Below are 225,435 nucleotides of genomic sequence, written 5' to 3' on the forward strand. Positions count from 1 at the left end.
ATGCCGATATCGGTGCCATGGTTTGCCCGCACGCAGAGGGTCTGGGTTTCACCCTGGCACTGGACCACGGCGAGCACCTTAACTCACGACACATTGGCGTTCAGCTGTTGCTCTCGGCTCTGTTGCGCTTGCAGGACGACGTGACCTGGCAGCAACGCCAGCAGCTGCCGGCCGCGCTGTTCGGCCAGTTGCTGATTGGCGCCTATGACCTGCCCTTCGCCGAACGCCCCGCACTGACGGTGGGCCTTGAGCGACTCCCCGATGCCCAGTTGGAGCAGCTGTACTCTCTGATTCGCCACGCCCGACAGTTGATCGAGCTGACACTATCGTCCACTCGTTAACGTGAGGAGTTACCTCATGAGCACGACCTTCAATCTATTGAACCATGCGATGTTGAATCAGGTGCTTCATGAGCTGCGCCATGGCCGCCTGCAGCGCTGCAAAGCCTTGGGCCTGGCCGACGAAGACATCGAGGTCCTGCAGTCGTTGCCGCCGACCACCCTGTCCCACTTGGCGCATTCCTCGATCGCCTGGGTCGAGGTCAAGGTCGATATCACCGTGTTGCGCCGGCTGATCGTCCAGGCGGAGCGCGACGAGCAAAACGAACGCTTGATCAACCGCGCCCTCAAGCTCGGCGCCAGCTCCAAGATCATGTACCGCTGCTTCGGTCTGGACCATTCGGAAACGGCGCTGCGCCGTCGCGTGCTGAAAATCGAGACTCACCGCGGACGGCCCGTTCAGCTCAGCGAAGCGCAGGAACACGCGGTGTGGAATCGCTGGAGCCAGTTGCGCACCGAAGATCCAGACAACGACCCACTAGACACCATGATGATGCTGGCCGAGGAACAACACATCAGCCTGACCCTGGTCTGGCAACAGGTTGAACTGTACGGAGGCACGCCATGCTGAGCTTCTACGAGGTCGACTGGCAGGATGTGGTGCGCCAGTGCTACGACGCCCTTCGCCGCCGCAATGAGTGGCAAGCGGCACAGGCCCGACAATCAGCCGCTGCTGCGGAGCCAGCACTTCGCACGATCTATTACGGCGACAACAATCCTTTGCCGCAGGCATTACTCCTCGATCGTCGACTGACGCCGCTGGAGCGCAACACGTGGCAGGTGCTGCGTTGGCTGATTACCGAGCGCCAAGTCAAAGCGCCACGGTATGAGGACCTGCAACCGTATCTGGCGACCAGTCCATGCGGCAACCAGGCATCGCGTGAGACCATCGCCCGCGCCCTCAACGTCCTGCGAACCACCCGCTGGCTGAGCCTGGTCAACCGCTCGCGTGATGCCAAGGGCTGTCTAAGGGGATGCGTGTATGTCCTGCACGGCGATCCGTTGACCGCAGCCGAGCAGCTGGAACTGGATAGCGGTTATGCCACCCTCCTGCAGCAGAACCTCAGCCACGCCACCAAGGGCGTACGTGACGTAGCACTGCATGTGATCGAAGACATCCAGTCCGACCCGCAGGTCGCTCAGGTCGACAAAGACAGACTCGGCTCACTGCCACCAGCACAGCAGGGTGCACTGGCGTTGACGAACCAAGGGGCGGATGCGGAAAATTCCGAACCAGGCCAGCGCCACCCCGTTCGGAATTCTCACGCCTCGGCCACCGATTCCGAACCCTGCCGCAATGACCCGATTTCGGCTGTGGTTCGGGATGCCGACGCCGGCCGTACAGTACAGAAAGACCAAAGCAAAAAAAGTACGGTACTGGCGCAGGTGGAGTTTGGCCGGGCACGCTGGCCGGAGGATTTACCGCTAAACGCGAACGAGCGGCGCATGGCCACCCAGGCAATGCGTCAGCTCGAACCCGAACAGCAACAAGCGGTGATCAATGAAGCCGCGGTGCGTTGCGCCCGCGGCGAGATCCGAAGACCAGTTGCCTACCTGATGGGTTTGATCAAGCGTGCCTGCCAAGGCGAATTCACCCTGTGGGCGGCTCGTGCCGAGACCTCTGATCCCAAGAACCCGCCTTCGCGCATAGCGAGCCCCACACCCACAGAGCCACCCGCCGAGCGAAGCAAGCGCAGTGGTCAGCGCACGGCCTCGCCCCTCGCACTTTCCTGCCTGGAGGAACTCAAACAACGCTGCCGCGGCATCGGCACAGCGACCTAGGGAGTGGACCTCAGTGGAGTTGATGCCAATGCCATCAAATCCAGGGACGTCCACCGACTGGAAATGCGAGCGAACCACCTTCGCGTTGATTCGCGTCGGGCGCCACGGATCAGGCCATCGTCGGCGTCATTCCGACGGCGAGGTACTGGCGATGGCCGATCACTACCAGCTCAACTTGGGCTCCCTGCGCAGCAGCATCACCCTCACCCTGCACACCCATCATGCGGCGCGGCTGTGGCAAGGCCGCATGGGCCGCGAAGGCGTGCATCCGATCATGGGCATGGCCGGCTACATCGGCGTCACTAACCTGCTCAAGCATGCCAGCAGCCAGGATGATCCGTTTGCCGACTGGTTCATGCTGCAACTGGAGGACAAGCTGCTGCAGGCCAAGGCCGAAATGCGCGCGCTGACCAAACAGGTCAGTCGAGTGGAGCGCGCCCTGCCCACCCAGATCGATATCGGCGAAAACCTCAACATCCATCCCGTCACCCTGCCGCTGTTCATCGGCAGTCAGCTCGGGTTTCTCGCGGTCTACCTGTTGACCGACTACGACACCCTAGTGCGCCGCGTATTGCTCGCCCACCACACCGCATTGATCGGTCGTCCTGACATGGAAACCTGGATCGATCGCGGCGCCCACGAGCTGCGCAGCCTGTTCGGTCTGGCCCAGCGCTATCGCCTGGCGGGCGTGAGCCGGGATGACATGGCCGCCAACAATGCTCGCGCCCGTGAAGCGATCGACAAGTTCGGCACGCCCCCGCGCAAAGTGCTCGAGGGCAGCCACCGCTCGCAATTCGCCCCACCGATCACGCGGGGCGCCAGCGCCTCGACTCCCGATGAGCTGGGTCAAGCAGATCAATCGATTCAACCAGAGGCCCAGCCCCTTCCGGCACCGGATGAACTCTCAGAAGGAGGTGAGCCATGACCCTGGCGGATGCGATTGCCCGACGCTTGTCAGCAGATGCCTATCGCGAGCTCGCACAAGGTGCCTCCCTAAAAGGCCTTTTAAAGCCTTTTAAGGGTAAGGGGGAGCTGCAGCAGTTCGCCGAGACGATCCTGCGCCTGCGCACACAGGTCGCCGAGTTGATGGCGGTGATGCTGGCAATCATGGCGCAGCCACCCTTCTCGTTGCTGGACCTGCGCTTGGTGGTGCAGCACAGCGCGACGGGCACCGATTTTCTGCGTTGGCGCAGTCCGGACTTTCAACGCATGGGCGTGCAGGTGTGGCAAGAGACCGTGGTTCAGCCGCACCTGCACCCTGAGCTGCGGCAGGCGCTGTACCAGTTGGAGACCAACCGCGTGGTGCTGAACCTGCAGATGAGCAGCCTGCAGTCGCTATATCGCCAGGCCATTAGCGGTGCCAGCAAGCTCCAGGCCGCAGAGCTCACCCTTTCCCGTTCCCCCATCGAGGAGTCATCCGCATGAGTACTTTGTTTGTTGGTGAAGGCAACATCGGCAGCGTTCCGGAATACCAGGAGTTCAATACAAACCCGGATGAACCGCGGCGCCTGCTGCGGCTCAACGTCTACTTCGACAACCCGGTACCGCGCGAGAGCGGCTACGAGGACCGCGGGGGGTATTGGGCGCCCGTCGAGCTCTGGCACCGCGACGCCGAACACTGGAGCACGCTGTTCCAGAAAGGCATGCGCGTCCTGGTCGAGGGCCGCACGGTCAAGGAGGAATGGGAGGATAGCGAAGACAACGCTCGCGTAACGTTCAAAGTCGAGGCGCGGCGCATTGGTATCCTGCCACACCGCCTGGCATCGGTAACCATGCGTGAGAAAGCCCAGGAAAAACCCAGCGCCAATGGTAAAGGCGGCGGCAAGAAGGCCCCGCGCAAGACCGGGTAACCCGTGGAACTCAGTGGAACAACCGGGCGCTGCGCGATTTCGCAGGGACTGCGCAGCTCACCCGGCGGGCAGCACTGAGCCTTGCAGCACGTTCAACTTCGCCGGACTTTCCCACGCCGCTCACTCTTCAGCAACTGCTTCACTTCCGCCAGGCACTGGTCCAGGGCAAGGAATGCCCGCCAGTGCGCCGGGTTCTCCTGCACCCAGGCGATCAACTCGGCTCGCACTTGCGGATTGTCGGGTTCCAGATGGGTGGCCATGAACAGCTCGTAGGCCTTGATCGCTAACTTGTCTGCCTCACTCTGGTGTGATCCGTGCAAGTTGATGCCTCCATGTGGACGGGTCGGTCATACACATATTTTTTGTGATACGCCTCATAGGGTTGTCAGTCAACCTTTTGAGTCGTTCATATCTGTGGGTGGGTAGTCAACCATATGGGTCGAATTGGAGAGCGCCCCGTTGCCCGTCAAAGAGCCTAGCCCACATCACATTGGCCGCCAGTTGCAGAAGTACCGTCGCGACCGGGGTCTGACCCAGGAACAGGTCGGCGAGCACCTGCGCATTACCGGGGAGGCCGTGTCGCGGCTTGAGCGTGGCCTGGTTGAGCTCTCCGTGACGAAGCTGCTGCAGTTGGCCGACTTGTACGGCTGCCCGGCCGACGAACTGCTGCTGGCCATCAGCCCTCGCCCACAGGACCAGGGTCAACAAATCACCTCGATCCTCAAGGAGCTGGGAGACGCCGACAAGCAGTTCGCCTTGGAGTTTCTGCAGAAACTGGCAAGCCACCTCGCGCAACGCAAGTAACGCTTGCCCCAGCCGCTGAGCTGGCGAACCGATCTCGCCCGTTTCGACTTTACCCTGGCCTTACCCTCCTATCCCTCCACCCTGTCGGTAGCCACCGAGAGGGTCCGCGTATGCGCCTGTTCATTTGCGAGAAACCATCCCAAGCCCGCGACATTGCCCGGGTGCTGCAAGCCAGCCAGCGGGGTGATGGCTGCCTGCAGGGCCAACATGTCACCGTCACCTGGTGTGTTGGCCACCTGCTGGAAACCGCGCCGCCTGAAGCCTACGGCGACTACAAGCGCTGGTCGCTGGACGATCTGCCGATCATTCCCGCCTGCTGGCAGCTGGTGCCCAAGCCAAAGGTCGCCAGCCAGTTGAAGGTGATCAACCAACTGCTGCGCACCTGCGCCGAGGTGGTCATCGCCACCGATGCGGATCGCGAGGGTGAGATGATCGCCCGGGAGATTCTCGAGCGCTGTCAGTACCAGGGGCCGATCCTGCGCCTGTGGCTGTCCGCCCTGGATGAGGCTTCGATTCGCCGAGCGCTGGCCAGCTTGCGTCCAGGTGAACAGACCTTGCCGCTGTATCACTGTGCGCTGGCCCGCTCCCGCGCCGACTGGTTGGTGGGCATCAACCTGAGCCGACTGTTCACCCTGCTCGGCCGCCGCGCCGGCTTTGATGGGTTACTGCCGGTGGGCCGCGTACAGACCCCCACCTTGCGCCTGGTCGTCGAGCGCGACCGGACAATCGCGAGCTTTGTGCCGCAACCCTTCTGGAGAGTTGACGCTCAGCTGGAGGCTGACGGCATCAGCTTCAAAGCTCAGTGGCAATCGCCGGCAGCGGCCTGCGATGACGCTGGCCGCTGCCTCGATGAAGCGGCCGCGAAGCAAGCCGCGCTGCGCTTAAGCCAACAGAAGACGGCGCGCGTTCAGACCATCGAGGTCGAGCAGGTGCGTGAGGGCCCGCCGCTGCCGTTTGATCTGGGTACGCTGCAGGAGGTCTGCTCGGCCAAACTCGGGCTCGGTGCCCAGGAAACGCTGGGGATCGCCCAGGCCCTGTACGAAACCCACAAAGCCACGACTTACCCACGAACCGATTGCGGCTACCTCCCCGAGACCATGCTCGACGACGTGCCGCGCATCCTCCATGCCCTGGTCGCCGCCAGCCCTTCGCTGGGGCAGGCGATTAAAGAGATCGACCCTTGCCGGCGCTCTCGTGCTTGGAACAACGGCAAGATCACCGCGCACCACGGCATCATTCCTACCGCGATCACGCTCGACCTGACGCAGCTTTCCGAATCTGAACGGTCGGTCTATGCACTGATACGCGCCCGTTACCTCGCGCAGTTTCTCCCTGAGCATGAGTACCTGAAGACCCAGGTGCTGCTGCAGTGCCAAGCCGACCCACTGCTTGCGCGCGGCAAGCAGATCTTGGCCCGCGGCTGGAAAGCGGTGATCAACGAAACCCACGGCAATGAGCCCGGCGAACAGACGCAGCGCTTGCCCACACTCCGCGAATCCGTTTCGGTGGCGCTGACCGACGCCGCTGCCATTGCCCAGCGCACGCAGCCACCGAAAGCCTACACCGAAGGTACGCTGGTCAAGGCGATGAAGACTATCGCCAACCAGGTGAACGACCCACGGCTCAAGCAGAAGCTCAAGGACAGCTGCGGTCTCGGCACCGAAGCCACCCGCGCGGCGATCATCCAAGGCCTGATCGACCATGGCTACCTGACCAAGAAGAAACGCAGCCTGGCCGCCTCAGCCGCGGCCCACACCCTGATCGAAGCGGTGCCGCCGGAAGTGGCCGACCCGGTGCTGACGGCGCTGTGGGAACAGGCACTGGACCGCATCGAGTCGGGACATTTGAGCGTCGAGAGCTTTCTGGCCAAGCAGGCCGAGTGGCTCACCCGATTGGTGCGCAGTAACGCCTCGCTCACCCTGCGCACACCGCCCAGCAAGGGGCCTTTCTGTCCGGTGTGCCGCAGCACCATGCGCCAGCGCAAAGGCCGTAGCGGCAGCTTCTGGTCCTGCATCCGCTACCCGGATTGCAAAGGCACCAAACCGGTGGCGAAATCGAAACGGGCGAAGAACGCATGACTTGACGGCACCCCGCGGCGCTGGTGTAGTGATCAGGCCCCTCGCCGCTTGGCGACCCTAGACCGATAAGCTCCGGGCAGTTCGGTCAGACTCGTTGAGTTCGGAGCCACCCTCACCGCTCCTTAGGATGCCTTCTCAGCGTTCCAAGTCCTCTCGGCGGATGACCCGTGCAGCTTGCACCAGGCTGTACGGGTCATCCGCTTCGGCGACGATGCTCAGCCCCGGTGCCCGCCGGCGAAATACTGGGCACCTTTTGTGCGCGGATGCGTGCCAGTTGATTCCGACCCAGGCCACGACAAGGGTCGGTTGATCCAGGTGGATCGGCAGCGGAGATTTAGCGACGAACTCCGGTGCCACATCGCCGGGTCAAAGGTGGTCCAACTGCTCCTAGCCTGATGACCGTCGGGCTATTTTTTCGCCGCTGAGAATCCACTAAGGACCACCCGCTTCCGCTTCACCAGACCACCTACATTCCTCAGTTGACGCGCCTTTGGCAGCGTTTTATAGAAGAGTTGCACTCCGCTGTCGTTGACAGCACCCAGGCAGCCAGGACCTTCAAGGCTGCGCCCGCTTCGGGTGGTTCTTCCCAAGTGCGACTCGCGCTCGGCAGCTCGCACGGTCACCGACCCGTCGGTGATGAGCGCCCTCTACACCGATCACGTTTTTGCACCTCCCTTGCGGAACTCACCAGCCGCCAGGGCCGGTGGATGTCCGCGTTTCTGCTGAACAGGAGCTCCACCATGACTACTGCAAGCAATAACGCCCCCACCACCTACTTCAACCTGCATACCCAAGGCATCGGTTACCTGAACCGTGTTCGCGAAGTCCCGGTCCGCCGTGGACAAGCGTTCATGGCCTGTGACATCGCGGCCTTGCACGGTGCCTCGGACGACGTCGAGTACACCCGCTTCGATTGCAAGGTCGCCAGCGGTGAAGCCGAGCGGCTGATCCGTGAGCACCTGGAAGACGTCCGCGCGGAACGCAAGGTACTCATCGCGTTTCGCATCGGCGATCTTTGGGTCGATCCGTTCCTGTACGAGAAAGGCGAACGCAAGGGGCAACCCGGCGCCAGCCTCAAAGGTCGTCTGATCTTCATCGAGTGGATCAAGGTCGATGGCCAGTTCAGCTACCGTGCGCCCGCCCGCACCGAAGCTGCCGCCGCTGCTGAGGGATCTGAGCACGCGGAGGCGGAGGGAGTTAAGGCAGACACTGACGGTGACTCCGATCAAGGTCAGCCAACTCCGACCGCCGCGCGCAAAACCACCGCAGCTCGGCAGTCTGCCTGAGGCAGTTTGACCATCAGCAACAGGCGCTCCCAAGAGCGCCTGTTGCTCACTCACGTCGGAGGTCGCCATGGAAAGCTTCTGGCTCTGTGAGGACTGCCTGCAGGCGGTTGCTTACGACGACTTCAGCGCGCTGTCGCTCTACTACGCCGAGGCTGAAGTTGAACAACGCATCACCCAAATGCGCATCGAACTGCAGGCCTTGCTGCCCCTGAGCGCCGATTTCGATCCGCACACCGGCGTAGGCATTCAGGCCTTTTCCACCCACCCGTGCGAGGGCTGCCACAGCCAGCTGCACGGTGCGCGTCATCGTTTTACACGTCTGTGACTCACCTCTCCCATCTGCCTGGGGCACTCCCCTAGGGAGCGCTCCGTCTCCCACGAGGAATTGCCCATGAACACTGCATCCAATCGGGTCGAACGTCTCGACCCTGCACTGACCCAGCGTGCCCGCGAAAATGCGCTGGTCACCAAAGCATTGGAGTTGCTGGATCAACGCTACTTTGAGCGCGGCGAGCAACTGATCACGCCATGCGATGCCGCGTCCTACCTGAAATTGCAGCTCGCGCCCTATCTCCATGAGGTCTTTGCCCTGCTCTGCCTGGACTCGCGCCATCGCGTGCTGAGCTTCGACATCCTCTTCACTGGCAGCATCGACGGCGCCTCCGTGTACCCGCGCCAGGTCGTCGTCAAGGCTCTTGAGCACAACGCCGCCGCGGTGATCTTGTGCCACAACCACCCCTCCGGCTGCTCGGAACCGAGCGGCGCCGATCGGGTGCTCACCAATCGCCTGATCGAGGCGTTGGCCTTGGTTGAGGTACGTGTGCTGGACCACATCATCGTGGGTGAAGGCACGCCGCTATCACTGGCCGATTACGGCTGGATCTGACCATCCCCACCACTTGGAGGGTCACTGCCTGCACGGGGTGACCTTCGCATTTTGGAGCACCATCATGTCCACACCTCTTCGCAATCCCTTCCTCCGCGGCTTCCAGGACCTGAGCTATGAACGCGTGGTGCAGATCAGCTACGCCGACGATTGCCCGCCCTGCTACCGATCCCTTCACCCTGCGCTACATGACCTGCCGGATGACGGCATCAATTTCCAGCCGTGCTTATTCGATGATGACTTCGCGGTGATTACTCACGGCGAAAGCGTGCCCGAGTTTGTCCGCATGCGGTGCCCTGCCGACGGCACCGTCAGCCAGGTGCTGTACCAGGTCACAGGGCTGCACCATGGCCGCCGGCGGCACGTCAGCGATCTCCCCAGCGAGGAAGCTGCACAGCACTTGATCGAGCAGCTGTCCTTTGCAACCGGGCATTACAGTCGCAGTTGGGAGATCAACAGCGCACACCTGCCTGCAGAAGAGCTCGAGTTTCTGCAGGTGTGCGCCTGGTGTCGTTCACCGTCCGGCTTCTTCGAGTGTTTCGTGCTGAGTAGCAACAACGCGGTGGGCTGCAAGCTGTACTCGACGCCCTGGCTCAAAAACATTGCCTCGGGCGGCACCTACTGCAGCACCGAGGAAGTGACTGCACGTCTGCGTGCAGATCACGTGCCATCGGTGCTGCTGCGCCTGCTGTTGCTGGCCGGTGAGGCCGATACCCGCCTTCTTATCTTCGACCCCGATGCGACACCGTTTTCCGAGTTACCCATGTTCACCGACGACTGACCTCAAGGCGCCTCCGGGCGCCTTTTTCATGGTTGCGCCAGCATAATCCGGTCGGCGAACTTCGATTTTTCAGTGGGGCGAGTGCTGACTGTTCGCCAAGGTGACGGCATCTTTTGTCGAGACCTGGCCATGCATACCCCCACGTTATTATCGCTCGGATTGATGCTCACGTTGCTGGGCTGCAGCACGCCGCCAGCGGCGCCAGCCCCTGCACCCGCCGCACCCGCCCCGGCCTCAGTGGCCAAGCCAAAGTCTCCGGTACCCGCCTGGGTCCGACAGGACCGCTACACCCTGGCCAGCACCCGGCCAACGCTGGAGCAGCGCCAACCGCTGTATCAGCTGATCAACGTCCAGATCGCCCCCGCGTTGCACGCGACGGTCGGAGAAGCGCTGCGCCACGTGCTGCAGCACTCGGGCTACTCACTCTGCCCCGAAAGTCCTGCCGTGGCGCGGTTGCTTCACCGCCCCTTGCCTGCCGTGCATCACGACCTCGGGCCGATCTCGCTGCTGGATGCCTTGACCATCATCGGCGGCCCCGCCTGGCGACTCGCTATTGATCCGGTCGAGCGGAGCGTGTGCTACGCCCTGCGCCTGCCCGCACCCGAGCCACCCTTCTCGACACTGGAGACCGCACCATGAAGGTTCACCATTTTCAGGCCTTGGTGATCGGCGCCCTGTGCCTGGGTGCTGCCGTCCTCGCGGCTGCAAGCTACAACCAGCATCAGCAACTGGCTGACCTGCAGACCGCTGCACGCAATGCGCCGGCGGACCCTGGCCCGTCACTACGCCGCGATATGGGGGAATTGCGCACCAAACTCGCCACGCTGGCACCACAAGTCGCGACCTTGGAAGACTCCCAGCACCAGCACGCTACTGCGCAGGCAACGCTTGGCCAGCAACTCGACGAGTTGACGGCTTCCGTCAGGGTCCTGCAAGCGCTACCGCCAGGACCGAGCAGCGCCGATCTGACCACCCTGGCGCAACGCATGGGCGCGGCAGAAGCGGCACTCGAAAAACTGTCGACCGCCCCGAAGGTGCCGATCGCCGCTTCGCCCCCAACGTCCCCCCTCAGCGATCAATCAAAAGCCAAGGCGCCGCAGCCGCCCTTCACTCTGCAGGGTATCGAGACCCGCGGCAGCGTCATGTTCGTTGCCGCTCTGCCTGCCGGCGCCCACGCACTGTCCACCGTGCACCTGCTCCAGCCCGGTGACAGCTTGAACGGCTGGCAACTGCTGGCGATTCGCGAGGGCCAGGCCGTGTTCCATGTCCCGGGCCATGGCGATCGCATCCTGCCCATCCCGTGAGGAGGTGAGCGTGTATAGGTTCTCCGCGGTTGCGCTCATCCTATTGCCGGCTTACGTGTTCGCCGACCAGGGCTCGAGTGTCGCCAAGCATGTCGACGCTCAGGTGCAGTTTAGCGAGCAGTCGCCGCTGGCACGGCAGGCGTCTGCCGCAGACCAGGCCAAGGCCTGGGGTCTGACAGATGACGAATGGGCCACCTTTGAGCGCCTGCAGACCGGCCCCCGCCATTACTGGTCGCCGCAACTTGACCCGCTCACCACCCTGGGTGTGGAGGCCAACTCGGATCAGGACCGGCAGCGTTATGCCGAGCTGCAGGTTCGCCTGGAAGCCAGGCGTGCCGAGCGCGAACTGGCCTACCAGAAAGCCTACACCGCGGCCTGGGCGCGGCTGTTTCCGGGTCTGCAGCCGGTGCAGGGGATGAACGACGAGGCCGGCCCTTCGAGCAGCAGCCGCACAGCGCTTTTCGTGGAAGAGCACTGCGCCGCCTGTGTGACCAGCCTCCAGCAATGGCTACAGGCCGGTGCGCGGCTGGATGTGTACCTGGTCGGCAGCCAAAGCAACGACGCGCGACTGCGCCAATGGGCGCAGAGCGCAGGCGTCACTGCCGCCCAGGTCAGCGGCGGCCAGGTCACCTTGAACCATGACCGTGGCCGCTGGTTTGCATTGGGTGCCAGCCGGCCCCTGCCAGCCCGCTATCAGCAGGTGGACGGAAAATGGCAGCGCATCGACTGATTCTCGCCCTGGCGATGGTCGGCGCCACCGCCGCTCACGCAGGTGCTTTGCCGCCGCCGGCGTATCAATTGGCTGCCGCGCGCGCCGGTATTCCCGCCTCGGTGCTGTTCGCCATCGCCCTGCAGGAAAGTGGTACGCCGCTGCGCGGGCAGCTCATGCCCTGGCCCTGGACCTTGAATGTCGCGGGATCACCGCTGCGGTTTGCCCGGCGCGACGAAGCGTGTGTTGCGCTGAGGGAAGCGCTCAGCCATCACGATCCCAAGCGCATTGATGTCGGGCTGGGACAAACCAACCTGGGTTATCACCCTGACCGCTACTCCAGCGCCTGCGATGCCCTCGATCCCCGCACCAACCTCGCCGTCACTGCCGAGCTGTTGCGCGCACACTATGCCGACACCGGTGACTGGGTTGTCGCCGCCGGCCGCTATCACCGGCCTGCCGGTGGTCCTCCTGCAGCGCGCTATCGCCGTCAGTTCAACCGTCACTGGCAGCGCGTCCAGCCCGTCGCGACGGCACCCGGACGGACACAGCCATGAGCAGTTTGCGCTTAGTGGCCCTGGCCCTCTGCACCTGGATGGTGCTGACCGCGAGCGCTGAGTCCGGCAGTCTACCCGCTCCCACCACGCTGAATTGGGTGCTGCCAGTGCGCAGCGCTCGACTCTCTCCTGGCGCCGTGCAGCCCAGGACGTTGAGCCTGCCCAGTATGACGCCGTTGTTCCTGGTTGGGCAGGACACCACTTCCCTGGCGTGGCTGTCGCGGCACGCTCAGGCGCTGCAAGACATAGGTGCCAACGGATTAGCGGTCGAGGTAGACGATGTGCAGGCGCTGCGTCGCATCCAGACGGCAGCGCCTGGGCTGAATATCTGGCCAGTCAGTGGTGACGACATCGCCGAGCGGTTGGAGCTGGAGCACTACCCGGTGCTGATCACGCCCACCGGCCTGGAACAGTGAGGGCACTTCATGGGCGAGCACGCGATGGAATCCCTGCTGCGCCCAGCGGTGGAACTGTACACCGTGGGCATCTGCGCCGGCGCCGGTGCGCTGTGCCTGCACTCGCCCTGGGCCGTGGCTCTGTCGCCCGAGGTGGGGACAGGCATGGCCCTGGCGTACACCGCGTTTGGCCTGAAGCGACTCAATGAGGCGCGGATCGTTCTGCGCTACCGGCGCAACATCCGCCGCCTGCCGCGCTATTCGCTGACCAGCCGGCAGATTCCAGTGAGCAGCAAGCGCCTGTTCATGGGCCGCGGCTTCCGCTGGACTCGCCTGCACACGCAGCGCCTGCTCGAAGCTCAGGATCCGGCGCTGGCCCACTATGTCAACCAGTCCGCTGCCCACCAGTGGGCTCGACGGATGGAACAGCTGCTTGAGAAGGCTCCGCAGGTGCTGTCTCTGCTGCCTCGCCTGACCTCCTGGGACAGCCCGTTCAATCCGGTGCGTCCTTTACCGCCGGTGGGTGGCTCGCCATTGCTGCACGGCGTCGAGCCGAAGGAACAGGAAGCCAGCCTGCCGCTCGGCGAACGGGTCGGCCATACCCTGGTGCTGGGAACCACACGGGTCGGCAAGACGCGCCTGGCCGAGGTGTATATCACTCAGGACATCCACCGCCCAAGCCGGGAAGTGGTCATCGTTTTCGACCCCAAGGGCGATGCCGACCTGCTCAAGCGCATGTACGTCGAGGCGCGCCGCGCCGGGCGTGAGCACGAGTTCTATGTGTTCCATCTGGGCTGGCCGGAGATCTCCGCACGCTACAACGCCATCGGCCGCTTCGGGCGCATTTCGGAAGTCGCCACGCGGATCGCCGGCCAGTTGAGCGGTGAAGGTAACTCGGCGGCGTTTCGCGAGTTCGCCTGGCGCTTTGTCAACATCATCGCTCGGGCGCTGATCGAGCTCGGCCGGCGCCCAGACTACCTGCAGATCCAGCGCCATGTGGTAAACATCGACGCGCTGTTCATTGAGTATGCCCAGCACTTCTTCGCCAGGCATGATCCACAGGCCTGGGAAGCGATCGTGCAGATCGAAGGCCGCTTGAACGAGAAGAACATTCCGCGGCATATGGTTGGCCGGGAAAAGCGCGTCGTTGCCATCGAGCAGTACCTGACCGCCAAGCGCATCGTCGACCCCGTCATGGACGGCCTGCGCTCAGCCGTGCGCTACGACCGCACCTACTTCGACAAGATCGTGGCCTCGCTGCTGCCACTGCTGGAAAAGCTCACCAGCGGTAAGACCGCGCAACTGCTGGCCCCGAACTATTCCGACCTGGACGACCCGCGGCCGATCTTCGACTGGCTGCAGGTCATCCGCAAACGCGGCATCGTCTACGTCGGCCTGGACGCGTTGTCGGATGCAGAAGTGGCCGCCGCCGTCGGTAATTCGATGTTCGCCGACCTGGTCTCCGTCGCCGGCCACATCTACAAGCATGGCATCGACCACGGCCTGCCAGGCTCCTCCAGCGCAGCGGACAAGGTACCGATCAACCTGCACGCCGACGAGTTCAACGAGTTGATGGGCGACGAGTTCATCCCACTAATCAACAAGGGCGGCGGTGCCGGTATCCAGGTCACCGCCTACACCCAGACCTTGAGCGATATCGAGGCGCGCATCGGCAGCCGGGCCAAGGCCGGCCAGGTCATCGGCAACTTCAACACTCTGCAGATGCTGCGCGTGCGGGAAAGCGCGACGGCTGAACTGCTGACCAACCAGTTGCCCAAGGTCAACGTGCAGACGCGCACCTTGGTCTCCGGGGCGACGGATACCGCCGATCCTGATGCCCGTACTGACTTCACCTCGTCCTCGCAGGATCGGGTCACGACCACTGCCGTACCGCTGATCGAACCTGCGCACATTATCGCCTTGCCCAAGGGGCAGATGTTCTCGTTTCAGGAAGGGGGGCAACTGTGGAAGGTGCGCATGCCACTACCGAAGCCAGCCAGCGACGATGCGATGCCTGCGGATCTGCAGACCCTGGCTGCGCGCATGCGCGAATCGTACAACGCCAATGCGGGAAGTTGGTGGAGTAGCGCGGGAGGTGCACCCACGGCCGACTTCGATCCCGAGATGCCTCCTCCAGGGCGCAGGCACGCGCTGTAAGCGACGTACTACGGAGACCTCATGCCGAACACTCCCGCCAGCCAGCCTCCTGCGCAACGACGTCCGGGGCTGATTCTCGGCACGCTTGAGCTTTGTCTGAGGCTGCTCGGATTGCTGTTCGCTTCGCTGATCTTCTCCATCGTCCTGGAGTTCGCGGGCATGTTGTGGTTCTGGCCCGAGCAGGGCTGGCATCACAGCCATGCCATGTGGCTCAGTGAGTTGGGATGGCTCAGCGATCACTTCAAAAACTCGCTGTTCGTGGATGAACCCGCGCAAGCCACTGATAAAGTCCTTCAGCACCTGAACGAATGGATCGTGGTTCGCTCTGGCTGGGCGCTCTCAGATACTCAGCTGAAGCTCTTAAGTCACGAAATGTCGGTGCAGGGCCAGTTTGCTCAAGCGTACGTTGTGGTGCAGGACTACCTATTGGCTGCCCTGTTCACCGTTTTCACCTTCGTCGTGCGCCTGGCCGTCCTCACCCTGGCCATGCCCCTATTCCTGGTGGCCGTTATCACCGGCGCGGTCGATGGGTTGATGCGTCGCGACCTTCGCAAGTTCAGCGCAGACCGCGAAAGCAGCTTTGTCTATCACCGAGCGCGGCGGACTTTGCTACCGCTGATGATCAGCCCTTGGGTGATCTACCTCTCACTGCCGTGGTCCATCAATCCCATCTGGGTGCTGCTGCCGTGCGCCACGCTGCTCGGTTGCATGGTCGGCATTACTGCTACCACGTTCAAAAAATACCTTTGACAGTTGATTGTGCGAGCTCGACTCACTACGACCGTACCGGTCGCCTGGTCCTGCAGCGTTGCTCTCTGCCTACACGCACCGCATAGTAGCCAATTGCTAGCGCAAGCTTGGGCTTATGAGTATCCTGCCATTACCACATCGTCCCAGAAACTTACTGGGCCAGGAAGCGCAAAGGAATGGAGTCAAAACCAGATGTTCCAATCTAGGTTCGGCCTATTTGACGGGAAGTCTTGGGAGTCGCTTTTACAGCGAATTTTCAAGGATCGGCATGGAGGAGAAGGCTACTTCGAGATGCCTACGTCTCCAGGTGATTTTGGTATTGAAGGCTATGTAGCAAGCGGCATAGCATTTCAATGCTACTGCCCAGACAAACACTACAACCCCGATAGGCTATATATCAAGCAGCGTAACAAAATCACCAAAGATATAAGCAAGTTAAAATTAAACGAAGCAGAATTAGCTTCACGCCTTGGTGGCACCCTGATTAAAAACTGGTGTTTTGTAACCCCAGAAATCTCAGACAACAAGTTATTAAAACACGCAAAGAGTAAAGAAATAGAAGCCAGAAGCTGGAATCTATCGATCTTAAGCCCTGATTTCAGAATCGACCTACACACTGCTGAGCACTATGAAAAAGACATTCATAGTTTCCAAGCAATGCAGGGTAAGGCACTCCACATCCCAGGAATAACTCTCGACCTGCCGTTCCCAGACACTGAGAGCATTGATTACGAAGAAAACATCTTGCGAAAGACGATTGCCAGGGTCGCAGCAGGCTTTCGCAAGGTCGAGTTTGACATGGAGAACTCTGCTCACAAGTCTAAAGTCGAGCGTTTGTATTCATCCACCCTGGACGGCTTCCTTAGATATAACAAATTTCATGACGAACTGAACAAGGCATCCCCGCTAATATATCAAAAAGTAAAAAGATTACTTTCTGCCTTTCATCAACATGTAGCAGAATGGTCAGACACCCTTAACGCCACACCGGACGTATTGACTGAAAAAATTCGCAGTGAGCTTACAGAGCTCCTAATACGAGAAACAAGTCCATCCGTAGATTACGCACTAGCATCAAAGATTGTAGCCAATGAAATATCATACTGGCTGGGCGCTTGTCAGCTTGACTATAGCGAGTAACTAAAATGGCCACACTAAAATTTACGTCGCGCCCCGCCCCGGTTCTAGCAGAACATAGGCCACTGTACAAAATTGCCCAGTGCTTACTTATCATCGACACTTGCGGCCGCGCACAAAAATGCAGCCTATTAAAGCTACATCTAATCAACTGGGCCTTAAAAAAAGACTCTCGAATTGAGGACCTGAAGGCTGCAACGCAAAACAAGCAACTTTCGATACCGGTCTGGGGATTTGACCCAGCACTGGCTGTAGCCCTTCAAATAGCCTCAGAAGAAGACATTCTCAAATCAGATGAAACTGGGATTGTAATCCTACCAGCAGGGCAAGAATTTTTATCAGAAATTGCTAGCGACCCAAAATTTCTATCAACTGAAAAGGCTCAACTAGACAAAATCGGTAAAAAACTTACAGAGAAAATGGTCGCAAAAACAGCCAGGGATTGGGAATAAAGCATGTACATCAAGTCTTTCTGCATAAACATCATCTGCTCAGGCGGGCATTTTGGTTTTTCTACAGACTTCCAAAAGGGACTGAATATCATTCGGGGCTCAAACTCCTCTGGGAAGAGCACGATTGTAAATTGCCTACTATACTCACTCGGAATGGAGGAGCTTGTAGGCGGCAAAGGGGAAGCCGCACTTTCCTATGCTGTCCGAGACTATGTAATTCATGACGAAAAGAAGCATGCAATATCAGAGTCTTATGTCACCATTGAGATTGAAAATCGCCAAGGAAGAGTTAGCACTATCAGACGATGGATCAAAAGCGCAAATCATAATACAAAATTGGCCGAGGTGTCAGAGGTAGCCTCCCCTGAGAGCTATACGAAGCAAGTAAGCTATAAATTCATCCACGACAACTACAGCGCCGTTTATAAAGAAGGATTTTTTACTTATCTTGAGAGCTTCCTTGGTCTTCAGCTGCCCAAAGTTCATGACTCTAACGGAAAGCAAGTAAAGCTATACCTCCAGGCGATCTTCGCGGCATTAGCTATAGAGCAAAAGCGCGGCTGGACAGACTACATCGCCAACATCCCCTATTACAGCGTGAGTAATGCTCGCGTACGAGTTGTAGAGTTTCTGCTCGGCCTAGGGGTGTTTGAGCAAGAATCGAAGCGTATGGAGCTTGATCTGGAATCAGTCAAGCTTCATAACGACTGGACCTCAAAGCAGAAAGAGATCTCATCGCAAGCCTCTCTTCTTAGATTAAGCCTAACTGGACTATCAACACGCATAACATCTGACTTCGATCAGAACAAGGTTGAAGCATTACGAATAGCGGACGGAGAGCAATCTAACCTGTACACAACTATCGCCTCACTGAAGAAAAAATATAAGGACCTAGATCTAGCAATAAATCCAGAGAACGGCTCAACTGGATCTCTAATTTCCGAAGAACTACAAAAGCAAACATCCACAGTAACCAAACTAGCAGCCGACTACGAAACGTCTCTCAGCAACCTAACAATCTACAATTCAACTCTTAGCGCTCACATCCAAATCAAGCAACAAACCCAAGAAGAACTAACTCGAAACAAAACCACGAAAAAGCTACGAGAATATGGCGCAAGTAAACACATACATACTGCAGAAGACTCTTGCCCAACATGCCATCAGCACATCGAAGACTCATTGGTGAGCATAAACCTCACCGGAACGGCGATGGATATTGATACTAATATCTACTACCTAGAAAGCCAAGCAAAGATGCTTGCCAAACAAGAAGCAGGCATTGAGTTAAAAATTCGCGACGCAGAAATAATATGCCAAAACCTTGCGGCACAGTTAGAAAAAGAGCGATCCATACTTAACTCCTTGCGAAGAGATGCAACCAGAGGAAGCGCCGTCTCCCAAGCCGCCGTTAAAAAGCAAGTCTTGGTCGAGTGGGAGATCGAAAAACTAGAAGAATTCTCCGACCAACTCGAAGATGCCATTACAGTACTACATAAGCTCTCACTCGAGTTCAAGACCAACCAAAACAACAGAAAAAATCTGCCCAAAGACCGGTATACGGATGAAGATAAGAAACGCATCCGACGATTTTCGCAGCACTTTCGCGGCAATGCCGGTGAATTCGATTATCTTAGCGCGGAAATTGAGGACATCGTATTCAACGAAGACACCCTTCTACCTCAGCTATCTCGGTTAGAACTTCGAGAAATTGTGGACTCTCCCAGCGATGCAAAAACCAAAGCACAGGCAGCGCGCAATGGAAACATGGCTCAAAACTCCAGCGCAAGTGATTTCGTGAGACTTATATGGAGCTACATCATGGCTCTCTATCAGACGGCTTCAAGTAGGGACATCCCGGGAAATCATCCCGGCTTTATCATGATGGATGAACCCGGACAACACTCGATGGCTACTAAAAGCCAGCAAGCGCTTTTTCGGATGCTAGCAAATCAGACAAATTTCCAAGCCATCGTTGCAGCATCCTTCGATGACCTAGATGCGGTTTTTAAAGAATCTACCGAGGGTGTCAAGTTCAAATACATCCATCTCGAAGGCAAGTGCATCGTACCGCTATCAACAATTTAAAAAACAATAGAACTGCTGCAGTCCTTCACAACACTTTTCGGGCCGCAGCGGTTACCCATCAACTTAGTTCGCAACTAACCCTGTACAATTCAACGACCGGTAATTACAACCACGACGGTGCTGTCTTCGCATAACCCTACGCCTTCTAACATAGCCAAATCAAAGCCTCCCCGCCGAACCTCAAAATCCTTTAAATTGATGGTCCGCCAATCCTTTTGACTCATGCCAAATGCTGGCCAACTTATTACAGTGAGCCCCAGATAGCCTTCTGGATCTTGCCATGAACCTCACTCCCTACTCACTGCTCATCTCTTTTTTTGTGTCATTAGGTGTCGCGGCCCAAGATGTTCGCGAGCGATCGGATTTGGGCCTTGTACAGCGGCAGATTACTGCTATGGGGCAATTGGCCAATCGCGCAAGCAACGGCTCAGTCGATACAGCTGGATCCCGTTATAGCTTTGATTACACAAGGTTTGCTGCGGACCTTGAGCTTGTTAGTCAAGGCATCCACCGATACCTGTCACCCTCCCGCGCGCAACCGGCCGATCTGGTCGAGCTAGCCGGTGATTATAGTGCTGCCACGCCCCGCTTGAGCCCGTCCAATGAGCATGACTGACGCCCAACTCAGCGCATTCTCCGCCGTTGCCGGGTTCACCCCGCAGCTCAGTTCGGTGCTGTGGCGCTCCTCGGTGTTGGTGCTCGCGTTGCTCTGGTGCAGTTGGGCCCTGTGGACCGGCTACCGCGGCTGGGCGGCCGGCAACCTCAATTTTGGCGCGCTCGGCGGAAGCACGCTGCGCCTAGCCCTCGCCCTGATCGTGCTGATGTTTTTCATGCTGTCGTAACCCGGAGACCTTGCCATGAAACTCTCCCACCATTGCCACCGCACGCTCATCCTGCTGAGGGATTCCTGTTCAAAAGCCCTGTTCGGCGGTCTGGTTTTGCTGAGCTCGACATCTGCCTGGGCTGACCTGCCCACTATGGAGGCACCCTCTCGCGGCGAGGGCTCGGGCTTGATCGACACCATCAAGAACTACGCCTACGACGGCGGCATCCTGCTCGGCCTGTTGATCGCCACCCTCGCCTTTCTCGGCGTGGCCTGGCATTCGCTCACGGTCTACGCCGACGTGCAGAACCAGCGCAAGACCTGGAAGGACCTCGGCGCCGTAGTCGGCGTCGGCGCGCTGCTGGTGGTGGTGATCCTGTGGTTCCTCACCAAAGCCGCGACGATTCTGTGAGGCCATCATGTCCGACATCCCTGCCATGCTGCCTGACGGCACACTGGCCTTCCTGCCGGAACGCCTCAACCGCGACCCGGCCGTACTGCGCGGCCTCACCAATGATGAGATGTGGGTCGCATTGATCGTCGGTGCCGCGCTGGGCGTGATTCTCGGTGCGCCGCTGGCGGTGGCCACCGCCTCCATCGCGACTCTACCCACCTGCATGTTCTTGTGCATGACGTTGGTGTTGCTTGGTGGCGGCAAGCTGCTGCGCCGGGCCAAGCGCGCCCGCCCGGAAACTTGGTTGTACCGGCGCCTGCAGTGGCACTTGGCGGTGCACTGGGGCATCGGTTCGCACCAACTGATCCTGCATTCGGGGCCGTGGACCGTGCGCCGGACTCGCCGGCATAGGAGGGCCAACCCATGAGCCGCTTCCGCAACAAGGTGGATGCGCAGCAGGCGCATATTTTCAGCCTGCGCCTCGCCGTGGCAATCCTAGCACTGCTGTGCTGCGGGCTCTGGTACGGCTGGCAGGCCACGCCCTCCGAGCTCACCATTCATGTACCGCCTGATCTGCGCTCCGGCAGCACGCGCAAGTGGTGGGATGTGCCGCCCGAGAACATCTACGCCTTCGCCCTGTACATCTTCGGCCAACTCAACCGCTGGCCCACCGACGGTGAGGTCGACTACCACCGCGCCATCTTTGCTCTGCAGCCCTACCTGACGCCAGCGTGCAAGACCTTCTTCGACGGCGACTTCGAATTTCGCAAGGCCGCCGGCGAACTGCGGGGCCGGGTGCGTGGAGTGTATGAGGTGCTGGGCCGCGGCTACAGCGACGACCCCGATCTTCGTGTGAAGCAGCTGGATAAGCACAGCTGGCTGGTCAAGCTCGACCTCAACGCCGACGAGTACTACGCCGCCGAGCCGGTAAAACGCGTGGTCGTGCGCTATCCGCTGCGGGTGGTGCGCTTCGACGTCGACCCAGAACGTAATAAGTGGGGCCTGGCGCTGGACTGCTACGAAGGCACACCGCAGAAGCTGACGCTGCCGGGAGGTGCGTGATGATGCGTGTCTTGATCCCGATTCTAGTGATGGCCAGCGGCTGGTGTTCAGCGGTCGGCGCCGTCGAGGTCAAATACTGGGACCGCCTACCCTTGGCCGTTCCGCTCACAGTGGGCCAAGAGCGGGTCTTGATGCTGGACGAAGACGTTCGCGTTGGACTGCCCAGTGCGATCGCCAGCAAGCTGCGCGTGCAATCCGTCTCTGGTACGGTGTATCTGCGCGCCGCCGAAGCGCTTCCCCCTACCCGGCTGCAGCTGCAGTCGGTAAAGACGGGCGACATCATCCTGATCGATATCGAGGCGCTTGAGGGCAGCGAGGCGCTGGAACCGGTCAAGATCGTGGCCCAGACCCAAGCTCCGGACACGAAGACCGAGAAGGATGCAGCACCCGTGGCGACGCCGGTACCGGTGGTGCTTACCCGGTATGCCGCGCAGAACCTCTATGCGCCTCTGCGTACCGTGGCGCCATTGCCTGGCGTAAGGCGTGTGCCGCTGACCGACTCCATCGCATTCAGCACCTTGCTGCCCACCGAGCGGGTTTCGATCAAGGCGCTTGCTGCGTGGCGGTTGGGTGATTACTGGGTAACGGCGGTAAAGATTGTGAACCGCGGCCCCGGCAAGGTCGCGCTGGACCCGCGTCACCTGCAGGCGACGCTGTACGCTGCGACATTCCAGCACGCAGATCTTGGCCTCGCTGGCACACCTGAAGACACCACCGTGGCCTACCTCGTCACCCGCGGAAGCGACCTGAAGCACGCGCTGCTGTTGCCCCCGCCCACACAGGAGGCTGCCGATCATGAAAGCTAACAGCCTGCTGAAGTGGTTGGTACCCGGGGTCCTGCTGGGCGTCGTGCTGATCATCGGCAGATCCTGGATGGCCTCGCCGGAAAGCCAGACCGCGCACGATCCGGACAAGACCACACTCAGTGCGGAACAAGCCAAGGCCCTGGGCATCGCGGGCGATACCCCGCGCGACACCGTGGCCACGCTGATCGGCCAGGTCAAAGCGATGCGCAGCGAGATGCAGACGCTGAAGAAAGGCAATGATGCGCTACAAACCGAGAACAACCGGTTGCGCTCTCGCGAAGGCAATATCGACACGCGCATTCAGAGCACCTTGAGCAGCGTCACCCAGCAAGTCACCGAACAGCGCCAGCAGGCCAACGATGCACGGCAGAAGGCCGAACAGCAGCACCGCGAAACACAGGGCCTGCTGTCCAGGCTCAAGGACCAGCTCACCAGCAAGCCGGCCGCGAAGTCGGATGTGCCCGCAGGCTTTGGTCTTGAGCCAGGCGACGAGCAACAGTTTTCTGGTGCGCATTCAGCGCCTGACGCAGTACAGTGGATTGAACCGTCGACTGCGCGCGCCGGCCAGGACGACGCCGGCAAAGCAGACGGTCCGCTGTCATCGCTGACGTCGACGTTCAAGGACCTGCACGGCCTGGACAACAACGCCATCGACCGTGGCCAGGACCGTTTGCGTGCCGTCGCCAAAGGCGAGCGTGATTTGGAGAACACTCAGGACCGCGCCGAGGGCGCCAAGCCTGTTTACACCCTCCCTGAAAACTCGACACTAATGGGCTCGATCGCCATGACCGCTCTGATTGGCCGGGTGCCGGTGGACGGCACCGTGAACGACCCTTATCCGTTCAAGGTGCTGGTGGGCCCGGACAACCTCACCGCCAACGGCATCGACCTGCCGGATGTGGTCGGCGCGGTCATGAGCGGCACCGCTGCCGGCGACTGGACGTTGTCCTGCGTGCGCGGCCAGGTCGAGTCGATCACCTTTGTCTTCAGCGACGGGACCGTCCGCACGGTGCCACAGCCGCAGAAGGTCGTCAGCCGCAATCGCAGCAGCGCCCAGACCTCGGACACCGAGAAGACCCGCGGCGGGTTGGGCTACATCTCCGATCCCTACGGCATTCCCTGCATCTCCGGGGAGCGCCGCTCCAACGCCCAGCAATACCTGGGCAGCCAGAGCCTGATCACCGCGGCCGGTGCCGGCTTCGCTGCGGCCCTGGGCAGCGAGCAGACCAACACCTCGTTCATCAACTCGGCCGGCGGCAGCTTGGGCTTGACCCAGAACAGCGGCAACAGTGCGCTGAACTCAGTCATCAGCGGTGGCATTGGCGATATCCGTGAGTGGATCAACAAGCTCTATGGCGAAGCTTTTGCCGCCATCTACGTGCCGCCCGGGGCCAAGGTAGCGCTGCACCTGGATCACGAGATCAGCATCGACTACGAGCCGAAAGGCCGGAGAGTGAACCATGAAAGCCCATCCGTTTCGGTACTGGATCTGGATTAGTCTGCTGCTCGCCCTGCACCTGAGCGGCTGCTCCACCAGCAAGGAGGAAATGCTGCCCCACGGCGATCAAACCATGCTGGACATCTGGAACGGCGGTGGCTCCGTCGGTTCCCAGCAGCAATTGCAGGAAGCGCGTGGCGAATTGCGCCGTCCGGTGCTCGACCCTGAACGCCTGATAGGCAACCAAAGCGCTTACACGCGAACGGTTGCCAACGAAATCCGCGCCCAGTTCCCGCGCCTGCCCAACCCGGACCTGATCATGTACGTGTACCCGCACCTGGCCGGTACCCAGCAGACCCCGGTACCAGGCTACTCGACGGTGTTCCCGCTGTACGAGAAGGTCCAGTACGCACTGCCCGGCGAACGCCTGGACGATCTGTGATGGCCGATGACGCAAGTCGCGACCCGCCACGCTGGAAGCCCTGGCGCGGTGCACAGCGCCGGCGCGCGACGCGTGCCGACGAGGCCGCCCAGTATGCCCACAATCCCAGCTTTGCTGATCACCTACCCTGGGTCGAATACCTCGAGGACGAGCAGTGCTTTCTGCTCGACGACAACCGCTCGGTGGGCGCGGTGTTCGAGCTGCAGCCGATCGGTACCGAGGGCCGTGAGCCCGAGTGGTTGATGGCGGCCCGCGACGCCCTGGAAGATGCGCTGCAGGACAGCTTCGACGAACTGGACCAGGCGCCCTGGGTGGTGCAGTTCTTCTGCCAGGACGACAGTGACTTTGCCCCGTACCTCGAACGCCTGGAGCGCTATATCGCGCCGAGAGCTCGCGGCACACCGTTTACCCAAGCCTTCCTCGCTTCGATGCAGCGTCACCTCGACGTCATCGCTAAACCAGGCGGGCTGTTCGACGACCATGTCGTGTCCCACCTGCCCTGGCGCGGCAGCAACCGGCGGATTCGCCTGGTAGTCTACCGCTGGCTCGGGGACCAGGGTGACGAAGACGGGCAGAGCCCGACTCAGCTGCTGACCCGCAGCTGCGACCGCCTGGTGGCCTCACTGCAGGCCTGCGGGGTCAACCCTCGCCGGTTGACCGGCCGCGACTTCTACACCTGGTTACTGCCCTGGTTCAACCCGTCTCCAACCCTCACCGACGAGTCCCCCTCGGCGTTCTATCGACGCGTGCCCTATCCGGAGACGGACGACGACGAGGAGCTGCCGCTGCCATTCGACCACGATTTTGCCGAACGGCTGTTCTTCCAGGAGCCGCGCTCCGATAGCGAACAGGGCCTCTGGTACTTCGATCAACAGCCCCATGCGGTGATGGTGGTCGACAAGCTGCGCAGGCCGCCGCATATCGGCCAGCTGACCGGCGAAACGCGCAAGGGCGAGGCGTTGAACGCCTTGTTCGATCAATTACCTGAGCAGGCGGTGATGAGTCTGACCCTGGTGATCACGCCCCAGGATGTGCTCGAAGAGCAGCTCAACCGCCTGGCACGTAAAGCCATCGGCGAGAATCTCGCCTCCACCCAGACCCGCCAAGACGTGGAAGAAGCGCGCGCGTTGATCGGGCGCCAGCACAAGCTGTACCGCGGCACATTGGCAGTGTACTTGCGCGGTGCGGATGAACAACAGCTGCGCCAGCGCTCGGTTCAGGCCGCCAACGTCCTGCTCGGTGCCGGCCTGCAGCCGGTGCGCGAGGGCGATGAAGTGGCGGCGTGCAACAGCTACCTGCGCTGGCTGCCGATGGTCTACAACCCGGCCCGCGACACGCGCAACTGGTACACCCGGCTGTTGTTTGCCCAGCATGTCGCCAACCTGCTGCCGCTTTGGGGCCGCAGCATCGGTACCGGCAACCCGGGCATCACGTTCTTCAACCGTGGGGGTGCACCGCTGTCGTTTGACCCATTGTCACGTTTCGACCGCTCGATGAATGGCCACCTGCTGCTTTTCGGACCGACCGGCGCTGGCAAGTCGGCCACCCTGGTCTCAATCCTGATGCAGGTCATGGCCGTGTACCGGCCGCGGCTGTTCATCGTTGAAGCAGGCAACTCCTTTGGCCTCCAGGGCGACTATTTCGCCACGCTCGGATTATCCGTCAACAAGCTCCAGCTCAAACCTGGCAGTGGCCTGAGTCTGGCGCCGTTCGCCGATGCTCGTCGGCTGATCGAGCACCCGGACCAGGTGGCCAGCTTGTCGACCGAAGACCTGGATGAACCCGCACCGGACAGTGATGAGCAGCGCGATGTGCTGGGCGAATTGGAGATCACCGCACGACTGATGATCACCGGTGGTGAAGCCAAGGAAGAGGCACGCCTGAGCCGCGCGGATCGCAGCCTGATCCGCGAGTGCATCCTCGATGCCGCCCAGCACCGCGCAGCCGCCGAACAACAGGTGCTGACGCGGCATGTCCGCGATGCCCTGCGCCAGGTCGCCAGTGACGCCCATTTGCCTGACAAACGCCGCGAACGCGCCCAGGAGATGGCCGAGTCCATCGACCTATTCTGCCAGGGATTTGAGGGCGCGCTGTTTGACCGGCCCGGCACGCCCTGGCCAGAGAGCGATGTGACAATCGTCGACCTCGCCACCTACGCCCGTGAGGGTTACGAGGCGCAGATGTCGATCAGCTATATCAGCCTGATGAACACGGTAAACAACATCGCCGAGCGCGATCAGTATCTGGGGCGACCGATCATCATGGTCACCGACGAAGGCCACATCATCACCAAGAATCCGCTACTCGCCCCCTTTGTGGTCAAGGGCACGAAGATGTGGCGCAAGCTGGGCGCCTGGTTCTGGCTGGCCACGCAGAACCTGGCCGACTTCCCCGACGCGGCGCAGACCATGCTCAACATGATCGAGTGGTGGATCTGCCTGAACATGCCGCCGGCGGAAATCGAGGAAATCGCCCGCTTCAAAAAACTCACGCCGGCGCAAAAAGCGCTGCTGCTCTCCGCGAGCAAGGCCTCGGGCAAGTACACCGAGGGGGTAGTCCTGTCGAAGAACCTGGAAACGCTGTTCCGCGCGGTGCCGCCGAGCCTGTACCTCGCACTGGCCATGACCGAGCCCGAGGAAAAAGCCCAACGCTGGCGATTGATGGAGGAGCACCAGCAGTCCGAGCTGGAGGCCGCCCTGCAGATCGCGGCGGAGATCGATCGCCTGCGCGGCATGTTGTGAGCGATACCGGCAGGACTGTTCGCAATCCCTTAGTTCAGCAAAAAATTGACAAGAGCACATTTGTACTCTTTCGGTATTTTGCCTGACTAGCTCTGCCAGATCAGCCGCCAGACGAAATCGATAAACCCGGGCTCAGTTTGTCTCCCCTCCTCCAGTGCCGGATCCGGGATGCTGAAACTTGGCGCATGGATGCACACCGCTGCCACCTGCTGAGCGTTGCCCATGAACGTGACCGCCTCCACCCACTGCAGATCACCGATGCCCAGGAAGGTTGGCCGAAGTTGTGCCTTCACTGCGGCGGTTCTGCTCCTCGCCACCGAGCAGTGCCTGGCACTGACCACCCCGACCATCATCGCCTCCGTCACTTCGCTGCAGTGCCTAGAGTACCGGGTCGTCGGGATCTGCTACTGGCTGCTGTGCACGCCGTTCGGCTGCACGGTGCGCACCTCGCCGAAGATCCGGCATTTCATTCCCGAGCTGGTGGTGTCGAGTTACGCCGACACCGGCGCCAACCCCTGGAGCGAGATGTCGGCACTGTCGATGCCGACGTCAGCATCCCAAGGCGGTGGCAACCTCATCACGCCTTCGCTGCAGCGCGATAACCTGCCTCGGTTCAAGAATGTCGACGGCATCGGGCACCCCGGGGGGCTGCCCTGACAGCCTTGGCACACACGTTCGGCTATGCCTGCCCAAGCGGTGCCGTGCCGTTTGCGCCCTACTACCTCAGCACGCTCGACCCGCTGGCGTGGCGCCAGGCCATTCCCGAGTCTGTCTACCCGCAAGCGCTGGTGCCGGGAATGCGCGAGATCGGCAACCAGGCACTCGGCGACATGTGGGGTAGCGTCTACCCACGCCACGGTTTTCTGGTGCAGCCCGACGATTTCAAAGCGGCTGCCGTGATGACTCAACGCGCCAGTGACTTCATCACCCGCGCAGGCCAGCCGCATGTCTACCTGCCGCTGCAGCCGATGCCCGCGCCCGGCTACTGGCCGCCGCAGCCGGTGATTGAGAACAACGTCAACAACCACCGCTGGCAATTGCTCACGCCGGTGATCCAAAGCACCTGCGCCATCTTCCCCAGCCCAACGATCCAGAGCGCCGACGGCGCCTATGCCTGGTCGCTGTGGCGTCCGTACCGCTGCTGCCAGCGCATGGGCCAGACCTTCCTATTCAGCATCGATTTTGACGGAGGCCAATGATGAAGACCCTCTCGCTCGGTTTGCTGTGCTTCCTCGTCTATGCCGTGGGCCACGCCGCCGAGAACGGCTACCACCTTGGTGACCAGGCTCCGGTGCTGGACGACCGGGTGATGTACACCATCGGCGGCGGTTCGGCGGCAGGAGCACCCTCCTCGCTCTACCGACCCAATGGCCTTGGCGTGGGCATGTCTTGGCGCGCCAACATGATGTGCGGAAACATGAACCTCTCGAACACTCTGCAAAACCAGCTCAATGGCGCCACCCAGGGTTTCCAGCAGATCATGGGCAACGTTATCCAGAACGCCACGCAGGCGGTGATGTCGCTGCCGGCGATGATCATCCAGCGGGCCAATCCCGGGCTGTATGAGCTGCTCAGCAATGGTGTTCTGCAGGGACGGATCGACTTCGACCGCTCCAAGCTCACCTGCCAGGCCATGGCGGCGAAGATGGCCGACAAGGTCGACCAGGCCGGCTGGGGCGCGCTGGCGCAGAACCAGGAGATGCAGCACAACCTCGAGCAGTCCGGCGGTGACGCCGTGACGGCAGTGAAAGACACCGAATCCAATAACGGCAACAACGGCGTCAGTTGGGTCGGTGGGCAAAAAGCCGGTGGCAACGGCCAGCAACCCATCCGGGTGACGTCGGACGTCGTCAAAGCCGGCTACAACCTGCTGCACAACCGGGCGGTCGAGGATCCCTCAGCGCTTGGTTCGGGTTGCCAGAATGGCGCCATCTGCCAAGCCTGGTCGAGTCCCGAGGAGGCCTCCGAGTGGGCGACGCGTGTGCTCGGGGAAACCGAGGTGCAGACCTGCGACGACTGCGAGACGCTGCGCGTGACTGCCGGTACCGGCCTGTCACCGCTGATCCAGGAAGCCTACACGGAAAACCTGGAAGGTTTGCAACGCATGGTCTCAGGCGCCGAGCAACCCACCCCGGATAATCTCGGCAAAGTCTCCAGCCCGTTGCTGCAGGTCTCTCGCGGTGTCATTGAGGGGCTACGCGACGACCCCGACCAAAACTTGCTCGCCCGGCGCCTGGCCAGCGAAACCGCGCTGTCGAGCGTGATCTACAAGGCGATGCTGCTGCAGCGCACGCTGTTCGCCGGACGTCACGAGCCTAACGTGGCCTCGACCCAGCCCGCCACCACTGCCCTCAACGGCAACGTAGAAACCCTCGAGCGCGAGATCCGCTTGCTGCAAACCGAGCTGCAGGTGCGCCAGTCGCTGGCCACGAATACCGCCAGCCTGGTCCTCGACCGCCACGCCGGCGGTGCCGACGCCTCGCGTAGCATCGATCAGCGTGATCCGGAGCCGGACCGTTTGCGCCGAGCCGAACAGGAGAGGAGCACGCCATGATCTTGTTTTCGGTGAGGTCCACGCTCGCGCGTGTGCTGATGATCCTCGGCGTCATGTTGGCCATGTTTCTGATTGCTTGGATGGCGCTGCACCTGTCCGCCACCCAGCTTGACTGGGTCCAAACAGCACGCTCAAGCACGCCTCATTTCGCGTGCTGGCGCGTGCTCTTGTACACCCTGATGTTCGCCGGGTGGGCCGCAGCGTCGCGCAGGCGGCCCAAGCCTGAAGATCAGCAACGGCTGAAGCGTCTGGGCTTGATCGGCTTGAGCTCGATCATCCTGGTCGAACTGTCTCGCGTGTGAGGTGCACCCATGAACATGAGCACCAACAGCTACCTCGAGTATTACCTCTCGCTGCTGGCCTGGATCATCAATAACGGCATCTGGAACACCTTGGCGGACACCGGGCTGTTCGCCGCTCCGTTCGGCGCGATCATCCTGCAGGAATGGCTGTCGGCCCGCCAACAGGGTACCGACGAGGGCAACAAGGGGCTGTTGTCGATCCCCCGCGTCGAGAACCGGCTGTGGATGAGCTACGTGGTCATTCTGTTTGGCTGCATGCCGTTCTTTCCGCTCAACCTGTCCTCCGTGAGCTTTGACGATGCGGCGAGCCAGCGCTGCGGGATTTCCATGGCCAAACCTGCGGATACGGCTTGGGGCGCAACCTTCAACACCATCGGCGAAAAATCCGCGAACGTGCCCGTGTGGTGGTTCCTGGTGCATGCCATGAGCAAAGGCATCACCGCCGCGGCGACGGCGTCGATCCCGTGTGCACCCGACATCCGTGCAATGCGCATGGAGATCGACAGCTCGCGGATCAACGACCAGGTGTTGCTGCAGGAAGTTGCCGATTTCACCCGAGACTGCTACGGATTTTCGCGCTCGCGGCTGTTTACCAATCGGCCCGATTTGGACGAATCCCAGAGCTACGACGCGTCCTGGATAGGCTCGACCTACCTACTCAACACACCCGGCTACTACGATACCGATCGCTCACGAATGCCCAGGCTCGATTGGCCATACGACGAGACGAGAGACACCTCACTGCCCCAGCTCGACAACGGCGCTGGTTATCCCACCTGCAAGCAGTGGTGGAGCGATGGCACCATCGGATTACGTGATCGCTTGGTGGCCGAGGTCGATCCGTCACTGATGGCGCAGCTGCGAGGCTGGCTGACCGGGCGCACCACGACCGAGATCGAAGACGCTACCTTGCGCGAGCTGGTGAGCCCGCGGCAACAGTCATTGAGCATGGCACCCGGGCAAGTGTTCCAGGACTACGGCAGCAGTGCCAGGGGGGCTCACTAACGCAAGGGCTCAACAACCTGGCCACCAACACCGGCCTGGCCCTGGGTTCTTTCAGCAACTTCCCGGCGATGAATGCCTTGCGTGCAGCCCTACCTATGGTTCAAGCCTTCCTGATCATGGGCACGATCATCAGTTTGCCGCTGGTGCTGCTGATCAGCACTTACCAGCTCAAGGCGCTCATGACGATTACGTTCGCGCTGTTCACCTTGCACATGCTGACGTTCTGGTGGGAGCTTGCGCGCTGGATCGATTCGAGCATGCTGGAAACGCTGTACAACCAAGTATCCGCCACCGACCAGCTGCTTTTGTCATTACCGACGGCAGGATTCATGGACGGGACGGTTACCGCGCAGGTGATCGAGTACGTTATGGGCGCAATGTTCGTGGTGCTGCCGATGTTTTTCCTCGGCACGATGAGCTGGGCTGGTTACAACGTTGGCAGCAACGTTCAAAGCTTGCTTACTCAGGGCGCGGAAAGCGCCAAACTTCAAGCTGGGAAAGGATCATCTCAAGTTGTCGGGGGTATTCAAAAGCTCAAATAAAAATCAGCGTAGTGATCCGTGGTCGTCATACATTTCAGGATACTTGAAACGATGGCGAGGGTGACTCACTTCGAAAATATCAGGCTCATTATCAGGTGCAGTTATTGGCAATGCTGCGATTGTCCAAAGCGCAATCATCCCAAGCGCTAAGAAAAGCGCAACTGACGCAACCGCAAGCAAAATGAGCAACTTGAAAATCTGCAAGCCAAATTGCCGATACTTGCAGGGCACTGAAGCTAATGCACTGGAGTGCAGCACCGTCGTTTCGAGTCGCTTGACCATCCGGCCAGCACTAACCGCAGCGTGTATGCAATGCTTGCCGATGCTGGTCCGACTGGAGGTTGAAGAAGCTGTAGTCGACATTTGATTGGCTCCTTTCCCGTCATCTCGCTAGCGGCCATTTGGTGACAGCCAACTTGGATCCAAGCTTTAGCTTACTCTTCTGCCGCTGATTTCCATGACCGTTTATCACCTGAGGGTAGCGAATTATCACCGGTGGCGCTCAGTGGACTGGTTCGCTCGACCCGTGCGAAAAACACCATTGACGCCATGTCGGTTCGCTTGTTAAACCAATTGTGCAATCGCTGGTTTTCCAGCATCCCAGGTAGCCGTAACCTTTGAGGCTACGTCACGTTTGTGATGGTTATCCCCAAATGCGATTCGCGTTCGGCAGCTCGCATGGTCACCGTTCCCCGGTGATGAACGCCTTCCTATCCCCATAGCTCATTGAGCCCGCGTCTTCGACGCCCCCAAACCCAATCCATTCCAGTGCTGGGAATTCTCCCGCATGGGTGGCATTCCTCCGCACCTTCTGGAGGATCTCATCATGCTGCGTTTCACAGGCACTGAACTTCACGCCGTGTTAGCAGAGGCCGGTATCAACGGTTGCAGAGTGATATTGGTCAAAGACCACGGCGTCTACCTCATGTCAGAGGTTGGCGAAAGCAAACCAGATGGCGGTGGGCGCAAACGCGTGGCCTACGCCACCGGTTGCAACCCTGGCGTCGACGACTTCGACACCTGGTGGAATCGCGCCCGCGATGAATTTGGCGGCGATGATTTTGCCGAGTACTTTGACATCAATGATCCCGTTCTCGCCAGCCTTCGCGGCACTGCAGGATCGCTGGTGGTCGAGGCCACCTCCACCCACCTGTACCTGGCCGCCGAGGTTGATCCAGCGGAAAAAGCTTGAACGTAAAAGCTAGCACTTCGCGCTTCCCGAGAGGCACCTAGCGGACCTTTCGGGAGGCATTACACAATACGTTCAGACTGAGTGGAGATCGCCACTGGTCAGGAATTCAAGGCCGATAGTCTTCCTTGGAACGCCCTGGATAGAGCCGTTCAAAAGAGGTCAGGATGGGAGATTGACCTCACGCTCAGGCGCGTTTTAATGGACGGACGCCCCCTGCTCGGCGGGTTGATCGGATCGGGCAAATCCACATCAAACCTCAGAAAGGTGGCGCGGAATCTGCTAACCGGAGGCCACCATGTCCAGGATGAACCACCTCTCCACTGCCATTGTGCTGAGCCCAGGTGTCTGGCGGCAGTTCATTGAACCTGCCACAGGCGAGGAGCCGGTTGGACAGTCCGCTCTGCGCTTGGCAGAACTACTCAATAGCGCGCTGACCTCTGCACCGCTTGCCCTGCACCGTCCCATAGCACTGCAACTCGACCTGCTGAGCAACGGCACTTCAGAAATTGCCCATCTGCCGCAGCTTCAGCTGGCTCGTGTCACACCACGCAGCGGCCCGGCTTTTTTGCCCGTCCGACTGCCTGATGAGCGCGCGGTAGACATCGCCGCCCTCTGACCCACTCAGCACCGTCGCAGTCTCCTCTACCCCCACCGGGAACCCTTCCCGGCCGGGCAGCGTTCCCCCTTCACGACCGGAGAACGCCATGTCCGATATCTACTTGGACGTCACCAACAAGATCCTCAGTGCCCTCAGCCAGGGCGTGATCCCTTGGATCAAACCTTGGACCACCGCAGGTTCGAGCGCTGACTCCCCATTCCCCATCAACGCCATTACCCGGCGGCCTTACGCCGGCATCAACGTTCCACTCTTGTGGGCCGAGGCCCGCCTGCGAGGGTTCACCCAGGATCGCTGGCTGACCTTCAATCAGGCACGCAAGGCTGGCGGCCATGTGCGCAAGGGCGAGCAATCCACCCTCGCGGTACTGTACAAACCGATGAGCAAGGAGGCGCATGACGAGGACGGCCAAGTCGTTCGCGATGAGCAGGGCAACATCAAATTGGTGCAGTTCGCGATCCTGCGCACACACTGCCTGTTCAACATCGAGCAGACCGAAGGCTTGCCTGACGAGGAGCCAGTCTCCACCGAGCACACTGACCCCGCGACCTTCATCGAGCATGAACCGGCCGAGCAACTGCTGGTCGCCAGCGGTGCGCGCATCGAGCATCGCTACAGCGATGATGCGTTCTATCAGCCGATTCGTGATCTGATCCAACTACCTACGAAGGCGCAGTTCGAAGACGTTGGCAGCTACTATGCAACGGCTCTGCATGAGCTGACGCACTGGTCGGGCCACCGTACTCGTCTGAACCGTGAAGGTATCACCGGCGGGCATGCATTCGGCTCTACAGCATATGCCTTCGAGGAGCTGGTCGCAGAAATGGGCGCCGCGTTTCTCTGCGCACTCACCGGTACCACAGGTGAGTTGCGTCACGAGGAATACCTAGCGTCCTGGCTGAAGATACTCAAGGAAGACAAACGAGCCATTTTCCGCGCCAGTGGTCAGGCCCGGGAAGCCTCTGAGTACCTGTTGGCCTTGCAGTCTGGTCAAGCCACGGATACGCCAGCTCGTCTCACCGCGTGATTTCACTCACCCAGCAAAAAGGCCCCTATCCGGGGCCTTTATTTTGTCAGCAGCGCGACTTATACCGCTGTCAGTAAGTCAGTGATTACTGCACCCAGCTCTCAACGGTGTCCGAGCCGTGCTCCTGCTTCCACTGTTTGAGGATCTTGTGGTTGCCGCCCTTGGTTTCCACAACCTCACCGCTCTGTGGATGCTTGTAGCGTTTCACCTCGCGAGGCTTGCGCTGGCTGCTGCTGGACGCACTCGCGGTCGGTACGCTCAAGCCCTTGGCCGGGTCCAGAATGCTGATCACCTGGCGCAGGCCCATGCCGTACTCTTCCAGCAACGCTTTGAGTTTCTGTTCAAACTCGATTTCCTGCTTCAAACCGGAGTCGTTTTTCATGGCATCCAGCTGTTGCAGCTGTGCGGCCAGTTGCGCTTCCAGTGCTTTGAACTCGGCAAGTTTGGACATGAATGGTGTTCCTAGTTGTGGGACAAGTGCTGGGATAATAACTGAGACTGCGGATTTAGCCGAGGGTTTACTTAAAGCGCACGCGCTCTTACGAGACGCCGGTTAAAACGACCTCGCCTGGTTACTCAATCAGACAAGTGCTGACACAGGTGCGCCACAAGTTGCCGCGGGTTTGCGCTGTTCCCAATCTTGAACACGATATCACGCTGGCTGCGGGGCAGCTTTTTCGCACAACGTTTGGCCGCTGACCGGATGGCCGCATCAGTACCATGAATCCGATCGGCCAGTAACACGACCAATACCGCATCACTCAACTTCATCCGCGCCCCTGCTCTAGCAATCATGCCGGGCAGTCTACCCCCTGAACAAAGGGTCCGCTATTCCGATAGGCTGCCGATCCCGATGTGCCTGGCTTCGGATTATCACACGTGCAAAAAAGGCCAAGGCGGTAAAGGGTAACGGCGGTCAATGGAAAGGGGCGCAAGGGTAAGAGCTCTATCCGAAAAGGCAAAAGGACCTCCCGAACGAACAGCAGGTCATGCGATGAAACGCTGGTGGCTAACATTTCAAAAAGGTAAGGTGGCAGAGCCCGCCCCCACGCCCATCGCCGAGGGCTTCATGCTCCCCCAGTCGGCCGAATCTCTACTCGCCGCTCATCATCGGAGAAAGCTGCTCGAACGCATCTGGCAGTACACGGCCCTCTCCGAAGCGCAGTTTGATCGGCTCTACCTGGAGCCCATCTGCCGCTACGCCAGCTACGTACAGCAACTCCCGGCGAGCGAAAGCCATCATCACGCCTATCCCGGGGGCATGCTCGATCACGGATTGGAGCTCGTGGCCTGCAGCCTGAAGCTACGCCAATCCTATCTGCTTCCCAGCGGTGCTGCGCCGGAAGATCAGGCTGCACAAGCGGATGCCTGGAGCGCCGCGATTGCCTATGGTGCCCTGCTCCATGACATCGGCAAAATCGCCGTCGACCTGCAGGTGGAGTACCAGAACGGTGAGTGCTGGCATCCCTGGTACGGCCCGCTGAACCAGCCCTACCGTTTCCGCTACCACCCAGGCCGCGATTACAAGCTGCACGGCGCCGCGGCGGGGTTGCTCTATGCGCAGATCCTGTCGCCCACCCTGCTCGACTGGCTCAGCGATTACCCCGAATTGTGGAGCCAATTGCTGTTTCTGCTCGCCGACCACTACGAGCACGCTGGGACCCTCGGGGAATTGGTGCTGCAAGCTGACCGGGTCTCCACTGCGCAAAACATCGGTGCTAATCCCGCGAAGGCCTTGCAGGCGCCCAAGCACTCCCTGCAGCACCACTTGCTCACGGGACTGCGCCATCTGATCAAGAACGAGTTCAAGCTCAACCAGCCCGGCGCAGCCGGCTGGCTAACTGAAGACCACCTATGGCTGGTCAGCAAAACCACGACCGACAAACTGCGCGCACATCTACTGGCCCAGGCTGTGGACGGTATCCCCACCTCCAACATCGCTTTGTTCGATGAGCTGCAGTCACATGGATTGGTGGAAGCGACACCGGAAGGTAAAGCAGTGTGGAACGCTACTGTCACGGACGGTGATTGGCAGCATCGCCTCACCTTCCTCTGCCTGCAGCCGAGCCTGGTCTGGGCCGATGAACTCCGACCCGAAGTTTTCAGTGGCACTATTGAGTTTACCGTGGCACCGCCCCTGCCGACCGATGAAACGAGGGAGTCAGCCATAGCTCGGCCAAAGATCGCAGCGGCAGAACAACAGCACACCGTTGTGCCGCTAACTGAGGACTTCGACTATCTCGACGATCTGATGGAGATGCTGCAGGAGCCGGCCGAGCTCCAAGCTCGACCAACTGCGGAAAGCCTGCGGTCTTCCACTTCGCCGGGGCAAGACGACGCGGGATTAGCCTTTATCGAGTGGCTGCGCGAAGGAGTTCATAGTCATCGCTTAGTGGTCAACGACAGCAAGGCCAAAGTCCATACCGTGGACGGCACATTTTTCCTGGTCACGCCGGGCATTTTCCAACGCTACGTAGCTGAGCATCCAGACTCGGCCGAAGCGCCCCCTAAGAGCGATTCCTGGCGTCTTCTACAACATCAATTTGAGAAACTGGATGTCCATCTGAAAAAGCCTAATGGCCAGAACATTTGGACCTGCAAAGTTAAAGGTCCTCGCAAAACGAGCTCACTCAATGGCTACCTTCTGCGCGGTAAGGCAGCGATATCCCAAGAGCCACCGGCGGACAATCCATTTCTTACATTAGTCAGGTAAATCTCCAACGCAATTCCCTTAAGTAGCCCAGGGCTTGAACAATCAAACCATGGGCGCCTTAATCTAATCATTCCTGTGATGACGAATGGCCTTCTCGATTCGCGAGCGGCCAGCATGTGCGAGCTTCATAACACCCGCCTCCTTGGCGACGGCGTGGATCAAGGCCTCAGCCGCATGCCCCTTTGCTTCCATCTCACCCACAAGCGCAGACAACTCCTGCAGGCAGATTTCCGCCAGGCTGCGCACGGAGTCATCGTCACCAGGACGGCGGAATGTAGCTTCAGCAGCTGAATCGAGGTTGGTTGGCCAGAAGAAGGTTCCCAGTTGCTCTTCCTCATGAGACCTGAAGTGAGCACGCGCGACCTGATCAACCCGATCACGAATACGCGCTCCCGTACGGACCCATCCGTGCGCCCGGGCAATACGTCGGGACAGTACGCTGTCGAGTACTGGGCCTTCTTCGTTTACCACATGAGCGATCATACTCTGCAGAATCGGCGTGTAGGCCGCGTCGAAGAACTGATCAGGGCTCACGCCATCCACGGCCTGAGTAGGATCTGTCTCACGATAGACTGGGTAGTCTGCCGATACGTAGGCTACATATTCAGCAGCGGCCTCAACGGTGGCCACCTTCGCGTACTTGAGCTCCTGGAAGGCGCCAGCCGGGTCATTGGCCACAGGGATCCCCTCCTCGCCCGTGATCACTTGGCTCACTTGCTCCACCACCTCAATCACCTCGGCAACGGCAGCGTCGGTTTTGAGTCGCTCTGCTTCCTCGGCAGCATCGATTGCAGCTTGCTTGGCACGCGATGACTCGAGCAAAGCCATGAGTTTCTGATGAACCTTCTGTGCAGTGCCCGCGGCGTCAATCCACCAGTCCGTCGACCAAATTCTCACGATCTCCCAACCTAGCCCACGCAGAACGAATTCTCGGAGCTTATCTCGATCACGAGCGGTCGCGCTGCGATGGTAGGTGGCACCGTCGCACTCAACGCCGGCAAGGAATCGACCTGACGAATCAGGGTGCACGATGCCGAGGTCAATGCGGAATGACGACACGCCGATCTGGGTAACGACCTGCCAGCCTTTCTTGGAAAGCTCAGCCGCAACTGCTTTCTCAAATGGGCTATCGAATCCACCAACGCTTCCTCGATCAGCTTCAACCAGGGCCTGCGGCCCTCGCTCAGCAAACTCCAGGAAGTGCTTCAGATCGCGTACACCTTCATTCTTGGTACGAGAGAGATCCATGTGTTCGGGACGAGTAGTCGAGAACACGACAAGCTCCTGCCGTGCTCGAGTGATAGCTACGTTGAGTCGACGCTCTCCACCCTTCTCGTTCATTGGGCCAAAGCTCATCGAGGTGTGCCCCGCTGCGTCCTTACCGAAGGTGATCGAGAAGTAAATGATGTCTCGCTCATCGCCTTGTACGCTCTCGAGGTTCTTCACGAACACAGGCTCAAGCAGCGACTCAGAGAAGTAGCTATCCAGCGACGGATCCTTACGGCAGGCTTCGTCGAGCAGATCCTCAATTAACTTTTGCTGCTCGCCGTTGAAGGTCACAACACCTACGGTGTGGCCAGACTCGCGGAAGGCTGGAGATTTCAACCGCGCGACAAGGTGGGCTACCAGCGCCTGTGCCTCGATGCGGTTTGTGCGCGAACCGCCTCGGTCATAGATACCGGCAACGGGATGCAGCTTGACTGCTTTGTCGGTTGTAAATGGCGACGGGAATGTAACCAACTCCGACTTGTAGTAGCGCTGGTTCGAGAATGCGATGAGGCTCTCGTGACGGCTACGGTAGTGCCAGTTAAGGTTGCGAGTCGGGAGGTTTGCACTGATGCATTCGTCCAGAATGCTTTCCAGATCTGCCTCAGTGTCTTCGTCTTCCGATGAAGACTCAGCACGCCCGAAGAACGATGTCGGCGGCAGCTGTTTCGGGTCACCCACCATCACGACTTGGCGACCGCGAGCCATCGCCCCAATCGCATCCCACACAGGAATCTGGGATGCCTCATCGAAGATGACCAGGTCGAACGGTGTTGTATCAGATGGCAGATACTGGGCGATCGACAGCGGGCTCATAAGCAGACACGGTGTGAGCTTGGTTAGTGCACCTGGCGCTTGGCTCATCAACTCGCGCAGTGGCATGTGCCTAGTCTTCTTATTCATCTCATGGCGCAACAACCCCCACTCCGATGAACGCGTTACGCTCTCCTGGCTAGGAAGCTCAGAACACAGACGCGCGCGCAGCCAGTCACGAGTTAAGGCGATGAACTTATCATCCAACGCTCGGAAATCGCGAATGCGTTGTTCGTGCTCAGCGCTGACAAAGGTGCGGATAACGGCCTCGTTGTCGACGGTCGCGTTAAGCCACCAGCGAGCGTAGTTCACTTCAAGCACACGACGCACCTTGCCCGCGGTGATGGCGCCGCTCTCCATAGCTTCCACGATCGGAGCTAAGCCAACTGCATATGCCTCATCGCGGACTTTGCGCCAAGCGCACCAGGCTCTCAGGCGAGGCTCAGAAGCCACCATCAGCTCACAGTTCTGTTTGAGCTCTTCGAGCGAAAGCTCTGAGTTCACCGCTACGGTTTTCTCGGTGAATTGGCCCACGGCCGTCAAGTGAGCCGCCCGCGCCTCCACATTCTTCAGCTTGTCACGAAGGGAAATCCCCGCCTGAGTGATGGAGCCTTCAGGCTCGAGCAAAGCATTCCCGTCACCAAGCAACGCATTGAGTGGTCCTTTGAACCCTGCAATTTGCTCCGGGCTCTCGGCTAGCTTGGCCAAAGCTACCGCAATCTGGCCCTGGAACAACACAGCCTGACGTGCGTCGTCCACCTTTGTCTTCAAATCATTCCAAAGTGGAACAACCTCTCGCAGGTCAGAAAGGTCTGCCAAATTTCGCTCCAGGATGCCGCGCTTCTTGAGCAGAGCAAAGTCATTCTTCAAGACGTTCCCGCAACGTCCCTCCTCCACAAGAGGATGATCATCGGTTAGACGCCCACGCTCTTCAATCTCGCGTCGCTCAGACTGAAACTGCAACCCTGCCGTGAGTATTTCGGTCTCAGTAGCGAGGCCCTTCCAAAGCTCCGCAGTCTGACTGGCAAGCTCTGTGAACTCCGCCAACTCACAGTCGAGGCGAACAATAGCGCGCATGCGGGATAGTTGAGCCTTCAGCGCTTCGCCAAGCTGCCCTTGCTCGATGGCATCGAACCCCTCGTCGTGCCACTCGGAATTGCTCAACTGATTAGACAAAGCGATCTGGAAGGCAATGGCACGCGATAGGTGGCCAGGGTTGGTCTTTGCACCACTCCAAACATCGGCGCACTGGGCTCCCGGTTGGAGTTCGTCAATCGACATTCTGACGGTACGGATTTCGATCCAAGTCGAAAGATCCTTCGCCACGTCCGCTTCTCCAGGAGCGGCCTGCACAGCAGCAAGTGAGGCCCTAACACGTCGTTTGCCTAACCAGGATTTAGGCCAGATGGCATCGTCAGCTTTTAGCCAGTCTTGGTGCAGGGTTTCGACATCGAGCCCTTCTACCGACTCGCTGTAGCTTACGGAGAGCTGATCAGAGAGCTCTTTGATTGTTGAGAATTTTGAAAGCGCCTCTTGAAGCGTTTCCACTACGGCAGGAGCCCAAGCAGCACCCAGGGAGTCCATAGTCGACCTGCGCTGACTCAGCAAATCCATCGCACGCCTGGCATCACCCGCGACTCTGGCAGGCCAGATAGCAGACAGCTTGGAAGTAAGATCCCGGTGTTCCTCAATCCAGTTACAACCATCCGTTAAACGCTGTGCAATTGATCGTGCGTTCGGCAACAAAGCGAAGCGCCAGTCATGGCCAGCTGCGGCGGGCAGCACCGAAGAAAGAGTCGACAGACCTTCAAGAGGCGAAGGTGTGTGGGGGACTGTCGGCAGCCCTGCCAATTCGATGAAGCGATCAAGCGCTTTTTGTGCCTCCAGAACCGAAGGCAGCACATCACGAGCTGCTTGAACAAACTCTTGCCTCCAATGCGGAGACCACTCTGTTTGACCGATCCCGGAAAGAGCGTGGCCGCCGAGATTTTCGTAACCCACCTCTTGAGCGTTAACCTCAAGACGGTCGCCGAGCTCACGAATGTCCAGCATTGCTTTCTGGTCATGAGTTTCAGGCGACAGCCAATTCAAGTTTGCTATTGGCTCGTCAGTACCGGAGGTAACGGTACCGATCGCATCGTATACGGTATAACCGTTCCGGTATCGGTTATGGAGACGCTCTACATAGATGTTCAAACTGTCACGGATAGAGGCCAGCCGCTGAGCCTCGACCTCCCACGCATCCGCATCCACCTCCCCTTTAGCTTCCCAGGCTGACTGCAGCTGAGCCAATACATCAGCCTTGCGGGCTTTACTGGAATGCAGCTCGAGGCAGAACTCTCCGAGGCCGATTTCACGAAGACGCCTATAGACGACGTCCAAAGCGGCAATCTTCTCGGAGACAAACAGCACACGCCGACCCTGAGCGATCGACTGAGCAATCATGTTTGAAATCGTCTGGCTTTTACCGGTACCAGGTGGCCCGATCAGCACAAAGTCCTTCCCTTTGGATGCAGCCATGACCGCGGCAAGCTGGGACGAATCAGAGGGCAGTGGGCAGAACACATCTGCAGGGCCGTAATCACGATCCAGGAATTTTGCATCCGGGAATGGTGTACCCGATGCAAACGAGTCCCGAGGTGTATCAAGAAGGTGCTGAACGACAGAATTCTGCCGTAGGTGATGGGCGTTCTCTGACAAGTCCTTCCACATAAGGTACTTGGCAAAAGAGAACATGGCCAAGGTCACATCTTCGGACAGCTCCCATCCAGGAATGTCCTTGATAGCGTGACCTACTCGCCTCCAGATGCCGACGATGTCCAACCCCGAGTCATCACGAGGTAGCTCTGTCTCGAGCGACCCCAGGCCCAGTTCGAAGTCCTGTCGAAGCATCTCGATCAGCGTAGGGTTGAAGCAAGGCTCATCGTCATGGAGCATGATCGAAAAACCAGAACGCGCACTCTTACGCTCAAGGCTGACTGGTATCAGCACCAGGGGCGCAGTGTACTTTTGACCGGCCTTATCTTCTCGCGTCCACTTCAGGAAACCGACAGCCAAGAACAGCGTGTTGGCCCCACCCTCTTGCAGTGCTGTACGAGCGCCGCGATAGAGCTCGGTCAAGCGCACGTCCATCTCACGGCTGGTGAGAGCTACAAACACCTCTCGACGCTTCAGGGCGTCCTCTGCATGACGCCGGCGAACATCCTCACGCTCACGCTGTTCATACAGCTCTTTCTCACGTGGATCAGCTCCATCCATGAGGTCAGGCCGCGTCAGAAGCTTCAGCGACTGTCCGCTGGCAAGAATGTCTTCGAGAGCGCCAGGATCCGGGGCCTCAAGCTTGAGCGCCTTCTTCCCGTACTTGAAGTTGAGCAAATTGTTACGCAACGAGAGATCAAGCAGTTTTCGCTGCCAACGTTCTAGCCTGTCTTTGGGGCTGAGCTTGGCAATGTCTTCGACTTCAACGTTGACGATCTCATCGGGGATATCATCGCCATCTTCAATGAGAAGGCCTGGCCCATCGTCCAAATCAGTCGTAACGACTCGGGCAATCTGCGCTTCGGAGCTGGCCAACGGTTTGATGCGCTGCAGGCGGGCACGCCGTACATCAAGCAGCATTTCAAATTCGGACTCAGCCTCCTCATCGATCTGCTTGGCTCCACGTTCAACTGCATAGGCGAAGGGAGGGATCGATGGTTGAGTGAGCAACGTAGTCTCAAACAGAGCAAGCTCTTTGAGCTTCACCCTCTTCCTCACAGTCGAAACGTCGTCGATTAAAGTGGTGGTGAACTCTTCTGGTTTCAGCCAAACCCCCGCAAAAGCATGACCGCGAGTAAAAACGATCACCGGGTTAAGGCCGATCTGCTCCAATACTGCACATAGGAAGAGGGTCAGATCCATGCAAGTGGCCAGGCCAGAATCTGCGATCTGGCTCGGGCTACGCACTTTCTGACCGGATTGCTCAAAACTGGCCGGCGGCAAGGAGTAATCCAGTTTCATGCGTGCAACTGCGCCCCATGCGGCTGACGCCAGTTGCCAAGCCCGCTTGGGCCCACCGCTGTAACCATCCAAAGCGGGCGACTTTTCACTCAAGCGCATCAATTCAGCGGCTTGCTTAAGCAGCCGCTCCACAGCCGGATCGTTCGGTTGAACAAACGCAGCTGTCATATCTGGGATATGCCTTAACCCACCCCACTGATTGCGGGGCAGTAGCTCAACGACCTGCTCGAGCTGAGCAATCACTTTGCGACCGTTTTCCGCCTCGTTGCAATCCGCCTCCAATGTGAAGGAGAACGTAGACATTTCGGCTTCTGTGAGCCTACTCAGCAGAGGCCCATCCAGAATGAGGTCTAGGCCAGGAATGGATCGAAACGACTCGGGCGCTACCTCTTCGATACGCCAGGTTTTCGGTTTGAACACTTCCGGTGAAGAGGTCAGCGTCAGCGTAGCGTTGAGGTAACGCTCACTCGTTTCGTTCGAGAGGCGTAGCTCATGGATAACCGGAATCGCATTCTGGAAGTCTGCAAGGTTGAGCTTTGATACCAAGGTAGCGAGGATCTTGAGCTCTTTCGGCTTTGGTTCTTCTTGTGGGGTGACGTGTTGAACGAGCTCGTCCATGCGCAACCTTCCTTGTCTCAGATGCTCAGGGGGTGCAGGCGAATGCCCGATCAAGAGGGCCCCCACTTGAGCTGGTGGCGGGATGATAGCGCTTCTAGCAGGAGTAGTAATGAGCCTTTGGTCTCCCGTGCATTTTACGAGATGCCGATCCAGGCAATGGGTGAACGAGGTAAGACCTCCTGAGGGTACCGACGCAGCTAGCTGTGACATTAGCTGCACCGGGCTTGCATTCAAGCGCGTTGCAGATTGAAACTCCTGGCATCCAGTGCAACGACGGCTGAGAAACCCTGGGTCTTCTTGAAGGCCATGTTGTGAACAAAGTTCTTCATTGCTTCAGACGGATCAATGGCATCAAGGTTGAGCGAATCCAGCGTGTTTCGGGAGAAAGCTACGCTCAAGATCGGTAGCTCTTCCAAATGGCCTGTGGAGCTGTTGAGCACGTTATCGAGTGCCGTCACCATCACCAAATCATCAGGCAGGATCGCCAGCAGCTCTCGACCTACACGCACCGCGCAGCTACATACGTAGTCTTGATGCAGCTCATTGAAACGGCTGATCGGCATGGCCTTAGTGGACAGCTTTCCGCTTTTCAGGAGTGACTTAATCTCGCTCGGGATAACGTGCGTGCCATGAATAGCCAGCCGGGCCTCCACTAAGCCGGACTCATGGACAATCAACTCAATACCCGAGCCCAGATGAGCGATTTCGGTGAATGGCTCGAACGCTTCGATTGCATCCAGTTTGGCTTGTTTGTCACCGTTAATAATGCGGTGCGCCAGCTCCCGTTCATCAGCCCAGTTGGCATGAGCCTGGAGCCAATCGGAATGTGCCGTTTGAAAACGCCGCAGATCTTCAGCTTTCCCCTCTTCCACTTTGCGGCTCAGGGCTCTGCGCTGTCGGGCTTCGAGTCTGAATAGGCGGGCCAAAAAATTAGGCGCATAGGTTGCTAGTGCATCAGTTGCTGCTTCAGCGGTAACGTCCAGAGATGGCTCCCTAGGCTCAACACTGTTCAGCAGGGACTTCCAGTTAATGACATCACCGCAATCTTTGTGCACCGAAAGCAAGACCTCGACGTGGTTCTCGTAAACCTCCACCTCATAGGCTGCCTGCTCAAGGGCCTCCATGCGCGCGTACTCTTTGTGTTGGCGCTCCAATTCGCGCTGCCGGCGATGTGAATTGCGCTCCGCACGACGTGCTGAAGCCTGCATTGACCTGAGCGTGCCTTTCCATCCCATAAGATCTTTCCTTGAAATAGCCTGATGATGGCACATTAACATATGGCGGGTGCAAAACGGCGAAAGCGTCCCTAGGAAGCTATTTCTGAACGCGAGTCTTTCCAAGTTACATTTTAGTCGCCAAACCAGCAGCCAAATACTGGCCAAAAGCCACCTTACGCCTAAGCTCACAGATTTAGCCGTGGGATAGGAAGCATGTCGACGCTTGAGCAAGAACCGGTAGTGATGGACGATTTTGAGTCTTGGCTAAATGGTCGTCCGAAGTGGCTGCAGACTGCTGCGCGTATGATGATCGACACGAAGCGCCAGCTGAATGAAGGGGAAATTAAGGAGCTGTCAAGACTCTGCCAGCTGGAAGCTAAGGGCCAGCCTGACCCAGGTTTTCTAAGCGTAGTGCCTGGCACACTTTCCCAGGCCGCAACCCGACCGCCAGTGAGGATTGATGAAATCCTGGAGGTGCATGGTCTCAACGCCATCAAAGCCGGGGCCAATCTCCCGTTTGGTAGCTCGAACCTGACTGTCATCTACGGCCAGAATGGCACTGGTAAAAGCGGCTTTGCCCGGCTGCTAAAGCAGATTTGCGGCTCACGATCCAAGGATGAAATACGGGGCAACGTTTTCGATCCTAACCCTACGGATTGCCGTGCTCAATTCAAGGTATCAATTGACGGGAAATCCGTTGACGTCCATTGGGACATTCCAAGCGGCCCCCACAAAGCGTTGCGTCAAGCGCAGGTGTTCGACAGCAAGGCCGCACAACAATACATGGGGCGAACTGAAGCTTGCTATGAACCGAGTCGCATGAAATTTGTGTCGGCGCTCATCGCCACTGCCGATGCAGTCAACGCAGAGCTGACCAGAGAAAGAGAAAAACTCAAAGGGGCCCTCCCAACCCTGCCAAGTGCCCTTTCGGTCACGACCGAAGCGAAATGGTTGCAGGCCCTCAAAAGCACGACCACGTCGTCAAGCATTGATAAAGAATGCTCATATACCGAGGAGCTTGACCGTGAAAGGATCGAGAAGGAAGTACTCCTTGCCGAGAAAGATATTTCTGGTCGAATCCAGGCGATTGGCAAAGAGAAAACAGCCCTGAAGAGCATCGAAACATCGATGTCGACGCTGCAATTAGGTTCAAATGATGCTGCCGCGCTTGAGCTAGTCGGCCTGAATGAAAAAGCCGTGAAGACACGTAAAGCAAGTGAAGAGGCTGCGGCCGCTATATTCGGGAAAGCAGAGCTGGAGGGTGTCGGCTCGGCAACGTGGCAGCAGATGTGGGAGCACGCTCGCGCTTATTCCGCTGCCGCGGCGTATCCTGAGTCCGCATTCCCGAACGTGTCAGATGACTCACGATGCGTTCTTTGCCATCAAACTCTAGACGATGCAGCGAAGGCACGACTGGCCGGATTTGAAAAGTTTGTCACCGACGGCCTAGAGACTGCGGCAAAGACAGCCGAAACAGCTTTAAACGAACGCAGGCGTCGTGTCCCCGCCCTTCCCTCCCAGGCTGATTGGCTCGTGCAAATATCCACCTTGGGCTTCGAAAAGGCGGAAGCTGAATCTTGGTTCAGCTTACTGAGGGCGCGGATCGAGCAAATTGCCAAGGGTGTACCCCTCGATGGTCAGCACCTTTTTGACTGGTCGAAGATCAACGATGCTGTGAAAACGAAGTCCGCGACCCTGGCTACGGAAGAGGCAAGCCTCGCTACACTTCAGAAAGATGAGCACCGCCAGGCCATGCATCAGCGCGTCCTCATGCTTCGGGCGAAGCAATGGCTTCATCAGAACAAATCCTCGATTGCCGCCGAGAAAACCCGCCTCACAGCAGTTGCCTCTCTAGACAAAGCATCACGCTCGGCTGCGACCAACTCGCTCACGACGAAGAAAAATGAGCTTGCCAAAACCGAACTGGATGCTGGCTATCAGGCTCGTTTTGTTGAAGAACTTAAGCTTTTGGGCGGCCATCGCATCCCCGTTTCACCGCAAAGCAAATCCGGGGGCAAGGGAAAAATCACCTTCGGTTTGAATCTGGTGGGAGCTCACGGTGCGCATGGTCCAGAGTACATTCTAAGTGAGGGCGAGACTCGAATAGCTGCACTCGCAGCGTTCTTGCCGGATACCACAGGTTCTAATCAGCTGGCCCCCTTTATCTTTGACGATCCGATCTCATCACTAGACCAGGATTTCGAAGAGAAAGTCGTGGAGCGTCTCGTGCAGTTGTCGCATACGAGGCAGGTCATCATTTTCATCCATAGACTTTCGCTGGTATCGCTAGTGGATTCTGTCACTGACAAATTGTCAAAAATCCCCGACATTCCTACTATCAAGCCAACACTGATCTCGCTTCGCAGGATGGAAAAAACCGCCGGTATCGTAGCGACCCAAAGTGCCCGCGACGCCAAACCAGCTAATGCTGTGAAATACCTGATCGACCACACGGTTAAGCACCTGACGAAGCATCAAGAAAACGCCGAAGTCGATAGCTACGAAATTCTAGCGAAAAGCGCTTGCAGTGACTTCAGGATTATTGTGGAGAAAACCGTCGAGTTCATTTTGCTTGCGGATGTGGTAGGCCGCTTCCGTCGTGCAATCAATACTCAGGGGAAGCTACATAAAATCGCCAAAGTAAGCATTGAGGACTGCGTATTCATCGATGATTTGATGACACGTTATTCAGTCTTCGAGCATGCCCAGTCGGACGAACTGCCTAGCAGCGCCGTTGACCTCAAAATTTTTGAGGCTGACCTCACAGCGCTTCAAGCTTGGATTGCGGAATTTTCCAAGCGCTCCTAACAGACAGTAAGGTAATTACCAGTGCTAGGTGATCTAGCGTAGCACTGGTCGACCCATAACCTTCGCCCAGTGAAGCGCTACAGCCTTGATGCTTGCGGGTACACATTTGCTTTAAAAAACGCGCCCGCACGCCCAGAGGTTCGAGACCGTTGGGCAGAAAATTCCAGTGACGCTCACTGAAAGCCAGCGCCCAAAGTATGGGCTACGGTATAGGCTGAAAACGATCAGATACAAAAAAGCCCTGAAAATCAGGGCTTTAATGAGAATTAGTGGCGGAAGCGTAGGGATTCGAACCCTCCAGCCGCCCCTACCGCTCAACTAATAGCCATTTCACATGAGCGGATGCAAATGCCCAAGACCCTGCCGTTTCTGAATTCTGGACTAACGGCAGTTGAAATTCGGTGGGGCAAAAAGTGGGGCAAAATTGTTAATCAGAGAAAAACGGACGGGCATAAAAAAATCCAGTCACCGCTAAGTGACTGGATTCTTTGGAGTTATTTGGTCGGGACGGAGTGATTCGAACACTCGACCCCTTGCACCCCATGCAAGTGCGCTACCGGGCTGCGCTACGCCCCGACTGGGCTTTGAAGCATGTTCTCGTTACCGCTGAGAACGATGAAGAAGATACCCTAACCTTTTGATTAATGGAAGCTTTTTTTCAAAAATTTCCACTCATCCTAAACAACGGTCACTTCTTCAGCACCACCAACACATCTTCCAACTCGACAATCATCTGACGAATCAGCTGTTTGTACTGGCTCGACTCATCCTTGGCCTCATCACTGGAAAGCCGCAACCGCGCCCCGCCAATTGTGAAGCCCTGGTCGTAAAGCAGGGCGCGAATCTGGCGGATCATCAGCACGTCTTGGCGCTGGTAATACCGCCGGTTGCCCCGCCGCTTCACGGGATTGAGCTGATCGAACTCCTGCTCCCAATACCGCAACACGTGCGGTTTTACAGCGCAAAGTTCGCTGACCTCACCAATGGTGAAGTACCGTTTGCCCGGTATGGGGGGCAGTTCGTCGTTATGGCTTGGTTCCAGCATAGGCCTCAACCCGGGCCTTCAACTTCTGCCCTGGACGAAAGGTGACGACGCGCCGTGCGGTGATCGGGATTTCTTCCCCAGTCTTGGGGTTGCGGCCCGGCCGCTGGCGTTTATCGCGAAGGTCGAAATTGCCGAAACCGGACAACTTGACCTGCTCGTTCTCTTCAAGTGCGTGCCGAATTTCTTCGAAAAACAGCTCGACCAGCTCCTTGGCCTCACGCTTGTTAAGCCCCAGCTCCTCGTACAGCCTCTCGGCCATCTCAGCTTTCGTCAGAGCACCCATGCCGTTATTTCCTTAACGTGGTGTTCAACCTTTGTTCGAGCGAGGTGAGGATAGTGTGCAAGGTAGTGTTCACCTCATCGTCGTTAAGAGTGCGCGATGGATGCTGCCAGGTCAAGCCGACTGCCAGGCTTTTTCTATCAGGATCAATGCCTTTACCCTGGTAGACATCAAACAGCCTGAGGTCTGTGAGCCATTCGCCTGCATTGTCACGAATTACGTCAAGCACGTCTTGAGACGCTACATCACGACCTGCGATCAACGCCAGGTCACGACGGGTTTCCGGGAACTTGGACAACTCGCTGAATTTCGGCAACCGGCCTTCGACCACATCGGCCAGCACCAGCTCGAAAACGAAAACCGGGCGGTCCAGGTCCAAGGCTTTTGCAAGCTCCGGATGAAGCGCGCCCAGATAGCCAACGGTCTTACCTTCACGCTGAATCTCAGCGGTCTGACCAGGGTGCAAGGCTGGATGCTTGCCAGCGACGAAGGTGAAGTCGCCCAGCGCACCGGAATAACCCAACAGGGCTTCCACATCGGCCTTCACGTCGAAGAAGTCGATGGTGTCGCGGCCGTTGGCCCAGCCTTCAGGCAAGCGGCTGCCTGTAACGACGCCGGCAATCATCGGTTCCTGTGCCAAGTCGCCCAGTTGGCCGACGAAACGTAGGCCACTTTCGAACAAGCGCACGCGGTCCTGCTGGCGATTGAGGTTGTGCTGCAATGCCTTGACCAGGCCCGGCCACAGGGACGCACGCATGGCCGCCATGTCGCTGGAGATGGGGTTGGCCAGCAACAGTGGCTCTACGCCTGGGCTGAACAGCTCGAACAGCTTCGGATCGATGAAGCTATAGGTAATGGCTTCCTGGTAACCACGAGCAACCAGCAGGCGACGCAGGTTTGGCAGCTCGCCACGGGTTTCCGGGCGTGCTTGCGGCGCCAGGCGCGCTTGCGGGTAGCGCACGGGCAGGTTGTTGTAACCGTACAGACGCGCGAGCTCTTCGATCAGGTCGACTTCGAGGCTGATATCGAAGCGGTGGCTCGGAACGTTGACCGTCCACTGCCCTGCTCCATCTGCCTGGGTAGCCAGACCAAGGTTGTTGAGCAACTGCTCGACCTGGGACGGGTCCATTTCCATGCCAAGCATCTGGGCGATGCGATCGGCACGCAGGGTAACCGGGGCAATGCGGGGCAAGTGTTGCTCGCTGACGGCCTCAACGATGGGGCCGGCTTCACCGCCTACCACTTCCAGCAGCAATGCGGTCGCGCGCTCCATGGCCTCGCGGGCCAACTGGGAATCGACGCCGCGCTCATAACGGTGCGAGGCGTCGGTGTGCAGGCCGTAGGAGCGGGCCTTGCCGGCAACGGAAATCGGCTCGAAGAAAGCGCTTTCCAGGAACAGATCACGGGTTTTAGCGGTGTCGACGCCGCTGTGCTCGCCGCCCATGACGCCGGCGATGGCCAGGGCGCGGGTGTGGTCGGCAATGACCAGAGTGTCGGCACGCAGTGCAACTTCCTGACCGTCGAGCAGCACCAGCTTTTCGCCCTCTTCGGCCATGCGTACGCGAATGCCGCCGTTGATCTCTGCCAAGTCAAAGGCATGCATGGGCTGGCCGAGTTCGAGCATCACGTAGTTAGTGATGTCAACGGCAGCGTCGATGCTGCGCACGTCGCTGCGGCGCAGACGCTCGACCATCCATAGCGGCGTCGGCTTGCTCAGGTCGACATTGCGGATGACCCGCCCCAGGTAGCGTGGGCAAGCTGCCGGCGCATGGACCTCGACTGGGCGCACTTCGTCGTGCGCGGCAGCCACGGCTGGCACCAGCGGGCGGGTGACCGGCACGTCGTACAGCGCACTGACGTCGCGGGCCAGGCCGGCGATCGACAGGCAATCACCCCGGTTGGGCGTAAGCCCGATTTCGATGCTGGCATCATCCAGGCTCAGGTACTGGCGAATGTCTTCGCCTACCGGTGCATCGCTGGCCAGTTCGAGCAGGCCATCGTTTTCTTCACTGATCTGCAGTTCGGCCGCCGAGCAGAGCATGCCGAATGACTCCACACCGCGCAGCTTGGCCTTCTTGATCTTGAAGTCACCAGGCAGTTCGGCGCCGATCATGGCGAAGGGGATCTTGATCCCTGGCCGGGCGTTAGGCGCGCCGCAAACGACCTGGAACGTTTCCTGACCATTGCTGACCTGGCACACACGCAGCTTGTCGGCGTCTGGGTGTTGTTCAGTGGCAAGAATTTCACCCACCACAATACCGCTGAACTGGCCGGCAGCGGGGGTCACGCTGTCGACTTCCAGGCCGGCCATGGACAGGCGGGCCACCAGTTCGTCACGGGAGACTTGCGGGTTTACCCAACCGCGCAGCCACTGTTCACTGAATTTCATGCTGTTCTTCTCCTGAAGGTTGCGTCGATTGGCTTAGCGGAATTGGGCTAAGAACCGCAGGTCGTTGTCGAAGAACAAACGCAGATCGTTGACGCCATAGCGCAGCATGGCCAGGCGCTCGGCACCCATGCCGAAGGCAAAGCCCTGGAACTGCTCGGGATCGATGCCCGACATGCGCAACACATTCGGGTGCACCATGCCGCAGCCCATTACTTCCAGCCAGCCGGTCTGTTTGCACACGCGGCAGCCATTGCCCGAGCACATGACGCACTGGATATCCACTTCGGCGGACGGCTCGGTGAAGGGGAAGAACGATGGACGGAAACGCACCGCCAGTTCTTTTTCGAAGAACACCCGCAGGAATTCTTCGATGGTGCCCTTGAGGTCGGCGAAATTGATGCCACGGTCGATCAGCAGGCCTTCGACCTGGTGGAACATCGGCGAGTGGGTGATATCCGAATCGCAGCGGTAGACGCGGCCAGGGCAAACAATGCGAATAGGCGGCTGGGTGGACTCCATGGTCCGCACCTGCACCGGCGAGGTGTGGGTACGCAGCAACATGTTGGCATTGAAGTAGAAGGTATCGTGCATCGCCCGGGCCGGATGGTGGCCGGGGATGTTGAGCGCTTCGAAGTTGTGATAGTCGTCTTCGACTTCAGGGCCTTCGGCAATGCCGTAGCCAATGTGCGTGAAGAACTGTTCGATGCGTTCGAGTGTACGGGTGATGGGGTGCAGGCCACCGGTGGCCTGGCCACGGCCTGGCAGGGTCACATCAATGCATTCGGCAGCCAGACGAGCGCTGAGCTCGGCTTCTTCGAAAGCCGCCTTGCGTGCGTTCAGCACAACGGTGACGCGCTCTTTGGCGTCATTGATCAGCGCGCCCACTTTGGGCCGCTCCTCGGCTGGCAGGTTGCCCAGGGTCTTCATCACCTGGGTCAGCTCGCCCTTCTTGCCGAGATAGTTGACCCGGATCTGTTCCAGGGCATTGATGTCTTCAGCGCGCTCCACGGCCTCCAGGGCTTGAGAGACCAGCGCATCCAGGTTTTCCATGTACAGACTCCAGATACGAAAATAGGGGAAGAGCTTTGAAGGCTCTTCCCCTATCGATGACGTTCAATGCCCGGCGACGCAGGCGCCGCCGGGTGATTGTCGCGGGTACTTAAGCCAGAACGGCTTTAGCTTTCTCGACAATCGCAGCAAACGCCGCTTTTTCGTTCACTGCCAGATCGGCCAGAACCTTACGGTCGATTTCGATCGAAGCCTTTTTCAGGCCAGCAATCAGACGGCTGTAGGACAGACCGTTGGTGCGGGCACCGGCGTTGATACGAGCGATCCACAGTGCGCGGAACTGACGCTTCTTCTGGCGACGGTCGCGGTAGGCGTATTGGCCTGCCTTGATAACCGCTTGCTTGGCAACACGGAATACGCGCGAGCGTGCACCGTAGTAACCTTTAGCCAGTTTCAGAATTTTCTTGTGACGCTTACGAGCGATGACGCCACGCTTAACACGAGCCATGAGTAACTTCCTCTATCTTAACCAGAATTAACGTACGCGCAGCATGCGCTCGACTTTTGCCACGTCGGACGGGTGCAGCAAGCTGGCACCGCGCAGTTGACGCTTACGCTTGGTCGACATTTTGGTCAGGATGTGGCTCTTGAAAGCGTGCTTGTGCTTGAAGCCCGAAGCGGTCTTCAGGAAGCGCTTCGCAGCACCGCTCTTGGTTTTCATTTTTGGCATGTTGGAACTCCGCATTCGATAAAAATTACACAATAATCATCAGGCCTGCCGTGCCCGGGAGATTACTTCTTCTTTTTGGGGGCGATGACCATCATAAGCTGGCGTCCTTCCATCTTAGGATGCTGCTCGACGGAACCGTATTCGATCAGGTCAGCTTCAACCCGCTTCAACAGCTCCATGCCCAGCTCCTGGTGGGCCATCTCACGACCACGGAATCTCAGAGAGATCTTGGCCTTGTCCCCTTCGGTAAGGAAACGTACCAGGTTGCGTAGTTTTACCTGGTAATCCCCTTCTTCCGTCCCTGGACGAAACTTGATTTCTTTAATCTGGATCTGTTTCTGGTTTTTCTTGGCTTCGTTGGCCTGCTTCTTCTTCTCGAAGAGGTGCTTGCCGTAGTCCATCACCTTGCAGACGGGCGGAACCGCGTCTGCAGAGATTTCCACCAGATCCAGCTTCGCTTCTTCAGCGATACGAAGCGCTTCATCAATCGAGACGATGCCAACCTGCTCGCCGTCTGCGCCAATTAACCGAACCTCGCGGGCCGAGATATTCTCGTTGATCGGGGCCTTCGGTACAGCACGTTTATCATTTCTCATTTCACGCTTAATAGTCATTACTCCGTTGTTTGGCGACCACGCCGGGAAACCGCTTGCGTCAAGAGCTCAGCGAACTGGGCGACGGGCATGGAGCCCAGGTCAGCGCCTTCGCGAGTACGCACTGCTACGGTCTGCGTTTCGACTTCGCGGTCCCCTATAACCAAAAGGTACGGGACCTTGAGCAAAGTATGCTCACGGATTTTAAAGCCGATCTTCTCATTTCTCAAGTCCGACTTGGCACGGAAACCGCTACCGTTCAGAGTTTTCTCAACCTCAAGGGCGAAATCGGCCTGTTTGTCGGTGATATTCATGATCACCGCCTGCGTCGGCGCCAGCCAGGCAGGGAATACGCCGGCGTAGTGCTCGATCAGCATACCGATGAAGCGCTCGAACGAACCCAAGATGGCGCGGTGCAGCATGACCGGGCGCACGCGGCTGTTGTCTTCGGCGATGTAGCTGGCGTCCAGGCGCTCCGGCAGGTTCGGGTCGTACTGCAGGGTGCCGCACTGCCAATTACGGCCAAGGCAGTCACGCAGGGTGAACTCGATCTTCGGCCCGTAGAAAGCGCCCTCCCCCGGCTGGTATTCCCACTCCAGGCCGGACTCGTTCAGGGCATCGGCCAACGCTCCCTCGGCACGGTCCCACAGCTCTTCGGAGCCAACGCGTTTGGCCGGGCGAGTAGACAGCTTCATGGCGATGTCGCTGAAGCCAAAGTCCTTGTAGACGTCCAGGGTCAGCTTGATGAAGTCGGCGGCTTCTTTCTTCACCTGTTCTTCGGTACAGAAGATGTGGGCATCGTCCTGTACGAAGCCACGCACACGCATGATGCCGTGCAAGGCGCCAGACGGCTCGTTGCGATGGCACGCGCCAAACTCGGCCAGACGCAGCGGCAGGTCGCGGTAGCTCTTGAGCCCCTGGTTGAAGACCTGCACGTGGCACGGGCAGTTCATCGGCTTGACCGCGTAGTCACGGCTCTCGGACGAGGTGGTGAACATGTTCTCGGCGTAGTTGGACCAGTGGCCGGAACGCTCCCACAGAATACGGTCGACCACTTGCGGGGTCTTGATTTCCTGATAACCGTTCTCGCGCTGAACATTACGCATGTACTGCTCAAGCACTTGGTAAACAGTCCAGCCATTGGCATGCCAGAACACCATGCCCGGTGCTTCTTCCTGCAGATGGAACAGGTCGAGCTGCTTGCCGATCTTGCGATGGTCGCGCTTCTCGGCTTCTTCGATGCGCTGGATGTAGGCCGCCAGCTGCTTCTTGTCGGCCCAGGCGGTGCCGTATACCCGCTGCAACTGTTCGTTCTTGGCATCGCCGCGCCAGTAGGCGCCGGACAGCTTGGTCAGCTTGAATGCCTTGAGGAAGCGGGTGTTGGGCACGTGCGGGCCGCGGCACATGTCCACGTATTCTTCGTGGTAGTACAGGCCCATGGCCTGTTCGTTTGGCATGTCCTCGACCAGGCGCAGCTTGTAGTCTTCGCCACGGGCAGTAAACACGTCGATGACTTCGGCGCGCGGGGTCATTTTCTTGATGACATCGTAGTCAGTATCGATCAGCTGCTGCATGCGCTTCTCGATGGCCGCCAGGTCATCCGGCGTGAAAGGACGCTCGTAAGCGATGTCGTAGTAGAAGCCTTCGTCGATCACCGGGCCGATCACCATCTTGGCGGTCGGATACAGCTGCTTCACCGCATGGCCAACCAGGTGGGCGCACGAGTGACGAATGATCTCCAGTCCCTCTTCATCTTTGGGGGTGATGATCTGCAGGGTAGCGTCGTTCTGGATCAGGTCGCAGGCGTCGACCAGCTTGCCGTCTACCTTGCCGGCAACGGTGGCCTTGGCCAGACCGGCGCCGATGGATGCGGCGACCTCGGCAACAGACACGGGGTGATCGAACGAACGTTGGCTGCCATCGGGAAGAGTAATGGTGGGCATTGGCGCCTCCTCTCCTAGTGGTGACCCCTACCAAAGGTCACGTGGGTTGGGATGAGCCAGTACAAGATCCGAACCTGCCTTCCGTTGACGGGAAGCCTGCCTCACAGTGGCAGAAGCCTTTGGGCTTGCGGGGACGAACCAGAGTGACTGGAAAGAAAATAGAACTGCAGCGGGGACGTTCTCAGCTGCAAGCCGGGCATGCTAGCACGCAGTCAGAGCCGCGCGCAGGAATATTTGGAAATTGCCGCTGGTGGTGAACTTCCGCGACAGCTTCCCTATCAGACTTGTGGAAACAACTACTCTTGATGAGAACTGACCCAAGGAGTAATCGGTTATGCGAGTTCCGTCTCTTCTGGCCCTGGCGGCCGCTGGCGCCCTGCTGATGCCAATGGCCGCGAACGCCGGCAACTTCCCTGCCGGCAAGGAAGGTGCCTATATGGCCCAATGCACGCAAGTTGCCGCTGGCCAGGGCGTTGATGCCGCCGCAGCGAAAAAGCACTGCGAATGTGGCGCACAAGCGATCAAGAAGAATTTCTCCGACGCTGAAATTGCTGACCTCGACAGCAAGGATGGTGTGGACGCCAAACTCATGCAAAAGGCGCAAAACGTCGTTAAACAGGCCTGCGCACCTAAAAGCTGATGTTATGTAGCTGCGCGTGTCCGGCGATAAATTGCGCTGGATCAACCTGCCACGAAGGTAAAAAGACGCGACAGCCGCAGAATTAGACTATGATGTACCGGTGCTCCGTAGCTTTGGCCGCATTGCACCACCGAAAATACTAAATGTTCTGGAGATTCACCCATGTCCAATCGCCAAACCGGCACCGTCAAATGGTTCAATGATGAAAAAGGCTTCGGCTTCATCACCCCACAAGGCGGCGGCGACGACCTGTTCGTTCACTTCAAAGCCATCGAATCTGACGGCTTCAAGAGCCTGAAAGAAGGCCAAACTGTTTCCTTCGTCGCCGAGCGCGGCCAGAAGGGCATGCAGGCTGCGCAGGTTCGTCCGGAGTAATTCGGACAGCCGTAAAAAAACCCGCCCCCGTGGCGGGTTTTTTTTGACTTGGCTTTGACGGCTCAACGCGCACAGGGCACCGATGCCCTGCATACGCGAGACAAATCTTTAGCCGCAGTTAACGCGTGTCACACGCCCTTGCTCATCGACATTCAAGTTCAGCCGCTCCGAGCGATATTCCAGGGTGACCACATCGTGGGGCTTGAGTATGCGCGCCATTTGCGAGCCGCTCGCCTTGCGGGCCTGCTCCAGCAGCTCTGCACTACCCATCTTGCCCACTGCAAAATCAGCGCCGCTGGCCTGGCAGCGACCATCATTGCCCGCAGGTGCCTCAGGCACTTGGCCGCTACTGGAGTCTCCACCAGTGCTGCAGCCCGCCAGGACAGCAGCCACCGCCAGGGTCGCCAGATAAGCACGGGTACGTAACATGAAGCCTCCTAGATCATTTGGGAACTGCCTGATCCGACAGCCTCACCCTAAATTCGTTGCAAAACTGGCCAAGTCTGCACCATCCCGGCGGCTAATGGGGGAAGACAATCATGACCGAATTTTACCACTCGGCCCACACGCCGCTTGGTTTGGCCTGCAAAGTCATGATTTACTTTAAGAAGTGAAGGCATAGTGCCTGCTACGAATACCCGGTTTGGTCATTCGTTCTTTCATCCCGCGCCGCAAGCGAGAGCTTTTCATGAGCACCCACAGCATCGATGCCGATATCAAGGTCAAATGGGCCGAGGGCCAGAGCGCCTATAGCCCCAGCACCCCGGAGGAGCTGCTGCTGATCGCCATCGACCTCCTGGTACGTGACCGCGGCGCAGAAGCAGCGCGCGGCTTCATCGACCAGGTGGTCGAACGGTATGCACCACGCCCTGCTACTTCAAACGCGCCAACCGCTCGCTGAGCAGGTCGAACAGCCCCTGGGCATCCCCCTCCTCCACCCACATGACATTGGCCGGTTGCTTGAGCACCCCGTACCAATCAGCCACGGTCTGGCCGAAGGTAGGGCCCTCGCGGGTATCGATTGACATGTGAATGCGCCGGCCGCTGAACTGCAGGGGTTTGAGCAGATAGGCAATGACGCTGGCGTCATGCACCGGGCCGCCGGGCATCCCGTACAACGTCATATCATGGGTGATGTAGGCATTGAGGATATCCACCACACGCTTGCTGGCCTGCGTATTAACGCCAGCCAGTTGCTTGAGCCGTGCTTCGCTGGTCAACAGCTTATGGGTCACATCCAGGGGCAGGTAGGTCAACGGCACGCCACTTGCCAGCACCACAGCGGCCGCGTGCGGGTCGGCATACAGGTTGAACTCGGCCACAGGCGTGATGTTGCCACCGTTAAAGTGAGCCCCGCCCATCACCACCACTTCCTTGATGCCCTGAGCGATCTCCGGGCGCTGTATCAAGGCCAGGGCGAGGTTGGTCTGCGGACCGAGCATGGCCAGGGTCACGCTGTGTGGCGGCGCCGCACCTAGGGTGTCGACCAGGTACTGAACAGCGTTGCCGCTCGCCAGAGGCTGCTTGGGTTCATGCACTTCAACCCCGGTGACGCCTTCTTCGCCGTGCACTTCAGCCGCGTAGATCGGGGCGCGCACCAATGGGCGACCCGCACCGGCGTATACCGGAACATCCTCGCGGCCTGCCCATTCGCGGGCAAGACGGGCGTTACGTGCGGTCTTCTCCAGGTGCACATTGCCGGCGACTGTCGTGATGGCACGAATTTTCAGCTCATCAGGCGAGGCCATGGCCAGGAACAGTGCCACCAGATCGTCAGCCCCCGGATCGGTGTCGATGATCAAGTCGATAGGTGCCGCTTGTACGGCAGACGCTGCAGCCATGAGGGCGAGTCCTTGAAGCAGGGGTTTTAGCATGACGAGGGCACTCCTGTTGCCGGTGGATATCGAGTAAGGACCGTCGGTGTCAGAAGGTTACACCGGACACCAGGGCGATGTTGCTGTAAGGCTGGCACTCGCCCGTGCGCACCATGGCCCGGGCCTTGCGCGACAGCATCTTGAACGCTTCGTGGGGCATGTATTCACGCTCGCCCAGCGTGTCGCTCAGGCGCTCGATTTCTGCAAACGCCGGCGGCTCCACGGTTTGTATTTCTTCGGCCAGCACGTGCCGCTCGACCTGCAGCTCGCTCAGGACACACCGCAGCACACTGGCAAAATCAGGCAGCCCTGGGGTGACAGCCAAGTCGATCAGCTCCACGCCGTGCGGCACGGGCAACCCGGCATCGCCGATGACCAGGATGTCGCCATGGCCCATGCTGGCAATGGCCCGGGACAGTGCAATGTTCAGCAGCGGCGTCTTCTTCATGGCAGCAGCTCCGCGAGGCTGGGGATGGAAGGTTGCGCGCCGGCCCGGGTCACCGACAGGGCAGCAGCCCGTTGCCCGAAGCGGATTGCATCGCCCTCCTCCAGGCCCTGCACCAACCCCGCCGCAAAGCCTCCGATGAAGGTGTCCCCTGCGGCGGTGGTGTCCAGGGCTTTTACCACGGGTGCCGGATAATGCTGGTGGCCATCGGGCGTGATCAGCAAGGCACCTTGTGCGCCGAGAGTAATGATCACTTTGCCAGCTCCCAGCGCGAGCAGGCGCGTGCCTGCCAGTAAAGCGCTGGCCTGATCATGCACGGCAACACCGGTCAACGCCTCGGCCTCGCTTTCGTTGGGCGTGAGGTAGTCGACATGGTTGAACCATTCGGCGGGCAGCGGCCCTGTTGCCGGCGCCGGGTTGAGTATCACCCGTTTGCCGAGCTGACGGCCTCTGGCCAAGGTCCAGGCCACGGTAGGCAATGGCACTTCAAGTTGGCAGATGATCACCTGCGCCGCCTGCAGCAAGCCGTCGAAGCGCGCTACGGCGTCGGGTACCAGCAACCCATTGCCCCCAGGCACAATGACGATGCAGTTCTGGCTGGCCGCGTCGACGGTGATCATCGCCACCCCCGTGGACACGCCGGCGCAGGTGACCACGCCCTGGCAGTCAATGCCTTCCACTTCCAGGGCATTGCGCAATTGCAAGCCGTAGGCGTCATCGCCGACGCAGCCGATCATTGCCGCGCTGGCGCCCAGCCGCGCGACCGCCACGGCCTGGTTGGCACCTTTGCCTCCGGCAGCGGTGAAGAAGGTATCGCCGGCCAATGTCTCGCCAGGCCGTGGCAGGCGCTGAGCGCGCGCCACAAGGTCCATGTTGAGGCTGCCGACTACCACGACCTTGGCACTCATGCGGTTTCCTTAGCGGTAATCGTTGAACAGGTCCGGGCGCGGCCCGGTGGACTCGCGCAACACGATGCGCGGGGTGACGATGCGCTGCTGCGCTGGGCTATTGCAAGGCTGAGCGATACGCGCCAGCAGCAGCGCCGCAGCGCTCTCGCCAAGCTCGCGGATGGACTGCCCCACAGTGGTCAAGGGTGGGTAGACGTAGCGGCTCAGTTCGATGTCGTCGAAGCCGATGACCGACAGCGCACCCGGCACGCCGATGTGGCGCTCGGCCGCTGCGCGCAATACGCCGAACCCGATCATGTCGTTGCCCGCGAAGATGGCCGTCGGCCGCGTCCCTGCCAGCAGCTCGGCAGCTGCAGCGTGGCCGCCGGGGCTGGTGAAGTCACAATGGCGCACACGCTCAGGGGCCACTGTGACGCCCGCCTCGGCCATGGCCCGACGAAAACCACCCAGGCGCATCTGCGTCACCCCGGTTTCTGCTGGCCCACCGATGTAGGCGATATCCCGATGGCCAAGCTCCAACAGATGGCGCGTAGCCAGGTAGGCGCCCAGCTCATGATCGATCCGCACCAGATCGGCATCGACGCCTTCGAGCTCTCGGTCCACGATGACCATGGGTGTGCGCACCTCTGCCAGGCTTTGCAACAAGTCGTCATCCTGCCCTACCGACCCGACCACCAGCCCATCGATGCGCTTTTCCAACAGCACCCGCAGGTAATTACGCTGCTTTTGAGGGTCGTCGTCGGAATTGCACAGGATCACGCAATAGCCATTGCGCTCGCACGCGTCTTCAATGCCGCGGGCCAGCTCGGCGAAATAGGGGTTGACGCTATTGGGCACGAGCAAGCCGATGGTTGCCGTGCTGCGCGCCTTGAGCGACCGCGCGACGGCGCTGGGCACGTAGGCAAGCTCCCGTATGGCGGCCTCGACTTTGAGCCGAACAGGCTCGCTCACCGGACGCGTTTTGTTCAACACGTGGGACACCGTGGTGTAAGAAATCCCCGCCAGGGCCGCGACGTCTTTGATGGTTGCCATGGTTCAGTTCCGCCGGGCTGCGCGCCGGCTGCGATAAGTGTCGAGCACCACGGCAATGACGATCACAGCGCCGGTAATGATGCGTTTGGTTGGCTCGCTGGCACCGATCTGCGCAAGGCCCGCTGCCAGCACGGAAATGATGAGCACGCCAAAAAAGGTGCTGATGACCGAGCCACGCCCACCCATCAGGCTGGTACCGCCGATCACGACGGCGGCAATCACCTGCAACTCCAGGCCGGAGCCCGCATTGGGGTCGGCCGCCTCCAGGCGCGACACCTGAAACAACGCTGCCAGGCCAGCCAGCAGCCCCATCAGGGCGAAGACCAGTACCTTGTAGGGGCGCGGGTCGATACCGGCCAGGCGCACGGCTTCTTCATTGGTGCCGATCCCGATCAGGTAGCGTCCGAATACGGTACGGGTGAGCACCAGGTGAGCGATTACGATCACCAGCAAGGCGATGATGAACGCGGGTGATATCCCGAAGGCTATCGGGTTGGAGAACCAGGCATAAGCATCGCCGATGTAGGCCGTGCGCGAGTCGGTGAACTGGTAGGCCAGGCCGCGGGCCATTTCCAGCACGCCCAACGAGACGATGAACGAAGGGATGCGCCAGGCCACGGTGACGACGCCGGTAACGCTGCCAGCCAATGCGGCCACCGCCATGCCCAGCAGTGCAGCCGGTACGATGCTCCAGCCCCAGCCAAGAATCGCCACGCTGACTGTCGATGCGGCCAGGGCCAGCACCGAACCGACCGACAGGTCGATGCCGCCGATGATCAGCACGAACGTCATGCCCACGGCCAATACCATCAAGTCAGGTATCTGGTTGGCCAGGGTACTGAACGTACCGTATGACCAGAAATGGCTGCTCAGCATCGAGAACAGCACGATCATCGCCAGCAAGGCGCCGGCCAGCCCAAGGTAAGTACCAAGGCCCAAGTAGGTGCCGCTGCGGCGTGCCGGGGCAGCACTTTGGTTTTCGAGCGGTGTGGTTTTCATGCGTCCATCCTGGGGGCTGCAGGGTGCAGCAGTGCGTCACGTTTCTGATAGCCGGCGAAGGCTGCCGCCAGCAACTGGTCCTGGGTCCAGTGGTCACGTTCGAAGGTGTCGATCAAACGACCGGCAGACAGGACCGCGATGCGGTCGCAGATCAGCATCAATTCGCGAAGATCGCTGGAGACCACGACCAGGGCCTTGCCCTGCCGAGCGAGTTCGGCGAGCAAACCGTAGATGTCGAACTTGGCACCGACATCGATGCCGCGCGTAGGCTCGTCGAACAGCAAGACCTGGCAATCACGCTCGAGCCAGCGGCCGATCACCACCTTTTGCTGGTTGCCACCAGACAGCTCGCCGACCACTTGGTCAGCACCGGCACTGCGAATGCGCATGGCCTGTATTTGCCGCTCGGCCAAGTCGTGTTCGGCTTGGCGGTCCAGGACGCCAGCCCGCGACACCGCACGCAGGTTGCCCAAGGCGATGTTGGCGCTGATCGACTGGCTCAACAGCAGGCCTTCACCCTTGCGATCTTCGGTGATCAGGGCAATGCCCGCGCTGACGGCGGACTTTGGCGAATCGATGGTGACCGGCAGCGGCGGCTGACCCAGGGCAATGCTACCGCTGTCGGCGCGGTCGGCGCCGTAGATCAACCGCAGAAGCTCGGTACGGCCCGCGCCGATCAGCCCGGAGATACCGAAGATCTCCCCAGCACGGACTTCAAAGGACACCTCCCGCACCTTCTCGCCCCGGCTGAGCTTGTCCACCCTGAGCAGTGGACCACCTAACGAGCGGCGGCCCAGATCGATGTGTTCGCCCAGTTCACGCCCAACCATCAGGTTGACCAACTCGGCGCTGCTGTAGCGCTGGATCGGTTCGTCGCATACCAGCCTGCCATCGCGCAGCACGACGATACGCTGAGCGACGCGCTGCAGTTCTTCGAGCCGATGGGAGATATAGACGATAGCCACCCCCGGGCGCGCAAGCGCTCGATCTGGGTGAACAGCAATTCCACCTCGCGCGCGGTCAGCATGGCGGTGGGCTCATCGAAGATCAGCACGTGGCAATCTCCGATCAGGTTGCGGGCAATCTCGACCATTTGCTGGTGACCGATGCCCAACTCTCCGACCGGGGTATCGGGGTCAATGGCCTCCAGCCCCACCTGGGCCATGGCATCGACAGCCATCTGGCGCAGGCGCTTCTGGCTGATCCAGCCGAAGCGGCTGGGCAGGTTGTCCAGGAACAGATTCTCTGCGACGGTCAGGGTGGGTAGGAGGTTCAATTCCTGCATCACCATGCGCACGCCGAGGCGCTCGGCCTCACGGCGACTGACCGGCGCATAGGCCTGCCCGCGGTAGAGCATGTGCCCGGCAGTGGGGGTTTCCAGGCCGCTGATCAACTTGGACAAGGTGCTCTTGCCAGCGCCGTTTTCGCCGGTCAAGGCCAGCACCTCGCCGGCACGCAGCTCCAGGCTCACCTCGCCCAGCACCGGCTGGGCGTACGTCTTGCCGAGGCCGCTGGCAGCCAGGACCACGTCATGGGCCGATGCGGACATCGCCGTGTCTCCTGGCAGCATCAAGGTTGCTTCGTGATCAGTTCGACCGGGGTCTGGATGACGTTATCGGCATCCACATCGGGCTTCTCGCCCTTGACCATTTTCAGCGCGGCCTGGATGCCGAAAACGGCTTGCTGACTGGCTGCCTGATCAAGCGTGGCCAGTACGCGGCCATCGGCAATCATGGGCTTGATGGCATTGATGTTATCGTAACCGACCACCTGCACCTGGCCAGCCTTGCCCGCCGCGCGCACGGCCGAGACCGCACCCAGGGCCATGCTGTCGTTGCCTGCCAGCAATGCCTTGAGATCAGGGTATTCGTTAAGCATGGACGCGGCGACGGCATTGCCTTTGTCGATTTCCCAATTGCCGCTCTGCGTGGAGACGATCTTGATCTGTGCAGCGTCCATCGCCTCCTTGAAGCCTGCGGTACGCTGCTGGGCATTGGTCGTGGTCGGCACGCCTTCGATGATGCCCACCTGATCACCCGCCTTGAGTTTTTCCGTGGCCAAGTATTCGCCCACCAGGCGCGCGCCCTTGCGGTTGTCAGGGCCTACGAAGGGTACGCTGATGCCTTTGCTCTTGAGCAGCTCGGGGTCAAGTCGGTTGTCGATGTTGATCACCACCACACCCTGGTCCATTGCTTTTTTCACCGCTGAGACCAGTGCTTTGGAGTCTGCCGGCGCGATCACCAGCGCCTTGGCACCGGCGTTGACCATCTGCTCGACGATGCGGATCTGCTCGCCTGTGTCGGTCTCGTTCTTGATGCCGTTGGCCACCAGGTCGAATTCGCCTGCGTGGGTTTGCTGGTAGGCCTTGGCACCGTCTTCCATGGTGCGGAAAAACTCATTGGCCAATGATTTCATGACCAACGCCACCTTGGGCTTGTCTTCGGCATGAGCCGCCGAAAATGGCATGGCGATGGACAAGGACGAAAGAACAGCGACGGCCAGCAAGCGGCCTGGGAACGGCAGTTTCATGGGCGATGACTCCGAATCTTGTTTTTTTGTCGGAAAGCAAACGTTTGCGCTGAGTAACTATGCGAACGCGCCAAGCGTTTGTCAAATACGCTCAGCTGACTCCCGGGCAAGATTATCCGTAAATTTCCGGATAACCGAACACGTTTTCCTACAAATATTCGGGTTTTCGAATGAAATACTTCCGACCCTGATTGCGCACGTCATTCGACCGCCTAACAAGACGTCACCCTCATCACGCACGAGGTAGGGTTGAGCCTGCCCAAACGCTATGTCACGAGTTGTTACAGAGGCTATTGGCGATCTGGTACGGAACATGCCTTAGCGACTGCGCGACGCACTAAAAATCATCTCATTAGGAAGAGAGCACAAAAACGATGAATGCCGCACTGAAATCCTTTGCCCCCAGCGCACTCGCCCTGCTGCTGATCCTGCCCGCTACGGTTTCGGCCGATCAAGCCAAGACCCAGCAAAAGCTCGCCAACGTGGTCATCCTGGCAACCGGCGGCACGATTGCCGGTGCTGGTGCAAGCGCCGCCAATAGCGCTACTTACCAAGCCGCCAAGTTGGGCGTCGACAAACTGATCGCCGGCGTGCCTGAACTGGCAGACCTGGCCAACGTGCGTGGCGAGCAGGTCATGCAAATCGCCTCCGAGAGCATCTCCAATGATGATCTGCTCAAGCTGGGCAAGCGGGTGGCTGAGCTGGCCGACAGCAAGGACGTGGATGGCATCGTCATCACCCACGGTACCGATACCCTGGAAGAAACCGCCTACTTCCTGAACCTTGTCGAGAAAACCGACAAGCCCATCGTGGTGGTCGGCTCCATGCGCCCCGGCACCGCCATGTCGGCAGACGGCATGCTCAACCTGTACAACGCCGTTGCCGTCGCCAGCGACAAGCAGTCGCGTGGCAAGGGCGTGCTGGTGACGCTCAATGATGAAATCCAGTCGGGCCGTGACGTCAGCAAGTCCGTGAACATCAAGACCGAGGCCTTCAAAAGCGCCTGGGGCCCGATGGGCATGGTTGTGGAAGGCAAGTCCTACTGGTTCCGCCTGCCAGCCAAGCGCCACACCCTGGATTCGGAATTCGACATCAAGCAGATCAGCAGCCTGCCTCAGGTGGACATTGCCTATGGCTACGGGAACGTGACCGATACCGCCTACAAGGCGTTGGCACAGAACGGCGCCAAGGCGCTGATCCACGCAGGCACCGGCAATGGTTCGGTATCCTCGCGCGTGGTGCCTGCACTGCAGGAGCTGCGCAAGAACGGCGTGCAGATCATTCGCTCGTCTCACGTCAACCAGGGTGGTTTCGTACTGCGCAACGCCGAGCAGCCTGACGACAAGAACGATTGGGTAGTGGCCCATGACCTGAACCCGCAGAAAGCGCGCATCCTGGCCATGGTCGCCATGACCAAGACCCAGGACAGCAAGGAGCTGCAGCGGATTTTCTGGGAATACTGATCCCATCAACGCTGAAGCCGATCATCGGCTTCAGCGTTACCAGGCACCCTATCTGAACTGATATTCCAAGCCAGCACCGGCGTACCACGAACGCCCCGGGGCTGCCTCGTAATAGCGTTTGTTGCTGTCACCGACAATCACCGAACCCACGTATTGACGGTCGAACAGGTTGTCCAGGCGCACCAGCTGATGGAACGTCCAAGGGCCGACCTGTTGCTCGAAGCGCGTGCGCCAGTTGAACACAGCATAGGCAGGCGCAGCTTTCTGCTGGTTGCTGTCCTCAACGAACACCTTGCTGCGGTACTGCCCCTCGAACCCCATGCTGACCGACGTGGTGGGTTTCCACACCACTTCTGCATACAGATTGTCTCGCGGCACACCCGGCAAGCGGTTGCCACTGTCGATGACTTGTCCGCCTTGCTTGAAGTCGTCGGCATAGCGAGCGTCGGTATGGGTGTACACCCAAGTGGTCTGCCAGCGCTCGGCAAGGTCGCTCTGCAAGCTGGCTTCGAAACCACGGCGCACGGTCTGCCCGGCATTGTGGTAACTGGTGCGACCGTTGGTGGCATTATCGACCACGATTTCGTTATCCGTACGGATCTCGAACAGGGCTGCGTTCAGCCGCGTGGCGGCGCCCAGGCGATATTTCACCCCTAGCTCATATTGCTTGCTGGTGGCAGGTTCCAGCCCGAAGTTGAAGCTTTCCTGCAAGCCTGGCGCATAGGCCATTTCGGCCTGTGTAGGCGTTTCGAAGCCCTTTCCTAGGCTGGCGTAGCCACGCAGATCAGGCGTGAAGGTATACATCACAGACAGCGTCGGGTTGGCCTGCTGGTAGCGCTTGGCACCGCTGGCGTCACCGTTTTCCAGGTAGTGGTCATCGACCTTCATCTTCATGGTGCTGTAGCGCACGCCCAGCTCGCTGGTCCAGTTGCCAATTTCCCAGTGCGCCTGCACATACGGGTCCAGGCTGGTAGCGATGTCTTTCTCGTCGCGCTTGAGCTCGCCCTTGACCCCCAGTTGGTCGCCACGGAAGTTCTGGTAGCCCCTGCGGTCATCCGTACTCTGGTCGTAGTCGGCACCCACGGTGACCGTGAAATGCCCAGGCACGGCCAGTACCGGCTGAATCCAGCGCAGCGTACCGCCGTGAAACTCGCGGTCAAAATCGACCACACCGCCACCGCGCTGACTATTGGAAGCGACCTGCCGAGGAATCGACAGGTACTGCACCACGCTCCGGCGCCCTGCGTAGAGATTGAACTGAAGGGTAGCGTCGCCAACGTAGCGTTCGTAGTTCATGCCCACCTGTTGGTGGTCGATACTCTTGCGCGTGTTGTAGGCCCTTGCGCCATCAGTGACCGAACGTGGGTCGTGCTTGTAGCTGGACCAAAGCTGACCCAGCGGGTCTTGCGTGTTGTTCTGTTCCAGGCTGCTATAAATCAGCGCCAGGCGTGAATCGGCGTCCGGCTTGATGTGCACCTTGGCGAACGTCTGGTCGCGCTTGGCCGCGCTATGGTCACGGTAACCATCGGTGTCCATACGCGAAGCATCCAGCACGAAACCACCGATCTCGTTGCCCCCTTGCGCCGACAGGTGATGCTTGCTGAAGCCATCGCTGCCAAATGTTGTTTCGGCACCAAGGCGAGCCGGCCCTTCCCCATCACGGCTGAACATCTGGATGACACCGCCAGCGTTGCTGCCATACAGCGTAGCGGCCGGGCCACGCAGTACCTCGATGCGGTCGGCCACATCCAGGTTCAGCGTGGCTGCCTGACCCTGTCCGTCTGGGGTGCTGGCGGGGATACCATCGCTGAGCAGCTTGATGCCGCGTACGCCGAACGCAGAGCGAGCACCAAAGCCGCGTGATGATATCTGCAGGTCCTGGGCATAGTTCTGGCGATTCTGTACCACCAGGCCAGGGACCTTGGTCAGGACCTCTGACAAGTTGACGCCAAGTTGGCCATCCGTGCCATTGGACAGGTCGACCGTGTCCACCGAAAACGGCAGGTCGAAGCTGCTGGTAGGGGCGTAGGCGCCGGTGACGACCATCGGATCGATAACGATCGCGGTCGACGGGTCGGCCCAGGCCTCGGTGTGAGCAGTAACACCACCGACAAACAGCAAAGCGAGGTGTGTGGAAGAGGTAACGCGTAAGACCAATCGATACATGAGCAATTTCCGGAAAGTGCCGCTATTACAGCAGACCTTGGCCTGGATCGCGAACATGACGAGGACGAGCCGCAGAACTTTCCCTTCAAGCTGTTGCGAAATCCCTTACAGTGAAATACTGTACGTGCATACAGCAAAACAAGGAAATGCCTGTGTCTACCTCATCGCCCTCACCTGCCAGCTACCAACAATTGGGCATGCGCATCCAGAAAATCATCAACAACCCCATTGCCCAGCGCAGCCGGGCGGCTTTGATCTTTCGCCTGGAACAGGAAACACCGGAGGACTGGGACACGTTGCTGGCCGAGATTGCCGAAAATGACAATGTCACCCTCGCCCACCGTGACGATGGCGGCGTACAGATTTTCTGGACTGTGCCCAAGGAAGACTGACCGCGCATGAGAGTTTCGCTTATTGCAGCTGCCTGCCTGCTGATGGCTCCGCTTGCCCATGCCGATGCGCCCCGCACGTTCCAGGAGGCCAAGAAGGTCGCCAGGCAACTCTACGCACCACAATCCACCGAGTTCTATTGCGGTTGCAAATACAACGGCAACAAAGTCGATATGGCTTCATGTGGGTATACACCACGCAAGAATGCCCAACGCGCTTCACGCATCGAGTGGGAACACATCGTGCCGGCCTGGCAAATCGGCCATCTGCGCCAATGTTGGCAAAGCGGCGGTCGCAAGGCCTGCTCGCAGCACGACGAGGTATACAAACGCGCCGAAGCCGATCTGCACAACCTGGTGCCAAGCGTGGGAGAGGTCAACGGCGACCGCAGCAACTACAGCTTCGGCTGGCTGCCAGAGCAACGCGGGCAATACGGCAAGTGCCTTACCCAAGTGGACTTCAAGGCCAGAAAGGTCATGCCGCGGCCTTCGATCCGCGGCATGATTGCACGCACCTACTTCTATATGAGCAAGCAATACAACTTGCGCCTCTCCAGGCAGGACCGTCAGCTATTCGAGGCGTGGAACAAGACGTATCCGCCGCAGCCTTGGGAATATCAACGCAACCAGCGGGTTGGGTGCCTGATGGGGCGCGGCAATGAGTTCGTGGGACCGGTCGACCTCAAGGCGTGTAGCTGATCGACCGGCTACGAGCGCTTAGCGGGCTGCGCCGTGCTGGATGACCACTGAATCGGTGCCAAGCTTGGCCATGACTTCATCGCGACGGGCCTGCGCCTGCTCCCGGGTCGGAAATGGCCCCAGCAGGACCACAGGCTTGCCGTCCCGGTACTCCACCGAAGACGGTATGCCCTTCTCGATCAGACGCGCGGTCATGTCGCTGAGTGCCCCCATGTTGGCGCCCTGGATGACTTCGACGTCCCATCCCTCTGGCGCGGGCTCACCTTCGAGCGCCTGCGCACGGCGCTGCAATTCGGCACCCCCGCACAGCTCTCGGATACGCAGGTTATTGCCATTGTCGTCGACAATGATTTCGTACTGACCGTCGCGTTTGATGGCCACATAACTGCGGTAGGCCTGGTATTGGCCGGCATCGTCCTTACCACGCACCTGACCGCAGATCGTACCCTGGGTATCAATGCGCACGTTACCGAACTTGGCGGTCTTGGGATTTTGCAGGTGTTCGGCCACACGCTTGTGCACGCCCTCCACCTCGTTGTCACACCCCGCCAGGGCCAGTACTGCCATTACCACCGCCAGTTTGCGCACGCGTCTACCTCCAGGTTGGAAGAGGCGGATTCTACCACGCGAGGCCGTGAACCGGACTGCGGCCAAAGGTTACACGGTGAATCAAGCAGACATGCAAAAAGGGCGACCATTTCTGATCGCCCTTTTTGGGATTTGGTAGGCACAATTGGACTCGAACCAACGACCCCCACCATGTCAAGGTGGTGCTCTAACCAACTGAGCTATGTGCCTGTCGTGTGGTGCGCATATTAGAGATCTGCTGAGCACCTGTAAAGCTTTTTTTCGATATAAATCAGAAACTTTCGAACACGGCTCGGCCGGGAGCCATGCCAAACTTTCCCGCGCCAAACGCAAGAAGGGTGACCCTTTCGGATCACCCTTCTTTGATTTGGTAGGCACAATTGGACTCGAACCAACGACCCCCACCATGTCAAGGTGGTGCTCTAACCAACTGAGCTATGTGCCTGTCGTGGTGCGCATTCTACGTAATTACAAAAACGTGTCAACAGTTTTTTTTGCGCTAACTCACTGAATTGCAAACTTTTTATAAAGAAGCGTCTGGCGCAGGCGGTGTCCATGATTTTCAGCGGATGACTAGCGGGTGTTTATTATTATTGATAGCATCGCTACATTCGTTAAAAATATAAAACACGAGGTTCTGCAGCATGGCTAACACCCCCTACCCCCAGTCCTACTACGCCGCCTCGGCCAACCCGGTGCCGCCACGTCCGGCGCTGCAGGGTGAGGTGCAAACCGATGTCTGCATCATCGGCGCAGGCTACACCGGCTTGTCCAGCGCCCTGTTCCTTCTAGAAAACGGCTTTAAGGTCAGCGTCGTCGAAGCGGCCAAGGTTGGTTTCGGCGCCTCGGGCCGCAACGGTGGCCAGATCGTCAACAGCTACAGCCGCGACATCGATGTCATCGAGCGCACCGTGGGCGCCCACCAGGCGCAGCTGCTGGGCGAAATGGCCTTCGAGGGCGGGCGCATCATCCGCGAGCGGGTGGCCAAGTACAACATCCAGTGCGACCTCAAGGATGGTGGCGTTTTTGCTGCACTGACCAGCAAACAGATGGGTCACCTGGAATCGCAAAAGCGCCTATGGGAACGTTTCGGCCACAACCAGCTGGAGCTCATGGATCGACAGCGCATCCGCGAAGTGGTGGCCTGCGACAACTATATCGGCGGCATGCTCGACATGAGCGGCGGTCATATCCATCCGCTCAACCTGGCCCTCGGCGAAGCTGCTGCCGTCGAATCGCTGGGTGGCACCATCTATGAGCAAACCCCGGCCGTGCGCATCGAGCGTGGCGCCAACCCGGTCGTGCATACCCCACAGGGCAAAGTGCGCGCCAAGTTCATCATCGTGGCGGGCAACGCCTACCTAGGCAACCTGGTCCCAGAGCTTGCCGCCAAGTCCATGCCCTGCGGTACGCAGGTCATCACGACCGAACCCTTGGGCGATGAACTGGCGCGTACCTTGCTGCCGCAGGACTACTGCGTCGAAGACTGCAACTACCTGCTCGACTACTATCGCCTGACCAGTGACAAGCGCCTGATCTTTGGTGGCGGCGTAGTATATGGGGCACGGGACCCGGCCAACATCGAGGCGATCATCCGTCCGAAGATGCTCAAGGCCTTCCCGCAGCTGAAGAACGTCAAGATCGATTACGCCTGGACCGGCAACTTCCTGCTGACGTTGTCGCGCCTGCCACAAGTAGGCCGGATCGGTGACAACATCTATTACTCCCAGGGGTGTTCGGGCCACGGGGTCACCTATACCCACCTGGCAGGCAAAGTCCTGGCCGAGGCGATGCGTGGCCAGGCGGAGCGGTTCGATGCCTTTGCCGGGCTGCCGCACTACCCGTTCCCGGGCGGTCAGATGCTGCGCGTGCCTTTCAGTGCCTTGGGCGCTTGGTACTACAGCCTGCGTGACCGCCTGGGCTTCTGAGCTAAGGCATGGCAGCCCGTAAAGGGCTGCCACTTGGCGTGATGCTGTTCATTCGATATCGCTGGGCCGTAGCCGCTCCGGCGCCCCGTCAAGGCCGCTCTTACAGTGACCGTGTGACGCTTGATGCGAGCGGTCTCACTTGATGCTGTCCACGGCCTGCCTGGCCGCTAATTCCTGACCCGCACGCGCCAGTTCGTCAGCGGCCTGCAGCCAGCGCTGACGATCGACGTTCGCCGGCAACTGGCCCGGCGGCTGCACCAGGATTGCCCAGCGCCCCTCCTTCGCCCAGGCAGAGGCGAAATCGTCGAATGCCATCACCAGGCGGCGTTGCATGCCTGCCCGCATCAGCACGCGCTGTTTGTATCGGTCATACCCTATCAAGACCGCATACCTGGGTTCGCTCCACCATGCCGAACCGTCCTGATAGCGAACCAGCACCGGGTTTCCAGCGGCAACCTGCGTCAACAAGGCATCGAGCCCCTTATCCAAGGGGTACACCACCCTCCCGTAGTCCCGCGCAACGCGCGCAATGCTGGTATCGAGATTGTCGAGGCCCATGGGCAGGTTCAGCGGCTGATCGAGCAACCCTGGCGTAATGGGCGCACCTTGCTGCGACAGGACCGCGGCCAATGCCATGGCTGCGCTGTGGTTGGCGTTACCGCGGTAGAACGGAACACTGCTGAGCTCCACCCGCTGGGGCAGGCCCTGGAGTGCGGTAGAGGGTGTCCCGGCACAACCTGCCAAGGTGACACCCAACCAACATGCCAGGATGAGCTGACGAACGACCTTGGTCGGCGACGACGAGGTGAAAGTGGGCATGGGTACTCGCTTGCTCAAACGCAGGGCAGGCAGCGCCCTGCTGTGTTCGCGATGATATGTCCCACAACGGCGGCGGTACAGTCCGACAGGGCATGTTGGCGAATCACCTCGGCGCCGCAGGCGTTATTCGATGGAACGTACCCACGCAGGGGCTACACTAATCAAGTGTCTGGAAGGCAATCGCTGGCGTATCAAGCGCTCGCCGTAGAGATGGAGGCACAAATGAATATGACCTTGGCAATTATCATGTTGGTGTGCATGTGGCTCAGCGTTGCGGCGGCCATGCTCTGGGGCGTACTGCGCATCGCACGGCGGCACGCTCAACCCGTTGCGCAACCACAGCCACGCCCTCAACCCGCCCCTGCACGGCGTGCTCCACGCGCAGCAGCGGCGCACTGAACCCACCTCAAACATGCAGCGAATGGGGCGCCATGCGCCCCGCCTGCTGTCATCCTTGCTTGGCCTCACGCTTGAGGCGTGCCCGACGCGCCAGAATATTCAGAATCTCGATAGCGGTCGAGAACGCCATGGCCGCATACACATAGCCTTTGGGCACGTGGGCGCCGAAGCCCTCGGCGATCAATGTCATGCCGATCATGATCAGGAAGCCTAGTGCCAGCATGACAACGGTAGGGTTGTCGTTGATGAAGTTGGCCAACGGATCGGCCGCCACCATCATCACGATCACGGCAGTAATCACGGCGATGATCATGATCGGCAAATGTTCGGTCATGCCTACGGCAGTGATAATGCTGTCTACCGAGAACACGATATCGAGCAACAGAATCTGGAAAATCGCTGCGGCAAAGCCCAAGGTGACGGTAGAAGAAGCCTTGGACTCTTCCTTGGCACCGTGTGGGTCGACATTCTCGTGAATTTCCTTGGTGGCCTTCCACAGCAGGAACAGGCCGCCGGCAATCAGGATCACATCCTTCCAGGAGAAGGCGTTGCCAAACACCTCGAACACAGGGTCGGTCAGTTGCACGATCCAGGCAACGGTGCTCAGCAGTGCCAGACGCATCACCAGTGCCATGCTGATACCGATGCGACGTGCCTTGGAGCGATATGCAACGGGCAGCTTGTTGGTCAGGATGGAGATGAAGATCAGGTTGTCGATACCCAGTACTACTTCCATGGCCACCAGCGTGGCAAGCGCCACCCAGGCTGTGGGGCTAGCGGCAAGTTCCAGCAAATATTCCATTGTTCACATCCTGTCACGCGGGTTGGGGATCAAATGTCCTGGGTTTTGGAGGCAGTGTCATCTTGCTCAGGCTCCTGCTTCTCGGTCCCCAGCGCGTCGCTCAAGGCCTGCTGGGCCGCCTGGTTGGTTTGCTCGATAACCTGTTGGGCCGACTTCGCTGCCTGGTCAAGCACCTGCTGCGCAGACTTCTCAGCCTGATCACAGCCGGCCAGTACTATCAGCGTCATGCCCATGACCAGCGCAGTACCCATTGATTTAAAATACAGCATAGGTGCCTCCGGAATGATGTGCGCAGGCTCGTATCAACCTGAATGAAGTGGATTCTAGTCGGCGCAATACTTCTGTAAAATTCGTATTTTCAAGCGATATACTTCGGTTTTTTCGAATTGGCCGTTGCGCTCATGCTTAACTATCGCCAGCTTCACTACTTCTGGGTGGTAGCCCGAACCGGCAGCATCGTTCGCGCCAGCGAGCAATTGAACCTGACGCCACAGACCATCAGCGGGCAGATCACTCTGTTGGAACAGGCTTATGGCGTCGAGTTGTTCCAGCGGGTGGGTCGGCAATTGGAATTGACTGAAACCGGACGCCAGGCGCTCACGTACGCCGAGCAGATGTTCCAGCTAGGGGGAGAGCTTGAAGCCATGCTGCGTGCCGGCCCCCAGGAGCAGATTCTGTTCCGGGTCGGGGTGGCTGACGTGGTGCCCAAATCCATTGTCTATCGATTATTGGCACCGACCATGGAGCTTGAGAATGTGCTGCGCATCAACTGCCGTGAAGACAAGCTGGAGCGCCTCCTGGCCGACCTTGCCATTCAGCGACTGGACCTGGTCATTTCAGACAGCCCGATGCCGCCGCACCTGGACATCAAAGGCTATAGCCAGAAACTGGGAGAATGTGGCCTGAGCTTTTTCGCAACCCCAACATTGGCCCACCGGCATGACGGCCTGTTCCCGGAGTGCTTGCACGATGCGCCGCTGCTCATACCCGGGCAGGAAACGGTGCTGCGCAGCCGCCTGCTGCGCTGGCTCGGTGAGCAACACATCCAACCGCGTATCGTCGGCGAGTTCGACGACAGTGCCCTGATGCAGGCGTTCGGGCAGTCTGGCAGTGGCATCTTCGTAGCGCCCAGCGTGATTGCCGACGAAGTGTGTCGCCAATATGGCGTACAGCTGATCGGGCAAACCGAGGCCGTGACCGAGTCCTTCTACGCCATTTCGGTCGAGCGCAAGGTCAAGCATCCTGGCATAGTGGCCATCACCGAAGGGGCACGACGCGAACTGTTCAACTGGTAGCGTTTCCTGGCAACGGGCCGCAAGTGCCTGATCAAGGTCTATGGTAAAGTCCAGCCCTTTTCAGATTTCGGGACCTCGCTGCGCATGACACCGCTCCTTCGCCTTCTCAACCGCACCGGCCTGGTGACGCAAATCGTCATAGGTCTGGTGGCAGGTATCGCCCTTGCCCTGATCGCGCCAGCCGTCGCCCGCGACCTGGGCTTTTTCGGTACGGTGTTCGTCAGTGCCTTGAAGGCGGTGGCACCCGTGCTGGTCTTCATTCTGGTCATGGCCTCGATTGCCAATCATCGTCACGGACAGGAAACCCACATCCGCCCCATCTTGTGGTTGTACTTGCTCGGCACGTTTGCCTCGGCTGTCGTGGCGGTGGTTGCCAGTATGGTGTTTCCTTCGCATTTGGTACTGAACACAGCCGATGCCACTTTGAGTGCACCGGGCGGCATCAGCGAGGTGTTGAAGAACTTGCTGCTCAGTGCGGTCGACAACCCGATCAACGCGTTGCTCAACGCCAACTTCATCGGCGTGCTGACCTGGGCGATCGGCTTGGGCATCGCGTTGCGCCGCGCCGGTGACACCACCCGCAAGGTGGTCGACGACCTGTCCAACGGCGTTACGCTGATCGTGCGCATCGTCATTCGCTTTGCGCCACTGGGCATCTTCGGCCTGGTGACGTCCACCTTGGCTCAGTCCGGGCTGAAAGCGATGCTGGGGTACCTGCACCTGCTGGCGGTACTGATCGGGTGCATGCTGTTCGTCGCCCTGGTCATGAACCCGCTGATCGTGTTCTGGAAAACCCGTCGCAATCCCTACCCGCTCACCCTGCTGTGTCTACGCGAAAGCGGCATCACTGCATTTTTCACCCGCAGTTCGGCAGCCAACATCCCGGTGAACATGGCGTTGTCCGAACGGCTTGGGCTGCACGAGGATACCTATTCGGTATCCATTCCGCTGGGGGCCACGATCAACATGGCCGGCGCTGCAATCACCATTACCGTATTGACGCTGGCGGCGGTACACACCTTGGGCATTCCCTTGGATCTCCCCACGGCCGTGTTGCTCAGTGTGGTAGCGGCGGTCTGTGCTTGCGGTGCGTCAGGCGTGGCCGGCGGTTCCTTGCTGCTCATCCCGCTGGCCTGCAGCCTGTTCGGTATTCCCAGTGAAATCGCCATGCAGGTCGTGGCGGTGGGGTTCATCATCGGCGTGCTGCAGGATTCCGCCGAAACCGCACTCAACTCCTCCACCGACGTGCTGTTCACTGCAGCCGCTTGCCAGGCCGAGGAGCGCCGCAGCGCCTGATTCAGCCGGGCCGTCTTGCGGCCCTCCCCTCATTTCCCTACGCTAATGGCCTTTTCCCAGCAATGAGACAGGGCCATGTCCGAGCAAGACACCACCACTGAAGGTCGCTTGAGCAGCGTCGAGATTCGCGTGCTCGGCTCGCTGATCGAAAAACAGGCCACCAGCCCGGAAAGCTACCCACTCACCCTCAACGCCCTGCTCCTGGCCTGTAACCAAAAGACCAGCCGCGAACCGGTGATGAACCTTACCCAGGGCCAAGTAGGCCAGGCGCTGCGCAGCCTCGAAGCACAACAGATGGCACGCCTGCAGATGGGCAGCCGCGCCGATCGCTGGGAACACCGGGTGGACAAGGCGCTGGAATTGGTGCCTGCACAGCTGGTGCTGATGGGGCTGATGTTCCTGCGTGGCCCGCAGACCCTCAGCGAGTTGCTAGCCCGCAGCAACCGCCTGCACGACTTCGACGACACTGACCAGGTCCGCCACCAGCTCGAGCGCCTGGTATCACGTAACTTGGCCGTGCACCTGCCGCGTCAGGCCGGTCAGCGGGAAGACCGTTATACGCATGGGTTGGGTGACCCGGCGGAAATCGAAACCATTCTGGCCGCAAGGCAGCAGGAAGGTCCAACACGCAGCGGTACCGGCGCGGCCGCGCAGGATCGAATCGAAGCACTGGAAGCGCGTATCGCTGCATTGGAAGCTCGCCTGGACGCACTTGGCGGCTAGCCTTCAACGGTCTGATTTGGGGAAGTTGCGGCAGCTCTTGCGCTCGGCCATTTCACGATCGCTTGGGCGCTGATCGACGAATACGGTATGGCCGTTACTGTAGATCTCAAGGTAGCCCCAGTGCAGGTCTTGTTCAGTCTGCCCAGGCTTTGGCGGCACTAGCCACCAGGGTTCGCGGCTGATCAGGGTCATGGCGTGGCTCCTGAAGGGTCTGCATGTAAGCATAGACACCCTCATGCCACGGGGGTTTAGCCAGGCCCATGACAAAACCCCCGCATGCGCTGCGCCGTAGAGCACGGCCAGTGCATGCGAGGGTTGCGGCTCTGCCGAAATGTCGCTTATGCAGGGGCCGAGGTGCGGATCAGGTGGTCGAAGGCGGCCAGAGACGCCTTCGCCCCTTCGCCAACGGCGATCACGATCTGTTTGTAGGGCACCGTCGTCACGTCACCTGCAGCGAACACACTCGCAATACTGGTCTGCCCCTTGGCATCGACGATAATTTCGCCGCGTGCCGACAGTTCAACGGTGCCTTTGAGCCAATCGGTGTTCGGCAACAGACCGATCTGAACGAAAATTCCCTCCAACGCCAGCTCATGTTCGATGTCGCTGGCGCGGTCCTTGTAGCGCAGGCCAGTCACTTTCTCGCCATTGCCGATCACTTCGGTGGTCAGGGCCTGGGTGATGACCGTCACGTTAGGCAAGCTGTGCAACTTGCGTTGCAGCACCGCATCGGCACGCAGCTGGCTATCGAATTCAATCAGCGTCACCTGCGCCACGATACCTGCCAAATCGATCGCCGCTTCCACGCCGGAGTTACCGCCACCAATCACCGCCACGCGCTTGCCCTTGAACAATGGGCCATCGCAGTGCGGGCAGTAGGCCACGCCGCGGCCACGGTATTGCTGTTCACCCGGTACATTCATCTCGCGCCAGCGAGCGCCGGTGGCCAGGATGACGGTCTTGGCCTTGAGCGAAGCCCCGCTCGCCATGCGCACTTCATGCAGGCCGCCGTCGGTAGCCGGAATCAGTGCTTCACCGCGCTGCAGGTTCATGATGTCCACCTCGTACTGCTTGACGTGTTCTTCAAGCGCGGTGGCCAGTTTCGGGCCTTCGGTTTCATGCACGGACACAAAGTTCTCGATGGCCATGGTGTCGAGCACCTGCCCACCGAACCGTTCGGCGGCCACGCCGGTGCGGATACCCTTGCGCGCTGCATAGATGGCGGCAGAGGCACCTGCCGGGCCACCGCCCACGACCAGTACATCGAACGCCTGCTTGGCATTGAGTTTCTCGGCCTGACGCGCGCCGGCGTTGGTGTCGATCTTGCCAAGAATTTCCTCAAGGCCCATGCGCCCCTGGCCGAACACCTCACCGTTAAGGTACACGCTGGGCACGGCCATGATCTGGCGGGCATCGACTTCAGCCTGGAACAGTGCACCGTCGATGGCCACGTGGCGTACGTTGGGGTTGAGCACCGCCATCAGGTTCAATGCCTGGACCACATCCGGGCAGTTCTGGCAGGACAGCGAGAAGTAGGTCTCGAAGCTGAACTCCCCTTCCAGCGCCTGGATCTGCTCGATCACTTCCAGGCTGGCCTTGGAGGGGTGGCCGCCCACTTGCAGCAGCGCCAGCACCAAGGACGTGAACTCGTGGCCCATGGGAATGCCGGCGAAACGCAGGCTGATGTCGCCGTTGGGGCGATTGAGCGAGAACGAAGGACGGCGGGCGTCGTCGCCATCGGCTCGCAGGGTAATGAGGCTGGACAAGCCGGCGATTTCCACCAGCAGGTCGTGTAATTCGCGGGACTTCGCACCGTCGTCGAGGGAAGCAACGATCTCGATCGGCTGGGTGACCCGCTCCAGGTAGGTTTTCAGTTGCGATTTAAGCGTGGCGTCCAACATACGGGCGATTTCCTTTTTTCAAAACTCGGATACAAAAACGCCCAGGCGAAGTCGCCCGGGCGTTTGACGGGGCGGTAAGTGGTTCAGCTGTGGCGGCTGCTTACCGCCCGCGTATGGCACATGACTGGCTGCTCATCCCGCAAGGCCTGCGCGGCGCTGCCGCTGCACAGGCGCTTATCGGGCGAGAATCAGATCTTGCCGACCAGATCCAGCGACGGCGCCAGAGTAGCCTCGCCTTCTTTCCACTTGGCTGGGCAGACTTCGCCTGGGTGCGCGGCGACGTATTGGGCAGCCTTGACCTTGCGCAGCAACTCGGTAGCGTCACGACCTACACCACCATCGTTCAGCTCGACGATCTTGATCTGGCCTTCGGGGTTGATCACGAAGGTACCGCGGTCAGCCAGGCCGGCTTCTTCGATCAGTACGTCGAAGTTGCGGGCGATCACATGGGTCGGGTCGCCGATCAATGGGTACTGGATCTTGCCGATGGTGTCCGAGGTGTCGTGCCACGCTTTGTGGGTGAAGTGGGTGTCGGTGGAAACACCGTAGATCTCAACGCCCAGTTTCTGGAACTCGGCGTAGTTGTCAGCAAGGTCGCCCAGCTCGGTCGGGCACACGAAAGTGAAGTCGGCTGGATAGAAGAACACGACAGACCATTTGCCTTTCAGGTCGGCTTCGCTGACCGGGACGAACTCGCCCTTGTGGTAGGCAGTGGCGTTGAACGGTTTGACCTGGCTGTTGATGATAGGCATGAGAGACGCTCCTTCATGGGTTGAAATCAGTTGACGGAGAGAATCCTAACCGCATGGACCGATAAAGGCTCATTGGCAAACCTGATGCTTATGATTGGTTTTGGCTATGAGCCATACCGGTCAAGGGCTGCCTAACCCAGTGTTGCCCAAGCGCGCGGCAACCCATGGATGCGGCGCGCTTGGGCTGCGGCTACTTAACCGCCACCCCGCAACCAGGCCGCACGTTGCGTGCGGCCTGGGTTGAGTCAGCGAGTCACCGTGCGCATGGTCACGAATTCTTCCGCTGCCGTGGGGTGCACGCCGATGGTTTCATCGAACTGTTGCTTGGTCGCGCCCGCTTTGAGCGCGATGCCCAGGCCCTGGATGATCTCGCCTGCATCCGGCCCGACCATGTGGCAACCGAGCACCTTGTCGGTCTTGGCATCCACCACCAGCTTCATCAGGGTCTTTTCCTGGATGTCGGTGAGGGTCAGCTTCATGGCGCGGAAGCGGCTTTCGAAGACCTTGACCTCATAGCCCTGCTCGACGGCCTGTTCTTCGGTGAGCCCCACCGTGCCGATAGGCGGCTGGCTGAACACTGCCGTGGGGATGTTCTGGTAGTCCACGGGGCGGTACTGCTCCGGCTTGAACAAACGCCTGGCCACGGCCATACCTTCAGCCAGTGCCACCGGCGTCAGTTGCACGCGGCCGATCACATCACCAATGGCCAGGATCGAGGGCGCCGTGGTCTGGTATTGATCGTCTACTCGCACATAGCCCTTGTCATCCAGTTCGACGCCAGTGTTTTCCAGGCCAAGGTTGTCCAGCATCGGACGCCGGCCGGTGGCGTAGAAGATGCAGTCGGCAACCAGCTCCCGCCCGTCCTTGAGCGTCGCCTTGAGACTGCCATCCTCCAGTTTGTCGATGCGCTGGATGTCAGCATTGAACTGCAAGTCGAGCCCGCGTTTTTCGAGCTCTTCCTTGAGGTGGGTACGCACCGAACCATCGAAGCCGCGCAGGAACAGATCGCCGCGATACAGCAACGTGGTCGCGGCGCCCAGCCCCTGGAAGATCCCGGCGAATTCCACCGCGATGTAGCCGCCGCCCACCACCAGCACCCGCCGCGGCAGGTCCTTGAGGTAGAACGCTTCGTTGGAGGTGATCGCCAAGTCCTTGCCAGGGATGTCGGGTACCTGGGGCCAGCCGCCGGTGGCGATCAGGATGTGCTCGGCGCTGTAGCGCTGGCCTTCGACCTCGACCTCGTTGGGACCGGTCATGCGCGCATGGCCTTGAACCAAGGTCACGCCGCTGTTGATCAGCAGGTTGCGGTAGATACCGTTGAGCCGTTCGATTTCACGGTTCTTGTTGGCAATCAGCGTACCCCAGTCGAAGTGCCCTTCTTCCAGGGTCCAGCCGTATCCTGCAGCCTGCTCCAGCTCGTCAGCCACATGGGCGCCATACACCAGCAGCTTTTTGGGCACACATCCCACGTTGACACAGGTGCCGCCCAGGTAGCGGCTCTCGGCAACCGCTACCTTTGCGCCAAAACCGGCAGCGAACCGTGCGGCGCGCACGCCACCGGAGCCGGCGCCAATCACGAACAGATCAAAATCGTAGGCCACTTTTCGTTCTCCAAAAAAAAGCTGCAAGCTTCAAGCGGCAGACTGCACAACGGGCAGCGTGGCTTGTCACTTGCAGCTTGGTACCGGCAGTTTCAAGCTTCAAGCATCAGGCGGCAAGAAAAAACGCGCCTGGCTTGCAGCAGGGGCTCAGTAGGCCTTGCCGGTCTTGTAGTAGTTCTCGAAGCAGAAGTTGGTCGCGTCGATGTAGCCTTCGGCGCCACCGCAGTCGAAACGCTGGCCTTTGAACTTGTACGCGATTACGCAGCCATTCTGGGCCTGTTGCAGCAAGGCGTCGGTGATCTGGATTTCGCCGCCCTTGCCGGGTTCGGTATTGGCGATGATGTCGAAGATATCCGGGGTCAGGATGTAACGGCCGATGATCGCCAGGTTGGACGGGGCATCTTCAGGTTTTGGTTTCTCTACCATGTTGGTCACACGGAAGATGTCGTCACGGATCATGTCGCCGGCAATGACACCGTACTTGTTGGTTTCCTGCGGATCGACTTCCTGAATGGCGACGATCGAGCAACGGAACTGGTTGTACAGCTTCACCATCTGGGTCAGCACGCCGTCGCCTTCAGGGTTGACGCACAGGTCGTCCGCCAGCACTACGGCGAAGGGCTCGTCGCCGATCAGCGGACGGCCGGTGAGGATGGCGTGGCCCAGGCCTTTCATCTCGGTCTGACGGGTGTAGGAGAACGAGCACTCGTCCAGGAGGCGACGAATGCCTACCAGGTATTTCTCCTTGTCGGTGCCCTTGATCTGGTTTTCCAGCTCGTAACTGATGTCGAAGTGATCTTCCAGCGCGCGCTTACCGCGACCGGTAACGATGGAGATCTCACTCAACCCTGCATCCAATGCTTCCTCAACGCCGTACTGGATCAACGGCTTGTTGACCACTGGCAGCATTTCCTTCGGCATGGCTTTGGTGGCTGGCAGGAAGCGAGTGCCATAGCCGGCTGCCGGGAACAAGCATTTCTTGATCATAAACGTCCTTAACAAAGGCTAGGCCTGGGGGTTACGGCGCAGTCTAATCAGGCGGCGGTCACCTTACAATGCCCCGCCTGTGGCCGATCGTTGGGAACATAGAGGCAACCGCTCCCGGATAGTTCAAAAGGTCGCCCACTATTCCTGACCGGTACGTCACCCCTCCAGGCCCTTGCCCGGTCATCAGTGACCGGTGCCCTGCCCGATCAACACCCCCTCGACCTTCTGGCCATAGAGGTTGACCCCGTCATTGGCATGGAACTTCAGGCGCGTTTTCTCGATGGAGCCCTCTACCAACCGTGGGTCCTGGGGCCGCTCGTGCCGGTTTATCCAGGCCGCCACATCCCAGGCCTGCTGGTCGCTGAGCGAGCCCGGTCGACCCAGTGGCATGTTGTACTTGATGAATGACGCCGCCGTATTGATCCGGTGCATGCCCGCCCCCCAGTTGTAGGCGTCCCTGCCCCAGAGCGGCGGCATCACGTACTCGCCCGCCACCTTCTGCCCTTCGCCCTGCTTGCCGTGGCAGATCGCACATTGTTCGAGATACACCTTCTGCCCACGCGTGAAGTCATAGCCACCCACTGGCGGCGCCACTTGCGGATAACCTCGCCCGGCCAACTCCACCCCGGTCGGCGCCTTGGTAGAGAGCCAGTAGGAATAAACCGACAGCGCAGTCATCTGCGGACTATCAGCCGCCGGCGGCTTGCCGTTCATGCTGAACTGAAAACAGCCTTGGATTCGCTCGGCATAGGTGTTGACCTTGTCATTTTTCTTGCGGTAGGCCGGGTACATCGGATAGGCGCCCCACAGGGGGGCCGAGTGCGCCATGCGCCCTTGATCAAGGTGGCAGTTACTGCAGTTCATGCCGTTGCCAACCGCTTCAGGCATCAGTCGCCGGGTATCGACGAACAGGGCGTGCCCCTCGCGCACCATCTTGCCAAACGCATTGTCCGGCAACTCGCCCTCGGCCGGCGGCACGAAGCGCGGCTGCGCCTGTGCATCCGGCACCTTGAGCTGGGACTGGTCCTCCATGGTCACGGGGCTGGCGTGCGCGCTGCCTGCGGCCAGCAGCAGGGCTGTAAGCAAAGGCCTCATGGCTTGACCTCCAGGTTGGCGGGACGGGCGAAAAACTCGGCAACGGCCGTGATCTCGTCGGGCGTCATGGCCTTGGCCACGCCGATCATCAGCTGGTTGGGATCGTTACTGCGCGTTCCATCCCGCCAGGCGTTGAGTTGTGCCGCCAGGTAAGCTGCAGGCTGGCCAGACAACGGGGGGAAGTGCTCGCCCACCCCGCCACCGCCAGGGCCGTGGCACTGGATACATCCGGGGATGTGCCGATCCCAGTCGCCATAAAGCGCAAGCCGCAGCGTTGGATCATCGGCAATTTGCTGACGGCGCAGGTCACCGGTTGCCGGTGCCGGCAAGCTGGCCAGGTAGGCGCTCACTGCCGTGATCTCGTCCTCGGACAACGCCTTTGCCAAGGGCGCCATTACTGCCTGCTGTCGAGTACCCCTGCGCCAGTCATGCAATTGCTTGCTCAAGTAGCGGGCCGGCAGGCCGGCGAGCCTGGGGAAGCCTGCTGCGCCGATGCCGTTGCCATCGGCACCGTGGCACCCGATGCAGGCCAGGGCAGCGGGGTCGGCGCCCCCTTGGGTAAAGACTTTCTGGCCATCTGCAGCGTGGGCCGATGCCCAGGCCAGGGACATCAGGCCACCGATCACCATGACGCTGAACGGTCTCATCACGAACCTCCTTTTCTATTGTTATATGCTTAGGCCCAAAACATATAAGCAAAAGGAGGATGGTCACTTGCGCTGGGTCAATCCCCGGAAATACAAGCCGTCGCGGCTTTGCGCACATCACCCGGGCGCAATGGGAAGTTGCTCAGACGCTCATGCAACTTGATGCTGCTGCCATTGTTGCCACGCTGGCTGATATCCAGGAGCGCGCCTGGGCCCTCGCCTGGCGAGAACTTCTGCGGCACGATCAGACGCAATCCATCGCCGCGTTTCTCTTCCGTCAACGGGCCACGCGAGTCGGCCAGGCGGGCCTTCACGCAGTCGGCATATTCACGTGGCGTCTTGCCTGACATCACATCCATCGTCTCATGGGACTGTTCAAGGTCAGACACACTGGCGCACCCGGCCAGGGTCAACATCCACGCCGCCAACATCCACTTCATCTGCTGCACCTCTGTCATCACGAACCCCGTTCGACCGTGATCTGGCTCTTTTGCTCCCCGGACTGGCAGATTTATCTGCGCCCGATCAGCCGCCCGGCGCGCTCACCGCGCATCGTGGTATCGTGGGCGTTTGCAAAACCAGACTTTGCGGAGCCACACATGAAATTCGTACACCAGCGCGAGCACCTCAACGAGGACGACATCGTCGTCATCGAGTGTTCCCAGCGCTGCAACATCCGTCTGATGAACGACGCCAACTTTCGCAGCTTCAAGAATGGCGGTCGTCACACCTATCACGGCGGCCACTTCGACAAGTTCCCCGCCAAGATCACCGTGCCCAGCACCGGTTTCTGGAACATCACCATCGATACCGTGACGACCCGTCCGATCTCGGTCACGCGCAAGCCCAGCCTCACGCACAAGATCAAGATCATCCGCCGTTCCTCGTCGCAACTCAGGTAAGGCCAGCCATGACCCAGACCATCAAGTACGTCATCAAATACAAGCTCGAAGGCCAGCGCCGCTGGGATTTCGCCCTCATGTCAGACGACTCTCCGGAACAGGCCCTGCAAGCCCTGCGCAAGATCCATGGTGAAGATGTCGACAAGGTCAGCGACATCCAGGTCAGCAAGGCACTCTAATCGCCCAGTCCCCATTCACTGCGCTGAAGGAGCGTTGCATGAGTCAGTGGCCCGATCGCCGTATTCTCGATTTGCTGGGTATCGAAAGGCCCATCCTTCAAGCGCCGATGGCTGGGGCATCGGGCACGGCGATGGCCATTGCGGTAAGCCAGGCCGGTGGTCTTGGCGCCCTGCCTTGCGCCATGCTCACCCACCATCAGGTACGCGAGCACATCGCAGCCTTTCGAGCCGCCAGCCCTGGCCGCGCCCTGAACCTGAACTTCTTCTGCCACCAGGTACCGGCTTGCGATGCCGACGCCCTGACCGCTTGGAAGCAGACGCTTGAACCCTACTATCGAGCATTGGGGGCTGATTTCGAAGCTCCTGCACCGGTGTCCAACCGCGCCCCTTTCGACGAACAGAGCTGTCAGCTGGTTGAGGAACTGCGCCCTGAAGTGGTGAGTTTCCACTTCGGCCTGCCCCAGGCTGACCTGCTGCGCAGGGTCAAAGCCAGTGGGGCGCGAGTACTGTCCAGTGCCACCACCGTTGAAGAGGCACGCTGGCTGCAGGACCGTGGCTGCGATGCGATCATCGCCATGGGTTATGAGGCTGGCGGGCATCGCGGCATGTTCCTCAGTGAAGACATCACCACTCAAATCGGTACGCTTGCGCTGGTGCCACAGGTGGCCGATGCCGTCGATGTGCCGGTGATCGCGGCCGGTGGTATTGGCGATCACCGTGGTCTGCTGGCCGCCTTGGCACTGGGCGCGTCTGCAGTGCAGATCGGCACGGCGTACCTGTTCTGTCCCGAGGCCAACGTGTCGTCATTTCACCGACAGGCGCTGGACAGTGCGTCGGCCAGCGACACAGCCCTGACCAACCTGTTCACTGGCCGCCCGGCCCGCGGCATCAATAATCGCCTGATGCGCGATCTGGGCCCCATGAGCGCGCAGGCACCGCGGTTTCCACTGGCAGGTGGCGCGTTGATGCCGTTGCGGGCAATCACTGAGGCTCAAGGCGACAGTGACTTCAGCAACCTTTGGGCAGGCCAGGCACTGCGCCTTGGCCGGCACATGTCCGCTGCAGACCTGACCCGTGACATTGCAGACAAAGCACTGGTTCGACTAAGCCGCTAGCTGGACCGCTCGAAACTTGCTCCAACCTCTATTCAACAAAAACAGCTGCAGGCAACCGGCGAAGCGCTATATAGTCAGGCATATAACGAAAACCAGGAGCTGTCCCAATGCGTTCTCGCCTGCCCTATCTAGCCGCCCTCGCCAGCCTGATCATGCTGAACACCGCCTGGGCCGACGAGGTCCAGGTGGCTGTCGCCGCCAACTTCACCGCGCCAATCCAGGCCATCGCCAAGGATTTCGAGAAGGACACCGGCCATACGTTGATCGCAGCCTACGGCGCTACCGGGCAGTTCTATGCCCAGATCAAGAACGGTGCCCCCTTCGAAGTGTTCCTGGCAGCAGACGACAGCACCCCGGCCAAGCTCGAGCAAGAGAACGCCATCGTGCCGGGCTCACGCTTTACCTACGCCGTCGGGACACTGGCCCTGTGGTCGGCCCAGCCTGGGTATGTGGATGACAAGGGCGCGGTCTTGCGTGGCAATGCCTACAAGCACCTCTCACTCGCCAATCCAAAGACCGCGCCCTATGGCCTGGCGGCCACCCAAGTGCTGGAAAAGCTCAAGTTGACCGAGGCGACGCGCGCCAAATGGGTCGAGGGTCAAAATATCACCCAAGCCTTCCAGTTCGTATCTACCGGTAATGCAGAGCTGGGCTTCGTGGCGCTGTCGCAGATCTTCAAGGATGGCAAGGTACAGAGTGGTTCGGCCTGGATCGTCCCGGCTTCCTTGCACGACCCCATCCGCCAGGACGCAGTGATCCTGGAAAAAGGCAAGGACAACCCGGCTGCCAAGGCCCTGGTGGACTACCTCAAGGGCCCCAAGGCAGCTGCGGTGATCAAAGCCTACGGCTATGAAATCTGATGCCGCTCGATGCCAGTGACCTTGGCGCCATCTGGCTTACCCTGAAGCTGGCCAGCCTGACCACACTGATCCTGTTGATCGTGGGCACACCCATCGCCTGGTGGCTGGCACGCACTCGGTCATGGCTTCGCGGCCCGATAGGTGCCATCGTTGCCCTGCCTCTGGTGCTGCCGCCTACGGTGATCGGGTTCTACCTGCTGATTGCACTAGGCCCGCATGGCTGGCTTGGCCAAGGGATTGCGGCACTGGGCCTGGGCAGCGTGGTGTTCAGTTTCTCGGGGCTTGTAATCGGCTCGGTGATCTACTCGATGCCCTTTGTGGTCCAGCCGTTGCAAAACGCTTTCTCCGCCATTGGCAAACGCCCCATGGAAGTGGCAGCCACGCTGCGCGCCGGGCCCTGGGACAGTTTCGTGCATGTGGCGCTACCACTGGCCCGTCCTGGCTTCATTACTGCCAGCATCCTGGGTTTTGCCCACACCGTAGGCGAGTTTGGTGTCGTGCTGATGATCGGTGGCAACATTCCCGACAAGACCCGCGTGGTGTCCGTGCAGATTTTCGACCACGTCGAGGCGATGGCCTACACCCAGGCTCACTGGCTCGCAGGCGCCATGCTGGTGTTCTCTTTCCTGGTGCTGCTGTTGCTGTACGCAGGCAAACGCGGTAATACGGGCTGGAACTGACATGACGCACTCGATCGTGGCACGCCTGAAACTGGCACGCGACGCTTTCACGCTGGACGTCGACCTGCAACTGCCAGGTCGCGGTATCAGCGCCTTGTTCGGGCACTCCGGGTCGGGCAAAACCAGTTGCCTGCGCTGCCTGGCCGGTTTGGAGCGCCCTGGTCAGGCGTATGTGCAAGTCAATGGCGAGGTCTGGGAGGACACCGCTCGCGGCGTCTTTCTACCGCCCCACCGGCGCCCGGTGGGCTACGTCTTCCAGGAACCCAGCCTGTTTGCACACCTGAGCGTACGTGGCAACCTGGAGTTCGGCTGGCGCCGTGTCCCGTCGAGCCAGCGCAAGGTAAGCCTGGAACATGCCAGCGAGCTGCTGGGCATCAGTCACCTGCTGGCGCGCCGACCTTCGACGTTATCGGGGGCGAGGCGCAACGCGTCGGGATTGCCCGTGCGCTGCTCAGCAGCCCCAGGCTGCTGCTGATGGATGAGCCCCTGGCCGCTCTTGACGAGCCCCGCAAGCGCGAAATCCTGCCTTACCTCGAGCGCCTGCACGAGGAGTTGGACGTGCCCGTGGTCTATGTCAGCCATGCCCAAGACGAAGTGGCACGCCTGGCGGACCATGTGGTGCTGCTGGAGCACGGACGTGTGGTGGCAAGCGGTCCGGTTGCGCCTATCTTGGCCCGTCTGGACTTGTCGCTGGCCCAGGGCGAAGACGCCGGTGTGGTGCTCGAAGGCCAGGTGACAGGGCACGACCCGCACTACGATCTGCTTGAGCTGCGCCTGCCTGGTAACAAAGGGCTCGTATTACGTTTCGCACACCCCATGCGCGCCCTGGGCAGCGCCTTGCGGGTCAAGGTCCATGCGCGCGACGTGAGCTTGGCGCTCACCGCTGACGGCACCTCAAGTATCCTCAACCGAGTGCACGTTCAGGTACGCGACACCCACGCTGCCGACAACCCAGCCCATCTGTTGGTCAGCCTGGATGCCGACGGTAGCATCCTGCTCGCGCGTATTACCCGTTTCTCGGCGGACCAGCTTGGGGTGCACCCCGGCCAGCGCCTGTATGCACAGATCAAATCGGTAGCATTGTTGAGCTAACGCGCAGAAATGGAGCAACGGCCAAGCGGCTGTTGTCCATTGATCAGTGACTTGATCGAGGCCTGCCGCCCATGCTCGACTGCCCGCTTCCCGAAACGCTGCATTACGTCGACGACAGCCAGCCCGGCTTGACTCGCCGCCGCTGGCGCGACCGCTTCATCTACCAGGACGCCAACGGTGAACGGGTACGCGACCCTGAAACACTGGCACGTATCGCTGCACTGGTAATCCCACCGGCCTATACCGATGTCTGGATATGCGCCGACCCGCAAGGGCACCTGCAGGCCACTGGCCGCGATGCCCGTGGCCGCAAACAGTACCGCTATCATGCCCAGTGGCGTGAAACCCGTGACCAGCACAAGTACGGCCGCATGCTCGCCTTCGCCCAGGCGTTGCCAAAGCTGCGCTCACAACTGGAAGCCCACTTGTCTCGACCGGGCCTTGACCGTGAAAAGGTCATGGCCCTGGTGGTCAGCCTGCTGGACCATACCCTCATCCGCATTGGCAACCAGCGCTATATGCGCGACAACAAGTCCTACGGGCTGACAACCCTGCGTAATCGACATGTAGAGGTCAAGGGCAGTACCATCCGCTTTCAGTTCCGCGGCAAGCGTGGTGTCGAACACGATGTAACGCTGCGCGACCGACGCCTGGCGGCCTTGCTCAAGCGTTGCATGGAACTGCCCGGCCAGGCACTGTTCCAGTATCTGGATGCCGATGGCCAGCGTCACAGCATTGGTTCGAGCGACATCAATCAGTTTCTGCAACAGCTGACTGGCGCCGACTTCACGGCCAAGGACTACCGTACCTGGGCCGGCAGCAGCCTTGCGCTGGACCTGCTCAGGCCCTTGGCCTGGGAGCCGGAAACCGAGGCCAAACGCCAGGTCGCTGCCATCGTCAAGCAAGTCGCCTCGCGCCTTGGCAACACCCCTGCGGTATGCCGACGCTGCTATATCCACCCAGCGGTACTGGAGCACTACACGCTCGGGCGCCTGGCTGCCTTGCCCAAGAGCCGAGTACGCAAGGGGCTGGACCCTGAAGAGGTCGCTTTATTGGTCTTTCTCAAGGCATTGGAACAGCAGGCCGCACATTGAGCGCGTCTATCCAACCGATGATGCAAAGGTATTTCCCATTGAACGACGCCATCACTATCCTTCAACACAGAGCACCTTGTCCTACAAAGCCTTCATGGAACGCCTGCTTGTCCGCTTCCCCTTTGCTTGCCATAGATTTTGACATTCTGGGAATTACTAGGCCTGCGAAGCGTCTTTAATGAGAAGGAAAAGGGATAGGCTCCCACCGCCAGGGCACATGGCCTGCGGACTTTTTTATCACCAAGGAGAAGTACATGCTGATACTCACCCGTAAGGTTGGCGAGAGCATCGTCATCAACGACGACATCAAAGTCACCATTCTGGGCGTCAAAGGGATGCAGGTGAGGATAGGCATCGACGCACCCAAGGATGTTCAAGTGCACCGCGAGGAGATTTTCAAACGCATCCAGGCCGGCAGCCCGGCCCCTGAAAAGTAAGACGACTGACACTGGTCATTCAAGCGGGCAGCAGGGATGCGCCCAAAGCCTCAGCCACTCAGTAGGCCACGCACCTTCGCAATCATCTCGCCCATGTCGAATGGCTTGTCGAACACTGCTGCGAATAATGTCGGGCATCCCTCACTGGCCTGGGCGCCGCTCATGAGAATAACTGGCAGCGTTCGCAGTGCAGGGTCTGCTCGCATGGCACGGACCAATTCCTGGCCGTTGAGCACGGGCATCATGTAGTCGGTGATAACCAACTGCACCTGCACGCGGCTGAGTATTTCTAGCGCCTTCTGGCCGTTACTCGCCTTTTCGATCGCATACCCTTCATCCTCCAGGGCAAACCCCAGGATGTCGGCTATCAGGTATTCGTCGTCGACGATCAGCACAGTCTTCATATAACAGAAACCTAACGGCTCCCTTGCGGCACGGCTGTGCCAGAAAGAGCCCCACTGGTGCCTTCAAACGCTTTGCGCAGCGTGATCCCAGACGATGCGATCACAAGCTCATGCAAAGACGCGTCGTGAGCACTGTCGCGCGCTTTGAGGATTGAAAGCATCCGGCGCAAGGTGCCGTCATGCTCCACGAATCGCATCAGCACCAGATTGTCGACGATGCTGGACAAGTCGGGCGCCGGTGCGCTGATTTCCGCACCGAAGATGTCACGCATTTCCCAAGTCAGCATCACACTCACCTGGCGAGCGCGCAGCTCCCCGGTCAGTGCGCGAAAGAAGGCGTTCAGACGCCCGGGTTCCGTGGCCAAGCGGCTCAACGCGCCCAGGCTGTCGATCAGTACTCGCTTGGCGCCGGTTGCCTGTACCTGTTCGATCAAGCGCGCACCCAACTGGTCCAGCAGCACCTGCGTACTAGGCTCCCAGCACAGTGTCAGGCTCTGGGCCTGCTCCATGGCCGCAAAGTCGTACCCCAGTAAAGCTGCCTTGCTATGCAGGCGATCGGGTGACTCGTAGAAGCCGAAGTGAAGGCCGGGGGCCTGGGGTGTGCTGGCCGCCAGAAACGCCATGCCCAGCGAAGTCTTGCCAATGCCCGAGGGACCCATCAGCAGCGTGACCGATGCGGCGGATAGACCGCCATCGAGCATGTCGTCGAGTGTCGATACACCGCTGCTGACCCGTGAAGCAGCTACATTCCCAGGCGCAATGGGCTTGGCTAACAACGATTCCAGACGTGGAAACACTGTCACACCGGTATCGTCGATCAGGCACTCGTGGCGCCCGGACAAGGCGCCACTGCCACGGGTCTTGCGCAATTGAATCGTGCGAACGGCGCGGCTACCTATCATCTGCTCGCCCAGTTCGATGACGCCGTCGACCATCGTGTGCTCAGGGCTGCCTTCCTCGAGCCGCGCGCTGGTCAACAACAGTGCGGTGCAGCCGGCAAAGGCCGCATGACCTTGCAATGCCGACACGAATTTTTTGGTATCGATCGATGTTTCGGCGTGCACGCGAGCATTGAGTACGCCATCGACGATCAGCAAGCTGGCCTTGTGTCGACTGATCTCCTGCCTGAGCAGCCGGACAACGGCATCAAGGCCGTCCTGTTCCAGGGTGTCGAAGGCGCTGATGACTTGAATCTGGTCGCCGACCATTGACGGGTCGAAGAAGTCCAGCGTGCCCAAGTACTGAAACAACCGCTCATGGGTTTCACTGAGCAAGGTTGCCACCAGCGCCCGCCCCCCCTTGCGCACATGCTCGCACGCCAGTTGGTTGGCCAGGATAGTCTTGCCTGCGCCAGGTGGGCCCTGCACGATGTACGACGCCCCCGCCACCAATCCGCCCTTGAGCAGGGCATCGAGCCCATCGATACCAGTCAGCAATCGCTTGAGTGTCTGAGTCATGCTGCGCCCCTTACGGCTCGATACCTGGCTGGCTTGAATGGACGGGCAAATAAAGCCGCATGCGGGTGCCGCCCCCCAACTCGCTGTGCACGCTCACGGCACCGCCACTTTGCCTGGCAAATCCGTGCACCTGGCTCAGGCCCAGGCCGGTACCCTTGCCGAAGGGCTTGGTGGTGAAGAAGGGTTCGAAAATACGTGGCAGCACATCCGCCGCGATGCCCTCGCCGCTGTCTTGCACGTCGAAGCAGACGAAGCGGCCATGTAGGCCGTCAACCTCACCTGTGAGTAACACTGCTTCGACGGTCAGGGCAATGTGGCCTTCCTCGGCAATGGCATCCCGAGCATTGAACAGCAAGTTGAGCAGCACCATTTGCAACTGACCAGCATCCACTTCGATGTTGGGTAGATCGGGTTGCACTCGCGTATCCAATGTGATCGAACTGGGCAGTGCATGAACAAGCAAGCCATGGGTTGCGTCGATCAATTTGGCCGGCTCGATACAGGTCACCTCAAGCTTGCGATGACGGGCAAAGCTGAGCAGTTGACGGGTCAGGTCAGTGCCGCGTTGGCCAGCTTCCAGAATATTGTGCAGCATGCGCTGAGCGCGTTCTGGGTCGGGAGCGGCAAGGGCCAAGCGCGCAGAACTAAGAATGATGGTCAGCAGGTTGTTGAAATCATGTGCCAGGCCCCCGGCCAGCTGACCCAGCGCTTCGAGCTTCTGGGCTTCGAATAATTGCGCTCTGACAGCGTCCAGCTGCATCGCCGACTCGCGCCGATCGGTAATGTCCCGCGTCACCTTGGCAAGCCCGACGATCTGGCCTTGATCATCGCGCACCACATCGAGGGCCACCAGTGCCCAGAAGCGCGTGCCGTCTTTGCGCTGGCGCCACCCTTCATGCCGCGACACGCCGTGTTCAAGCGCTTGACGCAGCAATTGCTCCGGTTTGCCTTCGGCGCAGTCTTCAGGCGTGAAGAACAGAGAAAAATGACGCCCCACCACTTCATCGGCGCTATAGCCCTTGATTCTCTGTGCGCCAGCATTCCACGAGGCGATATGACCGGTGGTGTCCAGCATGTAGATGGCATAGTCCACCACGGACTGGACCAATTGCTCGTAACGATGAGCAGGCATTTCTGAATTGACCTGGCAATCAGTTGAAACCATGCGAGCTCCACCGGCACGGCAGGTAAACATAATCCAAACGACTAGATCTCAGACCTTGACACACGCTGTTCACCGTCGTTGCGCAGTCGTCAGCCCGACCATCACATCCAGTGACTTGGCTAACATTGGGCCAAGCTCATGACACTGTCAATCGGCTACTCGTGATGGGATCTGATGTGCGGAATACGGCAGCCAAGGTTGACTCTGCTATAACGGTGGGTTATAAAGCCGCCTTGATTGCACAGCCCTTCTGTCTGAAGCGAGCCGGCCACCCGTGGCCCTTTCAAGCGTGCGAGTGTGGTGGAATTGGTATACACAGCAGACTTAAAATCTGCTGACTGTCAACACCTTTTCTGTCATTCCATCACACCTTCATAAGCAGCTGTAGGCCACGTCCCACGAAGCTTCTAGCGTTTGCCCTTATTCCCTAAATCCTTCAGTATCTTTGGTCTTTTTGAGAGCTTGGTAGCGATTTGGTAGCCGGTACTCAAAATTAAGCTCAGCTCTCGTAAGCTTTCCTCAGCTCTCGTAAGCCCAAAGCGCCTCCTCTTTGAAAAACATCATATTTTTTTAAAATATTTTGCATCATCCTATCGGCTACCAAACCCGCTTTGCAGGCACAAAAAAACCCAGATCGATCTGGGCTTCTTGCTAGCCAGGGCATCGTGCCAAGGCCTTTATGAGCATCATGCTCGCAGCTCGGCAGCGGTCAGCAACTGGAAGGACAATACATAGTTTTGGAAAATGCCACGACATCTTGGGTACGATAATAAATACGACGAGACACATGCTTTAATGCAGGAATTTCTGTCGCGTGCTTATTAGTATATCGCCAGAACCTCAAGGTTTCCTTTGACACACCAAGGGCGTCCGCAGTCTCGTGCACGTCGAGAAACTCTTTAGCCAACTTATCAGCCGCAATCATAAAAACCTCTCAAAATATTCGCTTCCATTGGAGCACCCCTCCCTAGGTGTCAATTAAAGCTAAATGTTTGAGCATCTAAACGTCAAGGCACGAGAGACACATTTTCAAAGGGTGTCTCAGCAGCATACTCACTTATAGGCCTGAAACCCCAGCAAACACAGATGGGTATGCCAGACGCATACCTTAATGCAGCTAATAGACAACCTGCCGAAAGGTGGAAGAGACCGGCGCGAGCTGGGTGCTCAAGGATTGATCATCATCGCAATGGAACACCCCGCACCAACTCTACGACTACAAAATTGCAACCGCACACCATCCGCTTCAAGTAAATACAGCGACGCCGCCTTTACCAGCATTAGCTACCACTCGGTTGTTAGCGACCTGTACGGGCATGCGCCAAGCACTGGAAACTCAACAATTTAACGGTATATCTTCCGCGTACTTTTTTTTAAAAAATGAGTACCTTTTTTTGAGGTCAAAATCAAGCCAGCGCCTACGGCGCTGAAAAAAGCGATGCGCCTACGGCGCTCAAAAGCAAGCCACGCTCACGCGCATGCGCGTGAGGTGAAGTAGCGAGCAAAGGGGCGAGGCAAGGGAGGCATTCAGATCTGAGCTATCAGCATCTATCTCAAACAGCAGAATTCACGATCTCAAAATGGCATCAAAAAATTTGCAAAATAAGAGATCCCTGCTTTTTTTTGCTAACAAAATAATAGAGCTCCGTTTTTGAAAAATGATTTCAAGGGGGGGATGAAAAAAAATTTCATGAGGGCTTCAGAACGAGCGGATCAAAGCAAATCCATTCACCGTCCAAAAATATACTAACGGTTGATGCCAAACTATACTGATGGTTTATTTACGACGCGAAATCCGGCTCATTTGCCAAAAAACCAATATCGACGCGCGTTTTTCCTGATTTACTGTGCTAAAGTCACACCATCGTGAAACCATATCAACGTATCGTTAACTCAACGACAAAGTGACTTCCGTGCAATCTAAAAATTCTTCTCAGCCTCGAGACCCAGAAATCAGATCAGCCTTTCAAATTGGTATGCCGATCAATGTGCTCGCTGTGCACCTGCAACCGCTTCGATACTACCCGGTTCCCTGACTCAAACTGGCTTTAGCCACCCTAGGTCTTATGCCATAAGCCCTCTTCTGGTAAGTGATTGGTATGAGTATGCTGAAAATTCTTGATCGAATCTGGAACTGGGCTTTCCCGGACAACAGATCTGAAACTGAGAAAGCCAAGGAGCGGGAGTTCATTCAAGCTGTCAATCAGCTCAAGACGCTCCGCACTACGGCCCGAGGTGGGATGGCTATCGATCCGGAGGAAATTCGCGATCAGGTACTGCAGAGTCGCGAAGCCTATCAAGATTTCGTCTCACCGCTGCATCGCAAAAAATTGCTAAAATCCGACGCCTAGACCAGCCTAATCTGACCTGTCCCCGTAAGGGTATACGGATAATATGGGCCGCCTCCCCTTATTGAATCGGGGTAAGGCGCCCTATCGATCACAGGCTGCTCTGTGGCGTTCAAGGTGAGTCATTTCCTGGTGCCATTCTGAAAGAAATTTCAACCAATCACTCAGATAAGCGCCTTCAGCTACTCGGGTCGAACCTCGGCTCGCGCACTCGAATCGCTCCCGCCACGGCTGGGGGATGTTTTCATCTCGGACTATGGCTATGCCAATAGGATGCGGCTCCGAGGGTACAAGATTTAAAACCTCATCAGCGTCCAGGGCCTGCCGGTAGATGGGCGAGGATTGCTCTTGGTGCTCAATGTCGTCCAGGACTTGGATTACAGCCTCAGCCCGTGGATCGCCAGGTATCAAGTGAGCGAGTGCCCAGAGTGCCTTCCGCCTTGCAACCTCAAGAAGATGGAGGTCGCCATCAGCAGCACTGCTGTGAAGCGTTTCTTGGACATCTCGGCTCATAAATCCTCGGACTCGTTTCCACTCTGCACTCTGAGCGCGCCCCTCTCGGGTACAGCTGTCGTGAACCAAGCCGCTCACCTACGGTGGCGTCATGGCCCGCTGGGCTTCCATCTTCGCGCCTGCGCGCTCCGCTTGCCGAAGGTGTGCAGTTCGAACTGCTGAAGCCTACCTTTACACCTCACAATAGCTCGGTGGCCAGAACATCCGGGCGAGGTACTCGTGGTTGTATGCTCCCACATGCGCCAGATTGCCTAGAAATGGTCGTTGTAACGTACTTTTGGGAATGTAACAGCGACGACGTTACATTCCAAAAAACGCGTTACATACGCTAGGTTCACGAGAGGGATGATCATGACCTTACGTTGTTTCCGGAGGCTCACCTACCAAGCTGTGAGCTGATGCTTTCTCAAAGAACCGGCAGATCATCGCTATTCATAATGATCCCATTTGGGGACATTAACCCATCAAACCGCCATTAATGCTCCATTTTGGGAACATTACGCGAGACGTTGCGTCTTTGCTCAAACGCGGCAGAGCTTTGCAGAAAGCTTGCCGGCAAGCAGACTAGAAATTTGATAGTCGACTGTTCTTTGGGGGATTGAATGGAGCTGGTCATGAGCAAGAGCCAAGCTCGGCGCCGCTGGCGTAGGATCATGAAGCTCGTCCAGCAAGGCGAGTCGTTCGTGATCACCAGACTCGGCAAGCCAGTATGTAAGGTTTGTCCACCTGATTAAGCATTGGAGCACATTTGTACTCCTTCGGAGAACGGGCCGCCCAGGCCTTTCGGTAGCTACGACCTAGCCGAGGTTGATACGAAGTCGTTTTACCGATAGGGTTGCTGCGTATGTGTCTGGCACCAACGCCTACACCCTGAGGAAAAGAACTCTTCACTGGCACGCCGAAAGCCCGCCAGGAAGAGTCAGAGACCCCGAGCGACACCCCTGAACCGCCGTTTGGCGGTTTTTTTCTGCCTCACGCTACGTTCCCGGAGGGATGTCATGACAATGGACGCTGCTGCACTCCACCTTCGAGGCGCGCAAAGCGTAGTAGTGTTTACCGGGGCGGGCGCATCAGCTGAGAGCGGGATCCCGACCTTCAGGGATGCTTTGACTGGACTTTGGGAACGATTCGATCCCGCTCAGTTAGCGACCCCTGGAGCTTATCGTGCAGACCCTTCCCTCTGTTGGGGCTGGTACGAGTGGCGACGTCGAAAAGTAGCTCTAGCGCAGCCAAATGGTGCTCACTATGCGATAGCTGAGCTCGCCAGGCGTGTGCCTAAGCTGACAGTCGTCACGCAAAACGTCGATGATTTACATGAGCGTGGTGGAAGTCATGAGGTGATCCATTTGCACGGCAGCCTAAACTCCCCCAGGTGTATCGACTGCGGGCTAACCCATACGCTTGCCCTCCCCTTGGATACCCTTCCCGAAGGTGGGGTTCGGCTGGAGCCGCCGCGATGCAGCAGGTGCAATGGGTTTATTCGTCCGGGGATAGTCTGGTTTGGAGAGATGTTGCCTGAGCAAGCTTGGAGCGAAGCCCTGGAGGCAGTAGAGGATTGCGATTTCTTACTATCGGTGGGGACTTCAGGGATAGTCTACCCAGCAGCCGAGCTTCCGCTTCGCGCCTTGGGGAATGGCGCAACAGTCGTCCACGTCAATCCGGTGCTGTTCGATGTCTGCAGCCAGGAGCACTTCTTGGAAGGGCCGGCATCACAATTGGTGCCAGCTCTGCTCCGCTGCGCGTTCCCTGGCGTGGGGCACTAGCTCCAGTCTTCTTCACGCATGATGGTCATCAGAAGCTCCCAGGCTGTTCGATATGTCCCCAGACGGTAGCTCAGCTTCGCGCCCCTTTAATACGACGCGGCTCGCTAAGCCTTGCTCTACCCAGAGGTGGTCAGCAAGGCGAACCATTCAGCGTAGGGAGTGTTGGTAACCTTGCGGCGGTTGTAGTCCGGGCTGCCATCAGTCCACCAAACCGCTCCGCGCTCCCCGAGCGCTACCTTGGCGGCATGGACACTTGCCCTGGCCCGTTGCAGTGCTGACGCGTCGTCTTCTGCTTTGGCTTGCTTAACGGCGCGACGAGCTCGCATGAGGTCGCTGATCAGTGCTTGTCTGGTGGCCTCAGAGAGACTTGGGTTAGCGCAGCGCCACAGCGTCTCTTTGACGACGAAATATCGACCGTCGGGGGTCTGGGGATGCTTCGGCATGGTGGCCTCGTCGGGTACTCCCATGCGGGTACGACCGTGGCTTTCCCTGGCCGGTTCGATATGCTGCCACCTACAGGTCAAACCTGCCCGATGCTTCGTTTGAAAGCGGGTGGGATTCTTGCGTCTGCTCGACCAGAATGAGGAGCTCCTCCCTTCGGGCTTCATCTATAACTCCAGCATGGAGGATGGCGGCGATGTATCCGGTCGCGAGTCCAAAACGATACGTCACTTCATCCGCGCTTCTCGAGGAGCTGATGTCCTGGATGCGTGTGAGTGCCTTTTCTATCAGGCGAGTCTCATTCAATCGTTCGTCAACTGATGCCATGGTGTCTTCCCTGTGCATGGAGGGTAGTATCCTCGGGTGAACGACCGAGGGAGTTGGATCCTCATATGACACTAGACGATATCGGTAACGAGGCCCTTGGGAAGCTTACGGCACGCGAGGTTTGCCAGGTGCTACGTGAAGTCGTCCTTGGGCGTCGACGTATGACAAAGCCGGGCGCACAGACTTGGGACGAGGTCTACGCCTGCCTCTTTGATGTGGATGTGGAGGGATGGCGCATCTCGATTTACAACGACTGCGATGAGCTGGATTACTGCGAGCAAGCGGTGAGCCCCGATGGGCAGCAATGGGATTTCGACCCTGGTGCTCGTACAGATCCGATTGCGCTGCTATCGACCTGGGAGCATCAGAGCTTGGAGCGAATGTTAAAAGCGCTCTAGAAGCTCTCAGGCGCGCCCCGTTGGGAACGGCTGTCGTAAACCAAGCCACTGTGTGGCTCGGCCCTTCGGGCTTCCATCCTCGCGTCTCCGACCCTCCTGGTCTGCGCGCTCCGCTTGCCGCTCGCGGGTCATGAGCATCACCTCGTTTGAGGTCGTTTCCTCACCATCGGCGTCTAGTCAACAGCCCATATGCGTATCACCATCAGGTAGAATATTGCGGTCTTCCAGCCCGATTTCTGGAGCGTTCGTAGCTCATGCCCCATCTGCTTAAACTCCCGCAGAATCACGCTGGCCGCGACTTTGTCGTGGGTGACATCCACTTTAAAACCAGAGAGCTTCATAAGGGGCTGCAGGCTCTCAGCTTTGATAAGTCTGTCGACCGGCTGATAGCTGTGGGAGATCTCATAGACCGAGGTTCAGGCATGCTCGATGGACTGAAGCTATTGGGCGAACCGTGGTTCTTCACCGTGAAGGGTAACCACGAGCAGATGCTCATCGACGCCTATCGAGCTAACCCACATCTCCCCTACTCCGCTCATGGCGCCCGGTGGTGGCTCACGATTGATGACGAGTCCAAGCCCATGATCATCGACAAGCTGGATAGCCTGCCCATGGCTATCGAGGTAGAGACATCTAGGGGCGTGGTCGGAGTGGTTCACGCTGATGTGCCCGTGGGGCTGGCCTGGAATGACTTCACCCAGAGCCTCGATAACCCACAGATTCAGGATGTCGCGTTGTGGGGGCGCGAGAGGATCAAGAAGCATCATCGCGGCGGTGTTCCAGGTGCCTGGCGTGTCTGTGTCGGGCACACCTGGATTCCGCATTCTCTGCGCCTCGGGAATGTCCTTGCCCTAGATATCACTGGCGGAGGGGATGGCCCCCTGGCTATCTATTCGCTGCGGGAAGACGTCGTTTACGTCGATGGTAAAGCCTCGGGGCTCGACCAGGCAGAGCGCCTCGGTGAGCAACTGGAAGAGCTTGAGCAGTCGTTCATCTCACTGAAAACCCTGGCGCACGCCAACAAGCTCATTGAGACCCAGATCGCGAGCCGTGAGGCTCAGGCCCGTGCCCAGCAGATCACTTCGACCTACCTTATTCTGGCTGAGGATATCGCCGGTATGCAGCAGTTGCTTAATGCCCTTCACGGGTTGAGCCTGCTGTCTGGGGAGCGGCGCTCTGCCAAGCTTGAAGAGCTGCAGGGACGGTTCGCAGGTACGCCTATGGGCGAGTTGCTCATTCGGCTCTTCGACTCTGCTTCGTAATGAACGAAGGCCCTCCGAGAAGGAAGAAACATGCAGATCAGAAAAACACAGCACCTCCAGGCGCTCCGCGAGCTGCTGGCAGGCACCCGATATCTCCTTTGCGTAGATCTCGAAGCCACGTGCGATGAGTATCCTGCAGGTCTGACAGATGAGCAAAAGCAGGAACACAAACTGGCTGTGCATCGTGACGACATGGAAACTATTGAAGTCGGAGCAGTGGTTCTAGATCTGCATCGGGATTGCAAAATCGTCAGCGATTTCATGAGCTTCGTGCGCCCGGTGCTTAATCCGGTTCTCACCGATTTCTGTAAGAGACTGACCACGATTGAACAGGTGGACGTCGACGGCGCCAGTACATACGCCGAGGTACGTCACCAGCTGGATGATTACCTGGCGTCGTTCAAGGCCGAAGGAATCATGTGGTGCTCATGGGGTGATTACGATGCCAAGCAGTTGGCAGTGGATGCAGTGCGGAATAGCTGCGAACCCATGCTGGCCGACCTCAGACACACCAATGCTAAGAAATGGCACTGGAAAATCCTGAACTGCCCTGCAATGGCTCTCCGGCCCGCCGTTGAGGACTGGGGCCTCGAGTGGTCTGGTCGGTACCACAGAGGGATCGACGACGCTCGCAACCTAGGCGCGCTGATGGGTGAGATTCTGCGTGCGGGCTGATCAGGCTGGCCGCTGACGCTAGTGCCTACTAGGTGTGAAGCCGCCGAGGGCGCGGAGCTGATAGTCCGTAACCGCTTGGAACTGGTGCTCGGCAATCATCCGTAAGCGATCCAACTCCACACCTGTGATCCCAGCTGCTTCAGCTTCGTGATACCGCCTCAAGGCATTCACGGCCTCGACGTACATCGGGTCATCCGGCATTAAGACATTGCTGAGATTCTTACGCTTCATAGTCATTTCGCTGCCAACGGGAATTGCTGGCTGAAGTCGATGACAACGACTTGAAGCTTTTCGCTGGCAGTGTCATCGGGCTCCCAAGGGAACCAACTGAGCGACTCGTAGCCCATGATCTGGCCTTCCCGCACGACGTCTGGGTAGCACGCTACAGCGTCCTCTAATGCTGAGCAATCAGACCTGGGAATCAGAACTGGGAGGTCAGGATCGTACTGGCGCAGCTGCTCAATCAACTCACCAACGTTCAAATTGATGCCCTCTAATTAATGGCCTGTCGGAGGCCGATGACAACGTCATCCAAGGTATACGCCCATTTGTGAGCGTCAAGGTCTCTACCCCCTTCTACTGGACAGCTCAGAGATCGAAGTGATAGCTTTGGCGACCGATGTTTCTGGATCGGGCGGTCGGCTCGCGAAGGCCTCAGTGCCACAGGTTTAATACACCCTTCTTCACGCACGCATTTCGACAATAGTCAGCGGGCAGCCGACGCCTCGACGTTATTGGAGAACTGCCAATGCGCGTACCAGTACATCCGAACGACCTCCTCCGTAACACTGGCTTGAAAAAGATCGCCAAAGATTTGCAAAAGCAGTGGTGCGGCTCAAGCCCCCTCGCCTACACATCAGCCCTGGAGCTTCTTGCCAAAGGACTTGGTTACAAGGACTACCAGGATCTCGCAGCTTCCGCGACTGAGCAGATGCCAGCAGATACCTTCCCAAGTCAGTCTGCAGTGCAGCAGGCACTGATGCTCGCCATTAAAACAGCTATGACACCCAGCGACTGGTTTGCCTCAGACCAGGCTGCAATGACGCAGATAGTAGAGTCGCTACGCTTTCGCGCCCTCTCAGCCTTCAAGGTACCGCTTAGCGTTTTCCAGCCGCCACGTCATGGTGAACCGTCCATTGGGTCGGATATGCCGGTCTTGAGGGATCGAATGGCGAAGTCAGCACAACAGCTCTCCTCTCAGTTGCTAACTGATGAAGAACTCGAAGCTCTCAGTAGGGTCATCACGGCCACGGAGAGCCTGCGTGACCAGGCACTGATGAGCTGCATAATGGCCGGCCTTCGAATGGCGGAGTATCGAAGTGCGAGGCCCTGCGACTTTTCGGAGGATGATGAGCGAGCTCTGTATGTTTCGCGGGGTGTCAAAAAGGCCCGAGCCATTTTCCCCGAACAATACTGGGCACCGGTGCGCCAGTACATCATCAGCGCGAATCTGGCAGAGAACGCCCTTCTGTTCCAATCCAAAAGAATCCCAGACATTTCTATGTCGCCTCTGACACTTAAACAACTGTGCGAAGCTTGGGCGCACGAAGCTGGCATTGATCCTGCGAGAGTCAGTCCACTCACGATTCGTATGTCCGTAAGGTGGAGCGCGACTATGGAGATGGCCAGCGTGGGTAATCCGCTTCCAATCGTGGCAAAACGAATGGCCATCTGTCTGTATCGATGACAACGCGTTACGTGGCCGGTACCTTGGAGACCAAGCGAAGCGAGTAAGGTGTGACGATCAGGGTGCGAGCGACGGTGACTAAGACAGCAATTTTTGATGCGTTCGCAACGGTTGTGCGGATAGGCCGAAGAACGAACCCATACCGCCAATTGCTGCGGGAATGCATCAAGCAAGGCCGGCGCCCTCACTCTGGTCATGCACACGTCATCATGACGCTGAACCTGGAGCTGCATGAGCTCGCCGAGCACCTCGGCTTCCGGTTTTCAGAACCTCGGCGGGTCGAAATCGAGTCCGCTCTGCAGGCCGAGCTCAACTCCATCGAGGCATATCCCAATGTAATTGAGGCGGTCGCCATGCTCCGGGAGCGTGGCGTTGCTCTCGGGATCTGCAGCAGTCTCGCCAAGCCCTATGGCGCGGCGCTGAAGCGGCTTTTCCCAAGCATGGACGCTTATGCATTGCTATCCATTCTCCAATAAGCCAGACGCTATCTGCCAAACTACCGGAGCATCCGGTCAGGGACACCCCACCAGCAGCCAGCTGGACGGGTAATTTTCAGTTTAAGGACAACACATGTTTCCACCCATGGCGAACGGTAACCTTGAGGTCACTCCGACCGAATTTGAACACTTGGTCAAACGCTGGCTTCTCAACCAGGGCGGTGAGCTAAGCTCCCTCGAAGTGACTCATAATGCCAAAGTCGAGACTTACGACTCGACATATCAAATTGACGTCTTGGCAAAATTTAGAGCATTCGCCGGCGCAGAATTCACAGTGCTTATTGAATGCAAAAAGTACCGGGGAGCCATCGAACGCGAGCTAGTTCAGGTACTGCACGACAAGGTTAGATCTATTGGTGCTCAGAAAGGGATGCTTTTCGCGACATCGGGTTTTCAATCCGGAGCGATCAAGTACGCCAAAGCACACGGCATTGCGTTGGTTTCGATTATCGACGGCGAAGCCATGTACCAAACTCGCTCTGCTTTCCCTGTACCGAAATCGGCAGGGCGGCCAAATCTTCCGCAATTCGCGCTCTACCACGTCTGCGAAAATGACGCAGGGAACATTTCGATGAGCTCGCTTGGAAGGGGAAACAACGAGCTGGCTGAAGTGCTGGGAAATTCGGCTTAACCGCTAATTGGCGAGCCGTTGCCCCGATAAACTCAGGGCACGGCCTCCATATGGGAGGTGGAGGCTCTCCTACTGCGGATGGCAGACTTGGGCCATCCGCCGCCATCAGCCAGAGCTTACTTGTAGGACTGCTACTGGAACGATTTGAATTAGCTTGTTAAAGGGCACGGGCCTACAACCCGACCTGGTTCTCCAAGCGAGCTATGCGCATGAGCCGCGTTAGCTGGTCGGCGGGCATTCTCTCAAGCAATCCAGCCACAAGGTGTTGAGCGTGCCGGCTGTAGAGAGTCACCCGCTTCGGAAAGTCCTCTCGAAACGGCACGACTGCGCCTACTTCGACCTGGGCAATTTTCAATAAATTAATTAGCACAGGGCCTGCCTCGTCTTCGTCGATGTACTCGACTGTAGGCCTGGCAGGAGGCCCTGCTTTTTGCCACAGTTCGACGATGAGCCGATGGAGATCGGCTTGCCCAAAATGATCCAGGGCGGCCTTCCAGAGCATGGCCTCTTCGGAAATATCGATACGGTTACCACTCATGAGACAGGAATCACCAACATGAAGCTCTACCTAGATTGTGAGTTCTCTCAGCTATCGCCGACAGCAAAGCTGATCTCGCTTGCCCTTGTTGCTGAGGATGGGCGCGAAGTCTACGTGGAATTGCTGGACAGTTGGAGCATTGAAGACTGCAGCGACTTCGTAATTGAGATTGTGCTTCCGCAGCTCTGGGGCGGGGCCTACGCCATGCCGGTGCTGGCCGCACGGGACGCACTCCTTGCATTCCTTGGAGGGTTCACGGAAATGGTGGAGATTGTCACCGACGCTCCAGAATACGATTGGGAGCTCTTCTGTGAGCTGGTCTATTCAGACGGGCACTGGCCTGGCAATGTGCGGAATTGGCCTACGGATGCGACCAAGCTGGACGCGATCAACGATGGTGCTCCCCTCCCCCATCATGCGCTGCTGGATGCGCGGATCATCGCTAGCATGTTCTGAGAGTTGGGCCTCGATTTCGCATCTGGCCATCACCTCACACGAGCATAGGTCTTACCGGATATGACGCTGACGATCTGCTGATGACTCGCCCCTGTCCGCTCAGCAATTTCACCTGGTTGGTAGTGACCTGCCAGTTCGCGAATCGCAGCAATCTGAGCCACGGACAGTCGATCTGAGCGACTGCATATCTGAGCGGCAGCCCATGCCTCGTCCTGCCACCTTTCACCCAAGCTCATCGGAGGGAGCCTCTTACCCTGGTGGTTGCTCAACCATTCGCCCAGGGCTCCTTCTCGCTCATCGGGAGAAACGATTTCTCCTTTTCGGACTATCGAGTGCTCCCGCAGATACCTCAGGCCTGCCTTTCCACCTGGGATCATGTTGAGCCGGCGCAGGTCGTCCCAATGCCCATCAATCAAATCCTTTTCGGAGTCGTAGAGCGCCTCAAGGTCGTCGGTGATCCCCATCAGTTTATGGTGGACGTAAGTGATCTGGCTCGCAGCCCTCTCCTCCCGAAATTTTCGGTGAAACGCCAGCTTGCTCCCGTTTTCAACGGCGCGCATGTGCTCGGCCCATCGGGTCTGCCAGCGTCGTTTGGTGATACCAACGTAGAAGTAGCCGTCATCAGGATAGGAGTTTCCCATCCCAAAAATATGCTGGTATAGCGCGTAGGCCTTATCCGGCCATTGCTTGGGCGCAAGCAGGTAATGAGCTGGAATGGAGAACAAGGTACTCGGGGATTTGACACCATGAACATGCCCTGTCAGCTGCATCTTCAATGCGCCCATGATCAACGCCTCATCGGTGACAACATCCAGCCGTATCCAGGGAATAACTGGAATTTCGTTCTCTACGAGGGGCCGCCCCGACTCAAACTGATCAGGCCCGACGAACCTGTGGCCGACTTTTAGAGAGCTCTGTGGAGCGATGAAAATCGGACGGTTTCCAAGAGCAACAAGGTGCACAACTGGGAGGGCGTCTCCTGGTAGAAGTCTAAGCATATGTCCCGGTTGACGAGCGCTCTTCAACCAGTGCTGGCCGTAGGCCGTGGTGCACCAGTTCGATATGAGCTTTTCCACCTCGCCTAACCGGCGATGCATCGATTTAGGTGCCAGGTGTTGCCACCACACGCGGTTCAGCTTAACCATCGATGACACCTTCTACGATGCCTGTGGAAACGATGGAAGATGCAGCGGGACTGATTTCCCGCTGTCACCTCTTCAGGTTAACGAGCCAGCCAGCTCTCGACAGTGTCGTTACCGTACTCGGCTTTCCACTCCTTCAGCAGCTTGTGGTTGCCGCCTTTGGTTTCGATGATTTCGCCGTTATGCGGGTTCTTGTACTGCTTGACCTGACGGGCGCGGCGCGGCGACTTTTCAGCCACTACAGGAGCAGTTGCACGACGGTTCGCCTGCGGATCCAGAATGTTCACAATGTCGCGAAGGCTATAACCGTACTCGGCCAGCAAGCCACGCAGTTTGGTCTCAAACTGAATTTCGGCTTGCAACTCAGAGCTGCCTTTCAAGGCTTCAAGTTCTGCGAGTTGAGCCGCGAGCTGCTGCTCTAATTGACGAAATTCTGCAAGACGTGACATAGACGGTTCCTCACTACTCAATAAAATAGATGGTCTCACTTTAAAGCATTTTGGTGATGCAGATTTAAAATTTTGGATGCTGCACTGAGCTGCATACCTCACCGACGGCAAACGGCTATGCGTAATCGTGACCACACCGTACCGCGCTTAGTACATACCGCGCCTCGCCCTGGGCACATTCGATTTCTTGGAGCACCTGAGGATCGAAGTGGTGCCGTCGATCCGCTCCATGCCGGCCAAGTTCCATGCAGATGACAGACACATTCACGTGGCCATCTCCCGACCCAGAAACCGTTTGTAGATGGCGGGAAGCATCCGCTACATCCGCAGCAAAAGACCGCCGGCTCTGACAGCGCTCGGAGGTAGGCCAGTGATTTCCTAAGTCGGATGCATACTCTCGCGAAAGACGGGCTCTTAGCGGAGACCGGGTTGATACTCCATACCCATGGTTCGATGGGTGCTTGGAGCTAGGCGGTTGGCTCTGTAGTCAAGCTCTCCAATCCCTGAATTGCTGATATCCCGGCTTTTGAGAGCTCTAGGTTATGCAGGGCCTGTCGAGTAGCTCTATTTGCCACAGCAGCTGTGCCTCCAAATTCCTTCTCACGAAGCATGGCATTGTGCCACACGAGTGTCCTAGTATTGGGCTTCGCGTAGGGAGGCGCTAAAGCACATGGATTCGTAGCTCCGCCCGCGCCCCGTTCTGACATTGGTGCCGGAGAATTTATTAATGGCTTTCGATGCCTCACCCTCCTGGAGTGGTTTCAATTACCAGGGGAAAATAGCCCTATACTATGCTTTAGCTCTGATTAACAAAGAAGCTGCCGACGCAGATCTCTCAGCATTTAGCCTTATGCTTGAGTCAACAGAAGATTTTGAAATCAGGAAAAATGATAAGTCTATTTCCATTCATCAAGTGAAGGCTTACAACAAGAGCACATTTGAGAAATACTCAAACGCACTAATCGAAATCACTCTTGAACTTTACAAACAGCCAGCCGTTTCGGGCTTCGTCCACACTTGGAAGCCCATCAACAACAGACCTCACTTTACTTCTTTGATCGACTCTCTAAAAAATGACATAACCCTAATTTGTAATGAGTATAAAGCTAGCGCTGATAAAAAAACCACGATCATAGGGAAAGCGGCTTCAGACTCGAAAAAAATCTCAAAAACATCGGCAATTTTACGCTATGCATTTCCCACGAAAACAGCAGATCAACTGCACACCCTTCTGGAGGAAATTCTAATCGGGAAAAATGATGCCCTTAACAGAGTTGCGAGCTACGAGTACGAAGATAATAAAAAATACTGCGACCTCGACGAAATCAACAAGAAAATAAAACATCAAATCAGCCTTGCCTTTCAGACTCGCAAAAAAATCATTACCGACGATCATCTTGACAAGGCCTTTCACCATTACCTTGGCATAATTGACAGGCACATCATCGAGCGCCACAAGAACAAAGCCAACACAAACAAACTTTCGATAAGCATCAATTCGCTCAATCTGGTATTGGAGAGCGACCTCGAAGATATTAGCAAGGACTATCTAGCCTTCAGGTTCAAGGAAAGGTTTTCATATCAAATCGATCAGTATATGAGCGACGAGGTAGATTACCCTGACACGGACAATGATCAACCTTGCAATCTGCAGGCTGCATGCTCGATTTTATTAGCACTACACCCTCGTGAACTCTGGGAGCATTATCGTAGTTTTTCGCCCCATTTGATTCTCGATGATTCTAGCAACACAAATAATGCTTTCGCGTATAACGATGAAGGTATACGCCTGTACCTCCTCAAGATTCTACACAGCGTGAACATTTCCAGCTCTGCACCAAACGCGGCCCGCTATCAATTCACATACCGCTCTAGCACACCGCCATTCCAGAACTTCCTCCCAACCACCTTTACCAATAATGGACGGTTTGATTTAACTTCAAAACAGATGCACTCAAACCCCTGCTTGCCCGAGCTCTTATACGAAATTGAAAATTTGATTCATTGCGGAGAAACAGATCATGTTTTCTACCCAGATTCTGAAAAAAACACTGAAGCACCACCGGACATCGATGCTGATCAACGCTTAAAAAGAATCGAGAATCTTAAAAGCATCAGCATTGTCCCACTTAGCAAAGCCAAGATTGAGCTAGCCAAATGATAAACCTCATAAACAACATCATCTCTAATAATGGCTATCAAAGTATTGACTTCGACTTCGATGAGCCGCGCTTCATGATTACACTTTTCAAAGCCCGCGATGAAAATAAGCAAGAGTATTTTCTCTCCCTCCAAGCCGAGGAGCAAGATAACGAAGTTGCGATCCAGCTTTTGGAGGAGGAAGCTCAATCTATTTTTGATAAGGTTCGAAACTCAGGAAAGGCCGAGCGCTTCTTTGAAAAGAACTGCACAATGATTGTGTGCCATGAATCACTAAAAATAAAAAAAGAGACGATATTTTCTTTAGAGGAAGACCCCTACAATTTCAAGAAAAACGTCCTAACGTATTCTACCGGTGAATTGCTAGCCTTGCAGACCTATCTTTCATCCAACGGAATTGAAAAGATAGATAATGCCATCATCAATAATATCTTAAACGCCAATGGGGGGAAAAGTTTTCTCGAATTTAAAGAAAGCTCCACCAGAGGCCTTTATTCGATAGTTCTTAAGACCATCCTCAAGCTACCCTTCCTCATCTACACTCCTCAAGAGCAAAAGCTTAGCAATCTTGCATTAGACATTGAAAACAACCTTTCATTTGGCCTCAATGCAATTTACAAAGAAATAATTTCATTGGAAACCGAATGGAATGATGAAAACATCTTAGATGAGGTCAAGAAAATTTGGAGTCTTGAGCTATGATATTTTTGACCAAAATTATACTAATAAACTTTAAGATTTTTGGCGGAGAACCCTACTCCATTAGCTTCGAAGGCAACAAGCTAGTTCTTTTGGATGGGCCAAATGGATATGGCAAAACTTCAGTATTCGATGCCGTCGAGTTAGCGTTAACAGGAAATATCAGCAGACTAATCACCCTTGAAAACCGCCAGAATCCTGCAGACATTGTTGTAGCCCATAAAAATGCTTCTTCAGTAGAAATTTTACTGGAGTTCAAAGATGAAAACGCCAATACGAGGCTTTTTCAACGCAAGCTCAAAAGCAATGTCAGCGGTGCCGCGAAGCGAATAGCTAGATTCGCAGAGCTCTGGGAACTCAATGAAATCATCGACGGCAATGCCGAGCCAGTGAAAGCAGATGTTCTTGAGCATTTTTTTGACAGCAAAAACTTCGCCAGGGACTTTTTGCTATTCCACTATGTCCAGCAAGAAGAAACTTCACGATTCTTAAAAACAAATAATGAAACTCAGCGCGCCACTGAACTTGCGCAGCTTTTCGGGGACACCCGGGAGGCTGACGATAACCTAGAGAAACTGACCAGCGCGCATAAGAAAATCAACGCCGCCAAAAAATTAACAACTAATCGAATTTCAGAACTTCAGCGCCTCTACCATCTCAACCCCGAGGTGGAGATTACGGCTGAGCCTACGGAAGCACATCAGTATGCGTTCCCGTGGCTGTCCGATAGCAACATTTCTCCTTATTGGGATTTAGAAACAATACCTGAATTAACCGAACAAAGATTTAGTGCTTCTCTTGCTGAAATTGAAGCCATAAAATGGCTGGTAAGACACAGTGATTTCTATTTAAGGAACCGTCATTACCAATCAGCATTACACCAACGCAACCTTCTTGAGCTCTACGTAGGCTATGCTAACACACATCTAAACTATCAAAACCACCAAGAATTCAGCAAGACCTATCAAGAGGTTAAGAGTTCATACAACATCCTTCAGCAAGAAGACATTAGTGACATACTAAAAAATTCTCGATTAGAGAATCTCTATGCTGCGCTCAAGCTGCCTGGCAGAGACGAATTTCGTGATGCCCTGACATCGCTCAACACAACAGTCTCAACAAACAAAGGAATTAGCTCAGTTTATGCAGAAATCCTGAGCCTCCACTCCAAGCTTTCTCCATCCCTAGATGCCACTCCCAACGAAACCTCATGTTACTTCTGTGGCCATGATCATGACACGCACCTTGCACTGAAAGCGGCTGTCACCAATCATGGTGACTTGCTCCGCAGTGAGCTTTCAGATAAAGATAGAATCACCGTAACTGCTCGTGAAAGCTTCTCTAAGCACTACTTGGCAAACTTACTCAATGCCTGTAAAGTCTATTTAGAAGCCAACGCAGAAGCAGGGCATACCGACCTGAACAAACTTGCAGAAGCGTTCGCATCCAAAGATCGTTTAGACAATATACGACAATGGCTGACCACAGAGAACATTGAGTATGAAGACCTACTCGCTAAGGAGTTTCCAGTCACAGCTCGCGACAGATATATCGCCGAAGCGACAGATGTACTGTGCGAAAGAATTAGAGCGCTTATCGGGCCCGCACCAGACAACTTCTACGAAAGCCACAACCCAACAACTCTAGACCGAATCTTCAAAGATTACTTCAACAAGACCTCCGAAAGCTTAAGTAGCTACCCATTAGAGCTACTCACTCAGAAAGAAACCTACATAAAAGAGCAATATGGCAACGACATGAGAGCGTATGCCGTCGAATTGCAAAAGTTGCAGAAGAATGACGCGCTCTATGAGCGAGCACTCTCCGACATTGGAGACCTGATAACAACTGTCAGATCTCAAATCAGAAAATACAGAAAAGATCTCATAACAGATATTGAAATTCCTTTTTACATTTATTCGGGAAAAATACTTCAAAGCCACCAAGCCGGTATAGGTCACGGGATATTCATTAAAGACCCAACTGGTGAGGACGAGTTAAAAAATGTGCGCTTGGTATCGGACTGGAAGAGCGATCACGACATTCTAAACACCATGAGCTCTGGACAAATTTCTGCAGTTGTGATTGCCTTGACGCTAGCGTTGCACCGCGTCTACTCTAAAAAATTCGGAACAATATTAATTGATGACCCTGTCCAGACGATGGACGACATCAACATGTCCTCATTGGTCGAGCTATTACGAAATGACTTCCAGGACAAGCAAATTGTCCTTTCCACCCACGAAGACAAAGTAGCAAGGTACTTTACGTACAAATATATTAAGCATAGCGAAAGTGTCAAGATTGTAAACTTGATGCAGCGCAGAGAATATGTGCCGAGCAATAGATTTAAGTACAGTACGGATTCATAGGGGTAATCAAACCATCACTATGTGATAGATTTTGCCCGCTTAGCAGCGGGCTTTCTTTTGGTCGCGACGCCCGTCGCATACAACCAGCAAGCAGCACTCCTGATGAATCTACTTGCAGTAAACCGTCCAGAGCTCATCAACCCTCGTCGTGAAACTCTGACTCATCATCTCCCGACGCATACCCCAACTCGGATCCACAGGCACGCTCGCCAGGCGCATTGTTCCCCTGCCCCATCTACCATTCACGGCATCGAGCACTCCCATCAGCTTTTCACTCGCCACTGGCTGAGCCGCCGCGAACAGATCACCCGTGATTTCGTTCGGCTGGCTGAGATCGAGCAGCAGCACCTCTGCCTTGCTGGAGCGGAAGCCCTCTCGGTACACACGCTCCACTCCCTCCTGCGCTGCCTTTGTCAGCAAACGCGTGTCATCCGTGGGGTATGGCAACTCAACTAGAATGCCGTTGGCATACTTGGCCTCATCCGGATTGAACATACCCGTCCGGATGCTCACCCGTAGGCGCTTGCAAAGCGACTGCTGAGCGCGGAGCTTTTCAGCGGCTCGCGAGGTGTAAGTGGCTACGGCCTCTTTGATCGGAGCCAGCTCGGTCAGCCGGGTACCGAACATGCGGCTGCAGCAGATCTCCTTTTTGGGTGGGTCGGGCTCGTCGAGTTCGAGGCAGGTGGTACCACCAAGCTCGCGGACTGTCTTTTCCAGCACCACGCTGAACTGCTTTCTGAGCGACCAGGCGTCGGCATGGGCCAGCTCCCAGGCGGTGCGAATATCCATAGCCGCCAGATGGGCGGAAAGGCGACGGCCAATACCCCAGACATCTCCAGCGTCGCATTTCTTGAGCACCCAGTTACGCTTCACTTCATCGCGCAGGTCGACGACCCCGCCAGTGTGCGACTGCCATTTTTTTGCCGAATGGTTGGCAAGCTTTGCCAACGTTTTTGTCGAAGCGATGCCGACTCCCACCGGAATACCTGTACGTCGGTAAACCTCCGCTCGTATCTGTCGGCCCAGGCGCTCAAGGTCACCAGACATACCCGTGAGCTCAGCGAAGGCTTCGTCGATGCTGTAGACCTCAGAGGCAGGCACCATCGACTCGATCACAGTCATGACGCGTTCGGACATGTCCCCGTACAACTCATAGTTGGACGAGCAGGCTACGATGCCATGCTTACGGAGCTGATCTTTGATCTGGAAGTACGGCTCGCCCATTTTCACGAACGGCTTGGCATCCGCCGAGCGTGCGATCACGCAGCCGTCGTTGTTACTGAGGACGACCACAGGCTTGGTGCGAAGGTCGAGGCGGAACACCCGCTCACAGCTCGCATAGAAGCTGTTGCAGTCGATGAGAGCGAAGACTCGCTCAGACTTTGTCATGGCTTCGCACGCTGAAGGTCACGACACCCCATACCTGGAGCTCTTCGCCTTCGAGAAGGTATCGAGACGGGTAGCGAGGGTTTTCCGATTTAAGCACCACTTGACTGCCGTCCCGGGCAAGTCGTTTGCACAGCGGCTCGCAGTTCACAGCCGCGATCACAATATGCCCGGGCTCAGCCTCGATGGAGCGGTCGACAATCACCAGATCGCCAGGGTAGATGCCGGCGCCGATCATGCTGTCCCCTTCTACACGCACCAGGTAGATGTGCGGAGCCCGGACGTCGAGCAGCTCATCAAGCGAGATACGCTTCTCAAGGTGATCGGCTGCCGGCGAGGGAAAGCCTGCAGGGACATGAAAGGAAAAGAGTGGGAGCTTTGCTCCGCTGGGTTCGAGCGGGCCTAGGATGGTGACCATGACGAAAACGCCTATACTGTATATGCGTACAGTTAAGCGTTTTGGCATCACTTGGCCAATCCACCACAGGGCAGATTAGATGGCCGGCACCCCGAGCGTGGCCCCTGCGGGGCACGGCTGTCGTGTACCGCATCCTGGCGTAGCCAGGTTACGGCCCTCCGGGCTTCCATCCTCACGCCTATGGCCCTCTGGGGCCGGCGCGCTCCGCTTGCTTAGTTGCACACAAAGCTCAAGGAGTTGCTTATCGCAATATTTACGCTAGACCTGTCGCATATCCACGCCGGGCCATGAGGCAACGGAAATCTCCGTGATGACACCATCGAGACTTTTCTTTCACCCAATTTTCACAGCTTCTACACGACAATCTTTCTATCCCTACGTGTGATAGAAGCTCCCATTTGCCCGCCTAGCAGCGGGTTTTCTTTTGCTTTTTTGAGCCGGCCATCCGTCTCCAGGGCTGCTTGTAGATCACAACCTGACTTCGCTGGCTCGCGGCGTTACAGGCGTCTTGTGCATTCCTTGTGAGTCTCTACTGCCCAAGTTCAACGTGCGAACTTACCCACATCACCAGCGCGTCCTCTCCTGAACTGGATGTGCAAGCATGACCCACTCGACTATCGAAGTAGCAGGAGTCGCCAGGGCCAAGGACGAGCGGAGAATATCCGTCTGTGTGCAATGTCACTTGGCCTGACAACACGTAAATGAGCTCTTCCCCAGCGTGACTGAGCAGCGATGGGAACTCCTTTCGTTCGTGAGCACGGATCGTGGTCACAAGCGGGGTGAAGCGTTTGTCCGCAAGGTCGGTGTGAAGCATTTCATATCGATACTGATCAGTGATGTGAGCTACCCCCTGACCATGTCGCGTCACGCTACGCCGTCCGATTGGTGAAGCCTTCGTCACAGGGCTGAATAGCTCGCCCACATCGACCCTCAAGCCGTCTGCGAGGCCTGCGATTTTTTCATAGGTGGGGGACAGGAGCCCATTCTCAATCTTCGACAGCGTCGAAAGCGATATCCCGCTCCGCTGGCTGAGCTGTTGCAGCGTAAAACCCGCCTGCCGGCGAAGCAGGCGCAGCTTTATCGACAGCGTATTGCTCGAAGCCTCAACGCCGCTCTGACCTGAATCTGTGTCGTTCTTTCCCGAAGCCATTGAGGTACTCGTGTTCATCAGGCACGCCGAGCCTATAGACGGCAGCCACGTTGTAGGTTATAAAACTTTCGCATACGAAAATAACCATCCATATAAGAAAGAACCCGTAGAAGAGAGTTGAGCATACCATGCATGTCTTGTCGCAAGCTCAGACCGCCCAATACCTGCCTTTCAACCTGCTCATTGACGCACTGGATGTGGCGTTCAAGGACGGCTGCGAGGTGCCTCTGCGGCATAATCATCCCATCCAGAACAAGCCAGAGTATGAAGACGGTATTCTGCTGTTGATGCCGGCGTGGCAGGTTGGCAAGCGGATGGGAGTCAAAACCGTCTCCATCTTCCCTGGCAACCAGAAGCAGGGCCTTCCTGGCCTGCACTCGGTTTTCATCCTCTACGATTCAAGCACGGGCGTCCCGCTCGCCATCCTTGATGGCGACACCATCACGTCCCGACGCACTGCTGCAGCATCAGCACTTGCGGCTAGATATCTGAGCCGCCCTGACGCAAGCAGACTGCTGGTAGTTGGAGCTGGTCGAGTTGGTAGCTTGTTGCCGGAGGCCTATCGTGCTGTGCGGCCAATCGAGCAGATCAAAGTCTGGGATCGCAACTCTGGTGCAAGCGAGCAAATGGCGACAAGGCTGCGCGATCAGGGCTTGAACGCTGAAGCTGTCGACGATCTTGAGCAGGCTGCGAGGTCAGCTGAGATCATCACCTGCGCCACCCTTTCGAATTCACCCTTGATCCACGGCGACTGGCTGGCAACTGGTGCTCACTTGGATCTGATCGGCAGCTTCACGCCCCAGATGCGCGAGAGCGATGAAGAGTGTCTGCGGCGCAGCACCGTCTTCATCGACACCGAAGAAGCGCTGATGAAGTCAGGTGATCTGCTCGCCCCCATGCAGTCAGGCTCGTTCAAGGACACTGAGGTGGCAGCCACATTGGAGCGGCTCTGCCGTTCACAGCACGCAGGCAGATCAAGAGCAGAGGAAATCACTCTCTTTAAGGCTGTAGGCACGGCACTGGAAGACCTCGCAGCCGCATCCATGGCCTATGACTCATTTTTGGCTGAACAAGCCTAGGCCTCCAATTCGCACCAATGACCGGCGCGCTACTAGGCGCGCCCACGCGTTAAACCGATTGGATTCTGACCATGGCTGAGAACAATGCATTTGTAGTAATCGGGGCGGGTTTGATCGGTATTTGTACCGCACTTGAGTTGACGCACCGAGGGTGCAAGGTCACGTTGATTGATAGCGGAAAGCCAGGCAGAGGCGCTTCCTTCGGCAATGCAGGCTTTATCGCCAGCGAGCTGGTCGATCCGCTGTCTACGCCTGATACCATCCGAAAGGCCATGCCCATGTTGGTGAATCCGCATGGCGCTTTGTCGATTCCCCTGAGGAATCTGCATCGAAGCCTTCCCTGGATGGTTCGATTCGCGTTTTCAGCCCGGTCGCAGGCGGTTGCGAGAGGCAGAGATGCCCTCGCTCAGCTTCTAACAACGGCAGTACCAGCCTGGCAGGCATTGTTGGATCGAGAGAGGCTGAGCAATCACTTGCATCGCTCACACTACATGCGCGTTTGGGAACGCGCTCAAGGCAAGGCCGCTGCTCTTGCTGAACGAAATTTCTACAACGATTGGGGAATTGAGGCTCAGTTCGCCGAGCGAGAACAGGTGAGTGCGTTAGAGCCTGCACTGGACGGTCAGATAAGCCATGCCGTGCTGCTTCCGAATGCCCACCGCTTGAGCGACCCCTATCAAGTCAGCCAACTTCTGTTCAAGCGCTTCCAGGAGCGTGGGGGGCAGTTCCTGCAAGGTCACGTTGAGTCGCTTCGACCAAATGAGCATGGCGTTCAGCTAGCCGTTTCCGGGTCGAAGCAGCTGTTTGACAAGGCGATCATCTGCACTGGAGCGCATAGTTCAGAACTTCTTCGCTCGCTCAATGTGACCGTTCCTCTGATGGCTGAGCGTGGCTATCACCTGAATTTGCCCTCGGTCAAGAACCTGATTACAGGCCCCATTTGCTCAGCAGAGCGCAATGTCTTCATCTCGCCTCTGCAGGACGGGCTTCGTATTGTGGGCTTCAGTGAGCTGGGTGGTGTGACGCTTCCAGAAAACCCGGCGCGTTATGAAACCCTAAAGCATCACCTTGGTGCGCTTCTTCCACAAACCAAGCCGCATCTTGAGCAAGCAAGCAGGTGGATGGGCATGCGGCCAACACTTCCAGACTCACTTCCCGTCATCGACTCACTTCCACATGCACCCTGCATCGGCTTCGCGTTTGGCCACCAACATGCAGGTATCACGCTAGCGGCCACCACCAGTCAGCTGATCGCAGACCGAATGACAAAGGGGTTCGACGCGATGAACATGACCCCGTTTAGGATCAATCGCTTTTGATCTTTTGCTGCCCCCCTGCCGCACGTCCAATAATAACGAGGCAATATTCATGAAAAGCAACGTCAGCTTCAAAACCTACCTCTCATTATCCTTCTTTCTGTTCTCCATGTTCCTAGGCGCGGGCAACATCATCTTTGCCCCCCCGCTGGGTCAGGCTGCCGGCGCCAACACCTGGGTCGCAATGTCCGGCTTTCTAGTTACAGGTGTTGGGCTTGTGCTATTGGCTATCGTCGCCCTTTCACTATCTGGTGGAACTGTTGAGTCATTGGCGGGGAGAGTTGGGGGCAGATTCGCGACTGTCTTCTCGATCTTGTTGTTCCTGACGCTTGGGCCGATCTACGTGGTGCCACGCACCGCTGCTGTGGTGTTCGAAATATCCGTGTCTCCGTTCACCGGAGCGGACTCTTGGATGTTAATGCTATTCTCGCTCGCCTTCATTGGACTCTCGGTCTACCTTGCTTTGAATCCGAAGAAAATGGCTTCACGCATTGGAAACGTTCTGACGCCCTTGTTCTTGCTGCTCCTGCTGAGCATCGTGGCCAAGTCGATCATCACGCCGATAGCCCCCTTTAGCGAGCCGCTGGGCAAGTACATCGATAACGCGTTCAGCACCGGGTTCACCCAAGGCTATTACACAATGGATGTCCTGGCCGCGTTTGTTTTCGGCAAGATATTCATCGATGCAGCCAAGAACAACGGCGTTCAAGGACGTGACCTGTCAGGCTTGTTTGTACGGGCGGGAATTTTCGCGGTCGTAGGGCTCGGGGCCGTTCAGTTATCTCTGGCCGGGATGGGCGCAAGCAGCTTCGCTGTCCTGGGACAGTCTGCTAACGGCGGTCAGGCACTCACTCAAATTGCACAGCTTCTTCTCGGCAACGTAGGTGTAGTCATGCTAGCCACCGTCGTATTTCTCACCGGTCTCACAACTGCGGTTGCATGCCTTGCTGCCGTAGCCGAATATTTCAGCCGTTTGTTTCCCATGCTGTCCTATCGCGCATGGATTGGCATGCTCGCATTTATAAGCCTTGTGATCACGAACTTTGGGCTCAGCTCAATCCTCGCTCTAGCCTCTCCAGTGCTTCTGGTTCTGTACCCCATCGCAATCACGCTGATCGCCCTGGTGTTCTTGAACCGTTTCTTCGGAGGGCACCAGACGGTCTATATCGGCGCAGCTACCGGAGCTCTGGTTATGGGGGTTTTCGACGCAGCCAGCTCAGTGAATGCCGTCCCGGCTGCGCTGAACGACTTCCTGGCAACTGCTGTTCCCGGCTACTCAATCGGCTTGGGGTGGATTACCGCAGCTCTCGCTTGTGGCTTGCTGAGCCTAGCGCTTGTGCCCATGTCCAAAGGGCAGATTCACGCCAACAGTACAGTCGCCTGAACGGGAGTGCTAGCCTGGTCAGGTTGCTTTTGACAGCGAGCGGTAGCTGAAATCGCATACCGGTTTGGCCGCCCCTTCGCGAGGGTCGGGCGAGCAATGGAGCCCGGCCCGGCCACCAAAAGTTTCTGCTGACGGCACAATTACAAGTGATCGGCGAGCCAGGCGACCATCAGGAGAGCCTGCAAGCCTGCGGTCGGGATACCAATCATTGCCAAACTACTGCCGCTCAAGTTGCAAAAAAATATGTAGCGTGTGGCGGCGGGGTGGAGAAGGTTAAATACTGGCCACCGATATCCAATTGTCGAGAAGATCGATCCTGTGGACGATGTCCTCCCAAATCTTTTTGGGCCCTATGCAGTCAGTGCTGGCAATTGGCTAGATAGCAGCCCAGCGGCTGTAGTGTTCAGCATCGCCGGAGAGAGCTTGCCTCTGAGCACCCATTTGCAGGCCACGATTTCATTGCGAGCAACAGGCCTTTCTTCATCATCGAAATGCGTGGTGAACACGTGGTGAACAGTCATACCCACCTGAACGGTGCACAGGGGAAATAAACCGTGGCCTTCGATGGACGTCTCCTCTTGAAGCTCCCGCGCAGCCGCTGCGGCAGGTGACTCACCTGGCTCGATAGCACCGCCAGGAAAATTCCACTTGCCGCATTTTTTCCGTACTAGCAGAATCCTGCCGCTTCGAAGACAGATGATCGTGGCCCTGGCCTTGATCTTGGCTTTTCGCTCTTTTTTGTCCCGCATGCACACACTCAGCTCGTCAATAGGTTCATATCCGTCTCGTTGTAGCGAGTAGAGACTTATTCCCTGAAGACTCACCTTTATGACGACTCGTTCAACCCTCATGGGCACAGTTGTCTTTCAAAAGTCCTTTTGATCCGACTGGAGAAGGTGGTAGGTGCAGGTTGCTATACAGCACGGGCTAGGCGTAGGGCGTGTCTACCCCCTTCGGTAGTGAGATCACATTGTGAGGACAAATCGTCCACACAATTTTCACGAAGAGCTTGGCACTTTCAAGCTATCCCTACGTGATAGACCTTGCCCGCCTAGCAGCGGGCTTTCTTTTTTCCCTTGAAGAATGCGAAAGCACGGGCCCTCACCCGTGTCCCGCTAGGCAACTCCCGACTCCACGCTCCTGGCTGTTCCGGCTCGCACAGTCATGCTCCGCTTCCGCCCGGGTGGGATAGTTCAAAGCTAGCCGTGTTTTGCCATGGGTATCATAGAGATCGTACCCAGCACCTAAGGCAGACGGGACGCCAATACGCCGAGGAAATTGCTCTTTCTCTTGGGGCATGGCGGGGATTACAACAAAGCGCGTATGCATGACCATCCCTCTTCGTAGCAGTCCTTTGGTATTAGTCCCACTATGTGAAAGCATCAAGGCAACTGGTAGCTACTACGACCTTGAAATGCCCCGAGATGATTGAAAGCTCTGATACAGACGAAACGGGCTAGGCTGTCCTGATGGAGATGTAATTAGGAGGCAAGGATGCGACATCGTGGAGCAGTATTTTGGGCTTGGGCCGATCCAAGCCTGCAGCACCATTCCCATGAAGAAATGCTCGTGGACGGAGCACGACTGGATGTCCAAGTGAGGCTTTCCCGCACCGGCGACACTCAGTTATTCATTGGGATCTATGAGCGCTCTGGCTTGGCCCGAATTGAAGAAGCTTACGCCAAGCGGCCTGGCGAGACGGTTACGCGGGCGATGGTATGGGGCGCTGGCAGAGGACGAGCCTTGGCTGAGATTGGGGTGGAGCGCAGTGGAGCAAGCTCCCGCCAGAACGTGAAAGAGGTGGATGTCCATGGCAAATCAGATTGCAGAGCTTGAAGCGCACTTAGAGCTTCTTGCCCAGGTAGCCGACGAGCTTGAACAGCAAGTAGCGCCCTGCCCCACAACTCGACCGGTGCTGATCGCGTGGTTGACGGAGTGGATTCGAAGCCCTGAAGCGTTGAGCGAAATCAGGCGTGAGCTTCCTCGCCTTCCCCAAGTTTTAAAGTCGGCGTACAGCGAGTGGAATCACCTGGGTGACGGTGATTAGTTCGCCGCCACCACATCTTGAATCTGAGATTTATGCTACCTGACGTTCAACAGGCAACTGATTGGTTGCAAGGCATCGGGCGCGTCCCACGCCCCACGCCAGAGCCCGAGTCATTGATTCGCCAGGGCGCGAGAGGAAAGCCTCTTCATGGAGTGCCATACCCGTTCCGGCATATACACCGATGAACAATTGAGTGGCACCTGTACGCGACAGTCGCACCTGGACATCCATGCTGGTGCCATCGTCAAGTGTCTCGTTGTGAGCCCTATGATGCAGCGTTGGGTCTGCCCAGTTCCAGAAAACGTCACCGCGAATCCGCATGCCGACCTCCTACGACTTTAGTCTTATTTGTGGGGTGCTCTCACCATAGCGCAGCGAAGCGGCAACGCAATCACCGGCGGGCGGATTATGACGTGCGTATATGACGGGATGTGACGAGGAGCAAGGTACAAGCCGTGGCTTGATTCAAGCTCGGCTGGCCAAAGATTTTGAGGATCTTAAGGACTCTCAGCCTGGTGCCTGATTGCACCGGTGATCGCTCCATTCGGGCGGAGAAAAACCATGTCAAACATCCGCTGCCGTCCGCGATTTCTATTTACTACGCTTTGAGCCTCAACAGTGCGTCAGGTCGGCTCCGTCGCACTGGACAACTGATGCTTCTATCGCACCAATAGTTGCTTGGCTGTACTCATCGCGAGACCGCCATCCAACCAGCGCAGGCGGTCATTATCCCTGCTGAGGTTCGGTTGAGCCGCTTCATGGCCTTTGTCGAGCGAATCGCCCGCGTGATATTCGATGCGGCAAGCAGGTAAGCCAGCTGAATGGTCAGATCAATACCGATGCCGAGTAGCGTAATGAACACCACCTCAGAGGTAGTCAGAGAGGTAAGGTCAAACGCATGAGGCAAAACAGCGCCGAAGAACACCACGGCCTTAGGGTTGCTCAAGGTCAATGCAGCGCCGGCAAGAAGCCCACGACCTGCAGATCGGTTGTCCGGCTGCTGCGGTTTTTCGACATTCTTTGTCCAAAGGCTCCAGGCGATGAATAGGATGAATGCAACACCCAACCACTTCACTGCCACGAACACGTGCTCAAACTGCAGAGCCAATGCAGCGAGCCCTAGCGTTGCCACGAGCAGCCACACTGCATTACCCAATACCATGCCAGCAATGTAAGGCACCGACGAACGAGCCCCACGGGCAACCACCTGACCGAGCAGGCCAGCTTGGGCCGGGCCGGGAATGGCCGCTGCGATAGCGAACGGCACAGCGAAAAACCAAATAGAGGACGTTGCACTCACGAAACCATCCTTATCTCTGTTCTACTTTCGCGATGATGGCCCAGACAGCGTGCGCCCTCAACCCACCCGCAGCAACATAGAGGCCTACTTCATTCCAATCCGCGTTTTCATTTCCAGGGTGATCAATTGCCTGGTGCTTGGCATACCCTCCCACGGGTCATCGCCACCCAGTTCATCCAGCCGCTCCTGAACATTCTTGATGTTCCACTTGGCCGCCGACTGCAGCTCGACGATCTCCTCCCTGAAGATTGGCACCGATACCGGCAGCCCCTCCCTGGCCCGCGCCGAAAAGACGTTGGCGGTGGTGGCCCCTTTGCCGTTGCGCAGGTAGTCGATGAAAATCTTGCCGATACGATTCTTCGGGCCTAACACGGCTGAAAACCGATCCGGGATCAGCTTGGCGATGTACATCACGATGGCCTGGCTGAAGTCCTTCACCTCTTCCCATGAAGCTTTAGGCGCGAGCGGCACCATGATGTGGATGCCCTTGCCGCCACTGGTTTTGAGAAACGACTGCAGGCCCAATTCATCGAGCACCACCAAGGTCAGCTGAGTGGCTTCGACCATGACCTTCCAAGGCAGCGCCGGATCAGGATCGAGATCCAGCACGAAGCGGTCTGGCTGTTCGATGTGGTCAGTTGTGCCGTTCCAGGAATGCAGCTCGATGGTGCTCATCTGCACGGCACCGACCAGGGCTTCGACACTGTTGATGACCATACCCGCTTTACCCGCTTCTGCTTTCGGCACCGTCGTGATGTTCGGGATGGCGAGACGGTCAGCATTTTTCTGGAAAAACAACTCGCCGGTGATCCCCTCGGGTGCCCTGACCAATGCAATGGGCCGGTCTTTCAGGTGAGGCAGGAGCCAGGGTGAGACCTGCGCGTAGTATTCGGCCAGGTCTCGTTTGGTGAGGCCGCTGCTGGGATCAATCACACGCTCCGGGTGGGTGATCCGCACCTTGGTAGCGGAGCCCTTATCGTCCGATTTCGCCTTGACTGACCTTCGCGCCTTCGGCGCAGGCGCCGGCTTCTCCTCCGTGATGTCCTGGGCAGGCTTGTCCGTCCGGATACCATGGAACACCGCGTGCCTGACCACGCCGTCCGAGGTGATCTCAGCGAAGGTGACCTCGGCCAGCAGCGTCGGCTGCAGCCAGTGAATGCCTTTGCCGTCGACACCTTTCGGCGGGTTCGTCACCGGCACCTGTTTCTGCTCCAGCGGAAGTAGAGTTTCCAGGATGGTGGCGAGAGTCGACTCGGTGAAACCAGTACCGACCTTGCCGGCGTATCGCAGCTTTCCGCTGTCTTCGTCAGTGAGGGCTAGGACTAGAGCCCCAAAGCCGCTTCTCGCGCCTTTCGGGTCGGTGTAGCCGACAATGACGAACTCCTGGCGATGCTTGCATTTGAGCTTGATCCACGTGTCACTGCGCCGGGATACGTAGGGACTGCCCAAGCGTTTGCCGATGAGCCCCTCCATACGCATCTGACAGGCACTGTTCATCAATGCGTCGACGTCTTCGGTGAAGTCTTCGGAGAACCTCAGCAGCGGGTCGGTCGAGTCAGCGAGAAGCTGCTTTAGCAGTCCACGACGGCTCTCAACCGGCACCTGCCGAAGATCGGTGCCATTGAGGTAAGGCAGGTCGAACAGGTAGTAGACGATGCCTTGGCTCTTGCCGGCGTCGAAAGCGTTTTGTAGCAACTGGAAATTCGGCACGCCGTTTTCATCCGGGATGACGATCTCGCCATCCAGCCAGGCCGTTTCTAGCCCGAGCGAGGCGATTGCAGCCGCCTGCTTGGGCAGCTTTGCAGTCCAATCGTGACCATTGCGGGTGAACAGCCGGACGTCATCTCCATCGACGCGGCACAGCATGCGATAGCCATCGAACTTGATTTCGTAGCGCCACTCTTCAGAACGAGGGCTGGAGTCGACCAGGGTCGCTAGCTGCGGAGAAAGCTTCTCTGGCAGTGCTGCAGCCACAGCGCCTTCAGTGCTCGGCCCGGTGACGGTTGTGGGAGGGTTCGGCTTGGGTGACGTGGCCTTCGCCCGACCGCGATTCTTGGGGATGATGGTACGGTCGCTGAGGACACTATTGGGCAGCTCGACTACCACGTCGAAATCAGCAAGCGGCTTGGCGACCTCATCCTGATGCTTGATCAAAAACCATTGTTCCTGCTTACCCTCGATGTTCGTCCGGACAAGGTTCCATAGGCCCGAGAGCTTTTCATGAAAAAGGCGGTGATGTACTGGTTGGAGAAAGTCGAGGCAGGTGCCGGCGTTGCTGAGATGCTGTGCGAGAGCAAACTAGATGATGATGATCGACTCAACAGCGTCTTGGGCCGGCAGCGACTGCTGAATGCCGAGTAGCGAAACAGAGCGACCGCAGCCAATCACTGCGGTCGTTTCGGGTAAACAGCCTCAACACACCCGCACCCCGCTCAAATGAGCGATGCCTGAGCGAGACAGTGCCGGAAACTCTCCAGGAACACCGTCTCCGCCATGGTCATCCTCTGCTCTCTGTTCCAGAGCAAGTGCAAGTCCGCGTTGACGATGCCTTCAGTTGGCGGCAAACGCCATAGCAGCCCCTTCTCTAGATCCTCATGAAACAGGTGCTCAGGCATGCAACCTACTCCGAAACCGGCGCAGACGAGCCGTTGAACTTCTTCAACACTTGGGGAGGAAGCAACGATGCGCCCGGTGAACCCATTCTGGTCGCGGAACATCGCAAGCGGCGACAAGTTGCCTCCCAACTGATCGCTGACAAAGCTCACAAAGTTTTCTCCCCGCGCTGAGCGTCAGACGAGCAAACTGGCGCATCGAAGTAATCTCGTACAGCGCCTCCTCCATGACTGGATCACTCAACGAGAACCAGTTCTGCAACAGGTGAATGCGCAGCATGGTTTCCAGTGGATACGGCCTGCGGCCACCGCCAGCCTTTGGGTAATGCGGCTCGATCAACGCCACCAACCCGCTCCACGGCACCACCTGTTCCATCTCGCCCAGGAAACGCTCGCGGCGGGTTTGCTTGCGCTTAGCGGCGTACTCGAAATCGGAAAAGCTCATCTGGCTCATGGGGTGGCGGGATTGTAGAGGGCAATTGGACGGAGGGATATTTCAGCACAGGTCAGATGGCCTGCGCTGACTTGATCGGAGAATCCCTAGCGCTTCAAAAGGCTTTCTCATGCGAAAACGGACGCGAGGGGGCGTCTGCTGTCCCATAGAGGGATAGAAAAAATCCGCTGTAAAGCCTTTTGGCCCAATGCCTACGCTTTGAACCGACCTACCAGGTGATGCAACTCTGAGGAAAGGGCAGACAGATGCTTCGACCCTTCATGTGCACTATCTGAAAGCTGCTCGACCAGCAACGCATCCTGATGGACTTGGCATATGTGCTGATTGATGTCTTCAGCGACCTGGTGCTGCTCCTCAGCTGCCGTGGCGATCTGGTTGTTTTGGTCGCGGATGTGATCTACCGCATCGCGAATCCCATCGAAGCTCTTGCTGGTACGGTTGATTCCATCAACGCTAGCGGTCGATCTCTCGAGACTGCTTTGCATCTGCTGGGTAACTTCCTGAATCCGACGCGACAGGCCTCCTAGAAGGCCGTCAATTTCACCAGTGGAGTCGGATGTTCGCCTGGCCAAAGCACGCACCTCATCAGCGACAACTGCAAACCCCCTACCCTGTTCACCTGCACGAGCGGCTTCGATAGCGGCGTTAAGGGCTAGCAGATTGGTTTGATCTGCGATTGAACGGATGGTGTCGACGATGGCATTGATGTTATGGCTGTCATGCTCCAACGCGTACATAGACTGGGTGGTCTTAGTCAAGGTTTCACCAAGGTAAGCTATACAGCCCTCTACTTCTCTGATCTGACGCTGCCCGTCATGAACCTGCTTCTGGCCATCCTCCGCTGCAGTAGCTGCTGCGATGCAGGAACGTGCGACTTCATTCGAAGTAGCCACCATCTCGTTGAATGCGGTAGACACCAATTCCATCGAGGCACGCTGCCGAGAAGCCACCTCGTTCATTTCGGTGGCAACCGCTATGGAATCGTCTGATCGAGCCTGTAGAGAGGATGAAGCGCCACCAATGCGCTGCACCAACTCCCTGATAGTTACTAGGAAGGTGTTGAACCACTTGGCAAGCAGAGCTGTTTCATCCCGGCCGGTCACTTCCAGCGAAGCCGTCAAGTCGGCTTCACCACTGGCGATGGTCTCGAGCCCACTAGAAACGCCTTGAATCGGCTTCACGATCATGTTCGCAAATAGCCTACCGATAAACGCGAATAGCAAGGACAGAACGACAGCAATACTGCTGATGAGCGTAATCAGTTGATTGGTGGAGGCCATAACCTCCTCATACTTGATCAGCCCAATAAATTGCCAACCGAGCTTTTCCGACGTCTATGCGTTAGCAAGGTAGCGCACCCCGTTGATCGTGACTTCGGACAAGCCGCGTGCCTGCGCAAGCATGCGGTAGCCTTGCCCGAGATCCGCGAGCTTTTTGAAATTGTGCGTTGGGTCGCTTGGGTCGACCAAAACCGTGCCGTCCCTCTCTACCAACATCAGATAGCCACTCTCCCCCATTTTTATTTGCCGAACGATGTTGGTTAAACGCTTGATCGAAACATCAAGAGCTACCACACCAGCTGGGTGCCCTGGCGATCTCGCTACCGTCATCGCATTACTGATCAATAACTCTCCTGTATCTTCCCAATAATAGGCAGGTGTGCGCGCCACCTTGCCAGGCGTGGCCATTGCAGCCTTGTACCAAGGGCGAACTTGCGGATCATAACTGGCCAGCGCCGCAGGGTTGGGCCAGTTTACGAATGTGCGGTCTTCGAAGCCCACCGCAACGGTCGCAGCAGAGAAGGCGGACGCATATTGCTCGAAATACTGTAGGAGCACCTTGCTTTCTTCAGGCAAAGGCACAAGCGCTGCGTCAGCGCTCGAGTAGTCCTTTAGATCGCGAGCCTGAGCAACTTGAGGGCGCTTAGCTAGGTATTCGACACTCTGTCCGATTCCTTCGAAGAACAGGTTCATGCCGTTTTCGATCTGCCGAATTTCCCGGCTACTGCTGTCGAAGAATGTCGCTCGAACCTGGGTACGCAAATTGATGATGACAATGGTTGCTACGATGATGACCGGCAAACACGCGATGGCTACAAAGGCCCACGTCAGTTTCTGTTTTATGCTCACTTAGCGATCCTGCTGAATTTAAGCAAGGCGCCATTCATGCTCGGCTCCCTGTTGATGCAACCTCTAACGATTGCTCGCCTCTTCGCTTTGTCCAATACCTAGACGCTGAGGCACAGGTACTTGATTTCGAGATAGTCCTCGATACCGTACTTGGAACCTTCACGGCCCAGGCCCGAGGCCTTGATGCCACCGAATGGCGCGACTTCGTTGGAGATCAGGCCGGTGTTGATACCCACCATGCCGTATTCCAGGGCCTCGGCAACACGGAATACACGGCTCATGTCGCGGGCGTAGAAGTACGAGGCCAGGCCGAATTCGGTGTCGTTGGACATGGCGATGACCTCAGCCTCGTCCTTGAAGCGGAACAGCGGCGCCAGTGGGCCGAAGGTTTCTTCCTTGGCAACGGCAGCGGTTTTCGGCACGTCGACCAGGATGGTCGGCTCGAAGAAGTTGCCTTCGATCAGCTTGCCACCGGACAGCACCTTGGCGCCTTTGCCCACGGCGTCTTCGATGTGTTCCTGAACCTTGGCAACGGCCTTGCCGTCGATCAGCGGGCCAGTGGTGGTGCCTTCTTCCAGGCCATTACCGATCTTCAGCTTGGCAACAGCGGCGGCCAGCTTCTGGGCGAACGCGTCGTACACGCCGTCCTGCACGTAGATACGGTTGGCGCAGACGCAGGTCTGGCCGTTGTTGCGGTACTTGGAGATGATCGCGCCCTCGACGGCCTTGTCCAGGTCGGCGTCGTCGAACACGATGAACGGGGCGTTGCCACCCAGCTCCAGGGAAACTTTCTTGATGTCCTTGGCGCATTCTTCCATCAGCTGACGACCGATTTCAGTCGAGCCAGTGAAGGACAGCTTGCGTACCAGGGAGTTGCCCGTCAGCTCGCCGCCAACTTCGCCAGCGCTGCCGGTAACGACGCTCAGCACGCCAGCCGGGATGCCGGCACGGGTGGCCAGCTCGACCAGGGCCAGGGCGGAGTACGGGGTTTGCGAGGCAGGCTTGAGCACCATGGTGCAGCCAGCGGCCAGGGCCGGGCCGGCTTTACGGGTGATCATGGCGGCCGGGAAGTTCCACGGGGTGATGGCCGCGGTAACGCCGATTGGCTGCTTGATGACGATCAGGCGCTTGTCTGGCTGGTGGCCCGGGATGGTGTCGCCGTAGACGCGCTTGGCTTCTTCGGCGAACCACTCGATGAACGAGGCGGCGTAGGCGATTTCGCCCTTGGCTTCGGCCAGTGGCTTGCCTTGTTCGGTGGTCATCAGGCGAGCCAGGTCGTCCTGGTTCTCGATCATCAGTTCGAACCAGCGACGCAGTTTGTTCGAGCGCTCTTTGGCGGTCAGTGCGCGCCAGGCCGGCAGGGCCTTATCGGCAGCTTCGATGGCGCGGCGGGTTTCAGCAGTGCCCATCTTCGGCACGGTACCGATGACTTCACCGGAGGCCGGGTTGGTCACCTTGATGGTCTGGCCATTGTCCGCATCCAGCCAAACGCCGTTGATGAATGCTTGCTGGCGGAGAAGTTGTGGATCTCTCAATTGCATAGTCTTTGTCCTCAAATGGCGGCGCTGCGCTCGCGAAGATCCATGTTCAGGATCCGGTCGTTCTCGCTGTAGTCGACTGGACAGTCGATCACATGCACGCCTGGAGTCTGGATACAGTGCTCGAGCAGCGGCAGGAAGGCTTCGGCGCTTTCCACGCGGTGACCGTTAGCGCCGTAGGATTCGGCGTACTTGACGAAGTCCGGGTTGCCGTAGTCCAGGCCGAAATCGGTGAAGCCCATGTTGGCCTGCTTCCAGCGGATCATGCCGTAGCCGTCGTCACGCAGGATTACCACGGTGATGTGCATGCCCAGACGGACTGCGCTTTCCAGCTCCTGGCTGTTCATCATGAAACCGCCGTCGCCACACACCGAAATCACCGGACGATCCGGGTACACCAGGTGCGAAGCCATTGCCGATGGCAGGCCGGCACCCATGGTCGCCAGGGCGTTGTCGAGCAGAACGGTGTTTGGCTTGTGCGCCTTGTAGTTACGAGCGAACCAGATCTTGTAGATACCGTTGTCCAGGGCGACGATGCCTTCGGACGGCAGTGCGCGACGGATGTCGGCGACCAAGCGCTGTGGGTAGACCGGGAAGCGGTTGTCGTCGGCGCCTTCGGCGATCTGTGCTTCGTTCGCTTCACGGATCGCCATCAGGCGGGTGAAGTCCCAGTGCGCAGTGTCGTTCAGCGCTTCGCTGATTTGCCATACGGCGTTGGCGATGTCGCCGATCACTTCCACCTGCGGGAAGTACACGGCATCGACTTCGGCGGAGCGGAAGCTGATATGGATGACTTCGGTACCACCGCGAACCATAAAGAACGGTGGCTTCTCGATCACATCATGGCCGATGTTTATGATCAGGTCGGCGGCTTCGATGGCGCGGTGAACGAAGTCACCAGAAGATAGCGCGGCGTTGCCGAGGAAGCGCGGGTGGCGCTCGTCGACCACACCTTTACCCATCTGGGTGGTGATGAACGGGATGCCGGTTTTGTCGATCAACTGCTGCAGCACCTTGGCAGTCATCTTGCGGTTGGCGCCGGCACCAATCACCAGGATCGGGCTGCGGGCCTTCTGCAGTTTCTCGACGGCAGCTTCGATGGCCACGTGCTCGGCCAGCGGGCGACGGTGCAGGCTCCGTGGGATCGGCAGGGCGTCGGTCTGCTCGGCGGCGATGTCTTCCGGCAATTCTAGGTGCACGGCACCCGGCTTCTCCTCTTCCGCCAGGCGGAAGGCTTCACGCATGCGCGCCGGGATGTTGTCGGCCGAGGCGAACTGGTGGGTGTACTTGGTGATGGGGGCCATCATGCCGCACACGTCGATGATCTGGAAGCGGCCCTGCTTGGACTTCTTGATCGGCTTCTGACCCGTGATCATCAGCATCGGCATACCACCGAGATACGCATAAGCACTGGCGGTTACCAGATTGGTGGCGCCAGGGCCCAAGGTCGACAGGCTGACGCCGGTCTTGCCGGTCAGGCGGCCATAGGTGGCGGCCATGAAACCTGCAGATTGTTCGTGGCGGGTCAGTACCAGCTTAATCTTCGACTTGCGCAGGGATTCCAGCAGGTCGAGGTTTTCCTCACCAGGAATGCCGAACACATACTCGACACCTTCGTTTTCCAGGCATTGCACAACGACATCGGCGGCCTTGGCCATCTTGCTTGTAACCTCAAAATTCAAAAATTGGGCGCAGCAGAACCCACAGGGCCGCTAGCAGCCCTGTGAGGTAGTTTTCAAGCAGTAGGTACGCGGTCAGGCCAACTGGTACGTGGTCTTGACGCGGGTAAAGAACTGACGAGCGTGAGTACCTTGCTCACGCGCCCCCAAGCTCGAAGCGCCGTTACCACCAAATGGCACGTGGTAGTCGACACCAGCGGTTGGCAAGTTGACCATCACCATGCCCGCCGAGCTATTGCGCTTGAAGTGCTCGGCATGACGCAGACAGGTGGTAACAATGCCCGCCGACAGGCCGAAGGCCGTATCCTCGGCAGCAGCAAATGCCTCGTCGTAGTCACGCACCTTCAGCACGCTGAGCACCGGCCCGAAGATCTCTTCGCGGTAAATGCGCATTTCCGGAGTGACTTCTGTGAACAGCGCCGGCTTGAAGAAGTAGGCACCCGCTTCGTTTTCAATTCGCTCACCACCGCACACCAACTTGGCGCCCTGCTCGCGACCGCTGGCCACATAGGACAGATTCTGCTCCAACTGGCGCCCGTCTACGACCGGCCCGATATCGGTGGTGTCCTGCAATGCATCGCCCACTTTCAGAGCTCGGGTACGTTCTGCAAGACGAGTTACGAATGCGTCATGGATACCCTCGGTGACAATCACTCGCGAGCTTGCCGTGCAGCGCTGCCCAGTGCTGAAGAACGAACCGTTGAGCGCCACGTCAACTGCCTGCTCCAAGTCGGCGTCGTCGAGCACAATCAGTGGATTCTTACCACCCATTTCCAACTGAACTTTCTTCATGCCATCAGCTGCGAGCTTAGCGATCTGGCGCCCGGTATTTTCTGAACCGGTGAAGCTGATGCCATCGATTTCCGGGGAACGGATAATAGTATCGCCCACGCTGCGACCAGGCCCGATCAGCATGTTGAAAACACCACCAGGCAGTCCAGAACGGCTGATGATTTCAGCCAGGGCCCAGGCCGAAGATGGCACGAGCTCAGCGGGCTTGAACACTACGCAGTTGCCATAGCACAACGCCGGAGCGATCTTCCACGCTGGAATGGCAATCGGGAAGTTCCACGGTGCAATGATGCCGATCACACCGAGTGGCTGAGTAAAGACATCGATGCCAACGTCCTGGCGCACCGACTGGTACTTCTCGCCTTCAGCACGAAGCGCTTCCTGGGCGTAAAACTTGAACGAGCGACCCGCACGATCAACTTCGCCCAAGGCTTCGCGAACGATTTTGCCTTCTTCACGGGCCAGCAACGCCGCCAGCTCTTCACGACGGGAAAGAATTTCAGTGCCGATGAAGTCCAGTGCGTCGGCGCGATGCTGAGGGTTGCTGCGTGCCCAGGCAGGCTGAGCACGACGCGCTGCGGAAATAGCTTGCTCGGTGAGATGCTGGTCTGCTCGCACGAAACACTCGACAACTTCACCAGGATTGGACGGATTGCGGTTTTCCAGGATGTCAGCACCGCTGTCCAGGTCAACGAAAGCGCCGTCGACGAAGCTGCTCTTGATAGCGATTGTCATGCGGTACGGATCCCTTTCACGTGGGTTTGTCGAGCGACGAAATCAGTGATGTTATCGACGGCGCGATCCATCAACTGCTGCATGGCATCCTCACTGCTCCAAGCAATGTGCGGGTTGAGGATGAAATCGTCACGGTCAATCAGCTGGAACAATGGATTGCTGGGGTGCAGGGGCTCGACTTCAACCACGTCCAGCGCCACTCCACCCAGGCGGCCGTTTTGTAACGCATTGATCAAGGCTGCTTCGTTGACAATGCCACCACGACCAGTGTTGATGACAAGCGCATCCGCCTTCATCAACGCGAGCTTCTCAGCATCAATCATGTTGTGGGTTTCAGGCGTCAACGGCGCATTGATCGAGAGGACATCGCAGCTCTTGAGCAAGCTTTCCAGTGAGCGACAATCTGGCCCAGGGCGTTTGCCACCGCGATCCTCGAACAAGACTTCCATACCGAAGGTGCGCGCAAGTTCGGCGAGACGCAAAGCAATCGGCCCGCTGCCAATAATCGCCATTTGCTTGCCACGTACATCACGGATGCGGTGGTCGAAGTAAATGTTTTTGTATTCGGCCTGCCCGGCATGCACTTTGCGCATCAGTCGGCTGAACGCTGCTGGGCGGCGGAACAGTTCGAGCATCATGGCCATGCTGTGCTCGGCCACCGTGTTGGCGGCGTAGCCAGGGACACTGGACACCTCGATGCCATGAGCATCGCAGTAACCGACGTCAACGATGTCGCGGCCAGTGAGCGCCAACGAGATCATTTTCAGCTTCGGCAATTCACGCAGATGCTCTTCGCGCAGCGGCACGCTGCAAGTGAGCGCGACCGTGGCATCCTTCAGGTGCTCCAGCACTTGGTCAGGATGGGTGTAGGCGAACTGCGACCAGGTATGTTCGCAGTCAGGGCTTTTCAGACGTGTCGAGGCCGCAAGCCCCTCGTCATCCAGGAAAACAATGTGTTCGCTCATGATCCTAATACTTATTTTTTCTGGGCGGGGACATAGCCGGCAGGCGCCATGGAAACCAGCTGGCGGGTTATGAAACCAGCGTCCTGGTCGTGGTCTTCGAGGGACTCTTTACGCACCAGCGCATCACGCACCATGTGCGCCCCGAAGAAACGGAATGGCTCTGGTGGTAGTAGCTTCATTTTCTGGTTGACCAAGCCACAGGTGGCCCACTCGTCATTGGCATGGGTGGCCAGTGACTTGATGATACGGCTAGCGAACACAGTAGTCGCCACACCATTGCCCGAGAAGCCGATGCCGTAGCTGACTGTCTGGTGATGATCGAGGTAGCCGAAATTGGGCAGGCCCTTCATTGCCCGGTCTATAGGGCCAGTCCAGCTACTTACCACCGGCACATCTTTCAACTGTGGATAAAGACGACGCAACTCGGCAGCAACCTTGTCAGCAGCTGGCGATGGTTTCTCATAGAGATTGCCGATGCGCCCGGCATAAGCGAACTGGCCCAGCGGCTTGCCGAACACTACGCGGCCTTCTGGCGTATTGCGCCAGTAGTTTAGGACGGTACGAGAGTCCGTCATACATTCGCCACGGCTGAAGCCGATGGCATCGAGCTTGGCCTTCACAGGCGCAGTAGCAACCATATCGCTGGACATGATTGCGATCATGCGACGCAGCTCCGGGAACTGCGCGCCCCATGCATTGAGTGCAAGTACCACGTGACTCGCATTCACATGGCCCTTGGCCGTATGCACAACAGGGTTCTTACCACGCACAAGATGAGTGAATGGCGATTTCTCGTAGATCTTCACCCCCAGCTTCAATGCCACACGGCGGAGACCACGAGCGAGCATGGCGGGCTGAACGGTGGCTGCGTTCGGATCGTAGATACCACCCAGTACCAACGGCGAGCCAACTCGACCGCGAATAGTCTCGCGATCCAGTTCCTGGAACGGGTTCACGTCAAGCTTCTGCAAGCCATCCGTCAGAACCCGCCAGGAGTTCATCTGCCGCTGGTTAGTCGCAGTCCAGAGCCAGCCATCCTTGCGGTACTGAGCATCAATACCGTGTTCAGCGCAGAAGCTACCGATTTCATCAATCGCAGATTCCGCTGCCTCACAGATACGCCGCGCCTCAACGTCACCGCAGATGGTGCGAACCGACAGGTACTTGCCCCACCAGTTCGTAGCAACACCACCGTTACGACCACTTGCACCAGAACCACAACGGTCACGCTCGACGATGACAACGCTTTTTCCAGGATGGGCCTGCTTAAGACGAATGGCCGACCACAAGCCGAGGAAACCACCACCTACGATACAAACGTCCGCCTGAACAGGCTCTTCCAGCTCAGGAGCCAGATCGCTATCCAGATCGAGGGCTTGGGCATACCAAAATCCACGATACATAAAGTCTTGCCTTCGAATGAGTGATACTTGACAAAATGTTGCAGCAAACGCGCACTAACAACTATTACAGGTGAGACAATTGGCATTATGCAAATGCCATCACACCTAAATTCAGAAAGCAGCTCTGCTGCGCGCACATAAGAGATGCAAAAAATAGTCTGCCAACGGGGTTTAATCACTGCCTATTCAAGTGAGCAGAGACAAGCACCCTGTGACAGGCCAAACAAGACGCTAGATTTAGAGATAACCTGAAGCCTGGATTTCGATGCGGTAGTCGCCGCTCGCCAATTGAGAGCCTACACAGGCCCTCACTGGAGGGTTCAAGCCCACCCAATTATCATAGACACTATTCATCTCTTCGAAGTCTGCCATATCCGCGAGCCAGATCTGAATTCGGGCCAGATTGATTTTGTTTGCACCAATTTTAGCTAACAAAGACTCAAGCTGATTGAGCACGCAACGAGTTTGCTCAACAATATTGGAGCCTTCTGGAACCAGCGCGACCAGGCCAGCAGTATCAAACCTGTCACCAGCAACAACAAGCTGCGATGCTCGCTTGCCGACACCAAATCTCTGAATAGAAGTCACATCGAATCCTTAGAAGAGCACGTAGGTCTTACGGAAAGTCTCGTGAATGTGCCACACACCTTCGCAATTCTCAGGAAACAGCACTGCATCACCTGCACGGAGCTCTACGGGCTCACCATTATCTGGAGTGAACGTACAGTAGCCGCTGATCACATGGCTGAATTCCCGATTCTTGAGGTGGCGACGGAAGACACCTGGAGAACTTTCCCAGATACCAATACTAGCCCCTACAGCCTCCGAGGCCTGATCCTGACCGGTGCATGCATAAGCAATGAGATCACCGATAGGTAGGCGCGCCGGACTTGGCTCGCCCAGAATCGCGTTTTCAGAATTACGTACAACGGTCAGAACTTCGCTCACTTATTTTTCTCCAAAACTTACCGGGCTGCCGATTGACGACGCGAAGAGCGCTGAGGCTCAGAAAGATTATCAATAGAGGCCGCTTGGTGAAGATCCTGGGTTCCAGTCTCAGGAGCCATCAGGATCGCTACCAGAGCGCCAATCAAGCAAATAACTGCTGCGAAAATCATCGTCCCACCCACGCCAAAATTCTCTAGTGAAACAGGCACGAGATAGATGCCCAGCGCGGTACCGATACGAGATAGCGAGGTAGCCAAGCCATTCGCCGTTGCGCGAATTTCGGTAGGGAACAACTCGTTCGGGTAAACGTACTCCAGAACCTGAGCTCCGCCAGTAGTGATTGCGTAGCCAACAAAGAGGGCGAGGACTAGCGTCGGTGAGCTGTCGGGGAAAATACCCAGCAGAAGCAGGCACAACCCTGACCACAGGAAGCTGTGGATTAGCATATTGCGACGGCCCATCACGTTTATCAGCTTCACGGCCAGCAAGCAGCCAAGCGCCATGAACGCGGTGATGGCAACCGATCCCCAACTGGCCAAGTCACCCTCAAGCTTCAACGCCTGGAGCACCTTAGGAGCAAAGGTGTAAACAGCAAACAGTGGGATAATTGCACAAGTCCAGAACAGCGTCACAAACACCATTCGCTTGCCATAGCCAGAATGGAAAAGCGAGCTAACAGTCAGTTTTTTGCTGCTTTCTGGCTCTGGCAGATCCGCGACAGAATACTCAGGGCCGTAAACCTTTTTGATTACTGCATCTGCTTCCGCCTTACGGCCTTTGCTCAGCAGCCAACGTGGAGACTCTGGGGTACCCGCACGAGCCATGAGGAAGAGCACACCTGGAACAATGGCACTTGCAAGAACCCAACGCCATGCTTCGGGGCCACCATAACGCAGCATCAGCTCTCCAACAGCGTATGCTACTGCGGCGCCAAGCAACCACATGAAAATCAGACTGGACAGCAGCGGCCCACGACTTTTGCGCGGCAAGAACTCGGCCAACAGCGAGGTAGCAATAGGGTAATCCGCTCCAACCGCTACGCCGATGAGCAATCGCCAAACAAACAAGGCCATTGCAGATTCGACCCAGAATTGAGCGACTGAAAAACCGATGATAGCAACGAGATCTACAAGATAGAGAACTTTTCGGCCAAATTTATCGGTAAACCAACCGCCGACGAAGCCACCAAAAAACACGCCAATAAGTGCAGACGCAGCAATCAGGCCCTCCCAGAACGCATTGATGTTCAATGCAGCTCCGATCTGGATCATGACTACGCCAATGATACTGAGCACGTACCCATCAAGGAACGGGCCACCTGCGGAGTAAATAGCAAGCTTTTTATGAAAACTGTTGAGTGGAACATCTTCGATAGACGTTTTCACATTGGACATGACGCTCTCCTATTATTGTTATTTCATGCTGCACGAACAGCCCATCCGAAAACGAATGAACAAGGCATCAACCTGTAGTTCAGGAGTGAACTACATGCGATTCAACAAAGCATCAAGCACTACCTCGCAAGCTGCCCCCCAAGGGGCGCTAACCTGCTGGTGCCTTAGCACATTAAGTCCTTTGGCAGAAAATGTGCCTGGGGTAGAAGCCTGCTCTCCCAAGGCTCTCAAGTTTGAGGACGGGATGCTGGCAGCCATCGATATGCTGTCCTGAAAATTGCTCACGACCAGCTGATGCGCTTGAGAGGGGCATAATCCGTTATCAACCAACCACTCATGTAGATCATGCATAAGGAAAAGAAACCAGCCACTCATACAAGCTGCCACTGTCGCAAGCTCAAACTCCCGCTCGCCGCTGACAGCCAGCACTCGACCAAGCATCGACAGTAAATGAGTGCAGCCTTCATCCTCAGGCCAAAGCACGCTGATAGCACGACTGTGCTGATCTGAGAATGAGAGCAAGACCCTTACGCAGGTCGCACCGGGAAACAGGCGCTCAAGCCTATCGTGACCAACCCCCGCGACTGCTGAGATTACAATCTGCCCCTGACGCACAGTGATTTCTTTCGCAAGCTGATCAATTGCACGCGCAGGCACACAGAGCAATATCACATCTGAGCTTTCAACCACCGCCTGGTTGCTACCCATTATTACGCATGCTTCCTGCTTCGAAAGGCTCGAGCTTCGCTCATAACCTCGGGGCGAGAGATGTACTGGAAGAGAAAACCCTTGGCGACGCAAGCCGACAACTAGCTTTTCCGCCAAACCACCCACGCCGATAATTCCAATATTCTTCATGCATGCATTCCGCTTATAACGCAACGTCATTACCACGAAACCCTAGTAGCGCAAGGTAGCCAAGGCCGCGCAAGAAGCGCTCAGCTCAAAGCCAATCACCTGACAGCATCCATAAGCACGGCGATGACGGCAGGCACTATCGCACCGGCTCAACAGGAAATATATAACGCAAGAGACGACTTTTATGATGCCGGCGCGGGTGATATTCCACAGCCGACAAAGCATCGCAGCGGCTACCGACAGGATGGCATAGCCTCCCTCTAGAACCGCCCAAACCCGGGTCTCCGCCGCTACCTTATATTTATTGTCATTAGCGTTATGGAGGGGTTCACGCCATCGTTTATGATGCACTCCAAGAGCGGCTGGCCGATTATCCGAGCGCGCGGAATCGATCCATGTGCACGTCGGGCTGCTATGTGCACGCTCACAGATACCCACCAGTCTGGACGTCCTTCCGTTATCACTGGCTGCAGTCGCATTTGCGGTGCAACGCTCGTCCCGGTTGGACAGTCTCCAATAATATAAAAACCGGAGTACCGTAATGAAAAGCGACGAAGTGTTGGTTGGGCTGCCATGTGTAGGGAGTCTGCAATGAGCAGGGGCCCTCTTAACCAGTTGAACGATCAGTCCTACGACGTGATTGTCATCGGCGCCGGCGCTGTGGGCTGCGCGGCGGCACGCCAGCTCGCGGGCCGTGGGTTCAGAACCCTGATTGTTGATCGTGGCGATATAGGCGCTGGCACTTCATCGCGGTCAAGCCGCATGCTCTACTCCGGTCTGGGCTACCTGGCTGCACGCTACCCACTGTGGCAGATGGTTTTTCGTCCCTTTGACATGCTCCAACGTTTGAAATACACACGCGACGTCATGCAGTGCCGGGCAGAGCTTGTTCGCGAAATGCCCAACCACCTCACCAAGCACAAATTTCATTATCCTTTCCGTGCTGGCGACCAATATCCGGCTTGGTTGGTAGATATCGGCTTCAGGGTCGTCGAAGCCCTGGGAGGCTGGAAGGTACCTCTCTCCTACCGCCGTACAACTCGCGCCAAAGCAGGCCAGGAAAGCGCGCTCGCCTCAGGTCTCAGTGACAACGTCAAGAGCGTTGGATTCTTTGAAGAGTACATGTATGCGTGGGCTGAGCGCATCTGTGTAGATACTGTGCTAGACGCTGAGCGCCGTGGTGCCACTGTGCGCACCTATTCCGAAGTCGCAGGACTGACCGAAAGCACTGACGGCTGGTACGTACAGCTTGCTGATAGAGCACCAGGAAGCAATGGAAAGGCAACCGTCAAGGCAAAGTTGGTGATCAACGCGACAGGCCCTTGGGTGGATCGCGTGCCAGGAGCCGGCGGTAGCAATGCCAAACGCGTGATTGGAATCAAAGGCGTCAACGTGATGGTGCGTCTCCCAGAAGCCTACAAAGGTCTCGGACTGGAAGCGTTTTCCAGCAAAGGCGAGCCCTATTACGTTTTCCCATGGCGCGACTACCACTTCATTGGGCCAACCGAGTCGGAGTTCACTGACAATCCTGACAACGTGCGTGTTGAAGATCAGGAAATTGATTACATCCTGAAAGAGGCAAACACGCTGTTCCCTAAACTGAAGCTCACACGTGATCACGTGCTGCATTGCTGGTGCGGCGTTCGGCCGACTTCCACCATTAACGGTCACGAGACCAGCCTCCCAGTAAGGTTGTCAGAGGTTCCTGGCAGAGCAGGCATTCTGACAATCACCGGATCCACAATCATGCTCCACCGCCACGCCGGCCGCCTGATTGCAAAAGCGGTCGAGTCTCGGCTGGGTAAACGGAACGCAGCCCCTAAAGGACTTCTGGCTGGTACGAAAGTAGACGTTTCCAACGTAGATGAAGTTCTGCGAAATGAACACGTGGTTCGACTTAGCGATCTGGTTCGTCGACGCCTGCCGTGTGGCCTGGAGCCGGATCTGGGGCGTTCAAAAGCTGAAGAGTTGTCAGTGAAGGCAGCAAAAATCCTTGGCTGGTCTGAAGAGCGGCGACTGGAAGAACTGGCAGCCTTCGAAGCTGATACCGCCAAGGTATACCGCCAGCTAACGAACTCGCTTGCTAAGCGGAAGCAAGCAGGCGCCTCGTAATACCTCTATCCGGTCTGTTGTGGGGTATACTGCGGATAATGCACCCCACAACTTGATTTGGAACTGCTGTACAGCACCTAGTGGCTTGCGCAGAATCCTTTTCGTTTAGCTCAGTCAAGGTGATCGAGGCGAATGCCCTTCGCCAATGGGCTTTCACCAGGAAGTCAGTAATCATGATACTTACTGAGCAATCCCCTACTTTAACCAACCCACTCCAAAGTATAAAGCCGGACTTACGTGTAGGCTTTGTCCTGATGAACCAATTTACATTGGTTCCTGTAGCAGGACTTGTCGACTCTCTGCGCTTTGCTGCAGATAAGTCTTTTCGCAGTGAGCAAATTCATTGCCAGTGGGACTGGATGACCTGTGACGACCAACAGGTCTCCGCAAGCTGTGGAATGGTTATTTATCCAACCAAACCACTCAATCTCTGGGCACAATATGACTATATCGTAATTGCAGGCGGTCTATTGGGGGAAACGCGAAACCCTCCCAACTGGCTACTGGAAGCGCTTCGTGAGATTCATATCGCGAGGGTGCCAATAATCGCCCTATGTTCCGGATCTTTTGTACTTGGCAAAGCAGGCCTGTTAAACGGGCGCCGCTGCGCCGTGCACTTTACCATCCGCGACGAGTTCTGCACGCTTTTCCCAGAAGCTACAGTGATCATGGATAAAAGCTATGTCGATGATAACGGCATAATCACCTGCCCTGGAGGAACCGCAATCGACTTAGCCTCCAATCTAATCAGAAAGCATTGCGGTGCCTTACGTGCTCGAAAAGGGCTGGAGTATCTGCTAGTCCAAGACAAAGATAAAGACACTGAGCGGGCAGAAAGTTCACAAGACACCTTCTATGAACATGCTCGAGTGCAGCGAGCAATCGTATTCATGCGAGCCAACATTGATCAAGCGCTCCCTATGAAAGCCGTTGCGAAAGCCGTGGGAACGAACCCACGTCAACTGCACCGAGAGTTCGTTGCGAACACTCAAGACACCCCTGCTAACTACTGGCGAAAATTAAGGCTAGATCACGCCAAGCGCCTACTAATCAACACAAGCCAGAACGTCACGACAATTGCGCTATCCTCGGGATTCTCAGATGCCTCGCACTTCATTGTTTGGTTCAAGAAAGAGTACGGAGAAACGCCGGTCAGCTACCGTAAACGCCGCCGTGAAGTGCAGATGTTAAGTAATGAAGTTAGCCAGGGCGCCTTTACTGACGACCCAGACCTTTGACTTCATGCCATGAAGCATCTGAAACTCGTGCTGTTGCATACGTTCGTGATGATCGTTGAATGCCGGAGTCTGTCACTCGCAGCCACTCGCTTGCACAAGTCCCACGCGACCATCAGCATTCAGTTGAAAAAGCTTGGAAATCAGGTAGGCACACGCTTGCTTAACCGGGGGCACCAAGTGGTTGGACTGACGCCCGCAGGTGAGCTGCTGCGATATTCAAGAAGAATACTTGCGCTCAGCAGGGAAGCCTTGGTTCGCCTGTCAAATCAGGAACCTACCGGTAACGTACACTTCGGCATTGCCGACGACTACGCTAAAGCCTTCCTTGCTCCCATTATTGGTCGGTTTACAACCCAGTATCCAAGACTACGGCTGATAATTCGCAACGACATAAGCTAAATCGAGTTCTCTAGCTTAGAAGCTAGAGAACTCGATTTAGCTCTCGTTACTCGCCGCGACAGCAATCCAAACGCCGAGATATTGCGGTGTGATCGCCTGCATTGGGTATGCGCCCAGCACTATCCACTGCCAGCCCAAGGCTCCATACCGTTTGCCTTGTACCCGGTAGGTTGCGGCTATCGCGAAAAAATTCTCGCAGCGCTTAGTCGTAACGGGCGTAGGATGGAGGATTTATAGAGAGCAGTTGGACGGAGAGCTATTTCAGCACAGCTCCAGTGGTCTGTGCTGATTTGTTTGGAGAATCCCTAGCAATGAGCAGGGTGCTTTGCTGCCAAAAACGCCGCAGTCCATAGCTGATCTGCCAGCCACTCAGCTTCAGAGGGATCAAGCATCCACGCAACCCAGCCGAACTTCATAATAACCACACCGTCTTCGACAATAATTGCCAAATCGTAGACAGCATCTTTAGCATCGTCGAATTCGAATAACGGATCAGGGTTATGGAAGGTTCCATGCCCAATAAATCTTTCTCCAGACATGTCCGAATACATTTCATCAATACCCGACTTGGGCTCTGACATGTAGGGCGCTATGAGGCCACTCCAGCATGCGATTCGATGTTCGAGCTTACGCTGAGTCTCAATAGAACGCCGCTGCTTAGCCAGATAAATCAGTGAATAACTCAAGCTTGTAGCTACCTGAACGGCTTGAATGAGCGTGTACGCCACCCTGAAATCATGTGACCATGTATTTACGAGACCCGAAGGCTCTAGTTTCACAGCGGCATTGTAACTCTCAAGCCCGCCTGGGAAATTGAAAGATTTCACTGCTTTGAACGAAGAACTGGATTTGCGAGGCTTGCTGGAAGTCATAATGCTCTCAATAATTTTCTCATAACCTTATAAACGGTTCATTTAGAAAAACCTTGAGCCTAATTTTGATTTTTTTGCTACTCATCTGTGAAAGCCTTCAATAAACAGCAAATCCTAGCGCCTGCTCGCGGTGAGCCAATCAGACATGGAGGTGCGACGTATGGACACGACAGATGCCAACTTTATAAGTACGCCATAAGGAGACCGTTTAAATCGTGCCTTGACGAACCACCCAAATAACCGAAAAATGCTCAAGTTTTCCGGATAAGCGTAGGGCACCATGAGATATTTCGTGACATACATCTGCTTCGATACTTCGGTCGATCATAAATTGCTTGGCACTCCTGATACCATTGGGTATCCCGAGCATCAAATCGTGTCGCCTTTAGAAAATCCTGCGTATGCAGACTGCGCAACCATCAGTGACATCGAAGCACGATTTGAGCGCCTGAGAAATTACCAGGCCAACCATAACGAGGTAACGTTCCCATGCGCCACTGTTAAAGTGCTTAGGGTCGAGCCCTTAGAGGAGAGTTGGTTCGTGAAAGGCTGGGATCACCCGCAGAACGTCGTACACGCTCAGGGATAGCTGGATGCCGCGCCTATGCTTGTGGCATCAAGTTGTGAGGGTCATGGTTCATCCCCTACCGCCCCGCATGGCAGCTGGAGAGCCCCCAGCTATAAGCAGACCGGATGCGAACATGCCATAATTCTGGCCTTGTACGTTCATCGTGACGTGATCATGACGCTTACAGATGCAATTATTGTCCTTCTTCTCGCCGAGAAAATTCACGGTACTGAAGAAGCCATTCGCAAATCGGCGAAGAACATGGCGAAGAAGCTACCCCGCAGCAAGCGCGGCATCATGTTCGACATCGCGGATAGTAAGAATCCTCGTGACTTGATGCGGCACATAGCTTTGGGTCTGGGCGACTGACACCTCCAAGAAGCCTCCAGAGAACGCCTCAAGGATTATCTAGAAAAGGGTGACTCGGTACGACTTGTAGCACTTGCTCATGCAAGCGGAGCGCGCAGGCCTCAGGCCGGAGGCGTGAAGGATGGAAGCCCGAAGGGCCGAGCCCCGCAAAGCGTGACTCGGTTTACGACAGCCTGGCCGCAAAGCGGCACGCCCTAGCGCACTGGACTTTACTTGTGAAGCTTACTGAACCGCTCAACCACGACACTGGGAGCAACACTTGGCCAGGCTTCCAAATCCGCCGACTTGCGCCAGAAATCAATAGCGCGCCAAAGAAAGTACATTCCAGGAATTGCTCCACCAATCATCGAATAGCTGTGCAGCACGGGTATAGCTCCCGTCGTAGGGTGCTCTGCGAGCACTGGTAGAAGCGCAAGAAGAAATACTGCTACGTATGCCACGACAAACCAAATAGCTCCATGGAACATCATATACACAGGTGTGGCCAAGCGAAGCTTGGTAAGGCTGCGAATCCGCCCGCTCTCCTCCTTAAACGCATACACCGCCCCGTGATTTTTGAGTTTATTTTTGGACTTCTTGTAAACACAATAAAAGTCGTAGTGCTTGCCGGCCTCAATCTCTTCATAGAGCTGAGTGGGAATGACAGTGTTTGGAACCAGCACACCATCTATTTTCATGATGACTTGGACACTTCCCTCTCGATGCTCAAAAACACGAATATCTTCAAGCTTCCCAGAGACCTTGATGTAATCAGTGGCTGCCACGCTACAACTCCTGTCAAAAAATCTAATGCCTAGCGATAGGCAAAGGGAGACCGCAGGCAGCTCTGAATAGAGCTACCTTGTTCAAAAATTAGGGTTTACTGGAGCCGGTTCGGGCTTGTGAAAAAGGTTTTAGCCCCGCCCTTCAAAAACTCCCGCAGCCCTGCACGCCCACCATCCTTCCGGAAAGTAGCAATGACGTAACGGGAACGTTGAGTAGTCGCTACCCAGAAGCGCCCCTCCTTATGCAACGACTGGATGTCAGAGCTGCGTAGGTAGTGCCCGTCAGCAAATCGCCCATCCGGGCTAGCATTTACATGGCCGAAAACAACTCCTACAGCACAAGCAGCAATGATCTGCGCGTTCACCAGGTACGCGGTGACAGGCTCTGCATACCCTTGGCCTGCGGCGCGCGCAATGCGCAGAAGATCAAAATCTGTGTACCGCCTGCTGTGCAAATCGATGGAGTAGGTATTTGACGCTGCCAAGTAAAGCTCCTTGCATGGCTGAACCCAGCCAAAAACTGATCACGAAATGGAATTACACCGGAGCCCGGTAAAGCTCTCTCACCTGCCGAAGAGAGCCATGATCAAAACCATCCTCATGGTAGTCGTTGTAGATCTGACCACTCTCGACCTCGAGCAGGCATACCGGGCAGTCGTTCCTGTCAAAACCCATAGACACTGACTTCAGTCGCTCCATACGCCACGTCGCAGTGCCATTCAGCCGCGCAGGCGTAACGACCTGAACATCTTCAATCTGCAAATCATCGCCTTGGGCACTGACAAGCTCATGTAACTTGGGCTCGTCATTCAACATTTCTTGACTTGAAACGAAACGGCCATCTATCCGCCGCTTCACACTTACGTGATACCAGTGGGTAGCAAGCGCTCGGGAAACGCCATGCCAATGCATGAGCCCGTCGCCAAACATGCCGGGGATGCCAGCCATGTCGGCTTGGTGGGAACGGAACATATCTTGATCTCTAAAACAGTCGAGTCGTCACGAGCGATGCCGTGAGACCTAGAAAATTGAGAAGATGCCTTGCAGGGTTGAGGACTTACGGTACCCAGGGCCCTTCAACACGTAGACCGTGTTCCTTGTCTCGAAGAGGTACCCATCCTTGAATGCTCGAGCAATGGTTGACCTGACCCAATTGCCTGGCTCGAAGCGCCGCTGCTCGTCGTGAACAACCTTGTGGGCAAACAGGAACATGGGCTGACATCCAGCTGCCGCCACCTTGGCCAGTTCATCCTCCGTGAGAATGGCATCCATGACCACCCATTCTTCTACAACGCAAAGAGGCATCCGCTTGTAGTGCCCCCGCGCGGCGAGAAGCACACCCTCAAGGGTCAGGTCAGAGCCGACCAAGTCAACGCCTCCCTCCCCCAATAACACGTGGCTGAGTGGGCCTTCCATCAAGCATGTCCCCGCATTTCATCAACCATAAATTGCCAGCTTGGCCAGCGAATCGCCAAAAGAACAACTATAGACGTTTGTTTGGCGGCGGGCAATCGGGGCATACCTCTTGGTTTTTGGGGATTCGTAATGTCGCTCCGGTACTCCTTCGCTGCAGTGCTTCAGTTGTTGCGCCTGCGTAAAGGGATAACTCAGCCTGCCATGACCAAGCATGTGAATCAGCAGACAGTGAGTAAGTTGGAGCTGGCTAGGAGTTCCGTTTCCTTGGAAACCAGCTATAAACTCGCTGCCGGGCTCGAGATTGAGACTGTGACCCTTGTCGCCCTGACCATTGCTTCTCACGACCGTCGCACGGTTAGAGATATTCTTCTTGCATCGCTAGCTGAGGTTGAGGGCCTGGATCTAGCTGATGTCGCTGTCCCTGCCGAGCCAGAACGGCTGACTCCCATGAACATCTCAGGAGCAAGGGAAAAGCTGGAAGCAGTCCAAAAGCTAAAAGCAAAAGGACTCACTCAGGTTGAGGCTGCAAGGCAGCTGGGGATGCCAGAGTCGACGTTGCGTCGGTTGTGGCATCATGTATTGGACGACTAACCTTAAACGTCGCGCAGGGCTAGTCATTGTCCTTGTCGTCTGATGCCGCGTATTCACGTCCTTTTCACATGCGGTGTGGGAACGTTAGCTATCCCTACGTGTGATAGACCTCGCCCGCCTAGCAGCGGGCTTTCTTTTGCCGGCAATCCTCATAGACTCGACCCACTCGTTCGTTGGGCTGTCAGCTTCATTGGCCATGGCTATGAGGTCTCCTCTGGGTAGTTGATCGCCCTAGGCATTCCTGCACCTGCTGAGCATGCCCTGATGGAACGCCTGGCGCATACCTATGGGAAAACCTGGCATACCTGACACACCGATCAAGACAAAGCGCTACCTTTAGTTCTGCCGAAGTTGATGATCGGCTTTACCGCAGATGGGCAATCTGACCCGGCGATGGTAGAACAGCGCAATCGGCGCCTGGGTGTAGATGCTGCAAAAGGCTGAAATTCAAATCCCTGCAACTGATCAGGCGGATGGCTGGCGGCACCGCAAAGCGATTCATATCACCGTTCCAACCTGCGCGCATCTGCCCGGCCCTGCTACATCGCCTCCGGTGAATTCCAACAGCCGTTTCAGCCAATAGTATTTGGGGCAAAGGCAGGTACCTATGCTCTAGGGACGGCTGTCGTAAACCGCAAGGTTACGGCCCTATCCGGCTTCCATCCTCACGCCTCTGGCCCATCCGTAGGCCGGCGCGCTCCGCTTGCAATGGTGCAGATCCCTTTATCATCGATATTCATTCAGATTGTCACGACCTTTATCACGCGATAGGTCGCGCGTTACGATCTTTCGCGCACCTGGTTGGCTAGTACGAAGTTAAGAAAGCGCCCGTCCTTATCCGGCATCCGAAGAAAAACACAGGCTCTCTGTGTGAACAGACGAGGTGCGGAATCATGGCAAACGATCAAGACAAGGCTGGCCAGCGAAGCGGCACCGCACAAAACAAACCTGGTAATTTCGTAAACGACCGGGAGAAGGCTTCGGAGGCGGGCCATTAAGGTGGCCAAGTATCGGGCGGCAATTTTTCCAATGATCCACAGCGGGCATCGGAAGCCGGCCCAAAAAGTAGCGGAGAACCATAAATCGCTCAGCTTGATAAACTGTAGATTGAGAGCGATAACATAAAGTATCGCCCGCCCACTTAAAATCAGGATACAACATAACCGACGGTTGTTTTTCGCAGTCTACCCTCAGCAACTGCGGCCTTAAAAACAGCCCCAGCTCTAACATTTCCGATCCTGTTATTTTTTGCGAACTCCTTCAACGGAACCGGCGTGCCAGTTTCCATTACGCTCAAATCCTTAAGCAGAGAAACCAAAAAATCATCATTGGTCAACGGTGCAGTTTCTACAGTTTTTTGCGTTTCTCGAAGGTCGTCCGACTGCGGAAAGGCTGGCGTTTCCAGAGATTGCTCTGGCTGTGAACTTTGCATAAATTGAGCTGGTGGGAAACTGTCAGAAACTCTGGATTTCGAGAGGTCACGAAGAGAAATCAAAATCAAAGCAGGCACAATTTCCAATGCCAGGGAGAAACCCAAGCATAGCAACGTAGAAAACTCAGGGCTAATAGATGATGCTTTGCCATTAACAGATTGGATTCGCGCAATTTCTGATGAATCCTGATTCATTCTCTCAATAGCGCTATCTCGCTCCTTGGAAATTCGAGCATGGGAAGACTCTTCATAAGACAGCGCTTTGGAGACAACCCCTGTAGACCTAAGTCCAGCGGCTTGCTTGCGGACGCTTTCGGCTTCTGAGTCTAAGCGAGTGATAAGTGCTGTATCACTTGCCACCCTACCCTCCAAAAAACTGGCTCGTTGTATAGACAACGCCTTAACCTGACTCTGACTATCCAGAATCGATGACATCAGACGGTCGTATGTAGCCCACCCACTAACCACGCTCAAGATGACCGCTGAGATCGCGATTCCGCCCTTCGTCAAGATGCTGCGAAGTCTGGGAAGAACTGACCACGCAAGACACTTAAATAAGTCAAGCAACACAGCAGCGAACGCAAACAACAATGCAAACCCTTCATTCTCAACTAACGCATACACCCCAATACTTACCGACACAGCCGTGATACAAGCAAGCAATGACGCAACACAACAAAGCAATACATTCAACTTCATGCAACTGACCACATCAAAACCTAAGTTCATCTTCATATACAGCTCGACCTTATAAGTGAGACGAAAAACTCGACATTAGCCCCTCATAATATTGCTTGCCACGCCCAGGGGAATACTCAACGAAATAGCTAGCAGGCTGTCTCAACCTCGCCTTAAAATCCTCACCGAAGAACAAATTAAGCAGCCGAAGCATATCCTCAATCAGCTTGAAGATTTCGACCTGCTTAGCGGTGTATCTAATGTAGAGCCTTTTACCTCTCCCTCTACTTGAGAACTCGTAGTAGTAGAATCGAGCTGTTTCTTGCTTCTCTCTATCTCTTTTTGCAATTTCAACCTGAAGTTCGCGAATTGTTTTTGGGTCATAATGTATTCCTTCCTGTGTCGTTAGCTTGTGCCATGTAAGTCTTGAGCGCTTGAGCTGCCTGCCACTAATGTGTTTGCCATCAAATTCAAACGAGATGCCTTTGGGCTGTCCTTCATCGTTGAGCGTGAGGTGGATGTAGACTTTTTGCTTTCTCAGGGCTCTCACGAAGTGGAAAATGTCGCCGTCCTGGGCGTTGGTTGCTTCGATTGCTCCGGCGATCTTGGCGATCATCTTGTGCTTCAGCGGTAGATCATCGTCGCGGATTGATGCCTGCAGTTCTGCATGGGTAATCGATACGCCCCATGTGTCCTTTGGCTTTGGCGCTATCTGCACGTTGAATCGATCTTCGATCCTAGATACAGAGTCAAGGCTCGTTGAGCGCTCATTGCTGTCCTTTACCATGGAGAACTCATCGTTGAGCCTGATCCTGTTGGCGACGATGTGGACATGCTGGTGATCCTTGTCCTGATGCATTACTGCGACGTACTGACAGCACTCATCAAACCCAAGATCTGACAGGTAGGTCTGGACTGCTGTGCGCCACTGAGCGGTTGTTAGGGACTCACCGGGGCGCAGAGACAGCATCGCGTGAAATACCGGTTTAATGAGCTTGCCCGAGTCTATCGAGAGGCGCCTCAAGGTCTCGACCTGATCGAATTCCCTGATCATCTCTGACAACTCCGACTCGTTGCCTTGGAAGACGCCTGGCAGAGGGTCTTTGCTCATTGTGTTAAAGCTGATCGTTCGGATGCCGCTGATCTCGTGGTCGTGCTTTGTGCATCCGAATATGTATCTTATGCGCCCCTTAAATGAGCCAGCAGACTTGGGAAATATCTTGCCAATCATTGCATACCCCCAAGATTTATCTGGGCTATGTACTTCACCTTCATTAAAAGTTCGCAGCTTGGGCGGTCGGCGTTGATCATGGATGCAAGGTTCATCAGCTCGCGGGCGATATGCACAACGTCTTGGGTGACTTTTGGCTTAACCTGGCCACTGGCAACGAAGTCTCTTATAAACGCGCTTGCAGACTTGTAGCCAGCTTCAGCCATCTTTGCATTCAGAGTTTCGAGCTCAGACTTATTAAGCCTAAATGTGATTCTGGTCTCTTTGCTCTGCTTCTCAATGCTCTTCATCTTGACTCACCTTTATTATTCTAGTTATCAAGCCTTTTACGCAACACCCGGAGGGATGTGAGTATCCAGTCGCCTATTGTCTGACATAGACACAACTGGCTAAAAAGAAGCTCTCGATTTATTGTGCAACTGGAGCTTTTAGTGCCTCAATAATTAATTCAAGAAAATTGAATGTATAACCAAACCTTCGCAAAATGTGAATGCGAAATTGCAGTGCGAGAGTGCAAAACCGCAAGAAGACAAAGCGAAATCACAGTAGCCAAGTGCGAAATCACAAGACAATACTGCGACATCGCAAGCAACTATTGCGATTTCGCTTATATGTAGTGCGAACCGGTGCTAGAGCGATACTGACTTTGCGTCAAGTATTTTAGTGTCGAGTGGTCTCAAGGTGTGCAGAAAGCCACGACAAACGTATTCTTTATCAACTTTGGCGTTGGAATAAATCTCATCTTCGACCCTAGTTGCAGCTCGCCGAATCTCTGAGAGATATGCAGTTTTATAGCCGTCGGTAACGTCCACGGACTGCCCCTCCCCATCATGATTGCAGAGGACTTTGATATAAAAAGCTCCAACCTCAGCACGCTCAGCGATAGAAATGAAACTCGCTCGAAGAATTTTCCGTGGGAGATGCTTCCTATCGATAAGACTTTTAGAAACTTTAGTCAAAAAGTCCCTGACATTCGACTCACTAATCTTGGGCTGGTCGACTCCAGCAAATACGTAATCACCGCTGGCTTGCCTCATCGCATATAGCAGTTGACAATACGCAGAGTCATTAAGTACCAAGTGGAATTCCTCGGAGTTTTTTAGCGCATCAGACTCATCAGCTTTGTCGCGAGGAGGGAATACAATCGACCTGGTTTTATGACAAACATAATCTTTCCTGATCTTCTCGATTTCGCCAGGACGAACGCCCGAAAAAAGCATAAAGAGAACAGCTGCTGATGCAGTCTTAAATGAGGTTGGGACTTCGCGCCGTGGCTGTGCATCACCAATCTCGATTGCATTTGAGATAACAGCTCCAAGCTCGTTTGGATTCACCCGAATCTTGTCACGCTTGTTGTCATGCCAATTGCCTAGCGCAGTCATGATATCCACTGGATTGTAAGTATAAATACGCGCCCCTGATTCATCTTTATAAAAGACGATTGCATAGGAAAAAACTGAGCCTAATAACGAAACCGCCTTATTAGCCGAACGATTGCGCGGCTGACTCATTTTCCCACTAGCCCTCATAACTGGGGCAGTTGTTTTAGCATGTAGTTCAAGCACAATGTCATTCGTCACAGCGATCAACGCTAGATCACCATACATAGGTCTGATGTAATTATCGTAGGTTTTCGTATAATCGCCAATAGTGCTTTTAGCAAGTTTAGTTTTATTAGCAATCATCGATTCAAACGCTTCATTAACAGTAATGCTTTCCCTCAGGCTCTTTTTATGCTCCTCAACCAAAATCACATCGAGGTTAGCGTAGGTCTTTTCGGCAACCTCCCTGATAACTGGTAGCTTCGTAGACTTGTAGTCGAAGACGTCAATCTTGCGCCGCTGATCTTTGCCGTTGACCTTTCGGATGACATAAAAGGTTTTTCCACCGGCTTTAGTGACGCGTACAGCCAGGCCTTTTGTATGAGTGTCATACACATAAATCTCAGACTTACCCTCCGGGCAAACCAGGTCTCTAAGCGCATCCTTAGTAAAATTGATCTTCAATGCCACGCCCACACTCCTTCCCAGCGTCTAAACCGTTGATTTCCGCATGATTTTCGTGTCTAATCGCCTGCTTCACATCGCGCCCCGATGGTGAAATTGGTAGACACATCGCACTTAAAATGCGCCGCCGTAAGGTGTGCCGGTTCGAGTCCGGCTCGGGGCACCACGAAACACCCCTTCCCTCGCAAGACCTGGCCATCAGCGCCACATTCCCACTGATCTGTCTCTCGTGCCTAAGCTATGTGGGCCTTCACATGCCTTGAGGCTGCCTAAAAAACGATCAATGCATCCTAGTCGAAAGGCTTGGTAGTTCTTGGTAGCTGGCTTGGTAGCCGCGCCGGCAGCTCAACTCAGCTCCCAATAGCTCTGCTCAGCTCTCACAAGCCCTAGGCAGCGGTGCAATACTCACCTCAAAGCCTTGATTCTCAAAGCTTTTAAGCTCAAGTAAGCCAAGCTCAGCTCTCGTAAGCTCTCAACAGCTCTCAACAGCTCTCATAAGCGGAATGAGGGGCAGAATGACTTAAAATCTGTCGGCGTGAGCCTTGCGGGTTCGAGTCCCGCCACTCGCACCACATCCTGAAGAAGGCGCCCAAGGCGCCTTTTTTGCTGCCTGCCCTTTGCTGGCCTGCCATTACTCATCATCGCAGTCGTCGAACCACGCAGGATGATTGCGCTCGTCCTCTTCGAGTTCCTCAAACGACGACTCCTCGATTTCGTCTTGCGCCCCATGAGCATCTGGCTCGAACGCGTCTTGTTCGTCATGAAGAAACTCATGATCCAGCAAATGATCATGCTCAGGTTCGTGCAGGTCGTCGTCGCGCATATGGGCCTCAATTCAAGTAGCACGCTTGTATAGGCTCAACTGCCTCTGAGGTCAACGCCGCAGTGACTTAATCCCAGGTTAATTCCATGCGTCCAATGTAGCGGCTCTCCCTTCAAAATGTTCTTGGCCCGCTGGTTCCTGGCGGGCGTTTTTTTGTCGGTCGGTCAGCAGGGCCTGCCACTGCCGTCTCGTACATTTTCTTGGCGCACGACGCATCCATCACCTTCCCTTCACGAAATGATGACATTCACCTTGGCACTCTGAAGCTGCTCCGTATGTTCTTGCAGCCCGCCGCATTCTTGCCGCGGGCTTTTCTTTTTAGTCCCGCCCTCCACGCCCCCTGCCTTTCCATGACCTGCGGCAGTTTTCCACCTGCACGCTGGCGCTATTGTGCGTGGGCTATCTTCAAGTCAACCGGATAGACACGGAGGTTCGTATGAAAGCTGCTGTCGTAGCCCCAGGCGGTCGCGTTGAGGTGGTCGAAAAACGTGTTCGCCCACTCGAATACGGCGAGGCGCTGTTGAAAATGCAGTGTTGCGGGGTTTGCCACACTGACTTGCACGTCAAGAACGGCGACTTCGGCGACAAGACGGGTATTGTGCTGGGCCATGAAGGCATTGGCGTGGTGCAGGAAGTCGGTCCTGGCGTAACGTCCCTCAAACCAGGCGACCGCGCCAGCGTGGCCTGGTTTTATGAGGGCTGCGGCCACTGCGAGTATTGCACCAGCGGCAATGAAACGCTGTGTCGGCACGTCAAGAACGCCGGTTACACCGTAGACGGCGGCATGGCCGAAGCCTGCGTCGTCAAGGCCGACTACTCGGTAAAGGTACCGGAGGGGCTAGGGTCCGCTGCGGCCAGCAGCATTACCTGCGCAGGCGTGACGACTTACAAGGCAGTAAAGACATCCAATATTCGTCCCGGCCAATGGATCGCAATCTACGGACTTGGCGGGCTTGGCAACCTGGCACTGCAATATGCCAAGAATGTCTTCAATGCCAAGGTCATTGCGGTCGATGTCAACGAAGAGCAACTGCGCTTTGCCACTGAAATGGGTGCCGATCTTGCCATCAACCCTTCCTGCCAGGATGCCGCCAAGGTCATCCAGGCCCAGACCGGTGGCGCCCATGCCGCTGTTGTTACCGCCGTGGCCAAGGGCGCTTTCGATTCGGCCGTTGACGCGCTGCGTGCCGGTGGGCGACTGGTTGCCGTGGGGCTGCCATCAGAAGCGATGAACTTGAATATTCCACGCTTGGTACTTGATGGCATTGAGGTCATCGGTTCGTTGGTGGGCACGCGCCAGGACCTGCAAGAAGCCTTTCAATTTGCTGCCGAAGGCAAGGTGGTGCCAAAAGTCAGCCTGCGTCCCATCGAGGATATCAACCAGATCTTCGAAGAGATGCTCGATGGGCGCATCAAGGGCCGGATGGTGATCCAGTTCGAGAGTTGAACGAGGGGGCCTTACACTCAAGCTCTGCGCAGTAGGCAGCGGCCCTGTCCGTCAGGGTCGCAAGCCACTGCAATGGCGGTTTCAGGCTGATGCGCGCCGAGTTCAACGGCCCTGCCCTCGCACCGCATAGGCCGACCTTGTCGCTTTTCGGCTGCGCCCTTCATATACCCAGACTTGAGATCCTGGCAACTGCGCCATCACCTCGGCGTCCTCCGCTTCGGTTTGCGGTTTCTGGCATGCGTCCTTGCCACACGCCTGTACCCGCTCGCGCTCCTGCGACGCCGCCTCGAGCATCTTGTTCAAAGATTCGACCATGCTGGAATAGTCCATTGCCTGACTCCTTTGCGGAAGGTGTTCACCTGATGAGCCTGATCATAGCGAGCCAACCTTTCAGAAACTGGCAACGCAAAACGCAATAAATCGTGGGTCTCTTACTTGATGACCCCTACTGCCGCGCGAGGTTCAGCCAAAGCGATCAACAGGTACCTTGAGACTAGCAGTCCTTGCTGTGTTTATCTGTCTCGACATCACATCAGCCCTGATCTACGCCAGCCTTGAACAGCTATCAGGTCTGTTACGTTCGTCGGAGAAGGTCACCAAGGGCCACATATTGCGCTCTACTTAGACAGGCATCCCCGTTTCCGGTCCAGAATCCACGGAACGTGGGCGTCTCTGATTCAACAGGAGCCATTGTCATGACAGAAGAAGAAGCGCGCGATGTTGTAGAACGAATCCAACATGAACTCAGCCACCAAGCGCGGATTGCCACGCGCATTGAAATACATGATTTGGGCCTGTGGGCGCGTCTGGAGAAGGCGCACTTCACAACAAGCACTCACGGCAACCTGTTGTTCGAAAAACCGGTCGTGATCGTACCCAAGTGTGATGCGTCCTACACCATCCTCTACACCTGTTGAGCCCACTCATTCAACCGTTCAATACAGGAGTCTCGGATGAGTATCCGTAGTCTTACGAGGAACCTGCCTGCCGATCCTTACAATCCAGGGTGGGTACTGGGGTGGGGCGTATTGAGAGACCGTCATCCATGGCACTTTGTCGACGTTTACGATGATCAGCGTACGGCCTATATCGAAGCCCAGCGCCGAGGGACGGGGTATGTGGTGGAATATGGCGCTCATCGCCTGGGCTCGAACGAATTTGTCTGTGGTGTCAGCCTTCCTGAAGGCTGACACGTGCGCCTGGCTTCATGAGCAGTCTTGATCCTGTGCTGAAATCAATTCAGTAGGGACCCGGGTGCGCTCACTCTAAGATGGTCCCAACTTTACAGGGACAGACTCGACGAGTGGACCTCAATACTCATGACGCCTCAGGACATTACCTTCTCGCTCAAACGCACGCGCTTTGACGAACATTATTGCCCGTGCCAAAACACGCGGCTGACTACAAACTTTGCCAACCTGGCCAGGGGTTCACGCCGCGAACAGAACCTTCGCCAAACACTGGACATGATCAATAATCGCTTCAACGCGCTGGCGCACTGGGATAACCCTGCCGGTGACCGCTACACCGTGGAACTGGATATCGTATCGGTGCACATGCATTTCACAGCCGGGGTCACGAATACGCCGCTGCCCTTGATCGAAATACTGTCCACTACTGTGATCGATCATCAGGCAGGCAAGCGTTTACCGGGCGTAGTCGGCAACAACTTTTCGTCCTACGTGCGCGATTACGATTTCAGTATCGTGCTGCCCGCCTATAACGCCCATCGCCCGAACTTCAGTGCCCCTGCCGATTTTGGAGCACTTCACGGCAAACTTTTCAAAGGGTTTGTAGGCTCGACCGTTTACCAGCAAAACTTCATCAAGCCGCCGGTCATTTGCCTGAGCGTGTCAAGTAGCAGAACCTATGAGCGCACGGGGCATTATCACCCAGTGCTAGGGTACGAATACCGGCAAGACGAATATTCTTTGACCGATGCGTATTTCCAGAAAATGGGCTTGCGTGTTCGTTATTTCATGCCTGCCGGCAACAGGGCACCGCTGGCCTTGTACTTTTCTGGCGACTTGCTCAACGACTACACCCCCTTGGAGTTGATCAGCAGCCTGAGCACGATGGAGACTTTTCAGAAAATCTATCGCCCCGAGATTTATAACGCCAATGCAACGGCTGGCGCCACGTACCAGCCCAGCTTACAACACGAAGACTATTCCTTGACGCGCATTGTTTACGACCGTGAAGAGCGCAGCCGTTTGGCCATTGAACAAGGAACGTTTGCTGAAGCCCACTTCATCAAGCCTTACCACACGCTGCTCGAACAATGGTCTGCACACTTCGCAGACTGATCGCCTCCTCGCACAAGGTCGAATTTCATGAACAAATTGCTTCCCACCTCTACCGCTGGCAGCCTGCCCAAGCCAACCTGGCTCGCTCAGCCCGAAACCCTCTGGTCGCCTTGGAAACTGCACGGCGATGCCTTGCTAGAAGGCAAGCAGGACGCACTGTGCCTGGCGCTGCAGGAGCAGTCGAGCGCTGGGATAGACATCGTCAGTGACGGCGAACAGACGCGTCAACATTTCGTGACCACCTTCATCGAACACCTGAGCGGCGTGGACTTCGAGCACCGGCAGACTGTACGCATCCGTGATCGCTACGACGCCAGCGTCCCGACAGTGGTGGGTACGGTCGCCAGGCGCAAGTCAGTGTTCGTCGACGATGCCAGGTTCCTGCGTGGGCAGACTCGACAGCCCATCAAGTGGGCGCTCCCAGGGCCCATGACCATGATCGACACGCTGTACGACAGCCACTACAAGAGTCGCGAGAAGCTCGCGTGGGAGTTTGCCGTATTGCTCAATCAGGAAGCCAGAGAGTTGGAAGCTGCGGGTGTCGACATCATTCAGTTCGACGAGCCCGCCTTCAACGTGTTCTTCGATGAAGTGAACGACTGGGGCATTGCCACGCTCGAGCGGGCACTGGAAGGCCTGAAGTGCGAGACAGCCGTGCATATCTGCTACGGCTACGGGATCAAGGCCAACACCGACTGGAAAAAAACGTTGGGTAACGAGTGGCGCCAGTATGAAAAGGCATTTCCCAAACTCCAGAAATCCAGCATTGACACCGTTTCGTTGGAATGCCAGAACTCGCGCGTACCCATGGACCTTATCGAGTTGATCCGCGGCAAGAAAGTCATGGTCGGCGCAATCGATGTGGCCACGCACACTGTCGAAACACCCGAGGCCGTTGCCGATACGTTGCGCAAGGCGCTGGCATTCGTTGACGCCGACAAGCTCTACCCCTGCACCAATTGCGGCATGGCGCCCCTGCCCCGCTCGGTTGCCCAGGGCAAGTTGCGGGCACTGAGTGCGGGTGCTGCAATCGTACGGCAGGAATTGTCAGGTGCAGATCAGTAATAGGCGCACGTCAACTTGCGTTTGACGTTAGGGTCGCTTAGGGTCCTGCGGCGTCAAACAGGAGGTCATGACATGCTACGCCCCTATGTACTGCCGGATACCGATGCGGTACTGCAGATCTGGCTCGATGCGTCGGTCCAAGCTCACCACTTCGTGCCTCGCGCCTTCTGGGAGGGCCAGCTCGAAGCGATGCGGACCGTCTACCTGCCCGCCTCAGAGACGTTCGTCTTCGAGCGGCACGCAACCGTCGAGGGCTTCATTTCCCTGCTCGGGGAAACGGTGGCTGCGCTGTTCGTCGCGCCTGCGTCACAAGGCATGGGCATTGGTAGCCGCCTGCTCGACTACGCCAAGCAGCGCTCGGCACGCCTGGAACTGAAGGTGTACAGCGCTAATGAAAGCGCGGTCGCGTTCTACCAACGTTCTGGCTTTTCAATCGTGGCCCGTGGCGAAGATGAACACACCGGTGCCACTGAGCTGACCCTTCAGTGGCTGGCGGCGACCTCTTGAATCCATAGCTTGCGCATCACCGCCTGCGGCACCCTTTGCCATGGGTCAGCCGAATAGCCACATTTTATGCATTGCCTGACGCATAGCCTGGCGAGCGGCTTTCACACGGCCCGCCAGGCCCTCTCATGCCGGCATCGCCACCTTGCTGAACCGCTCCGCCAGAAACGGGGTGATGTCCAATGGCAACGCCTCCTCGTGGATCACCTTGTCCAGCATTACCCCCGTGATCGCCGAGGTCAGCACCCCGGTGCGGAAATGCCCGCAGGCGTTGAAGTAACCCTGCATGTCATCCACGGGCCCGAGGATGGGTAGCTCATCGGGCGAGCCTGGCCGCAGGCCGGCCCAAGTACGCTTGAGGTTGACCTGTTCGAGTGCCGGGACGCAGCGTATGGCGCCCTGGACCAGGCTGCTGATCTCCGGGAAGGTCGTGGTAACATCGAAGCCTTTCTCCTCGGTGGTGCTCCCGATGAGAATCTCCCCATTATCCTTCTGCGCCATGTAGCAGTCACTGGTGGTGATGCAGCCATCAAGCAGCTTGGGTAGGCGCTCGGTCAATACGATCTGCCCCTTGACGGGTTTGACGGGTATGGAGGTGCCCGTGGCCCAATCGCTCAATTCGGCGGCCCAGGCGCCAGCCGCATTGATCAGTGTGTCGCAGTGGAAGTCACCAGCCTGTTCGGTACGAACCCCTTTGATGCGTCCGCCCTGGTGCAACACGTCGGTGACACGTGTGTTGAGATACAGATCGACGCCATTTTGCCGCGCGCCTTCCATGTACGCGTCGCCAAGGCGAAACGGGCTGAGCTGGTGGTCACAGAGAAACTCCAGCGCACCGTGCGCGCTTTCGGTGATCGATGGCTCCGCCTTGCGCAGTGCCTGGCGGTCAAGCCAACGGATCTGCGACTGCAGGTGGGGGATGTGCTTGACGATGTGCTCGGCGTAAAGCTGATCTTCATCGTCCTGGATCACGTACTTGAGCCCAGTGCGCTCGAACTTGAAGTCCATCCCGTGGCGCTCGATCAACTCCTGGTGCAGTTGCGGGTAAAGCGCGTTGGACTCAAGCGCCAGATCGAAGAAGCATTGCGGCAGGATATGCGGTGTGCTCGAGTCCACGGCCACCGCCGCGCCATGGGCCTGGCGCTTGGCCTGGGAAGACAGCATGCGAAAGAAAATCACCCCACAGCCCAGGCCCACCGATTCGCCAATCGCCCACAGCCCACCTGCCGAGGCACGCGTGGCGTTGCCGGGGCGTTTGTCGTCGATCAGGGCGATGCGCAGGTTGCCGCGCTTGGACAGCTGGTACGCGCAGGACGCGCCAATTACACCGGCACCGGCAATCACGATGTCATAGGTCTTGTTCATGTCAGGCCTCCGTGCCCACGTGCTTGAATGCCGAAAACGGTACCGGGTCTACTGGGAATCGAGGACGCAACCAACCTACGTCATCTCGGCCAGTGGCGGCGCGTAGTCGATCGCTGCAATAGCCCACGCACATGCGCCCCTGGCAATCCCCCATGCTCACCCGCGTGCGCATCTTCAGCCCGGCCATGTCTTGAACCCCCTGCTCCAATGCCAGATCGATGGCGTCGCGCGTCACCTGCTCACAGCGGCAAATCACTGTGTCAGCCTGTGGCAACTCGACCTGCGCTGGCCCCCGCGCGGTATAGCGCTCAACGCCGGAGCGGAAACGCTTGATGCCTGCCAACTGGCCCAGGTAACGTTCGCGCCGTTCAATGGCCTGCGCAGCGTTCAGCACGCCACGCTGCTGCAGAATTGACACAGCCGCGATGCGCCCGGTCAGCATGGCCGCCTCCCCGCCGCGGATGCCGGCCATGTCGCCTGCCAGGTGAATATGTTCCAGGCTGCTTTGCTGCCATACGTTGCACTCGGCGCGCAGATAGCCATCGGTGCTGTAGCCATGGGCAAGGCCCAATTGCTGGCTGAGCTGCGTACGCGGAATGAAGCCGTAGCCTACTGCCAGCGTCTGCACCGACTCGCGGCGCACGTGGGTCATGTCCGCCTTCCAGGCATCGTCGTAGGGCGCCACGCTGACTTCGGCCAACTCACCTTCGCCCCGCGCCTGAACCACGCCCCAGCCGTAGTGCATGGGAATGCCGTGCAACTTCAGGTAGGCCAGCATGCTCAGGCCGTCGAGGAACAGCTGGGGCTTGTTCATAAGCGCCAGGCTCTGGCGCGCGATACGGTTGAACGCACAGGCCTCGTACACACCCGCCACCTTGGCACCGGCGGCGTGCAACTGGCAGGCAACCAACGGCAGTAAAGGGCCTGTGCCAGCGATCAGGGTCGTGCCCAGTGGCTTGACCACGTTACTTTTGATCTGCAGTTGCAACCCGCCGAGCAGAATGACGCCCGGCAGGGTCCAGCCTGGAAACGGCACATTGCGCTCATGGCAACCGGCTGCCAGGATCAGCTGCTCGAAGGCCAGCGGCTGCAACTGCTCCTGCTCGTCGAGCACGACCAGGCTACGCTCATCACCGCCCACGACACGGCTATTGAGCCGCAGGTCGATAGACTGCGCACGGGCGGCAAAGTCGGTGTGCAGTTTATCCAGTGCCTTGCTGTAGCGAGCGCCCAGGTAGCCCAGGTCGACACCTGCGCGCAGCGGGCCACGATAGACCACCCCGCCGGGGCGCGATGCCTCGTCGATCAGCGTGCAGCGCATGCCGGCGTCTGCCAGCTCGATGGCGGCAGCCATTCCCGCCGAACCCCCTCCGACAATCACTGGATGCCCACTCATGCCCGCGCCTCCCCGACAACCGCATTGACCTGGGTTTCGATGCGCATGCCAGCCCGCACCAGCGTCTGACAGGCGCGCCGCTTGGGGCGTCCATCGATAGCGACCAGACAGCAGTGGCACACCCCCATGCCGCAGAAGGCGCCACTGACCTGGCCATGGTCGTTGAGGGCGAGCTGACGCACGCCCACGGCATTGAGCACACTCAGAACTGTTTCGCCAGGGGCGGCAGTCACGGCCTTGCCGTTGATGGAGAGGGGGATTTTTTCAGCCGGGAGTGGCTGTATATCGAGGGTTCGTTCCATGGAATGTCGTCTGCCTTCCGTGATTGAAAGACAGACAGACTACGGGAGGCGTCAGGCCGAAAAATTGACCTGGGACTAGGTTTTACAGCTTTTTTCAGACCCTTCTCGAGCGCTGTAAGCGACCCCGCCCCGCGCTGAAGAACGTCTGTAAGCGAAGTCACCTTCTGCCAGTGGCATCAACGCTTCGGAGCCCCTGACACTTCTAACATGGCGTCAGAGAAATCGCTCCACTTCCATGCCGAACACTTGCCGATACCCCCTGCAAAACGCCTCCCATTCGGTCGTTGCCCAGTCAGACCTGCGCTTGACCTGTCGTAAGTCGTGACGGCTAGCTTTCATCGCGGTCAGCCGCTGCCTGGCCTTTTCGAAATCCAGCAGCGCGATCTTGATGCCAGACTCGTCGAAGGCGACGAACACATGCTTCAAATACAGGCAACCATGCTGCCAACGCCCGAGATTCAGCGTGGCCAGCGCACGCCCATACGCCTCGAGAATGTCGTGGTGTAGCTTGGGCTCGATGGTCTTGTCCAAGCCCTGGCGGTAGAAGTCTTCAAGCGATACATACCCGTCCAGCCCTGCCGTGACCATCACCGCTCGCCACTCACCGTCCTGCTTGTGGACGTCACTGTGCAGCAGTAACGGCGTAGCGACGCCCAGCGCTGCAGCGGCGCGCAGCGCCTTGGCCTCGCGGGCCACCGTCGGATAGCCGAACGGGTGGACCAGGCTGCGATAGATATGGCCGACCTGCTGCTTCTTGTAGAACGTGAAGCCGTCGAGCTCGACCTTCAATACACCGCTCTCGCCGCCCCTGCGGATATTTGGCGGCTCTACCCACACCCCAGGAGCACTCAGAATGGCCTGCACCGGTGGATGAGAGGCCTCAAGGCCAGACGCGCTAACGTGTTTCATTAAAACCTGCTGAATATTGAGCCACACTGCGGCAAGGGGCGAAATATATCAGTCAAATCTGAAAGAAAGCGATTATTGCGACACGGCGTTGATCGTTTTTTACAGGCATGAACGGACAAAACTGCGGGCGCAATCGCCATTGTCAGACAATCCGGCAACCATAAGCTTCAGCCGCGCCAGTTTGCCGATGTCGAGCCGCCTCCCGCTCAACCCCTGATAGTCCATAGCTGATCGATTCGGGTGGTGTAGGACTGGCTCATCATCTCCCGTTTCATGCCCCAGTCCGGTGCGGCTGGCACGCTGGCCGCACGGACCGTCCCCCTGCCCCAACGCTCATTGATACTGTCCATTACTTCCATGAGCCGATCACAGGCTGCCGATTGCCTGGGGGCGAACAAGTCACCCGAAAAATCACCCGGCTGACGCAGGTCCATCAGCAACACCTCCGCCTTGCTGTAACGAAGCCCCGGCCGGAAGATCCGCTCCACGGCATCGGTAGCCAATCGGGTCAGCAGCAGCGTGTCGCAGGTCGGATAGGGAAGCTCCACCCATGCGCCTTGGGCATGGTGCACCTCGTTCGGGTTGAACATGCCCGTGCGGATGCTCACCCGCATGCGCTTGCACACCGACCCCTGGGCCCTGAGCTTTTCGGCAGCACGGCCGACATAGGTGGCCACCGCCTGCTTGATCGGCGCCAGCTCGCTCAGGCGCATGCCGAACATGCGGCTGCTGCAGATTTCCTGCTTGGGCGGATCGACATCGTCCAGTTCCAGGCAAGGAGTGCCCGCCAGTTCCCTGGCCGTTTTTTCCACCAACACGTTGAAGCGCTGTCGCAACGTCCAGGCATCGGCGCGGGCCAAATCCATTGCCGTACGAATGCCCATGGCCTCCAGGTGCGCGGTCATCTTGCGCCCGATGCCCCACACCTCCTTGACCGCGGTATTGCGCAGCACCCAGTCCCGTTTGACCGGGTCGGTGATGTCCACCACGCCGCCAGTGTGGCTCTGCAGCCGCTTGGCAGTGTGGTTGGCCAGCTTGGCCAGGGTCTTGGTGCGTGCGATACCCACACCGACAGGAATGCCGGTGCACTGGGCGATGCGCAAGCGCAGCCGGTGCCCGAACAGCGTCAGGTCCTGGGCCATGCCAGTGAGCTCAGCAAAACATTCGTCGATGCTGTAGACCTCGGTAGCAGGCACCATCGATTCGATCAGCGTCATCACCCGCTCGCTCATGTCGCCATACAACGCGTAATTGCTACTGAATGCCACGACACCGTGCCGGCGGAGTTTTTCCCGCGCCTGAAAATAAGGCTCGCCCATTTTCACGAATGGCTTGGCGTCATAGGACCGGGCAATGACGCAGCCGTCGTTGTTGCTCAGCACCACGATCGGCGTCTTCGCCAGATCGGGCCGAAATACGCGCTCACAGCTGGCGTAGAACGCGTTGCAGTCGATCAGCGCGAATATCGGCTCACTGCGCATGATCGCGGACGCTATAGCGCACCACGCCCCAAATGAGCAGATCATCACCCTCCATGACATAGCGCGGCGGGTAGGCTCGGTTCTCAGACTTCAAGATCACCACACCGTCACGTCGGTGCAGGCGTTTGCACACTGGCTCACAGTTGATGGCCGCAATCACGATATCCCCGTGCTCGGCCTCGCGCCCCCGGTCCACCACCACGATGTCGCCCGAATAGATGCCAGCGCCTTGCATGCTGTCACCCTCCACTTTCACCAGATACACATGCGGTGCGCGGATGTCGAATAGCTCATCAAGGGATATGTGGCCTTCAAGATGATCCGCGGCAGGCGATGGAAAACCGGCCGGAACGTAGTACGAATAAATCGGGAGTGGTTCAGAGCTGCCACATGGCGCGCCCAGGAAGGTGATGGTCATGAGAGAAAGTCCAATGCAAACTGTATGCATATACAGTTAAACTGGCATCGGCGAATGGGTCAATCCTGAACGTGTGAATTTCTGACGGACGAGAGGTGGATACATGTGCGGACGCTACTCGATCTACGAGTCGATGGATCACTACTTGCGACAACTGGCACTGGATCTGGTCGTGATCAACGGCTATGACCATGAACCGATTGATCGCTATAACGTGGCGCCTTCTACCCGTGTCGAAGTTATACGCCAGGCTGAGGATGGCCTGCATGTAGACAAAGTGAAGTGGGGATGGTCGCCTCACTGGGCCAAAGGCAAGCGACTCGACCCCATCAATGCCCGGGCCGAAACCGTAACCACGGGCAAGTTCTTCAAGGGTCTGTGGCCACATGCACGAGCGCTCGCCCCCGCCAATGGCTGGTTTGAATGGCTGCCAGATGCGCAAAACCCCAAGCGCAAGCAACCTTACTACATCACCAGCGCTGATGGTGCACCGCTCTACTTTGCCGCGCTTGCCGAAGTTCACCAGACCCTTGAGCCGGACGAGCGCGATGGTTTCGTGATCATCACGGCAGCCGCTGACCAAGGCTTGATCGATATTCATGACCGAAAGCCCCTGGTGTTGGCACCGCACCTTGCCAGGGAGTGGTTAGACCCTGCCACTTCAGCGCAGCGCGCCGAGGCGATCGTGGCGGCAGGCTGCCGTCCGGCCACTGACTTTCGCTGGCATCCGGTCGACAAGGCCGTTGGCAATGTTCGTAATCAGGGTGCGCAATTGATAAGGCCGACTGCCGAAGAGAGCAGGCAGGGTGATCTCGAGTTCTGAATAGAACGTCATGCGGGGGTGTGCGAGCCAAATAACACAGCTAGCGTGATAGCCTGCGCACCCGCAGGCTGGGTAGCAAACAGCTTGCACGCACTTTGAAAAAGACCGACGAAGGATACGTCATGGACCGCAAACGTTCCCACCTCCTCCCGCTTGTTGGGTTGATTACCCTGCTGGCAGGCTGCACCGAAGAAAAAGTTCCCGAGCCAACGGCAGACAACTGTGGCCCGCAGCTGTACGAAAAAAACCTTGCCAGTTTGTCAAAGGAAGCCAACCGCAAGGAATTCATTGCCAACTGCGAGAGTTTCCTGGCAGCGAAAAAAATGACAGGATGGAAGTTCGAGAAAAGTCCCAAGGGCAAGTACTGATCAGCTGGTCCAGATAATTGCAGATACGGTGATCTAACCCAGGATCGTCAAGCTTACCGAACACGAACGCCGCTTTTACAGACGGCGTTTTCTGGCGGACTCAGGACTCTCAGGCCTTTGCGTACGGCACACATTTAGCGAAAGCGGTGAATGCACGTGGTCATTTCTTCAAAACGTGAGTCAAGGTTTGCCTAGCAAGCGCCCCGCCCCTATCGGCTATCACCGATCATTCACGAGCCGGGTCGAATTGCTTCTCGCGGATGCACAGCAGCGGAATCATGCCGCAAAGGAAATACGCAGCACCAACGATCAGAAAACCGACACCGATCGAGCCCTGGCTGGCGAAGAAGCCAATGGCAGCCGGCGAGACCGCTGCACCAATACGCCCGATATTGTAGGCCCCGCCAACCGCAGAGCCACGGAACTTGGCCTCGAAGCTTTCCGTCATGTACGTGGCGTTGACGCTGTAGGGCACGCCATAGAGGAAGCCGAAGACGATCAATAGCCAGAGAATGTTTTCCGGCTGGTTGAACAGCACGATGATCGGCAGGAACAGCGCCGTGCCCAGGCAACCAGCGGCAAATACTTTGCGCCGCCCAAACTTGTCCGCCGCCATGCCGGCGATGACCTTGCCGAGGATCGAAGCGGTGTAGGTGCCGACCAGGAACGTGGTCATCTGCTTGAACGCCATGCCCAGCTCGGTTTCCAGGTAGCTGGGCATCCAGTTGTTGACACCGTAGTTACCGAACTGCAGGAAGCCGGCGGTCAGTGACCAAAGGACGAACATCTTTGCGGCATTGGGGTTGGCGAAGATCTGTTTGTACTTGCCGCCCTCTACGCGCTCACGCGCCTTGCGCTCTGCGCGATCAGCACTCTGCAGACGGGTCCAGGTAGAAGGTTCCGGCACCATCTTGTGCATCAGCAGGGCCAGAATCACCGGCGTGACGCCCACGAAGAACAACGTGCGCCAGCCGTAGCTTGGCAATATCCAGGCAGCGAGCAGCGTTGCAACGATATAGCCGACCGACCAGCCCGCTTGCAGGCTGCCAAGAACGGTATTTCGAAACCGGGTAGGTACGTACTCGGCCATGAGTGTATTACATGCAACGTACACCGAACCGAGGCCCAGGGCCGAGACAAAGCGAATAATCGCAAACTGCACATAGTTCTCGGTAAAGCCCAACAGCCCCGTACCAAGGCTGAACAGCAGCACACTGAGCACCACGGTACGTACCCGCCCGAGACGGTCGGTCGCCCACCCCCCATAGATACCCCCAACAGCCATGCCGGCCAGGGTGCAACTGCCGAGCATGCCAGCCTGCAGGCCAGTCAGGCCGAATTCCGTTTTGAGCGTGGCCAGGCTATAGGCCAGGATCATGACATCGGCGCCATCAATGACCATCGTCAGGAAGCAAAACACGAAGGCTGTGATCCAGGTCCGCTCGGTGGACGCGGCGGTGACCCCGGCGGGGTTAGGGTTGTGCATGTTTTATCCTTATTATGGCGGGTTACGGCGTGCCTGTTCCGGCACTACACGGCGCTGCGGCAACAGCGCGAGCGGCGGGCACAGCCCACCGCCAAAGGCCGTCACAACCTGCGGTAAAACCTGTATTCACGCAAACGAAAAAATATCGGGCCTGCATTCCCGATAGGAATGGCCTGGTTTGCAAGGCGCAAGCCGCTGTCGCTGACGACTCGGCATGCCGTGGTACAGCAGGTGCATGTACCTGAGGCCAGGCATGCGAAAAAGTCAGGCAGCGATTCGGTTAATTCGTTTGCCAGGACGGCGCGTCACCGTGATCAATGCAGGCCTCGAATTTCCCAGGAGGCTCACCATGGACCCGGTCCGTTTCATGCACCCCGACGCAATCCGTGCGCTTTTCAGTACCGCCCTGTCAGCGATGTACAAGCAGGAGGTACCGCTGTATGGCGATTTGCTGGACCTGGTCGCCGAGGTCAATACCCAGACCCTGGCCGCCCAGCCCGCGTTGGCAGAACGACTGCGTAGCAGCGGTGACGAGCAACGCCTGAGCGTGGAACGCCATGGCGCTATCCGTGTTGGAACGGCCGAGGAGCTGCAAGGCTTGCGCCGACTGTTCGCGGTCATGGGCATGTCACCAGTTGGCTACTACGACCTGAGCATCGCCGCCGTGCCGGTGCATGCTACCGCGTTCCGACCGATCGAGGCCGCATCGCTGCGCGCCAATCCGTTCAGGGTGTTTACCTCGCTGTTGCGGCTCGAATTGATCGAAGACCCACAACTGCGTGAACAGGCCTGCCAGTTGCTGAACGAGCGGACCATTTTCACCCCTGGTGTACTGGCGCTCATCGATCGCCACGAACGTGACGGCGGGCTTACCGATACGGACGCTCAAGCGTTCGTCCAAGAGGCGCTGGAAACCTTTCGTTGGCACCAGAGCGCGACGGTCAGCGCCCAGCAATACCGCGCTCTGCATGACCAGCATCGCCTGATCGCTGACGTGGTGGCGTTTCGTGGGCCGCACATCAACCACCTTACGCCCCGCACGCTCGACATCGACCGCGCGCAGGCCCAGATGCGCTCGCGCGGCATGACCCCCAAGGCAGTCATCGAAGGGCCACCGCCGCGCCAATGCCCGATCCTGTTGCGTCAGACAAGCTTCAAGGCCTTGCAGGAAGCGGTGACCTTCGCTGGTGGTGACGGAGCCCCGGGGCATCACACGGCTCGCTTCGGAGAAATCGAGCAACGAGGCGCGGCGCTGACACCTGCGGGCAAAGCGCTGTATGACCGGCTGTTGAGCCAAGCCCGGCAATCCTTGGGCGCGGCACCCTGCGCGGACAATGCCGAGCAGTACGCGCAGATACTCAAGGCGGTATTCAGCGCGTTTCCTGACGACTACGCCTCGCTTCGCACGCACAAGCTCGCATACTTCAATTACTACGTGAGGGATGCGACCAAAGCGCGTGGGACAAATCTGGAAGCACTGATCGAACAAGGTGCGGTCGGCTTCGAGCCATTGGTGTATGAGGACTTCCTGCCTGTGAGCGCTGCCGGGATCTTTCAGTCCAACCTCGGCGAAAGCGCCAAGGCCGAGGCCATGACGCAAGGTAACCAGCAGCAGCTGGAGGCAGCGCTGGGCGCTCGCGTGATCGACGAGACGACTCTGTACGCCCAGGCCCAGGCGCAATCCATCGCGTCCTGCCTGCACGCGCTTGAAATCCCGGCGACCAGCGCATAGATTGGCCGACCGCCCAGCCGCCCTGGCCCAGGCGGCTCGTCCGGCCTGCCTGGCCATAGTTTTAGGTGATGCCTGCACGCCATGCACAAGAAATTGCTTCCGTCGATGATGTCGCTGCAGTGCTTTGAATCCACTGCCCGTCATGCCAGCTTCACCCTCGCTGCCCGTGAACTGAACCTGACGCAAAGCGCCGTCAGCAAGCAGGTCGCTCAACTTGAGCAGATGTTGCAGCGCCGGCTGTTCAATCGGTTGCGTGGCGGCTTGCAACTGACCGCCGTGGGCGAGCTGTACCTGAGCGAAGTCGGCAAGATTCTGAGCCAGACGGACATCTCGACGCGCTTCATCCTGACGTTCGATGGCCAGGCAGAAACCTTGAGAATCGCAACCCAACCGACATTCGGCTCGCGCTGGTTGATTCCTCGGTTGCCGGCATTCAGCGCAGCGTTCCCGCACGTACGGCTAAGCGTGCGCAATGAGCTGGAGCCATTCGACCTGTTGCAGGCCAAGGCGGACGTTGCATTCTTCTATGGACGCGGCACCTGGCCCGGCGCCCAATGCGTCGAGCTGTTTCGCGAAGACGTCGTGCCCGTGTGCGCCCCTGCTCTGCTGCTGCACCGGCCGCTGAAGGCTATCGATGACATTCACAGCCATACGCTCTTGCAATGCGTTTCGCGACCCGAGGCGTGGCATGACTGGCTGGGCGCCCAGGCAATGACGTCCAGAAACAGCTACAGGGGCCCGCAGTTCGACACCTTCGACCTGTGCATTCGCGCGGCGATCGCAGGCTTGGGTGTGGCCCTGGTACCCAGGTTCATGGTGACAGAAGAACTGCAGCGCGGCGCCTTGCTGATTCCCCTGCACTACTATGCACCCAGCCCGGATGCTCACTACGTGGCCTATGCAACCCAGAGTCACGATTCACCGAAGATTCGCAATTTCGTGGACTGGGTGTGCGAACAGACGCCTTGAGCGGACCTACGTCCGGATCTCATGCACCTTCGATGTTGCAGATACAGTATCGTCAGCCACCTTACATGACCGGGGTTACCACTTGTCCGCCATGTAAAGCATGCCGCCACCCAGCGCGGTCAGGAACAGTCCTCCCAGCACGTCTGTCAGGGGGGCTTGGCCATGAATGTACGCTTCGATTTGAGTGGCAAGAAACAACACGGCCAATACCAGAACTACGGCCGATATGCGTCGCTGAATCTTGAACCTGGATTTTTCGGGGCCGATCCACCACATGCACGTTCCTTGGGCGGGTTGAGTACTGAACCTTAGCTACATCATGGGCCCTTGGCCAACGACCAGACGTGAACGCTGCCGGCCAGCGACTGGTTTGAAGGGTAGACACACTGCGCCGGCAGAGCAGTATTACAGGGTCGTCATGAGATACGCCGCAAAGCCCTTGGCCACGCGCCAGGGCTTCAAGGCGGACAAGTGGTCGAACACTCGACTGGAGTTGCCTGCCAGCCCTGCAAGTACAAGGTAAACGACCCACTTTCGCAGCGCCCTTGAGATTTTTCTTTTCATGACTCGAAACAAAGGGCACGCCTCGGGAAAATCCTGCCGCTTGAAGCGAAGAAGCCCAACATCATGCTGGGTTCAAACGTTGATCTTTTAATTGCACGGGCTTGGGTATGAATAACAACATCCGACCCATGGCAACCGAAGGGCAAAACCCATAGGCATTAAAAAAGCCCCGCAACCTAAATGGCTGCGGGGCTTTCGAATGGTGGAGGCCGAGGTCGGAATCGAACCGGCGTAGACGGATTTGCAATCCGGAGCATAACCACTTTGCTACTCGGCCTCAAAGTCAGGATCTAGCAGCTTACGCTTCGCTATCTCCCCGAAACACCGCACCTTTAAAGCTTGCTGCGTTTCGATGGGCGCCATTATGTCTACATTCACGTAACCGTGCAACCCCCTGAACGAAAAAAAATTTCAGCAGGTTCAAGGTGTTAGCGCAGGCGGCCAAGTTTGCTCCACAACCCCACCAGCGTATTCTCCACGGTGCCGCTGGCCGCCATGCCAATACGCTCCTGCAGGCTCTTGCGCTCTGCGAAGTGCAGGTGGAACAGGTTGGCACTGCGCGCACGCTCGCTGAGGTATTCATCGCTGGTCTGCAACGTATCCACCAGCTTGCGGTTCAGGGCTGCAATGCCCAGCCACACTTCACCGGTGGCTACTTCATCAATATGCAGCTGGGGGCGGTAGCGGGCGACGAAGTCCTTGAACAGTTGATGGGTCACATCCAGGTCTTCCTGAAACTTCTCCCTGCCCTTTTCGGTGTTTTCACCCAGCACGGTGAGGGTTCGCTTGTACTCACCGGCAGTCAGCATCTCGACATCGATGTCGTGCTTCTTCAACAGGCGATTGATGTTGGGCAACTGTGCCACGACACCGATGGAGCCGAGCACCGCAAAAGGTGCGCTGATGATCTTCTCGCCAATGCAGGCCATCATGTACCCGCCGCTTGCAGCCACCTTGTCGATGCACACCGTCAAGGGGATGCCGGCCTGGCGAATGCGGGCCAGCTGGGAGGCAGCCAAGCCATAGCTATGCACCAGCCCGCCCCCGCTTTCCAGACGCAGCACCACCTCGTCTTGAGGGGTAGCGAGGGTGAGCAGTGCGGTGATCTCGTTGCGCAGGCTTTCAGTCGCAGATGCCTTGATGTCGCCGTCGAAATCGAGCACGAAGACCCTGGCTTTTTCGCCTGCCGTGTCCTTGCGGGTTTTCTTTTCGGCCTTGGCCTGCTGCTTGCGTAACGCCTTGAGCTGAGCCTTGTCGAACAGGCCTGATTCCAACCGCTCGCGCAGGTCCTTGTAGAACGCGTTCAAGCGGGTAACCTGCAATTGTCCACCCGGTTTGCGCCGCCCTTTACCGCGCAAGCCGGCAATGGCCGACAGCACGATCAGAACAGCGATGACCAGGGTGGCGGTTTTGGCGAGAAAGCTTGCGTATTCGGCAAGAAACTCCACGGTGACTCCTTCGATAGCTGCGCCAGAGGGCGCGTGAATGGTACAAGCATACCGGTGCACCTAAAGCGCTGCCAGGGGATGTAAACGCTGGCAATACCTTTCAAACGACCTTTTCAAACGCTTGTATGTTTTTCGTTGACAGCGCCGTGCACCGCACCCTAACCTCGGCAGCAACCTTCAATGGCGGAAGCGTTCGTGGGCAACCTCTACCTGATTCGACATGGCCAGGCCTCCTTCGGCGCACAGGACTACGATGTGCTGTCGCCCGTTGGCGTGCGCCAGAGTCAGGCGCTGGGTGAGCACCTTGCTCAGCTAGGGGTACGGCTGGAGCGATGTGTGGCGGGCGATCTGCGTCGCCAGCAGGACACTGCCCGCCTCGCCCTTCAAGCAATGCAGGCCGGTGGCAACGCCGTGCCGGCTGTTGAGACCGACGCGGCTTTCAACGAGTTCGACGCCGATGGGGTGATCCGTGCGCTGTTACCTGGTTTGTCGATAGACGAGCCCAACGCGCCAGCAATCCTGAGCAACGTCGCGCAGCACCGCAGCGAATTTCAGCGCCTGTTCGCGCTGATGGTGCAACGCTGGCACGCAGGAACCCATGGCAGCGACAAGCTGGAAACCTGGGAAGCGTTCACTGCCCGCGTGCGCGAAGGGCTGAACCGCGTGCTGGACAGCGCAGGCAGTGGCGACAACATTGCCATTTTCACCTCCGGTGGCACCATTGCCGCCTTGCTGCACCTGGTTTCAGGCATTACCCCGGATCAGGCATTTGCCTTGAACTGGCAGATAATCAACACGTCGCTGAGCCAATTGAAGTTCAGAGGCCGCGACGTGGCATTGGCTTCTTTCAACAGTCAAGCCCATGTGCAACTGTTGAGGACGCCGGAGCTCATCACCTACCGGTGAGCCCGGCCTGTTGTGTCCCTGCGGGGACGTGAAAATCACTCTATAAGGAATGCGCCATGACCTCCGTAGCTGATGCCGTCAAAAAGATGCAAGAGAAATTCAACCCATCCGCTGCCCAAGGCCTGGACCTGGTATTCGGCTTCAACATCACCGATGAAGACAAGCACTACGCCCTGATCGTCAAGGACGGCACCTGCGAACTGCAGGAAGGCGAGAATCCAGACGCCAACTGCACGTTGGTAATGGACAGCGAAACACTCAAGGGCATCGTCAGCGGCGAAACCGACGGTATGCAGGCTTTTATGGGCGGCAAGCTGCGCGTGGAAGGCGACATGATGCTGTCGATGAAGCTCAGCGAACTGTTCCCATCCTGAGCAGCATCCCTGGATGACCCTGAACCGAAGCCCATAAGGCTTCGGTTTTTTTTGGTCCGGCGCATACCGGCACGGCAAGCATCAAAGGCGGTGATCAACCAGCAACACCCTGGCCAATAGCGACCTGGGACGCTTGTCCCAACCGAGCGCAAGCATTAGATTGCAAAATAGTCCGCGTGACCGAGAATAAGGAAAACCCATGACGCTCACCGACGAGTCCACGCAAGTACGTTCCGGCGAAGAGCTTGACCTGGCAGCCATCGACCGCTACCTCAAGGCGCACATTGACGGCTTGACCGGTGCGCCCGCCGTCAGCCAGTTCCCGGGTGGTGCGTCCAACCTCACCTACCTGGTCAAATACGCTGACCGAGAATTGGTCTTGCGCCGTCCGCCGTTCGGGCAAAAAGCCAAGTCGGCGCACGACATGGGGCGTGAGTTTCGTATTCTCAACCAGCTCAACAATGGGTTTCCCTACTGCCCCAAGGCCTATGCGTACTGCACCGATAGCCACCTGATCGGCAGTGAGTTCTACGTCATGGAGCGCGTCAAAGGGGTCATTCTGCGCTCGGACATCCCCACTGCACTTAATCTCGATGCTGCACGCACCACGGCGTTGTGCAAAAGCTTCATTGACCGTCTGGTGGACTTGCATCGCGTGGACTACAGCGCCTGCGGCTTGAGCGACCTGGGCAAGCCGGACGGTTACGTGCAACGCCAGATAGAAGGGTGGGCCAGCCGCTACGACAAGGCCATGACCCCCGACGCCCCGCGCTGGGAGCAGGTCAAAACCTGGTTGCGCGAGAAAATGCCTGCCGACCACGCCACACCTGCAATCGTGCATAACGACTACCGGTTCGACAATGTCATCCTGGATGCCGACAACCCGATGCGCATCATTGGCGTGCTGGACTGGGAAATGGCCACCTTGGGCGACCCCCTGATGGACCTGGGCAACAGCCTGGCGTACTGGATCCAGGCAGACGACCCGGCGCCGGTACAACTGATGCGTCGTCAGCCGAGCAACGCGCCGGGCATGCTTACCCGGCGCCAGTTCGTGGACTATTACGCCGAGCGTGCAGGCGTCGACCTGGACAACTTCGATTTCTACTACTGTTACGGTCTGTTCCGTCTGGCCGGCATCGTCCAGCAGATCTACTTCCGTTATTTCCATGGCCAGACCCAGGACAAGCGTTTCGCCCAGTTCATTCACATGAACCGGCTGCTGGAGCAGATGACCTTGCAGGTCATTGCCAAGTCCAGCCTCTGATCACCAGCACACCTTACGACAACAAGGGACCAGCAGCATGCCGCAGACCGACCTGTTCGACCTTCAGGGCAAGATCGCTTTTGTTTCCGGGGCCAGCCGAGGCATTGGCGAAGCGATTGCACACTTGCTGGCGCAGCAAGGTGCACATGTGATCGTCTCCAGCCGCAAGCTCGAGGGCTGCCAACACGTTGCCGATGCCATCATCGCCGGCGGCGGCAAGGCCACAGCAGTGGCGTGCCACATCGGCGAACTGGAGCAAATCCAGCAGGTATTCGCCGGTATACGCGAGCAGTTCGGACGCCTGGACATCCTCGTGAACAATGCCGCGACCAACCCGCAGTTCTGCAATGTGCTGGACACGGATCCGGCGGCATTCCAGAAAACCGTGGATGTGAACATTCGCGGCTATTTCTTCATGTCGGTGCAAGCAGGCAAGCTGATGCGCGAGCACGGCGCCGGCAGCATCATCAACGTGGCCTCGATCAATGGCGTTTCACCTGGCCTGTTCCAGGGCATCTATTCGGTGACCAAGGCGGCGGTTATCAACATGACCAAGGTGTTTGCCAAGGAGTGTGCGCAGTTCGGGATTCGCTGCAATGCCTTGTTGCCGGGCCTGACCGACACGAAGTTTGCATCGGCACTGGTCAAAAACGAAGCCATCCTCAATACCGCGCTACAGCAAATCCCCCTCAAACGCGTGGCAGACCCGAAGGAAATGGCCGGGGCTGTCCTGTACCTTGCAAGCGACGCCTCCAGCTATACGACCGGGGCGGCGCTCAACGTCGACGGTGGCTATCTGTCCTGATCAGGTTTTGACGGCTGTCAGGGTGTAGCTCAACGGCAGGCGGGCCGGTTGCTCGCGCAGTCGCCACTCCCCGTCCGGGCCCTTGGCCATTTGCCCCGGCAGCGCTTCCCACGGCACGCTTTGGTGTTCTACCAGCGCTGTCAGCTGCAACCCGTTGGCCATCAGCGCGGTGATCAACTCGCCCAGCCCGTGATTCCACTCATGGGTCTGGGTGTTGGTCAATCGCTGCGAGGTGGCCACATAGGTCTCGTCGCTCTGCCACACGGTTGGCTGCTCACATTCGAAGTAGGGATAGTCGAGCTGCAGGCGGTCCTGACGGCCCTCATTGACCGCCCAGAGCATGGGGTGCCCCTCGCGCAAGAAAAGCCGGCCGCCGGGCTTGAGCAGGGCCGCCACGGTTTGTGCCCACGGCGCAATACGGGGCAGCCAGCACAGGGCGCCGATGCCGGTATAGACCAGATCGAACGTACCTGCTGGCAACACCAGGGCTGCGGCGTACACATCGGCCTGATGGTAGTCGATGGGCGTAGCGCACAGGGTCGCCAGCCGCTGGGCCTGCGCCAGGGAAGCCGCAGAGAAGTCCAGGCCGCACACATCGGCGCCCAGCCGGGCAAGCGAGAGCGTGTCTGTGCCGACGTGACACTGCAGGTGTACCGCTCTCAGCCCCTCGACATTGCCCAGCATCGGCAGGTCGAACTGAACTGTCTGTGACAGGTGCGCAGGGTGTTGGACGTACTGATCGAACTGGTAGTCCTGTGAGGCTGCGTGCAGCGGTGCGCGCTCGTCCCAATTGGCCTGGTTCAGCTGTAGTGAAGGGTTCACGTCGACATCCTCGATGGGCGATGCCGCAGTCTAGCGGCCGATGCCACACACCTGGCAGCGTTCTGATGCAAAAAAGTGTAAAGCGCTGGCTCGCACGTTACCCGTCAGAGACAGGTTGCGGCCGCCGCCCGGCGCTGCAACGAGACGCCGTTGTCGTTCTGTGTGTAGTAATCGATACGCGTACCGCCGTCCTGCGGGTAGACATCGACGAACGTCTCGGCCTCGCGGGTATAAACCGTAAAGCCGCCTTGCTTGCGCGGCTCCAGGTAGCCGCTGGCGTCCTGGCCGAACACGCGCTCTTCCTGCCACCCGTACTGGATGCACTGGGCAACGCGTTCAGGCGCCTTGCGCGAGTTCATGTGCGTAGTGGGTTGGCCGCTGCGGGCCGCATCCATGGTCGCAGAAGCACAACCGACCAGCAGCACGGCTGCGGCCAGGGGCAAAATCACACGCATGGTCCATCCTCGAAATCATTAAGAAGGAGGCGACTCTAGCACTGGCATGGACGCGAGTGAATTGTGGTGCGACTTTCGCTGTCCTAGCACAAACACCACGCAACAAGGAAACCGCCATGAAACTGCACTACCTGCTCCTCGCTGCCCTGCCCTGCCTGCCGATGGTCGCCACTGCAGCAACGTCCACCGACGATAGCGTGCAGAATTCGGCCACCCACAACCGTGAACTGAAAGAAGGCGACAAAGCCCCGGATCAATACAAGCGCGACGAAGCGGCCATCAAGGACTGGAAAGCCAAGGGCCTGCCGGCACCGGAAAAAGAAAGCCATTGGGTACGCATGGGCGATCGCTACGTCCTCGTACAAACGACCAATGGCGTGGTTCTGGCCATCCAGCACGTCAAATGACCCATTGCTCGGCGGGTGTCAGGCACCCGCCGAGCAAGCCCCCGCATCGCCTCTCCTCGTTAAACACTGCAATACATCAACACCTCGTACACGCTCAGGTGGCACACTACCGGCTATTGTTCATGTGCCCTGTGTGAAGGAACACCTCTCCCGATGAATCTAGAGCTGACATGGGTGCTGGCCCTGCTTGCCATTGTCGTTGTGCTGTTCATCGTCAACCGTCCACGCATGGATGTCGTAGCGCTGCTGGTGATCGTAGCGTTGCCACTGTCGGGCGTGCTGACGATCGACCAAGCGCTGGCAGGTTTCAGCGACCCGAACGTCGTGCTCATCGCTGCCCTGTTCGTCATCGGTGAAGGCTTGGTGCGCACCGGTATCGCTTATCGCATCGGTGAATGGATGAGCGAACGGGCAGGCGACAGCGAGGCGCGCCTACTGGTACTGCTGATGGTCGCGGTGGCCGACCTGGGTTCGGTCATGAGCTCCACGGGGGTAGTGGCCATCTTCATACCGGTCGTGCTGAGCATTGCTGCGCGCCTGAAGCTCTCGCCCAGCCGCCTGATGATGCCGCTGAGTTTTGCCGGCCTGATCAGTGGCATGCTCAGCCTGGTGGCGACCCCGCCCAACGTGGTGGTGCACAGCGAACTGGTACGCCATGGTGAACAAGGCTTCTCGTTCTTCAGCTTCACGCCCTTCGGGTTGGTGATCCTGGTACTAGGTGTGGGCTACATGCTTCTGACGCGACACTGGCTCAATGGCGAGGTGCGCAAGGACGGACGTGTCGAGACCCGGCGCACGCTGCTGGACCTGGTTCTGGACTACAAGCTCAATGGTCGCGAGCGTCGCTTGCGCATTCGCCCCCATTCACCGCTGATCGGCCATACCCTGGGCGAGCTGGAGCTGCGTACCCGCCACGGAGCCAACGTCATCGGTATTGAACGTCAGCACAAGTTCACCACGCGCGTTATTGCGCCAGACTCCAACACCGTGCTGCACCAGGGCGATGTGCTGCTGCTGGACCTGTTTGCCAACCGCGACGATCTGCGCAGCCTGTGCCAGACCATGCAACTGGAACCCTTGCACTTCAAGGCCGCCTACTTCATCGACCAGTCGCAGGAGGTAGGCATGGCCGAAGTGTCCCTGCCGCCGGGCTCGCAACTGATCGGCAAGAGCATCCTGGAGCTTGGCTTTCGCTCGCGTTACGACCTTAACGTAGTGGGCTTGCGGCGCGACCAGGCGGCCGTGCAAGACCAGTTGGTCGAAGAAAAGCTGCGTCTGGGCGATACCCTGCTGGTGGTCGGGCCGTGGAAGGCCGTACGCCAGCTACAAGGCAAACCGCGCGATTTTCTGGTGTTGAGCTTGCCGGCCGAGGTCGATCTGGTGGCACCTGCTCGCCGGCGCGCGCCCCAGGCGCTGCTGAGCCTGGCGGTGATGGTTGGCTTGATGGTCAGTGGCGCGGTCCCTAATGTCACAGCAGCGCTCATTGGTTGCCTGTTGATGGGCGCAGGCCGCTGCATCGACATGAACAGCGCCTACCGTTCGATCCATTGGCAAAGTTTGATCCTGATCGTGGGCATGTTGCCCTTTGCCCAGGCCTTGCAGAAAACCGGTGGCATAGACCTGGCAGTCGGGGCGCTGGTGAATGTGCTGGGCGACGCCGGGCCCAGCGCCATGCTGGCCTGCCTGTTCGCGGTCACGGCTGTGATCGGGCTGTTTATCTCCAACACGGCGACCGCGGTGCTGATGGCGCCGGTCGCCATCTCGACCGCAGCGCAGCTGGGCATGTCGCCCTACCCCTTTGCGATGACGGTGGCGCTGGCGGCCTCGGCGGCCTTCATGACGCCGGTGTCTTCGCCGGTGAACACGCTGGTGCTGGGCCCAGGGCAATATCGGTTTGCGGACTTCGTGAAGATAGGGGTGCCGTTCACGCTGTTGGTGATGGGGGTCACGGTGGTCATGGTGCCGTGGTTCTTCGGGCTGTGAGGTTGGCGGCACGCGCAAAACCTTCCAGCTGGGCAGATTGACATCAACTAGCCGGAACAACACACTGATGCGCAATTGCCCCAGGTGCGTTCAGCGGTCGTCCTGGATATCGTTTCCGCTTGCCGGTCGAGCCCATGGTTTTTCCAGCCCAATCGCGCTTGTTGCCCTACGCCGCACTGTTCAGCCTGACCTTCGCGCTTACCATTGGCGGCATCCTGGCTCGCCCGATCGAATCCCTGTCTCTGTTCTGGCCGGTCAATGCGGTACTGGCAGGCGTATTGCTGCGCTATCCCCGCCAGGCAACAGTGTGCGGGTTCGTGCTGATGTGGTTGGCCATGGTTGGCGCCGACCTGCTCTGTGCCAGTGCCTTGGCGCCGGCGCTGTGGTTCAACCTGTGCAACATGGGCGTTGTGATCACCATTTGGCAACTGCTTACGCGCTTGCCGCGCCTGCATCGGCGCATGCGCACGCCCCATGGGGTGCTGTGCGTATTCGGCGCCTGTGCGGCCGGGGCCTCAGTGGCTGCGAGCCTGGCCTCGGTGATGGCCGCGCCCTGGTTCGAGCAGTCCCTGCGCAGCACCTGGCTGGCCTGGTTCAGCGAGCAGTTTTCCACCGCGGTGCTGGTATTGCCGGTGATGCTCACCGCACCGGCAGCGCGTACCTTGTTGCGGGGCGGGAGCCAGAAGATTCGCCTCGCCCCGCTGTTGGTCATGCTGGTGTCGCTGACGTTCAGCATCGCGTTCGGCGGCCCCGGCGCCATTGCGTTTCCGATCGCCGCCCTTTTGTGGTGTGCCTGGACGTACTCGCCCTTTCTGGTTTCGCTGTTGACGCTGACCGCCGGTAGCACGTTGATCGTCGCCGTTGCCCAGAGCCTTATGCACTTCAGCGTGCCGCAGAGCGAGTCGGGTGTGACGGCGCTGATGTCAGCGCGCCTGGGCATCGCGATGTTGGTGCTGGGGCCGCTGGTGGTGGCCTGCGTGACCCAGGCCAATCGCAGCCTACTTGCGCGTTTGGCGCATCAGGCCACCACCGACCACCTCACGGGTACCTTGAGCCGCAGCGCCTTTACCCAGCGTGCAAACGCGCTGCTGGAAAGTCGTCAGCATCAGCAGTTCCTGCCACTGACGCTGATGATGCTGGATATCGATCACTTCAAGTCCATCAACGATGCCCACGGGCACGCCGTTGGCGACCAGGTGCTGCGCCAGTTCGCCGATGCGTTGCAGGAGCAGTTGCACAGCGGCGAAGTATTCGCGCGCATGGGTGGCGAGGAGTTCGTGATCATCGTGCCAGGGCTTGCACCGGACAGGGCGCAATTTACGGCCGAGCGCCTGCGCCGTGCCGTTCAGGACCTTCAGGTGGAGCAAGCCGGGCAGCGTTTGCAGATCACGGTCAGTATCGGTCTGGCAGGCTGCGACGAAGGCATGCCGACTCCTGATCTGACCGCATTACTGGCCAGCGCCGACAAGGCGCTTTACCTGGCCAAAGCGAAGGGACGCAATCGGGTGGAGCAAGCTGAGCCGCAGCGTCGGGCCATTTAAGCCTATCGCTGTGCGCTCATTGAAATCAGTAGCTTCACCCGGCAAATCAAGATTATCGCCGGCACGTCAAGCCGGCCGCTCAGGCGATTTGAGCAAGGCCCCTGTGCGACGGCGACGCTCGATCAGGCAGTCCAAAAGCCAGACAAAATGTTGCTCAATTTCTGCTCAATTTAACGGAGCCCGCCGGGCGCTTGGGTTGCAGCACGTTATCCACAGACCTACCCACTTTTTCTGTGGACAGATTTCCCAGCCTGGAGAACGACTTATCCCACTTCGACCCTTGAACGAATGAGCCGTGCACAGCGGGGGCTGTGAAGACACCAGGCTTGAAGAATGACAGGTGAGCAGCGCTGGGCTGCGGCACAAACCAAAAGCCCGCCTGAGCAATGGAACCCGGCGGGCTGGAAAGAGGGAAACGCTCATGCGATCAACTGGGAGGAATGGTTCCCAGCAGCCCGATCATGATGGTCAACAGCAGGAAACCACCCAGGAACAGCGCCAGCTTGCTCATTGAAACCTCGACAGTGTGATACGGAATGACGTCATTTTCCGTTTTTCACTGATACGGTTACAGATTCAGGTTTGTAGAAAAAAAGCAGATCAGATGAAGGGCAGGCACCCTTCGTACCCGTCCATCCCGCCGCTGGTTCGCTTACGTTCATATCAGTTGCTGGAGCTTGCTGGCAGGCAACCACCCCAGCTCCCCATCCCCGTGACGACGACACCACAGCCAGCCGTTGAGCAGATGCAACTGCTGCACCAATTGACCCGGGTCCACATCCAGCTCATGGGCGCAATAGTGATCCAACGCCCTACCCTGATTGAAGTCCAGGCGTTCAATAAGCTGCTCCGGTACCCAACCCGGCTCTTGGCCCGTGCAACTGCACAAGTACCAGTCCCGCATGCCCGGCTCACTCTCGTAACGCGGGCCCACTTCCAGCAGCGTGCCTTGAGCGAAACGAAGGGGGCGTCGGTAAGCACTGCGATGTCGCTCGATCACGATGAAATGCACAGGTCTCTCCTTGGCCGGAAACCTCCGAGCCTAGCAGAAGCTGTGGAAGTTGCTGCCTTGCGGCCTTTTTGTAGGAATATTTGTCGCGTAATGTAGGAGATTTCCTCGGACTTCATTTCCGCTGTATGAAAGATCAGTTTATGGGATGGATCTGAGCTGTTACGGTCAGCCTTTCCTACAACAGCAAGGACGCTATTCGTTAAGAGAACTATATGGACGACTACAATGGGCCGGCGTTGAGACTTCAAAAAACCCTGCTGAACCTGCGCCGCGAGCGGGACAAGCTCACAGGCGAAGGCAAGCACGATGAAGCAAACGCACTGGCGGTATCGATAGCGCGAATCGAAACCACACTGGCACAACTACCGGGTGCGTTTAAGCCTGAGACGCTGCAATAGCCCCCCTGGCCCCGGCCTCCAACAGGGTCGGGGCTGCCCGTGGTTCCTGAAGCTCACAGCAAGAGGCCGGCACTCGCCTGCCTTCAACCGAACCTGGGTTAATGAAGACTTCGAAGACCTGCGGTCGATCTGATCAACATTTGATTGATCCAGATCAATGCGAAAGAAATTGTTACCTGAACAGCACTGCGCGGTAACGAAATAAATAGGCTCTCTGCTTACTGAAAGTCACTCAACTGAGCGATCGGATGGCGGACTGCGCCGTTCGTAGACTGCTCATGTTTATTCTTAAAGTTTATTGCCCAAGGTGCCGATAGCTGTTTCAACGAGAGGGCTGCAGCCTTATTACCACGGTCACCCTGCTGGACTTGCTTAGCCTAGCAAGCATTGCTACACCAAGGAGCTACACATGTATTTTCGGAACTTGAAAATTGGCACACGCGCGGCGGTCATCTTCACGCTGGTCGCCCTCCTCGTACTGATCCTGGGGCTGGCATCGTTGTACCGCATGCACACGATGGACAAGGCCACTGACGAAGTGCGCACCGAATGGTTACCCTCAATCATGCTGCTGGACGAGGTCAGCATGAACCTGGGCCGCGCCCGAGCACTGACCTTGCGCAGCGTTTTGGAAGAAAGCCCCAGCGCCAGGGCCGCGACTCTGGACAAGATCGCGGAAATCTCCAAGCACTACCAGGAACAAATCGAAACGTACAAGGCGACGGCGACAGAGGAACGAGACCGAGCCCTGTACGACGCCTTTCTGGCCAGAAGCGCGACCTACCATACGTTGCAGGACGCAATTCTTGACGCCGTACGCAGAAACGACATTGCAGAAGCGACTCGCCTGGTCAATGGTGAATTGGCCAATTATGCCGACGCGATGATGAAGTCGCTGATCGAGCTGACCCAATACAACTCCAACGGCGCAACCAACGCCTCCCAGGTCAGTACTGACGCCTATGAGCAGTCCTTCTCGATTATCACGGCGACGATCGTCGGCATCATCGTACTGATGATCGCGCTGGCCATCATGCTGACCCGCAGCATCGTGCGGCCTTTGAGCGAAGCGGTGGCCGTCGCCGAGCGGGTAGCCTCGGGTGAGCTCAACCAGGTCATCAAGGTGACGGGTAGCGACGAGCCCGCGCTGTTGTTGCACGCCTTGTCCAGAATGAAAGACAGCCTGCGCGAGACGATTGCCGGCATCGCTGCCGCCTCCGACCAGCTCGCCTCGGCGTCCGAAGAGCTGTTCACGGTGACCGAAGACACCAGCCGCGGCCTGCATCAGCAAAGCGCCGAAATCGACCAGGCTGCCACGGCGGTGAACCAGATGACCGCAGCGGTGGAGGAAGTGGCCAGCAATGCCGTCAACACCGCCGATGCCTCCAAAGGTGCAGACCAGACCACCCGTGAGGGTCAGCAACGGGTCAACGATGCGCTGCAGTCCATTGGTCAGCTCGTTGGCGATGTCACGACCACTTCGCAGGAAATCGAACAGCTGGCCACCAGCGCCAACGAAATCAGCCGGGTATTGGATGTCATCGGCTCGATTGCAGGCCAGACCAACCTGCTTGCGCTCAACGCTGCCATCGAGGCTGCGCGCGCCGGTGAAGCCGGCCGCGGGTTCGCCGTGGTCGCCGATGAAGTCAGGGCGCTGGCGCACCGAACTCAACAATCGACCGCCGAGATCGAAGGCATGATCACAGGCATCCAGTCGGGCACCGAGTCTGCAGTCGGGGCCATGCACGCCAGCAAGGGGCGCGCCTCAGGTACTCTGGAAATCGCCCAATCCGCCGGCCAGGCACTGAACACGATTGCCGAAGCCATTTCGTCCATCAACCAACGCAACCTGGTGATCGCCAGCGCCTCCGAAGAGCAGGCCCAGGTGGCCCGCGAAGTGGATCGAAACCTGGTGAACATCCGGGACCTGGCGATGCAGACCTCGGCCGGCGCGAACCAGACCAGCGCCGCCGCCCAGGAGTTGTCACGCCTGGCTGTAGACCTGAACGCGATGGTCGCCAAGTTCAAGGTCTAGGGCTTGATGACAGAAGGGCTGCGGCCTGTTGGGAAAGCTTGCACCGTGCCCGTGGGGCAGGTATTTGCGCCATTGTGTGACGCAAATACCGCTGCCCTGGAGCAAGGCCGTCGTGGGTTTCTGTAAAAAAAGCGACGATTTGTGCCTTTTGGGCTGCTCACCGGGGCTGCATCGCATATCCTTGCACCACGCAATCAACCTTGAAGCAGTGAATTGAACGATGAGCTTTGAACAACTGGCAGCGCTACGGGATCGCCTGCGGGCTGAAAAAGAGCAGCAACAGGCAAGCGCCCCAGCGCCGGCCAAGCGCAAGCCGCCCCAGAAGACCAAGCCGCGCGAACTGGACCCGGCAGTGGCCGCCATCTGGCCCCTGCAGAAGCACTTCCCGTTGGCCTTCCCCGTCAACCCTGCGCCGAAGGTGCCGCTCAAGGAAGGCATCTTCAAGGATGCCGAGCAACACCTGGAGTTGCTGGGCATCACCCGTGAGCAACTGAAGCTGGGCATTTCCACCTGGTGCCGGGGCAACCGCTACTGGACCAGCATGGTGGAAAACGCCCCGCGCCTGGACCTTAACGGCCAGCCGGCAGGCGTGGTGACTGCCGCCCAGGCGATCCATGCCAAGCGTCAGGCAGCCCAACAGCGTAACCAGGAACGCCGCAAGCGGGCCCAGGCCAAGGCACAGACCGCAGCGCCTGCAGAACAGGGCGAGGCTGCAGTCGAGCCGGCAGTGGACCAGGCCGCTGAGTAAAGGCCTGGTCTGAGCAGCGCCCACCGCCCGTTCGCCGAGCGCGCGGGTGGTGGGCGCTGCGGGCTAGCACATGGTCTCAGAGCCTCCAATCCAGGCTGACCATCATCGTGCGTGGCTCACCGTGGTACACGCCGTTGTAGAAGCCGACGTTGTTGTAGTAATGCTCGTCGAACAGGTTCTTGACGTTGACCGAAGCGCTCAGGTGCTCATCGATCTGATAGCGCGCCATCAGCCCAACCACCGAAAACGCCTTCTGGCCGATCTCATCCTTGGCCGTGATGATTCGATCACCGTCGCGCCCCACTGGTCGGTTGGCCAGCCTGAAATTGTCGCTCTGCCAGTCCAGGCTTGCCCCCACGGTCAATGCTGGGGTTAGGGCATAGGTGCTGGACAAGCGCACCAGGTTCAAGGGTTGCTCGGTGTTCTTTCGCTTTTTCTCGGCCGTGGCTGCATGCGTATAGCTGTAGCCCAGGCTCATCTGCCACCCGGTCATCACCTCGCCTGCAACTTCAGCTTCGAAGCCTTCGACAACTACGCCCTTGCCACCGCTTTTGTAAAACACTTCGTTGCCATTGGGCGGCACAGAGTCGTCCTGTTCCGCCACGTTGTCCTGCTTGCTGCGAAACACTGCCGTGCTCAGGTTCAGGCGTTCAGCGAACAGGCTGCCCTTGAGTCCCACCTCATAGACCTTGCCTACGATAGGCTCAAGGTACTGCTTGTTGACGTCCCTCACGGTCTGCGGATTGAAGATATCGGTATAGCTGACATAGGCGGTGAACTGGTCGGTCAGATCGAAGAGTAAGCCGGCATAGGGCGTCCATTGATCATTCTGGATCTGCTTGGTAGTAGACTGACCGACGACTTCCAGGGCATCACCGTAATCCCACTCCCGCTGCTGCGTCTGCCAACTGCCGTAGCGGCTGCCAATCACGATATGCAGGCGATCCGTAGGGTTCAGGCGTGTTGCAATGTAGCCGGCCTTCTGACGAATGCTGGAGCGCGAGCTGTCGAGCCCGGTTTCGAGGTCGTAGAACGTAGGGGTGGTCCCCATGTACTTCCAATCCGCAATATTTTCGTAACCGTCGGGTACCGGTAGACCAAGGCGATAGGGTTCACTGTCGCGTCGTCGCGACTCGCCGTAACCGATCATGAAATCATGGCTGCGGCCCAACAATTGGAAAGAGCCGGCGAGGTTGAAGTCCAGCGCGTCCATCTGCTCGGAGCCCCCGAAGTGCGAGTACCAGGCTTTCATGCCACTACGGTCGGCCTCAGGAAAACCATTGCCCCCATAGTAGACTTTCCCGTCGCTGTCGCTTTGCCGGTGGGTGTACGCCACTTTCATGACCCAGTCGTTGCCCAGGTACTGATCGAGGGTAGCGAACACCGTCTGGTCTTTGAGTGGCCAGGAAGACCAGGGGGCACTCAGGTTGGTGGAACGGGGCAAGTTGGCTTTGCTGCCGTCGGCGTTCCAGAACGGCACCGTGCCCCATGATGACCCTTGCACATGCTTGTTCTGATAGTCATACCCCACCGCCAGCACGGTGCTTGGGGTCAGGTCAGCTTCGAGCACGCCGTAGGCCACTTCTCGCTGGGTGGCGTACTTGTCCATGAATGACTTGTTGTCACGGTACGCCAGCACGGTGCGTCCGCGCAGACGGCCGTCCCAGCCCAGCGGGCCACCGACGTCCAGGTAGCTGTAATAATTGTCGAAACTGCCCCCGCTCACGCCACTCTTTACTGCCAACGCGTGCGTCGGGCGCTTGCGAACCATTGCAATGGTCCCCGAGGGATCGCCGGCGCCTGTGGTCAGGCCGGTGGCCCCACGCACGACCTCGATTCGATCGTAGATGATGGTGTCCGAGTCGGACTTGAGCCCCGAGAAGGTGTTGAGCATGCCATCGATCTGGAAATTGTTGATTGCGTAACCACGCGTGTAATAGCTCGGTCGCTCCGAATCATTGCGTTGTACCGTGACCCCCGTGACGTGAGCCATGGCCTCGGACAGGCTGTTGAGCTGGAAGTCGTCCAGTTGCTGGCGGGATATGACCGAGACCGACTGGGGTGTCTCCTTGATCGAGAGGTTCAGCCGGGTGGCTGCGCTCATGCTACCGGTGGTGTAGGAGCCACTGTGTTCGGTGACACTGCCAAGGCCAGTGGCAATCACATCGGTTGCGCCCAGCTCGAGCACGGCGTCGTCTCGTCTTGCCTGGGTATCGGCGAAGGATGGAGGGCAGATCAAGCAAGCGTACAGGCCGAGGGTGACTGTGGTGGGGTGGGACATGAACGGGGGCATTGCGGGCTGACTCCTTGCGCGTAAAAATCCGTGCGCGCAAATCTACATCATAATCATCCTCATATGATAATTAATCTCATAAGACCTCCCTCACGCCGCACCTGAGCGCAGCTGTACGCCTGGTCGCTTATAGCCGGCCAGGTGCACGCCTGAGCTCATCGTTCTGCGCACTCGCTTGGTCGTGCGCTACAGCCTCTAGAACAGCTTGACCGTATAGCTGAGCACCACGCGGTTCTCATCGATATCGGTTCGGTAATTGGAGCGAGCCATCACATTGCGCACGCGCACGCCGAGCCCCTCCAGCGGCCCACTTTGCACCACATAGGCCAGGTCCAGGTCGCGCTCGCGGTCGCGCCCGTCAAAGCCCAGCCCGGTTTTGACATCCCGGCCTTGTACGTAGCGCAATGTCGAGGTCAGCCCGGGGATCCCCCATGCCGCGAAGTTGTAGTCATGCCGCACCTGCCAGGAACGCTCTCCTGGCGCTGAGAACTCGTAGGTCGGCAGGGTATTACCCATTGGGTTGGTGTTGGCGCCCACCTGGATGAAACCGTCCTCACCGCCAATTTGCTGGTAGCCCACGTAAAACGTATGCCCGCCCGTTCTTGCCGAGAACAGACTGAACAGCGCATGGTTGTCATAGTTGCCGGCAAGCTTGCGCCCATCCTCGCGCGCCTGGAAATAGCCGGCATTCACACCCAAGGTCCAGTTACCCAGGGGTTCGGCGTGCTTGAGGCTGTAGAACCGTTGCTGATAGATGTCCTGCAGTTGCGCCTGCCAGACCCCCACGCTGGTGCGGTTGTCGTTGAAGGCATAGTCGGCGCCCAGGTAATTGAAGCGGTCACTGGTAAAGCGGGCCAACCGCGCGGGGTTGATGGGGTCGTTGACCAGCGCATACATTTTCTGACTGTTTGACGAATCGCGCAGGCTGGTGGAGCGAAATTGGCCGGCACTGAGCGTCAGCCCCGCAAATTCGTGCGACTCCAGCATTGCGCCCTGATAGGTCGGCGGCAGCAGGCGCAGGTCGCTGAACAGCAACACAGGCAGATTGGGCATCAATTCGCCCACCTTCAACTCAGTCTGGGAAACCTTGAACTTGAGCGCCGCGCCCACGCGGCTGTACTGGTCGGCGGACGTGCCGCTGTCAAGGCTTGGCAGTAGGCCTGAGCGTGCATGTTCAGGGCTGCTGTCGAGTTTGAAACCCAACAGGCCGATCACATCGACACCGGCACCTAAGACGCCCTGGCTATAACCTGAACTGGCGTTGAGGATGAAGCCTTGCGCCCACTCTTGAGTGCGCGATTGGGTGCTCGCCCCCTTGATATCGGCGTAGTCTCGGCTGAAGAAATAATTGCGAGCCTGGACGGTCGCACGGGCGCCTTCGATAAAACCGACCTCTTCAGCCGGTGCCTCGGTACACAGCGCGGCTGCGATGCAGCCGCCGGCCAGGCGTGCTTTCGGGAAAAAACGCGGTGCAGTGCAAACGTGCATGGGGCGATTCCTGAATGTCGGGCAACAGCAATCCACCGGCCAGACGAACGCCCGCTGACCTGCAGATTGCATCGAGAATGGGTGTGGACAGGCCGGCACCAGCCCGCCTGCCCTATCGGGCGTGAAGCGCCGGACTGCTAGCGGTTGACCAGCTTCGCTGGCAGGGCGATGACCAGGAAGCAACTCAGGAGCAGGCAGCCAGCGAACACCCACAGCGCCGCGTGGGAAGTGCCGGTCCAGTCGGTGACCAGGCCCATCAGCGAGTTGCTGACCAGCCCGGCGATGTTGGCCACCGAACAGGCCAGGGCAAACCCGGTGGCGGCCGCGGTCCCTTTGAGGAAGGTCGCCGGCAGGCTGAAGAACACCGGCACCGCACCAATGATCGCGGCCGAGGCGACTGCGAACAGGAATACGGTCATGACCAGGTTCTGGCTGAACAATGTACTGCTGGCCATGGCGATGGCGCCGACGATGAATGGGACGATGATGTGCCAACGACGCTCACGGTGACGGTCGGAGCTGGCGCCGATCATCAGCATGCCGGCCAGTGCGGCCAGGCTCGGGATGGCAGTGAGCAGGCCGATGTGGAACGTGTCGCTCACCCCTGCATCGCGGATGAAGGTCGGCATCCAGAAGCCCATTGCGTAGGCGCTGAGCAGGATCGAGAAATCGATACCGCCAAGCATCCACACCTTGAGGTTGAAGAACCCGTCACGGAAACTGTGCTTGCTGTCCTTGCCCTCTGCATCGTCCGCGGCAAGGTCTGCTGCCAGCTGAGCCTTGTCTTCGCTGGACAACCACTTGGCCTGCTGGAAGTGATTGGGCAAGGCCCAGAAGGTCAGAATGCCGAGCAGCACGCTGGGGATCGCCTCCAGCAAAAACAGCCACTGCCAGCCATGCAGGCCATGCACCTGATCGAAATGCCCCATGATCCAGCCCGAGATCGGTCCACCAATCACGCTCGACAGCGGCAGCCCGATCATGAACAGGGCAATGATGCGCCCACGCCGGTACGTGGGGTACCACATGGTCAGGTAGAACAGCACCCCTGGCAAAAAGCCTGCTTCGGCAGCCCCGAGCAGGAACCGCAGGATATAGAACTGGGTGGTGGTGCTGACGAACATGGTGCACGCCGACAACAGCCCCCAGGTGATCATGATGCGGGCGATCCACAGCTTGGCGCCGACGCGCTGCAGGATCAGGTTGCTGGGGACCTCGAAAATGATGTAGCCGACGAAGAACAGCCCGGCACCCAGGCCATAGGCGGCAGTGCTGAACTGCAGATCCTCGAGCATCTGCAGTTTGGCGAAGCCGACGTTGATACGGTCCAGGTAGGCGGCAAGGTAGCAAAAGCACAGGAAGGGAATGAGCCTCCAGGTGATCTTGCTGTACAGCGCTTTGGTGCCCTGATCGATGTCGCTGTGGACCGTGGTTGCATTCGCAATTGGCATTTCCTGTCTCCTGGCGGGCGACTTTGTGGTTGTTTTTAAGGCCAGCAGTTTTCGACGCACCAGTACCGTCGCGCGCTACACGCGACGTGCCCAGGCCACGTCTGAAAAAACCCCGAGTGCTCCTGCGGGGCGACCACCCGGACAGCAGGCGATCATGAACGTGCTTCCGGCACCGTTCCTCGATTGTTATTGGGTAGGCCCCCTGCCGGTGTCAGCCGGTCGATTGCCTCAATTGCGCCATCGCTTCCTGGCGGGAAACCACATCGCCGTACTTACTGTCGATGTCGAACAGGTTGGCGTGGTGCGGGTCATCATGGCGATCACCCACACATTCACGCACCACGATGGTTCGAAAGCCATGCTGCATCGCATCGACCGCGCTGGCGCGGATGCAACCGCTGGTGGAGCAGCCGGCCAATATCACGGTATCCACCCCTTGGGCGTGCAGCAGCGGCGCCAGGCTGGTGCCGAAGAAAGCGCTGGCGTACTGCTTGCTCAGCACCAACTCCTCCGGCTGTGGGGCAACGGCCTCGCAGAACGCAGCCAAGGGGTTGCCCTCGACCATGTCCTTCATCACCGGCGCCTTGCGCACCCAGACACCGCCATCGACAAAATGCGGAGGCTGGTAGCGGATGTTGGTATGCACCACCAGAATGCCGCAATCGCGGGCTAGCGCCAGCAGGTCTGCGGCCTGTTCCACTGCCGCGACGACGCCTGGGGCGTACAGCGCAGCCCCCGGCGTCGTGTAGCCCTGCATGAAGTCGATCATCAGCAGCGCCGGTGCGCGACCAAAGCCGATACGCTGCCCCCATACACCCTGATAGTTGTCCCGAGCACTTTGTGCCTCGCTCATGTCCGCCTCCCGATTTCAATAAGCGCCCGACAGCAAGGCACCGGCACCTGGTACCACCGCTTCCAGGTCCAGCGCCTTGAGCATGGCGTAGGTGGTGGCGATGGCAGCGGTCACCACAGGCTTGCCGGTCTGTGCCTCGACCTTGGCCACAGCCGGCAACGACTGCATCTGCACGCAGGCCGACAAGACCACCACATCCACCCCTTCAAGGTTCATGCCGGCTACGATGCCTGGCAGGTTGGCGGGGTCGTGACGGGCTACGGCCAGGTTGTCGGGAATCTCCAGGGCGCGCCAGTCCTGCACCTCAAAGCCTTCTTCGCGGATGTAGTTCACCACCAGCTCGGTCAGCGGCTTCATGTACGGGGCGACGATGGCGATGCGCTTGGCCTTCATCACATGCAAGGCTTCGACCAGCGCTCCGGCACTGGTGATGACCGGCGCCAGTGCGTCGTTGTCGGCAGTCGCCTGCCTGAGGCGCTGTTCGGATTGCCGGTGATAGCCAAGGCCCATGGCCATGATTGCCACCAGGCAGGCGTAGCCCAGTACATCGACCTTGGCATCGGACAGCTCCACCGCACAGCGGTCGGACTCGGCATCCATGGCCGCCAGCTCTTCCTTTCTCACCTGCTTCATGCGCATGCGGCTGGAATGAAAGGTAAAGCGCTCCGGGCGGATGGCTTGGCGCGCGTTGAGCATCGCCGGTATCTCGGTTTCCATGGTGGTGTTGGAACTCGGCACGATCTGGCCGATGCGGTATAGCGTGGTCATGTCTGGTGCTCCTTCAGGCAACGGATCGGTCGAGGAAAAGGCCGAATGCGGCAAAGAAACCATCGAGATCGTCCCAGGGGATCATGTGGCCAGCGTTGGCAACCTGTACGACCTGAATGTCTGGCTTGAGCTCACGGATTTCGGCGATGTCGCACGGCTCGATCACCCCGCCGCGCCCAGCCACCATCAACAACGCCGGTTGGCGTACGGCGGGCAGATACTGATGGATGTCCACCTCATGGAAGTCGTCGAAGGCCCGCACGATCGCAGGCTCGTAGCAGGTGTGCAGCCACTCGGCTCTCAACGCCAGCTGCTCGTCGCTCCAGGTGGCGCAATAGCTGCGCATGTCCTCGCCACTCATACCCAGGCTGGCCTGGCGAATGGAGTCGACATACCAGGGCAGCTTGCTTGGGTAAGCGCGGCGCCCTGGCCCGGATACCGGTGGGTCGACCAGCACCAGCTTCTGCAGGCCTGGCGCGCCGTTGGCAGCGGCACGAATCGCAAACCGTGCGCCCATCGAGTGGCCGATCAGGTGATAACTGTCCAGGCCCAGCGCGGCGGCAAAGGCGGGAATGTCGCTGGCACAGGCATCGGTGCCATAGTCCAGATCAGGGCCACTTGACGACAAACCGCGCCCGCGCACATCCAGCACGTAGGTATCGAAGTGCTGGCCGAGGCGCTCGGCGACGAACCCCCAGGTGATGGCCGGGCTGGTGATCCCCGGCACCACGATCAGCGCATGCCCCTTGCCGCCATAGCGCAGGTAATGCTGACGGATGCCATTGGCGCTTACATGACCGCCGTTGAGGAAGGTAGTCATGCGGCCTCCCCGCTCTTGAGCGGCTGGCCATAGAGGTCATAGCCGTATACCCAGGCCGGATCCTCCTGCGTATAGAGCCAAGTGTTGGCGTTGGACACCGACTGTACCTGCGAGGCTCGCTCTTTACGGTTGGCCTCGTACAGGGCAAAGGCGGTGCGGTGGTCCGACAAACCGGTCTCCTGCAGGCAGCGGGTCAACATGGCCGCATCCTCGATGGCCATGCAGGCGCCCTGGGCCATGTGCGGTTTCATCGGGTGACAGGCGTCGCCGAGCATCACCAGACGCCCACGGCTCCAGAGCGGCAGCGGGTTGCGGTTGCGCAGCGGCCACTTGGTGATCGATTCGGTAGCATCGATCAGCTTCTGGACGGTGGGGTGATAGCCCTCGAAGGCAGCGCGCATTTCTTCCTGGCTGCTGTCCACGTAGGCGCCCTGAAAGTCCCACGCTTCGTGGGGCACACCGGTCACGAAGTAGTATTCGTCGCGCTTGGCCGTGGTGTAGTAGACCATCATGTGCCGGTCTTCGGACCACCACTTGACGCAGGGCTCGAATGCGTCGGCATGCTGCGCCAGGTTGACCCCACGGATCAGCGCACGGTGCGCCACCCAGCCGCTGTAGTTCGGCGCTTCGGCACCGAGCAATTCTTCGCGGATCTTGGAGTGGATGCCGTCGGCTCCGATGACGATGTCCGCGACCGTGTGGGTGCCATCGGCGAAGTCCAGACGCACCTGATCACCCTCGTCGATGATCTTTTCCAGGCGCTTGCCGAAGTGCACGGTGCCGGGCTTGATGGCGTCGATCTGCAGCGCATGCAAGTCCCCCCGGTGGATGGTGATGTAGGCCGCCCCGTATTCGCGGCGAGCATGCTCACCCAGTGGGATGCGCGAGAGGTAATCGCCGCTCTGACCGTCGCGACTGAACCAGAAGTCCGGGTGCGAGCCCATCAGCTCCAGCTTCTGTTCCAGCCCCATCCGCCGAAAGATCTTCATGACGTTGGGGCCGATGTGGATACCGGCACCCAGGCGGGTGAACGCCGGGGCCTGTTCGTACACCTCGACATCGAAGCCGGCCTGCTGCAGCAACGTTGCCGCTGCCGCCCCACCTAAACCCGCGCCGACGATTGCGATTTTTTGGCTTCCCCGCATGGAGAGTCTCCTGTTGTTCTGATGTGTGGCAAGCGGCATAGCCGCGAGTCATTTACAGCGTATACACTTTAAATGGCTCTTAGGAATAGGCCCATGAAAATATTTTCAAACAAGCGATCGAAACTCAAAAAGATCAGAATGTTACCGATTAACGGGGGATTGGGTTGAATGGTAACGCTCTAAAGATCACTTGCGTCGATCCAATGAATGCGTTTTCATCAAATCAGTTATGGTGTACACACTATTGTTTTGCACCATGACAAAGCGTCGAGCACTGCGATGGTGCACCGCTTTATTCCGCCAGAGACCGCCCAGGAGAAACCACGATGCCGGTGAGCAATGCACAATTGACCCAGATGTTCGAGCACGTACTGAAGCTGTCCCGAGTGGACGACACCCAGAGCGTTGCCGTCCTCAAGAGCCATTACTCCGATCCGCGCACGGTCAATGCCGCGATGGAAGCGGCGCAGCGACTAGGGGCGAAGGTCTACGCCGTGGAATTGCCGGCATTCAATCACCCCACCGCCATGGGCCGTGACATGACCGCCTACTGCGGCGACACGGCACTCACCGGCAACCTGGCGGCGCAGCGCGCGCTGGAGGCCGCCGACCTGATCGTCGACACGATGATGCTTCTGCACTCCCCCGAGCAGGAGCAGATTCTCAAGACTGGCACCCGCATTCTGCTGGCAGTGGAACCCGCCGAAGTGCTGGCGCGCATGCTGCCCAACGAGGACGACAAGCGCCGGGTACTGGCTGCCGAAACCCTGCTCAAGCAGGCGCGCAGCATGCATGTGCGATCCAGGGCCGGCAGCGACTTCCATGCACCGCTCGGCCAGTACCCGGCAGTCACCGAGTACGGCTACGCCGACGAGCCAGGGCGTTGGGATCACTGGCCCAGCGGGTTCCTGTTCACCTGGCCGAACGAGGACAGCGCCGAGGGCACGCTGGTCCTGGATGTAGGCGACATCATCCTGCCGTTCAAGAACTATTGCCGTGAGCGCATCACGCTCGAGATTGAAAAGGGCTTTATCACCGGCATTCATGGCGGCTTCGAGGCCGAGTACCTGCGCGACTACCTCAAGTACTTCAACGACCCGGAGGTCTACGGCATCTCGCACATCGGCTGGGGCTTGCAACCGCGCGCCCAGTGGACCGCGATGGGCCTGCACGACCGCAACGACGGGATGTGCATGGATGCACGGGCGTTCTATGGCAACTTCCTGTTCTCCACGGGCCCGAACACCGAGGTGGGCGGCAAGCGCAAGACCCCTTGCCACCTGGACATCCCGCTGCGCAATTGCGACATCTACCTGGACGATCAGGCCGTGGTCATGGCCGGGGACGTGGTCGCGCCCCAGCAATCACTGGCGCGATAACGGTTATACTGGCCGGGCGCTCCGCTATTGGCGGCCGGCCAGCTCCTTTCCACCAGCCCAAGCCCTCCCATGCCGAACAAGACTTCCCCCAGCAGCCCCCTCCACGACACCGCCCCTTACGACGTTACCGAACAGGTGGGCCACTTACTGCGCAAGGCTTACCAGCGGCACACGGCGATCTTCCAGCAGCAGGCGTGCGACCCACAGTTGACCTCCATTCAATTCGTCACCCTGTGCGCCCTGCGCGACCATGGCCCCAGCTCTCAGGCCGAGTTGATCAAGGCCACGGCCGTGGACCAGGCGACCATTCGCGGCATCGTCGAGCGCCTTAAAGCCCGTGAACTGGTGCAGCTCTCGCCAGACCCGGGAGACCGGCGCAAGGTGATCGTCACGCTCACCGACAGCGGTGCGGCATTGCTCGATGCGATGATCCCTTGCGCCCGGCAGATCAGTGAACTGAGCATGGGCAGCCTCAATGCCGCTGAGCGCGTGGCCATCTTGTACCTGCTGCGCAAAATGATCGACAGCGACGACGGCGCGGCCTGAGTCGCACTACGGCTGGACAGCCCCCTCTTCTTACGGCCCGCCTGAGCCACCGATTCGGTGAGCTCATTGCCCCTGCCCTGCTCATCCGTGTCCCTGGCCTGCTTCTTGCTCGTTCATTTCATGTAGTGAGTACTTACCGAAATGCACGCCACCTGTGGGTGCTTCGGTAGCGCAAGTCACCTCCAGAGATGAGCCCATCATGCAAACAACCCTCTGCGTGCAGGTCAACGGCCAGTCGTTCGACGTCGACGCCCCGCCTGAAACGCCCTTGCTGCTGATCCTGCGCAACGACCTGTGCCTGAACGGCCCCAAGTACGGCTGCGGCCTGGGTGAATGCGGCGCGTGTACGGTGATCATCGACGGCGTGGCCGCTCGTTCCTGCATCATCCCCCTGGCCGGGGCCGTCGGCCGGGAGATCACTACCCTCGAAGGGCTGGGCTGCAAGCGTGCGCCGCATCCTGTGCAACAGGCATTTATCGACGAGCAGGCAGCCCAATGCGGCTACTGCATGAACGGCATGATCATGACCGCCACGGCCCTGCTCGATCGAATCCCCCAGCCCAGCGATGAGCAGATTCGCAACGAACTGTCCGGCAACCTGTGCCGCTGCGGCACCCACGTCGAAATCCTGCGCGCCGTGCGCCGCGCCGCCGACACCCGGAGGAAAGCATGAACCACTCGCAACAGGTGCCCAGCCGTGACCAACTGCTGGCCAAGACCGGCGTGCTGCTGATCGTCGATCAGATCACCCCGCCTTCCGGCCCGGTGGCCAAGGGTGTAACGCCCGTGACCCGGGAGCGCGAACTGGCGCTGTTCATCGCCGTCTGCGACGACGGCAGGGTCTATGCCTTCAATGGCCACGTCGACCTGGGTACCGGTATCCGCACCTCGCTGGCGCAGATCGTCGCCGAAGAGTTGAACCTGCGCATGGACCAGGTGCACATGGTGCTGGGCGATACCGAGCGGGCGCCCAATCAAGGCGCGACCATCGCCAGCGCCACCCTGCAGATTTCAGCCGTGCCCTTGCGCAAGGCTGCGGCGACTGCACGCCGTCATTTGCTGCAACGGGCGGCGCTGCGCCTTGGGTGCGAGCCCGCGTCGCTGCGTATCGAAGAAGGCACGGTAATCACCAGCGACGGCACCACGCTGGGCTACGCCGAACTGGTAGCGGGTGAAAACCAGCAGCTGCACATTGCCGAGGATGCGCCGCTCAAACCCATCGAAGACTACACGTTGGTCGGGCGCAGCACCGCCCGCGTGGACATTCCCGGCAAGGCCACCGGTGAACTGACCTACGTTCACGACATGCGCCTGCCCGACATGCTGCACGGGCGAGTGATCCGTCCGCCCTATGCTGGCCACGACAGCGGCGACTTCGTGGGCAACAGCCTGCTGGCCGTCGATGAATCATCCATTGCCCACGTACCGGGCGTCGTGGCGGTGGTCGTGATCCGCGATTTCGTCGGTGTGGTTGCCGAGCGCGAGGAGCAGGCCATCCGGGCTGCTCAGGACCTGAAAATCAGCTGGAAGCCCTTTACCGGCAAGCTGCCCGACCTGAGCGATGTAGCCCAGGCCATCCGCGACAACCCAAGGGTTCAACGCACGGTGCTGGACCAAGGCGATGTCGATGCCGGCCTTGCCAATGCCAGCCAGCGCCTGAGCCGTACCTATTTATGGCCGTATCAGCTGCATGCTTCGATTGGCCCATCGTGCGCGCTGGCCGACTACACGCCTGGGCAGATCCGCGTGTGGTCCGGCACCCAGAACCCACACCTGCTGCGCGCTGATCTGGCCTGGCTGCTGGCCTGCGGCGAGGAGCGCATCGAAATCATCCGCATGGAGGCTGCCGGTTGCTATGGCCGCAACTGCGCCGACGATGTCTGCGCCGACGCCGTGCTGCTGTCGCGCGCCGTGCAACGCCCTGTGCGGGTACAGCTGACCCGCGAGCAGGAACACGCCTGGGAACCCAAGGGCACAGCCCAACTGATGGAGATCGACGGCGGCCTGAACGCCGATGGCAGCGTGGCTGCCTATGACTTCCAGACCAGCTACCCGTCCAACGGCGCGCCTACCTTGGCCTTGCTGCTCACCGGGGCGGTGGAACCCGTACCGGCCCTGTTCGAAATGGGCGACCGCACGTCGATTCCACCGTATGACTACGAGCACATGCGCGTGACCATCAACGATATGACGCCGCTGGTGCGCGCTTCGTGGATGCGCGGCGTATCGGCCATGCCCAACAGCTTTGCCCACGAGTCATATATCGATGAGCTAGCGTTCGCAGCGGGTGTCGATCCGGTGGAATACCGCCTCAAGCATTTGTCCGACCCACGTGCCATCGACCTGGTCAAGGCTACCGCCGCGCGCGCCGACTGGCAGCCGCATACCCAGCCCATGCAGAGCCAGGGAGAAGGTGACGTGCTGCGCGGGCGCGGCTTTGCCTACGCGCGCTACATCCACAGCAAATTCCCAGGCTTTGGCGCCGCGTGGGCGGCGTGGGTGGCTGACGTAGCCGTTGACCGGCGCACCGGTGAAGTCGCCGTCACCCGCGTGGTGATCGGGCATGACGCCGGGATGATGGTCAACCCCGAGGGCGTGCGCCACCAGATCCACGGCAATGTCATCCAGTCCACCAGCCGGGTGCTCAAGGAGCAAGTCAGCTTCGAAGAGTCGACCGTGGCCAGCAAGGAATGGGGCGGCTACCCGATCCTGACCTTCCCTGAGCTGCCTGCCATCGACGTGATGATGCTGCCGCGTCAGCACGAAGCACCGATGGGCAGCGGCGAATCGGCTTCGGTACCCAGTGCCGCTGCCATTGCCAACGCCATCTTCGACGCCACCGGGATCCGCTTTCGTGAGCTGCCGATCACCGCCGAACGGGTGCGCGCCGCCCTGGGTGGCGATGGCCAGGGGCCTGGGCCATGGACTCCGACGCAGCCTGCAAGTAAACGTTCAAAGTGGTGGTTCGGCGGCTTGGCCGGGGTGTTGGGCGCAGCCCTGGGCATGCTTGCCACCGCCCTGCCCTGGCGCAGTGAAATCGCACCGGTTACCCCGCCCGGCGCTGGCAGCTGGAGCGCCGCGATGCTCGAACGCGGGCGCCAGGTGGCTGCGGCCGGCGATTGCGCCGTGTGCCATACGGTCAGCGGTGGCAAGGTCAATGCCGGCGGTCTGGCCATGCAGACGCCCTTCGGCACGCTCCACACCACCAACATCACGCCCGATCCGGAAACCGGTATTGGCCGCTGGTCATTCGCCGCCTTCGAACGGGCCATGCGTGAAGGCATCAGCCGTGATGGCCGTCACCTGTATCCCGCGTTTCCCTACACCTCGTTCCGCGCCATCAACGATGCCGACATGCAAGCACTGTATGCCTACCTGATGTCGCAGCCTCCGGTACGCCAGCAGGCACCCGCCAACCAGATGCGCTTCCCGTTCAACCAGCGACCGCTGATGGCTGGCTGGAACGCTCTGTTTCTGCAGCGCGGGGAATACCAGCCAGACCCGCAACGCAGCGCTCAGTGGAACCGCGGCGCCTACCTTGTCGACGGCCTCGGCCACTGCACGGCCTGCCATTCACCGCGTAACCTGATGGGCGCCGAGAAAGCTGGCAGCAGCTACCTGGCCGGAGGGATGGTCGATGGCTGGGAAGCACCGGCCCTCAATGCGCTGGGCAAATCAACCACCCCGTGGACTGAAGACGAGTTGTTCAACTACCTGAGTACTGGGTTTTCTGAAAAGCACGGAGTGGCGGCAGGCCCCATGGGCCCGGTGGTCAGCGAGCTGGCGACGCTGCCCAAAAGCGACGTGCGTGCCATCGCCCACTACCTCAGCTCACTCGGTGGCGAGCCTCAGTCGCAGGCGGCCAAGGCCCCGCAGCCGGCTGAAAGCCACGTGTCATTGAGCAATGGCGAACGCGTGTTCAAAGGCGCCTGCATGGCCTGCCACAGCGATGGACATGGGCCGAAACTGTTCGGCGTCAGCCCGTCGATGGCGGTGAACAGCAACGTTCACAGCGAGCTGCCAGACAATCTGCTACGGGTGATACTGCACGGCATCCCTACCCCAGCTACCCGCGATCTGGGCTACATGCCGGGCTTCAAGGACAGCTTGTCGGACCGCCAGATAGCCGATCTTGCGGCATACCTGCGCCAGCGTTTTGCAGGTGACAAGCCCGCCTGGCCAGGGCTCGCCGCCAAGGTCGCGCAGGTGCGCGCCAACCCAGGCAGCCATTGAAGTCACAGGCGCAGGCCGCGCAGGACAAGGTCGCTGATGAAGGCCAACCAGTCGGCCTTGGCCTTGGGGTCAGCCAGGTCCACGGCCAGGAACGAACTGAGCGTATGGCGGTTGGAGTTGTAGAAATAGCAGAGCGAAGCAATCATCAGGTAGGCGTGGGTAATGTCGATGTCGTCACGAAACAGGCCCTTCGCCTGGCCCGCGTCGATGATCGGCCGCAGCACGCCAACCGCCTCGCCCGACAAGGCCTTGAGGTTCTGCGACTTGCGCGCATGCTCGCCTTGGTGAAGGTTCTCGGTCGCCAGTAGGGTGACGAATTCGGGGTGTTGCACGTAGTAATCCCAAATGAATGCCACCAGCGTGCGCACCGCCTGTTCAGGGTCGTCCAGGTCCAGTTGCAGCCCGGCTTCGGCCTGGTTGAAGCTGGCATAGATGTGCTCCAGCACACTGATGAACAGCTTTTCCTTGTTGCCGAAGTAGTAATAGATCATTCGGTCGTTGGATTTGGCCAGGGTGGAAATCTGCTCGACGCGCCCACCGGCGAAGCCTTCCCGGCTGAAGACCTGTACGGCCGCCTTGAGGATGTTGTCTCGGGTGCGGTCGGCCTGTTGGGCACGGATACCGGTTTTGCGCGTTGGCATGGAAGTCCCTGTGGGCTGGGCAGAGGGTTCACACTGCCATAGATGGTACTCAATGCGCGAGTTTACGGGCGGACTCAAAAGGATGAGCGAAGTGGCGAAAGGCGCGGAGCTGGGTTGGGCATACTGCAGTGCAGCAGGCGGCCCCTGGTGCAAGTGACCCCCTGAACGATCTCGCCATAAACGGTGGTTGCCACGATACAGCCCTGACAGTTCAGAGCCCTACTAACAGAGGCCATGGCAACTAACTTGAAGCCGGAAAATTGCAGCTGATCGATGTAGCCGGTAAATCAGCATGGCTTACTGTCTGCAAAAAAACTCCCCCCGTGCTGCGCACGGAAGGAGACAGTGATCGCACGTCTAGATGCGTCCGAACAGCCACGGCTCCAAGGCCATCCGTTCGTTCTCGAACACCTGTATAAGGTCCGACTGGAGCAGCGTCATACCCACCTCGTCCAACCCGTTTAGCAAGCAGTGCTTTCGAAACGGATCCAGATCGAACGCGATGTGTTCCCCCCGTTCATCGGTGATCGTCTGCTGTTCCAGGTCGATTTCCAGTTGATAATGGGGTCGGTCTTCAACTGCGGCGAACAAACTGTCAATTGTGGTCGGGTCCAGGATGATGGGCAGAATGCCGTTTTTGAAACAGTTACCGTAAAAGATCTCGGCAAAACTTGGAGCAATGATGGCCCTGATTCCCCAATCGTGCAAAGCCCAGGGCGCATGTTCACGACTGGAACCACAACCGAAATTGTCCCGTGTCAGCAGGATGCCTGCGCCTTCATAGCGAGGCTGATTCAAGGGGAAGCTCAAGTTGAGTGGCCTTTGGCTGCAGTCCTGATAGGGCTGCCCATGGTCAATGTAACGCCACTCATCAAACAGGTGGTGACCAAAGCCTGTGCGCTCGATGATCATCAGGAACTGCTTGGGCAGGATGGCGTCAGTGTCCACATTGGCACGATCCAACGGCACGACTTTGCTTTTCAGATTAGTGAAGGCTTGCATAACGGCCTAGAGACCTCCGACATCGACGAAATGACCGGCAATGGCGGCGGCGGCGGCCATTGCCGGACTGACAAGGTGGGTACGTCCACCAGGCCCCTGACGACCCTCAAAGTTACGATTCGAGGTGGAGGCGCAGCGCTCACCGGCCGTCAACCTGTCCTCGTTCATTCCCAGACACATCGAGCAGCCAGCATCGCGCCATTCAAAACCGGCTTCAATGAAAACCCGGTCAAGCCCTTCGGACTCCGCTTGCGATTTGATCAACCCCGAACCCGGCACTACCAGCGCTTGCTTGATGGAGGGGGCAACCTTCTGTCCAGCCACGATAGAGGCAGCCAGTCGAATATCTTCGATTCGAGCGTTGGTACATGAGCCGATGAAGATTTTATCCAGGTGGATATCCCGTATTGCCGTACCCGGTTGCAAATCCATGTACTTCAACGCGCGGTCGATGCCTTGCCGTTTGACCGGATCAGGCTCCTCTTGCGGTGATGGGACGCACCCATCTATGTCCACGACCATTTCTGGAGAAGTCCCCCAGGTCACATGAGGCCTGACCGCAGTCGCATCCATGCGAATTTCAGCATCGAACACCGCGCCTGTGTCGCTGCGCAATGTGCGCCAGTAACGCTCGGCGTCATCCCATCGCGAGCCAGTTGGCGCCATTGGCTTGGCTCGAATGTAGGCTGCAGTGGTATCGTCGAATGCCACCATGGCACACCGCGCACCCGCTTCGATGGCTAGGTTGCAAAGCGTCATCCGTGCTTCCATCGTCATGCGTTCGACCGTAGCACCCGCGAATTCGATGGCGTAGCCGGTAGCCCCCGCGGTGCCAATCTTCCCGATCAGCGCCAACGCGATGTCCTTCGACGTGGTGAAGGGACGAAGTTCTCCTTCTAGAATGACGCGCAGGGTCTTGAGCTTTTTCATTGAAAGGCATTGCGTTGCCAGCACATGCTCGATCTCCGAGGTGCCGATTCCAAACGCCAGCGCGGCAAAGGCCCCATGGGTCGTCGTGTGGGAGTCGCCGCACACGATCGACATGCCAGGAAGGGTTAAGCCTTGTTCAGGGCCAACGACATGAAGGATGCCTTGGCGATGATCGTCCATGCCGAAGAGCGTGATGTTGAATTCTGAACAGTTTCGCTCCAGTGCATCGACCTGGCGCCGTGCAATAGCATCGGTAATGCCTTTATGGCGATCGACGGTGGGAACATTATGATCCGACGTGGCCAGGACAGAACTTTCACGCCACGGCCGAAGCCCATTCATTCGCAGTGCGTCGAATGCCTGCGGGCTGGTAACTTCATTGATCAATTGAAGATCAATATAGAGCAATGTGCGTCCATCACCCGTATCAAGCACTGCGTGACGACGCCACAGTTTCTCAAAAAGTGTAATCGGGGTCATTCTACATCTCTCACATGGAGTCAGCGAACCCGGTTCCGTCCTCGGCCCTGCGGGGGGATAGGTGAAACGAAACCGGACACGCAGACGCGGGAAGTACGTAACGGTGCCTCTACGGAGAAACCGACCTTTTCGTACTGAAATAGCATCGGGTACTGAGCTACCAAGTCATTGCGGGTTGGCGCTAAAAATCTTTACTTTTTATCCGACGTCCTCAGGCTCTGCGGCAGTGCCCAGATAAGCAGCGCGGCAGCAATCAAGCAGGTAGTACCGATCAGGTAAAGCGCCGGGGTGGTGCTGCCGGTCATGTCTTTGATGAAACCGACCATCACCGGGCTGACGATGCCACCCACCTGTCCCATTGTGTTGATCAGCGCAATTCCTGCGGCAGCGCCGGCCCCTGCCCCGGCCAGCAATTTGGGTGGAAGCGACCAGAACGTGGGAATGGCGGCAATGATGCCTGCACCCAACAACGCCAGAGAGATGGTGAGGTACAGGACATGTGCTTCGAAGAAACCCGCGCTGAAGAAGCCAACCGAGCCGATCACGACCAAGGCGCACACAAATTTTCTTCGCTCACCGGTGGCATCGGACAACCGCCCTACCAACACCATGCTGATCGCGCCGCACACGTACGGCACCGCCGTCAGCAAGCCGATGGTTGTCGCACTTTCGATACCAGCGCTGCGGATGAGCTGCGGAGCCCAGAAGTTCAGACCATATGAAGCGACCTGGATCAGGAAGTAGATGAATGCCAGCATCAGGAACCCTGGAAGGCGCAGCGCCGTCAGCAGAGACCCTTCATGGGTGTTCACTGCATGGCTCGCGATTCGGCTGGCAAGATAAGACTTCTCCTGCGCACTCAACCAACTGGCGTCACTGATGCGGTCTTTCATTGTGACCAACACCACCAACCCCAGGGCAATGCAGGGAAGGCCGCCCAACAGGAACAGCCAGTGCCAACCACGCATATCGAACAGCCCATCCATGTGCCCAAGCACCAAGCCGGAAACAGGAGCGCCAATCAGTCCTGCAAAAGCCGATGCCAAGAACAGCATGGAGGTAATACGGCCTCGATAGTGCTGCGGAAACCAAAGCGTAAGGTAATAAAGGACCCCAGGCGCGAAGCCTGCTTCCATGGCGCCGATCAAGAAACGCAGTAGGTAAAATTGCCATTCTGCCGTCACGAAGATCATCAGCGCAGTTGCCAATCCCCAGGACATCATGATCCTGGCAATCCAGCGCCGCGCGCCGACCTTGTATAACATCATGTTGCTTGGAACTTCGAACAAGACATAGCCTACAACAAAAAGGCCCGCCCCAAGCCCATAGGCAGTGTCGCTCAAGCTAAGATCCGCTTGGAGCTGAAACTTCGCAAAACTGATGTTGATACGATCAAAGAATGCAAACAGATAACAAATCATGATCAGCGGCATCAGGCGCCATGCAACTTTCGATATCAACTTCTTTTCGTCGATGATGGCACTCGTAATGCCGTCATCCGGCACAGAAACGGAAATAGACATTTGAATTTCTCCAGGCGAGCTTCGCGAACAGTAAGCTCTGATTGTTTTTGTTATCTGGCGAGCGACGGTAGTCGCTTGGTCAGGGATCAGCCGAAACGTGGAGGCAAGGGGTGAAGGTCACAATTTCGGCCTGCCTTCGCCACTTGTCCCGGCATCTCGTGGCCCAGCAGGGCAGGCAACGAGCGGGACAACGTGAGCAGGTGCGCAAGGTCAATACCTGTGTCGATTCCGACTTCATCACAAAGGTTGACCAAATCTTCGGTGCATATGTTTCCTGAAGCACCGGGTGCGAAAGGACAGCCGCCAAGCCCGCCCAACGAAGCGTCGAAGCGGCGCGCGCCGGCCTCATAGGCTGCCAACACATTGCTCAGGCCAAGGCCTCGTGTGTTGTGAAAGTGCAGGGTCAGCTGTGATGCAGGCACCTGAGTCAGCACCCTGCTCACGAGCCGGTGGACCTGGCGAGGGTTGGCCATGCCCGTTGTGTCCGCCAGGGTAATGCCTTGCATGCCGAGGGCTTGGTAAGCATCAATCAGGCGCATCACGACATCTTCATCGATGCGGCCCTCGAAGGGACAACCGAATGTTGTCGCCACTGTGCCGTTAAAGCTGATCGAGCTGCCTTGCACGAGCGAAACCACCTCGTTGAAAGCAACCAGCGACTGCGCTGGCGTCATGCGCATGTTGGCCATGTTGTGGCTTTGGCTGGCTGACAATACCAAGTTCAACTCGTCAGCATTGGACGCTATGGCTCGCTGGGCCCCTTTCAGGTTGGGAACAAGCGCCACATAAATCACACCCGCTCGACGCGCTATCCCCTGGAATACCGCTTCCCCATCACGCAGCGCAGGAATGGCCTTGGGAGATACGAACGAGCCGGCTTCGATGCGAGTGAAACCACAGACGGAGAGCTCGTCAATCAGCTTGATCTTGTCTGCCGTCTCGACCCAGGTTGGTTCGATCTGCAGACCATCACGGGGCGAGACTTCTTGGACGACAAGTCGCTCGGAGTAGTCTGTGATCATTGCACCACCCCCTCGTCCTTCAGGCGTTGAATGGCCTCATCAGGCAATCCCAAGCCTCCAAGAACAGACTGGGTATGTTGCCCAAGGCCAGGGCCCTGCCACTTGACACCCCCTGGGGTGTCCGACAGCTTTGGCACGATCCCAGGCATTTTGACCATCGTTCCATCGGGCAGCTGCGCATTCAAAATCATGTCGCGTGCCTGATAGTGTGGGTCGGCTACGATGTCTGCTGCGCTATAGATTCGCCCCGCAGGCACTTCTGCTTTTTCCAGGGCTTGAAGGACAGCCTCGATCGGCAGCTTGGAACTCCACTGGGTGATCGCCTCATCCAGCAGCTCACAGTGGGCAGCTCGACCATCGTTGTGTTCGAACCTTGGGTCGCTTGCCAGATCTGGCCGGCCAATTGCAGTCATCAGGCGCTTGTAGATCGGATCGCTGTTGCCGGCGATCACAACATAGCCCTGGTCCGCCGTCGGGTAGGTATTGGAAGGCGCAATGCCCGGCAAGGCGCCTCCGCTACGTTCGCGAACATGCCCAAGCATGTCGTACTCCGGTATCAGGCTTTCCATGACGTTGAATACGCTTTCTGCAAGAGACACATCCACGACCTGTCCATCACCTTGACCCGTCTTGACCCGCAATACGGACATCAACGCACCGATGACCGCGTGCATCGAGGCCAGCGAGTCCCCCAGGCTTACCCCTACACGTGCCGGTGGGACGCCAGGCGTACCCGTGGTGTAGCGGATACCACCCATGGCCTCACCGATGGCACCAAAGCCGGGACGATCTTTGTAGGGCCCCGACTGTCCATAGCCCGAAATACGCACCAGGGTCAGCTTTGGATTGAGCGCATGCAGCACGTCCCACCCAAGGCCGAGTTTTTCCAGCGCCCCAGGCCGCAGGTTCTCGATCAGAACGTCAGCGGTTTCGACCAACTGCTTGACGATGTCGATGCCAGCGGCTGACTTCAGGTTCAGGGCGATGGACTTCTTGTTCCTCGATTGCAGGTACCACCACAGCGACGTCCCCTCGTGCAGTTTTCGCCATTTACGAAGAGGGTCTCCCTGTCCCAACGATTCGATCTTGATTACCTCGGCGCCGAACTCGGCCAACATCCGGGCAGCGAACGGGGCAGCGATAAGCGTACCGATTTCGATCACCCGAAGTCCGTTGAGAGCAGTCATGGTGCAACCTCTGTTTCTTGGAATTTGTACCAAGACTAGGGGTTCACGCTGAGCGAACGCCAACGGTATATAGGAAAGTGTCGTTCGCGTTTCGCGAACGGCTGGCCCTAGCGTGGCTGTTGCAGATGGTCGAACAGCAGTTGGCTGACGGGTGACAAGGCTTCTCGCTCACGCACAAGCAATACCAAGGTTCGGTCGGCCCACTCGTCGCTCAGTTGCACAGCCGTCAGGCCCAGGCCTCGGCCAAAAAGCTCGAAGGCCTTCAGTGGCAAGATGCCGATGCCCATGTCGGCTTGCACCATACGGCACATGGCGTCAAAACCAGGCACATGAATGCGTAGACGAAGGGGGTGCCCCAAAGCCTTTGCTGCCACATGGATTCGATTATTGATGGAGCTGGCCGAATGCAGCCCTATGTGGTCAAACATCAGCGTTTCAACGAAATCGACCTGGTCATGCTCTGCCAGCGGGTGGTCACTGCGGGTTACCACCACCAGTCGATCATGGCGATAGGGGACCGTGTACAGGCCCTGGCTGTCGCTGTCCATCGAACAGATACCCAGGTCCGCGACGCCGTCGATGATCCCCTGTACAACGCCATCGCTCGGGCGCTCCTCCAAATCCACTTTTACCTGCGAGTGGCGCAGGACAAAATCATGCAGATCTTCGGGCAGAAACTGAATGATCGCAGACAGGTTCGCGAGCATCCGCACATAGCCCCTGAGCCCCTGCAGGTGTTCACCCACCTCGATACCGACTTTCTCGACTTCCGTGAGGATGCGTCGCGCGTGGTGCAACAATGTCTCACCCGCGGCAGTCAGATCCATGCCTTTGGCTGTGCGGGAGTAAAGCGGGACACCCAGCGCCTCCTCCAACTCCATCAGGCGCTTGCTGGCGGCCGATACCGCAATGGCCTCCCTTGCGGCTGCGCGCGTCAGCGTTCCTTCTTCATGAACAGCGACGAAGAGCTGCAGAGTGATCAGGTCCAAACGTCGGATCAGTTGCTTATGAAGCATTAGGTTTACCCTGCTCATCGGCTGCGACAAGATCAGGCCCGACGTTCAGCGCATCCAGTTACGAGCCGAGATAAATCCGTCGAAGCCGACCTGATGAAAGGGGATGCAAAATGGACGGGCACAAAAAAGCCCTGATAAATCAGGGCTTTAATGAAGAATAGTGGCGGAAGCGTAGAGATTCGAACTCTAGGATAGTTGCCCATCGACGGTTTTCAAGACCGTTGCCTTAAACCACTCGGCCACGCTTCCAGCTGCTTTGCGGCCGCCATAATACCGGAATGAAACACGCTGTCAAACTCTCTGTGTCGCGGGTTGCAGGAGCTCTGGTAGACTCCTACCATCTTCGACGTTTCATATCACAGGTTCACCAAGGAGTGTCGCCATGCGCGAACAGGATTATGCCGTACACCACGGCCAGCAGGTCGAGCAGCAGGAGATCAGCAAGGTCCTGCGCAATACGTACAGCCTGCTGGCACTTACCCTCGCATTCAGCGGCCTGATGGCCTTCATCTCACAACAGATGCGGTTCGCCTACCCGAACGTGTTCGTCGTGCTGATCGGCTTCTATGGCCTGTTCTTCCTTACCGCCAAGCTGCGCGACTCGGTATGGGGCCTGGTTTCCACCTTCGCCCTCACCGGTTTCATGGGCTTCATTCTCGGCCCTATCCTTAACCGCTACCTGGGCATGAGCGGCGGCGCCGAAGTGGTCAGTTCGGCCTTTGCCATGACGGCGCTGGTGTTCGGTGGCCTGTCTGCCTACGTGCTGATCACCCGCAAGGACATGAGCTTCCTCAGCGGCTTCATCACCGCAGGCTTCTTCGTCCTGCTGGGTGCGGTCGTGGCCAGCTTCTTCTTCCAGATCAGCGGCCTGCAACTGGCTATCAGCGCCGGCTTCGTGCTGTTCTCGTCGGTATGCATCCTGTTCCAGACCAGCGCCATCATCCACGGTGGTGAACGCAACTACATCATGGCGACCATCAGCTTGTACGTTTCGATCTACAACCTGTTCATCAGCCTGCTGCAGCTGTTCGGCATCATGGGTCGTGACGACTGATCCAACGTTGTGTCCAAAGAAGCCCGCTTACGCGGGCTTTTTTTTGCCTGCGGTTTTTACAGAACATGCACGGTCTCAAAGCAGTACAGCGCCCATACTTATTGACCTAAAAGTCAGGTAACTAAGGCGATGATCGTCGAACAGGCGGCTAACCGGTATTCCCCTACCGCATTCCCTATTCTGCCCGTAGAATGCGCTCCTTTTTTATAGACGGGCAGCGCTGCGCAATGAGCTCACAGGAACACAGCCCAGGTGCAACAGCGCCTGACAACGAACTGGTACTGGGTCTGGAAGACAAGCCACGGCTGCTCATCGGCTTGCTGGCAGCGCTGCAACACCTCCTGGCGATCATTGTGCCGATCGTCACCCCTGGCCTGCTGATCTGCCAGGCGTTGGGCGTCTCTGCCCGGGATACCAACCTGATCGTGTCCATGTCTCTGGTCATCTCCGGCATCGCCACCTTCATCCAGTGCAAACGCTTCGGCCCTTTCGGTGCCGGCTTGCTGATCGTGCAAGGCACCAGCTTCAACTTCGTCGGCCCGCTGATTGCCGGCGGGGCCTTGATGGTCAAACAAGGCACGCCTGTGGAAGGCGTCATGGCCGCCATTTTCGGCGTGGTCATTGCAGGCTCTTTTGTCGAGATGGGCGTGTCTCGCATCCTGCCCTTCGTCAAACGGCTGATCACTCCGCTGGTGACCGGCATCGTGGTGCTGATGATTGGCCTGACGCTGATCAAGGTGGGCCTGATCAGCATGGGCGGTGGTTTTGGCGCCATGGCCAACGGGACCTTTGCCAACGGCGAGAACCTGCTGCTGTCAGGCGTGGTACTGGCGATCATCGTCATCCTCAACCGCATACCGGTGGTCTGGCTGCGCAGTTGCGCCATCGTCATCGCGCTGGCGGCGGGCTATGCCCTGGCCGGCTATCTGGGCCGCCTGGACTTCACCGGCATGCACGAGGCGGCGCTGTTCCAAGTGCCGACACCCTTGCACTTTGGCCTCGGTTTTTCCTGGGCACTGTTCATCCCGATGCTGGTGATCTACCTGGTGACCTCTCTGGAAGCCATCGGTGATGTAACCGCCACCAGCAAGGTCTCGCGCCAGCCCGTGGAAGGCCCGGTGTGGATGCAGCGCATCAAGGGTGGCGTGCTGGTCAACGGCGCCAACTCACTGCTGGCTGGCGTGTTCAATACGTTCCCAAGCTCAATCTTCGCCCAGAATAACGGCGTCATTCAGCTGACCGGTATCGCCAGCCGTCACATCGGCGTATGGATTGCGGGGATGCTGATACTGCTGGGCTTGTTCCCAAGCGTTGCCGGGGTGATTCAGGCGGTTCCAGAGCCTGTGCTGGGCGGCGCGGCCATGGTCATGTTCGGCGCAGTGGCAGCCTCGGGGATCAATATCCTGGCTAGCACCCGGCTCGATCGCCGCGCCTTGTTGATCATCGCCGTATCGCTGGCCTTGGGCCTGGGCGTGGCGCAGGTACCCGAATTCCTTGCCCATATGCCGGCGGCGATTCGCAACGTGATGGAGTCAGGAGTTGCTACCGGAGGCATCTGTGCCTTGGTACTCAACTGGTTCCTGCCCGAGGGCAAGGAAAAGGCCTGACTGCCACAGGCCTGCAGCAGCCAGGCCTTTTTGTTTATCATGGCGCGATTCCATAGCACGAGTTCGCCATGAAATTTGCTATCGCGGTGTTTTCCCCCGCACAGGCACCCGCTTCGCGCCGGGCGCTGCGCTTTGCCGAGGCAGCGCTGGCTGCCGGGCACGGCATCACCCGCTTGTTCTTCTACCAGGACGGGGTGCACAGTGCATCGTCCAACGTGGTAGCCCCTCAGGACGAACAGGACATTGCGCAGCAATGGCGCACGTTCGTTCAGGCCAATCAGCTCGATGCAGTGGTGTGCATCGCCGCCGCCCTGCGTCGTGGCGTACTGGACGAACGCGAAGCCAGCCGCTATCAACGCCCTGCCGTGAATCTGCAGCAACCCTGGGAACTGTCCGGGCTTGGTCAGTTGCATGAAGCGGCGCAAACGGCCGACCGGCTGATCTGCTTTGGAGGCGACTGAATGGCCAAGTCCATGTTGATCATCAGTCGCCAGGCGCCCTGGAGCGGGCTGTCTGCCCGCGAAGCGCTGGATATCGTCCTGGCCGGCGGCGCCTTCGATCTGCCGCTGGGCGTGCTGTTCCTGGACGATGGCGTGTTCCAGCTGGCCTGCGACCAGCACCCCGCCGCCCTCGAGCAAAAAAACCTGGCTGCCAACCTGCAGGCACTGCCCATGTTCGGCGTAGACGCGTTGTACGTCTGTGGCCATAGCCTGGCTCGGCGCGGCATGACGCACGCAAGCCTTGGCCTGCCGGTAGAGGTACTTGACGATGCGCAGCTTGCGGCTTTGATCGCACAGTTCGACGAAGTGGTGACGCTCTGATGACAACCTTGCATGTAATAGCCCACTCCCCGTTTGGTGACGAACGCCTTCACAGCTGCCTGCGCTTGCTCGGCAGCGAAGACGCCGTGCTGCTGTGTGGCGATGCGGTCTACGCCCTGCTCCCAGGCAGCGAGCCGTTGCGTTTGCTGGAGCAGGCCCAGTTAATCGGTCGCCTTTATGCACTGGAAGAAGACATTCAGGCCAGGGCCATTGCGCCCTCGCTGGCAACGACGGTCGACTATCCAGGCTTCGTTGCGCTGTCCCTGCACCATGACAAGGTCAACAGCTGGTTATGAACACGCTCGATATCGAAGGCAAGGCCATTGCCCTGGACAAGGACGGCTTTCTGGTCAACCTTGAGGATTGGTCACCGGCCACCGCGCAAGGCTTGGCCACCCGCGAAGGCATTGACCTGACGCCTGACCACTGGGAAATCCTCTCATTGCTGCGCGCGTTCTACCAGGAGTATCAGCTCTCGCCCGCCACGCGTCCGCTGATCAAATACGCAGCGCTCAAGCTAGGCCCGGAAAAGGGCAATAGCGCCCATCTCAATCGCCTGTTCAATGGCACTCCCGCCAAACTTGCCGCCAAGCTGGCGGGCCTGCCCAAGCCGACCAATTGCATATGACCAGCCTACGCCCGCTTACCCTGGCAACCCCCGCCGAACACCCCTTCGCCGAATACGTGCGCATCCTCGGCAAAGGCAAGCGTGGCGCGCGCGGCCTGACACGCGAAGAAGCCCGCGCCGCCATGACCTTGCTGCTTGAGGGTAAAGTCGAAGACGCGCAGCTGGGCGCCTTTCTCATGCTGCTACGGCACAAGGAAGAAAGCGCAGAAGAGCTCGCCGGCTTCACCGAAGCGCTGCGCGCGCACCTGCAAGCGCCTGCCATGGCCGTGGACATCGACTGGCCGAGCTATGCCGGCAAGAAGCGTCATCTGCCCTGGTACCTGTTGGCCGCCAAGTGCCTGGCCGGCAATGGGGTGCGTATCCTGATGCACGGTGGCGGTGCGCACACCGCAGGCCGCCTGTACAGCGAGCAACTGCTCGCGCTGCTGCACATACCTCTGTGCCGCGGTTGGCAGGCCGTCAGTGAGGCACTGGACCAGCACCACCTGGCCTTTTTCCCACTGCAGGACTGGGCGCCTGAACTTCAGCGCATGATCGATCTGCGGAACATTCTGGGCCTGCGCTCGCCGATCCACTCCCTCGCACGGGTGCTGAACCCGCTCGGCGCACGCTGTGGCCTGCAGAGCATCTTCCACCCGGGTTACCAGGCCGTACACCGCGAGGCCAGTCGCTTGTTGGGCGATCATGCGATCGTGATCAAGGGTGATGGTGGCGAAATCGAGGTGAACCCGGATGTGCTCAGCCATCTCTACGGCACCACTGACGGCAAAGCCTGGGACGAAGAATGGCCTGCCCTGAGCGAGCGGCGCCACGTCAAGCCGGCAGCGCTTGAGCCTGAGCACATGCTGGCCTTTTGGCGAGGTGAGGTTGAAGACAGCTATGCCCAAAAAGCAGTGCTGGCCACCATGGCGCTGGCGCTTCGCGGGTTGGGGCTAGACCGCGAGCAGGCGTTTGCCCGCGCGCAAGCGTGCTGGGCTGATCGCAATCGATCGATTTAACCGATCATACCGCCCCACTCTTTGCGCTATTGCTTCGAACGTCTTTCTCTAGACTGGGCTCCAACGACAAATCGCTTTGTTAAGGAGCTCATCATGGGCCTGTTGGTCGACGGTCGCTGGCATGACCAGTGGTACGAAAATGGCAAGGACGGCGCGTTCAAGCGTGAGGACTCACAGCGGCGCAACCCATTGCCTGCCCCTGAGCCTGGGCGTTATCACCTGTATGTATCGCTGGCCTGCCCCTGGGCTCATCGCACTCTGATCATGCGCGCGCTCAAAGGCCTCGAGCCGCTGATCGACGTGTCGGTGGTCAGCTGGTTGATGCAAGCTGACGGCTGGACCTTCGACCGCCAGAACGGCTCTTCGGGCGATCACCTCGACGGGCTCCAGTACCTGCACCAGCGCTACACCCAGGACGACCCTCATTACACCGGGCGCGTGACCGTACCGGTGCTGTGGGACAAACAAGAGAACCGCATCGTCAACAACGAGTCGGCGCAGATCGTGCGGATCTTCAACCATGACTTCAATTCGCTGACCGGCAACCTGCTCGACTTCTACCCGCAACCGTTGCGAGCGGACATCGACGCCTTGAACGAACGCATCTACCCGGCCATCAACAACGGCGTTTACCGCGCAGGCTTTGCGACGACACAGCAGGCCTACGAAGTGGCCTTCGACGAGGTATTCAGCGAATGGGATCACCTCGAAGATGTGCTTAGCCGACACCGCTACCTGGCAGGCGAGTACCTCACCGAGGCCGACATACGCCTGTTCACCACGGCGGTGCGCTTCGATGCCGTTTACCACGGCCATTTCAAATGCAACCTGCGCCGTCTGAGCGATTACCCCAACCTGACCCACTGGCTGCGTGAGTTGTATCAATGGCCAGGGGTAGCCGAGACGGTGAACATGCAGCACATCCAGAATCACTACTACCTCAGCCATACCACCATCAACCCCAACGGCATCGTGCCAAAGGGGCCGCTGCTGGACTTCAGGCTGCCCCATGATCGCGCTCGCTTGCCCGGCAAGGGTATATGGGGTGGGAGCTGAACTAGCCTGTGCCCAGACCGAATCAGTCGCGCATGAACCCGCCATCGACGTCCATGATCTCGCCGGTCACGAACCCGGCCTCCCGCGAGGCCAGGAAGCATACGGCGGCGGCGATGTCGCGGGGCGTGCCGGCGCGGCCAAGCGGCATCTGTGCGAGCACTTCGGCCCTGGCCTGAGGCGCCAGCGCGCTGGTCATCTCGGTGTCGGTCAGTGCCGGCGACACGGCGTTGACGGTGATGGCATAGGGGCCGGCTTCTCGTGCCAGTCCTTTGGTCAAGGCGATCACCGCGCCTTTGGCCGCCGCGTAGCAGCTATTACCCAGCAAGCCACCTCCACGCTTACCTGCCACCGATGCGATATTGATGATGCGCCCGCTTTGGCGCGCCATCATGCCCGGCAGCACGGCCTTGGCGCAGAAAAACACGCTGTTCAGGTCAATGGCCATCACCCGGTTCCATTCCGCGGTGGTGACCTCCAGCAAAGGGCCAGTCGAGACGATGCCTGCGTTGTTGACCAGGATGTCGACCCCTCCCAACAAGGCCTCCACCTGGTTCACCATGGCCTGGACCTGAACCTCATCGGCAACATCCGCTCCCACGCCAACCGCCTCGATCCCGGCTTCTCGCAACCGAGCCGCAGCCGCTTCGGCCGCCTCGGCATCCAAATCGCACACCCCTACTCGGGCACCGGCCTGGCCAAGTGCCGTGGCGATCGCATGACCAATGCCACGGGCGGCGCCCGTTACCAGGGCCGTGCGGCCGGTCAGGGTGAAATTGAGTGCAGCATGCACAACGGGAGTGCTCATGGTCGTCATCCATCGAAAATGGCCGCAGCCAGGCGCGCCTGCTCATTGGCAGCAGGCGGTCGTCAAAGGTACTGGAGGGTCAGGGCATCACGCGGTGCCGCAGGCGCCGAGCGCCAACTGCTCCTTGAGCGGGGGAATGTCCAGCCGGCGCATCACCCGGTACAACGAGGGCCGGCAGATCCCCAGAGCGCGGGCCGCCGCCGACATGTTCCAGCGGCAGCTCTGCAAGGCCTGTAACACCTCACTGCGCTCATCGCCTGAAGGCGCCGCCCGGCGGATGGGCGTGATGTTGGCAGGCAACGCAGCCGGGGTCTGGCACTGCTCGATGAAATCCAGCGGCAGATCGCTGCGCAGCATGCGCGGGCCTTCCATCACGGCGCAGGCGTAACGCACGACCGCCCGCATCTGGCGCAGATTCCCCGGCCAGGAGTGGGCCATCAGCAAGCTCCACACCGGCGCCAGTACCTGGCGTGGATCACAGCCTGGCAGTTCATGGGCCACCATGTTGCACAACAGCTCGCCACGGTCCTGGCGCTCGCGCAGCGGCGGTAACTGCACCACGCCCGTGGCGATGCGATAGAACAGGTCCTCGCGGAAACTGCCCTCGGCAACCCGTGCCGAGAGGTCCTGGTGCGTCGCGCAGACCAGCGCGAAGTTGACTGGGATGCTGCGCTCGGCACCCAGGGGCGTTACCTCACGTTCGGCAATCACCCGTAGCAGGCGCGTCTGTTGTTCCAGGGGCATGTCGCCGATTTCATCGAGAAACAGCACGCCGCCATCGGCTTGCTGAACCTTGCCTTTCTTGCCGCCCGGTAAAGCACCCGAGAACGCCCCGCGGCTATAGCCGAACAGCTCGCTTTCGATGAGGGTTTCGGGAATGGACGCGCAATTGAGCGCCACCAGTTGTGCTCCGCGGCGTTGACTGTGCGCGTGCAGGGCGCGGGCGAGGATTTCCTTGCCGGTACCGGTCTCCCCGCGGATCAGTACGGCAATGCCACGCTCCATCAGCCGCAAGGCCCGGTTAAAGGCTTGACGCACCACAGGGTCACTGTCTTGAGCGATGTTGCACGCCTCCACGACGGGTTGGGGCGCACGAACGGCAGGGTTACAAGCGGTCATTAGCGTCACCTTTTTCTTGTTCTATAGCTTTTGACTATGTCGACTGGCGGGCTTGTGACGCCGCCTCGGCCGAATGACGTTGCACGGTTCACATTAGGGAGGCACAGTTATATTTTCCAATACATAATCATGCATCGACTGATACCTTCGAGAGCATCATGATCGAGCTCAGGCATCTTCAGTATTTCCGTACACTGGCCGAAACCCTTCACTTCGGCCGAGCGGCCGAGCGTCTGCATATTTCACAGCCACCGCTGTCGCGGCAAATTGCGCTTCTGGAGGAAGAGCTAGGGGTCAAGCTGTTCGACCGCTCCCGGCGCAGGGTCGAGCTGACGGAGGCCGGCCAGCGCTTCTACCTCGATACCGGCACGGTGTTCGCAGCCTTCGAGCAAGCCAAGCGCAATGCACTGGCCGCCGCGCGCGGTGCGGCGGGGGCACTTTCCGTGGGGTTCATGATGTCCACCGCCTACAGCATCACACCGGCGATCACCCGCCGTTATGCCGCGCTGTTCCCCCAGGTGAACTTGAAGTTGACCGAGACGCTGCCATTGGACCTGGCCCAGGACATTACCAGTGGCAACAAGGATGTAGCGATCATGTACCGGCCTCAGGACTGCACAGGCCTGGAAACCGTCACGCTGTACCGCGAGGAAATGACCCTGGTACTGCCGCCCGGCCACCGCCTGGCCGAGCAAACCGTCGTGGAGCCACGTGAGCTTGCCGGTGAAACCTTCATCATCGTGCCACGGCGTATTGCCCCTGCCCTGCATGACATGATCTGCAACTACTGCCTACAGCATGGAGTCACCCCCAACATCGGCCTTGAGATCAACATGCAGCAGACCATCGTCAACCTAGTGGGCGAAGGCCTGGGGGTGGCGATGGTTCCCCGGTCGATGCGCAACATGCGCCTGGCCAGTACCAGCTTCAGGCCCCTGCGCGAAGCACCGGTGATCGAAGTGGTGGCCGTGTGGAAGGCCGACAATCACAACCCCTGCATCGCCACCTTCGTCGAAACGGCCTTGCAAGCCGGGGAACAGGCGACCCGAGAGGATGAGGCGCAACGCGGTTCAGAGCAGTGAGTATCTGGTCTGGAGGCCGGCGACCTGTGTTGTGGGGCTGAAATTCTGGGGCCGCTGTGCGGCCCATCGCGGCGCAAGGCCGTTCCCACAGGGGGCAAGCTTTCGAGAGGGAAAGCAATACCAGTGAGAGCGAAATTCTGGGGCCGCTGTGCGGCCCATCGCGGCGCAAGGCCGCTCCCACAGGGGGCAAGTTTCGAGGGGGAAAGCAATACCAGTGAGAGTGAAATTCTGGGGCCGCTGTGCGGCCCATCGCGGCGCAAGGCCGCTCCCACAGGGGGCAAGGTTTCGGGGGGGAACGCGATACCTGTGGGAGCGGCCTCGTGCCGCGATGGGCTGCTGTGCAGCCCCAGAATTTCAGCATCCAAACCTGTCGAAACCCGTTCACCGCTACCACCCCGCCACCTCCCCCACGCAGCCCGCGCTCAAATCTCCAGAATCCCGGACGCCATGAACCCCCCATCCACCGGGATCACATGCCCACTGATGTAAGACGCATCATCGGACGCAAGAAACGCCACCGCCCCGGCCATCTCCGCCGGTGTGCCGTAACGGCGCAAAGGCACCGCACGGGCATAGGATTCGCGTGTCGCCGCAGAATGCAGTGCCTGTGTCAAAGGCGTGTCCACCGGGCCCGGGGCAATGCCGTTGACCGTGATGCCATGTTCGGCCAGCTCGATCGCCATCTGCCGGGTCAGACCAATCACCGCTGCCTTCGACGTGCCATACGCAGTACGCCCCATGCTCGCCCGCATGCCGCTGATGGAGGCAACGTTGATGATGCGCCCCCACCCGTGCTCGCGCATCACGTGCGCAGCCTGCTGGCTGCACAGCAATGTGCCGGTCAGGTTGACGTTCATCAGCCGCTGCCAGCCTTCCAGGTCCGTGTCCAGAAACGACTGGGTGCGGGCGATACCGGCATTGTTGACCAGTACATCACAGCGTCCACAGCGTGCACGCAGTTCATCGAACAACGCCGTGATCGACGCTGCGTCACCAATGTCGATCGCCAGTGCCAAGGCATCAATGCCCTGCTCGCGCAACCCCTCCACCCTGAGTTCGGCAGCCTGCAGGTCGATGTCGGCCACCACTACCGTGTGGCCATCATGCCCCAGGCGTTCGGCGATGGCCGCGCCGATCCCCATGGCCGCACCGGTGACCAGCGCCACGCGGCCCACGGCAGTTGCAGGCAAAGTCTTTTTTGCAAGTTGGCTCATGTCAGCGCTCTCTTAAAGGAAACCGATGGAAATCCATGGGAAACAGGCAACGATCACCAACGCCACCAGCAACGCCCCGAGGTACCCCCAGACGCGGCGAATGACATGATCGGACGACGTCTTGCTGATGGCGCAGGCAGCGTAAAAACCCACACCCAAGGGCGGTGCGAACAACCCGATGCCCATGGCCAGGATCACGACCATGGCGTAGTGCACCGGGTGAATGCCGAGCATTTCGGCCAGGGGGAACATCAGCGGGCCGAACAGCACGATGGCCGGGATACCCTCCAACACACTGCCCAGAATCAGGAAGGTGAGGATGGTGACCACCATGAAGCCCATCACCCCGCCTGGTATCTCCTCGATCAGTTCCACCAGCGACTGCGAGAAGCCCGACTGCGTCAGCGCCCAGGCCATCGCCGAGGCCATGCCGATGATCAGCAGGATCGCCCCGGACAAGGCCGCCGCTTCCAGCAACATCGGGTACAGCCGGCGCCATTCGATATGGCGCATGAAAAGGTGCATCACCAGCCCCACCAGCACCACGTAGGCCACACCAATGGTCGAGACCTCGGTAGCGGTGGCCGCCCCTTCCAGCACCGCCACCCGGATCAGCAACGGCAGCGCCAGGGCCGGCAGGGCAATCAGGAACGTCTTGGCCACGCGGGACAAAGGTGCCCGCGCAATCGCCGGCGCCTGGTCCTTGCGCGAGCGCCACCAGCACACCACCGCAATGGCCAGGGTGGCCACCACCGCAGGCATCAACCCGCCGATGAACAGCGCCGTGATCGACACGCTGCACACCGCACCGATGGTGATCAGCACCAGGCTCGGCGGTATCGTCTCGGTCATCGCCCCCGTGGCCGACAACAGCGCTGCCAGCTCTTCAGGCTTTGAGCCGCGCCGCTTCATTTCAGGAAACAACGCCGGGGCCACTGCGGCCATGTCGGCAACCTTCGACCCTGAAATACCCGACACCAGGAACATCGCCCCCAACAGCACGTACTGCAGACCGCCACGCACGTGCCCCAGCAACGAAGCCATGAAATCGATCAGCGTGCGGGCCATGCCCGACAATTGCAGCACCACACCCAGCAACACGAACAGCGGCACGGCCAGCAGGACCATGTGGGACATGCCCTCGTCCATGCGGCCGACCACGATCGACAGGGGCGCGTGGGTCGCCAGGGCCAGGTAGGCCATGGTCGCCGTGCCGAACGCAAAGGCGATAGGGATGCCGCCAAACACGCAGGCGCCCAGCAGCACCAGGAAGAACACCACCAGGTTGTAGTTGCCCATCGCTGCCAGTACGGGCTGCGCCAGCCACAAGGCCGCGGCCACCGTGGCCACCACCGCCAGCCCGGCCATGAACTGGCGCACGGTCGAATAACGGGCCATACGCGCGACGGCCGCCAGCAGCATCAGCACAGCCCCTACCGGCAGCGCTGCAGCACGCACGCCGTCGGGAATCCCCAGCGCCGGAGTGGTGATCCACATCTGTTCATGGGAATGCTGCATGGCCGGTGAGATGATCATCGCCACGAACAGGCAGACGATCAGCGCCGACAAGGTTTCGCTGAATCCGCGCCAAGCCTGCGGCAGCTTGTTGACCAGCGCCGACATGCGCATGTGCTCGCCACGGTCCAACGCCAGCACCGCGCCGAACATGGCTAGCCAGATGAACAGTGACGAGGCCAGTTCGTCGGACCAGACCAACGGGCTATGCAGCACGTAGCGGGCAATCACGCCGGCCAGCAGCACGAAGGTCTCGATCACCATCAGGGCAACCGCGATCACGCCCACCAGGCGCATGGCCCACTGGTTGAGGCAGATGAGCACCCGGGCCGGCAGGCGCTGCGAAACGGTGGAGGCCGGTAGCGCTGGCGCGCGCATCACGCCAGCTTCCCGGCGTATTGCTCAAGGATGCCCCAGGCCTGGTCGCCGAACTTGTCGTGCCACTGGGCGTAGTAATTGGCACTGCGCAGCTTGTCGCGAAACGGATCGGCAGGCGCCTCGACCAGTTCCAGGCCTTGCCCTTTCAAGGTATCGCGGGTACTGCCTTCGAGCTTGGCCAGGTCCTGGCGTTGACCCATCACCGCCGCGTCGATGTGCTTGCGCAGGATCGCCTGCATATCCGCCGGCAGGCGCCCGATCGAGGCACTGTTGCCGAGCATCCAGAAGCCATCCCACACGTGATTGGTCAGCGAGCAGTACTTCTGCACTTCATACAGCTTGGCCGTCGACACCAGGGTCATGGGGTTCTCCTGCCCTTCGACGATGCGGGTCTGCAAGGCCGAATACACCTCGGCGAAGTTGATGCTAGTCGGCGCAGCATCCAGGGCGCGGAAGATCGACATGATGATCGGGCTAGGCGGAACACGCAGCTTCATGCCGCGCAGGTCGTCCGGGCTTGCGACCGGCCGGGTGCTGGTGGTGGTGACGCGAAAGCCGTTGTCCCACATGTGGTCGAATGCGAACAGGGTGCCGGTCTTGGCGATCTCCGCACGCACATGCTCGCCCAAGGCACCGTCCATGGCGCTCCACACTTGCTGGTAGTCCTTGAACGCAAAGCCCACGGCGCTGATCTGCACCGATGGAACCATGGTGCCCAGGATCACGGGCGAGAGGGAAAACAGATCGACCGCACCGGAGCGCACCTGGGCAAGGGTATCGGTGTCGCTGCCCAGCTGGCTGCTTGGAAACACCTGCACCACCAACGCGCCATTGGTCTCCTCCTTGATGACCTTGGCCATGGCCCGAGCACGCACGTTCATGGGGTGGCTGATGGGCAGGTTGTTGGCAAACTTGAGTTTGAAGTCGGCAGCCCGGGCGCCAGTGCTGTACAGGCCCAGGCCGGCAGCGGCGACGGCGGCCGATGCCAGGGAGGCCGTCTTGATGAAGGAACGGCGGGTGAAATCGCTCATGAAGCTCTCCTGACCTATTTGTTCTTATTGATCGAGTGGGATACGGCGATGGTGCAGATGACATTGCAATTGAGGTGCCACACTCAAGCGGGTGCACGGGATAGCGTAGTGGTCATCCACAAAGCGCGCTTAACTGACTGATTTTGAAGTGCTAAATAAAATCTTCTGGGGCGTGGTGCTGCGCCAATGGGCATCTCGGGCCTGTTTGAGGGTGTAACAGGTGTCTCCCTTGAGTGTCGCCTGCTACGTCACTGCGACACCTGTAGCACTTGTTCGCTACCTGCCGCCACCGTCGAACGTGGCACGAATGCGCATGGCAGAGCGCTTGCCGCAGGCCTGGCACCGTTCTTGCCATCGACCTCGCCAACCCCGAGCGAGGATTACTCTCATGCATTCACCCCTCATCAACGGCTGGTACCACGCCCCCTTCGGCAAGTTTCCCGACATCGACCCCGAGCGCATGATGGCTGACGCGGCCCTGGGCGCCCTCAACCACGCAGGGCTCGATGCGCAGCAGATCGATTCGGTACACGTCGGCCACTTCAATGCAGGGTTTCTCTACCAGGACTTTCCGTCCGCGCTGCTCGCCAATCACCTGCCAGCACTGCGTTTCACCCCGGCCGTGCGCGTGGAGAACGCCTGTTCCACCGGTTCGGCAGCCATTCACTCGGCCTTGCACGCCGTACTGAGCGGACAATCGCGCCATGCCCTGGTGGTGGGTTTTGAAAAAATGAACAGCCTGCCCACCGCCGATGTGGGCAAGATCCTGCTCAAGTGCTGCTACACCCCTGAAGAAGCCAACATCGAGAACGGCTTTGCCGGGGTGTTCGGCAACATCGCCAGCGCCTACTTCGAACGCTACGGTGATCAGTCCGATGCACTGGCCATGATCGCCGCCAAGAACCACGCCAACGGCGCACTCAACCCGTATGCGCACATGCGCCGCGACGTGGGCTACGACTTCTGCCGCACACCCTCGGACAAGAACCCCTTCGTGGCGGGCCCCCTCAAGCGCAGTGACTGCTCGCTGATCAGCGACGGCGCGGCCGCCCTGGTGATCAGCCGGGGCGATCAACCGACCGGGGGCGGTCAAGCCGTTCGTTTTCGCGCGGCCGTCCAGGTCAACGACTACCTGCCATTGTCACGGCGCGACCCCACGGTCTTCGAAGGGGCTGCACGGGCCTGGCAGCAGGCGCTGAGCCAGGCGCGCCTCACACTGGACGACCTGTCCCTGGTGGAGACCCATGACTGCTTCACCATTGCCGAGCTGCTCGAATACGAGGCCATGGGCCTGGCCGAGCGCGGTCAAGGCGCACGCGTGATCGCCGAGGGCGTGAGCCGCAAGGACGGCAGGCTCCCGATAAACCCCTCCGGTGGCCTCAAGTCCAAGGGCCACCCCATTGGTGCGACCGGCGTTTCGATGCACGTGATGGCGGCCATGCAGCTCACCGGCCAGGCCGGCGACATGCAACTGCCGCGCGCAGACCGGGCTGGCGTGTTCAACATGGGCGGGGCGGCCGTGACCAACTACGTAAGCATTCTGGAGAGCGTACGATGAACGGAATCGACAATGTCATGAACCTGGGGGAGCTGCTGGGCCAGGTGGCTCGGCGTTTGCCTGATCTGCCAGGCTTCATTCGCGGCGAGCAACAGGTGTCCTGGCGTCAACTGCTGCACCGGGTAGACAGCGTCGCGGCCGCGCTGCGTGCACGCGGTCTAGGCAAGGGCGACCGCTTGCTGGTGCACTCGCGCAACAACCTGCCGCTGTTCGAAAGTGCCTGGGTGGCCTTTCGCCTGGGAATGGTCTGGGTGCCCACCAATGTGCGCATCACCCCCCCTGAAGCTGCCTACCTGGGCAGTTCCAGCGGCGCAGTGGCGATGCTCTACGACGAGGGCTTTGAGCATTACGTGGACGCTGTGCGCCAGGCATCACCGGCACTGCGGACCGTGATTGCCATGGCTGCGCCCCGCGCGGGTGAACTGGCCTACGATGCCCTGCTCGATGAAGGCGCCCCGCTTCAGCCTGGTTTTCGCCCGGCCGAGGTGAACTACAACGATCCGCTGTGGTTCTTCTACACCTCCGGCACCACCGGGCACCCCAAGGCAGGGGTACTGACCCACGGGCAAATGGCGTTCGTGGTCAACAACCACCTGGCCGACCTGATGCCCTGCCTGAGCCAGCAGTCACGCTCGCTGGTGCTGGCCCCCTTGTCCCACGGGGCCGGTATCCATGCACTGGTCAACGTAGCCCGGGGTGCTGCCTGCGTACTCCCTGTCGGGGACCGGCTGGACTGTGACGAGGCCTGGCGCCTGGTGCAGGAGCACCGGATCGACAACCTGTTCACGGTGCCGACCATCGTCAAGATGCTTACCGAAGACCCGGCCGTCAGCCGGTACGATCACAGCAGCCTGCGCTACGTGATCTACGCAGGTGCCCCCATGTACCGCGCCGACCAGTGCCATGCGCTACGCACATTGGGCAAGGTGCTGGTGCAGTATTACGGCCTTGGCGAAGTCACCGGCAACATCACGGTGCTGCCCGCCGACTGCCATGATGCCGACGATGGCCCTCAGGCCAAGGTCGGTTCCTGCGGCTACCCACGCACCGGCATGCAGGTGGCCATACTCGATGAACAAGGCCGCGAGCTGCCCACGGGTACGGACGGCGAAATCTGCGTGCGCGGCCCGGCCGTGTTCGCCGGCTACTACGACAACCCCCAGGCCAATGCCGAATGCTTCCGCCATGGCTGGTTCCATACCGGCGATCTGGGGCATGTGGACGAGCACGGTTACCTGTTCATCACCGGGCGCGCCTCGGACATGTACATCTCCGGCGGCTCGAACGTGTACCCGCGCGAAGTGGAGGAAGCGTTGCTGACCCACCCTGCTGTCACCGAAGTGGCCGTGCTCGGCATGCCGGACGACAAATGGGGCGAATGTGGTTGCGCGGTGATCGTCACCACTGCCCAGGTCAGCGATGACCAACTGCTCGCGCACCTGGAGCCCCGCCTGGCACGCTACAAATGGCCCAAGCAGTTTGTACGCTGGCATGAGATGCCAAAGTCCGGCTACGGCAAGATCGTCAAGAAACACATCCGCACGTTGCTCGAGACCGGCACGGAGCAACCGGCATGACGCCCCATTTCGAACTGCGCGGCGGGGTGCGCCACTTCAACCATGCAGGCCCGGCCCGCCTACCCAGGCTGCTTGACTGTGAAGTCGCGTGCAGCCAGGAGTTGCGCGTCGAGCTTGCCCCCGGCAGCCAGGTGGGCGAAAGCCTGCTGTCAGTGCTCGAGCGCTGTCGCTACCAGAGTGCAGTCGGCCGCGTGTTGTGGGGGAGCGCGTGCGCCTTGGCCTACCACCGCATGGTGACCACAAGCGACAGCCAACGCCCTTACGACTACGGCAAGCCCGTGGTGCTTACAGGCCCTGTCACCTTCATCAGTGGTGCACTGACTGTCGGCAGGGATGCCAGCGGCGCCCCGCTGCTGCATTGCCATGCCGGCATGCTCGACAGCCTTGGGCAACAGCACGGCGGGCATCTGGTATTGCAGCGAGTCGTGGTCGGTAGCGAACCCCTGGTGCTGCGGCTATGCCTGTTCGAGCATGTCGCCTACCAGGTACAGCCAGACACCGAGACCCAATTCAACCTGCTGCACCCTGTGCTCAAGGAGGCCTCATGACACCTGCCCTGCCCTCTACTACCACGCAGGTCCAGCAAGGCCGTCTCGGGCGGCTGGTAGTCGCCCGCCTAAAGCCCAACGAGGATGTGATCGACAGCGCCGAAGCCCTCTGCGCCAGCCACGGCATCGCCTGCGCCGTGGTCCGTGGCGGGCTGGGCAGCCTGATCGACGGCGAACTGCGTTACCACGGCGAGCGCGGCCATCAAGCCATTCATGTACCCGGGCCTGGTATCGAGATCCTCAGCCTGAGCGGTGAGGTCATCGCCGGCCGAAGCCACCTTCAGGCAGTGCTCGCCGATGCCGACGGCAAGCTCTTCGCCGGTTGCCTGCAACGGGGTCGGAACCTGTCCTTCATTACCGTGGAGCTCACCCTGCAGGAGTGGCTGCCGGACTGACTGCCCACACTGCAGCACCCTTTGCGCCCGCTCTCTGGGCGCCTATCACCCTCAGGAAGAAAACAATGACAAGAAAGCCCTACGTGCCCCTGTACCTACTCACCTTGACCACCCTGGCCGTTCCGGCTGCCAAGGCGGCCTTTATCGAGGACGGCAAAGCCAACCTGCACCTGCGCAACTACTATTTCAACAACGATTACCGCGACCGCCCCGGCCCTGCCGGCCAGAGCAAGACGGCCGAATGGGCGCAGGGTTTCATGTTCGACTACAAGTCCGGTTTCACCGACGGCACCGTGGGGTTCGGCGTTGACGCCCTCGGCTTGCTGGGCCTACGCCTGGATGGCGGTGCAGGCAATCACCGAGGCAGTTCAATGATTCCGGATGCCAGCGATGGCAGCGCGGTGGACGAATGGAGTCGCCTGGGCTTGACCGGCAAGGTCCGTTTTTCCCAGACCGAGGCACGCTACGGCACGCTGCAACCGAAACTGCCGATTCTGGTGGCCAACGATGGGCGCTTGCTACCGCAGACCTTCGAAGGCGGGATTGTCACCTCGAAAGAAATCGATGGCCTGACCCTGACCGGAGGCCGCCTGGAGCATACCACCGGCCGGGGCTCGACCAACCGCTCAGGCCTGGCCGTGGCGGGGGGTACACGCGAGAGTAATGCGTTTGTGTTTGCCGGGGCCGATTACCAGCTCACCCCCGCCTTGAAGCTGCAATATTACGGCGCCCAGCTGGAGGATTACTATGTCCAGCATTTTGCGGGGCTCGTGCACACCTGGGCCCTGAGCGACAACCAGTCGCTGACCACCGACCTGCGCTACTTCAAGACCGACGCGGATGGACGCAACGACTCAGCCAGCGGGCGCGCGGCAGGGTATCGCGTCACCGGCCTGGGCGATACCGCAGGCAAAATCGACAATGATACCTGGAGTGCCATGTTCACCTACGCCATAGGTGGCCACTCGGTCTTGCTTGGCCATCAGCGGGTCTCGGACAGTGGCAACTTCGTGCAGATCAACCAGGGCAATACAGGCGAAGGCGCAGCTGGCTCGAGCCTGTATCTGTTCACCGACCGGCTGGTGACCAGTTTCACCCGTGCAGGTGAACGCACCACCTTCGGCCAATACAGCTACAATTTTGCGGCATTGGGCATGCCCGGCCTGATTGCCTCGCTCACCTACCTCAAGGGCACGCACATCCGCACCGCTGCCGGCGGTGACGAAAAGGAATGGGAGCGTGACATTGCCCTGGACTATGTGGTGCAGGACGGTGCGCTCAAGGGGCTGGGCTTGAGCTGGCGCAACGGCATGCTGCGCAGTGGGTTGCCCAGCGAGTGGGCACAGGATCAGAACCGGGTGACCGTCAGCTACACCGTGCCGTTGTTCTAGGGCACGGATGTCCGTGTTCAAGCAGCCTTGTGTGTGCTCAGCCTTGTGTGAGAGCGGCCTTGTGTGAGAGCGGCCTTGTGTGGGAGCGGCCTCGCGCCGCGATGGGGCGCGAAGCGGCCCCGCAATTTCAGCGTCGCCGCTAACGTTGCCGGGGCCGCTTTGCGGCCCATCGCGGCGCAAGGGCCGCTCCCACAGGGGCTGCATTAGATCTGCAGGCTTGAGGACCATGAGGGACAACTGCCTTGCTCACCCCCTCAAAGCGTTCGCAGACTGTCAGCCGTGCTGTGCCCCCTCGAACCACGCCAGCTTCTCGCGCAGTTGCACCACCTCGCCCACGATCACCAAGGTAGGCGCATGCACTTCATGGCGTGCAACCAGCGCAGGCAAATCGGCCAAGGTGCCGGTGAACACACGCTGGTTGCGCGTTGTGCCTTGTTGGATCAACGCGGCCGGCGTGCTCGCTGCCCGCCCGTGGCGGATGAGTTCTTCGCAGATGGTCGGCAAGCCGACCAGGCCCATGTAGAACACCAGCGTCTGGGCAGGCGCGACCAAGTCGTCCCAAGGCAGGTTGCTGCTACCGTCCTTCAAGTGCCCGGTGACAAAGCGCACCGACTGGGCGTGATCGCGGTGGGTCAGCGGGATGC

General features: G+C 58.4%; 219 protein-coding genes, 6 tRNA genes and 12 pseudogenes (2 of these 237 cut by a window edge). 125 read left to right on the top strand and 112 right to left on the bottom strand.

What is annotated here, in order from left to right; genetic code table 11:
• From CWR53_RS12635 to CWR53_RS12660, 6 genes are all read left to right on the top strand, one after another.
• A protein-coding gene (locus CWR53_RS12635) for a ParB family protein (RefSeq protein ID WP_100851721.1) crosses the window boundary here: on the top strand, nt 1–341 show its end. 1,201 nt of this gene lie to the left of the window's left edge; only the last 341 of its 1,542 coding nucleotides appear in the window; its start codon lies off the left edge, out of view; the stop codon is at nt 339–341.
• A 16-nt stretch (nt 342–357) separates the two neighbouring features.
• Nucleotides 358–909: a DUF2857 domain-containing protein gene (locus CWR53_RS12640; protein WP_100851722.1), complete on the top strand. Its 552-nt coding sequence runs from the start codon at nt 358–360 to the stop codon at nt 907–909.
• Nucleotides 903–2,120 (top strand): STY4528 family pathogenicity island replication protein, encoded by a 1,218-nt coding sequence (locus CWR53_RS12645; RefSeq protein ID WP_100851723.1) that lies wholly within the window; start codon nt 903–905, stop codon nt 2,118–2,120. The genes CWR53_RS12640 and CWR53_RS12645 overlap by 7 nt, the downstream gene beginning before the upstream one ends.
• A gap of 151 nt (nt 2,121–2,271) precedes the next feature.
• The gene (locus tag CWR53_RS12650; protein WP_100851724.1) at nt 2,272–3,045 is read left to right on the top strand and encodes a PFL_4669 family integrating conjugative element protein; all 774 of its coding nucleotides are present in this window, start codon (nt 2,272–2,274) and stop codon (nt 3,043–3,045) included.
• Nucleotides 3,042–3,545, top strand: coding sequence for a DUF3158 family protein (locus CWR53_RS12655; protein WP_100851725.1), 504 nt, complete (start codon nt 3,042–3,044; stop codon nt 3,543–3,545). Before CWR53_RS12650 ends, CWR53_RS12655 begins: the two co-directional genes overlap by 4 nt.
• The gene (locus CWR53_RS12660) at nt 3,542–3,970 is read left to right on the top strand and encodes a single-stranded DNA-binding protein (protein WP_100851726.1); all 429 of its coding nucleotides are present in this window, start codon (nt 3,542–3,544) and stop codon (nt 3,968–3,970) included. Before CWR53_RS12655 ends, CWR53_RS12660 begins: the two co-directional genes overlap by 4 nt.
• 92 nt (nt 3,971–4,062) lie before the next feature.
• Here the strand turns inward: CWR53_RS12660 and CWR53_RS12665 are convergent, their stop codons facing one another.
• The gene (locus CWR53_RS12665; RefSeq protein ID WP_100851727.1) at nt 4,063–4,290 is read right to left on the bottom strand and encodes a hypothetical protein; all 228 of its coding nucleotides are present in this window, start codon (nt 4,288–4,290) and stop codon (nt 4,063–4,065) included.
• A 139-nt stretch (nt 4,291–4,429) separates the two neighbouring features.
• Here CWR53_RS12665 and CWR53_RS12670 point away from each other — a divergent pair, with 139 nt between their 5' ends.
• The 29 genes and pseudogenes from CWR53_RS12670 to CWR53_RS12810 all read left to right on the top strand — a co-directional run bounded on the left by CWR53_RS12670 (nt 4,430) and on the right by CWR53_RS12810 (nt 31,463).
• Nucleotides 4,430–4,774, top strand: a complete 345-nt coding sequence (locus CWR53_RS12670) for a helix-turn-helix domain-containing protein (RefSeq protein ID WP_100851728.1) — start codon at nt 4,430–4,432, stop codon at nt 4,772–4,774.
• 110 nt (nt 4,775–4,884) lie between these two features.
• Nucleotides 4,885–6,852: a DNA topoisomerase III gene (locus CWR53_RS12675; RefSeq protein WP_100851729.1), complete on the top strand. Its 1,968-nt coding sequence runs from the start codon at nt 4,885–4,887 to the stop codon at nt 6,850–6,852.
• Between the two features lie 740 nt (nt 6,853–7,592).
• Complete coding sequence (locus CWR53_RS12680; protein ID WP_100851730.1) at nt 7,593–8,138, top strand: STY4534 family ICE replication protein; 546 nt, start codon at nt 7,593–7,595, stop codon at nt 8,136–8,138.
• Nucleotides 8,139–8,205: 67 nt separating this feature from the next.
• The gene (locus tag CWR53_RS12685; RefSeq protein WP_100851731.1) at nt 8,206–8,463 is read left to right on the top strand and encodes a hypothetical protein; all 258 of its coding nucleotides are present in this window, start codon (nt 8,206–8,208) and stop codon (nt 8,461–8,463) included.
• A gap of 66 nt (nt 8,464–8,529) precedes the next feature.
• Nucleotides 8,530–9,024, top strand: a complete 495-nt coding sequence (locus tag CWR53_RS12690; protein ID WP_100851732.1) for a JAB domain-containing protein — start codon at nt 8,530–8,532, stop codon at nt 9,022–9,024.
• Between the two features lie 64 nt (nt 9,025–9,088).
• Nucleotides 9,089–9,805, top strand: coding sequence for a hypothetical protein (locus tag CWR53_RS12695; protein ID WP_100851733.1), 717 nt, complete (start codon nt 9,089–9,091; stop codon nt 9,803–9,805).
• Between the two features lie 129 nt (nt 9,806–9,934).
• Nucleotides 9,935–10,444, top strand: coding sequence for a PilL N-terminal domain-containing protein (locus tag CWR53_RS12700; RefSeq protein ID WP_100851734.1), 510 nt, complete (start codon nt 9,935–9,937; stop codon nt 10,442–10,444).
• Nucleotides 10,441–11,109: a hypothetical protein gene (locus CWR53_RS12705; RefSeq protein WP_100851735.1), complete on the top strand. Its 669-nt coding sequence runs from the start codon at nt 10,441–10,443 to the stop codon at nt 11,107–11,109. The genes CWR53_RS12700 and CWR53_RS12705 overlap by 4 nt, the downstream gene beginning before the upstream one ends.
• The gene (locus CWR53_RS12710; protein WP_100852640.1) at nt 11,081–11,839 is read left to right on the top strand and encodes a TIGR03759 family integrating conjugative element protein; all 759 of its coding nucleotides are present in this window, start codon (nt 11,081–11,083) and stop codon (nt 11,837–11,839) included. Before CWR53_RS12705 ends, CWR53_RS12710 begins: the two co-directional genes overlap by 29 nt.
• Nucleotides 11,821–12,375 (top strand): transglycosylase, encoded by a 555-nt coding sequence (locus CWR53_RS12715; protein WP_100851736.1) that lies wholly within the window; start codon nt 11,821–11,823, stop codon nt 12,373–12,375. The genes CWR53_RS12710 and CWR53_RS12715 overlap by 19 nt, the downstream gene beginning before the upstream one ends.
• On the top strand, nt 12,372–12,791 hold the full coding sequence (locus CWR53_RS12720) for an integrating conjugative element protein (RefSeq protein WP_100851737.1): 420 nt from the start codon (nt 12,372–12,374) through the stop codon (nt 12,789–12,791). The genes CWR53_RS12715 and CWR53_RS12720 overlap by 4 nt, the downstream gene beginning before the upstream one ends.
• 9 nt (nt 12,792–12,800) lie before the next feature.
• The gene (traD, locus tag CWR53_RS12725) at nt 12,801–14,927 is read left to right on the top strand and encodes a type IV conjugative transfer system coupling protein TraD (RefSeq protein WP_100851738.1); all 2,127 of its coding nucleotides are present in this window, start codon (nt 12,801–12,803) and stop codon (nt 14,925–14,927) included.
• Nucleotides 14,928–14,948: 21 nt separating this feature from the next.
• Nucleotides 14,949–15,677: a TIGR03747 family integrating conjugative element membrane protein gene (locus tag CWR53_RS12730; protein ID WP_100851739.1), complete on the top strand. Its 729-nt coding sequence runs from the start codon at nt 14,949–14,951 to the stop codon at nt 15,675–15,677.
• A 192-nt stretch (nt 15,678–15,869) separates the two neighbouring features.
• Nucleotides 15,870–16,817, top strand: coding sequence for a hypothetical protein (locus CWR53_RS12735; protein WP_100851740.1), 948 nt, complete (start codon nt 15,870–15,872; stop codon nt 16,815–16,817).
• Between the two features lie 5 nt (nt 16,818–16,822).
• Complete coding sequence (locus CWR53_RS12740) at nt 16,823–17,266, top strand: hypothetical protein (protein WP_138031821.1); 444 nt, start codon at nt 16,823–16,825, stop codon at nt 17,264–17,266.
• Nucleotides 17,267–17,269: 3 nt separating this feature from the next.
• Nucleotides 17,270–19,354, top strand: a complete 2,085-nt coding sequence (locus CWR53_RS12745; RefSeq protein WP_100851741.1) for a hypothetical protein — start codon at nt 17,270–17,272, stop codon at nt 19,352–19,354.
• A 280-nt stretch (nt 19,355–19,634) separates the two neighbouring features.
• Nucleotides 19,635–19,970, top strand: a complete 336-nt coding sequence (locus CWR53_RS12750) for an RAQPRD family integrative conjugative element protein (RefSeq protein ID WP_100851742.1) — start codon at nt 19,635–19,637, stop codon at nt 19,968–19,970.
• A complete protein-coding gene (locus tag CWR53_RS12755; RefSeq protein WP_100851743.1) occupies nt 19,957–20,196 on the top strand; it encodes a TIGR03758 family integrating conjugative element protein in 240 nt (79 codons plus the stop codon). The genes CWR53_RS12750 and CWR53_RS12755 overlap by 14 nt, the downstream gene beginning before the upstream one ends.
• 15 nt (nt 20,197–20,211) lie before the next feature.
• A complete protein-coding gene (locus tag CWR53_RS12760) occupies nt 20,212–20,589 on the top strand; it encodes a TIGR03745 family integrating conjugative element membrane protein (protein ID WP_100851744.1) in 378 nt (125 codons plus the stop codon).
• A 7-nt stretch (nt 20,590–20,596) separates the two neighbouring features.
• Nucleotides 20,597–20,998 (top strand): TIGR03750 family conjugal transfer protein, encoded by a 402-nt coding sequence (locus CWR53_RS12765; RefSeq protein ID WP_100851745.1) that lies wholly within the window; start codon nt 20,597–20,599, stop codon nt 20,996–20,998.
• Nucleotides 20,995–21,633, top strand: a complete 639-nt coding sequence (locus CWR53_RS12770; protein ID WP_100851746.1) for a PFL_4703 family integrating conjugative element protein — start codon at nt 20,995–20,997, stop codon at nt 21,631–21,633. Before CWR53_RS12765 ends, CWR53_RS12770 begins: the two co-directional genes overlap by 4 nt.
• On the top strand, nt 21,633–22,439 hold the full coding sequence (locus CWR53_RS12775) for a TIGR03749 family integrating conjugative element protein (RefSeq protein ID WP_100851747.1): 807 nt from the start codon (nt 21,633–21,635) through the stop codon (nt 22,437–22,439). Before CWR53_RS12770 ends, CWR53_RS12775 begins: the two co-directional genes overlap by 1 nt.
• Nucleotides 22,429–23,937: a TIGR03752 family integrating conjugative element protein gene (locus tag CWR53_RS12780; RefSeq protein ID WP_100851748.1), complete on the top strand. Its 1,509-nt coding sequence runs from the start codon at nt 22,429–22,431 to the stop codon at nt 23,935–23,937. Before CWR53_RS12775 ends, CWR53_RS12780 begins: the two co-directional genes overlap by 11 nt.
• Complete coding sequence (locus tag CWR53_RS12785; RefSeq protein WP_100851749.1) at nt 23,900–24,319, top strand: TIGR03751 family conjugal transfer lipoprotein; 420 nt, start codon at nt 23,900–23,902, stop codon at nt 24,317–24,319. Before CWR53_RS12780 ends, CWR53_RS12785 begins: the two co-directional genes overlap by 38 nt.
• On the top strand, nt 24,319–27,060 hold the full coding sequence (locus CWR53_RS12790; RefSeq protein ID WP_100851750.1) for a conjugative transfer ATPase: 2,742 nt from the start codon (nt 24,319–24,321) through the stop codon (nt 27,058–27,060). The genes CWR53_RS12785 and CWR53_RS12790 overlap by 1 nt, the downstream gene beginning before the upstream one ends.
• A 222-nt stretch (nt 27,061–27,282) precedes the next feature.
• A pseudogene (locus tag CWR53_RS12795) lies at nt 27,283–28,259 on the top strand (TIGR03756 family integrating conjugative element protein).
• Entirely contained in the window at nt 28,259–29,614 is a 1,356-nt protein-coding gene (locus CWR53_RS12800; protein WP_100851752.1) for an integrating conjugative element protein, read from the top strand. Before CWR53_RS12795 ends, CWR53_RS12800 begins: the two are co-directional and overlap by 1 nt.
• Entirely contained in the window at nt 29,611–29,916 is a 306-nt protein-coding gene (locus tag CWR53_RS12805; RefSeq protein ID WP_100851753.1) for a hypothetical protein, read from the top strand. The genes CWR53_RS12800 and CWR53_RS12805 overlap by 4 nt, the downstream gene beginning before the upstream one ends.
• Before the next feature lie 9 nt (nt 29,917–29,925).
• Nucleotides 29,926–31,463, top strand: a pseudogene (locus CWR53_RS12810) (conjugal transfer protein TraG N-terminal domain-containing protein).
• Between the two features lie 3 nt (nt 31,464–31,466).
• Here the strand turns inward: CWR53_RS12810 and CWR53_RS12815 are convergent.
• Nucleotides 31,467–31,826 (bottom strand): hypothetical protein, encoded by a 360-nt coding sequence (locus CWR53_RS12815; RefSeq protein ID WP_181405426.1) that lies wholly within the window; start codon nt 31,824–31,826, stop codon nt 31,467–31,469.
• A gap of 463 nt (nt 31,827–32,289) precedes the next feature.
• Here CWR53_RS12815 and CWR53_RS12820 point away from each other — a divergent pair, with 463 nt between their 5' ends.
• The 3 genes from CWR53_RS12820 (at nt 32,290) to CWR53_RS12830 (ending at nt 34,298) form a co-directional block, all read left to right on the top strand.
• On the top strand, nt 32,290–32,655 hold the full coding sequence (locus CWR53_RS12820; RefSeq protein ID WP_100851755.1) for a DUF3085 domain-containing protein: 366 nt from the start codon (nt 32,290–32,292) through the stop codon (nt 32,653–32,655).
• Between the two features lie 295 nt (nt 32,656–32,950).
• A complete protein-coding gene (locus CWR53_RS12825) occupies nt 32,951–33,271 on the top strand; it encodes a hypothetical protein (RefSeq protein WP_258313152.1) in 321 nt (106 codons plus the stop codon).
• 88 nt (nt 33,272–33,359) lie between these two features.
• Entirely contained in the window at nt 33,360–34,298 is a 939-nt protein-coding gene (locus CWR53_RS12830) for an ArdC family protein (RefSeq protein ID WP_100851757.1), read from the top strand.
• Nucleotides 34,299–34,383: 85 nt separating this feature from the next.
• Here the strand turns inward: CWR53_RS12830 and CWR53_RS12835 are convergent, their stop codons facing one another.
• Nucleotides 34,384–34,749 (bottom strand): histone-like nucleoid-structuring protein, MvaT/MvaU family, encoded by a 366-nt coding sequence (locus CWR53_RS12835; protein WP_100851758.1) that lies wholly within the window; start codon nt 34,747–34,749, stop codon nt 34,384–34,386.
• A 125-nt stretch (nt 34,750–34,874) separates the two neighbouring features.
• Nucleotides 34,875–35,069: a hypothetical protein gene (locus tag CWR53_RS12840; RefSeq protein ID WP_100851759.1), complete on the bottom strand. Its 195-nt coding sequence runs from the start codon at nt 35,067–35,069 to the stop codon at nt 34,875–34,877.
• Between the two features lie 223 nt (nt 35,070–35,292).
• On the opposite strand from CWR53_RS12840, the gene mobH reads away from it, so the two are divergent.
• Nucleotides 35,293–37,011 carry a MobH family relaxase gene (mobH, locus tag CWR53_RS12845; RefSeq protein ID WP_100851760.1) on the top strand — a complete coding sequence of 573 codons (1,719 nt, stop codon included), beginning with the start codon at nt 35,293–35,295 and terminating at the stop codon, nt 37,009–37,011.
• Between the two features lie 63 nt (nt 37,012–37,074).
• Here mobH and CWR53_RS12850 read toward each other — a convergent pair whose 3' ends face one another.
• Both CWR53_RS12850 and CWR53_RS12855 read right to left on the bottom strand, forming a co-directional pair.
• Complete coding sequence (locus tag CWR53_RS12850; RefSeq protein ID WP_100851761.1) at nt 37,075–43,707, bottom strand: DUF3320 domain-containing protein; 6,633 nt, start codon at nt 43,705–43,707, stop codon at nt 37,075–37,077.
• Between the two features lie 230 nt (nt 43,708–43,937).
• Nucleotides 43,938–44,942 (bottom strand): hypothetical protein, encoded by a 1,005-nt coding sequence (locus CWR53_RS12855; protein ID WP_100851762.1) that lies wholly within the window; start codon nt 44,940–44,942, stop codon nt 43,938–43,940.
• Nucleotides 44,943–45,137: 195 nt separating this feature from the next.
• Between CWR53_RS12855 and CWR53_RS12860 the strand changes: the two genes are divergently transcribed.
• Nucleotides 45,138–47,732: an AAA family ATPase gene (locus CWR53_RS12860; RefSeq protein WP_100851763.1), complete on the top strand. Its 2,595-nt coding sequence runs from the start codon at nt 45,138–45,140 to the stop codon at nt 47,730–47,732.
• A gap of 348 nt (nt 47,733–48,080) precedes the next feature.
• Nucleotides 48,081–48,248, top strand: a complete 168-nt coding sequence (locus tag CWR53_RS23000) for a hypothetical protein (RefSeq protein WP_181405427.1) — start codon at nt 48,081–48,083, stop codon at nt 48,246–48,248.
• Here the strand turns inward: CWR53_RS23000 and CWR53_RS12865 are convergent.
• From CWR53_RS12865 to thrS, 9 genes are all read right to left on the bottom strand, one after another.
• Nucleotides 48,232–48,308, bottom strand: a tRNA-Pro gene (locus CWR53_RS12865). The genes CWR53_RS23000 and CWR53_RS12865 overlap by 17 nt on opposite strands.
• Nucleotides 48,309–48,420: 112 nt before the next feature.
• Entirely contained in the window at nt 48,421–48,777 is a 357-nt protein-coding gene (locus tag CWR53_RS12870; protein ID WP_003250681.1) for a MerR family transcriptional regulator, read from the bottom strand.
• Nucleotides 48,758–49,060, bottom strand: a complete 303-nt coding sequence (gene ihfA, locus CWR53_RS12875) for an integration host factor subunit alpha (protein ID WP_003250679.1) — start codon at nt 49,058–49,060, stop codon at nt 48,758–48,760. The genes CWR53_RS12870 and ihfA overlap by 20 nt, the downstream gene beginning before the upstream one ends.
• 4 nt (nt 49,061–49,064) lie before the next feature.
• Nucleotides 49,065–51,446, bottom strand: coding sequence for a phenylalanine--tRNA ligase subunit beta (gene pheT / locus CWR53_RS12880; protein WP_100851764.1), 2,382 nt, complete (start codon nt 51,444–51,446; stop codon nt 49,065–49,067).
• Between the two features lie 33 nt (nt 51,447–51,479).
• Nucleotides 51,480–52,496, bottom strand: a complete 1,017-nt coding sequence (gene pheS, locus CWR53_RS12885; RefSeq protein WP_058603341.1) for a phenylalanine--tRNA ligase subunit alpha — start codon at nt 52,494–52,496, stop codon at nt 51,480–51,482.
• Between the two features lie 109 nt (nt 52,497–52,605).
• Nucleotides 52,606–52,962, bottom strand: coding sequence for a 50S ribosomal protein L20 (gene rplT, locus CWR53_RS12890; RefSeq protein ID WP_003250671.1), 357 nt, complete (start codon nt 52,960–52,962; stop codon nt 52,606–52,608).
• 27 nt (nt 52,963–52,989) lie between these two features.
• Nucleotides 52,990–53,184, bottom strand: coding sequence for a 50S ribosomal protein L35 (gene rpmI, locus CWR53_RS12895; protein ID WP_003250667.1), 195 nt, complete (start codon nt 53,182–53,184; stop codon nt 52,990–52,992).
• 62 nt (nt 53,185–53,246) lie between these two features.
• Nucleotides 53,247–53,798: a translation initiation factor IF-3 gene (gene infC / locus CWR53_RS12900; RefSeq protein WP_178091251.1), complete on the bottom strand. Its 552-nt coding sequence runs from the start codon at nt 53,796–53,798 to the stop codon at nt 53,247–53,249.
• A complete protein-coding gene (thrS, locus tag CWR53_RS12905) occupies nt 53,798–55,720 on the bottom strand; it encodes a threonine--tRNA ligase (RefSeq protein WP_027916077.1) in 1,923 nt (640 codons plus the stop codon). Before thrS ends, infC begins: the two co-directional genes overlap by 1 nt.
• A gap of 334 nt (nt 55,721–56,054) precedes the next feature.
• Here thrS and CWR53_RS12910 point away from each other — a divergent pair, with 334 nt between their 5' ends.
• Both CWR53_RS12910 and CWR53_RS12915 read left to right on the top strand, forming a co-directional pair.
• A complete protein-coding gene (locus CWR53_RS12910; protein ID WP_058637782.1) occupies nt 56,055–56,360 on the top strand; it encodes a hypothetical protein in 306 nt (101 codons plus the stop codon).
• Between the two features lie 162 nt (nt 56,361–56,522).
• Entirely contained in the window at nt 56,523–56,735 is a 213-nt protein-coding gene (locus CWR53_RS12915; RefSeq protein WP_012273095.1) for a cold-shock protein, read from the top strand.
• A gap of 108 nt (nt 56,736–56,843) precedes the next feature.
• Here CWR53_RS12915 and CWR53_RS12920 read toward each other — a convergent pair whose 3' ends face one another.
• On the bottom strand, nt 56,844–57,164 hold the full coding sequence (locus CWR53_RS12920; RefSeq protein WP_100851765.1) for an I78 family peptidase inhibitor: 321 nt from the start codon (nt 57,162–57,164) through the stop codon (nt 56,844–56,846).
• 259 nt (nt 57,165–57,423) lie between these two features.
• On the opposite strand from CWR53_RS12920, the gene CWR53_RS12925 reads away from it, so the two are divergent.
• Nucleotides 57,424–57,636, top strand: coding sequence for a hypothetical protein (locus tag CWR53_RS12925; RefSeq protein WP_058603344.1), 213 nt, complete (start codon nt 57,424–57,426; stop codon nt 57,634–57,636).
• Here the strand turns inward: CWR53_RS12925 and CWR53_RS12930 are convergent.
• From CWR53_RS12930 to CWR53_RS12960, 7 genes and pseudogenes are all read right to left on the bottom strand, one after another.
• Complete coding sequence (locus CWR53_RS12930) at nt 57,608–58,609, bottom strand: nucleoside hydrolase (RefSeq protein WP_100851766.1); 1,002 nt, start codon at nt 58,607–58,609, stop codon at nt 57,608–57,610. The two genes, CWR53_RS12925 and CWR53_RS12930, sit on opposite strands and share 29 nt — an antisense overlap.
• Before the next feature lie 49 nt (nt 58,610–58,658).
• Nucleotides 58,659–59,057, bottom strand: a complete 399-nt coding sequence (gene rbsD, locus CWR53_RS12935) for a D-ribose pyranase (protein WP_100851767.1) — start codon at nt 59,055–59,057, stop codon at nt 58,659–58,661.
• Nucleotides 59,054–59,962, bottom strand: a complete 909-nt coding sequence (gene rbsK, locus CWR53_RS12940; protein ID WP_100851768.1) for a ribokinase — start codon at nt 59,960–59,962, stop codon at nt 59,054–59,056. The genes rbsD and rbsK overlap by 4 nt, the downstream gene beginning before the upstream one ends.
• Before the next feature lie 9 nt (nt 59,963–59,971).
• Entirely contained in the window at nt 59,972–60,994 is a 1,023-nt protein-coding gene (locus tag CWR53_RS12945) for a LacI family DNA-binding transcriptional regulator (protein WP_058603348.1), read from the bottom strand.
• Nucleotides 60,995–60,997: 3 nt separating this feature from the next.
• A complete protein-coding gene (locus tag CWR53_RS12950; protein ID WP_058603349.1) occupies nt 60,998–61,993 on the bottom strand; it encodes an ABC transporter permease in 996 nt (331 codons plus the stop codon).
• Nucleotides 61,990–63,542: pseudogene (locus tag CWR53_RS12955) on the bottom strand (sugar ABC transporter ATP-binding protein). The gene CWR53_RS12950 and the pseudogene CWR53_RS12955 overlap by 4 nt, the downstream one beginning before the upstream one ends.
• Before the next feature lie 20 nt (nt 63,543–63,562).
• On the bottom strand, nt 63,563–64,522 hold the full coding sequence (locus tag CWR53_RS12960; protein WP_100851770.1) for a sugar ABC transporter substrate-binding protein: 960 nt from the start codon (nt 64,520–64,522) through the stop codon (nt 63,563–63,565).
• A 374-nt stretch (nt 64,523–64,896) separates the two neighbouring features.
• Between CWR53_RS12960 and CWR53_RS12965 the strand changes: the two genes are divergently transcribed.
• Nucleotides 64,897–65,985 (top strand): asparaginase, encoded by a 1,089-nt coding sequence (locus CWR53_RS12965; protein WP_058603352.1) that lies wholly within the window; start codon nt 64,897–64,899, stop codon nt 65,983–65,985.
• 48 nt (nt 65,986–66,033) lie between these two features.
• Here CWR53_RS12965 and CWR53_RS12970 read toward each other — a convergent pair whose 3' ends face one another.
• Nucleotides 66,034–68,031, bottom strand: a complete 1,998-nt coding sequence (locus CWR53_RS12970; RefSeq protein ID WP_258313246.1) for a TonB-dependent receptor — start codon at nt 68,029–68,031, stop codon at nt 66,034–66,036.
• Nucleotides 68,032–68,297: 266 nt separating this feature from the next.
• Here CWR53_RS12970 and CWR53_RS12975 point away from each other — a divergent pair, with 266 nt between their 5' ends.
• Nucleotides 68,298–68,543, top strand: a complete 246-nt coding sequence (locus CWR53_RS12975) for a DUF1654 domain-containing protein (protein WP_058603354.1) — start codon at nt 68,298–68,300, stop codon at nt 68,541–68,543.
• Nucleotides 68,544–68,549: 6 nt separating this feature from the next.
• Entirely contained in the window at nt 68,550–69,239 is a 690-nt protein-coding gene (locus CWR53_RS12980) for an endonuclease (protein WP_058603355.1), read from the top strand.
• 18 nt (nt 69,240–69,257) lie between these two features.
• Here the strand turns inward: CWR53_RS12980 and CWR53_RS12985 are convergent, their stop codons facing one another.
• The 3 genes from CWR53_RS12985 to CWR53_RS12995 form a co-directional block, all read right to left on the bottom strand.
• Nucleotides 69,258–69,827 (bottom strand): SPOR domain-containing protein, encoded by a 570-nt coding sequence (locus tag CWR53_RS12985; RefSeq protein WP_058603356.1) that lies wholly within the window; start codon nt 69,825–69,827, stop codon nt 69,258–69,260.
• A gap of 133 nt (nt 69,828–69,960) precedes the next feature.
• Nucleotides 69,961–70,037, bottom strand: a tRNA-Val gene (locus CWR53_RS12990).
• 158 nt (nt 70,038–70,195) lie between these two features.
• Nucleotides 70,196–70,272 (bottom strand) — tRNA-Val (locus tag CWR53_RS12995).
• A 199-nt stretch (nt 70,273–70,471) separates the two neighbouring features.
• On the opposite strand from CWR53_RS12995, the gene CWR53_RS13000 reads away from it, so the two are divergent.
• Nucleotides 70,472–71,755 carry an FAD-binding oxidoreductase gene (locus CWR53_RS13000; protein WP_078478389.1) on the top strand — a complete coding sequence of 428 codons (1,284 nt, stop codon included), beginning with the start codon at nt 70,472–70,474 and terminating at the stop codon, nt 71,753–71,755.
• 135 nt (nt 71,756–71,890) lie between these two features.
• Here the strand turns inward: CWR53_RS13000 and CWR53_RS13005 are convergent, their stop codons facing one another.
• From CWR53_RS13005 to CWR53_RS13015, 3 genes are all read right to left on the bottom strand, one after another.
• The gene (locus CWR53_RS13005) at nt 71,891–72,574 is read right to left on the bottom strand and encodes a peptidase C39 family protein (protein ID WP_100851772.1); all 684 of its coding nucleotides are present in this window, start codon (nt 72,572–72,574) and stop codon (nt 71,891–71,893) included.
• A 448-nt stretch (nt 72,575–73,022) separates the two neighbouring features.
• Nucleotides 73,023–73,775: a TerC family protein gene (locus CWR53_RS13010; protein WP_027916097.1), complete on the bottom strand. Its 753-nt coding sequence runs from the start codon at nt 73,773–73,775 to the stop codon at nt 73,023–73,025.
• Nucleotides 73,776–73,804: 29 nt separating this feature from the next.
• On the bottom strand, nt 73,805–74,044 hold the full coding sequence (locus CWR53_RS13015) for a hypothetical protein (RefSeq protein ID WP_100851773.1): 240 nt from the start codon (nt 74,042–74,044) through the stop codon (nt 73,805–73,807).
• A gap of 132 nt (nt 74,045–74,176) precedes the next feature.
• Here CWR53_RS13015 and nhaR point away from each other — a divergent pair, with 132 nt between their 5' ends.
• The 3 genes from nhaR to CWR53_RS13030 all read left to right on the top strand — a co-directional run bounded on the left by nhaR (nt 74,177) and on the right by CWR53_RS13030 (nt 77,089).
• Nucleotides 74,177–75,070: a transcriptional activator NhaR gene (gene nhaR / locus CWR53_RS13020; RefSeq protein WP_100851774.1), complete on the top strand. Its 894-nt coding sequence runs from the start codon at nt 74,177–74,179 to the stop codon at nt 75,068–75,070.
• An 84-nt stretch (nt 75,071–75,154) separates the two neighbouring features.
• Nucleotides 75,155–76,366: a serine/threonine transporter SstT gene (gene sstT / locus CWR53_RS13025; RefSeq protein ID WP_058603362.1), complete on the top strand. Its 1,212-nt coding sequence runs from the start codon at nt 75,155–75,157 to the stop codon at nt 76,364–76,366.
• 75 nt (nt 76,367–76,441) lie between these two features.
• Entirely contained in the window at nt 76,442–77,089 is a 648-nt protein-coding gene (locus tag CWR53_RS13030; protein ID WP_100851775.1) for a YceH family protein, read from the top strand.
• 3 nt (nt 77,090–77,092) lie between these two features.
• Here the strand turns inward: CWR53_RS13030 and CWR53_RS13035 are convergent, their stop codons facing one another.
• From CWR53_RS13035 to CWR53_RS13070, 8 genes are all read right to left on the bottom strand, one after another.
• Nucleotides 77,093–77,281 (bottom strand): hypothetical protein, encoded by a 189-nt coding sequence (locus CWR53_RS13035; protein WP_058603364.1) that lies wholly within the window; start codon nt 77,279–77,281, stop codon nt 77,093–77,095.
• 146 nt (nt 77,282–77,427) lie between these two features.
• Nucleotides 77,428–78,990: an alkyl hydroperoxide reductase subunit F gene (gene ahpF / locus CWR53_RS13040; protein ID WP_100851776.1), complete on the bottom strand. Its 1,563-nt coding sequence runs from the start codon at nt 78,988–78,990 to the stop codon at nt 77,428–77,430.
• A gap of 188 nt (nt 78,991–79,178) precedes the next feature.
• Complete coding sequence (gene ahpC, locus CWR53_RS13045) at nt 79,179–79,742, bottom strand: alkyl hydroperoxide reductase subunit C (protein WP_028686434.1); 564 nt, start codon at nt 79,740–79,742, stop codon at nt 79,179–79,181.
• A 245-nt stretch (nt 79,743–79,987) separates the two neighbouring features.
• Entirely contained in the window at nt 79,988–81,343 is a 1,356-nt protein-coding gene (gene gorA / locus CWR53_RS13050) for a glutathione-disulfide reductase (protein ID WP_058603366.1), read from the bottom strand.
• A 147-nt stretch (nt 81,344–81,490) separates the two neighbouring features.
• Nucleotides 81,491–82,330, bottom strand: coding sequence for a UTP--glucose-1-phosphate uridylyltransferase GalU (gene galU / locus CWR53_RS13055; protein WP_058603367.1), 840 nt, complete (start codon nt 82,328–82,330; stop codon nt 81,491–81,493).
• Nucleotides 82,331–82,513: 183 nt separating this feature from the next.
• On the bottom strand, nt 82,514–83,425 hold the full coding sequence (locus CWR53_RS13060; protein ID WP_100851777.1) for a c-type cytochrome: 912 nt from the start codon (nt 83,423–83,425) through the stop codon (nt 82,514–82,516).
• Nucleotides 83,422–84,072, bottom strand: coding sequence for a cytochrome c (locus CWR53_RS13065; RefSeq protein WP_100851778.1), 651 nt, complete (start codon nt 84,070–84,072; stop codon nt 83,422–83,424). The genes CWR53_RS13060 and CWR53_RS13065 overlap by 4 nt, the downstream gene beginning before the upstream one ends.
• Before the next feature lie 77 nt (nt 84,073–84,149).
• Nucleotides 84,150–84,512, bottom strand: coding sequence for a hypothetical protein (locus tag CWR53_RS13070; RefSeq protein ID WP_027916109.1), 363 nt, complete (start codon nt 84,510–84,512; stop codon nt 84,150–84,152).
• A 159-nt stretch (nt 84,513–84,671) separates the two neighbouring features.
• On the opposite strand from CWR53_RS13070, the gene CWR53_RS13075 reads away from it, so the two are divergent.
• From CWR53_RS13075 to csrA, 8 genes and pseudogenes are all read left to right on the top strand, one after another.
• On the top strand, nt 84,672–84,974 hold the full coding sequence (locus CWR53_RS13075; RefSeq protein WP_027916110.1) for a DUF1883 domain-containing protein: 303 nt from the start codon (nt 84,672–84,674) through the stop codon (nt 84,972–84,974).
• An 8-nt stretch (nt 84,975–84,982) separates the two neighbouring features.
• Complete coding sequence (locus CWR53_RS23005) at nt 84,983–85,153, top strand: hypothetical protein (RefSeq protein WP_167339645.1); 171 nt, start codon at nt 84,983–84,985, stop codon at nt 85,151–85,153.
• 38 nt (nt 85,154–85,191) lie between these two features.
• Nucleotides 85,192–86,268, top strand: a complete 1,077-nt coding sequence (locus tag CWR53_RS13080; RefSeq protein ID WP_100851779.1) for a nitronate monooxygenase family protein — start codon at nt 85,192–85,194, stop codon at nt 86,266–86,268.
• Between the two features lie 107 nt (nt 86,269–86,375).
• On the top strand, nt 86,376–87,128 hold the full coding sequence (gene modA / locus CWR53_RS13085) for a molybdate ABC transporter substrate-binding protein (protein ID WP_100851780.1): 753 nt from the start codon (nt 86,376–86,378) through the stop codon (nt 87,126–87,128).
• A complete protein-coding gene (modB, locus tag CWR53_RS13090) occupies nt 87,128–87,808 on the top strand; it encodes a molybdate ABC transporter permease subunit (protein WP_100851781.1) in 681 nt (226 codons plus the stop codon). Before modA ends, modB begins: the two co-directional genes overlap by 1 nt.
• A 1-nt stretch (nt 87,809) precedes the next feature.
• Nucleotides 87,810–88,900, top strand: a pseudogene (gene modC / locus CWR53_RS13095) (molybdenum ABC transporter ATP-binding protein).
• Nucleotides 88,901–88,971: 71 nt separating this feature from the next.
• Nucleotides 88,972–89,994, top strand: coding sequence for a DNA topoisomerase IB (locus tag CWR53_RS13100; RefSeq protein WP_058603374.1), 1,023 nt, complete (start codon nt 88,972–88,974; stop codon nt 89,992–89,994).
• A 254-nt stretch (nt 89,995–90,248) separates the two neighbouring features.
• On the top strand, nt 90,249–90,431 hold the full coding sequence (csrA, locus tag CWR53_RS13105; RefSeq protein ID WP_058603375.1) for a carbon storage regulator CsrA: 183 nt from the start codon (nt 90,249–90,251) through the stop codon (nt 90,429–90,431).
• A gap of 50 nt (nt 90,432–90,481) precedes the next feature.
• Here csrA and CWR53_RS13110 read toward each other — a convergent pair whose 3' ends face one another.
• The 4 genes from CWR53_RS13110 to CWR53_RS13125 all read right to left on the bottom strand — a co-directional run bounded on the left by CWR53_RS13110 (nt 90,482) and on the right by CWR53_RS13125 (nt 94,382).
• The gene (locus CWR53_RS13110) at nt 90,482–90,835 is read right to left on the bottom strand and encodes a response regulator (RefSeq protein WP_058603376.1); all 354 of its coding nucleotides are present in this window, start codon (nt 90,833–90,835) and stop codon (nt 90,482–90,484) included.
• 11 nt (nt 90,836–90,846) lie between these two features.
• Nucleotides 90,847–92,292: an ATPase domain-containing protein gene (locus CWR53_RS13115; protein WP_058603377.1), complete on the bottom strand. Its 1,446-nt coding sequence runs from the start codon at nt 92,290–92,292 to the stop codon at nt 90,847–90,849.
• Between the two features lie 10 nt (nt 92,293–92,302).
• Nucleotides 92,303–93,457, bottom strand: a complete 1,155-nt coding sequence (locus tag CWR53_RS13120) for a nitrogen regulation protein NR(II) (protein ID WP_100851783.1) — start codon at nt 93,455–93,457, stop codon at nt 92,303–92,305.
• Nucleotides 93,458–94,166: 709 nt separating this feature from the next.
• The gene (locus CWR53_RS13125; RefSeq protein WP_088512355.1) at nt 94,167–94,382 is read right to left on the bottom strand and encodes a helix-turn-helix domain-containing protein; all 216 of its coding nucleotides are present in this window, start codon (nt 94,380–94,382) and stop codon (nt 94,167–94,169) included.
• Between the two features lie 1,174 nt (nt 94,383–95,556).
• On the opposite strand from CWR53_RS13125, the gene CWR53_RS13130 reads away from it, so the two are divergent.
• Both CWR53_RS13130 and CWR53_RS13140 read left to right on the top strand, forming a co-directional pair.
• Nucleotides 95,557–95,808, top strand: a complete 252-nt coding sequence (locus CWR53_RS13130) for a hypothetical protein (RefSeq protein WP_258313153.1) — start codon at nt 95,557–95,559, stop codon at nt 95,806–95,808.
• A gap of 1,508 nt (nt 95,809–97,316) precedes the next feature.
• Nucleotides 97,317–98,081 (top strand): NAD-dependent deacetylase, encoded by a 765-nt coding sequence (locus CWR53_RS13140; RefSeq protein ID WP_375335466.1) that lies wholly within the window; start codon nt 97,317–97,319, stop codon nt 98,079–98,081.
• A 116-nt stretch (nt 98,082–98,197) separates the two neighbouring features.
• Here the strand turns inward: CWR53_RS13140 and CWR53_RS13145 are convergent, their stop codons facing one another.
• Both CWR53_RS13145 and CWR53_RS13150 read right to left on the bottom strand, forming a co-directional pair.
• The gene (locus CWR53_RS13145) at nt 98,198–98,524 is read right to left on the bottom strand and encodes a hypothetical protein (RefSeq protein WP_100852644.1); all 327 of its coding nucleotides are present in this window, start codon (nt 98,522–98,524) and stop codon (nt 98,198–98,200) included.
• A 70-nt stretch (nt 98,525–98,594) separates the two neighbouring features.
• Nucleotides 98,595–98,867 carry a hypothetical protein gene (locus CWR53_RS13150; RefSeq protein WP_258313154.1) on the bottom strand — a complete coding sequence of 91 codons (273 nt, stop codon included), beginning with the start codon at nt 98,865–98,867 and terminating at the stop codon, nt 98,595–98,597.
• A 47-nt stretch (nt 98,868–98,914) separates the two neighbouring features.
• Between CWR53_RS13150 and CWR53_RS13155 the strand changes: the two genes are divergently transcribed.
• The 7 genes from CWR53_RS13155 (at nt 98,915) to CWR53_RS13190 (ending at nt 104,993) form a co-directional block, all read left to right on the top strand.
• Nucleotides 98,915–99,247, top strand: coding sequence for a hypothetical protein (locus tag CWR53_RS13155; protein ID WP_181405428.1), 333 nt, complete (start codon nt 98,915–98,917; stop codon nt 99,245–99,247).
• 254 nt (nt 99,248–99,501) lie between these two features.
• Nucleotides 99,502–100,509 carry a metallophosphoesterase gene (locus CWR53_RS13160; protein ID WP_100851784.1) on the top strand — a complete coding sequence of 336 codons (1,008 nt, stop codon included), beginning with the start codon at nt 99,502–99,504 and terminating at the stop codon, nt 100,507–100,509.
• A gap of 30 nt (nt 100,510–100,539) precedes the next feature.
• Nucleotides 100,540–101,184, top strand: a complete 645-nt coding sequence (locus tag CWR53_RS13165) for a 3'-5' exonuclease (protein WP_100851785.1) — start codon at nt 100,540–100,542, stop codon at nt 101,182–101,184.
• A 793-nt stretch (nt 101,185–101,977) separates the two neighbouring features.
• Complete coding sequence (locus tag CWR53_RS13175; protein ID WP_181405429.1) at nt 101,978–102,871, top strand: hypothetical protein; 894 nt, start codon at nt 101,978–101,980, stop codon at nt 102,869–102,871.
• Between the two features lie 209 nt (nt 102,872–103,080).
• On the top strand, nt 103,081–103,347 hold the full coding sequence (locus tag CWR53_RS13180) for a hypothetical protein (RefSeq protein WP_100851789.1): 267 nt from the start codon (nt 103,081–103,083) through the stop codon (nt 103,345–103,347).
• A gap of 94 nt (nt 103,348–103,441) precedes the next feature.
• A complete protein-coding gene (locus tag CWR53_RS13185; RefSeq protein WP_100851790.1) occupies nt 103,442–103,999 on the top strand; it encodes a restriction endonuclease in 558 nt (185 codons plus the stop codon).
• 556 nt (nt 104,000–104,555) lie between these two features.
• Nucleotides 104,556–104,993: a hypothetical protein gene (locus CWR53_RS13190; protein ID WP_100852647.1), complete on the top strand. Its 438-nt coding sequence runs from the start codon at nt 104,556–104,558 to the stop codon at nt 104,991–104,993.
• 29 nt (nt 104,994–105,022) lie between these two features.
• Here CWR53_RS13190 and CWR53_RS13195 read toward each other — a convergent pair whose 3' ends face one another.
• Both CWR53_RS13195 and CWR53_RS13200 read right to left on the bottom strand, forming a co-directional pair.
• Nucleotides 105,023–106,138 carry a hypothetical protein gene (locus CWR53_RS13195; protein ID WP_100851792.1) on the bottom strand — a complete coding sequence of 372 codons (1,116 nt, stop codon included), beginning with the start codon at nt 106,136–106,138 and terminating at the stop codon, nt 105,023–105,025.
• A 77-nt stretch (nt 106,139–106,215) separates the two neighbouring features.
• The gene (locus CWR53_RS13200; RefSeq protein ID WP_100851793.1) at nt 106,216–106,584 is read right to left on the bottom strand and encodes a histone-like nucleoid-structuring protein, MvaT/MvaU family; all 369 of its coding nucleotides are present in this window, start codon (nt 106,582–106,584) and stop codon (nt 106,216–106,218) included.
• Between the two features lie 727 nt (nt 106,585–107,311).
• Between CWR53_RS13200 and CWR53_RS13205 the strand changes: the two genes are divergently transcribed.
• The 3 genes from CWR53_RS13205 to CWR53_RS13215 all read left to right on the top strand — a co-directional run bounded on the left by CWR53_RS13205 (nt 107,312) and on the right by CWR53_RS13215 (nt 111,815).
• The gene (locus tag CWR53_RS13205; RefSeq protein WP_100851794.1) at nt 107,312–108,745 is read left to right on the top strand and encodes an ABC-three component system protein; all 1,434 of its coding nucleotides are present in this window, start codon (nt 107,312–107,314) and stop codon (nt 108,743–108,745) included.
• Between the two features lie 74 nt (nt 108,746–108,819).
• Nucleotides 108,820–109,446, top strand: coding sequence for an ABC-three component system middle component 1 (locus CWR53_RS13210; protein ID WP_138031822.1), 627 nt, complete (start codon nt 108,820–108,822; stop codon nt 109,444–109,446).
• On the top strand, nt 109,443–111,815 hold the full coding sequence (locus tag CWR53_RS13215; protein ID WP_100851796.1) for an AAA family ATPase: 2,373 nt from the start codon (nt 109,443–109,445) through the stop codon (nt 111,813–111,815). The genes CWR53_RS13210 and CWR53_RS13215 overlap by 4 nt, the downstream gene beginning before the upstream one ends.
• A gap of 108 nt (nt 111,816–111,923) precedes the next feature.
• Here CWR53_RS13215 and umuC (CWR53_RS13220) read toward each other — a convergent pair whose 3' ends face one another.
• The 3 genes from umuC (CWR53_RS13220) to CWR53_RS13230 all read right to left on the bottom strand — a co-directional run bounded on the left by umuC (CWR53_RS13220) (nt 111,924) and on the right by CWR53_RS13230 (nt 114,787).
• Nucleotides 111,924–113,204 (bottom strand): translesion error-prone DNA polymerase V subunit UmuC, encoded by a 1,281-nt coding sequence (gene umuC, locus CWR53_RS13220; RefSeq protein ID WP_100851797.1) that lies wholly within the window; start codon nt 113,202–113,204, stop codon nt 111,924–111,926.
• Nucleotides 113,191–113,619, bottom strand: coding sequence for a LexA family transcriptional regulator (locus CWR53_RS13225; RefSeq protein WP_100851798.1), 429 nt, complete (start codon nt 113,617–113,619; stop codon nt 113,191–113,193). The genes umuC (CWR53_RS13220) and CWR53_RS13225 overlap by 14 nt, the downstream gene beginning before the upstream one ends.
• A 529-nt stretch (nt 113,620–114,148) precedes the next feature.
• Complete coding sequence (locus CWR53_RS13230) at nt 114,149–114,787, bottom strand: helix-turn-helix domain-containing protein (protein ID WP_219995114.1); 639 nt, start codon at nt 114,785–114,787, stop codon at nt 114,149–114,151.
• Nucleotides 114,788–114,897: 110 nt separating this feature from the next.
• Here CWR53_RS13230 and CWR53_RS13235 point away from each other — a divergent pair, with 110 nt between their 5' ends.
• The 3 genes from CWR53_RS13235 to brnQ all read left to right on the top strand — a co-directional run bounded on the left by CWR53_RS13235 (nt 114,898) and on the right by brnQ (nt 118,548).
• A complete protein-coding gene (locus tag CWR53_RS13235; RefSeq protein WP_100851800.1) occupies nt 114,898–115,848 on the top strand; it encodes an ornithine cyclodeaminase family protein in 951 nt (316 codons plus the stop codon).
• 71 nt (nt 115,849–115,919) lie between these two features.
• Nucleotides 115,920–117,167 (top strand): FAD-binding oxidoreductase, encoded by a 1,248-nt coding sequence (locus tag CWR53_RS13240; protein ID WP_100851801.1) that lies wholly within the window; start codon nt 115,920–115,922, stop codon nt 117,165–117,167.
• A gap of 49 nt (nt 117,168–117,216) precedes the next feature.
• Entirely contained in the window at nt 117,217–118,548 is a 1,332-nt protein-coding gene (gene brnQ, locus CWR53_RS13245) for a branched-chain amino acid transport system II carrier protein (RefSeq protein WP_100851802.1), read from the top strand.
• Nucleotides 118,549–118,898: 350 nt separating this feature from the next.
• Here the strand turns inward: brnQ and CWR53_RS13250 are convergent, their stop codons facing one another.
• Nucleotides 118,899–119,297: an NUDIX domain-containing protein gene (locus CWR53_RS13250; protein WP_100852648.1), complete on the bottom strand. Its 399-nt coding sequence runs from the start codon at nt 119,295–119,297 to the stop codon at nt 118,899–118,901.
• A 745-nt stretch (nt 119,298–120,042) separates the two neighbouring features.
• On the opposite strand from CWR53_RS13250, the gene CWR53_RS23225 reads away from it, so the two are divergent.
• Nucleotides 120,043–120,384, top strand: a complete 342-nt coding sequence (locus tag CWR53_RS23225; RefSeq protein ID WP_100851804.1) for a hypothetical protein — start codon at nt 120,043–120,045, stop codon at nt 120,382–120,384.
• A complete protein-coding gene (locus CWR53_RS13265; RefSeq protein ID WP_100851805.1) occupies nt 120,359–120,595 on the top strand; it encodes a hypothetical protein in 237 nt (78 codons plus the stop codon). Before CWR53_RS23225 ends, CWR53_RS13265 begins: the two co-directional genes overlap by 26 nt.
• 30 nt (nt 120,596–120,625) lie before the next feature.
• On the opposite strand, the gene CWR53_RS23230 is transcribed toward CWR53_RS13265, so the two are convergent.
• The 3 genes and pseudogenes from CWR53_RS23230 to ligD form a co-directional block, all read right to left on the bottom strand.
• Nucleotides 120,626–120,916: a hypothetical protein gene (locus CWR53_RS23230; RefSeq protein WP_100851806.1), complete on the bottom strand. Its 291-nt coding sequence runs from the start codon at nt 120,914–120,916 to the stop codon at nt 120,626–120,628.
• Between the two features lie 367 nt (nt 120,917–121,283).
• A complete protein-coding gene (locus CWR53_RS13275) occupies nt 121,284–121,895 on the bottom strand; it encodes a LysE family translocator (RefSeq protein ID WP_100851807.1) in 612 nt (203 codons plus the stop codon).
• Nucleotides 121,896–121,979: 84 nt separating this feature from the next.
• Nucleotides 121,980–124,115: pseudogene (gene ligD / locus CWR53_RS13280) on the bottom strand (DNA ligase D); the annotation flags it as partial.
• Here ligD and CWR53_RS13285 point away from each other — a divergent pair.
• The gene (locus tag CWR53_RS13285; RefSeq protein WP_258313155.1) at nt 124,116–124,256 is read left to right on the top strand and encodes a hypothetical protein; all 141 of its coding nucleotides are present in this window, start codon (nt 124,116–124,118) and stop codon (nt 124,254–124,256) included.
• A 71-nt stretch (nt 124,257–124,327) separates the two neighbouring features.
• On the opposite strand, the pseudogene CWR53_RS13290 reads toward CWR53_RS13285, so the two are convergent.
• The 14 genes and pseudogenes from CWR53_RS13290 to CWR53_RS13345 form a co-directional block, all read right to left on the bottom strand.
• Nucleotides 124,328–124,669, bottom strand: a pseudogene (locus tag CWR53_RS13290) (LysR substrate-binding domain-containing protein); the annotation flags it as partial.
• A 10-nt stretch (nt 124,670–124,679) separates the two neighbouring features.
• A pseudogene (locus CWR53_RS13295) lies at nt 124,680–124,961 on the bottom strand (transposase); the annotation flags it as partial.
• Nucleotides 124,962–125,152: 191 nt separating this feature from the next.
• Nucleotides 125,153–125,920: a methyl-accepting chemotaxis protein gene (locus CWR53_RS23515; RefSeq protein WP_375335498.1), complete on the bottom strand. Its 768-nt coding sequence runs from the start codon at nt 125,918–125,920 to the stop codon at nt 125,153–125,155.
• Between the two features lie 138 nt (nt 125,921–126,058).
• A pseudogene (locus tag CWR53_RS23520) lies at nt 126,059–126,241 on the bottom strand (hypothetical protein); the annotation flags it as partial.
• Between the two features lie 54 nt (nt 126,242–126,295).
• Complete coding sequence (locus CWR53_RS23525) at nt 126,296–127,090, bottom strand: cache domain-containing protein (RefSeq protein WP_375335467.1); 795 nt, start codon at nt 127,088–127,090, stop codon at nt 126,296–126,298.
• A 98-nt stretch (nt 127,091–127,188) separates the two neighbouring features.
• Entirely contained in the window at nt 127,189–128,631 is a 1,443-nt protein-coding gene (gene gabD, locus CWR53_RS13305) for an NADP-dependent succinate-semialdehyde dehydrogenase (RefSeq protein ID WP_100851808.1), read from the bottom strand.
• Between the two features lie 11 nt (nt 128,632–128,642).
• Nucleotides 128,643–130,286: an acetolactate synthase large subunit gene (locus tag CWR53_RS13310; protein WP_100851809.1), complete on the bottom strand. Its 1,644-nt coding sequence runs from the start codon at nt 130,284–130,286 to the stop codon at nt 128,643–128,645.
• A 96-nt stretch (nt 130,287–130,382) separates the two neighbouring features.
• Nucleotides 130,383–131,834, bottom strand: a complete 1,452-nt coding sequence (locus tag CWR53_RS13315) for an aldehyde dehydrogenase family protein (protein WP_100851810.1) — start codon at nt 131,832–131,834, stop codon at nt 130,383–130,385.
• Complete coding sequence (locus CWR53_RS13320; RefSeq protein ID WP_258313156.1) at nt 131,831–132,685, bottom strand: NAD(P)-dependent oxidoreductase; 855 nt, start codon at nt 132,683–132,685, stop codon at nt 131,831–131,833. Before CWR53_RS13320 ends, CWR53_RS13315 begins: the two co-directional genes overlap by 4 nt.
• A gap of 125 nt (nt 132,686–132,810) precedes the next feature.
• Nucleotides 132,811–134,202, bottom strand: a complete 1,392-nt coding sequence (locus CWR53_RS13325) for an FAD-binding oxidoreductase (protein WP_100851812.1) — start codon at nt 134,200–134,202, stop codon at nt 132,811–132,813.
• A gap of 237 nt (nt 134,203–134,439) precedes the next feature.
• Nucleotides 134,440–134,790 (bottom strand): RidA family protein, encoded by a 351-nt coding sequence (locus CWR53_RS13330; RefSeq protein ID WP_100851813.1) that lies wholly within the window; start codon nt 134,788–134,790, stop codon nt 134,440–134,442.
• Between the two features lie 9 nt (nt 134,791–134,799).
• Nucleotides 134,800–135,150 (bottom strand): cupin domain-containing protein, encoded by a 351-nt coding sequence (locus tag CWR53_RS13335; protein ID WP_100851814.1) that lies wholly within the window; start codon nt 135,148–135,150, stop codon nt 134,800–134,802.
• A gap of 17 nt (nt 135,151–135,167) precedes the next feature.
• The gene (locus CWR53_RS13340; protein WP_100851815.1) at nt 135,168–136,544 is read right to left on the bottom strand and encodes an MFS transporter; all 1,377 of its coding nucleotides are present in this window, start codon (nt 136,542–136,544) and stop codon (nt 135,168–135,170) included.
• 90 nt (nt 136,545–136,634) lie between these two features.
• The gene (locus tag CWR53_RS13345) at nt 136,635–137,402 is read right to left on the bottom strand and encodes an NAD(P)-binding domain-containing protein (RefSeq protein ID WP_100851816.1); all 768 of its coding nucleotides are present in this window, start codon (nt 137,400–137,402) and stop codon (nt 136,635–136,637) included.
• Between the two features lie 591 nt (nt 137,403–137,993).
• Here CWR53_RS13345 and CWR53_RS13350 point away from each other — a divergent pair.
• The 4 genes from CWR53_RS13350 to CWR53_RS23530 all read left to right on the top strand — a co-directional run bounded on the left by CWR53_RS13350 (nt 137,994) and on the right by CWR53_RS23530 (nt 141,388).
• A complete protein-coding gene (locus tag CWR53_RS13350; RefSeq protein ID WP_100851817.1) occupies nt 137,994–139,514 on the top strand; it encodes an FAD-dependent oxidoreductase in 1,521 nt (506 codons plus the stop codon).
• A 173-nt stretch (nt 139,515–139,687) separates the two neighbouring features.
• On the top strand, nt 139,688–140,752 hold the full coding sequence (locus CWR53_RS13355) for a GlxA family transcriptional regulator (RefSeq protein ID WP_258313157.1): 1,065 nt from the start codon (nt 139,688–139,690) through the stop codon (nt 140,750–140,752).
• Between the two features lie 9 nt (nt 140,753–140,761).
• On the top strand, nt 140,762–141,151 hold the full coding sequence (locus CWR53_RS13360; RefSeq protein WP_100851818.1) for a LysR family transcriptional regulator: 390 nt from the start codon (nt 140,762–140,764) through the stop codon (nt 141,149–141,151).
• Nucleotides 141,152–141,388 carry a LysR substrate-binding domain-containing protein gene (locus CWR53_RS23530; RefSeq protein ID WP_100851819.1) on the top strand — a complete coding sequence of 79 codons (237 nt, stop codon included), beginning with the start codon at nt 141,152–141,154 and terminating at the stop codon, nt 141,386–141,388. It begins immediately after the preceding gene.
• A gap of 68 nt (nt 141,389–141,456) precedes the next feature.
• Here the strand turns inward: CWR53_RS23530 and CWR53_RS13370 are convergent, their stop codons facing one another.
• Entirely contained in the window at nt 141,457–142,023 is a 567-nt protein-coding gene (locus CWR53_RS13370; RefSeq protein WP_138031823.1) for a hypothetical protein, read from the bottom strand.
• Between the two features lie 742 nt (nt 142,024–142,765).
• Here CWR53_RS13370 and CWR53_RS13375 point away from each other — a divergent pair.
• Nucleotides 142,766–142,960: a hypothetical protein gene (locus tag CWR53_RS13375; protein WP_100852650.1), complete on the top strand. Its 195-nt coding sequence runs from the start codon at nt 142,766–142,768 to the stop codon at nt 142,958–142,960.
• Nucleotides 142,961–143,169: 209 nt separating this feature from the next.
• Here CWR53_RS13375 and CWR53_RS13380 read toward each other — a convergent pair whose 3' ends face one another.
• From CWR53_RS13380 to CWR53_RS13395, 4 genes are all read right to left on the bottom strand, one after another.
• Nucleotides 143,170–143,724: a hypothetical protein gene (locus tag CWR53_RS13380; protein WP_100851822.1), complete on the bottom strand. Its 555-nt coding sequence runs from the start codon at nt 143,722–143,724 to the stop codon at nt 143,170–143,172.
• A gap of 95 nt (nt 143,725–143,819) precedes the next feature.
• Entirely contained in the window at nt 143,820–144,209 is a 390-nt protein-coding gene (locus CWR53_RS13385; RefSeq protein WP_100851823.1) for a hypothetical protein, read from the bottom strand.
• 52 nt (nt 144,210–144,261) lie between these two features.
• A complete protein-coding gene (locus CWR53_RS13390) occupies nt 144,262–144,696 on the bottom strand; it encodes a hypothetical protein (RefSeq protein WP_100851824.1) in 435 nt (144 codons plus the stop codon).
• 48 nt (nt 144,697–144,744) lie between these two features.
• Nucleotides 144,745–145,140 carry a DUF6957 family protein gene (locus tag CWR53_RS13395; RefSeq protein ID WP_088512412.1) on the bottom strand — a complete coding sequence of 132 codons (396 nt, stop codon included), beginning with the start codon at nt 145,138–145,140 and terminating at the stop codon, nt 144,745–144,747.
• A 264-nt stretch (nt 145,141–145,404) separates the two neighbouring features.
• Here CWR53_RS13395 and CWR53_RS13400 point away from each other — a divergent pair, with 264 nt between their 5' ends.
• The 3 genes and pseudogenes from CWR53_RS13400 to CWR53_RS13410 all read left to right on the top strand — a co-directional run bounded on the left by CWR53_RS13400 (nt 145,405) and on the right by CWR53_RS13410 (nt 146,813).
• Entirely contained in the window at nt 145,405–145,731 is a 327-nt protein-coding gene (locus CWR53_RS13400) for a helix-turn-helix domain-containing protein (RefSeq protein ID WP_256596040.1), read from the top strand.
• A gap of 195 nt (nt 145,732–145,926) precedes the next feature.
• Nucleotides 145,927–146,314 (top strand): annotated as a pseudogene (locus CWR53_RS23235) (DUF1264 domain-containing protein); the annotation flags it as partial.
• A gap of 310 nt (nt 146,315–146,624) precedes the next feature.
• A pseudogene (locus CWR53_RS13410) lies at nt 146,625–146,813 on the top strand (general stress protein).
• Between the two features lie 65 nt (nt 146,814–146,878).
• On the opposite strand, the gene CWR53_RS13415 reads toward CWR53_RS13410, so the two are convergent.
• The 4 genes from CWR53_RS13415 to CWR53_RS13430 form a co-directional block, all read right to left on the bottom strand.
• Nucleotides 146,879–147,898 carry a hypothetical protein gene (locus CWR53_RS13415; protein ID WP_138031824.1) on the bottom strand — a complete coding sequence of 340 codons (1,020 nt, stop codon included), beginning with the start codon at nt 147,896–147,898 and terminating at the stop codon, nt 146,879–146,881.
• A gap of 13 nt (nt 147,899–147,911) precedes the next feature.
• Nucleotides 147,912–149,072: a relaxase/mobilization nuclease domain-containing protein gene (locus CWR53_RS13420; protein ID WP_100851825.1), complete on the bottom strand. Its 1,161-nt coding sequence runs from the start codon at nt 149,070–149,072 to the stop codon at nt 147,912–147,914.
• Nucleotides 149,069–149,362, bottom strand: a complete 294-nt coding sequence (locus CWR53_RS13425) for a ribbon-helix-helix domain-containing protein (RefSeq protein WP_100851826.1) — start codon at nt 149,360–149,362, stop codon at nt 149,069–149,071. Before CWR53_RS13425 ends, CWR53_RS13420 begins: the two co-directional genes overlap by 4 nt.
• A 339-nt stretch (nt 149,363–149,701) precedes the next feature.
• Nucleotides 149,702–151,084: an integrase family protein gene (locus tag CWR53_RS13430; RefSeq protein WP_181405430.1), complete on the bottom strand. Its 1,383-nt coding sequence runs from the start codon at nt 151,082–151,084 to the stop codon at nt 149,702–149,704.
• A 75-nt stretch (nt 151,085–151,159) separates the two neighbouring features.
• On the opposite strand from CWR53_RS13430, the gene CWR53_RS13435 reads away from it, so the two are divergent.
• Nucleotides 151,160–151,244, top strand: a tRNA-Leu gene (locus tag CWR53_RS13435).
• 465 nt (nt 151,245–151,709) lie between these two features.
• Here CWR53_RS13435 and CWR53_RS13440 read toward each other — a convergent pair.
• A complete protein-coding gene (locus tag CWR53_RS13440; RefSeq protein WP_058603379.1) occupies nt 151,710–151,901 on the bottom strand; it encodes a hypothetical protein in 192 nt (63 codons plus the stop codon).
• Nucleotides 151,902–152,337: 436 nt separating this feature from the next.
• Here CWR53_RS13440 and adhP point away from each other — a divergent pair, with 436 nt between their 5' ends.
• Complete coding sequence (adhP, locus tag CWR53_RS13445) at nt 152,338–153,348, top strand: alcohol dehydrogenase AdhP (protein WP_100851827.1); 1,011 nt, start codon at nt 152,338–152,340, stop codon at nt 153,346–153,348.
• A gap of 102 nt (nt 153,349–153,450) precedes the next feature.
• Here adhP and CWR53_RS13450 read toward each other — a convergent pair whose 3' ends face one another.
• Nucleotides 153,451–153,678, bottom strand: a complete 228-nt coding sequence (locus tag CWR53_RS13450; RefSeq protein ID WP_100851828.1) for a hypothetical protein — start codon at nt 153,676–153,678, stop codon at nt 153,451–153,453.
• Nucleotides 153,679–154,043: 365 nt separating this feature from the next.
• Here CWR53_RS13450 and CWR53_RS13455 point away from each other — a divergent pair, with 365 nt between their 5' ends.
• The 5 genes from CWR53_RS13455 (at nt 154,044) to CWR53_RS13475 (ending at nt 157,226) form a co-directional block, all read left to right on the top strand.
• A complete protein-coding gene (locus CWR53_RS13455) occupies nt 154,044–154,265 on the top strand; it encodes a hypothetical protein (protein WP_058603382.1) in 222 nt (73 codons plus the stop codon).
• Nucleotides 154,266–154,301: 36 nt separating this feature from the next.
• Nucleotides 154,302–154,538: a hypothetical protein gene (locus CWR53_RS13460; protein ID WP_100851829.1), complete on the top strand. Its 237-nt coding sequence runs from the start codon at nt 154,302–154,304 to the stop codon at nt 154,536–154,538.
• 129 nt (nt 154,539–154,667) lie between these two features.
• Nucleotides 154,668–155,654 (top strand): DUF1852 domain-containing protein, encoded by a 987-nt coding sequence (locus CWR53_RS13465; protein WP_100851830.1) that lies wholly within the window; start codon nt 154,668–154,670, stop codon nt 155,652–155,654.
• A gap of 27 nt (nt 155,655–155,681) precedes the next feature.
• Nucleotides 155,682–156,719: a methionine synthase gene (locus CWR53_RS13470; RefSeq protein ID WP_100851831.1), complete on the top strand. Its 1,038-nt coding sequence runs from the start codon at nt 155,682–155,684 to the stop codon at nt 156,717–156,719.
• A 72-nt stretch (nt 156,720–156,791) separates the two neighbouring features.
• Complete coding sequence (locus CWR53_RS13475; RefSeq protein ID WP_058603385.1) at nt 156,792–157,226, top strand: N-acetyltransferase; 435 nt, start codon at nt 156,792–156,794, stop codon at nt 157,224–157,226.
• Nucleotides 157,227–157,349: 123 nt separating this feature from the next.
• On the opposite strand, the gene hcnC is transcribed toward CWR53_RS13475, so the two are convergent.
• The 6 genes from hcnC to CWR53_RS13505 form a co-directional block, all read right to left on the bottom strand.
• Entirely contained in the window at nt 157,350–158,588 is a 1,239-nt protein-coding gene (gene hcnC, locus CWR53_RS13480) for a cyanide-forming glycine dehydrogenase subunit HcnC (RefSeq protein WP_100851832.1), read from the bottom strand.
• 1 nt (nt 158,589) lies between these two features.
• Nucleotides 158,590–159,984, bottom strand: a complete 1,395-nt coding sequence (hcnB, locus tag CWR53_RS13485; protein ID WP_100851833.1) for a cyanide-forming glycine dehydrogenase subunit HcnB — start codon at nt 159,982–159,984, stop codon at nt 158,590–158,592.
• Nucleotides 159,981–160,286, bottom strand: coding sequence for a (2Fe-2S)-binding protein (locus tag CWR53_RS13490; protein WP_100851834.1), 306 nt, complete (start codon nt 160,284–160,286; stop codon nt 159,981–159,983). Before CWR53_RS13490 ends, hcnB begins: the two co-directional genes overlap by 4 nt.
• A 213-nt stretch (nt 160,287–160,499) precedes the next feature.
• Nucleotides 160,500–161,195: a lipopolysaccharide kinase InaA family protein gene (locus CWR53_RS13495; RefSeq protein ID WP_100851835.1), complete on the bottom strand. Its 696-nt coding sequence runs from the start codon at nt 161,193–161,195 to the stop codon at nt 160,500–160,502.
• Nucleotides 161,196–161,401: 206 nt separating this feature from the next.
• The gene (umuC, locus tag CWR53_RS13500) at nt 161,402–162,676 is read right to left on the bottom strand and encodes a translesion error-prone DNA polymerase V subunit UmuC (RefSeq protein WP_100851836.1); all 1,275 of its coding nucleotides are present in this window, start codon (nt 162,674–162,676) and stop codon (nt 161,402–161,404) included.
• Nucleotides 162,666–163,094: a LexA family transcriptional regulator gene (locus tag CWR53_RS13505; RefSeq protein ID WP_058603391.1), complete on the bottom strand. Its 429-nt coding sequence runs from the start codon at nt 163,092–163,094 to the stop codon at nt 162,666–162,668. The genes umuC (CWR53_RS13500) and CWR53_RS13505 overlap by 11 nt, the downstream gene beginning before the upstream one ends.
• 103 nt (nt 163,095–163,197) lie before the next feature.
• Between CWR53_RS13505 and CWR53_RS13510 the strand changes: the two genes are divergently transcribed.
• Nucleotides 163,198–163,917, top strand: a complete 720-nt coding sequence (locus CWR53_RS13510) for an SOS response-associated peptidase family protein (protein ID WP_100851837.1) — start codon at nt 163,198–163,200, stop codon at nt 163,915–163,917.
• Between the two features lie 122 nt (nt 163,918–164,039).
• Nucleotides 164,040–164,285 (top strand): entry exclusion lipoprotein TrbK, encoded by a 246-nt coding sequence (trbK, locus tag CWR53_RS13515; protein ID WP_058603393.1) that lies wholly within the window; start codon nt 164,040–164,042, stop codon nt 164,283–164,285.
• Between the two features lie 226 nt (nt 164,286–164,511).
• Here the strand turns inward: trbK and CWR53_RS13520 are convergent, their stop codons facing one another.
• On the bottom strand, nt 164,512–165,771 hold the full coding sequence (locus CWR53_RS13520; protein WP_058603394.1) for an MFS transporter: 1,260 nt from the start codon (nt 165,769–165,771) through the stop codon (nt 164,512–164,514).
• A gap of 349 nt (nt 165,772–166,120) precedes the next feature.
• On the opposite strand from CWR53_RS13520, the gene CWR53_RS13525 reads away from it, so the two are divergent.
• Entirely contained in the window at nt 166,121–167,503 is a 1,383-nt protein-coding gene (locus CWR53_RS13525) for a VOC family protein (protein ID WP_100851838.1), read from the top strand.
• Between the two features lie 81 nt (nt 167,504–167,584).
• Nucleotides 167,585–168,472: a LysR family transcriptional regulator gene (locus CWR53_RS13530; RefSeq protein WP_058637829.1), complete on the top strand. Its 888-nt coding sequence runs from the start codon at nt 167,585–167,587 to the stop codon at nt 168,470–168,472.
• 75 nt (nt 168,473–168,547) lie between these two features.
• Here the strand turns inward: CWR53_RS13530 and CWR53_RS13535 are convergent, their stop codons facing one another.
• From CWR53_RS13535 to sohB, 3 genes are all read right to left on the bottom strand, one after another.
• Nucleotides 168,548–168,748 carry a hypothetical protein gene (locus tag CWR53_RS13535; RefSeq protein WP_100851839.1) on the bottom strand — a complete coding sequence of 67 codons (201 nt, stop codon included), beginning with the start codon at nt 168,746–168,748 and terminating at the stop codon, nt 168,548–168,550.
• A 491-nt stretch (nt 168,749–169,239) separates the two neighbouring features.
• A tRNA-Cys gene (locus CWR53_RS13540) sits at nt 169,240–169,313 on the bottom strand.
• Nucleotides 169,314–169,464: 151 nt separating this feature from the next.
• The gene (gene sohB, locus CWR53_RS13545; protein ID WP_100851840.1) at nt 169,465–170,484 is read right to left on the bottom strand and encodes a protease SohB; all 1,020 of its coding nucleotides are present in this window, start codon (nt 170,482–170,484) and stop codon (nt 169,465–169,467) included.
• 195 nt (nt 170,485–170,679) lie between these two features.
• On the opposite strand from sohB, the gene CWR53_RS13550 reads away from it, so the two are divergent.
• The 4 genes from CWR53_RS13550 to CWR53_RS13565 all read left to right on the top strand — a co-directional run bounded on the left by CWR53_RS13550 (nt 170,680) and on the right by CWR53_RS13565 (nt 173,836).
• The gene (locus CWR53_RS13550) at nt 170,680–171,390 is read left to right on the top strand and encodes a histidine phosphatase family protein (RefSeq protein ID WP_100852652.1); all 711 of its coding nucleotides are present in this window, start codon (nt 170,680–170,682) and stop codon (nt 171,388–171,390) included.
• 56 nt (nt 171,391–171,446) lie between these two features.
• Nucleotides 171,447–171,764, top strand: coding sequence for an SCP2 sterol-binding domain-containing protein (locus CWR53_RS13555; protein ID WP_058637884.1), 318 nt, complete (start codon nt 171,447–171,449; stop codon nt 171,762–171,764).
• A 199-nt stretch (nt 171,765–171,963) separates the two neighbouring features.
• Nucleotides 171,964–173,031, top strand: a complete 1,068-nt coding sequence (locus tag CWR53_RS13560; protein ID WP_100851841.1) for a phosphotransferase family protein — start codon at nt 171,964–171,966, stop codon at nt 173,029–173,031.
• A gap of 37 nt (nt 173,032–173,068) precedes the next feature.
• Nucleotides 173,069–173,836, top strand: a complete 768-nt coding sequence (locus tag CWR53_RS13565; protein ID WP_100851842.1) for an SDR family oxidoreductase — start codon at nt 173,069–173,071, stop codon at nt 173,834–173,836.
• Here the strand turns inward: CWR53_RS13565 and CWR53_RS13570 are convergent, their stop codons facing one another.
• Both CWR53_RS13570 and CWR53_RS13575 read right to left on the bottom strand, forming a co-directional pair.
• Complete coding sequence (locus CWR53_RS13570; RefSeq protein ID WP_100851843.1) at nt 173,837–174,658, bottom strand: bifunctional 2-polyprenyl-6-hydroxyphenol methylase/3-demethylubiquinol 3-O-methyltransferase UbiG; 822 nt, start codon at nt 174,656–174,658, stop codon at nt 173,837–173,839.
• Nucleotides 174,659–174,762: 104 nt separating this feature from the next.
• Nucleotides 174,763–175,113: a hypothetical protein gene (locus CWR53_RS13575; RefSeq protein ID WP_058637888.1), complete on the bottom strand. Its 351-nt coding sequence runs from the start codon at nt 175,111–175,113 to the stop codon at nt 174,763–174,765.
• A gap of 116 nt (nt 175,114–175,229) precedes the next feature.
• Here CWR53_RS13575 and CWR53_RS13580 point away from each other — a divergent pair, with 116 nt between their 5' ends.
• The 3 genes from CWR53_RS13580 (at nt 175,230) to CWR53_RS13590 (ending at nt 179,044) form a co-directional block, all read left to right on the top strand.
• Nucleotides 175,230–175,520: an RcnB family protein gene (locus tag CWR53_RS13580; RefSeq protein ID WP_058603420.1), complete on the top strand. Its 291-nt coding sequence runs from the start codon at nt 175,230–175,232 to the stop codon at nt 175,518–175,520.
• 153 nt (nt 175,521–175,673) lie between these two features.
• On the top strand, nt 175,674–177,503 hold the full coding sequence (locus CWR53_RS13585) for an SLC13 family permease (protein WP_100851844.1): 1,830 nt from the start codon (nt 175,674–175,676) through the stop codon (nt 177,501–177,503).
• A gap of 119 nt (nt 177,504–177,622) precedes the next feature.
• A complete protein-coding gene (locus tag CWR53_RS13590; protein WP_100851845.1) occupies nt 177,623–179,044 on the top strand; it encodes a GGDEF domain-containing protein in 1,422 nt (473 codons plus the stop codon).
• Between the two features lie 658 nt (nt 179,045–179,702).
• On the opposite strand, the gene CWR53_RS13595 is transcribed toward CWR53_RS13590, so the two are convergent.
• Nucleotides 179,703–180,056 (bottom strand): SH3 domain-containing protein, encoded by a 354-nt coding sequence (locus CWR53_RS13595; protein ID WP_058603423.1) that lies wholly within the window; start codon nt 180,054–180,056, stop codon nt 179,703–179,705.
• Between the two features lie 212 nt (nt 180,057–180,268).
• Between CWR53_RS13595 and CWR53_RS13600 the strand changes: the two genes are divergently transcribed.
• The 4 genes and pseudogenes from CWR53_RS13600 to CWR53_RS13610 all read left to right on the top strand — a co-directional run bounded on the left by CWR53_RS13600 (nt 180,269) and on the right by CWR53_RS13610 (nt 183,237).
• A complete protein-coding gene (locus tag CWR53_RS13600; protein WP_058637892.1) occupies nt 180,269–180,454 on the top strand; it encodes a hypothetical protein in 186 nt (61 codons plus the stop codon).
• A 409-nt stretch (nt 180,455–180,863) separates the two neighbouring features.
• Nucleotides 180,864–181,349 (top strand): annotated as a pseudogene (locus tag CWR53_RS23535) (MCP four helix bundle domain-containing protein); the annotation flags it as partial.
• A gap of 132 nt (nt 181,350–181,481) precedes the next feature.
• Nucleotides 181,482–182,489 (top strand): annotated as a pseudogene (locus tag CWR53_RS23540) (methyl-accepting chemotaxis protein); the annotation flags it as partial.
• A gap of 220 nt (nt 182,490–182,709) precedes the next feature.
• Entirely contained in the window at nt 182,710–183,237 is a 528-nt protein-coding gene (locus CWR53_RS13610; protein WP_058603426.1) for a ProQ/FinO family protein, read from the top strand.
• A gap of 76 nt (nt 183,238–183,313) precedes the next feature.
• Here the strand turns inward: CWR53_RS13610 and CWR53_RS13615 are convergent, their stop codons facing one another.
• The 7 genes from CWR53_RS13615 to nicC all read right to left on the bottom strand — a co-directional run bounded on the left by CWR53_RS13615 (nt 183,314) and on the right by nicC (nt 192,055).
• Complete coding sequence (locus CWR53_RS13615) at nt 183,314–185,530, bottom strand: TonB-dependent siderophore receptor (RefSeq protein ID WP_100851847.1); 2,217 nt, start codon at nt 185,528–185,530, stop codon at nt 183,314–183,316.
• Between the two features lie 195 nt (nt 185,531–185,725).
• The gene (locus CWR53_RS13620) at nt 185,726–187,018 is read right to left on the bottom strand and encodes an OprD family porin (protein ID WP_100851848.1); all 1,293 of its coding nucleotides are present in this window, start codon (nt 187,016–187,018) and stop codon (nt 185,726–185,728) included.
• Between the two features lie 137 nt (nt 187,019–187,155).
• On the bottom strand, nt 187,156–188,469 hold the full coding sequence (locus CWR53_RS13625; RefSeq protein WP_058637896.1) for an MFS transporter: 1,314 nt from the start codon (nt 188,467–188,469) through the stop codon (nt 187,156–187,158).
• A 211-nt stretch (nt 188,470–188,680) separates the two neighbouring features.
• Entirely contained in the window at nt 188,681–189,322 is a 642-nt protein-coding gene (locus CWR53_RS13630; RefSeq protein ID WP_100851849.1) for an N-carbamoylsarcosine amidohydrolase, read from the bottom strand.
• A gap of 15 nt (nt 189,323–189,337) precedes the next feature.
• A complete protein-coding gene (locus tag CWR53_RS13635; protein WP_100851850.1) occupies nt 189,338–190,090 on the bottom strand; it encodes an Asp/Glu racemase in 753 nt (250 codons plus the stop codon).
• A gap of 13 nt (nt 190,091–190,103) precedes the next feature.
• The gene (gene nicD / locus CWR53_RS13640; RefSeq protein WP_100851851.1) at nt 190,104–190,910 is read right to left on the bottom strand and encodes an N-formylmaleamate deformylase; all 807 of its coding nucleotides are present in this window, start codon (nt 190,908–190,910) and stop codon (nt 190,104–190,106) included.
• Entirely contained in the window at nt 190,907–192,055 is a 1,149-nt protein-coding gene (gene nicC, locus CWR53_RS13645) for a 6-hydroxynicotinate 3-monooxygenase (protein ID WP_027916157.1), read from the bottom strand. The genes nicD and nicC overlap by 4 nt, the downstream gene beginning before the upstream one ends.
• Nucleotides 192,056–192,381: 326 nt before the next feature.
• On the opposite strand from nicC, the gene CWR53_RS13650 reads away from it, so the two are divergent.
• The 4 genes from CWR53_RS13650 (at nt 192,382) to CWR53_RS13665 (ending at nt 198,213) form a co-directional block, all read left to right on the top strand.
• Nucleotides 192,382–193,434, top strand: coding sequence for a 2,5-dihydroxypyridine 5,6-dioxygenase (locus tag CWR53_RS13650; RefSeq protein WP_058603434.1), 1,053 nt, complete (start codon nt 192,382–192,384; stop codon nt 193,432–193,434).
• A gap of 69 nt (nt 193,435–193,503) precedes the next feature.
• Complete coding sequence (locus CWR53_RS13655) at nt 193,504–193,980, top strand: MarR family winged helix-turn-helix transcriptional regulator (protein ID WP_058603435.1); 477 nt, start codon at nt 193,504–193,506, stop codon at nt 193,978–193,980.
• A gap of 199 nt (nt 193,981–194,179) precedes the next feature.
• On the top strand, nt 194,180–194,653 hold the full coding sequence (locus CWR53_RS13660; RefSeq protein ID WP_058637903.1) for a (2Fe-2S)-binding protein: 474 nt from the start codon (nt 194,180–194,182) through the stop codon (nt 194,651–194,653).
• Nucleotides 194,650–198,213, top strand: coding sequence for a molybdopterin cofactor-binding domain-containing protein (locus tag CWR53_RS13665; RefSeq protein ID WP_100851852.1), 3,564 nt, complete (start codon nt 194,650–194,652; stop codon nt 198,211–198,213). Before CWR53_RS13660 ends, CWR53_RS13665 begins: the two co-directional genes overlap by 4 nt.
• A gap of 2 nt (nt 198,214–198,215) precedes the next feature.
• Here CWR53_RS13665 and CWR53_RS13670 read toward each other — a convergent pair whose 3' ends face one another.
• The 8 genes from CWR53_RS13670 to CWR53_RS13705 all read right to left on the bottom strand — a co-directional run bounded on the left by CWR53_RS13670 (nt 198,216) and on the right by CWR53_RS13705 (nt 206,263).
• Nucleotides 198,216–198,854, bottom strand: a complete 639-nt coding sequence (locus CWR53_RS13670; RefSeq protein WP_078478366.1) for a TetR family transcriptional regulator — start codon at nt 198,852–198,854, stop codon at nt 198,216–198,218.
• A gap of 357 nt (nt 198,855–199,211) precedes the next feature.
• Nucleotides 199,212–199,856 (bottom strand): 3-isopropylmalate dehydratase small subunit, encoded by a 645-nt coding sequence (gene leuD, locus CWR53_RS13675; RefSeq protein ID WP_100851853.1) that lies wholly within the window; start codon nt 199,854–199,856, stop codon nt 199,212–199,214.
• A 6-nt stretch (nt 199,857–199,862) separates the two neighbouring features.
• Nucleotides 199,863–201,266 carry a 3-isopropylmalate dehydratase large subunit gene (leuC, locus tag CWR53_RS13680; protein WP_100851854.1) on the bottom strand — a complete coding sequence of 468 codons (1,404 nt, stop codon included), beginning with the start codon at nt 201,264–201,266 and terminating at the stop codon, nt 199,863–199,865.
• A 191-nt stretch (nt 201,267–201,457) separates the two neighbouring features.
• On the bottom strand, nt 201,458–202,789 hold the full coding sequence (locus CWR53_RS13685; RefSeq protein WP_100851855.1) for an MFS transporter: 1,332 nt from the start codon (nt 202,787–202,789) through the stop codon (nt 201,458–201,460).
• A gap of 86 nt (nt 202,790–202,875) precedes the next feature.
• Nucleotides 202,876–203,811: a hydroxymethylglutaryl-CoA lyase gene (locus tag CWR53_RS13690; protein WP_100851856.1), complete on the bottom strand. Its 936-nt coding sequence runs from the start codon at nt 203,809–203,811 to the stop codon at nt 202,876–202,878.
• Complete coding sequence (locus CWR53_RS13695) at nt 203,808–204,998, bottom strand: CaiB/BaiF CoA-transferase family protein (protein WP_100851857.1); 1,191 nt, start codon at nt 204,996–204,998, stop codon at nt 203,808–203,810. The genes CWR53_RS13690 and CWR53_RS13695 overlap by 4 nt, the downstream gene beginning before the upstream one ends.
• Before the next feature lie 107 nt (nt 204,999–205,105).
• Complete coding sequence (locus CWR53_RS13700; protein ID WP_100851858.1) at nt 205,106–206,014, bottom strand: LysR substrate-binding domain-containing protein; 909 nt, start codon at nt 206,012–206,014, stop codon at nt 205,106–205,108.
• A 161-nt stretch (nt 206,015–206,175) separates the two neighbouring features.
• Nucleotides 206,176–206,263: transfer RNA gene (locus CWR53_RS13705), tRNA-Ser, on the bottom strand.
• A gap of 133 nt (nt 206,264–206,396) precedes the next feature.
• Here CWR53_RS13705 and CWR53_RS13710 point away from each other — a divergent pair.
• From CWR53_RS13710 to CWR53_RS13745, 8 genes are all read left to right on the top strand, one after another.
• Nucleotides 206,397–207,068: a Bax inhibitor-1/YccA family protein gene (locus CWR53_RS13710; RefSeq protein WP_023534840.1), complete on the top strand. Its 672-nt coding sequence runs from the start codon at nt 206,397–206,399 to the stop codon at nt 207,066–207,068.
• Between the two features lie 227 nt (nt 207,069–207,295).
• Nucleotides 207,296–208,675, top strand: a complete 1,380-nt coding sequence (locus CWR53_RS13715) for a nucleobase:cation symporter-2 family protein (protein ID WP_058603443.1) — start codon at nt 207,296–207,298, stop codon at nt 208,673–208,675.
• Between the two features lie 68 nt (nt 208,676–208,743).
• Nucleotides 208,744–209,136 (top strand): sulfurtransferase complex subunit TusD, encoded by a 393-nt coding sequence (gene tusD, locus CWR53_RS13720; protein WP_058637907.1) that lies wholly within the window; start codon nt 208,744–208,746, stop codon nt 209,134–209,136.
• Nucleotides 209,137–209,496, top strand: coding sequence for a sulfurtransferase complex subunit TusC (gene tusC / locus CWR53_RS13725; RefSeq protein ID WP_100851859.1), 360 nt, complete (start codon nt 209,137–209,139; stop codon nt 209,494–209,496). It begins immediately after the preceding gene.
• Complete coding sequence (gene tusB, locus CWR53_RS13730; RefSeq protein WP_058603446.1) at nt 209,496–209,792, top strand: sulfurtransferase complex subunit TusB; 297 nt, start codon at nt 209,496–209,498, stop codon at nt 209,790–209,792. Before tusC ends, tusB begins: the two co-directional genes overlap by 1 nt.
• Nucleotides 209,789–210,124, top strand: coding sequence for a TusE/DsrC/DsvC family sulfur relay protein (locus CWR53_RS13735; protein WP_058603447.1), 336 nt, complete (start codon nt 209,789–209,791; stop codon nt 210,122–210,124). Before tusB ends, CWR53_RS13735 begins: the two co-directional genes overlap by 4 nt.
• Nucleotides 210,121–211,122 carry a glycosyl transferase family protein gene (locus CWR53_RS13740; protein ID WP_100851860.1) on the top strand — a complete coding sequence of 334 codons (1,002 nt, stop codon included), beginning with the start codon at nt 210,121–210,123 and terminating at the stop codon, nt 211,120–211,122. Before CWR53_RS13735 ends, CWR53_RS13740 begins: the two co-directional genes overlap by 4 nt.
• A gap of 93 nt (nt 211,123–211,215) precedes the next feature.
• Nucleotides 211,216–212,178: a glutathione S-transferase family protein gene (locus CWR53_RS13745; protein WP_100851861.1), complete on the top strand. Its 963-nt coding sequence runs from the start codon at nt 211,216–211,218 to the stop codon at nt 212,176–212,178.
• A gap of 22 nt (nt 212,179–212,200) precedes the next feature.
• Here the strand turns inward: CWR53_RS13745 and CWR53_RS13750 are convergent, their stop codons facing one another.
• Together CWR53_RS13750 and CWR53_RS13755 are read right to left on the bottom strand one after the other, a co-directional pair.
• Entirely contained in the window at nt 212,201–212,983 is a 783-nt protein-coding gene (locus CWR53_RS13750; RefSeq protein ID WP_058603450.1) for an SDR family NAD(P)-dependent oxidoreductase, read from the bottom strand.
• 87 nt (nt 212,984–213,070) lie between these two features.
• The gene (locus CWR53_RS13755) at nt 213,071–214,102 is read right to left on the bottom strand and encodes a sigma-54-dependent Fis family transcriptional regulator (RefSeq protein WP_100851862.1); all 1,032 of its coding nucleotides are present in this window, start codon (nt 214,100–214,102) and stop codon (nt 213,071–213,073) included.
• 158 nt (nt 214,103–214,260) lie between these two features.
• On the opposite strand from CWR53_RS13755, the gene CWR53_RS13760 reads away from it, so the two are divergent.
• Entirely contained in the window at nt 214,261–215,184 is a 924-nt protein-coding gene (locus CWR53_RS13760) for a LysR family transcriptional regulator (protein WP_058637914.1), read from the top strand.
• Nucleotides 215,185–215,606: 422 nt separating this feature from the next.
• Here the strand turns inward: CWR53_RS13760 and CWR53_RS13765 are convergent, their stop codons facing one another.
• Genes CWR53_RS13765 through CWR53_RS13775 form a run of 3 tightly spaced genes read right to left on the bottom strand, consistent with a single transcriptional unit; the run spans nt 215,607 to nt 219,322 of the window.
• A complete protein-coding gene (locus tag CWR53_RS13765) occupies nt 215,607–216,398 on the bottom strand; it encodes an SDR family NAD(P)-dependent oxidoreductase (protein ID WP_058603452.1) in 792 nt (263 codons plus the stop codon).
• A gap of 12 nt (nt 216,399–216,410) precedes the next feature.
• Nucleotides 216,411–218,291 (bottom strand): TRAP transporter large permease subunit, encoded by a 1,881-nt coding sequence (locus CWR53_RS13770; RefSeq protein ID WP_100851863.1) that lies wholly within the window; start codon nt 218,289–218,291, stop codon nt 216,411–216,413.
• Nucleotides 218,291–219,322 carry a TRAP transporter substrate-binding protein gene (locus CWR53_RS13775; protein ID WP_100851864.1) on the bottom strand — a complete coding sequence of 344 codons (1,032 nt, stop codon included), beginning with the start codon at nt 219,320–219,322 and terminating at the stop codon, nt 218,291–218,293. The genes CWR53_RS13770 and CWR53_RS13775 overlap by 1 nt, the downstream gene beginning before the upstream one ends.
• Nucleotides 219,323–219,710: 388 nt before the next feature.
• Here CWR53_RS13775 and CWR53_RS13780 point away from each other — a divergent pair, with 388 nt between their 5' ends.
• The 5 genes from CWR53_RS13780 (at nt 219,711) to CWR53_RS13800 (ending at nt 224,791) form a co-directional block, all read left to right on the top strand.
• Complete coding sequence (locus tag CWR53_RS13780) at nt 219,711–220,880, top strand: acetyl-CoA acetyltransferase (protein ID WP_100851865.1); 1,170 nt, start codon at nt 219,711–219,713, stop codon at nt 220,878–220,880.
• Complete coding sequence (locus CWR53_RS13785; protein ID WP_219995116.1) at nt 220,877–222,457, top strand: acyl-CoA synthetase; 1,581 nt, start codon at nt 220,877–220,879, stop codon at nt 222,455–222,457. The genes CWR53_RS13780 and CWR53_RS13785 overlap by 4 nt, the downstream gene beginning before the upstream one ends.
• Nucleotides 222,454–223,005: a hypothetical protein gene (locus CWR53_RS13790; protein WP_058603456.1), complete on the top strand. Its 552-nt coding sequence runs from the start codon at nt 222,454–222,456 to the stop codon at nt 223,003–223,005. Before CWR53_RS13785 ends, CWR53_RS13790 begins: the two co-directional genes overlap by 4 nt.
• Nucleotides 223,002–223,400, top strand: a complete 399-nt coding sequence (locus CWR53_RS13795; protein ID WP_078478347.1) for a PPC domain-containing DNA-binding protein — start codon at nt 223,002–223,004, stop codon at nt 223,398–223,400. The genes CWR53_RS13790 and CWR53_RS13795 overlap by 4 nt, the downstream gene beginning before the upstream one ends.
• 65 nt (nt 223,401–223,465) lie before the next feature.
• Nucleotides 223,466–224,791 carry an OprD family porin gene (locus CWR53_RS13800; protein WP_058603458.1) on the top strand — a complete coding sequence of 442 codons (1,326 nt, stop codon included), beginning with the start codon at nt 223,466–223,468 and terminating at the stop codon, nt 224,789–224,791.
• A 273-nt stretch (nt 224,792–225,064) separates the two neighbouring features.
• Here CWR53_RS13800 and cysG read toward each other — a convergent pair whose 3' ends face one another.
• A protein-coding gene (cysG, locus tag CWR53_RS13805; RefSeq protein ID WP_028686533.1) for a siroheme synthase CysG crosses the window boundary here: on the bottom strand, nt 225,065–225,435 show its final stretch. 1,021 nt of this gene lie beyond the right edge of the window; the window shows 371 of its 1,392 coding nt (coding positions 1,022–1,392); the start codon falls outside the window, past its right edge; the stop codon is at nt 225,065–225,067.

This window comes from Pseudomonas sp. SGAir0191, assembly GCF_002812565.2.
Lineage (GTDB): Bacteria > Pseudomonadota > Gammaproteobacteria > Pseudomonadales > Pseudomonadaceae > Aquipseudomonas > Aquipseudomonas parafulva_B.

Coding starts and splice junctions, on each gene's coding strand:
- CWR53_RS12660 (WP_100851726.1), top strand. CDS start 3,542: ATGAGTACTTTGTTTGTTGGTGAAGGCAACATCGGCAGCGTTCCGGAA.
- CWR53_RS13715 (WP_058603443.1), top strand. CDS start 207,296: ATGAGCTCACAGGAACACAGCCCAGGTGCAACAGCGCCTGACAACGAA.
- CWR53_RS13660 (WP_058637903.1), top strand. CDS start 194,180: ATGCAAACAACCCTCTGCGTGCAGGTCAACGGCCAGTCGTTCGACGTC.
- CWR53_RS13555 (WP_058637884.1), top strand. CDS start 171,447: ATGACCTCCGTAGCTGATGCCGTCAAAAAGATGCAAGAGAAATTCAAC.
- CWR53_RS13375 (WP_100852650.1), top strand. CDS start 142,766: ATGACGCTTACAGATGCAATTATTGTCCTTCTTCTCGCCGAGAAAATT.
- CWR53_RS13190 (WP_100852647.1), top strand. CDS start 104,556: ATGAAGCTCTACCTAGATTGTGAGTTCTCTCAGCTATCGCCGACAGCA.
- CWR53_RS13155 (WP_181405428.1), top strand. CDS start 98,915: ATGACACTAGACGATATCGGTAACGAGGCCCTTGGGAAGCTTACGGCA.
- CWR53_RS12700 (WP_100851734.1), top strand. CDS start 9,935: ATGCATACCCCCACGTTATTATCGCTCGGATTGATGCTCACGTTGCTG.
- sstT (WP_058603362.1), top strand. CDS start 75,155: ATGACACCGCTCCTTCGCCTTCTCAACCGCACCGGCCTGGTGACGCAA.
- CWR53_RS13620 (WP_100851848.1), bottom strand. CDS start 187,018: ATGCACGTTTGCACTGCACCGCGTTTTTTCCCGAAAGCACGCCTGGCC.
- CWR53_RS12850 (WP_100851761.1), bottom strand. CDS start 43,707: ATGGACGAGCTCGTTCAACACGTCACCCCACAAGAAGAACCAAAGCCG.
- CWR53_RS13315 (WP_100851810.1), bottom strand. CDS start 131,834: ATGACAATCGCTATCAAGAGCAGCTTCGTCGACGGCGCTTTCGTTGAC.
- rplT (WP_003250671.1), bottom strand. CDS start 52,962: ATGGCTCGTGTTAAGCGTGGCGTCATCGCTCGTAAGCGTCACAAGAAA.
- CWR53_RS13225 (WP_100851798.1), bottom strand. CDS start 113,619: ATGGTCACCATCCTAGGCCCGCTCGAACCCAGCGGAGCAAAGCTCCCA.
- trbK (WP_058603393.1), top strand. CDS start 164,040: ATGGACCGCAAACGTTCCCACCTCCTCCCGCTTGTTGGGTTGATTACC.
- CWR53_RS12705 (WP_100851735.1), top strand. CDS start 10,441: ATGAAGGTTCACCATTTTCAGGCCTTGGTGATCGGCGCCCTGTGCCTG.
- CWR53_RS13100 (WP_058603374.1), top strand. CDS start 88,972: ATGCTCGACTGCCCGCTTCCCGAAACGCTGCATTACGTCGACGACAGC.
- CWR53_RS12675 (WP_100851729.1), top strand. CDS start 4,885: ATGCGCCTGTTCATTTGCGAGAAACCATCCCAAGCCCGCGACATTGCC.
- CWR53_RS13695 (WP_100851857.1), bottom strand. CDS start 204,998: ATGACTGCTCTCAACGGACTTCGGGTGATCGAAATCGGTACGCTTATC.
- thrS (WP_027916077.1), bottom strand. CDS start 55,720: ATGCCCACCATTACTCTTCCCGATGGCAGCCAACGTTCGTTCGATCAC.
- CWR53_RS12910 (WP_058637782.1), top strand. CDS start 56,055: ATGCGAGTTCCGTCTCTTCTGGCCCTGGCGGCCGCTGGCGCCCTGCTG.
- CWR53_RS13265 (WP_100851805.1), top strand. CDS start 120,359: ATGGCAAATCAGATTGCAGAGCTTGAAGCGCACTTAGAGCTTCTTGCC.
- brnQ (WP_100851802.1), top strand. CDS start 117,217: ATGAAAAGCAACGTCAGCTTCAAAACCTACCTCTCATTATCCTTCTTT.
- CWR53_RS12820 (WP_100851755.1), top strand. CDS start 32,290: ATGCTGCGTTTCACAGGCACTGAACTTCACGCCGTGTTAGCAGAGGCC.
- CWR53_RS13240 (WP_100851801.1), top strand. CDS start 115,920: ATGGCTGAGAACAATGCATTTGTAGTAATCGGGGCGGGTTTGATCGGT.
- CWR53_RS13195 (WP_100851792.1), bottom strand. CDS start 106,138: ATGGTTAAGCTGAACCGCGTGTGGTGGCAACACCTGGCACCTAAATCG.
- CWR53_RS13630 (WP_100851849.1), bottom strand. CDS start 189,322: ATGAGCGAGGCACAAAGTGCTCGGGACAACTATCAGGGTGTATGGGGG.
- CWR53_RS23515 (WP_375335498.1), bottom strand. CDS start 125,920: ATGAACGAGGTGGCTTCTCGGCAGCGTGCCTCGATGGAATTGGTGTCT.
- CWR53_RS13250 (WP_100852648.1), bottom strand. CDS start 119,297: ATGCGGGACAAAAAAGAGCGAAAAGCCAAGATCAAGGCCAGGGCCACG.
- CWR53_RS13450 (WP_100851828.1), bottom strand. CDS start 153,678: ATGGACTATTCCAGCATGGTCGAATCTTTGAACAAGATGCTCGAGGCG.
- CWR53_RS13625 (WP_058637896.1), bottom strand. CDS start 188,469: ATGCCAATTGCGAATGCAACCACGGTCCACAGCGACATCGATCAGGGC.
- CWR53_RS13235 (WP_100851800.1), top strand. CDS start 114,898: ATGCATGTCTTGTCGCAAGCTCAGACCGCCCAATACCTGCCTTTCAAC.
- CWR53_RS13665 (WP_100851852.1), top strand. CDS start 194,650: ATGAACCACTCGCAACAGGTGCCCAGCCGTGACCAACTGCTGGCCAAG.
- CWR53_RS12690 (WP_100851732.1), top strand. CDS start 8,530: ATGAACACTGCATCCAATCGGGTCGAACGTCTCGACCCTGCACTGACC.
- CWR53_RS12960 (WP_100851770.1), bottom strand. CDS start 64,522: ATGAAACTGCCGTTCCCAGGCCGCTTGCTGGCCGTCGCTGTTCTTTCG.
- CWR53_RS12835 (WP_100851758.1), bottom strand. CDS start 34,749: ATGTCCAAACTTGCCGAGTTCAAAGCACTGGAAGCGCAACTGGCCGCA.
- nicD (WP_100851851.1), bottom strand. CDS start 190,910: ATGACTACCTTCCTCAACGGCGGTCATGTAAGCGCCAATGGCATCCGT.
- hcnC (WP_100851832.1), bottom strand. CDS start 158,588: ATGAACAAGACCTATGACATCGTGATTGCCGGTGCCGGTGTAATTGGC.
- CWR53_RS13210 (WP_138031822.1), top strand. CDS start 108,820: ATGATTACACTTTTCAAAGCCCGCGATGAAAATAAGCAAGAGTATTTT.
- CWR53_RS12840 (WP_100851759.1), bottom strand. CDS start 35,069: ATGAAGTTGAGTGATGCGGTATTGGTCGTGTTACTGGCCGATCGGATT.
- CWR53_RS12780 (WP_100851748.1), top strand. CDS start 22,429: ATGAAAGCTAACAGCCTGCTGAAGTGGTTGGTACCCGGGGTCCTGCTG.
- CWR53_RS13030 (WP_100851775.1), top strand. CDS start 76,442: ATGTCCGAGCAAGACACCACCACTGAAGGTCGCTTGAGCAGCGTCGAG.
- ihfA (WP_003250679.1), bottom strand. CDS start 49,060: ATGGGTGCTCTGACGAAAGCTGAGATGGCCGAGAGGCTGTACGAGGAG.
- CWR53_RS13800 (WP_058603458.1), top strand. CDS start 223,466: ATGACAAGAAAGCCCTACGTGCCCCTGTACCTACTCACCTTGACCACC.
- CWR53_RS12800 (WP_100851752.1), top strand. CDS start 28,259: ATGAAGACCCTCTCGCTCGGTTTGCTGTGCTTCCTCGTCTATGCCGTG.
- infC (WP_178091251.1), bottom strand. CDS start 53,798: ATGACTATTAAGCGTGAAATGAGAAATGATAAACGTGCTGTACCGAAG.
- CWR53_RS12975 (WP_058603354.1), top strand. CDS start 68,298: ATGCCTGTGTCTACCTCATCGCCCTCACCTGCCAGCTACCAACAATTG.
- mobH (WP_100851760.1), top strand. CDS start 35,293: ATGAAACGCTGGTGGCTAACATTTCAAAAAGGTAAGGTGGCAGAGCCC.
- CWR53_RS13760 (WP_058637914.1), top strand. CDS start 214,261: ATGATCGAGCTCAGGCATCTTCAGTATTTCCGTACACTGGCCGAAACC.
- CWR53_RS13505 (WP_058603391.1), bottom strand. CDS start 163,094: ATGACCATCACCTTCCTGGGCGCGCCATGTGGCAGCTCTGAACCACTC.
- rbsK (WP_100851768.1), bottom strand. CDS start 59,962: ATGAGTGCCAAGGTCGTGGTAGTCGGCAGCCTCAACATGGACCTTGTG.
- ahpC (WP_028686434.1), bottom strand. CDS start 79,742: ATGCCTATCATCAACAGCCAGGTCAAACCGTTCAACGCCACTGCCTAC.
- pheS (WP_058603341.1), bottom strand. CDS start 52,496: ATGGAAAACCTGGATGCGCTGGTCTCTCAAGCCCTGGAGGCCGTGGAG.
- CWR53_RS13520 (WP_058603394.1), bottom strand. CDS start 165,771: ATGCACAACCCTAACCCCGCCGGGGTCACCGCCGCGTCCACCGAGCGG.
- CWR53_RS13140 (WP_375335466.1), top strand. CDS start 97,317: ATGACAATGGACGCTGCTGCACTCCACCTTCGAGGCGCGCAAAGCGTA.
- CWR53_RS23005 (WP_167339645.1), top strand. CDS start 84,983: ATGACCCAGACCATCAAGTACGTCATCAAATACAAGCTCGAAGGCCAG.
- CWR53_RS13415 (WP_138031824.1), bottom strand. CDS start 147,898: ATGAAGATGAACTTAGGTTTTGATGTGGTCAGTTGCATGAAGTTGAAT.
- tusC (WP_100851859.1), top strand. CDS start 209,137: ATGGCCAAGTCCATGTTGATCATCAGTCGCCAGGCGCCCTGGAGCGGG.
- CWR53_RS13075 (WP_027916110.1), top strand. CDS start 84,672: ATGAAATTCGTACACCAGCGCGAGCACCTCAACGAGGACGACATCGTC.
- CWR53_RS12870 (WP_003250681.1), bottom strand. CDS start 48,777: ATGCTGGAACCAAGCCATAACGACGAACTGCCCCCCATACCGGGCAAA.
- tusD (WP_058637907.1), top strand. CDS start 208,744: ATGAAATTTGCTATCGCGGTGTTTTCCCCCGCACAGGCACCCGCTTCG.
- CWR53_RS12980 (WP_058603355.1), top strand. CDS start 68,550: ATGAGAGTTTCGCTTATTGCAGCTGCCTGCCTGCTGATGGCTCCGCTT.
- CWR53_RS12710 (WP_100852640.1), top strand. CDS start 11,081: ATGGCGATCGCATCCTGCCCATCCCGTGAGGAGGTGAGCGTGTATAGG.
- CWR53_RS13160 (WP_100851784.1), top strand. CDS start 99,502: ATGCCCCATCTGCTTAAACTCCCGCAGAATCACGCTGGCCGCGACTTT.
- CWR53_RS12650 (WP_100851724.1), top strand. CDS start 2,272: ATGGCCGATCACTACCAGCTCAACTTGGGCTCCCTGCGCAGCAGCATC.
- CWR53_RS12720 (WP_100851737.1), top strand. CDS start 12,372: ATGAGCAGTTTGCGCTTAGTGGCCCTGGCCCTCTGCACCTGGATGGTG.
- CWR53_RS12790 (WP_100851750.1), top strand. CDS start 24,319: ATGGCCGATGACGCAAGTCGCGACCCGCCACGCTGGAAGCCCTGGCGC.
- CWR53_RS13425 (WP_100851826.1), bottom strand. CDS start 149,362: ATGAAGAGCATTGAGAAGCAGAGCAAAGAGACCAGAATCACATTTAGG.
- CWR53_RS13685 (WP_100851855.1), bottom strand. CDS start 202,789: ATGTCTATTTCCGTTTCTGTGCCGGATGACGGCATTACGAGTGCCATC.
- rbsD (WP_100851767.1), bottom strand. CDS start 59,057: ATGAAGAAGACGCCGCTGCTGAACATTGCACTGTCCCGGGCCATTGCC.
- CWR53_RS12855 (WP_100851762.1), bottom strand. CDS start 44,942: ATGGGATGGAAAGGCACGCTCAGGTCAATGCAGGCTTCAGCACGTCGT.
- CWR53_RS13510 (WP_100851837.1), top strand. CDS start 163,198: ATGTGCGGACGCTACTCGATCTACGAGTCGATGGATCACTACTTGCGA.
- CWR53_RS12860 (WP_100851763.1), top strand. CDS start 45,138: ATGTCGACGCTTGAGCAAGAACCGGTAGTGATGGACGATTTTGAGTCT.
- CWR53_RS13755 (WP_100851862.1), bottom strand. CDS start 214,102: ATGACCGCTTGTAACCCTGCCGTTCGTGCGCCCCAACCCGTCGTGGAG.
- CWR53_RS13490 (WP_100851834.1), bottom strand. CDS start 160,286: ATGGAACGAACCCTCGATATACAGCCACTCCCGGCTGAAAAAATCCCC.
- CWR53_RS13670 (WP_078478366.1), bottom strand. CDS start 198,854: ATGCCAACGCGCAAAACCGGTATCCGTGCCCAACAGGCCGACCGCACC.
- CWR53_RS12770 (WP_100851746.1), top strand. CDS start 20,995: ATGAGCCGCTTCCGCAACAAGGTGGATGCGCAGCAGGCGCATATTTTC.
- CWR53_RS13230 (WP_219995114.1), bottom strand. CDS start 114,787: ATGAACACGAGTACCTCAATGGCTTCGGGAAAGAACGACACAGATTCA.
- CWR53_RS12945 (WP_058603348.1), bottom strand. CDS start 60,994: ATGGCAACCATCAAAGACGTCGCGGCCCTGGCGGGGATTTCTTACACC.
- CWR53_RS12970 (WP_258313246.1), bottom strand. CDS start 68,031: ATGGTCGTCACCGGCGCCTACGCCCCTACCAGCAGCTTCGACCTGCCG.
- CWR53_RS13130 (WP_258313153.1), top strand. CDS start 95,557: ATGAGTATGCTGAAAATTCTTGATCGAATCTGGAACTGGGCTTTCCCG.
- CWR53_RS13420 (WP_100851825.1), bottom strand. CDS start 149,072: ATGATTGGCAAGATATTTCCCAAGTCTGCTGGCTCATTTAAGGGGCGC.
- CWR53_RS23225 (WP_100851804.1), top strand. CDS start 120,043: ATGCGACATCGTGGAGCAGTATTTTGGGCTTGGGCCGATCCAAGCCTG.
- CWR53_RS13710 (WP_023534840.1), top strand. CDS start 206,397: ATGCGCGAACAGGATTATGCCGTACACCACGGCCAGCAGGTCGAGCAG.
- CWR53_RS13150 (WP_258313154.1), bottom strand. CDS start 98,867: ATGCACAGGGAAGACACCATGGCATCAGTTGACGAACGATTGAATGAG.
- CWR53_RS13340 (WP_100851815.1), bottom strand. CDS start 136,544: ATGTCCAATGTGAAAACGTCTATCGAAGATGTTCCACTCAACAGTTTT.
- CWR53_RS23000 (WP_181405427.1), top strand. CDS start 48,081: ATGCCCAAGACCCTGCCGTTTCTGAATTCTGGACTAACGGCAGTTGAA.
- CWR53_RS13200 (WP_100851793.1), bottom strand. CDS start 106,584: ATGTCACGTCTTGCAGAATTTCGTCAATTAGAGCAGCAGCTCGCGGCT.
- CWR53_RS13565 (WP_100851842.1), top strand. CDS start 173,069: ATGCCGCAGACCGACCTGTTCGACCTTCAGGGCAAGATCGCTTTTGTT.
- traD (WP_100851738.1), top strand. CDS start 12,801: ATGGGCGAGCACGCGATGGAATCCCTGCTGCGCCCAGCGGTGGAACTG.
- CWR53_RS13115 (WP_058603377.1), bottom strand. CDS start 92,292: ATGACTCAGACACTCAAGCGATTGCTGACTGGTATCGATGGGCTCGAT.
- leuC (WP_100851854.1), bottom strand. CDS start 201,266: ATGACCCCGATTACACTTTTTGAGAAACTGTGGCGTCGTCACGCAGTG.
- CWR53_RS12965 (WP_058603352.1), top strand. CDS start 64,897: ATGAATGCCGCACTGAAATCCTTTGCCCCCAGCGCACTCGCCCTGCTG.
- CWR53_RS13790 (WP_058603456.1), top strand. CDS start 222,454: ATGACGCCCCATTTCGAACTGCGCGGCGGGGTGCGCCACTTCAACCAT.
- CWR53_RS13070 (WP_027916109.1), bottom strand. CDS start 84,512: ATGAAGTGGATGTTGGCGGCGTGGATGTTGACCCTGGCCGGGTGCGCC.
- CWR53_RS13110 (WP_058603376.1), bottom strand. CDS start 90,835: ATGAAGACTGTGCTGATCGTCGACGACGAATACCTGATAGCCGACATC.
- CWR53_RS12765 (WP_100851745.1), top strand. CDS start 20,597: ATGTCCGACATCCCTGCCATGCTGCCTGACGGCACACTGGCCTTCCTG.
- CWR53_RS13785 (WP_219995116.1), top strand. CDS start 220,877: ATGAACGGAATCGACAATGTCATGAACCTGGGGGAGCTGCTGGGCCAG.
- CWR53_RS13285 (WP_258313155.1), top strand. CDS start 124,116: ATGAAAAAGGCGGTGATGTACTGGTTGGAGAAAGTCGAGGCAGGTGCC.
- CWR53_RS12715 (WP_100851736.1), top strand. CDS start 11,821: ATGGCAGCGCATCGACTGATTCTCGCCCTGGCGATGGTCGGCGCCACC.
- CWR53_RS12925 (WP_058603344.1), top strand. CDS start 57,424: ATGAGCACCCACAGCATCGATGCCGATATCAAGGTCAAATGGGCCGAG.
- CWR53_RS13780 (WP_100851865.1), top strand. CDS start 219,711: ATGCATTCACCCCTCATCAACGGCTGGTACCACGCCCCCTTCGGCAAG.
- CWR53_RS13530 (WP_058637829.1), top strand. CDS start 167,585: ATGCACAAGAAATTGCTTCCGTCGATGATGTCGCTGCAGTGCTTTGAA.
- CWR53_RS13345 (WP_100851816.1), bottom strand. CDS start 137,402: ATGAAGAATATTGGAATTATCGGCGTGGGTGGTTTGGCGGAAAAGCTA.
- CWR53_RS12760 (WP_100851744.1), top strand. CDS start 20,212: ATGAAACTCTCCCACCATTGCCACCGCACGCTCATCCTGCTGAGGGAT.
- CWR53_RS12750 (WP_100851742.1), top strand. CDS start 19,635: ATGAACCTCACTCCCTACTCACTGCTCATCTCTTTTTTTGTGTCATTA.
- CWR53_RS12745 (WP_100851741.1), top strand. CDS start 17,270: ATGTACATCAAGTCTTTCTGCATAAACATCATCTGCTCAGGCGGGCAT.
- umuC (WP_100851836.1), bottom strand. CDS start 162,676: ATGCGCAGTGAGCCGATATTCGCGCTGATCGACTGCAACGCGTTCTAC.
- CWR53_RS13615 (WP_100851847.1), bottom strand. CDS start 185,530: ATGCCCCCGTTCATGTCCCACCCCACCACAGTCACCCTCGGCCTGTAC.
- CWR53_RS13750 (WP_058603450.1), bottom strand. CDS start 212,983: ATGAGCACTCCCGTTGTGCATGCTGCACTCAATTTCACCCTGACCGGC.
- CWR53_RS13215 (WP_100851796.1), top strand. CDS start 109,443: ATGATATTTTTGACCAAAATTATACTAATAAACTTTAAGATTTTTGGC.
- CWR53_RS13495 (WP_100851835.1), bottom strand. CDS start 161,195: ATGAAACACGTTAGCGCGTCTGGCCTTGAGGCCTCTCATCCACCGGTG.
- CWR53_RS13470 (WP_100851831.1), top strand. CDS start 155,682: ATGAACAAATTGCTTCCCACCTCTACCGCTGGCAGCCTGCCCAAGCCA.
- umuC (WP_100851797.1), bottom strand. CDS start 113,204: ATGACAAAGTCTGAGCGAGTCTTCGCTCTCATCGACTGCAACAGCTTC.
- CWR53_RS12915 (WP_012273095.1), top strand. CDS start 56,523: ATGTCCAATCGCCAAACCGGCACCGTCAAATGGTTCAATGATGAAAAA.
- rpmI (WP_003250667.1), bottom strand. CDS start 53,184: ATGCCAAAAATGAAAACCAAGAGCGGTGCTGCGAAGCGCTTCCTGAAG.
- CWR53_RS13465 (WP_100851830.1), top strand. CDS start 154,668: ATGACGCCTCAGGACATTACCTTCTCGCTCAAACGCACGCGCTTTGAC.
- CWR53_RS12830 (WP_100851757.1), top strand. CDS start 33,360: ATGTCCGATATCTACTTGGACGTCACCAACAAGATCCTCAGTGCCCTC.
- CWR53_RS13180 (WP_100851789.1), top strand. CDS start 103,081: ATGACGCTGAACCTGGAGCTGCATGAGCTCGCCGAGCACCTCGGCTTC.
- CWR53_RS13650 (WP_058603434.1), top strand. CDS start 192,382: ATGCCGGTGAGCAATGCACAATTGACCCAGATGTTCGAGCACGTACTG.
- CWR53_RS12950 (WP_058603349.1), bottom strand. CDS start 61,993: ATGAAAACCACACCGCTCGAAAACCAAAGTGCTGCCCCGGCACGCCGC.
- galU (WP_058603367.1), bottom strand. CDS start 82,330: ATGATCAAGAAATGCTTGTTCCCGGCAGCCGGCTATGGCACTCGCTTC.
- CWR53_RS13795 (WP_078478347.1), top strand. CDS start 223,002: ATGACACCTGCCCTGCCCTCTACTACCACGCAGGTCCAGCAAGGCCGT.
- gabD (WP_100851808.1), bottom strand. CDS start 128,631: ATGCAATTGAGAGATCCACAACTTCTCCGCCAGCAAGCATTCATCAAC.
- CWR53_RS13600 (WP_058637892.1), top strand. CDS start 180,269: ATGGACGACTACAATGGGCCGGCGTTGAGACTTCAAAAAACCCTGCTG.
- CWR53_RS13120 (WP_100851783.1), bottom strand. CDS start 93,457: ATGGTTTCAACTGATTGCCAGGTCAATTCAGAAATGCCTGCTCATCGT.
- CWR53_RS13765 (WP_058603452.1), bottom strand. CDS start 216,398: ATGAGCCAACTTGCAAAAAAGACTTTGCCTGCAACTGCCGTGGGCCGC.
- hcnB (WP_100851833.1), bottom strand. CDS start 159,984: ATGAGTGGGCATCCAGTGATTGTCGGAGGGGGTTCGGCGGGAATGGCT.
- CWR53_RS12805 (WP_100851753.1), top strand. CDS start 29,611: ATGATCTTGTTTTCGGTGAGGTCCACGCTCGCGCGTGTGCTGATGATC.
- CWR53_RS12680 (WP_100851730.1), top strand. CDS start 7,593: ATGACTACTGCAAGCAATAACGCCCCCACCACCTACTTCAACCTGCAT.
- CWR53_RS12775 (WP_100851747.1), top strand. CDS start 21,633: ATGATGCGTGTCTTGATCCCGATTCTAGTGATGGCCAGCGGCTGGTGT.
- CWR53_RS13690 (WP_100851856.1), bottom strand. CDS start 203,811: ATGATCACAGACTACTCCGAGCGACTTGTCGTCCAAGAAGTCTCGCCC.
- CWR53_RS12930 (WP_100851766.1), bottom strand. CDS start 58,609: ATGCTAAAACCCCTGCTTCAAGGACTCGCCCTCATGGCTGCAGCGTCT.
- CWR53_RS13080 (WP_100851779.1), top strand. CDS start 85,192: ATGAGTCAGTGGCCCGATCGCCGTATTCTCGATTTGCTGGGTATCGAA.
- CWR53_RS12785 (WP_100851749.1), top strand. CDS start 23,900: ATGAAAGCCCATCCGTTTCGGTACTGGATCTGGATTAGTCTGCTGCTC.
- CWR53_RS13205 (WP_100851794.1), top strand. CDS start 107,312: ATGGCTTTCGATGCCTCACCCTCCTGGAGTGGTTTCAATTACCAGGGG.
- CWR53_RS12645 (WP_100851723.1), top strand. CDS start 903: ATGCTGAGCTTCTACGAGGTCGACTGGCAGGATGTGGTGCGCCAGTGC.
- adhP (WP_100851827.1), top strand. CDS start 152,338: ATGAAAGCTGCTGTCGTAGCCCCAGGCGGTCGCGTTGAGGTGGTCGAA.
- CWR53_RS13440 (WP_058603379.1), bottom strand. CDS start 151,901: ATGCGCGACGACGACCTGCACGAACCTGAGCATGATCATTTGCTGGAT.
- CWR53_RS12640 (WP_100851722.1), top strand. CDS start 358: ATGAGCACGACCTTCAATCTATTGAACCATGCGATGTTGAATCAGGTG.
- CWR53_RS13325 (WP_100851812.1), bottom strand. CDS start 134,202: ATGTATCGTGGATTTTGGTATGCCCAAGCCCTCGATCTGGATAGCGAT.
- CWR53_RS13005 (WP_100851772.1), bottom strand. CDS start 72,574: ATGCCCACTTTCACCTCGTCGTCGCCGACCAAGGTCGTTCGTCAGCTC.
- CWR53_RS13770 (WP_100851863.1), bottom strand. CDS start 218,291: ATGCGCGCGCCAGCGCTACCGGCCTCCACCGTTTCGCAGCGCCTGCCG.
- CWR53_RS13065 (WP_100851778.1), bottom strand. CDS start 84,072: ATGAGACCGTTCAGCGTCATGGTGATCGGTGGCCTGATGTCCCTGGCC.
- CWR53_RS13575 (WP_058637888.1), bottom strand. CDS start 175,113: ATGCGTGTGATTTTGCCCCTGGCCGCAGCCGTGCTGCTGGTCGGTTGT.
- CWR53_RS23230 (WP_100851806.1), bottom strand. CDS start 120,916: ATGCGGATTCGCGGTGACGTTTTCTGGAACTGGGCAGACCCAACGCTG.
- leuD (WP_100851853.1), bottom strand. CDS start 199,856: ATGCAAGCCTTCACTAATCTGAAAAGCAAAGTCGTGCCGTTGGATCGT.
- CWR53_RS13310 (WP_100851809.1), bottom strand. CDS start 130,286: ATGGCCAAGGCCGCCGATGTCGTTGTGCAATGCCTGGAAAACGAAGGT.
- CWR53_RS13015 (WP_100851773.1), bottom strand. CDS start 74,044: ATGCTGTATTTTAAATCAATGGGTACTGCGCTGGTCATGGGCATGACG.
- CWR53_RS12695 (WP_100851733.1), top strand. CDS start 9,089: ATGTCCACACCTCTTCGCAATCCCTTCCTCCGCGGCTTCCAGGACCTG.
- CWR53_RS13125 (WP_088512355.1), bottom strand. CDS start 94,382: ATGATTGCGGCTGATAAGTTGGCTAAAGAGTTTCTCGACGTGCACGAG.
- CWR53_RS13360 (WP_100851818.1), top strand. CDS start 140,762: ATGAAGCATCTGAAACTCGTGCTGTTGCATACGTTCGTGATGATCGTT.
- ahpF (WP_100851776.1), bottom strand. CDS start 78,990: ATGTTGGACGCCACGCTTAAATCGCAACTGAAAACCTACCTGGAGCGG.
- CWR53_RS12920 (WP_100851765.1), bottom strand. CDS start 57,164: ATGTTACGTACCCGTGCTTATCTGGCGACCCTGGCGGTGGCTGCTGTC.
- CWR53_RS13390 (WP_100851824.1), bottom strand. CDS start 144,696: ATGTTCCGTTCCCACCAAGCCGACATGGCTGGCATCCCCGGCATGTTT.
- CWR53_RS13655 (WP_058603435.1), top strand. CDS start 193,504: ATGCCGAACAAGACTTCCCCCAGCAGCCCCCTCCACGACACCGCCCCT.
- CWR53_RS13145 (WP_100852644.1), bottom strand. CDS start 98,524: ATGCCGAAGCATCCCCAGACCCCCGACGGTCGATATTTCGTCGTCAAA.
- CWR53_RS13370 (WP_138031823.1), bottom strand. CDS start 142,023: ATGACTTCCAGCAAGCCTCGCAAATCCAGTTCTTCGTTCAAAGCAGTG.
- CWR53_RS12825 (WP_258313152.1), top strand. CDS start 32,951: ATGTCCAGGATGAACCACCTCTCCACTGCCATTGTGCTGAGCCCAGGT.
- CWR53_RS13475 (WP_058603385.1), top strand. CDS start 156,792: ATGCTACGCCCCTATGTACTGCCGGATACCGATGCGGTACTGCAGATC.
- CWR53_RS12730 (WP_100851739.1), top strand. CDS start 14,949: ATGCCGAACACTCCCGCCAGCCAGCCTCCTGCGCAACGACGTCCGGGG.
- CWR53_RS13455 (WP_058603382.1), top strand. CDS start 154,044: ATGACAGAAGAAGAAGCGCGCGATGTTGTAGAACGAATCCAACATGAA.
- CWR53_RS13460 (WP_100851829.1), top strand. CDS start 154,302: ATGAGTATCCGTAGTCTTACGAGGAACCTGCCTGCCGATCCTTACAAT.
- nhaR (WP_100851774.1), top strand. CDS start 74,177: ATGCTTAACTATCGCCAGCTTCACTACTTCTGGGTGGTAGCCCGAACC.
- CWR53_RS13165 (WP_100851785.1), top strand. CDS start 100,540: ATGCAGATCAGAAAAACACAGCACCTCCAGGCGCTCCGCGAGCTGCTG.
- CWR53_RS12735 (WP_100851740.1), top strand. CDS start 15,870: ATGTTCCAATCTAGGTTCGGCCTATTTGACGGGAAGTCTTGGGAGTCG.
- CWR53_RS13035 (WP_058603364.1), bottom strand. CDS start 77,281: ATGACCCTGATCAGCCGCGAACCCTGGTGGCTAGTGCCGCCAAAGCCT.
- modA (WP_100851780.1), top strand. CDS start 86,376: ATGCGTTCTCGCCTGCCCTATCTAGCCGCCCTCGCCAGCCTGATCATG.
- csrA (WP_058603375.1), top strand. CDS start 90,249: ATGCTGATACTCACCCGTAAGGTTGGCGAGAGCATCGTCATCAACGAC.
- CWR53_RS13185 (WP_100851790.1), top strand. CDS start 103,442: ATGTTTCCACCCATGGCGAACGGTAACCTTGAGGTCACTCCGACCGAA.
- CWR53_RS13700 (WP_100851858.1), bottom strand. CDS start 206,014: ATGCTTCATAAGCAACTGATCCGACGTTTGGACCTGATCACTCTGCAG.
- CWR53_RS12685 (WP_100851731.1), top strand. CDS start 8,206: ATGGAAAGCTTCTGGCTCTGTGAGGACTGCCTGCAGGCGGTTGCTTAC.
- CWR53_RS13350 (WP_100851817.1), top strand. CDS start 137,994: ATGAGCAGGGGCCCTCTTAACCAGTTGAACGATCAGTCCTACGACGTG.
- CWR53_RS13745 (WP_100851861.1), top strand. CDS start 211,216: ATGGGCCTGTTGGTCGACGGTCGCTGGCATGACCAGTGGTACGAAAAT.
- CWR53_RS12740 (WP_138031821.1), top strand. CDS start 16,823: ATGGCCACACTAAAATTTACGTCGCGCCCCGCCCCGGTTCTAGCAGAA.
- CWR53_RS13000 (WP_078478389.1), top strand. CDS start 70,472: ATGGCTAACACCCCCTACCCCCAGTCCTACTACGCCGCCTCGGCCAAC.
- CWR53_RS12815 (WP_181405426.1), bottom strand. CDS start 31,826: ATGTCGACTACAGCTTCTTCAACCTCCAGTCGGACCAGCATCGGCAAG.
- CWR53_RS13060 (WP_100851777.1), bottom strand. CDS start 83,425: ATGAGGCCTTTGCTTACAGCCCTGCTGCTGGCCGCAGGCAGCGCGCAC.
- CWR53_RS13585 (WP_100851844.1), top strand. CDS start 175,674: ATGAATCTAGAGCTGACATGGGTGCTGGCCCTGCTTGCCATTGTCGTT.
- CWR53_RS13525 (WP_100851838.1), top strand. CDS start 166,121: ATGGACCCGGTCCGTTTCATGCACCCCGACGCAATCCGTGCGCTTTTC.
- CWR53_RS13395 (WP_088512412.1), bottom strand. CDS start 145,140: ATGGAAGGCCCACTCAGCCACGTGTTATTGGGGGAGGGAGGCGTTGAC.
- CWR53_RS13775 (WP_100851864.1), bottom strand. CDS start 219,322: ATGAGCGATTTCACCCGCCGTTCCTTCATCAAGACGGCCTCCCTGGCA.
- CWR53_RS12655 (WP_100851725.1), top strand. CDS start 3,042: ATGACCCTGGCGGATGCGATTGCCCGACGCTTGTCAGCAGATGCCTAT.
- tusB (WP_058603446.1), top strand. CDS start 209,496: ATGACAACCTTGCATGTAATAGCCCACTCCCCGTTTGGTGACGAACGC.
- CWR53_RS13560 (WP_100851841.1), top strand. CDS start 171,964: ATGACGCTCACCGACGAGTCCACGCAAGTACGTTCCGGCGAAGAGCTT.
- CWR53_RS13535 (WP_100851839.1), bottom strand. CDS start 168,748: ATGTGGTGGATCGGCCCCGAAAAATCCAGGTTCAAGATTCAGCGACGC.
- nicC (WP_027916157.1), bottom strand. CDS start 192,055: ATGCGGGGAAGCCAAAAAATCGCAATCGTCGGCGCGGGTTTAGGTGGG.
- CWR53_RS13740 (WP_100851860.1), top strand. CDS start 210,121: ATGACCAGCCTACGCCCGCTTACCCTGGCAACCCCCGCCGAACACCCC.
- CWR53_RS12755 (WP_100851743.1), top strand. CDS start 19,957: ATGAGCATGACTGACGCCCAACTCAGCGCATTCTCCGCCGTTGCCGGG.
- CWR53_RS13355 (WP_258313157.1), top strand. CDS start 139,688: ATGATACTTACTGAGCAATCCCCTACTTTAACCAACCCACTCCAAAGT.
- CWR53_RS13610 (WP_058603426.1), top strand. CDS start 182,710: ATGAGCTTTGAACAACTGGCAGCGCTACGGGATCGCCTGCGGGCTGAA.
- CWR53_RS13735 (WP_058603447.1), top strand. CDS start 209,789: ATGAACACGCTCGATATCGAAGGCAAGGCCATTGCCCTGGACAAGGAC.
- modB (WP_100851781.1), top strand. CDS start 87,128: ATGCCGCTCGATGCCAGTGACCTTGGCGCCATCTGGCTTACCCTGAAG.
- pheT (WP_100851764.1), bottom strand. CDS start 51,446: ATGAAATTCAGTGAACAGTGGCTGCGCGGTTGGGTAAACCCGCAAGTC.
- CWR53_RS13010 (WP_027916097.1), bottom strand. CDS start 73,775: ATGGAATATTTGCTGGAACTTGCCGCTAGCCCCACAGCCTGGGTGGCG.
- CWR53_RS13580 (WP_058603420.1), top strand. CDS start 175,230: ATGAAACTGCACTACCTGCTCCTCGCTGCCCTGCCCTGCCTGCCGATG.
- CWR53_RS13635 (WP_100851850.1), bottom strand. CDS start 190,090: ATGACCACGCTATACCGCATCGGCCAGATCGTGCCGAGTTCCAACACC.